The organism is Streptomyces sp. LN549, assembly GCF_043203805.1.
Classification (GTDB): Bacteria; Actinomycetota; Actinomycetes; order Streptomycetales; family Streptomycetaceae; genus Streptomyces.
Genome location: NZ_JAZHRI010000002.1, coordinates 8,584,758 through 8,815,443 on the forward strand (window position 1 = coordinate 8,584,758; position 230,686 = coordinate 8,815,443).

The following is a 230,686-nucleotide window of genomic DNA, read 5'->3' on the forward strand; positions in this document are numbered from 1 at the left end:
TCCGCTTCGTACTGCGCGAACGCCAGGGGACCTCCATGCTTTACTCGATCAACGTTGCCTGCGTCGCTTGTTTCCCCAGCGCTGCCGATGCCGTCATGGGCCGTCCCGCGGCCTCCGCCTGAAACGTGGACGAATGTCTGAGCAGAAGTCGCAGATATCCGACGGCATAGCCGCCTGCTGCCCGCCCATCACCACGGCAGCGCTGTCCGAACCGGCCGCCCAGACCATGGCGGTCATGTTCAAGGCCCTCTCCGACCCGGTGCGCCTGCGCCTGTTCTCCCGGGTTGCCTCGCACCCGAGTGGCGAGGCGTGTGTCTGCGACATAGCCGATGTCGGCGTCTCGCAGCCCACGGTCAGCCATCACCTCAAGAAGCTGCGTGAGGCGGGGCTGCTGACGTCTGAACGCCGCGGCACCTGGGTCTACTACCGGCTCGCGCCGGGCATTCTCAGCCTGCTCGGGACCTTCCTCACGGACCCGGAAGCAGTTTCCCCGCCCAAGGCGACAGTGAGGGCCGTTCGATAGGTGATCAACCCCTGAATGCCGGCAGCGGAGAACGCCGGGGCGACAGTGCCGCTGATCGGTCGCTGAAGGGCCTTGTAGTTGAGCGAAGGCGATGCACGATCCTTAGCCGCCCGTCAGTTCACTACAGGACTGCGGCGTTCGATCAGCTGAACGTCACGCCACACCCCGTGCAGCCGACCGACGCGCTCACGAGTGCCGATAACCCGGAACCCGACACGCTCGTGCAGGACGAGGCTGGCGGTGTTCTCCGGGAACACTCCGGCCTGGATGGTCCAGATTCCCGCAGCCTCCGTTGAGGCGATGAACGCTTCCAACAAGGACCGGGCCACACCCTGACCCCGTGCCGACGGGGCGACATAGACGGAGTGCTCGACCACGCCCGCATACGCAGGGCGGGCGGATACCGCTGAAGCAGCGATCCACCCCTGGAGCGTTCCGTCCGTCTGTAGGGCGACAAAACGGTGGCTGGGGAGCTTTGATCTGTCGAACGCGGCCCACGTCGGCGCGCAGGTTTCGAAGGTGGCGTTGCCCTCGTCGATGCCTGCCTGGTAGACCGCCAGGACCTGTTCGGCATGGCTGGCATGCATGGGTTCCAGGGTGAAGGCGCCGTGCACGGGCTCTCCTCTTGGGGTGCGGTGGGGAAGGTGCTTGCGGCAATTCTTTCCGAGTGCACGACGGGGCTCATCAGAGGGCCGGGGCGGAGGACGTCGGAGTCGCCAACCGGTCGGTGGAATTCACGGCGACGACGGGCGCGGCGGGGCGGCGCGGGACCTGCGCGTACGTGCGGTCACGGAAGGCGGGGGCCAGCTCCTGTCCGCCAGGTCCGCCAACGCGGCGGACAGGAGCTGGTGCTTATGGGGTGGGGGTGATCAGATGGTGGTGTGTCTGGTCACGGCCTCGGCAAGGGCTCCGGCCGGCGAGGGGATGGTCTTCGCGTGGTCGGTCAGCGAGGAGAGGTACCGCTCGGCGTCGAGTGCCGCCGCGCACCCGGACGCGGCTGCGGTGACGGCCTGGCGGTAGGTGTGGTCGACGACATCGCCCGCGCCGAAGACACCGGGGATGCTGGTGCGGGTCGAGGGCGAATCGACCTTGAGGTAGCCCTCGGCATCGAGGTCGAGCTGCCCGGTGAAGAGCTCGGTCCGCGGGTCGTGGCCGATCGCGATGAACAGCCCAGTTGCCGGCAGATCACGCAGTTCGCCGGTAAACGTGTCCCGCAGCACCACACCGGCGAGCATTCCGCCCTCCTCCTTGATCTCAGCGATCTCGCTGTCGAAAGCGAAGGAGATCTTGTCGTCGGAGAAGGCCCGGTTCTGCATCACCTGGGAGGCGCGGAGGGACGAGCGCCGGTGGACGATGGTGACCGAACGGGCGAAGCGGGTGAGGAAGGTGGCCTCCTCCATCGCGGTGTCGCCACCGCCAACGACGATGATGTCGCGGTCGCGGAAAAAGAACCCGTCGCAAGTCGCGCACCACGACACGCCACGTCCCGAAAGATTGTCTTCGAGCGGCAGCCCGAGCTTCCGGTACCCGGAGCCGGTGGAGATGATCACGGTCTTCGCGCGATGCACGCTCCCGGCGCTGTCAGTGACCTGCTTCACGGGTCCGGTGAGGTCGACAGAGACGATGTCGTCGTCGACCATCTCGGCGCCGAAGCGCTCGGCCTGGGCCCGCATGTTGTCCATCAGGACCGGGCCGTCGATGCCTTCGGGAAAGCCGGGGAAGTTCTCCACCTCGGTCGTCGTGGTCAGCGAGCCGCCGACGAAGATCGAGCTGCCGAACAGTAGAGGCTTGAGCTCGGCGCGGGCCGTGTACAGGGCCGAGGTGTACCCGGCAGGTCCTGAGCCGATGATGATGACGTTGCGCACGCGTTCACTCATGCCGCAGGCTCCGGGGCGAGATCCTCGATCAGGTCCTCGATGAGGGCTTTGATCTCGTCGCGAATGGGGCGGACTGCTGCGACGCCCTGTCCTGCAGGGTCTTCGAGCTTCCAGTCGAGGTAGCGCTTACCGGGGAACACGGGACAGGCGTCGCCGCAGCCCATCGTGATGCAGACGTCCGACGCCTGCACGGCGTCCACGGTGAGGATCTTCGGAGTTTGATCGGAGATGTCGATGCCGACTTCGGCCATCGCCTCGACTGCGGCCGGGTTGACCTCCGCTCCCGGTGCGGAGCCGGCGGAGCGGACCTCGATGCGGTCGCCCGCGAGGTGACTGAGCCAGGCGGCGGCCATCTGGGAACGGCCGGCATTGTGCACACAGACGAACAGCACCGAAGGCTTGTCGGACATCAGGGGGCTCTCTTGTCTCACGGCGGGATCAGGTGTCATTGATATCAGCACCGAATGGCGTCAGTGGCTACTGATGTGACAGTATCAGTACATGATGACGTCAGTCGATACTGAATTGATCAGGGTTCTGGGTGATCCGCTCAGGCTCAAGATCGTGACCCTGCTCGCCCGCGAGACCCTGTGCACCACACACCTGGTGGAGGAGACGGGGGCGAAGCAGACGAACCTCTCCAACCACCTGCGGGTGCTGCGAGAGGCGGGTGTGGTGGAGACGGAGCCCTGCGGCCGCTTCACCTACTACAAGCTCTGCCCCGACGTCATCACCCAGCTCGCGGATCAGTTCGCCGACCTGGCGGCTTCCGCCCGTAATGCGGCCGAGAACAAGAGGGCATGCCCGTGACCCCGACCCAAGCACCAGCGCCCGCGACGAACGAGGATGCCTCGGTCGTGCAGCAGCTCTCCACCCTCGACCGCTTCCTCGCCGTCTGGATCCTCCTGGCCATGGCCCTGGGGCTCGGCCTGGGGAGGCTCATTCCCGGCCTGAACGATGCGCTGGCGAAGATCGAGGTCGGGGGGATCTCGCTGCCGATCGCCCTGGGCCTGCTGGTCATGATGTATCCGGTGCTGGCCAAGGTCCGCTACGACAAGCTCGACACGGTCACCGGCGACCGCAAACTGATGGTGTCTTCGCTGGTCATCAACTGGATCGTCGGGCCCGCCGTCATGTTCGCCCTGGCATGGATCTTCCTGCCGGACCTGCCCGAGTACCGCACGGGCCTGATCATCGTCGGCCTCGCCCGCTGCATCGCCATGGTCATCATCTGGAACGACCTCGCCTGCGGCGACCGCGAAGCCGCCGCTGTTCTCGTCGCCCTGAACTCGGTGTTCCAGGTGTTCGCGTTCGGCCTGTTGGGCTGGTTCTACCTCGACCTGCTGCCGCGCTGGATGAACCTCGGCGACGGCCAGGGCCTGGACGTATCCGTCTGGCACATCGCACTGAACGTCATCATCTTCCTCGGCATCCCGCTGCTCGCCGGCTTCCTCACCCGCCGCATCGGCGAGCAGAAGATGGGCCGCGAGAACTACGAGGCGAAGTTCCTGCCGAAGATCGGTCCCTGGGCGCTGTACGGGCTGCTGTTCACGATCGTCATCCTCTTCGCACTCCAGGGGAAGACCATCACCTCCCAGCCGCTGGACGTCGTACGGATCGCGCTGCCGCTCCTGGTCTACTTCGCGATCATGTTCTTCGGGACCTTCCTCCTGGGCAAGGGACTCGGCCTCGCGTACGACCGCACCACCACGCTCGCGTTCACCGCTGCGGGCAACAACTTTGAGCTGGCCATCGCCGTCGCCATTGCCACCTTCGGCGTCACCTCCGGCCAGGCGCTGTCGGGCGTCGTCGGCCCGCTCATCGAGGTCCCCGTCCTGATCGGTCTCGTGTACGTCGCATTGGCCTGGCGCAAGAAGTTCGCCCCCTCAGCGCTCGCGACCCCGCAAAAGGACGCCTGAGGCGATGCGTCCTGACGCCGTGACCAGGCAGACGGACGTGGTGGTGATCGGCGGCGGGCAAGCCGGGCTCGCCGCCGGATACCACCTGCGCCGCAAGAAGCTGGACTTCGTGATCCTGGACGCGCAGGGCACACCCGGCGGGGCCTGGCAGCACACCTGGGACTCCCTGCACCTGTTCTCGCCGGCTGCCTTCTCCTCGCTGCCCGGCCGGATCATGCCGGCCCAGCCGGGCCACGAGTACCCGGACGCCGGGCACGTCGTGGAGTACCTGAGCGACTACGAGCAGCGCTACGAACTGCCCGTTCACCGCCCGGTCCGGGTCCAGCAGGTACGCCGGGACGGCGATCGGCTGCGGGTGGAGACGGACAAGGACATCTGGTCCGCCCGGGCCGTGGTCTCGGCGACCGGCACCTGGTGGCGCCCCTTCCTGCCCGCCACCCCCGGCCGGAACGATTTCGCCGGCCGTCAGCTGCACACCACCGGCTACCGGAGACCGTCCGACTTCGCCGGGCAGCGAGTCGTCGTGGTCGGCGGCGGGAACTCCGGAGCGCAGATCGCCGCGGATCTCGCCACCCACGACGGGGTCGATCCGACCTGGGTCACCCAGCGCCCGCCACGCTTCCTCGCTGACGACATCGACGGCCGGGCCCTGTTCGACGCAGCGACCGCCCGGCGCCGCGCCCTGGACGAAGGACGCACCGATACAGGCGGCGTCGCCTCACTGGGCGACATCGTCGCCGTCCCGCCCGTCCGCGAGGCGCGGGATGCCGGACTGCTCAAGGCGTCCCCGATGTTCACCCGGCTCACCGCCGACGGCATCGAGTGGGCGGACGGCACACGGGCCGCAGCCGACGCCGTAATCTGGTGCACCGGCTTCCGCCCCGCCCTGTCCCACCTCGCCCCGCTGGGCCTTCGGGGACAGCGCGGCCACATCCCCACGCACGGCACGCGGGCGACCGGGGAGCCGCGTCTGCATCTGCTCGGCTACGGCGACTGGACCGGCCCCGCCTCCGCCACCCTCATTGGTGTGGGGCGCCCGGCCCGGGACGCAGCTGCAGAGATCGCCGAACTTCTCGGCCGCTGAAGGCGGATGCGAAGCACATCATCACCTACGGACCTGAGTCGGAGATTCGACACCAGTTGGGTGTAAGCCGTCCTGGGCCGAAGACCCCGCTGACATCGGTCACCGAGGCCCCACGGGAAGTGCTGCGGTCTCGGGTGCGCCGTCCCCTGCGCTGGCGTTGAGGTCGCGGACGACCCTTCGGGTGGTCAAATCTGCGACAAGGCCGACGACCCTGACTTTCCGACCGGGGCCCAGCCCGCCGCGGTCGCCCCTTTGCCCCTCGTCAAACGAAGCACTGCTAGATTTGGCATACCCCCTGACTTCCTGGATGTGCTCCGTCCTGGGGCGGTCTTCCCAAATCGATCGCACCGGTAGTACAGCACCCGCTAGCGTCCCCGTATGGCACGATCTTGCGTCTTCTGTGATGGCAGTCCGCTGACTAACGAGCACGTTTTTCCACGCTGGCTGGCGAATGGGCTTCCCGAGGAAGACAGGATTCGGAGCGCCACGATCCACTCCGCTACAGAGAGCGGCGATCGCATGTATCGCGGGCGCGCCCTTACCTCGACAGTCAAGGCGGTGTGTTCGCCATGCAACAGCGGCTGGATGAGCGCGTTGGAAGGAGACGTGCAACCGACGCTTCTACCGATGATCAAGGGGGAGAACACGGGAATCACCCCCGTGGGCCAGAACCTACTGGCCACTTGGGTCCTCAAGACCGCCCTGATGTGCCAGCTCATGCAGGACGCATCGGTTCACAATCTCCCTCCGTCCCATTACAAGGAGCTGTTCCTGGACCGGAAGCCGAGCCAGCAGATGCGGGTCTTTGTGGCGTACATGAGGCCACCCCGCTACGGACCGGGCGTGAGCCCACTGGAGTACCGCTCGATCCCCTCTGAGGCGAGCTTCCACGCTCCCGACGGCGCGGCACACAAGCTCTGGGGAGTAGTCGTGACGCTACGGATCGGCTACGCCGTCCTGCAACTCGTAAGTGTGGGGCCTGTCGGATACACGTACGAGGTGAATCTCGCAGGCTTCGCCCCTTACGCTCGGCAGATCTGGCCGGCTCAGGACACGACGTCCTGGCCTCCTCGGCCCCTCAAATCGATCGATGAACTCAACCAGTTCGCCGATCCTCTTAAGTTTCCGAAGGTTGTTCTCTGAAGTCGTCGGCCAATTCGATCACCCCTGTACTGCAGGGGCGGTTACCGTCCCATCATGGATGATTCGCTCTCGTTCGAGAGCTTCCTCGAAGGCGCCAAGAAGGCGGCCCAGAAGGCCATGGAGGATCATGGACGCGGCGAGTACGACGAGTTCGCCTTACACGCTGGTGTCGCCATTGAGCGGCTCGCAAAGGCCGTTCTGGTGACGAGGAACCCGCTCTACCTGGTCGAGATGCGCAACGGCAATGCGGACCTGCTGCTGTACTTCGGGGGCGACCTGGAGCTGGACACGACCAAGGTCCGCACCGTCGGCGCAAAGGAAGCCCTCCAACGGCTCCGGCGCATGGGCATCCTTCCTTCCGACTCGCAGCTCGACCTGCTGATCGAGCTGCGTAACGGCACTGCCCACACGACCGTCGGCGATGCGGCCAAGACGCTCCTACCTACTCTCGCCGAGACCACCGCGGTACTTCTGACGGCCGTCGGCACGACCTTTCGTGTGTTCTGGGGCCGGTGGTCAAGAGCAGTGATCGTGGCCGTTGACAAGCAGCTCGATGAGATCCGCCGGGATGTCGAGATCCGCATCGACCAGGCGCGGCACCTCTTCGAGGACAGGTTCAAGGACTTGCCCGAAGGCACTATGGCGCAAGTACTGACAGCGTCTGAGCCACACGTTCCAAGGTTCGCCCCTGGTCTCGATGCAAGGTGGCTGAACGAGCTGCCCACAGGGGGCCATTACTTCCATCTGGCCGCGGTCGACTGCCCTGCGTGCAGAGGTCTCGCCACTGTCAGACTCCTGCCTTCCGAGGAGAAGACCGTGCCCAGCAGCATGGACATGTTGTACTGCGATCTGTGCAACCTGTACCTGACAGGGCGGGACGAAGTGAAGGCGTCCGGCGTGGGGAGCCCATTCCAGAGCAACAGACCTCCTCGGCTGATAACGATCACCGGTGTTGGGCCTATACCTGTCCTGGCTCCCGAGCCAACGACCGAGAGCTGATCCGGATCCCTGAGGCCCCGGTTCCCAGAGCCGGGGCCTTCGTATGAGTCGAACTGCGCCGGATCCTCCTGCACCCACCAGCAGGGAGGCTCCGTGGTCCCTGGGCTGATCAGGATGCTGGCAGCAGCCGAGAAGGGCGGAGATTCCGACATTGGCAAGCTGCTGTGCCAGTCTCCGGCACCGCTAGTCGCTGGGCAGCGATGGCGACTGATCCCGTGTCGTTTCAGTAGACGTCATGGCATCCGGATACAACCAATTCGTGCCGCGCGGATCGGTGGATTGCCATGGCTTCCGGAGATTGAGGAATCGATACGCTGGCCGACGAGGACCGCGTCTAATGACAGATGTGAACGAGCGGACCCCTGTACCCGGACTGTGGCGCTACCTCGGCGACAACAGCCCAGCAGACCTGACCCTGATCGTGGACACCCCCAACGGCCCGCATGTGCGCCGCATACCGCCTGCCCTTCCGCTGCCGGCGGGCATCGAACCGGGAACCGGGGCGGAGATGGCCATCCACCGGGCGGCGGCAACCTGGGGACTGCCGGACTTCGTCTTCGAACCCTCTTACGCCGTCAAAGGTTCCGGTACACGCGAGCAGGGCGACCGGCTTCTTCTGGCCGGCTCGCGTGGCGTCGTCCTGCAGAGCAAGCGACGAACGGTAGCGCCCAAGGACGCCGACAGCGAGCGGGCGTGGCTGCAGAAGAACACGACCAAGGCCCTCAAGCAGGCCAAGGGCTCCGTTCGGCAACTACGCCTGCAGAGCTCCGACATGGTCAACGGCCGCGGCCGCACATTGAACGTCGACGGCCACGCGTATGAGTGGCTCGCGCTCGTTGTGTTGGATCACGAGAGTGTCCCCAGGGAGACCACTCTGGAACTCGAACCCATCGGCATGCCCGCGATCGTTGTGACGCGCCAAGACCTCGACTTCCTGTTCCACCAGCTCCGCTCTACCACGGCCGTCCTGGACTACCTTTTCCGCGTTGCCTCCCTGCCCGCCGTGGCGCTGAGTGAAGAGCCTGTGCGCTACTACGAGCAGGCAGCAGCCGACCTCGACACTCCGCCCGGCTCCATGAACCCGGACCTGCTCGGCCCCGGCAGCTGGGTGGGCTCTTCGCCCCAACTGCCACAGGCTCCAGCCGGCGACGACGGCACCCAGGCGCACCTCATGATCCGCTTCGTTCTCGAAGACCTGGCAAACAGCCCACTGGGCGACTCCCTCACCGAAGCCAACCGCCTCACAATTCTGAGCGACGTCGACCGGATTCCGGTCCCCACTCGCACGGAATGGGGTCACCTCCTGCTGGACATGCTCGACGACGTCCCCAGCGTCCCGGCCGGTCATTGCAAGTGGCGATTTCGCCGTCACCTCGACAGCGATGGCACCCGTCAACTGATCTTCGGTGCCGCCACTCGCTTCGACGCCGATGTTCAGGCAGCCTTCTCCGCCTACGTTCAACTGCGACACCATGAAGTCGGCGCACGCACCGGCAGTTCGGACGAGTCCTACACCCTTGGCGTGCTGCTCACACCTCGGCAGGACGGGTATCGGCCGTGGGACACCTCCATGGCGCGGGTCCAGGGACCGAGCCGACTGACCGACGAAGAACTTCGGGTGTTCGACGAGACGTGGAACCGCTCCGCACGGGAGCCGGGCTGAGCTCAGCCCTTCTGCAGCCGGCGCAGCACGTACCCCGCGTCCCGGCCGACGCCGCGCAGGGTCTTGGAGGAGAAACTGCGCTGGAACTCCATGCCGACGAATCCGAATCCCGGCACGGTGGTGCCGATGCCGCCCCTGTGCAGCGGCGCGCCATCGGCATCAAGGGCGCCGCCGTCGTGCAGGTAGGGGAAGGTGCGCCGGTAGCCGGTGGCGAACAGGACCGTATCCACGGCTTCCTTCGTTCTGTCGGCCCACACCACGCCCTCGTTCGTGAACCGGCTGAACATGTCGCGGCGTACGACGCCGTGCCGGTCCAGTGCAGCAAGGTAGTGGCCGTCATCGATCACGGAGATGGGGACCTTCGCGAGCAGCCGTCGGATCGGGGCGACGTCGAGGCGGGTGTGCTTGAGCCACCAGTGCAGGTCTCGGCCGAGCGGGCGTTGGGGCATCCAGCCGATCGGGCGTCGGCTGGCCAGGGTGGTGTCGGCGACCGCGCCGAGATCCGCGGCGATCTGGATCGCGGAGTTGCCTCCGCCGACCACGACGACCCGCTGCCCTGCGAACGCGTCGGGGCTGCGGTAGTCGGCGGCGTGCAGTACCTGGCCGCCGAATTCCGCCCGTCCAGGAAGGTCCGGAGTGAAGGGTGTGCCGTAGTCGCCGGTCGCGGCGATGACCGCCCCGGCGGTGAACTTCCGCCCGTCGCCGGCGAGTACGGACCAGGCACCGTCCTGGTGGGTTACAGAGGTGACGGAGGTCGAGGTTCGGATGTCGGCGGGCAGGCGGTTGGCGTAGTCGCGCAGGTAGTCCACGACTTCGTCCCGTCGTGGGTAGCGGTCCGGGTCGCCGGGGAACCGCATGCCGGGAAGGGAGGAGTACCGGGCCGGGGAGAACAAGGTGAGGCTGTCGTAGTAGTGCGGCCAGGACCCGCCCGGCTCCTTCGCGGCTTCCAGGACCAGAATGCGGGTGAAGCCGTGTCGCGGTGCGAGGGCCGCAGTGGCCAGGCCGGACTGCCCGGCGCCGATGACGATGAGATCGGCATGTTCCATGAGAACGTAATCTTTCACTTGAGTCGTTATTTCGGGAAGTGACGAAATGTTTGGCAGGGAGCTGTGACAGAGAACGGCATCGAGGCGTCCGCGGTGGATCCGGCGACGGCCGACTTCCTCAAGGCCCTGGCCAGCGAAACCCGTCAGAAGGTGCTGCAGCAGTTCACCGGCGGGATCGAGCTGACGGTCGGCGAGATCGCCGATCGCTGTGCGCTGAAGCCGTCGACCGCCTCGGAGCACCTGAGCTTGCTGCGCCGCGGCGGCCTGGTGATCTCCCGCAAGGAGGGCAAGCAGGTCTACTACCGGGCCGACGGCGCCACGATGACCCTGCGTGTCTCCGCGCTCCAGGCATATCTGGCGCGTTGCTGCCCGCCCGACTGTACGGGCTGAACCGCAGGTCAGGTGCGGAGGTCGAGCATGGCGGACATGGCGGCCACGACGGACGGGGCGACCTGGTAGTAGACCCAGGTGCCGCGCCGTTCCGAGGTCAGCAGGCCGGCCTCGCGCAGCTTCTTCAGGTGGTGGGACACGGTCGGCTGGGAGACGCCGACGTCGGAGATGTCGCACACGCACGCCTCGCCGCCAGGGTGCGAGGCGACCTTGGAGAACAGGCGCAGCCGCACGGGGTCGGACAGTGCCTTGAACATCGCGGCCATCTTCTCCGCGTCGTCCTGCGACAGCTCTCCCGCGGTGATCGGCGGACAGCACGGCACCACCGCACCCGCATCGAGGATCGGCAGCTCCGCAATCTCAGACTTCGACATGCGTCTATGTTGACACTCATCGATGCCGGTGGCAATCTTTAGATATAGACAGTAATCGAAACAGCGGCCGGTGACGGTCGCCTATCCCGGAGGACATCACCGCCATGACCACCACTGCAGACCTTCCGGTTGTCGTCATCGGCGCCGGCCCCGCCGGGCTGGCGGCCGCCGCCCACCTGGTCGAGCGCGGCATCGAACCGCTGGTCCTGGAGGCCGGGCCCACCGCCGCCACCGCGGTGCGCGACTGGTCGCATGTGCGGCTGTTCTCGACCTGGTCGGAACTCGTCGACCCGGCCGCCGAGAAGCTTCTGGCGCCCACTGGCTGGGTCAGGCCCGACGCGGACACCTACCCCACCGGCAGGGAATGGGCCGAGCGGTACCTCCAGCCACTAGCCGATGTCCTCGGGGACAAGGTGCGCTTCGGCGCGACCGTCACCGGCGTCTCCCGCCTCGGCCGCGACCGGGTCGTCGACGCGGACCGTGAACAGCAGCCCTTCACCGTCCGCATCACGCGTACCGACAGTGTCGAGGAGCGGATCCTGGGCCGCGCCGTGATCGACGCGTCGGGCACCTGGTCTACCCCCGGCCCGATCGGCGCCGACGGCCTCCCCGCCCTCGGTGAAGACGCCGCGTCCGCCCGTATCTCCTACCGCATTCCCGACCTCAAGGACCCCGCCGTCCGCGCCCGGTACGCGGGCAGGCGCACTGCTGTCATCGGTTCCGGGGCCTCCGCTTTCACCGCGCTGGCCAGCCTCGCCGACGTCGCGAAGGGCGAGCCCGGCACGCACGCGATGTGGATCCTGCGCCGCGGCATCAGCGGTTCTACCTTCGGGGGCGGAAGCGCCGACCAACTTCCGGCCCGCGGCGCCCTGGGCCTGGCCGCCAAGTCCGCCGTCGACAACGGATACGCTGACGCCGTCACCGGATTCCGCACCGAAGTCATTGAGCCCACCGACGACGACCGCCTGGTCCTGGTCGGCGAGGACGGCCGGCGCCTCGACGCGGTGGACGAGGTCATCGTCCTGACGGGCCTGCGCCCCGACCTGTCCTTCCTGTCCGAACTCCGCCTCGCCCTGGACGAACGCCTCCAGGCGCCGGTGGAGCTCGCCCCGCTCATCGATCCGAACCAGCACTCCTGCGGCACCGTCTACCCCCATGGCCACCGCGAGCTGTCCCACCCCGAGCAGGGCGTCTACCTCGTCGGCATGAAGTCCTACGGCCGCGCCCCCACCTTCCTCGCCATGACCGGCTACGAACAGGTTCGCTCCGTCACGGCCGCCCTTGCCGGTGACACCGAAGCCGCCGACCGCGTCGAACTCACCCTCCCCGAAACCGGGGTCTGCGGCGGCGCCGGACTATTCGACGACCCCGCCGCAGGGCAGAACGACGAAGGCGGCTGCTGCGCCCCGGCAGCCCCGGCGCTCGTACAGATCGGAACTGGAATCTCGCTTCCGGTCGCGGCCCTTGCCGGCACGGCATCCGGCGGGTGCTGCGGGTCCTGAACATCGGCGCCCCGACCAACCTCGGCCGGGTCGCTTCCACCCTGCGTCAGGAGGATCGTCATGTCCCGAGTACAGCTCGCCCTGCGCGTCCCCGACCTCCAAGCCTCAATCGCCTTCTACAGCAAGCTCTTCGCCACCGAACCGGCGAAACAGCGTGACGGCTACGCCAACTTCACCATCGCCGAACCGCCACTCAAACTCGTCCTTGTTCAAGGCGCACCGGACTCAGACACCCGCATGGACCACCTCGGCGTCGAAGTCGACACCACCGAAGCAGTCCATGCAGCCACAACCCGCCTCCAGGACCAAGGGCTGGCGACCGACGTCGAGAATGACACCACCTGCTGCTACGCCCTCCAGGACAAGGTCTGGGTCCACGGCCCCGGCCAGGAACCGTGGGAGGTGTACGTCGTCAAGGCCGACGCCGACTCGCTGGCCAAGCAGGAGGGCAGCACCTGCTGCGCCGACCCGGCCGCCGTAGCCGATTCGCTCGCTCCGGTCCAGGCCGGTGGCTGCTGCCCGTGACCAATCTCGACGCCCGCGGGGCTGCGACCGGAACAGGAGACCGGTCGCGGCCCCGCGCAGTGCTCCCCGCCCTGTGCGCCACACAGATCACCAGCTGGGGAATCATCTACTACGCCTTCCCTGTACTGAACCCGGCCATCACAGCCGACACCGGCTGGTCCACCGGTGCAACGACAGCCGCGTTCTCCGCAGCCCTGTTCATCTCCGCCTTCGCCGGGATCCGGGTCGGCCGGATCATCGACCACCGCGGACCGCGCACTGTCATGACCGCCGGCTCCGTCCTCGGAGTGGCAAGCCTGCTCGTCATTGCAGCCGCGCCGAACCTGCCGGTGTTCTTCGCCGGCTGGCTGTTGGCAGGACTGGCCATGGCGGCCACCTTCTATCAGCCTGCATTCGCTGCACTCACCCGCTGGTGGGCACCCGATCACGTCCGCGCCCTCACCATCGTCACCCTCGCCGGCGGACTTGCCTCCACCGTCTTTGCACCCCTGACTGCAGCTCTCGCTGACCACATGAGCTGGCGTACGACCTACACCGTCCTTGCCATGATCCTTGCTGCCGTGACCATCCCCGCCCACGTATTCGCACTCAAGGCCCCCTGGCCGGCCGCGCCGCCACCGTCTCCCCACACCGGCGACTCCGCGGCCGCGGTCTCACGCAGCCGGCCCTTCTGGATGCTCGCCGCAGCCCTCACTCTTTCGGCCTTCGCGATGTCTGCTGTAGTCGTCGCCCTGGTCCCCCTACTCATCGAGCGCGGGTACTCAACCAGTCAGGCGGCATGGGCACTCGGACTCGGCGGCGCCGGACAGACCCTCGGACGCACCCTGTACGCAACACTGGCCGCACGAATCGGCGTGACTGCCCGAACGGCCGCGCTCATCGCGCTCGGCGGCGTCACCATCGCAGCACTCGCCCTGGCCTCCGGCCCCTACGTCCTGCTGGTGGTGCTCTCGATTGCGGCCGGCATGGTCCGCGGCAACATCACCCTGTTGCAGGCCACCGCGATCACCGACCGATGGGGCACCACCCACTACGGCCGCCTGTCCGGAATCCTTGCCGCGCCGACCACCGCCGCCTCAGCCCTCGCCCCCTTCGCCGGCGCAGCCCTGGCCGTATCACTCGGCGGATACCCCCACCTGTTCGTCGCCCTCGCTTGCATATCCGCAGCTGCTTGCCTCACCGCGTTCCGAACAAGAACCACGTGACGGGTCGGGACCCAGACTCATTGGGCATGGCTTCCTACCCACCCTCCTTGGCTAAAACAACCTCGTGAAAGTAGACACCCCTGGCCGAAGAGCGTCGGCCAGGGGTGGGATCAGTGCGCGACCAACGGATATCTCACGCGGTGGCGGTCGGCTGGAGGAGCTGCGGTGTTTGAGGTGTGGACTCGGGGTAGTTTCAGCGGGCCCACAGTCCGGCCGGGGACACCGTCTCGGATCAATGCGGCCCGTGGTGACGCCATGCGGCGGCGAGGATCGGCTCTACCGCGAGGCCTTGTGAATCGCCATAGACAAGGACGTTCATCCGGCGCAGAGCTGTCAATAGGAATTCGATGTTTGGATACTCGGGTTGGAGTAGTTCGTGAAGGTCGTCGAGAGGGAGCGGGGCATCGAATTCTGCGACCAGCTGGTGCATCAAGGGGTGGAGTGCGACGGCCTCAGTCAGACCGGTTGCTTCCAGCAGGCGGACACCTTCACTGCCCTTGATCTCGTTTGTGACTTGCGCGAGAGCTTTTCGCGGTGAGTATCCCTTGACGGCCAGTGTCAGGAGGTGGTTGAGGACAATCGGCCATCCGCCGGTGGCCTCCAGGAGCGCAGCTCGTTGCGCCGGTTCGTAGTAAGGCGTCATTGGGTCCTCGCTGGAGGTCCAGCTACGGAGGCCGTCCGCGGTGGTGAGCTGGAGGAGCACGATATTTTCCTCGTCCGCGCTGGTCAACTCACTTAGGTGTTCCATCTGAGAGGGGTCCAAGAGTGCGACCACACAGCGGCTTACGCCCTCCGGGGGCTGGAGTGCCAGCGCCTGGTCCAGCGACTGGCGCAAGGCACTGGGTCCGAAGCCTCGGGTGTCGCTGACGATGATTCGGTGCTGGCGGCCTGCCCGGCCCGCCTGCAGTTCCTTGCGGTAGTCCTTCGGTGAGCTGGGGATGATCAGGGGTGCGATGCTTGTGACACGTTCTTGTTGACCGACAAGCGCTGCTTCGACGTCTTCGAGCCCTGCTGCTCTGGTGCCGATCACGATTCTGAGGCCGTTGCGGCGCCTGGTCAGGTCTGCGATCTGTGCCTCGGTTAGGGGGCTGATGAGCCCGCCCGGGAGCGGCCTGCGCGAGTGTGCAGCAGACAGAGCAGTAACGGCTTCGCCCTCCTGGGAGGACAGTTCTTCCTCGATGCTGGTGGGGCTGCCCAAGAGCCTCAGTACGTTGGATGAGCGTAGACGCCATCCGGAATCGTCTGCGGCGAGGATGCCCAGTCCGGCCATTTCCTCGAGTAGCGCGCGGTATTCGTCGGGAGGAGTTACGGAGAGGGTCTTTGGCCACCACTCGGCGCATTCGGTGCGCAGTTCGCGACCTGCGATGGGCTGGTCCACTCCGTGGCGGTATGCGTGCAGTGCCAGGACGAGTGCGATGAGTTTGTACCGCGGGTCGAGGTGGAGGGTGAGGCGGACGGTGTCCCGGATGCTTTTGTCGAGTGAGGCGGACCCGATGACTCGTTCTAGGGTCTCCTCGTTGATCGTCCAAGGTGGTCCCTCTGCGGGGGTTCGTCGTTTGTGTGTCTCAAGTACCAGTGCAAGCCCGATGTGCTGAATAATCTTCGGGTGGTAGTTCGCATAGGCGAGGGCGCGGTGAATCAGCGTGTCGCTCTCGAAGCGGATGCCGAGTACTTGCATGGGATCGTAGAGGAGTCGGAAGGCGGCTCCGGGGCTGAGGGGGCCGATTACCAGGGGCTCTCCGAAGTGAGCTCCGGCCAGCGGTTGGTTGGGAAGTGAGGCGAAGCGCTGAACCTGATGAAGGCCGGCAAATACCGGTTTGAACCTTCGTCCGCTGGAACTCATGAGGTTACGTAGGGCCGTGGTGTGTACGAAATTCTCGCGAGCGTCGCCGTCGAAGAATTCGTCGCATTCATCGAAGAGAATGAGTAGTTTGCGTGCCTTGTCGTGCTGGAGCCAGCGGTCAATATCTTCCTCGACCTGATGCATGGTGCTCGCCCTGTGAGCGCGCCGTTCGGCGATGCCGGACTGATGCAGGCTGCGCGCGAGTAGGTCCCAGATGTCTCCCGGGGTCAGGCCCATTCCCGAGGGCAGGGGGATGTAGCGACTGACGTGATGTCGTGTTTTCCTGTATCGCGCGGCTGCGGCCTTCAACAGTGCGGACTTTCCGAGCCGCCTGCCGCCGTACAGGATGCTCGAACCTTGGGCGTCCAGGACGGCGGACAGTTCATCACTGCGACCGTAGAACATCTCGGCGGGCAGAGTGTCGCTTGCTTCCGGGAAGTAGGGGATCACTGCGCTGAAGGGCGCCAGGACACGTTCGGTGGTGGCGAACAGGCCGGTGCCGCGAGCGGCCAGGAATGCCAGGGCGGACGCGTCGAGAACGAGTACTGGTTTGTCCCGTCGGGACACGCATTCACGGGCGAGGGCCTGTCGCTGTGCGACCCCCAGCGACCCGGCTACCACCACGAGCACGGGGAGCGGACTGACGTCCTGTTCGATCCAACCCAGTAGGGTGCGGGCGTCGGATACTGATCTGGTGGTCATTACCCGCAGTCGGCCGTCCGAGCCCGAGCCGAACTGTGGAAGGCGGCAGGGTCCGACCAGTTTCACGTCGGTGATGTCGAACCAGCGCCGGGTAGCCGGCCCCGTGAGTCCCGCGTCTGTCTCGTCGATGTACTCGATGCCTGCCAGGCGCAGAGTGAGTTTCAGGTGGTGCTTGCGGGTGCGGAAGGTATTCCACTGGGTGTGCAGTTGTTGCAGGGCGGTCAGGGCGTCAGCGGTCTGAGATCGCTGAGCGGGTGCCAGGTCTGAGAAGTCCAGTCCGCGGTGGGTCCCTCCATTGCCGGCCTCCCGGATGAGTTCGGGGGTGATGCCTGACTCCAGTGCGTCACAGACCGTGGGAAAGAAGGCGTTGAAGTCTGTGGCGGGCTCGACGGACGGCGGCTCGTTCCCCTCGCGCACGGCCAGTAGGAACTCCTCAGCGGTCGCCAGGTCTCCTTGGGAGATCAACGCGCGGATCTTGTCTGCCATGGATGCTGAGGCGTCGGAGTTGTTCAGTAACTGGGTTGCCTTGGTCTGGAATTTGGTCCGTTCCTCCTCCCTCTGGATGTCGAGCTGTCCGAGGATTTCTGTGCATTCGCGTCGTACGGTGCCCAGGTTGTCTCCTCCGAGGTTCCGCTTGACTGCCTCCAGGCGTGCCGAGATTCGAGAGCGTCCTGGTTCTTCCAGCTGGCCGAGCCGAGCTGCTGTCTCCGCGCGGTGCGTGACAGTGAGGCGCAGGGCCTCCACCTCGCGACGGCTGTCGGCACGCAGGCGGTGGTGCTCTCCTCTGAGTTTGCTCACGACTTCGCTGCGTCCGCCCTGCAACTCGAACATTTCCAGAGATGTGCGGGCGGTGGCGTAGTTCTCCGCTGAGGCGTGGTCACGGGCTGCCGTCTCCCATGAAGTGACGAGTGCTTTGGACACATCATCTGACGTCGCTGCGCGCAGCGGGGAGAGCTCAGCGTCGAACTCAAGGTCGGTGCATCGCAGTAGGTCGACGTTGAGCGCGATGTTCGGCGCGCTTTCGAGGCCGCCGAGCTGTCCTGTGCGCAAGAGGGCAATGCTCCCGCGTACGGATGCGAGCGTCAGATGTGCTGCAGTTGGCAGCAGGGCATCGTGAGAAGCGCCCACGGAGTCCTCCAACGCGCGGATCTCCGTGGTGAGGTCAGTGGCCAGCGGAGCCAGACGGGAGGCCAGGTGGCTGAAGATGGGCGAAGGTGCTATGGGGGCCGAGTTCCGGACGGAGGTCAGCCACTCGTGCACGATCTCCAGTGATTCGTGCGCGTAATCCAGGATCCGCCGTCGTGCTGCGCCTTGGAGCCGTGAAGAAGACTTTCCCTTCAAAGCGGTGTCGGTCTTGGAGAGTAGCTTCCCCAGCGCCTCTGGCTTGCGCAGGGCCAGGAGTTGGGAGCGGACCGTGTCGAGGCGAGTTCGGTCGTCTTCAGCAGCGGCATGCAAGAGCGAGCCGATGGGCCCGTCTTCGGCCCACCACGTACGAACGATTTCGTTGGCTCGTGGGAAGTGCAGGGTGCGTGGCTCCGTGAGGCTTCCGCGAGCCAGGGCGCTCACCGACGTCACATCGACGTTCAGATCGTTTTCGTGAGCGGGGCGGTCTACCTCTTGTCCGAACGTCTGCGCGGTCAACTGGCCTCGGGCGCAGACCTCAGCGACCGTCGTGAGCATGGAGTGGAGCGTCGGCATGCCTTGAACGTGGTCGGCGACGAAGCGGAGGGCCTCGCCTACTCCCGGATCTCCACAGACGAGGCAGACACGTAGGAAGGCCGCGGCGCGCAGCAAGAGATCAACCGAGCCGAGGCTCTTGTCTGGTTCGGTGGGGCGAGTCGCCGACTCGTTGAGGAACATGTCCGCGCAGACCCCAGTCGCGCTGCGCATGGTGTCGGCCAGGATGAACAGCTTGAGGGCCGGGGCGAGTTCTCCTAGGCCTGCTGCCTGCGCTGCGTGATATGCCAGGGCGATCTCGTGCTGGCCTAGGCACTCCAGGACGATGCTCGGATGAATGCTTTCCTCTTTCGAGGACGGCGCGGGAGTGGCGGGTTGCTCCTGAGGAATGGCTGGAAGGGCTTTCGGAGGGGTTTCGACGGCCGTGGCGTGAACAGCATCGCAGCTTCTTGCGATGTGAAGCGGGCTCAGCTCCGCTTCTTGCGACAGGTCCTGATCGTCGGCCCCTGTGGGCAGACCAGGAGTGGCTCCGACGTTCTTTAGAGACGAGGAACCTTCCGGGATGGGAACCCCGTGGGGGTCGTTCGCCAACGGTTCGATCCCAGCAGGAACAGCTGTGCCGGTAACGTTGCTCAGTCCAAGAGCGTCGCCAGTTTCCGGCGAATCGCGCGATACACCTTGGGTCGCGGAAACCACTGGATCAGCTGACTCGTGCTCGGGCACCGCGGCCGCGGCGGCGGGTGCGCGCGGTGCGGGAAGGGCCCGGTTCGTGTCGGCGTCGGCTGGGAATGAGGCCTTGCCACGGACTACGAGGAGCACGACCGCGCGCAGCTCCTCGGGCAGCGCCCCACGCAACCGTCCGTCTAGGTGCTCCACTCCCAGGTCGTCGTCGCGTTGGACGGCGTCGGAGAGTGCGACGACGTCTGTAAGCAGCCTGGCGAGGTTGGCGTCTTCGGCGGACCAGATTGCATGCGCAGCGAGCCTGTCTGCCTGGGCTCGAAGGCTGTCGAATGCAGGATGAGGCTGGGACGTCACCACGCGCACCACGCGGTCAAGCCCAAACAGCAGATCTTCCCTCTCTCTGAGCTCAACTCCGCGGTGGTGAAGAGCCGTCAGAAGACTGTCGAGTCGAACCGGAACTTCAAACAAAGATCCGCTCGCAGGATCGATCGTTGTCAGAGCGGATGTCAGCGCTCCTGCCATCGAATGGAGTGCCTGGACGGGCTCCCAAGCGTTCGAGTCTGGTAGGACTCCCCGGCCAAGGGACTCCCAGGCCTGTCGCGCGGAGCTGGTTGCCTGCTCCAACAGGGTTTCCAGCCGCTCAGCGGTGTCTTCGCATTGGCGGGCGCCGTCCAGAACGATTGTGGGCCATTCTTCTGTAGACGCCGGCCGGCCTGTCGCCGCCTCGGTTGGCGAGAGCCGATCGACCGCGTAGAGCGCGCCCCACTCTGTGGAAAGCCGGGCACATGAGCGTGCGAGCGTCTCCACCTCCGTTGCGGGCCAGGATGGCAATGCCCGATTCTGCAGGGTCCAGGCGAGCACGTGTGACTGACTGGGATCTGTATCCCAGAAGGCGATCGCCGCGAGGAGCAGCTCGTCGCGCGGGGCCTGCTCAAGGCTCTCCTCCAGAGCGCCGCTGCGGCGACCCTCTAGCCATTCGACTCGCTCCTGGGCGAGGCTTTCAAAGAGGGGGCTGCCAAGGGTTTCGGCATCCTGTTGCCGCTGTGCAGGGGGCCGACTTGAACGTAGCTGCGTCAACGCGTGTGAACAGACGGTGGGTGTGAGTCGTCCCATGGCCGGTACGTGCAGTCGCTGCAATAGGCGCGTCCGCCGAGTCTTGCCCATTCTATTGAGTAGGTCACTCAGGCGGGATTGATCGAGCAGGGTGAGAACATCACTCAGGGGATCGCCTAGTCGTTCGAGCCCCTCTTTGACTGCCTCCGCCAGTTCGAGAGGCGGGCCGATGGCCTTGGTACGCGGTTTAGACGTCATCTTGACCTTGGTCATCCGTTTCCCGAATTGCCTTCCAGCTCATGGGGTACATGTCGGTGCCAAGGCTTCCCGGGCCCTGACCCTTTCAGATGCCCGTGCACGAAGGTTGTGCCGGGCGGGAGTTCGGTGTCGGCATCGATGCCCTCGACTTCTACACGCCACTGGGCGTAGTCGAGCTGCGACTTGAGCGAAGGCCGTTGTTCAGGCGGTAGCCGACGTCGCTGAGGGCGAATCCAACGACGGCTGAGAGGCGGACCTGCATCATCGGCACCCCATTCTGCCGCTGCTTTGGCTTCCTTTGCTTCAGGGGTGGACGGCCACCACGTGAACACGTCTGGCCCGCCCGAATGACCCGGGGACTGAGTCAGCAATCCGAGTACGGTCATGTCTTCGCAGGTGTGGATGATGGTCCACAGCAGGGCAGCGGAACGAACGTTCGGCCCAAAGAGGGCCGCGGTGAGACGACGGCCGTCGAGTTGGCGGCTGTCGGCAAGTCCCCGATCGCCGTCCCTCTTAAGGGCCTCGACGATTAGGTGTTCCAACGCCGCCACGGCCGGTCGCCATGGTCCCCTGGCCACCAAGGGCGCCCATGGCTGCCAACTCTTCTGAGTCCCTTGCGGGGTGTCCAACCCGGTGCCGAGGCAAAAGAGTGCTTCGTCAAATTCCCAGCTTACGGTCCCGAAGCCAGCGACGTCCAAGGGGTTCGTTAGCCGAAGACTCGTGGCTACCAGCCGTCTGCCGGCGCGCGCCGCCGCGACGGTCAGGTGAAGCCCTGGTGGTATTGCGGTCGGCCAATTGATCACTTGGACCGCGTCTTCGTGTCTGCGTACATGTTGCTCTGCCCCGTCGTCCGAATGAGGGGAGCCGCCGTGGTGGAGTTGCAGGATCAGATCACCGGGTGGCAGCAGATCCAGGACGGCGCGGGTGAGTCGTAGCCTGCCAGCCGACAGGTCAGCCTGGCTCACCGCGACTGACAGGACGAGGAGCTCGTCATCGATGTGCACGACGGTGACCCGGCTCGCACCGCGTTCCGCCTTACTCGACCCGGCCGATGGGGCTGGAGACAATGGGACACCAGTGCGTGATTCGCGGCTCTCCGTGAACCCGATGCCAGCCGGGGTGAGGGGGTCGAGTTCTCGGAGGACGTCATTCACTGGCAGACGTTGCGCCCTCCAGATGCCTCCATGTTGCCAAAGGTCATCAACGCGGAGATCAATGCCGTCGGGCAGTTGGCGGCTTGTCGTCGCGTCCGCGAGAGCCAGGTTCGCGTCAATCGCCAAGGCCGCCCCGGCGACGCCGGTGAGGCCACCTCCGTGCTCACCTCCTCGGACAAGGGCGTCCAGGAGCGGCCACAGAGCTGAGTAGCGGGCCCGATTGCCGGGGGCGGGCCGGCAGACAGCCCTCCGCACCTCCTGGAACGTATTCGAGGTGCTGAACGAGACTGCGTCGGCGGCAGGCCTGGCGTACAGGCCCCACGTGTGCAGGCCCGGGGCGGTGGTCATGATTTGCGCTAAGCATTCGACAGCCGTCCGGATCGAGCGCGCGACATCGGCGTCGCTCACTTTCGTGGAGTCGGAATCGAGCCAGCCAGGCAGGGGGCCGAGGTCGAGAAGAGCTCGGGCGGGACCGGCGAGATAGGCGGCGAACGAGCCGATCTGGTCCCGCGCGGAGGTATCGCCCCACGAGGAAGGGACGGGCCCTACGAGCTGTCCGTTCTCTAGCCCGCCACCTGGCCTGAGCCATCGCCCTCGTTCAATCGACTCGCTGACACTCAGGGGACCAAAGATATCTGTGTCGATGATGACGCGCTGCCGGTCCTGATCCGCCTCCGCCGGAGCGCCGGACCGGCCTGCTCCCGTCCAACCGTCCTCATCGACATCCGCTGCTGCGCCGAGCACCGCAGCGACCTCGCCCCATAGTTCACGACTGCCGCGGGTCAATCGGACGAACGTCCCTGCCGGCAGCACGGGAAGCCTGCCGCCGACCGAGACCGTGGCGAAGCAGTCGGGATCCGGGTCGCGCACATAGCGGCGGAGGCGCGGGTCGTAGTCGAAGTAGATGGAGTTGAACGCGCTGCAAGCGTGGAGGAGGCCTCCGCGGGCCACGGCCACCTCCTCTAGACGATGGGCGATGGCCGCTCGTACTGCCGCCGGTACTTCTTCGACCCGCCCGAACATCTCAGGGCATAGTAGGGCAGAGGTCTCGACACGAGGTATCACTGCAGCCCCCTTCGCCACCGACCGCCCTGTCGGCCCGCACTTGACCATTTGACCGCACGAACCAGCCGGAACGCAGCGATATCGCAAAGCTGAAGAAGGGGAGGTCGAGGGGAGTGGTCGGCATTGGTTCATGCGCGGTTCATGGTCTCGACGGTGACCGCACCGTCTTTCCCAAGCCATCGGCCGCGGCTGGCTGCTGCACCAGATGCTGTGCCCGGCGACGATGCGGATCACACCGCCGCAGAGGCCGACGCACACGGCGGCGAGGGCCAGTTCGCCCTTCTCGGAGGCTGCCGGTACGTGACGATCACCATCGGTGCCGACAGGCCACACGCTGGACTCAGGCTGAACGAAGGCCACGGGGCCTTGCGCGAAGTTGCCAAGAGGGTACAGCGGCTGCTGAACTTGAATGGGTGATGTCGGGGAATGGTGAGTGTGGTGGTGCCCCCGAGCTGCTGCGCGAGCTCGATGAGCGGGAGTGGCTGGAGCGTTCGAAGCACTACGACCGTGACCAGGCCGCGATGCACTTCGGTGTTCTGGTGGCCCGGCTCGAAGAGGACTTCGCAGCGCGCTGCACGGCCGTGCTGGACTCCTGGGTGTCCTGTACGGCCGAGCAGGACACCCAGGAGTCCAGCGAGTACGGACGCGTTGTCGTGCCCGGGGTCGCAACCGTATGCGGCGTGAGCAAGTTCGGCTTGCTGGCTCTGGTCTGCGCCGGCAACCCGGGAGCCTTCTTCGGAACGGCTGACGCCCAGGCCGAGGGCGAGCTGGATACCGCGGACCTTGCCAAGGTCAACCGGGCGCTTGTCGAGCTTGGCTATGTCGTGGCCGCCGAGGAATTGCTGGAGAGCGACTACGACGGGCCGAGCAGACTGCCCGCGCACGTTCAGCGGCCCAGCTGGTGGCATCGCTTCTTCGGTATCTTCTGACGATCACGACGACAGGGATGGTCGGGTGCCGGCTAAGCATCCATCGATCGCCTCCGGCCTGTACCGGCAGCATCTTGAGCTTGCGCTTCGCCGCGCGGGTGACCTGGCCAGGGTCGGCGGCCAGGTTGCCGATGTCGCGTTTGCCCAGGGACTAGGCCGTGTATCGAAAGTGGATCTTGGGTTGTGGATGATCACGGTTCATGGGTCGGGGAGATCTCACAGACGAGCAGTGGGCGGTGCTGGAGCCGTTGTTGCCGAGGGGAGCCAGGGCAGGGCGACCGCCGGTCTGGGCTCGGCGGCAGTTGATCGACGGCATACGGTTCCGTGTCCGGACCGGCGTTCCGTGGCGGGACGTCCCTGCCGAGTACGGACCGTGGAGCCGGGTCTACGACCTCTTCCGCCGGTGGCAGCGAAACGGCACCTGGCAGCGGATCATCACCCGGCTCCAGTCCCTGGCCGACGCGAAGGGGGCGATCACATGGGACCTGAGCGTCGACTCCACGGTCTGCCGCGCGCATCAGCATGCGGCTGGAGCTCGCAAGCACGGCGACCTTCAGAAGGAACCGCCGGGCGGCATCTTCACGGAGCCTGGCGACCATGGGCTGGGGAGGTCGCGCGGCGGGTTCTCTACCAAGCTTCACCTGGCAGTGGAGCAGGGGCAGAAGCCTATGTCGATCGTGGTGACCGCTGGGCAGCGCGGGGACTCGCCGCAGTTCGAAGCTGTTCTGGAGAGGGTCCGCGTGCCCCGTGTCGGACCGGGTCGGCCGCGGGTCCGCCCCGATCGGGTGCGGGCGGACCGGGCCTACGCCTCCCGCAAGAACCGCGCCTACCTGCGTCGCCGCGGGATTCGCTGCACCATCCCCGACAAGGCCGACCAGGCGCGGAACCGGCGGAAGCTCGGCTCCCGCGGCGGTCGACCGCCGAAGTTCGACAAGGCTGACTACCGTGAGCGTCATGCGGTCGAGTGCGGGATCAACCGCCTCAAGAGGCACCGTGCTGTCGCCACGCGGTACGACAAGCTCGCTGTTCGCTATGAGGCGACCGTGCTGATCGCAACTCTCAACGAGTGGCTCTGACCGGGGTGGCATTCCCGTCCTCGGTCACCAGTCCCGGCCGGCGGTCAGCTCCTCCGCATCCGCGTCCGTGAACTCGTATGCCGATGCGACGAAGCAGAACTCGTCGCAGATCCACTCGCGAGCGACCGTCTCGATCCCGCTCCCGGCCGCCATGAACTCCCTGTCCAGTAGGTTGAACTCCTCGGTGGCAGCCTGGGTGAGCGCATACAGGGCCTCCAGATCCGACGGCCGTTCGGCCTCGATGCGCTCGCACAGACTCAGCAGAATCCCCCTGCCCCGTTCGACTATGCGATCAGGGAAGTACGAGTCGTCGAACATCTCCCGCAGGAATGCGTGTCCCAATACCTGCTGGTTTGTGATCGGCACGGCACTTTCCTCTCTACGACGAGCTGACTCGCCGATCATGCACAGCACCGCTGACATCGACGCCACCCCTTGGCGCCAGACCACGTGCGACCAGGACTTTCACAACACCCCCTAGATGCCTACCTGCGGGTTGAGGTCCGGGGCGTACGTCGGTAGCTGGAACACGGTGAGCCCTGAGGTATTGGCCTCGAAGAACTCCCTCAGTGGCGCGACCAGGTGCATGCGCAGGTTGTCCCACACGTCGAGGCGACTCCAGCGTGGCAGCGATCTCCCGATTCTTCCCGCCAGCCTCGAAGCGAGTCACGGCCTGGCGCCGGACCCGTTCCCGCGCGGCTCCCTCGACATCAGCCTAGCCGCCCTGCGCATATCTCACCGAATAAGGAATCCCGAGGCCAGCTTTACGCTGTCTGACGAACAGCCCGACATCACCCGATCAAGTTCGGTATCGAGGTCTGATGCTTTTCCGGGGGCCGTACGAGGGGGGATTTCTTATCACAATGTTCCATCCACTCCAAGCCGCGCCCTTCTGTGATGGTTCGGCGTGATGGAGGGACCCCTCCTGACCGCCAAGCGGGAAGCTCTGAAGAAGTATGCCTGTGCAGTTCATGGATGTGAGGGAAGTAGCCGAATATCTGAATATGTCGGTGCAGTGGGTGTATCGGGAGGCCCCGAAGGCGGGGCTCAAGCCTTACAAGTTCGGGAGCGGTCGCAATGCAAAGATCCAGTTCAAAATTGCAGATGTGCAAGCTTGGGTTCGCCAGCAGTCGTCCCCTGGCTGAAATAGTTTTCTAGGTGCGGGCCCCAGTCGTTGTTCAAGGCTGGGGCTCCACTTACTCAGGCGGCGAGACCCATATTGAGGATCTTGGCGGCCCGGCCGATCGAGCCAGGCATGAGGTGGCGGTAGATCTTGAAGGTGATGTCCAGACTCCTGTGGCCCATCCACTCTGCTACATCAGTGATTGGGATCCCGTGGCTCAAGCAGTTCGAGGCGAAGTAGTGCCGGAAGCTGTAGATGACCAGCCCTTCGGGAATCTCAACGTCTCCTGAAGCTTTGATTCGAGCCCACTGGTTGGAGAGACTGTGAGCTGGATATGTCTGGTTAGCGTCGCGTGGGTGATGCATGAGGTACCCGTCTGAGCTTGTTCCATACTTTTCCGCATACCAGAGGATCGTTTCCTTCGTGCGGGCGGGGAGGGGGGTGTCGCGATATTCACCTACCCTTCGGTGTTTGAGGCGGCCGTACTTCTTTGTTGTCTGGTTCACCTGCTCGGTGATTCGATAGACGTCATCGGCGACTATGTTGTTGATATTGACTGCGGCTGCCTCGCCATTGCGCATGCCGCAGCCGCTCATCAGGTCGGTGATCAGCAGGAGATCATCGTCGCCGGCGGCACGGATCTCTTGGAGCTTCTCTGGAGAGGGGATCACTGCGCGCTTCGGGTCGTACTGCGGGGGCTTCACTCCCTCCAGCGGGTTCTCGTCGTAGAGGCCCAGCCGGTGGGCATCGAGGATGATCGACTTGAGCTTGTCAAAGGCGTTGGACTGCGTCGCCAGCCCGGCCCCTTGCCGCTCCATGGCCTGAATGAATCCGTCAACCACCTTGTGGTCGAATGTGCTCATACGACGGCTTCCGAGTGCGGGGAGCAGGTGGTGCTCCAGCAAGGAGTTGAGGTGGCGCAGCGAGCTCTCGGAAAGGTCACGCTGTGCCGACTTCCAGTCAGAGGCGTACTCCTCGAAGCGCATCTGCCCATACTTCTCGATCCGCGCCGCCTTGGTCTGGCTCTGTGGGGCGGCCTTCTTGGCCTTGTACGCCTCGGTCAGGCGCTCGATGGCCTTGTCCTGAGTAGCGAACCCGGATTCCTCGGTCTGTTTTCCGGCGGCGTTGCGATACCTGATCGTGTACTCGTGAGGGCACTTGGACCACCTGGTCCTGCTGTGCTGGCAATCCTTGAAGAAGGTGCCCATGCCGCGGGCCAGGGTCTTGTTCGCCATCGTTCGGCCTCCGGGGTCGCTTGCTGACCTTTTGCTGACCACGGATGGTGCGTCATGCCTCTGAGCTGGGATGAAACGGCAGAAGCGTGGTATGTGGTGGAACTTCGTGGGCAGAACCCAGGACGAGATCATGCAGGCCCGGGAGGACTGGATGAACGGTGATCGGTTCGGCACCGTACGCGGCTATGACGGTGCACCGCTCCCGGCTCCCGCACTGCCCGCTGTGCCCCTGAAGCCGCGTGGACGTGTGCGCTGAGCTGCGGGTTCTTACGGGTTCGTGGCTTTCGAGGTGTGCCCGATCATGCCTGCGTCGTTGCTGTGGGCGGGAGAGGTCTGGAAGCGGCTGAGAGTGCCTCAGAGGAAGGCCTTCCGCTGGACCGGCGTTCCCATCTGTGCCCGCGTCTGACCTTGTGAGCCAGGACGGATGCTGACTTTTCTGATTGAGTGTCAGGTCGATTCGGCTGTCGGTTGAGGCGACCGGGCTCCGGGATGCCCCTCGCGTGAACGGTCTGGCCGACGAATGGTGGCGCTGCGGTCCGGTCAAGCCGCTGTGGGCTGCCACAGCAAGAGGAGCTGTCCACGGCCAGCGAATGCGTTGTGTGCTGGTGGCTCAACGGCAGCAACTCACGGACTGTGAACACGGTGACCGTGGAGACCCAGCCGGGAGTGATGGATCGAACTTGTCTCGATCTTGATCAATTCAGGCCCTGGGAACGTTGCTGTGTTGAGTTGGCGGCTCCGAGCTGACGGTCCCACCTGGCACAGGTTGTAAATCGTGTCTTGTGCGGTCCAGGGTGGTCTAGGGAAGGCACGTAAGTGCAGGTCACGTCGCTGTGATCCAGGAGCGTCCGCGGTGTTGGTGAGAGTGATGTGAGAGATGCGTACCCCCGTCGGCAGGTGCCGACGGGGGTACGGCCGTGTCGCGGCGGGGCGTCTATGTCCCTTCTGCTCGGGGCGGGCGGTGGCGACGCTGCGGTGCGTTCAGTGAGGTTGCATTCTGCGGATGGCGGAGAACCTCGACGTCTTCGACTTCCGGCTCACCGACGAGCAGCTGGCGCGGATCGCCACGCTCGACACCGGCGCCTCGCTGTTCTTCGACCACCGAGACCCCGAGATCGTCGCCTGGCTCGCCAGGCGTCGCCCGGACGCCTGAGCCGTCCGGGCGCGGACCGGTCCACGTGCAAGTCAGCCGTCGGACGACCGGATTGGAGGACACGGGAAAGATCTTCCCGGAATGTGCGTGCCCCGAACGAAAAAGTGTGGCGTCATGTGTCATGTACTGAACATTTACGCATCGCTGTGATGCGTCAAGGAGAAGGGCGCCGACGCCATGAGAAGAACCGCCTCCCGGGGCCTCGTCCGTCTGAGCCTCACACTGGGTGCCGCCGTGGCGTCGACCGCGCTGGTCACGACGGCGAGTGCGGCCTTACCGGTGACCGCCGGGTCCACGGGGACGCCCGTCGCTCCTCGGACCAGTACCGAACGCGGCTGTGTCGTCGTGTACTTCGACCTGGGCGAGACCCTGGTCCACACGGCCGACGACGACACCACGGGCTACCGGCAGGACGCGGCCGCCCACCTGGCCGCACTGCGCAAACGCCACATCAAGGTCGGGCTGATCACCAACGTGCCGTCCTCCTGGGGCACGACCGACGCCGCGCGCGCGGCCGTGCTCAAGAAGGAGGTCGACAGCACCTGGACGGGCAGCACGCCCTTCGCCTGGGACGACTTCGGTGACCGGATCCTGACCCCGCGCACCGAGGCCGAGCGCAAGCCGGCGCCCGCCCTCTGGGAACGCGCCCGGGACGCGTCCGGTGGCTGCCGTCTCGTCTACCAGGCCGAGACTGCCGAGGAGACCGACACCGCCGCCTCGCTCGGCTACGTGGCGTACCGGATCGGACAGCCCGCCCGGCCCGCCTTCCTGCCGGCCCCGCTGATCGAGCTGCTCGCCCACCTGCCCGGCTGACGCCCGCCGGCGACGCGCGCCTTCCTAGGAAGGCGTGTCCGCCTGCCGGCGCCCCCCTCCGGCCGGACGGCCCGCACCGTCGGCGACGGCATCCAGCCGTACGCCCGGGGCCGTCCGGTCGGAGGGACGCTTCACCACCCCGCTGCGCAGCACCAGTTGGAAGACCCCGAGCAGCACCGCGGTCGCCAGGGCGCTGTGCCAGAGCAGGGCGTCCAGGCGCCCGGCGGAGAGGTACGCGCCCGCGGCCACCGCGGCCAGTGCGCACACCGCGCGGTCCACGATGCTCTCCACCGAGAGCAGGGTGGCCCGTGGTGCGTGGGCGGGCACGGCGTCGTTCACCAGCTTGCGCTGGACCGGGTATGCGAAGCCGGTGGCGGCGGCGAACAGGCAGAGCAGGGCGACCACCGCCCAGGGCCCGCCCAGGGTGAGCCCGGCCAGGGTGCCCGCGAGCGCCAGGCTCAGGACCGATACCCAGGCCACCGGCGTCAGCCGGCGGCTCAGCCACTGGGGCCTGGCCGATGCCACGGCCTCCGCCACCGTCATGGCGGCCAGCACCCCGCCGTGCGAGGACTCACCGATGCCGTGGTCCAGCAGGATGGGCTGGAAGAGGTTGACCTGGCAGATCCGCGAGAGCGTGAACACCGCCACGCCCTGCACCATCACCAGGGCGAGCCACGGCGAGGAGGCGACGCAGCGCAGCGCGGAGCCCGCGTCGCGCAGGAACGCCCCGCCCCGGCGCCCGCCCCCCGCTCGTCCGCCGGCCTTCCCGGCCCCGGCCGCGTCCCCCGGGACGGTCAGCCGGGGCAGGGCCACCGCACAGGCCAGGGAGCCCGCCGCGCTGGCGGCGCTCAGCACGTACGGGGCCGTGTGGGCGAGGGCCATCAGCGGCCCGACCAGCGGCCAGCACACGACCTTGGCCGCCAGCCCCAGGGCCCGCGCCGTGCCCTCCGCCTTCAGGTAGTGCTCGTCGCACTTCTCCGCCCGCAGCCCGTCGTACAGATAGGCGCTCGCCGCTCCCGAGGTGAGCGAGCGGCCCGCGGCGATCGCGAGGAAGTGGAGCAGGAATCCGGTGTACGAGGCGCTGAACACCGGTGCCAGGTTCGCCGCCGTCATCACGACGGCCCCGGCCCGCAGACAGTTGCGGGTGCCGATCCGGTCGGCGATGAGCCCGGTCGGGATCTCGAACAGGCAGAACGCCACGTAGTAGATGCTCTGGATGCCGAAGATCTGCCCGTCCGAGAGCCCGGCCGCCTTCTGGTAGGCGTAGAACACCGGCATCCACCACAGCAGGTTGAACAGCAGCTGGAAGCCGTAGTTCAGGCGGATGATCCGGCGGGCCGTGTCGGTCAGGGCGCCGCCGGTCCGGCCGGTGGAGGGCGCCCAGGGGAGGCGGGCCCTCACAGCGCGTAGGGGCGGATCTGGACCAGGCGGAGCTCGCCCCGGTCGCTCATCAGCCACTCGATGTCCAGCGGCCGGTCCACGTCGTCCGCGCTGAAGTGGGACTGCAGGAGCCGTCCCGTCAGCGACAGGTCGGCGAGCCGGGCGCGGGTGGCGGCGGGCAGCCCCTCACCCCAGGAGCCGAGGGCCACGGTGCGGCCCCCGCCCTCCACCGTGTTGTACAGGTACTGCTGCGGCAGCACGGAGCCCTCGACGACCTGCTCGGGGGAGCCGGGGGAGCAGTTGAGGTAGACGTTGCGGAAGTCCTCGCGCCGGGTCGGGTTGCAGGTCACCAGGACGCCGCCGAGGGAGGCGGGGACGTATTCCTGGATGATCACTCCCATGTACGTGTCGTCCAGGGAGATGCCGACCTGGTGACGCAGCCGGACGCTGCGCGGTGACAGCAGCGAGGCCCACACCTGCCTTACGGCATCGAGGAGTTCGGCGGTGCCGCGCACGGTGGTGACGGAGTCGTAGACACCGGCCGCGGAGAAGCCGGGGAGGTCCTCGGCGTTGGAGGAGGAGCGCACCACCAGGCGGCTGCCCGCGGCCAGTGGCGCGGGGAACGCCTGCCTGATCTGCCGGGTGACGGTCTCGGGCATGGGCGTGTGGCGGATCAGGTGCTGGAGCTGGAGACAGAGCGCGTCCAGCATGTCGGTGGCGTCGAGTTCCAGCGCCATCTTCAGCTTGCCGATGCCCTGCTGGAGCGCCGGAGAGGAGGTGAGGAAGGCGTGCTGGAGCGCGAAGGGCAGCGCGACGCCGTCCGGCGCACCGACCGTCGCCGCGACGAACGCGGCTGCTGCCGAACGCAGTTCGGCTGCGGAGGGCGCGTGCAGACCGAGCCGGACGGAGAGGTGCCCGTAGAGGTCGTCACGCGGCGGGCGGGGACGTCCGTAGAAGGCGGTGAGATCGGCCGTGCGGCTGTCCAGGACGTGGTGCAGCTCGCCGAGATTGGCCGCCTTCGTGCCGTACCGGTCGCGGTCGTCGCTGCGCAGCCGGTGCAGGGACAGCACGGGCGCGTCCTCCAGCAGGGGCGGCTCCAGACGGATGCGCTGCCGGTGCCAGGCCGGGGCCTGCAGGGCGGGCTCCCGGTCCAGCCGCTCCAGACTGATCTCGTCCTCGCGCACCCGGTAGCGGACCCACGCACCGTCCAGGCCGTCCTTCTCGACGAGCTGTTCCAGGTCGCGGACGATGGCGTTGGGGATGCCCCAGCCGGAGGCGAGGACGTTGGTGTGCGAAAGAGGCGTGATCTGTGCCGTGTTGAGGAATCCGGCCACGCGCGGTACGTCGTCCGGCAGGCAGGGCATAGCGACGATGTCGGCCCAGCCGAGCCCGGCCTCGGCGGCGGCGTACTCCTCACGGGTCCGGAAGAAGCGCAGCCGCCCGGTGGCGTCGCCGGGGTTCAGAGGTGTCCGGTTCCGCGTGCCGAAGAGCTCGTGGCCGAGGATGCGCGGTAACCGCGGCTCGCTGATCGCCGTCAGCTCCTCTTCCTGGCCGTGGTTCGCGGGCTTGAGCAGCAGCGGCAGCCTGCCGTCGACGCGCTCCCGGACGAACTCGTAGAAGGACTCCAGCAGTGCGCCGTGCATGGTGTCGGCCTCGGTCGTCTCCAGGACGAGGAAGACCCGTTCGCGGCCCTCCGCCTCCTGCTCCGTGTGCAGGGACAGCACCCCGAGGAGGAAGCGGCGCCCGGGGTCGGTGTACACGGAGGCGTTGAACGCGTCCAGGCCGGCGTCCAGCTCGGACAGTTCCATGCCCAGGACCCGGGTGGCGATGTAGTTGACGTGAAAGGGGTGCGCGGCGGTGTCGAGCAGGTGCCAGGTGTCCTCGGTGCGGTCGACGACGACCTTGAGGTACGGGTGACCTGCCAGCACCCCCGAAAGGGTCCGGAACAGCGGCAGCGAGAGGTTCCCGCCGACGACCGTACGGTCCGTCGCCGGTTCCGGTGCGCCGGTGGAGAGCGTGGCGGTCATATGGCGGCTCCCTCGGGCAGTACCCGGGGCAGGGCGTCGATCAGGGCCTCGAAGTCGCGGAGCACGGTGCGCGGGTCGGCGGCGGAGAGCAGGCACAGTGCCGCCATGGTGTTGGCCCCGGCGGCCGGGTCGTAGACCGGTACGACGCTGCCGTCGGCGAGCGAGCTCTCCGTGACCACGGACAACTCGCTGCCGCGGCTGAGCGGGACGCCCGCGGAGACCACCGGGAAGTCCCAGACCCGCAGGTCCTGCCAGGCTTCGCCGCTGCCGTCGACCGCGAGGACGACGAGGGAGCCGGCCGCGCCGCTGGCCTGCGCGGGGGTACGCGCCTGCTGAGGCCAGTCGACCGGGCGGCCGAGGAGGTGGTCGACCAGCATGCCGACGAGGTCGAGGTGGAAGACCTCCTCGATCTGCGGGACGGTCATCGCGCCGCCCAGCCGGGCCGCCGTCTCGATCAGCCACATGCGGCCGTCCGCCCCGAGCTTGATCTCGGTGTGCGTACCGCAGTTGCTGAGCCCGAGGGCGTCCACGGCCTCCCGGGCGAGGGCCACGACACGCTCCTGGGCCTCTGGCGGCAGCAGGGCGGGGGTGATGCCCGCGCGTTCGGTGAACGGTTCGACCGTGGGCATCCGGCCGCTGAGGCAGACCGGGTGGAAGACGCCGTCGGCCACGACGCCCTCGACGCTGACGTAGTCGCCCCAGCCGGGCTCGTCGAACCAGTCGGTGGCCAGTCCGGTGACGATCTCCTCGACGACGAAGTCCGCCTGGGCCTCGGCCACGTGGAGTTCCGCGTAACCCAACTGGGCTGATTCGGCCATTACTTCCCGCGAGCGGGACCAGGCGGCAGAGGCCTCGTGGGGGGAGCGGATGATCTGGTGCGCGGTGGAGCCCGCGCTCCAGGCCGCCTTGAGCAGCAGTGGGAAGGTCAGTGCTTCGGTGGCCGCGTGGAGGTCCGCCTCCGTGGCGACGGGGCGGAACTCCGGTTGTGGCAGCCCGTGTTCCTGCCAGGTGCGGCGCATCAGCCGCTTGTCGCGGGCCAGGGCCGAGGCGCTGCCGGCCCCGGCGAGTCCGAGTTCCTCGCAGGCCTCGGCGACTGCCACCACCGCGTACTCGGAGAAGGTGAGCACCGCCTCCGCCCTGACGGCCCGCGCCCGAGAGACGATCAGGGAGACCAGGTTCGCCCGCTCCGCGTCGGCCGGCGTCTCGACCGAGGCGCACAGCCGCGCGGCGGAGCCGGCGACCGAGGGCGGCAGGGCGCTGAGCGCCAGCAGGTGCACCTGCGACCTCGCGGCCGCCCGGGAAAGGACGTGACCGAGCGGCGGACCACCCTTGGCATGCACCAACAGCACCTTGCTCACTGAAGTTCGTCTCCGTTCGTTCGTGTGGTCAGAAGTCGCGGCCGGGCGGTTCGCCCCGTACCCGCTGCGGGGCCCGGCCCCGGAGCCGTGCGTCCGGGAAACATCGGAAGGAGACCTCGCCCGTGACATGGCGTGTCTGCCCGCACACACAAGGGAATCAGGCGAGAGGGGGCCGGAATGACGGTGAAGGCGTGTACCGGTCAGGCAAATGCCAGAGTTGCAGGCCGCGTAGAAAGATCGTGAGAGTTCCGGGGAGGCCCGCCGGCGCGTCACGGGTGAGGCGCCCGCACTCCTCAGGTCGGCCGAGAACCGAGCATGCGCCGTATCGGGACGGGATACACATTGCGATGGCAACCCGTGTCAGCCAGTCGACCGAGGATGGAACATCACTGTGGACGATCACGCGCTCAAGGCACTGCTTGAACATCTACCCGTGTCCTGGTGGGAGGTTGACGGGCAGTGGCGCGTTCTGGAACGAGGTGGCGGCGCCTTCGCCGACCTGGGTACGGCGCAGCGGTTCCTCGACCGGTTGCGGCAGGAACTTTCGGATCCGGGCTCCTCGACCGCGGACGGTCACCGGCGGACCCGGTTCGACGGCCGCACCTTCGACGTGACCTGGTCACTGGACGGGGCACGTGGCCAGGGCCGCAGGCGCGGGCTCGCGGTGGAGGCCGACACACGGCCCGAAGTGCCGCGCCGTTACGCCGCGTTCGCGGACTTCGCCGACCTCGCGCCCGCCGCCGCCTTCATCCGGGATCGGGAGGGACGCTATCTGTGGGCTAACCACGCCTACGCGCACCTCTACGGCACGACCCCGCAGGAGGTCGTCGGTAAACACATCGAGGACTTCGACTCCCCGGCCGACGCCGTGCAGTTCCGCGCGCTCGACCAGGAGATCCTCGCGCGCGGCAGGCCGGTCCGCCACACGCTCGGCTATCAGCGCGCGGACGGCACCACCGGGCAGGCGGCGGGCCACCGCTTCCCCGTGGAGGAGAACGCGCAGACCTGCGTCGCCGGGATCTACGTGGACATCACGGAACACACCCGCGCGATGGTCCAGCGCCGGGAGGCCGAGGAGAACCTGCAGGCGCTGCGCGACCACAGCGGGCTGCCGTGCGCGCTGCTGTCGGCCAACGGGCGGGTCGTGCAGGCGAGTGCGGCAGCCGCTGAGCTGTTCCGGACGAGCCTGGCCGATCTCGTCGGCCGCCGTGCGCACACCCTGCTCGCGCCCGCGCCCGACCTCGGCCAGCTGCACCGGAGATGGAACGGGCTGATAGCCCGCAGGGTGAGACGGGTGGAGACGTCCGCCGTGTTCGTCGACCTCCAGGGGCGGCAGCGCCGCGTACAGCTCCACCTGACGACGGTCGGGCGCTCCGCGGCGCGGGCCCGGCACGTGTGGGCCGTCGTCACCCACCAGAGCCTTGCCCACGCGGCCCATCCGCCGCTCACCGCCGCGCAGGTCCGCATTCTGTCCCTCCTCGCCGAGGGCAGCAGCAACGGCGAGATCGCCACGTCGCTGAGGCTGTCCCGGCAGACGGTCGACTACCACCTCAGCCGGCTCCGGGAGATCCTCGGGGCCGCGACCAGGCCGGCCCTCGTCGCCCGCGCCTACGTACTGGGCATTCTGGCGCCCCGGGCCTGGCCCCCGCGCTCCGTCACGGCCACCCACCCCCTCAGTTCCACCTGAGCCGCCGCTGCCCCGGAACCGTATCGGGCCGTCCGCGCGGGAGAGCCGCCGTCCGCCCTGCTCCGGTGGCGGTCCCGTGACGCGCCGGCCGGGGCGTCAACCCTGTTGCGCCGGGCCCGAATTCGGGCAGGGGCGACGGTGTGATCAGGGTGCCGACGGGGTGAATGGTGCGCACAGGCGAGCCCGGTGTGCGCAAAAATGTTTCAAAGTGCCCTTTATCCGTCAACTTTGAGCAAATAGCGTCTGGGTATTCCGATTGTGGTGACAGCGTCCCTCCGCGGAACGAACTCTGTCGGCTTCACGGCTTCACCCGCACGGCGAGGCTGCGGCCCCCACCCCCAGGAAGGCTCCGCGTGCGCAGACGTTCCCTCGGCATCGCCGAGCCCGTCATTCAGCCGGAGGACGAACCCACGGAGCGAACCCCCGGCCGGGAACCATGTCCTCGCGCCAGTACCTCAAGACGGTCCCCTGCACGATATCGAGCCGCTCCGCGGCGACCAGGCAGGTGACGGGGTCCACCCCGCCGGCGTCCGCTTCGAAGGCGACCACTACGGGTGGGCATCCACCGAACCGGCGGGCGAGAGCCGGCAGTTCCTCGGATGTGACTGTGCGGAAGACGGGATCTTCGAAGTCCGCGGGGCGGCAGACGAAGGCCGGGTTGGTGAAGGTCAGGTCCAGGTCGTGGTGGCAGGTGATGTCGGCCCCCTCGGCAAGCCGGAATCGACCGCCGTCCCAGGCGAGGACATTCCAGTCCCACCCGGAACCTTCGGGCAACTCGATTGCGATATCCGATCGTCCGGCTTTCACCTGAGGACCCTCAATCTGTTCGTATACACCGACAGGTTATACAGAGGTACGAAGCGTCCGCCTTGAAGGGGGAAATCGCTGAGGTATCCGGGCAGGCCAGGTCGGAGGGCTGAGTCCAGTGGGTTCGCGGGCTGTTGGATGCAGATTTTTTCGTACGATGTGACAGCGCGCATCGCGGCATGCAAGTAGATTGTCAACATCACCACGAGATTGATATCGACCTGCCAACTGCAGTTCACCGACTGGCATTTGGTGGTCAGTCATCATGTAAAGAGTTTTCTGGCGAACGCCGAGTCCGGGCAGTCCGTCGGTCCGCAATCGAGCCCGGTCGGGCCGACAGCGCTGGCCGGTCGCGGTGTTCGCTGTCGTTTCCGACCTGATCCGGTTGTCCGGGGACACCCCCCCACGCGGCCGGCCGAGAGCATGAGGAACGTTCTGTGAAGGTTCGTACGAGGCGGCCGAGCACCCTGATCGCCGGGGGACTGGCAGCGATGTTATTGACGGCTTGCAGCTCCCAGGGCTCCGAGAGCAGGATGGTCGTCGGGATGTCCGACGACATCCTCGCCACGGATCCGGCCTCGGGATACGACCCGGGGTCCTGGCTGCTGTTCAACAACGTCTTCCAGTCCCTGCTGAGCTTCCCGCCCGGAGCATCCACTCCCGTGCCGGAGGCTGCCGAGGAGTGCAAGTTCTCCGACGGCAGCAAAACGTACACCTGCACCTTGCGTGACGGGCTGAAGTTCAGCAACGGCAACAGCCTCACTTCGGCGGACGTCAAGTACTCCTTCGACCGGACGATCAGGATCAACGACCCGGCGGGCCCCGCGCCGCTGCTCTCCACGATCTCGTCGATCAGCACCCCGGACGACAAGACCGTCGTCTTCCGCCTCAAGGTGCCCGACGCGACGTTCCCCAGCAAGATCGCCTCCGGGGGCGGTTCCATAGTGGACCGTCAGGTCTACCCCGAGGACAGTCTGCTCGAGGGTGGCAAGGCGGTCGGTTCGGGCCCCTACAAGCTGAACTCCATCGACAAGGGGAAAGCCGTCTTCTCGGTCTACTCGGGCTATCACGGAACCGCCGAGGTGAAGAACTCGGGCGTGACCCTGGAGCTCTTCCGGGGTAACCAGCAGGCCCTCCAGTCGGCTCTGGAGAAGGGCGACGTCGACATTGCCTACCGCGGCCTCAGCGCCAAGGCGATAGCCGCTCTGGATACCTCGTCCACCGCGGAGAAGGGTGGCATCGAGGTAGTCCAGGGCAACAGCGCCGAAGTCCAGCACATGGTCTTCAACGTTGACGACCCGGTCGTCGGCAAGCTCGCCGTCCGGAAGGCCATCGCCTACCTCGTCGACCGCCACTCCGTGGTCAGCGAGGTCTACCAGTCCACGGCGGCACCGCTCTACTCGGTCATCCCGGTCGGCATCACCGGCCACGGAACCTCCTTCTTCGACACCTACGGGGACAGCCCGAAGCCGAAACAGGCGAAGGCGGAGCTGCGGGACGCCGGTATAGCGGACAAGGTGAAACTCACCCTCTGGTCCACCCCGAGCCGGTACGGGCCCGCTACCGACGACGAATTGCATACCATCGCCGATCAGCTGAACCAGAGCGGGCTCTTCGACGCCCGCATGAAGTCCGTCCCCTTCGACGAGTACGAGAAGGGCATCGCTGAAGGCAAGTACGGCATCTACGTCAAGGGCTGGGTGCCGGACTACCCCGATCCGGACAACTTCACCCAGCCGTTCTTCGGCGAGGGCAACGTCCTGTCGAACAACTACGACAACGAGGAGATCGTCGACCGGATCATCCCGCGGACCTCGTCCATGACGGATCGCGCGAGCACTCGGCAGGAGTACATGAAACTGCAGGACATCGTGGCGCAACAGCTGCCGATTCTGCCGCTCTGGCAGGGCAAGCAGTACGCGGTCGCCCACGAGAACGTCCGAGGCCTGCAGAACTGCCTGGACACCTCGACCGTCTTCCGGTTCTGGGAACTCAGCACTGCTTACTGAGACGTGTCGCAGAAGTGGATCAAGCTCTGCGGTGACAACGTGTGGGGCACGATGATGCAGCGAACGTCGAACGGGCCGGACCGGAGGCGTGGCGCCGGTCCGGAAGAGCGTCGGGAGGGCCTCCGGTCCGGTCCACGCGTCAGCTGATGGGCGGCACACGGAAGCGAGCGGGGACGCCTCGTCGCGGAAACGAAGTCAGCGCCCAAGGCAGTCGCTCCACGGATGCCGGCCGTATTCCTCGTCGAGGGATTCAGCGAGTGCAGAACGCGTCTTCATGCCGTCCCGCACCGGAAGGCGACCGGTCTGGGCGACCGCAGGCCCAGATGGCGGGGCGGCCCCCGTACCGGCGACGACGATCCCGCGGCCGCGAAAGGCGGCCGGCTCCCCGACCGACGAGGCGGCCTAGGAGCACGATAAGCCCGTCCGGTGTACGGGTGCCGCGCGCCAGTCCCAGCGGCACTTTCAGCGTCCGGGAGGCGCCGCGTCGGTGAGTCTGGGTGCCCCCGGGCTTGTCAGTAACGGGCCCCGCGCAGGGTCGGATGCTCGGGCCCGCCCGCGACCGGCGTCGTGTCCGGGCTGCTCACCGAGCCCCAGGACAGGCAACGGCGCGGTGCCCGATCGGCACCGCGCCGGAGCGTGTGGGTACGCCGACGCCGGGGTCAGCCCACGCTGCAGCTGCCGACCGACGGGGACGGGCTGCTCGGTCCGCTGACGGTGAAGCCGAACGACGTCGACTGCCCCGCGCCCAGGGTGCGGTTGTAACTGACCGGGGTCACGGTCAGAACGTTCCCGTTCCGGCTCGAGGTGCCGTTCCAGAGCGAGGTGACGGTCTGACCGCCGGCCAGCGTCACCGGCACCTTCCAGTCGGTGACGCCGCCACTGCCCGCCTTGATGGTCACCTCACCGTTGAAGCCGTCGCTCCACGAGTTGGTGGTGCGGTAGGTGGCGGTGCAGGCACCTGTCCCCGGAGGAGGAGTGGTACTCCCGCCCGGAGGCGGGGTGGTGGGCGTGGTTCCGCCGCCGCCCAGGCTGACGCTGGAGCTGCCGGTGCTCTGGTAGCCCTCCGTGGCCATGATCATGTAGTAGTTGAACGCACCCATCGGCATCCCGGCCGCCTGCCAGGCGTCGAAGTGCGCGCCGGTGTTGATGGTGCCGCTGCTGCGCTTGCTCTGCCGGATGCTCCAGTACTGCTGGAAGGTCTTGGTGCCTTCCACGGAGGGCTGGTTGGTCCGGGTGGACTCGTAGATGTCGTACGTACCGCCGCCGTCGGTGACCGTGCCGCGCCTCGTGCCGGCGGAACCGGGGTTGTACGGGCCGAAGTTCTCCACGATGTAGTACTCGACCAGTGGGTTGGCGGTCCACCCGTACAGCGCGAGGTAGCCGTTGCTGCCCGGGTTGAACGAGCCGGAGTATGTGACGTCCCGGCGGCTGCCGTTGCTCCAGCCGAGACCGCCGACCCAGTTGTTGGTGTTGCTCCACTGGCTGCTGTACGAGCCGGCCGTGTCCGACAGCGTCATGCTGACGGAACTCGGGGTGTCGGTCCAGAAGGAGTAGTAGTAGCCGTTGTGCGTACCGGTCGCGTTGCTGGTGAGGACCGTTGCGGCGCGCGCCGTGCCGGGCAGCAGCAGTCCTGCTGTCCCGGCCGCCACCAGCGCCCCGGCACTGCCGAAGACGAGTTTCCTGCGGCTCACATGACGTGGGTCGGAGTTGTTGGAGGTGTCGCTCATGCGTTGTTTCCTCCTCGCGAATAGCGCGGTCTGTGACCAAAGGACACGCCGAGCACACGTCGGCGTTCATCGATGGGGTGACACAGCCCGGTCGTGCGCATCCCATGCACGGCCGGGGAGCGTCACAACAGTCGGCCCTGACAGGGGAGTTGTCAACGGTTTCCGTAACGTTTCCGAAAGTCGAGCGAGAGAGCGGATCTCTCCTGCCCTGGTCAACGCGTGTGCAGGCAAAGCACCGAGAGAATGAGGCAGGGATCTGGCCGATGCGGCAACGCCGGAATTCTTGAAGCTTCGAAAACTTTCGGACTCTCTTTCGGTGGGATGCGACGCGGCTGCTGGCCGGACGGGACAGCCGGGGCGGCGGGGGACTTCCGGGGGATTCACGGCAGTTGCCGTGTGGGGCTGCTCAAGTTGGGTCCGCCTGTGATCGGCCTTTTCCCGCAGCAGTTCCACAAGCGGAACGAGGGGAGCGAACGCGACGAGCGGGAGGCACTGCGGCGCATGGCGACGCCGGCCTGCTCGTACGCGGAGGGCTTGGCCGACGAAGCACGGCGACGAAGATCGAGCATGACCGCGCGCATGCGAGTGGCGAACGCGAGCGCAGTTCCCTTGTGCAGGGCGCGGATGGTGTCCGCGGTCAGCATCCGTTCCTGCCGCATGGACGCAGTGGTGGACTTACCGGACTCCGAGGTCGAGGTGGAGGTCGTCTGGACATCGTGGTCGCCGATCAGGCGGGACAACGTGCCCGCGAAATCCGGGTTCATCGATCCCGGACCGATGACCTTGATCGCGGAGGCGGACCACATGGCGTCCATGCCCGCGTGGCCCCACACCTTCTGGCCCCGGCGGTAGGACTGCAGATGAGACGCGGGGGTGTGTGAGCGTGAGTGAGGCAGAAGCAAGACGTCGCATCAGGTAGATGGCCCTGTGGACGCACCCCTGTTGGTGCTTGGACCTGGCCTCGGTACTGCACGGCACATTTCGTAGAAGCCGTCCTTGAGCGTCCAGTTGGTTCAGGGGACGATCGCGTAAGTCCAGGTCAGGGCCCTGCGATGGGAGAGTGTCTACTGGGTTGGCGGCACGCATGTGTGACCCGGCGCAGGAGAGGGCGATGCCTGTCGGTCTGTGGGTCCAGGGGCGGTGACGGTCTGTTCGTCCAGGGTGGTGAAGATGGCCCGGCCGGCACCTGGACAAACAGACCGGCGTCGACGTCGTCGATCCGCCGTGTGCTCAGTGGCTCATCAGCACGGTGGGGTCTGCTTCCTTGACCTTCCTGCGAGGCAGGAGTGCGGCGGGAGCCAGGCAGAAGGCGATCAGTATGGTCGCCACCAGGAACACCGAGGCGAACGCGTCACCCATCTGCGTCTGCACCTCGGTGGGCGAGGTCGCGGTGACGTCCTTGAGGCCGTTGGTGAGGAGCACCGAGAACAGGGCGGTGCCGATCGAGGCCGCGACCTGCTGGACGATGTTCATCAGCGTCGAGCCACGGGCGACGTTGTGGTCCGTCAGGGTGGCCAACGCCGATGCCATGATCGGCATCATCGAGGCACCCATCCCGAGGCCCATCACGAAGAGCGCGGTGATGATGTACGCGTAGGACGTGTCGGAGGCCAACTGCGTGAACATGCCCATGCCCACCGTGATCACCGCGATGCCGGTCAACACGATCTTGCCGGGGCCGATTCGGTCGGCGAGCATGCCGGCGATCGGCATCGTGATCATCGCCCCCACGCCCTGCGGGGCGAGGAGAAGTCCGGAGTCCAGCGCCGACTCGCCGCGCACCTGCTGGAAATAGAGCGGGAACAGCAGGCTGGCGCCGAAGAACGCGACGGCGAACAGCGACATCGCGATCACCGAGATGCTCATGTCCCGATTGAGGAACAGGCGCAGGTCGACCAGCGGGTGAATGTTGCGCCGATGCAGGGCCCACGGCACGAACGCGATGATGAGCACCAGCCCTATGCCTGCGGGAACGAGTACTTTGGCAGCCCAGACCGTTCCGGTCTCGGGTATGGACGAGACGCCGTACAGGAACGTCGCCAGCCCCGGCGAAAGCATCACCATGCCCAGCCAGTCGAAGGTCTCGGACGGCTGCACACGGTCCTTGGGCAGAACGATTGCCGCATAGGCCAGGGCGATCGCACCAATCGGTACGTTGATCAGGAAGATCCAGTGCCACGAGGCGGCGTCGATCAGCCAGCCACCGAGGATGGGACCGAAGATGGGGCCGAGCAGCATCGGGATTCCGAGCACTGCCATCACCCGGCCGACTCGTTCAGGGCCTGCGGCACGCGTCAGGATTGTCATGCCCAGGGGCATCAACATGCCGCCGCCGAGGCCCTGGAGGACGCGGAACGTGACGAGCATCTCGAGCGACGTGGCAGCAGCGCACAGTGCGGAACCGGCGGCGAACAGGATGATCGCAAGGAGATAGAGACGCTTGGTGCCGAACCTGTCAGCAGCCCAGCCCGTGAGCGGGATGACGCTTGCCAGCGCCAGGGTGTAGCCCGTCATCGTCCAGGCTACTTGGGCCGAGGTCGCGGCGAACTCCTTCTGGAACGTCTGCAGTCCGACCGACACCACCGTGATGTCGAGGATCGACATGATCCCGCCCAGCACGATCACACCGGCGACGAGGAGAACCCCCTTGTCCAGCCGGTCTCGGGACGTGCTCATAGGGGGGCTGCTCTCGCTTTGTTGTGAAGCGGTCACTACTCAACCCTTCCAGGGAAGACAGAACCATCCCAGTCGTCTGGCCCGTCCACGTCCTGGAGCTGCCGGATGGCCGCGACCGTCGTGGAGCCTTGCTCAAACGGGAGGCTTCTGCCCTGTTCAGGTCGGAATGCAACGAGGCGCCCCCACCCTCGCACCGGACTACATGATGGTTCGGAATACTGATGAACCGTTATGGAGCAGGACCGTACCACCCCCTGTTGCGCCGGCATGAGGCTGGGAATGACAAGAAGGGCGAGCCTGCGCGATCATGCCGCGGCCTCCATCCGCGATGCCGCCACCACGGTTCTTGCCCAGCGGGGCGAGAGCGCCGGCATGCCGGAGCCTGGTCAAGGTATTCCGCTGCGCAGCAGCCCGGGTCCCGCCGGGAGACGGCCTCGGCTCCGGGCGCTCCAGCGGCGACGGTGGCTTCCTGAGCGAGGAGGAGGACGCTGAAGGTCCCCCAGCAGTCGCTGCGACAACTGTGCCGAGGACAGTCCCCGGCCTGGCTGGAGTTGGGGGTTTCGCCGCCAGTCCTTGCTAGCATCCCTTCGCATGGTGAGGCGGGGGTGGCGAATAGGTGTCGTGGCGGTGCTGGCGGCGATGTGTGTCTCCGGTTCAGCACGCCCGGAGGTCATTCGCACGGCGTCGGACCTCGGCCCCCTGCCGGCCGACCGCTACGACTACACGCCGAAGGACTACCAGCGATGGCAGCGGGCCTCGGCGTTGCTGGTCCGGCAGTGCATGGCGGAGCGCGGCCACTCGGACTTCCCACTCGACCCCCGTTACCCCAGCGACCCCCTCGTCGCCACCGCGGTCAGCACCGACTACGGCGCCCTGGATCTCGCCACCGCCCGCCGCTGGGGCTACGGCTGGGCCCCGGAAGAGTCCCGGGCTCCCCGGCCGACGGGTCGCCGGATGACCAATGCCGAGTATGCGGACTTCCCCGCCTGCAACGCCGAGGCGAGTCGGCGGCTGATGCGCGGCATCGATCTCAAGCGGGACTGGCTCTACGCAAATACGCGGGCGATCGAGATCGACAAGGCGGCCAAGCGCGACCCGCGCCTCCGCGCGGCTTGGGACGTGTGGTCCCGCTGTGTGGCAGAGCAAGGATTCACGCGCTATCCCGACCCCGTCGCGGCGTACACGGACACGGTCTGGCAGCGGGGCAGTGACGGCAACACCCGGCATACGCAGCGGGAGCGTGCCACCGCCGTCGCGGACGTCACCTGCAAGCGCCGCCACCATACGGCCGAGCTCTGGCACGCTGTACAGGCGCGGGAGCAGGCCGCGGACATCGCACGGCACCGCGACCACTACGCCGCCGGACTGCAGGCGCTGCGGACGTACCGGGCGACCATCGCCGAGGTGCTGCGAAAGCTCGGCTAGTGCTGTGACCGGGAACGTTCACCGGGTCGTGGCAGCAGAGCAGTGTGCCGATACTCGTTTCGTGCCGTCTGGGAGGCGCCTTACTGTGGCGCGGTGACGACTCAGATGATCATTCTCAACGGTGGTTCCAGCTCGGGGAAGTCCGGGATCGTACGAAGTCTGCAGGCGGTGCTGCCAGATCCGTGGCTGGCGTTCGGGTGCGACTCGTTCGTCGATGCTATGCCCGCGAAGATGCAGGCGTCGGACGAGGGGATCGTGTTCGCGGCGGATGGCAAAGTGAGCGTCGGGGCGGACTTCCGGACGCTGGAGGCGGCCTGGATGGACGGCGTCGTGGCGATGGCCCGTGCAGGCGCCAGGGTCGTCATCGATGACGTCTTCCTCGGCGGAGCAGCGTCCCAGCAGCGGTGGCAGAAGGCTCTGGGCGGACTGGCCGCGCTGTGGGTCGGCGTCAGGTGTGAGAGTGCGGTCGCCGCGGGCCGTGAGGTCGCACGAGGTGATCGCACCCAGGGGATGGCTGCGTCGCAGGCGGATGTGGTTCACGAGGGGGTCTTCTATGACCTGGTGGTGGACACGACGCATACCGAGTCCCTGGTGTGTGCGCGAACCATCGCCGCCCACGTCAGCTGATCGCCGGATCGGCTCCAGGCTGCCCGGCCGGCAGACACAGGCCGCTCAAGCTGCGGCGGTGCTGGGGCGGCCTCCCCACGGATGCCTTTCGCGCTGCGGACGCGGGCGCTTTCCTTGCGCTGGGCGGTCAGGACGTCGGGTGGCGGGCGTTGGCGTTGCGCCGGCGCAGGTGGCGGTGTGGCTCACGGGTCTGGACGGTGTGGTTCGGATGGTTGGAGTTCGCCAGGTGAACTGCCGCAGCGGCCCGAAGTGCGCCTCGATCGGACTGGCCCAGGAGGCGTAATAAGCGGGACGAGGGCGTTGGTGTCCCCGCCGGAGAAGGCCGGCAGGGCGGCGGAGACGGCAGCGAGCGTGAGTACTCCCAGACGGTGTACCTGCCGGTCGGCAACTGGCCCATCTCGGCGCCGAGTTCAGTGATCATGCCGGGTAACGGCCCGTGAATCCGCTGGTCTCGGATGACTGCTGCACGTGCCTGGTTCCCCACCACGCAGATCACGATCGGAGGATCAAGACCCCGACGTGCCACCGCCAACCCTGCCTGAGCTCGCGAGGACCGGGGCCGGGGTGCATGAAGATACCGAGCGGCGAGACCGTATGCTGCAGCGGGAGAAGCAGGCGCTGCACATCTGTCGTACGCGTCAGGTGCGGCCGGGTGACCCCGATTCCGTATCAGGTACTCGACGAACGACCTGGAGGTTGACCGGTGATCACTCTGACCGCAGTCGGAGGAGTGGCGCTGATCGAACTGGGCATGGCGCTCACTCCGGGACCGAACATGGTCCACCTCGCCTCCCGCGCGATCACCCAAGGCCGCAGGGCGGGCCTGGTCAGCCTCAGTGGGACCGCCGTGGGATTCGTGTGCTACCTGGTGGCCGCGGCTGCGGGGCTGTCCTCGTTGTTCGCCGCTGTGCCGGTTGCATTCACGGTGGTCAAGCTTGCCGGGGCCGCCTACCTGGCTTACCTCGCCTGGAGCATGCTCAAGCCCGGCGGCCGCTCGCCCTTCGCCCCGGCCCAGGACCTGCCTCCGGTCTCCGACGCCCGCCTGTTTTCGATGGGGCTGCTGACCAACCTGCTCAACCCCAAGATCGCTCTTCTGTATGCCGCCCTCCTGCCCCAGTTCCTGGACCCGCAGGGAGGTCCGGCCTGGGGACAACTGCTGCAGCTCGGTGGTGTGCAGATCGTCGTGGGGGTCTCCGTGAACGGTCTGATCATGCTGAGCGCAGCGCGGGTGTCGGGGTTTCTGGCCGCCCGTCCCCGCGCCATGACAGCCCAGCGGTTCACGGCAGGCGGCCTGCTCGGCGTCTTCGCGCTGCGCACCGCCCTGTCCCGCACTGCTGTCTCCGCCTGAGTCAGTTCGTGTCGCTCTGAGGCCACCAGGGCGTGTATCGAGTCGTGATCAATCGGCGGTCTGGGTGAGCTCTTTGATCCAGATCATCGAGGCGCGTAGTTGCAGGCCGGCGAGGTAGCTCTCGGGGGTCTTGTCGTAGCGGGTGGCGATGCCGCGCCAGGCCTGACTCGTCGGGGGCCAGACGCATACCGGCCGCGTCATGGTGGGCCCGGGTGGTGGTGGAGTCCACGCTGACCAGGGTCAGTTCCACCTCACCCCGCGCGGCCGCCTGTGCGATCAGCCCTTCCAGCAGGGTCTCGAGGACTCTGGCGTCCCGCCACTCGGAACACCTTGCCGTCGCCGTCCGCTTCGTCCGATCCGGGGACGCCCTGCCGGCTCCCGCCATCACCCGTCGCCTCGGCGGGATGGTGGGTACGGCCGGGCAGTCCCTTCCGGGGTGCGGGCCCGTACGACGAAGCGGAGGGGGCCGAACGCATTGTCAGTGGGGACGCCTAGAGTCTCTCCCACTCGTCACGGTGCGTTGCCGTTGACGGGTTTCATCAGCGTGCCGCCGGTTCGGCGGCCGTCCGGAACATCGGGGAGAACAGCGCATGGGGTGGGTTCCGGCGGGCGACTATGAAGTCGCCCTGGAGGCGGGCAAGGTGGTCTGCCGCAACGGGAAGGGCCATCGGCTGAAGGCCGTTCCGGCCAAATTGAAGGACGACCCGGCGGTCGTCGGGCTCCGGCAGTTGACCGAGTGGCTGGAGCGGCACGAGCACCAGTGTCTGACCGACGTCGAGCAGTGGATGGTGCGTTCACTGCCCGTCCCCACGGTCGTGCTCGCCCGGGTCTGGCCCGACCCGTCGTGGCAGGCGGCCCTGCGGGACGTGGTGGTCACCGGTGCGGACGGCGGGGTCGCCGGGTTCCTGCGCGATGTGGACCCCGACCGCGGTCTCGGCCTCGTCGATCTGGACGGTGACACGGTCCGCATCACCCCGGACGTCGTCAGCGTGCCCCACCCCGTCCTCCTCGACGACCTCGACGAGCTGCGGGACTTCGCGGTCGAACTGGGGGTGCGCCAGAACGTGGAGCAGTTGTTCCGCGAGGTGTGGCGCCGCCCGCCGGGCCTCGCCCCGGACACCACCTCCGTGGACACCTACGCCGGCGGCGTGTTCAAGGAACTGCGCTTCCTGCACGGCCGCGTCACCCAACTCGGTTACCGGTCGCGCGGCGGATACGCGGTCTGCCCGGTCGTCGAGGACGGCGCCACCGTCGAGGCGCGCATCTGGATCGGCGAGCACGACGGATACGACGAGTACGGCACCGAGACGGGCCCCCTGGGCTGGACCGACCCTGCGGGGCGCGCGCTGACGGCCGCCGAGGTCGGCCCCGTCGCGTGGTCCGAGGGCATGCGCATGGCGGCGGCGCTCTACGCCGGCCGCGACGTGGAGGACGAGGAGCGGGCGGCATGAGCACCACGACGACGAACACCAACGCGAACACGACGGCAGCGGGCGCGGCGTTCCTGCCCGCCCAGGAGCAGGGCGAGAGCACGTCCACACTCGCCGACGAAGCCCGCGCGGCGGCCCTGCTGGACGCGGGCGCGATCCTCCCGGCCGGCACCACGGACCGGGACGACGCCGACGCGCTGACCGCCCGCACCTACACGCACACCGCCCTCGGCGACCGCCCCGTGGTCCGGCTCGTGCCCGGCACCCTCGGCGAAGCCGAGGACCTGGCCCTGGAGTTCCTCGGGCTGGCCCGGACCGCCGAGGCCCCCGTCGTGGGCCAGGTGCGCCGCGAGACGCTGGGCTTCCCGGCCTGGGCGCTGGTCAACGACCCGGCCAACGGGCACCACGCCCTGGCCCTGGTCAAGGACATCGAGCGGCTCGGCCGGCAGGCCAGGACCCGCGCCGGAGCGGCCAAGGAGGGCTTCGACGCACTCGGCACCCGGCTCGGCCGGGCCGTGCCCCACTTCCTGCCCACCTACTACGAGCAGGTGGCGCGCCTCTTCCTCCAGGCGGAGAACACCACCTACGCCGCCACCTTCTTCGGAAAGGCCCGCGAGGCCGAGCGGGTGCACGGGCTGGTCGTGGACGAGGACCGGCAGCGGGCCGTCTTCCTGGAGTTCGCCTTCGCCGGCGCGCTGACCGTCAAGGCGCTGCGGCAGTACGTGCGGGACCTGGTGGCCCGGCTCGCTCCGGCGGACGCGTGGGCGCAGTTCCGCCGTCTGCTGGTCGAGCGCTGCGCGGCCGGCATGCCGCCGTACGCGGCGCTGCCGCAGGACGTGCGCGCGCTGGTCAAGGCCGCCGGGCTGGACCGTGAGGCCGCCGAGCACGACCTGGTGGCCGATCTGATCGGCTCTCCGGGGGTCGTCCGCGCCCCCGCCTCGTTCTGGACGGCCTACCGCTCCGCGCTCGTCGCACTCGCCCGACGGGATGCGGCCGTGCGGGCCCGGCTGCTCGGCTTCTTCCCGGAGAGCTTCAGCGAGAGCGGCCGGGACTCGGACGGCGAATCCGGATGGCTGGGGTTGCTGGCCGAGTCCGGCGCCGAGGACCTGCTGACCGCCCTCCCGGACACCTCCGACAAGGCTCCCTCCGCCACCGCCGCACCCTCCGACCCGTCCGTCTCCCCGGCGGACTGGCTCGCCCGCTGGGAGGCGCACCGCCGGCGCCACCGGGCCACCGCGGGCCGCAGCCCGCAGACCCTCGACCTGGCCGCCCGGATGGCAGACAGGCTGCGCGCCGACGGGCGCCCCGTCGAACTGTTCCAGGGCCGCTGGCAGCGCAACGCCGACCTGGACCTACTTGACCTCTGCCTGGCATCCGGCGTCCCCGTCGCCGAGCCCGACGACCAGGACACGGGCACCGCGCAGGCCGCCGGTGTCCCGGTCGGCCCGTGGCTCATCGACACCGAGCCCGGCGCACGGGATCTGACCGCTGTCGCCGAACGGCCGGTCTTCCGCGCCCTTCTGAGCCGGAACGTCGGCGGTCTCGGCGACGGACACGGTCAGCGGCTGAGCGACGCCGGCATGGCGAAGCTGGCGGCACACCCGGTGCTCTCCGGAATCCTGGGGGAGTGGCTGACCGCCCGCGCCGAGGAGTACGCGGCCGCGCGAGGGCTCCCCGGGCTCCACACCGCTCTCAACAGGCTCTCGGCGTTCCGCGCCGTGGTCGCGGACGTCGCCCCGGAGGCCGTGCGACTCCTCAAGGGCCACGATGTCGTGCCGCTGCTCGCCTCCACTCTGCGGACCGGCATCCTCGACGAACTGGGCTGGCCCGCGCTCGACGAGACCTACGCCGAACTGACCGCTGAGGCCGCAGCCGCCGCGCGTCAGCAGCGCCACCGGTCGAAGGACGTCGGTGTCACCGGTGCCTGGCCCGCGCTGATCCTGAACACTCTCGAACGGGCCGTCGTCGTCGGCCCGGAAGGCGTCCTGCTGCGGCACACCCTGCGGCTGCCCGCCACCGTCGACCACTGGCGGCAGCTCGCCTTCCGTTACGTCGACGGCGAGTTGCTGGTCATCTGGTGGGAGGAAGGCAAGCTGCGCGGCTACTGGTCGCACAGTCCCGCCGAGGTTTTCACCGTCGGCGGCGAGCAGATCCCCCGCTGGGGCGGCTCCGGCCTCTCGGACGAGGTCTCCCTGCCGTTGCCCGGCGGCGGCCGCGCCACCGGCGGCAAGGCCCTGCACGCGGGCGACACCTCCCTCCCGCCTCAGCGCCCCGTCATCTCCGACGGCACCGGGCACTGGCGGGAAGGCCGCCAGGGCACGCAGCGGATGTGGCTGGAGTACGACCCGGTCGGCGGTACGCACGGCCGCGCATCCCTCCCCGCCTTCCTCCGCTCCGGGGTGCAGGACGGTACCCGGCTGCTCGCCGAGCACTGCCAGGTGCTGCCCCTCCAGCCCGGTCTGGAGACCACCCCGTTCGGCACGGACGGCACGGTCCTCGGCCGCTGGGTCCGCCGCACGGTCACGGAGTCCGGCACGGCAACCCCCGCCTACGGGCACCGGATCGTCGCCGGCACCCCCGACGGCCACACGGTGACCCTGCCGCACCCGCTGCCCGGCGGCGGCTCGCCGGTGCCGCTCGGCGCCCTCACTCTGCCCGGCGGGTCACGGCCGGTCGTAGCCCTGCACCACCGCTCCGTCGAAGCGCACCCGGCGGACACGGACGGCGCCGGTGGCAGCCTGTGGTCCGTCACCCCCGACTCCTCCGGTGGGAACGACGCGGCGGGCACCCCCTACGTGCCTCCCGTCTCCTACTGGCACGCCCTGCGCCCGAGGGACGAGCGGGGCTCCAGCGCTCTGCGGAGCCTGACGGACTCCCGGGCAGGAGAGCTGTTCGAGGAGGTCGCCGCCGCGGTCGCCCGGCACCTGGAGGCGTTCCGGGCCGTCAAGGAGTACACCGGACCATCGTCGCGGGAGCTGAGCGAGGAGGCCCTCGCCCGGGTGTTGCCCGAGGTGTCCGACGCACGGCTCCTCGCGGGCGTCACCGCGCTCGTACGGAACGCGGTGGACCGGGCTGTCGCGGCCGCCCACTACCTGGAACCGCCCAAGCCCGTGGAGCCGGCCACCCCCCGGAACACCGCGCGTACCAAGGGCATGTTCTTCGATCACGAGCCCGAGCACGGCGACGACATGACCCTGCAGTCGGCCTCGGCCTGGAACTCCGAGCGGATGCGAGGTGGTTGGTGGGGAGCCGGGCGCCGTTGGACCGTGATCCGGCAGATCCTCGCCGTCAACCATGTCTTCGGCGGCGAGCCGGCGTTCGGCCCACCCATCCTGTCCACGGTCCCGTTCACTCCCGTGGACGGCTGGCAGCGGGATGAGTACACCGTGCCCGTTGACTCCCTGACCTGGACCGATCTCCTCGGCGATCTGCCCGAACTGGCCTACCGGGCAGCCTCGGCGACCACCTCCCCCGAGCACCGCACCGGGCTCCTCGTGTTCCTGGAGACCCTCGCCGCGGGCCCGCTGACCGACCCGGCGGGCACCGTCCGGCAGGTGGAACTCGTCGAGCCGATCTCCCGAGGGGTGACAGGATCGGGACGCCCCGAGACCGTGCACCGCCTCGGCCAGGTGCTACGCAGGGGCGCCCGCACCATCGTGGTCCTCGCCGGCCACGGATGGAACTCCCGTAACGACGCGGTACGCTGGCTCGCCCTGGACCACGACCCGACCGGAGCCTTCGGCCCCGTCCCCGGCTTCACCCTGGACCACGAGAAGGTTCACCGACAGGGCATTGACCGCGACCGGCTCACCCGGCTCATCGCCCTGGTACGGGAACAGGGCCCGGCACCCTGGCGTCCGGAGGCCGCCGAGGCGTTCCACACGGCCACCCGAATCGGCCCCCTCCAGTCCGCCGCCCTGCTGTCGGCAGCCGTCAAGGAGCCCGGCGCCGAGGCGATCGCGCTCCTCGGGGTGAAGACACGTGTCTTCGAGGCGGCCCAGTCCAGGCTGGACGCCCTGCCCCGTGACGACCGGCACGCCGTGCTCCAGGCACTGCTGCCCGCCGACCCGGCCGAGCTGTGGTCCACGGGCCCCGACGTCCGGGCAGCCGCCGAGGTGTGGCAGAAGCGCCTGGCCTCCCTCGTCCGTGTCCCCGAGGAACTGGATCTCGACCTGTCGGGCACCACCGCGGAGGCCGTCGATCTGATCCTCAACACGGGCTCCCGGACCTGGCTCGCCCACGGCACGTACGTCCCGGACGGCACCGGCCGCCCGGGACTGCACCGGGTGAGCGCACGCGGCGCGGTCTACTCGGCCGTGACCGCCCTGCGCACCCTCGCCTACACGCTGCCGTACGGGCACCCCCTGCGGGCGCACCTGCCCGTCGGGCTCACCGCCTTGCGAGACCGCCTCGCCGACCCGGACCTGGTGCTGGACCTCGGTCTGGAATGGACCGAGTCGGGGGGCTCGATCGGCCCCGTGGTCCGCGCCGCCCACGGGCTCCCCGAGTCCGGCGGCGCCGACGCCGACGGGCTGGTCCGGGCCGGCACGGCGCTGCTCCTCGCCCCCGGCTACGCCAACAGCGAGAAGCTCCTGATTCGCCCGGCCGGCCTGGCGGGCCCCGACGACCCGGCGTTCGGCCTCGTCGAGGGCACCGTCGACCCTCTCCGCACCTGGGATCTGTTCGCCCTGCGCGCCCTGCTGGACGAGGAGACCGACGCGTTGGCCTCGGCGGGCGCCCCCGACGGTTCCCCGTACCACCCGGCCCAGGACCCGACGCGTACGGTGCCCGACCTGGTGACCGAAGCCGCCGACGTCCTCGGTCTGAGCGCGGACGCCGCCGCGCTCTACCTGATGCTGCTCGCCCTGCCCGACCCGACGGACCGCAACTGCGTCCGCTGGACCGAGTGGAAGCCGGCACGGGTCAAGAAGGCCCGGGCGGAACTCACCGCCACCGGCCTCGTCGTGGAGGCGAAGCGCTCCCGCGCCGGCCGCACCCTGTTCCTCCCCTGCGGCTGGCTCGAACGCGGCGCCCCCGGACTGCCGCTGGAGACCTGGAAGGAACGCCTGTACCCCGTGGCAGGGTCCGCCCGGACCCTGCCCCACCTCCCCTTGCCCGAGCTGTTCGCAGCCGCCTGGGCACGGGTCCGCGGCGGCGACGCCCCCGCCTTCGAAGAACTGGACACCCGCGCAACCCGGAAGGGCCGCCGCCGATGACGAACGACACCAAGACCACCAAGGACAGCACCACCACGGGCGGCGTCCCGGACCAGGCGACGGCGCACACCCGGGAGCACCGCCAGGTCACGCCGCCCGAGGACCGGTACGCCACCGAGCTGGCCTTCCTCGCCGCCCACGACTCCGGGCCCCGCCCGCCCGGCTGGCTGCTCACCCCGCGCGCCGTCGTCACCTTCGTGATGGGCAGCGCGGGCGAGGCACTGAGCCTGCCGAAGGGCGCCCGGCCCGGAGCCGGGGTGCCGCCCCGCCTGGTGATCGAGCAGAAGTTCGTCGGCGAGCGCGCCCTGGTCGAACGGTGCGTGGTCACCCTTGCGGGAGAGCGCGGACTCCTCCTCGTGGGCGAACCGGGCACCGCCAAGTCCATGCTCTCCGAGCTGCTGTCGGCGGCCCTCTGCGGGACCAGCGCGCTCACCGTGCAGGGCACCGCGGGCACCACCGAGGACCAGCTCAAGTACGGCTGGAACTACGCGCTGCTGCTCGCCCAGGGCCCCACCGAGCAGGCCCTGGTGCCGTCCCCGGTTCTCGCCGCCATGACCCGGGGGGCCGTCGCCCGCGTCGAGGAGGTCACCCGTTGCCTGCCGGAGGTCCAGGACGCCCTCGTGTCGCTGCTCTCGGAGCGTCGGATCGCGGTCCCCGAACTCGCGGGCAGCGAGGGCGCCCAGGTGCACGCGGCCCCCGGGTTCACCCTCATCGCCACCGCCAACCTGCGGGACAAGGGCGTCTCGGAGATGTCCGCCGCGCTGAAGCGGCGCTTCAACTTCGAGACCGTGGGCCCCATCGGGGACGTGGACGCCGAGACCGCGCTCGTCCGGCGTCAGTCGCGGGCGGCCGTCGAACGCGTGGGCGCCGCCTACCAGGTGGACGACGCGGTCCTCGAAGCCCTTGTCACCGCCTTCCGGGACTTGCGCGAGGGTCGCTCCGCTGAGGGCTGGGAGGTCGAGCGCCCCTCCACGGTGATGAGTACGGCGGAGGCGGTCTCCGTCGCGGGCTCCCTGGGCCTGGCCGCCGCCTACTTCCCTGGCGACCGGGACGTGCTCTCCCTCCTGCCCGGCCATCTGCTCGGTGTCGTCCGAAAGGACGACCCCGCCGACGCGGCACGGCTGCTGGGGTACTGGGACGGGCCGGTGCGCAGGCGTGCGGAGCAGGGGTCGGCCACCTGGCGTGCCCTGTGGGACCTGCGCTCGGTGCTGGAGAGCTGACGGATGAGCGAGTCGACCACCCCCGAGACGCTGTCCGCCGCCGGGGCGTCGTCCGCCGCCGGGGCGTCGTCCGCCGCCGGGGCGTCGCCCACTGCCGGTGCGCCGGCCGCTTCCCCGGCGCAGGGTCCGGCGGCCGGGCCGGCAACCCCGGAAGCCGCGGTGGCGGACCTCGCGGCGACCGGACCCGGGTTGCCGTTCCTGATCGGGGTGCGCCACCACGCGCCCTCGCTGGCAGCCGCGCTCCCGGCCCTGCTGGACGCGGCGGCCCCCGACGTTCTCCTCGTCGAACTGCCCGCCGAGTTCCAGCCCTGGCTGGGCTGGCTCGCCCACGAGGAGACCGAGGCCCCGGTGGCGCTGGCCGCCGTGCCCGGTGCCGGCTCGGCAGGCGAACGGGGGCCGGCCTTCTACCCGTTCGCCGACTTCTCGCCCGAACTGGTCGCTCTGCGCTGGGCGGCAAGAAACGGGGTCCCGGCTGTGGCCTGCGATCTGCCGCTGGCCGACCGGGCGTGGGCGGACGGCGGTCCGGACGCCCCCGCCCTTGTCCCGGGCGCCGACTCCGCGCCCATGCCGGGGGAGGGGCACGGACTGTCCGCCGCGCTACGGTCCCGGCTCACCGGCCGGGACGGCGACGACCTGTGGGGCCGGCTGGTGGAGGCCCGTGCGCCCGGTTCGACACCCGAGGCGCTCCGCCGTGCCGCCCTGCTCACCGGTTGGGCCCTGCGCCACGAGGCCGAGGCGCGGGGCGGGGTGCAGGGCACGGACCTGGTGCGCGAGGCCTGCATGCGCGGTCATGTCACCGAGGCCCTGGCGAGCGGGCGGCGGCCCGCCGTGGTGGTGGGAGCCTTCCACACCCCGGCGCTGCTGCCGTCCGCCGCCTGGGCCACCGGGGTCCCCACACCGGACGCACCCGACGCGTCCGCAGCCGCGCCCGAGCCGGGCGCGGACGGCCACGCGAACGGCGCTGCCGGGACGGCGGCGTGCACGGTCTCCCTGATCCCGTACACCTACCCGCTGCTCGACTCTCGGTCCGGCTACCCGGCCGGCATCCGGGACCCGGAGTGGCAGCACACCGTCCTGGACGCCGCCGGGGATCCGGCCGCGCTGCACGAGGCGCTGGTCCGCACGGCCGTCCGCGTCTGCGTCGCACTGCGCGAACAGGGCCACCCCTACGGCCCGGCGGACGGCCGGGAGGTCGTCCGGGTGGCCGGTGACCTGGCCCGCCTGCGCGACCTGCCCGCACCCGGCCGCGGTGAACTCCTCGAAGCCGTGCAGACGGTGCTGGGGCGCGGCGAGACCTACGGCACGGGCCGCGCCGTCGCCCTGGCCCTCGAACGCGTACTCGTCGGAGCCCGCACCGGACGGCCTGCGCCCGACGCTCCGCGCAGCGGACTGGGCCCCGCCGTCGAGGCCGAGACCGCGACGCTCTCCCTCCCCGGTCCCGAGGACGCGCACGAGAAGACACCGCGCGACCTCCGGCTCGACCCGGCGCGCTCCACCCTGGACCGACGCCGCGAACTGCTGCTGCGCAGGCTGAGGGTGTGCGGCATCCCTTACGCGCAGGAGCAGGGGGTGACCGGCGCTGCGGGCACGGGAGGGACTCACGACGCGCTGGCAGGTGCGGTGGACCCCGGCGACGGCCGCGATGCTCACCGCAGCAGGGGCCCGCGGCGTCACCTCGGCCCAGGCGGCCGAGGGCGTGCTGCGGCAGCGGCACGCGGCCGAGCGCGCGGAGGGCGGCCCGACGGCCGCCCAGGTCGTCCGCGGTCTCACGGAGGCCGCCGAGTGCGGGCTCCCCGCCCTGGCCGATGAACGGCTGACGGAGCTGGCGGCCGTACTCCCCGCGAGCGGCACCCTTCCCGAACTCCTCGCCGGGCTCGACCTGCTGGATCGCATCGACGCCGGCCACCTGCCTGGTCTGGCCGCGCCCGACGGTTCCTCGGCCCAGGACGCCACCGCCTCCGCCCGTGCCGACCGCACCGCCCGCGCGGCCGAACTCCTGACCTCGGCTGCGGTCCGCCAGGTCGACGGCCTGACCGGCTCCGAGGAGCCCGAGGACGCCCGGGCGCTGCTCGAACTGGCCCAGCGGGCCGACCGGGTGGGCGGCATCCGGCTCACCGACGCCCTCGCCCGGCTGGCCGCCGACGGCACCCCGTTGATCGCCGCCGCCGCCGGAGCGGTCAGGGTGCTCACGGGCCACGAAGAAGCCGAGACCTTCGGGGGGCGCGTCGCCTCCTGGGTGGACGGAGCCGTGGACAGTACCTCCCGGGCCGCGCTCACTGCCCGCCTCACCGGCGTCCTGACGGTGGCGGGCCCGCTCCTGACCGTCGGCGCCGGCGCCCTGGACCCGCTGCTGCACCGGGTCGTCGAGCTGGACGACACCGCGTTCCTGGCCCGGCTGCCGGCCCTGCGCGGTGGCTTCGACACCCTGAGCCCGGCCGCCCGGGACCGGCTGCTGGACACCGTCGAGGAGCGGCTGGGCGAACGGGTGGACACCCTCGACGCGGACGATCCGGCCGAGCTGGCCCGCCGAACGGCCGCCGACCTCGCCGCCCGCGAGCTCCTGACCGGTCTCGGCCTGCCCGTCCCGCCGCCCGTGCACGACGACCGGTTCCCACCACGGTCCGGCCACCCCGCCGCAACGCACCCCATCGTCGAACCCGCCACCGCATTCTCCACCGAGGCCACCCCCGCGCGGACCCTGGCGCCCGCCGACCGGTGGCGGCTCGTGCTCGGCCGGCGACCCGACCAATTGCCGTCCGGCGCCGCCCGCCTGGCGACCGCTCTGGACGAGCTCTACGGCGCGGGGCACGGTGAGGGATCCCGCGGCGGCCTGCCCGGCTCCGGACCGCGCGGCGGCCGGGAACCGTCGTTCCCCGGCGTCCGCGAGTGGTCCGAGGAACTGGCCGCGCTGTTCGGCCCCGGAATCCGCGAGGAGGTCCTCGCCGCCGCAGCCGTGACAGGCCGGCAGGACGTTCTCGCCGAACTGGAACCGGCGGCCGCCACCCCCTCCGTGGAACTGCTCCGGACGATCCTGCGGTACGCCGGCGGCCTTCCCGAAGCCCGCCTTGCGGCGCTCCGGCCCTTGGTCCGCCACCTGGTCGACGAACTGACCCGGCAGCTCGCCACCCGGCTGCGCCCCGCTCTAACCGGCACGATGCTGGCCCGGCCCACCCGCCGCCCCGGCGGCCGGCTGGACCTGCCGCGCACGCTGCGCGCCAACCTGGCCACCGCCCGCCGCACAGCCGACGGAACGGTCCAGGTGATCCCCGAGAAGCCGGTGTTCCGCAGTCGCGCCCGCCGGTCGGCCGACTGGCGCCTGATCCTGGTCACCGACGTCTCCGGATCCATGGAGGCATCCACGATCTGGTCCGCGCTGACCGCCTCAGTGCTCGCCGGGGTGCCGACCCTGAGCACCCATTTCCTGGCCTTCTCCACCGAGGTCGTCGACCTCACCGGCCATGTGCACGATCCCCTTTCCCTTCTGCTCGAGGTGAGCGTGGGCGGGGGCACGCACATCGCCGCAGGGCTGCGGCACGCCCGAAGCCTGATCGAGGTACCCACCCGCACCCTCGTCGTCGTCATCAGCGACTTCGAGGAGGGCGCGCCGCTCGGCGGACTGCTGGCCGAGGTGCGGGCACTGGTGACCACCGGATGCCACGTTCTCGGGTGCGCGAGTCTCGACGACGCCGGCCGGCCCCGCTACTCGACGGGCGTCGCCGGGCAGCTCGTGGCCGCCGGCATGCCCGTGGCGGCCCTCAGCCCACTCGAACTGGCTCGCTGGATAGGGGAGAAGACCGCATGACCGCCGCCCAGCTGCCACCCGTCGCGCCGGAGGTCACGGCCACCCTGGTGGAAAACCTCTCGCCCCGGCTGCGCAAGCGGCTGGACGCCGCAGTCACCAAGCTCGGCACCCGCCCGACGCACCGCGACGGGGACACGGTGACGATCGCGGTCGACGACGAGACCGAGTTGCGCCTGCACGCCCCGGGCGGTGTGGTGGCGACGGCGGACGCCATCACCTGCGGTTGCCTCCTCGCCCCGGCCTGCGTCCACCGCGCGGCCGCAGCCTGCGCCGCCCCCACGGCGGACCTGGCACCGGAGCTCACCGACCAGCCCACCGGTGCGGTCGCCGAACCCGCCTCCGCGACGGACCCCGACCCCGCACCTGGCACCCACCCCGCACCTGGCACCCACCCCGCACCCGGCTCCGGCCCCAACCCCGACTCTGCCTCCTCGCCCGAGGTGGCGAACCCAGACCAGCGTGCCGCGGCCGACGCCCTGTGGTCGGCGGGCGCCGCCGTGCTGGAGGCCGGCGTCGACGGGGCCGGCGCCGTCACCCAGTCGGCCCTCCTCCGCGCCGCACACACCGCCCGGCTCCGGCACCTGCCGCGCGCCGCGGGCGCCGCGCTGTCCGTCGTCACGCTGCTGCGCGCGGCCCGCACCGGGGACCCGTCCTACCGCACCGCCGACCTCGTCACGGCCCTGGCCGAACTCCTGGGCACCGCACACCGAGTGGGGACGGCGTCCGGAGCGGAGCTGGCCGCAGTCCGAGGCCGCGTGCGCCGGCCGTACAGCCCGGACGGCTCGCTGCGCCTGTACGGCCTGTTCACCGAGCCCGTGGTCACCGACTCGGGGCACGGCGGCGTCCGCACCTGGGTCGCCGGATCCGACGGCCGCCTCTGCACGGTCGGCGACGTGGCACCCGGCGGCGTCGGGCGGGCCCTTGGCGTGGCCGACCGGGCCGTGCGCCTGGGGGACTGCGCGCTCACCCATCGGGAGCTGGGCCGGGCCGGCCTGGCGGTCTCGGGGGCGACGGTCTCGCCGGACGGCAGACTAGGCGCCGGGAAGGGCGTCAAGGCCGTTACGGCCCGGGGGGCGGCGTGGACGGAGCTGCCGCTCGCCGCCCTGTGGGAGACGCCGCCGTCCGAACAGGCCGCCCGCGCCCTGCGGTCCACCTCCCGCTACGCGGACCCGGACGGCGGCGGCAGTGACCTGCTCTTCCTGGACGTCGAAATCCTCGGAGCCGTACGGGAGTCGGGCGGCACCTGCCTGCTCGCGCTGTGCGAGGGAGGCATCCGCGTCCGGCTCGCCGTCGCCGACGACGATCCCGCGCTGGCCCACCGTGACAACCTGATGCTGCTGGCCACCGCGCCGGGGACACGGCTGAGGATCATCGGCCGCATGGTGCCCGCCCTCCACCCCCGGCTCACCCTCCTCGCCTGCTCGCACCCCACCGGCGAGGGCACGATCGACCTCGGCCTCGACCGCCTTCGCCGCGCCGACCTCCCGGACCCGACTGCCCGCGTGCACCCCGCCCCGCCACAGCCCGGAGGGTCCGGCGCGCACTCGCCCCTGTACCTCCTGGAGCGGCGGGTCGAACAGACGGTCCCGGCGGGCCGCGCCGCTCTCGGCATGCTCGGCGATGTCACAGCCGAGACCCGCCGCATCCGCCGTGCGGGCCTCCCCACGGCCGCCGGACTCCTCACCGCCCTGAGCACTTCGGCGGCCAAACGCGATCGCGACCTCTTCGGCCGCCTCCTCCCTGCCGACACCGACAGCTTCGCCATGTACTGGCTCACCGCCGCCCGTTACACGGCCGCCGTGGCCGAGTCCCTGTGCGCGGCAGCCTGGGAACGGACGAAGGAGGGCCCGGCCGCGGCGCCATCTGTCCCGGACCAGGAGCCAGGACGGGCCGTGGCACAAAGCGCTCAGTACCAGCGGGTGCAGGTCCAGTTGCCGCCCTGTCCGTCGTACTCCTCGACGCCGGCCCGATAGGCGTTGCTTGTTCCGGCCATCTGCAATGAAGGATGCGGCTCCGGCGCCACCGTCTCAACCGGATCCAGCCGGCGGGCGGCGGCCCAGAGGGCCAGCTGCGCAACTTCACTCGATGCAGCGTGCATGGCTTTCCTTCGGCGCCCGGCGGGTGCCGCGGCCTCGGCGGAGAGTGCGGAGCGCGCCGCAGCGCAATCGGGCGCGGGCGGCCCTGCCCGAATTCGCCTCTGCCGGGCGGCGACGCCTCGGCCTCCAGCCCGTACTTCGTCGAGGACATCACCGAGCCGTTCGTCCGCGAGGACGGCCATCTGCCGGTGCCGCTGACGCCCGGAATCGGCGGCACGCGGCTTTCGGACACCCTGCGCCGCTCCACGACATCGCGCCGGGAGCTACGTGGGCGTCCGGATGGCTGCCACCGCCGACGACTCCGGGGCCGTCCTTCTGTCGAGTCGTCCGGTCGACCGGTTCGCAACGGCGGCGGCTACCGCTTGGCGGCCACGAATCCCCACTGGTCGACCGGCTCGCCGACGGCGGGCTCTTCGGGGCGCCACAGGCTGATGGATCCGAAGCCCGGCTCCACCAGCTCGAGTCCGTCCGCGAAGGTCCCCATGATCTCCTTGGGACGCGAGATGTACGGCATGGCACCGCCACTGGCGTACTCGTCGGACCCGGCCTGCGTCTCCGGAGTCTCGATGGTGTCGCAGAGCATCAGATAGCTCCCTGCGGGCAGCGCGTCCAAGTAGCTGCGGAGCAGCGCCGCAGCCTCACCCGAGTCCGCGACGTGCCCCAGCGTCGAGAGCACCATCACAGCCACCGGCCGGTCGAGGTCCAGCGTCCGGGCGGCCTCGCGCAACACAGTCTTCGTGTCCGTCAGGTCCGCGTGCACATAGTCCGTCGCCCCTTCGGGCCGGCTGGTCAGCAGGGCGCGCGCGTGAGTCAGGACGATCGGGTCGTTGTCCACGTACACGATGCGTGCCGTCGGTTCGACGTCCTGGGCGACCTCGTGCGTTGCGTTCGCCGTCGGCAGACCGGTGCCGAGATCCAGGAACTGCCGAACCCCTGCCTCACTGGCCAGATAGCGCACCGCTCGCGCCTGGAATGCCCGGGAGGCGCGCGCTATCTCGATGATCTGCGGGTACAGCTCCTCCATCGTCGCCCCGAGCCGACGGTCCGCCTCGTAGTTGTCCTTGCCGCCCAGCCAGTAGTTCCACACCCGCGCCGAATGCGGCGTGCCCGTGTCGATTCCGTCCACCGGCGTCCGGATGCCCTGCTTGTCAGTCATCGGCCCTCTTCGTGTCGCACATTGGTCGCGCGGACAACCTCCTACCGCGCACGCCCATGCTTCCTCACCAGCACCGTCCGCACCAGCCCGATAAGAAGGCAACTCCCCTACGGGGCACGGATACGGCGCCGGGTGCAGTGGCCCGACCCGCTACCTCTTCGCAGCCAGCCGGCGCCACGCGGTGACCGGACCCGGGGCGTCGGCGTCGTCGGGGATCCCAGAAGGCCCGTCCCAGAGGTCGGCTGCCGACAGTGGAGCTCTCCTCGAGCGAGCCGTCGCCTCTCCGCCGAGAACACCGAGATCCGCATCCGTGCGCGGAGGCATGCCGGAGGCGAGGAGCCCGCTCCCCGACTCCCAGCCCGGCGCACCAACGGCGCCACGTCGTAAGAAGCGACCTCTGGCAACGACTCACGCACTGAGTTGATCTGGCGGTGGCTGATGAGGCAGCAGGCGGATCTGCAGCAAGGATTCGTGGATGTCGGCTCGGCGTTCCCAGCGGATGGGATGCGGATGCGGAGGCGCTTGAAGCCATGGATTCAGACGAAGCCGCGTTCGACGACCCAGTGGTAATTTCCTGTCCCGGTAATGCGATGCGACCATGCCGAGGTCATATTCAGGTCAGACAAAAGGCCCCCTCCCAGCCCGTCACGGGTCAGGAGGGGGCTCTCGTGGTTTCCCGCCACGTGTGAGGCCCGAAAGGATCAGCGTCCACCTCTTGTCACGAAGCGTGTTCGTTCGTAACGTTGGGGGACCAGCACGCAGCAAGGACGCTGGTTGCTGGTGTAGCGCCTCAAACGGGACTACACCAGCTGATGCTGGTGTAGTCCCGGACCTCAATCGGAACTGCACCCTTTGGGAAACAAATGAAAACGACCGCCATCATTACGATGATCCTTCTGGTCCTCTCCAATGTCGATCTAGTCCTCGACAAGGTCGAGTCCATGAAGGGAAGGATCATCGGATTGATCCGGTTCTTCGCGGAGGTTCGGGACGAGCTGGACCGCGCGAAGCGGTCCCATCGGCCTGAAATCACTCAAGGAGATCAGTTGAAGCAAACTCCGGACCACACGAAGGAAGCTCCGGGCACAGCCCCAGGCGACGACCGGAACTCCGGTAACGAAGACTTCAACTCCGCGCTCTGAGATCGGCTCAGGACTGACTGAGGCTCTGCCTTCAGCCCCGAGCGGCTGGAGGTTTACAGCAAGTGCATTTTGGCTTGCGACCATTGCTATGTCTACGAACATGCTGATCAGAGCTGGCGAACCCGCCCGAAGACAATCTCTGATGAAGTCATTTTCCGGACAGCTCAGCACATTGCTGAGCATGCCATGACACACGCACTGCCCTCCGCGTCAGTGATCCTGCACGGAGGGGAGCCCTGCGAAGCCGATCGATGACGCCCCCATCGAATGTTCATGGGGGCCTTCTTTGCGTCAGCTCCTGCTTCGACGCCCGTGCGTCGCGATGCAAACAGAGTCCACATAATTGCGGCAGCGGCGGCACTCATCGAGCTGCTCGCTCTTGCTGGCCGACGGCCGCAACCGTGCGAGGACGACGGGGCGTTGCCCGGTGACACGCACCAGGGACAGACTCCTCGCCCTTTCGTTCAGGAAGCCCGGATCAACTGGCCGGTCTCCGCGCCGGTACGGGCCACGACGACGGGCCAGTCATCCCTGAATGAGGCGGGCAGAAGCTCGAAGTCCTCGTCCCGCAGGATCATGGTCGGCCTGCCCGGGACGACGAACACGGCATCGAGCCGTCGGAGCAGGACGGCGAGGAGGTCCATGATCCCGGCCCCTCCGAAGTGGTTGAAGGTAATGCCGGCCGGTCTGTTGAAGTACACGCCGGCCTCCTCCCCTCCGCCGTACTCACCAGTTGGAAGTCCGTCTCGGGATCCCGCGCCACCGCATGGGGGCCCAGGACGCTCGTGCGCGGCACTCATGTCCAGCGTCGCCGGCTCACCGTTCTCGAACCGCCACACGAAGATGTCGAAGCTCATGGAGTCCCTTCCTGCGTCAAGTTGAGGCGCTGCCGAAACTGCAGCGGGCCCTCTCCGGGTGGTGCATGCGGAGTGCCGTGGCACCTGAGTACGCGTACTCAGGTCGAGTGAGCCAGGTGACACTGGGGCAGCAGATTCGCCTCGCACATGATCCAATCCCCTGCGTCGGAAGAGGAACACATGGGTCGTGATCTGCAGCTGCGCTCTGCCACTCGGGAGGACCTCGAGTGGATTCACGAGCTGCGTCACCGGGTGTATGCGCGTGAGCTCGGCCAGCATGCACCGAACTCGATCGGGCGGCTTCGCGACGGTCTGGACGGCGACAACGTATATCTGGTCGCGGCACGAGGAACGGACCGCATTGGTTTCATCAGCCTGACCCCGCCTTGGCTGAAGCGCTACGCGCTGGAGAAGTACCTGTCACACGAAGAGCTTCCGCTGCTGGCCGACGACGATCTGTTTGAGGTGCGGCTTCTCACCGTCGAGCCTCGCTGGCGGGCCTCCGCAGCGGCGCCGCTCCTCATGTACGCAGCGCTGCGCTGGATCGCTTCCCGCGGCGGTCGCCGTGTAGTGGCAATGGGGCGCACCGAGCTGCTCGACATGTATCTGGCCGCCGGGCTCCGGCCGGTCGGGCACACCGTTCGGAGCGGGGCATTGACGTTCGAGGTGCTGACCGGCAGTGTCACCGAGCTGACGAGGCTCACGACGCACCGGCACAGCACCACGGTGGAGCGTCTGCGGACCCAAGTGGACTGGCGGTTGGACGCGCCGTTCGCGGCCCGGCCGGACGGTTGCGAGCACGGAGGGGCTTCGTTCACTGCCATCGGAACGGACTTCAGCAGCCTGCATCGCCGCCACAGAGTGCTCGCAGCCGATGTGTTGGACGCCTGGTTCCCACCGGCGCCGGGGGTGCGGGCGGCACTCGCGGATGATCCGGAGTGGGCCGCCCGGACCTCGCCGCCAACCGGTGCCGAGGGGCTGCTCGCGGAGATTGCCAGGGTGCGGGCGCTGCCCGTGGGGACACTCGTACCCGGCGCCGGCTCATCCGACTTGATCTTCAGGGCCTTCGGTCAGTGGCTGACACCGCAGAGCAGGGTGCTCTTGTTGGACCCGGGCTACGGCGAGTACGCCCACGTCACGGAGAGGGTGATCGGATGCCGGGTGGATCGGTTGCGGTTGCGTCGCGAAGACGGTTGGCGGATGGATCCGGAGCAGTTGTCCGCTGCGGTCGAGGACGGCCGCTACGACCTCGTCGTAGTGGTCAACCCGAACAACCCGACCGGGCGCCACGCACCTGCCGATGAACTGCGGTCGGTGATCGCCACCGCACCGACCCGAACCCGCTGGTGGATCGATGAGGCATACCTGGGCTATGTCGACATGGGCGAGTCGCTCGCCGACCTCGCCGCGACAGATCCGAGGGTGGTGGTCTGCAGCTCCCTGTCCAAGATGTATGCGTTGTCCGGCATGCGCGCCGCGTACCTGGTGGCTGAGGCGGCCACCGCAACGGAGCTACGCCGGCGCACCCCTCCCTGGTCGGTGAGCCTCCCGGCACAGCTGGCCGCGGTGGCGGCTCTGCGCGACCCGGCGTACTACAAGGGGTGCTGGCTGCGCACTCACGCACTGCGGCGGCAGTTGGCCACCGACCTTGCCGGTCTGGACGAGGCCGTGACGGTGGAGGAGGCCGTGGCCAACTGGCTCACCGTGACGCTGCCGGCCGATGGCCCGAGTGCCGCGCAGTTGGTGCAGGAGTGTCGCCGCCGCGACGTCCACCTGCGAGATCTGTCACCCATGTCGTCCGAGTACCAAGGACGCACGGTGCGCATCGCGGTGAGGGACACGGCCGAGAACGAGCGCATTGTGGCGGCCTTCCGTGCTGCTTTGGACAGCCTGCGGCCAGGTCCGGCTCCCCTCGTCCCGATGTCTGGGGATGTCTCCGTCTGTTGACGAGCACGACGGCCGTGCTGCCTGCGTCGCAGGAGGTGGGCCTGATCGACAGGAGCTGCTGGTCGTGGGCGGGGGACCGGAGACGCGGCAGGGGCGGTGCGTGAGGAGTGTCGGCGCCCAGTCGGAGGGGTCGGCGAACCGGTCCGCGCCCGGACGTACAGCCGGCGACGCCCGGTCCTGGAGGCACGGCAGCGCCGACTCCCGCAGATGCGGGAACCGGCGCTGCCTGTATCAGCGGCTACGGGTTGACGCAGCCGATCGAGCCGACCGGAAGGTCATTGCCGGTCGATGTCGCCGTGAACCCGAAGGTGACACTGCCGTCCGGCGGGATGGTGCGGTTGTAGTCGACGTTCTTGACCGTGACCGTGCCATCGGACCCCGTGGTCAGTGCACCGTTCCACACACTGCTGATGCTGGCGCCCGTGCCGGGCGTCCATTTCACGGCCCAGCCCTCACGCGCCGTCGTGCCGTGGTTCATGACCTCGACGGACCCCTGAAAGCCGCCGCTCCAGGAGTTGGTCACGCTGTAGACGGCCATGCACCCGGTGTGCGGGTCGGTCGGTGTGGGCGTCGGGTCGGGAGTCGTGGTCGGGTCCGGAGTCGGAGTGCTGCCCGAGCCGCGGATGCCGGTCACCTCGCCGTTGCCGCCGTCGAAGACGATGTCGGAGCAGGAGAAGAAGTTCTCCTGGCTGTCCGAGCGAACCCACTGGATGAACATGACCGCATCACCCGAGCGGCCCGACGGCAGGTTCAGATCCCAGTAGTAGTGGCCGCCGTCGGTGCCCGGCGAGCCCGTCATCGGCGGGTTGGTGACGGTGTCGATCAGCTCCAGGTCGTCCCAGCCCAGTTCCGTGCTGGGCGAGTAGCCGGGCTTGGACAGGTACACCCGGAACGAGCCTGGGTGCGCAGCCCAGTTGCTGTGCTTGACCTGGATCGTGTTCCCGGACGTCAGATGCGTCCGAGGCCAGTCGGCGCGGGCGGCGTTGTAACCGGTGAAGTTGTACGGCGACCGGTCACCGGCGCTGCACAGCTTTCCGTCCGGGACGTAACCCGGCCCTCGCCCGCCCGCGTTGGAGTCGAGCACGGCGAACCAGTTGTACAGCGCGGTCGCGCCGCTCTCGTTGAGCGCCGCCTTGCAGGCCGGGTTGGTCGGGTCCAGAGCGCCGGTGCTGGTCTTGGCGTCCAGCCAGCAGAGATAGGTGCGCGATCCCGGCGTCATCGTCACGCCGTGCGCCTGCGCATTGCCCTGGCCCAGTAGCGTCAGGGCTAACCCGCCGAGCAGCGTCGCGAGCACCGTCGCCAGGGAGGCGAGTTGTTTCCTGCGTCGAGTCATGGTGTCTCCTGTGTCTGTGTGGCGATCTGCTTCCGGTCGGGCTTGTCTCAGCGGTCACCGTGCGGTGAGAGAACCCTCGCGAGCCGGGGGAGGGGGAGCGCTCGCATGCGGGGCCTCTCCGGGAGGGATGACCGGATGGGGCGATCAGGGAATCCGGTGCGTATACAACCACTCCATATGGGAGCGCTCCCATATGTTGCTTTGTAGGTGACTGTAAGAGCGTCGCCGTGTCCCTGACAACCCGTCGGAACGGAATGCGTCCAACGGATTCTCAAGGGGCAGGCCAGGGGTGGTGAAGGGAAGTGACAGCGCCACTCCCGGCAGGCATCAACGGTTTGGGAGCGCTCCCCTGATCTCTCCAGGAAGTCCGGCGAAGCGACCCCACGAACAGGCCTCGCCGATGGATGTGGCAGACGTGGTCGCCTGCCTGGACGCCGTGCGGCCGACGGCGAGTCGTTGTATCGAGCTTCCCCGGGGGCCTCGCGTCGGGCGCGGTTGCGCCGGATCCGGACCGCGAGAGGGTCGCGCCCCACGGGCGAGCCGACAGCGTGCCCCGCTGCTGGGGATCTGACGGTCCGGACGCGTTCTCGGGCCCTCGGACCGCTGCTCGGGCCGGGCCGTCGCCGGCCCGGCTGTCACGGTGGTCGACGTGGCGTACGAAGGCGGCTCAGGCCGACTCGCGCACCACCAGCTGTGTCCGCAGGATCACGTGGCGCCAGGCCACCTGCGGCTGGTCCATCTCCTCCAGCAGCAGCCGCACCATGGTCCGGCCGATCTCCTCCATCGGCTGACGGACGGTCGTCAGCGGCGGCTCGGTCTGCTCGGCCAGCTCGAAGTCGTCGAAGCCGATCACCGCCACATCGTGCGGGACCCGGCGCCCCGCCGCGTGGAGGGCGGTCAGCGCTCCAGCGGCCATGCTGTCCGACGCGGCGAAGACGGCGTCGATCTCCGGGTGCCGCTTGATGAGTCCGGTCATCGCCCGCCGCCCGCTGGCCTCGGTGAAGTCTCCCTGGGCGACCAGGGACGGCACCTCGTCGAGCCCGGCATCGCCCAGCGCCTCCCTGTAGCCGCGCAGCCTGCACTGGGCGGCGTACATCTCGGGCGGGCCTGTGATCGCGGCGATGGCCTTCCGCCCACCGCGCGTCAGATGGCCGACCGCGGCCCGCGCACCGCCAACGTTGTCCGCGTCCACGTAGGTCACCCGCTCCTCACTCGACCGCCTGCCCAGCAGCACCGTGGGCAGCCCGGCGTCGGCGAGCATGTCGGGCAATCGGTCCTCGGCCCCTACGGACATCAGCAGCGCCCCGTCTATCCGGCCGCCGCGCACGTACTTCACGAGCCGCTGGCGCTCGGTGTCCGTGCGGACGAGGGTGAGCAGGAGCTGCACGTCCGCCTCGGTCAGTGCATCCCCGACCGCCCGCGCGACCTCCGAGAAGAACGGCTCCCCGAACAGCCGCCAGTCCGTCTTCGTCATCACCAGCGCGACGGCGCCCGCGCGCCGCCCGGCGAGTGAACGCGCCGCCAGATTGGGCACGTAGTCCAGTTCGTCGATGGCGCGCTGCACGGCGCGGCGTGTGGACGCCTTCACTCCCGACGCGTTGTTGATCACTCGGGAGACCGTGCCCCGCCCCACCCCGGCAAGGGCGGCCACTTCCTCCAGCGTCGGTGTGTTGGAACTCCGCTTCAGCATGCTCCCACCCCCAAGAGCATCTGATCTTACGGTCCGGCAGGTTCGGGGTGGGATACCGACCAAGCGAATCCTGTCCAACAGCTTGACGGCGCGTCTCACGCCCCACGAGATTGGGAGCGCTCCCAATCTCATTCCGTCCAACCGGGCGCCATGCCCATGAACGACCGGGCCTGCGGTATAGCTTCACGGCGGTGAGTGGCCAACCCGGGCCGTACGGAGTTCGGTTCCACTCACCAGTGGGGTCGGCCGTTCTCGGACGGACATCGTTCGGGAGCGCTCCCATCGCATCGTTTCCCTTTCGTATGAGGAGGAATGGCCATGAAACGCTTGTTGGCGCTATTGGTGACCTGTGCAACGGTTCTGGGCCTCACGGCCCTGCTCAGCCCCCAGGCGGTGGCTGCCACCGGATGCAAGGTCGACTACACGGTCACCAGCCAGTGGCAGGGCGGCTTCCAGGCGGCAGTGAAGATCACCAACTTGGGTGAACCCATCAGTGGGTGGACGCTTGCGATGGCCATGCCGGACCCGGGGCAGAAATTGGTCCAGGGCTGGAACGCCACCTGGTCACAGTCCGGTTCCACGGTGACCGTCGCCGGGATCGACTGGAACCGCACGCTGGCCACCGGTGCGGCGGCCGACGTGGGGCTGGTGGGCTCCTTCACGGGCGTGAACCCGAAGCCGACGGCGTTCACGCTCAATGGCGTTGCCTGTACGGGCTCCGTCGATGAGACCCCGTCACCCGACCCGGGCGACGGCACCCCAGTGGACATCAACGGACAGGTGCACGTCTGCGGCGTGCACCTGTGCAACCAGTACAACCGCCCCGTACAACTGCGGGGGATGAGCACGCACGGCATCCAGTGGTTCAGTCAGTGCTACAACGACGCATCCGTGGACGCGCTGGCGAAGGACTGGAAGGCGGATCTGCTGCGCGTCGCCATGTATGTGCAGGAGGACGGCTACGAGACCGACCCGGCGGGCTTCACCAGTCGCGTGAACAGCCTCGTCGACATGGCCGAGGCGCGTGGCATGTACGCGCTGATCGATTTCCACACCCTGACGCCGGGCGACCCGAACTTCAACCTCGACCGCGCGAAGACGTTCTTCGCGTCCGTCGCGGCCCGTAACGCCGGCAAGAAGAACGTGATCTACGAGATCGCCAATGAGCCCAACGGGGTGAGCTGGACAGCCATCAAGAGCTACGCCGAGCAGGTCATCCCGGTGATCCGGGCCGCGGACCCGGACGCTGTCGTCATCGTCGGCACCCGCGGCTGGTCCTCGTTGGGAGTGTCGGACGGCTCCAGTGAGAGCGAGGTCGTCAGTAATCCCGTCAATGCCACCAACATCATGTACGCGTTCCACTTCTACGCCGCGAGCCACAAGGATGCCTACCGCACCACGCTGAGCAGGGCGGCTTCCCAACTTCCGTTGTTCGTGACCGAGTTCGGTACGGTGAGCGCCACGGGCGGTGGAGCGCTGGACCGGACGAGCACCACGGCCTGGCTGGACCTGCTCGATCAGTTGAAGATCGGCTACGCGAACTGGACCTATTCCGACGCCCCCGAGAGCAGTGCGGCCTTCCGACCCGGCACCTGCGACGGCAGCGACTACAGCAGCAGCGGTGTGCTGACCGAATCAGGGACGCTGCTCAAGAGCCGGATCAGCACCCCCGACAACTTCCCCACCAGCTGACCCGGGACGGGGCTCCGGCCGTGCTGGAGCCCCGTCAGGTGAGCGAACGCGCCCACCCCATGGGCCGGTCCCTTGTCGCACTCCGAGTCCCGGATCGCGGCCACGCACGGACGGGACGTCAGGACGGTCGGAATCAGCCTTCCCAGTCCCAGGATTCGAAGTACGCCGTTGTACCTGCGCGGCGAGCCTCCACCACCGCTTCCAGCCGGGTGTAGTCCCGCTGTGGCATGTGCGTCCGCCACTGCGACATGGGCAGGACACGGGCTTCGTCGTGTTCGGAGGGATCCAGGACGACGGACTTGATCTCGGCGGAGGTGAGCCGACCGCCCTCGAAGACGAAGCCGACCGTTGCGTAGGGCCACTCCGCCCCCGGCTGGCCGAAGACCGACGCCAAGAGCTTGGGGCGGCCGGCGAAGACGATCCCGGTCTCCTCGCGGCACTCCCTCAGCGCGGTCTCCCATGGCCGCTCACCCGGATCCATCGTTCCGCCGACCAGCTGCCACGGATGGGTCCGCGAGTAGACCGCTCTCAGCTGAAGCGGATTGTCGTGCTCGTCGGTGAAGAACAGACATGCGAACGCCGTCGCCTTCAATACTGTTTCGGCATACTGCTCCGGAGGCAGCCACGTGGGGCTCACACCACGGTTGCTCTGCTCCACTTGTGGAGGCAGATCCGCTCCGGCAACGCGATGGTGCTCATGAACCGGGGGATTGGTCATGTGCTCCGCCCCTTCTGGACGAATACGGCCCGGGCGCCCTCATGACGCGGGATCAGGTGGACATCGAGCGGCTCGGTGTGGCGCTGTGAACTCATGTGCCGCTTCCCGGGCCGAGACCCGATGACAAGCCCCTGTCTCCTGAAGCGGCCTGCTCGGCGTGGTGGGCAAGGATCATCTCGTGCGCCCAGGTACACATGGTCAGATGCCTCATCGTGGCCACGTCGAACCAGCGGAACATGATGCCCTCGGTTACGGGCAGGGCGTCGGCGTCGCCGTCCCAATGGCCCACGTAGACCTGGATGCGTCCGCCGGCGAGATGCGGCCCTGTCGTGCGGGCCTGCGCATAGGGCGCGAGTCCGGGAATGATCAGCCCCGTCTCCTCGAGGATCTCGCGGGTGATGGCTTCGTCGAGCGTCTCCGCGCCCTCGGGGGCGCCGCCGACCAGGGACCACGTGCCCGGGTCGCAGATCGGCTTGTTCGCATCCCGCAGATGCAGCAGGTACTGGCCCTGGCTGTTGACGAGCAGGACGGCCGTGCTGCTCGCGGCGAGGGCGGCGGACCTGGTGGGGAGGGGCCGCTGGTCGCGAGCGGGGGGCCGAGGGGGCGGTAGCTGTGGTGAGGAGGGGGTGAACGCTGCAGGTGGGTGATCGATGGGGAGTTCGGGGCGCCAGGCGGTGAGGATCTGGGCGCTGCAGACGAAGAGGCCGTCGGGGAGGTTGCGTGCGTGGTGCCAGCGCCAGGATCCCACGCTCTCTCCGGGCTGGTCGGACGGTTCGCCTTCCCATGCGGTCACGAGTGCGGGCACGGTCATTCGGACGACCCCGTCGACGTCATCGAGGAGGGTGCCGAGCAGGACGACGTCATCGGGGCGAGTGCGGAGCCCCGTTTCCTCTCGCAGTTCACGGACGACCGCCTCCGCAAGCGTCTCGCCCGGTTCCACGCTTCCGCCGGGCAGTTCCAGGTTCCTCTTCGATGCCGGCCGAGCAGCAGTCCTCGCGGGCCGTGGAGGATCGCTCCGACCCCGAGCGCCGCATGGGCCGCGGGCGGTCGGGACGTGCGTGGTCTGGACATGATGCTGGTGCGCCGGCGTACGTCGAAGACGCGGTACGAGACGTGGTTGTCGCTGTCGGGGGAGTCGAGGACGTCGATGCTTTCGACGCGCAGCCCGTGCTCGGCGAGCAGGTCTTCCCAGAGTTCCGGGGTGAGGACCCACATGTGCACGGTGAGGTCTTCGCCACCGGCCAGCGGCAGAAGCTCGGGCCGGGCGGTCACGGACGAGGAGGGGCCCTCGCCGAGGCTGTTCGTGTGGAGGGTGCTGAAGCAGAGTCTCCCGCCGGGTTTGAGCGCAGCGGCGAGGGACGGGAGTAGACGGTGGGGGTCGATGTAGGGGACTCCGCCGATGGAGTAGATCACGTCGTACGGCTCAGCGGACCGTAGGTGGTCGACCGCGTCGCCCAGGAACAGCTGGAGTCCGTCCAGGTCGCCGTAACGGTCGCAGGCGCGTCGGTGTTGGCCCGGTGAGGAGTCGATGGCGTCCACCACTGCTCGGTGTTCGCGCACGAGATGCGCGGCGTGCTTTCCGATGCCGGAGCCGAGGTCCAGGACGCGACGGCCGCTGAGGTCGCCGAGGATCTCGGTTCCAGGTCCGCTTGGCCAGGACGCCCAGGAGATGCGGTCGACTTCGGGGATCTCCGTTCCTCTCGCGATGTGGTGTGCGGCGTACGCGGTCCACGTGCGGAGGTTGGTCTGTTCGCTGTCCAAGCCGTTCTCTCCATTCGGGTGTTGAGAGGCGCCGAGCTGTCCTTCAGGGCGGGCGCGTTCTACCGGGCCGTTGACGCGGGAGGGCCGGCGGCTCCCGTCACACCGGGTACCTCTTGTCCGGTCGGGAGCCGTCGATGAGGAGTCCGGTCCGGCCCTGGGCCGGGCGAACGGCGATGGCAGGGCGATGAGCGGCGTTTTCGAACGCAGGATGAATGAGCGCAGGACGGTACAGGCGGTGCATGAGTCTTCCTCGGGGCGCGATGCGGACAGGTGATCGGGTAACTGGGGTTTTCCTGTCTCCGTCACGGGTGCGCGGGAGCGAAATCTAGAACTCGATTTCGAATATGACGGTGCCGCGGTCAGGTGCTCGTGTGCCGCGGGTGCGACCGTGACAACGGCCGCGACCAGGTCCGACGACGCTGCACCGTGCCGGCGTCAGCCGCAGACCGAGTCGGGCGCCTCCTGCAACCTGGTGTAGATGAGCTTCGGGATCAGTTCGACCCTGTAACAGGTCGTCGTCTCCTTGCGAGCGTCCGGCCGGCCGTAGAACCCGTGAGTGGAGAAGGTCACCACCGTCGTGTCCCCCTGCCGGGGGAGTCCGGTGTTGCTGATCGGCGCACTGTCCGGCCGGAGAACGGTGGGGAGTCCCGCCTCGGTGAGTGGGCCGCTGCGGGTGGCCGCTAAGAGCGCGTGGGCGTACTGCGCGGCTCCGCGTTCCATGCTGTGACGCACCTGTCGCTCGTCCGTGGTTCCGACCGGTGGCGCGCTGGGCAAGGTCGCCACTGCCCGTACGAGGCCGATGACGGTGACGGTGACGGTCAAGGCGATCCCGCCGCAGGTGGCGATGGTTCGGTAGGTGGCGGACTGACGCACGGGAAGGTGGTCGGCGGTGTCGGGCATGCCGGAGTTCATGGCGTTCTCTCTCCTGGCCCAGGCGGCGAACTCGGTACCCCTGTCGAAGTCGATACCGGCAGCTCCATCACAAGGCGACACGGGTCAGGGCGGCCACGGATCGGCCCTCCGGCCGATCACGGGCAGGGCCAGGGACACTCCCGCTCGTTCGGCCTTGCGGGTCAGGAAGTCCATGGTGACCGGGAAGTCGTCGAGGAAGGTACGGAAAGGTCTGAGGGGGCGGTCGAGGGGGCGGAAGAAGTCGTCCCAGTGAATGGGGATGACGCGTCGGGCGCCCGTGGCCGTGACCAGCCGGTGCCAGTACTCCTCCCGGAAAGCCTCGTCCTGTTTGCCGAGCGCACCGATCCCCAGGTACACGGTGTCGGCGACGTGGCCGTCGAGGGCGCCGGGCAGGCTGTGCGCACTGGCATGGATCAGGAGCCGGCGTGCGTCGTGACGGACGTGGAGGGTGTAGCAGTCGCCGGTCCTGTAGTCGGTGGCGCGGGCCGGTGGCCGCAGCGGCCGGTCGATTCGTCCGGGGGCGATGTCGCCCGGGCTGTGCCGGGCGGCCAGGGCGGTGAGCGTGAAGCGCCCGATCGTGAACGGTTCGCCGGTGACGGCCGGTTGGAAGCGATCGTCGGGAAAGCCCTGTCCGCGGGCGATGTTGTGGGTGGACGGGGAACCGATGAGTCGCGCTCCCGTTACGGCGGCCACCTCGGGGGAGTCCAGGGCGTGGTCGTAGTGGGAGTGGACGACGAACACGGCATCGAGGTGGTCGATTCCGGCCCGGCGCAGGCCGTCGGCGATGCGGGCGCGGTGCGGTCGCAGGCGGCCGAACCGCATGTGCAGGAGGCCGGGGCGGCTGAAGAATCCATCGGTGAGGATCGCGGTGTCACCGTCGTCGAGCAGAAGCGTGGACACCCCGAGGAACACGGTGCGGAGTGCTCCTGGCCGAGGGGGTGCCGGTGGTTCGTACAGGTACGTCCACGGGGTCAGGCTGGGAGCCCGCAGGCCCCGCAGTACGGCCGTCACTCGCGGACCGCGGCGCTCAGAGCCGGTGTCCATGCCTCGTCCTTGCGCAAGCAGCCACCCGGACAGAGTAAATGATGCCTCGTCAGTACCGCCCGTGACCGGTGGTCTGCTCGATCGTCACCCATTCAGTTGCCGCACCGGAAACTTGTCTCTTTCCGTATGGGAAACTGTCCGCTACTCTTTCCGTCATGGAAACCAACGGGATACGACCGACGCCGGCGCAGGCCCGTTCCGCCCTGGCCGACACGGAGCGAATCCGTGCCTCCGCCGCGGAACTGTCGGCCACACCGTGGCCGAACTGGTTCTTCATCGCCCTCACGGTCTACCTGGCCGCGCTCCCTCTTACGTACGGAGGCATCGTGGCCGACTCGGAGTGGCTGCTGCCGCGGCCCGCCTGGATGGTCGTCATGCTGACGATCACCGCGGTGTACGTGGCGCTCTTCGCGGTCGCGTCCAGGGCCTGGCGAAACAGGACCGGGGTGGCGCTGCGGTGGGACGTGCTGCCGAAGCGGGCGACAGTGCCGGTCATGGCCTGCCTTCCGGTGCTGCTGGTGGGGTCGGCGTTCGCGTTCCGCGTCACGGGGCGGCCGGGGTGGCTCATCGGGGCCTCCCTGATCAGTGCCGCGGTTTCCGTCGGCTTCCACCTCACCTTCGTCCGGCTGCACCGGAAGACCGCATGAGCGCCGACACTCACGGCCCGCCGGAAGGGTTCGACAGTACGGTCCACGCCCCGAACCGACTCCGCATCTGTGCCCTGCTGCACGCCGCGGGCGAGGCGGAGTTCGGGCTGGTTCAGAAGCAACTCGACCTGTCCGCCTCCGTGCTGAGCAAGCACGTCACCGTGCTGATGGATGCCGGCTACGTCGAGCAGCGCAAGGCCGTGCGCGACACACGGCAGCGCGTATGGCTCCGTCTGACCCGGCAGGGGCGGGATGCCTACCGTGGGCACCTGGCGGCCCTGCGAGCGATTGTGGGGCCGTCGGATCCGGCTCTCTGACCCGCGGGCCCGGCCTGGCGCTGCTCGCCGGTGACGGCGACCGCGCTGAGCGGTCTCAGCCGGCGCCGCGGCCGGTCACGGACGCTCCCGGCCGCGGCGCCGGCCCGCCGGCAGCGGATGGGGCGCGGCACCGGGGACGACGCTGCTGGTGAGGGTGCCGAGGCCCTCGACGGTCAGGCTGACCGTGTCACCCGGCTGCAAGGGGGGTGGGCTCTGCTTGCCGCGCAGGCCCCAGAGTTCCGCGAGGCAGCCGCCGTTGCCGCAGGTTCCCGATCCGAGGACGTCACCGGGCACGACACGGGTGCCGCGGGACGCGTAGGCGGTCATCTCCTCGAAGGTCCAGCTCATGTTGGACAGCAGGTCCGTGCCGACCGTCTCACCGTTGATCTCGGCGGTGAGCGCCAGACGCAGGAAGCCGTCCGCGTCCCGGTACGGCTCCAGTTCGTCGGCCGTGACCAGGTAGGGCCCGAGAGTGGTGGCGGTGTCCTTGCCCTTGCACGGGCCGAGGCCGACCTTCATCTCCGCCGACTGCAGATCGCGTGCGGACCAGTCGTTGAAGACGGTGTAGCCCACGATGTGGTCGCGGGCCTGTTCCGGGGTGAGGTCGCGGCCCTCGCGGCCGATGACGGCGCCGACCTCGAGCTCGAAGTCCAGGACGGCCGAGCCGGGCGGCACGGGCACGTCCTGGCCGGGGCCGTAGACCGCGTGGGGGTTGGTGAAGTAGAACGTCGGCGCCGCATACCACTGCTCGGGCACGCCCGCGACGCCGTCGACCGACCGGCGCACACCTTCGACGTGCTCCTCGAATGTGACGAAGTCCCGTATGGAGGAAGGCTGGAGGGGCGGCAGCAGACGTACCTTTGAGACATGGGGACCGGCCGGCACATCGAGTGCCGCCGCACCCGCGGCGAGCAGTCCGGCAAGACCGCCGGTCTCCAGCAGCAGCGTGGCGAGAGTGGACACACCCGGCAGCGGGAAGAGGGTGCCGTCCTCCTCCACGACCGCCACTCGGCGACGGTTCTGATGCTCGTAGGCGGCGAAACGCATGGCAGGACTCCTGGAAGGTCAGGGGCGGCGCGCGCGAGCAGTTGTCGCGCACGCCGCCGCCGCAGGGCAGTGATCAGACGGGCGGGGCGATGAACACGCCGCGGTCGGGGTCGTTGAACGACTCCTTGGCGACGAGTTCGTTCATCGCGTTGGCGGTGCCCCACTGGTCGGTGACCTCGGGCTTGGAGAAGTCGTAGACGTGCGGGTGCCAGGTGTCCTCGTCGAGTTCCTCCAGTTCCGTCGTGTACTCGACGGTGTTGCCGTGCGGGTCGAGGAAGTACGTGAAGGTGTTGTCGCCCGCCATGTGCCGGCCGGGGCCCCAGATCTTCTTGAAACCGGACCGCATGACCCGGCCCGAGCCGCGCATGTACTCGTCCATGCCGCGCATCTCGAAGGAGACGTGGTGCAGGGCGGTGTGCGGGCCTTGGGCGATGGCCATGGAGTGGTGCTGGTTGCTGATCCGCATGAAGTGCATGACCTCGCCCATGTGCGGCGAGCTGAGCGTGTCGGAGAGGGCGAAGCCGAGGTGACGCTCGTACCACTCACGGGTGCGGTTCAGGTCGGGGGAGTTGAGGACGACGTGGGACAGCTTGACCGGGATCGCCTCCTTCTCCTCGATCTTCCTGTGCTGCCGGACCTCGACATCGGCGGAGACCTCGATGGTGCGCCCGTCGACGTCGAAGAAGCGGAAGCCGTACCCGCCGCCCGGGGTGTCCACCTTGCCGGGCCGGCTGATGAGCTCCACGCCGCCGGCCAGCAGCCGCTCGGCGAGGGTGTCCACGTCGGCCGGGTTCGCGGCGCCGTAGGAGACGAGGTCGAGACGCTTCTCCTCGGCTCTGCGCAGCCGTACGACGTACTGCTCGGGGGAGCCCTCGGCGGCGAGGAACGAGATTCCGGAGTCCTCGGCGACCTTGGTCAGGCCCCACACGCCGGCGTAGAAGTCGAGTTGCTTGTCGTAGTCGGGCACGGCCAGGTCCACGTGGCGCAGATGAGTGAGCAGGCGCATGGGTCAGTCCTTCCGGAGGAGGGCGGCGGCGTTGCCGCCCCGGACGGCGTGGAAATCGGAATCGGTGAGCCGTGCGGCGCGCAGTGCGCCGACCGGGTCCTCGCTGCCCATGTCGAACGGGAAGTCCGAGCCGAGAAGCACCCGGCCGGCCCCGGCGACGCGGACCAACTCCCGCAACACATGCGGGTCATGGACCAGCGAATCGAAGTACAGGCGCCTGAGATAGCTGCTGGGCAGGTGGGCGCAGCCGGCTCCCGCGTCGGAGCGCGTGGACCAGGCGTGGTCGGAGCGTCCGATGTGGGTGGGCAGATAGCCGCCGCCGTGCGCGGCGATGACCTTCAGTCCCGGGTGGCGGTCGAGCGCACCGGAGAAGATGAGGTGCGAGAGCGCGACGGCGTTCTCCGTGGGCTGGCCGACGGTGTTGGACAGGTACCACCGGTCAAGGCGCGCGTCGAGCGTGCAGCCGAAGGGGTGCAGGAAGAGCACCGCGCCGGTCTCCGCCGCCCGGGCCCACAGGGGTTCGTACGCCGGGTCGGACAATTCGCGCCCCGGCGCGTGGCTGGAGATCTCCACACCCAGGAGCCCGTGCGCCAGGGCGTCGTCGAGGGCTTCGACGGCCAGGTGCGGGTGCTGGAGCGGTACGAGTCCCAGCCCGCGCAACCGCTCGGGAGCCGCCGCGCAGTGCGCCGCAGTGGCCTCGTTGGCCAGTAGGCAGACCTTCTCGGCCGTCGTCTCGTCCGCCCAGTAGTGGTAGTGCGATGGGGAGGGGCTGACCAACTGCACGTCGACACCCTGACGGTCCATCGCCGCAAGGCGCACGGCGACGTCCGTCAGCGCCGGGACGCGTTCACGCACCATGGGGCCGCTCACGGCGAGCGCCTCGGCGCCGTTGCGCCGGGCGTCGAGTTCCTTGGCTTCGGCCAGGCCGGGCAGACCGGCCACCAGAGCCTCGATCTCCGGGAGCAGGACGTGCGCATGCACATCGACGGTGGGCACGGTCACGGCAGTTCCCGGAGCATCGTCATGGTGCGGCCCATCAGGCCGGGTACGTCTGCGTCGCGTATTCCGTCGAGTTGCCACTGCCCGATCTGGACGGACGCCTCGACCACCGGGCGAACCCGGGTGATCCGTCGCTCGTAATACGCCTGGAGCAGCGCGTCGTCCCAGGTGTCCGAGCCGGTCAGGAACTGTGCGAGGACCCACGCGTCCTCCAGCGACAGTGCGGCGCCCTGGGCGAGGACCCACGCGTCCTCCAGCGACAGTGCGGCGCCCTGGGCGAGGGTGGGCGGGCAGCAGTGCGCCGCGTCGCCGATGAGCACGACGCGCCCCCGGTGCCAGGAGCCCTCCACCAGCATCCGGTCGAACCAGGTGTAGTTGACCAGGGCCGGGTCGGTGACGTGTTCCGTGATCTCCGGCCAGAAGCCGCCGTAGGCGGAGGCCAGACGGCGCATTTCCTCGGCGTACGACTCCGGCGGGATCGAGGCGCGGTCGCGGTTCGCCTCGACGACATAGGCGTACAGCGTGCTGTCGCTGGTGGGGCAGTAGCCGGCGATGTAGGCCGGTCCGCCGTAGGCGAGGTCGGTGCGTGTCACGCCGGCCGGGCGGGGAGCGGCGATGCGCCAGATGGCCATGCCGGTCGGCTCGGGCTTCACCGTGATGCCGAGCGCAGCGCGGGTGGCGGATCCCAGCCCGTCGGCGGCGATGACCAGGTCGTAGCGGCCCTCGGAGCCGTCGCTGAAGCGGACGGAGACGCCGTCGGCGTCCTGGTCCAGGATCTCGGCGGTGACGCCCAGGCGGACGGACGCGCCACTGGCGCGCACCGCCTCGATCAGGATGCGCTGGAGCTGCGGCCGCTGCATGCCGACGGTGGCGGGGAGGTCGTCACCGCCGCTGCGGATGTCGTCCTGGACATGGAGGACGGTCCCGTCGGGGGCGGTGATGCCGACCGATCCGAAGCCGTAGCCGGACGCCTCGACCTGGTCCCACACGCCCAGTTCGCGCAGCACGCGCAGGGCGTTGCCCTGGAGGGTGATGCCGGAGCCGGCGGTGGCGTTCCAGTCGTCCTTGGCCTCGACCAGGTGCACCTCGACACCGGCGCGGCGCAGCAGGAGCGTGACGGCGTTGCCGGCCGCGCCGCCACCGATCACCAGGACGGTACGGGCCCCGTGTCGGGCTTTGTTCATGGGGAACTCCCTTGTTCCTGAGGCTACTTGACGGCGATCGGGTTGACGGGGGAGCCGACGGCGCCGGTGATGGGGAGAGGCGCGGCGGTGAGCCAGAACTCGTACACGCCATCGGCGGCACAGTCCTCGGCGAGGGCGTCCAGGTCCCACATCTCGCCGATCAGCAGGCCGATGTTGGGGATGGCGACCTGGTGCAGCGGCTGGAAGGCGTGCTCGAACTCATTGGGACGGACCTCGAAGCCCCATGTGTCGGTGGCGATGGCGGCGATCTCGCTGCCGTGCAGCCAGCCCGCGGTGGTGAACGACAGCCCGGGGGCCGCACCGCCGGCGTAGTCGCCCCAGCCGTCGCGGCGGACCCGGCTGAGCTGTCCGGTGCGCACCAGGACGATGTCACCGCGGCCGACGGCCACGCCCTGGGCCTCGGCGGTCGCCGTGAGGTGTTCCTCGGTGATCGCGAAGCCGTCGGGCAGCTCGTCGCCGTCCCCGACAACGCGTCCCACGTCCAGCAGCACGCCGCGCCCGGCGACGTGCGGGGCCATGTGCTCGATGCCGGTGACCAGGTCTCCTTCGGAGGTGACGACCTTGTCGGCCGGCCTTCCGTTCCACGCCTTGCCGTGGTCGAAGATGTGGCCGAGCCCGTCCCACTGCGTGGAGCACTGCAACGGCATCGCGATGACGTCGTCGGCGCCGCCGATGCCGTGCGGGAAGCCCTGGAGCCCCAGGGCCGCGTCGGTGCCGGTGTCCAGCATGGTGTGCACCGGGTTGGTGCGCCGCCGCCAGCCCTTCTGCGGCCCGTCCATGTCGAAGCGCTGGGAGAGCGAGAAGCTGGTTCCCCGCCGGACGAGAGCGGCGCCTTCACGGCGCTTGGCCTCGTCGAGGAAGTTGAGTGTGCCCAGCACGTCTTCCTCTCCCCAGCGGCCCCAGTTGGAGCACGCCTTCGCGGCCCGGCCGATCGCTCCCTCGGGGTCGTGACGGTCGAAGCTCATGACCCGTCCTCCGCGACACATCGCGTGCGCTGGGCGCCGAGACCGGTGACGGAACCATCCATGACGTCGCCGTCGCGCAGCAGTCGGCCCCAGTGCATGCCGTTACCGGCGGGGGAGCCGGTCAGCACCAGATCGCCGGGCAGCAGCCGGGCGCTCTGCGACGCGTACGACACCATGCGCGCCACGTTGAAGATCATGTCCTTGGTGGACTCGTCCTGCATGGTCTCGCCGTTCAGCTTCAGTACGAGGCGCAGGTCGCCGGGGTCCGCGATCGACCCGGCGGGCACGATCCAGGGGCCGAGCGGGGTGAATCCGGGAGCGTTCTTGCTGCGCAGCCAGTCCGTACCGATCTGCGGCATGTCACGACGGAAGACCGTGGCGCGGTCGGTCAGGTCGTTGGCGATCGTGTACCCGGCGACGTACTCCAGCGCCTCCTCCTCGGACACCTGGTGGGCGACCCGGCCGATCACCGCGGCCACCTCCAGCTCCCAGTCGGGCTTCTCGGCCCAGGCGGGGAGCACGACGTCGTCGTACGGACCGGTGATCGCGCTCGGCAACCCGATGAAGACGTAGGGCAGGTCCTCGGCCGCCCGACGGTCCATGATCTCCGCGGCCTCGGCGCGCCGCTCCTCCTCGGACCGGTCATCGGCCGGGTCGCCGTGCGCGACATGCAGGTCGATCACGTGCTGCCGGTAGTTGGCGCCGGACTGGAACACCTGGCGCGGCTCGACCGGAGCGTGCACCCGGAAATCCGCCAGCGGCCTGCGCTCCGAGCCGCCGTCGGTGGCCAGCGAGGCCAGCCGTGGCGCGGATGTGTCCCAGGCGTCCAGCAGACCGCGGACGGTCAGATGAGGGTCGCCGAAGGCCACACGCAGGTCGAGTGCCCTGGCGTCCGCCGTGACGAGCGCGGGGAAGCCCGGCCCGTCCGATTCCGACAGCGTGGCGAGGGCGAACGGTCCGGCGAACAGCGCGGACGCGGGTTCAGGTTTCACGAACAAGTCCTCCTGATTGCGGTGGGACTAATCTGGACCCGCCACCCACGATCAGGGAAATCGATTCTATGGATGATCGTCATCCATGGCGTCTATTCCTTCCTGGTCGGCGCCCTACCGCAAGGGGAAGTCCCATGAATCTGGCCCGCCTCGACCTGAACCTGGTCGTCGCCCTGCGCGCTCTGCTCGAGGAGCGCAACGTCACCCGGGCGGGTCAACGTGTCGGGCTCAGCCAGCCCGCGATGAGCGCCGCCCTGGCCCGGCTGCGCCGCCACTTCGACGACGAGCTGCTCGCCCGAGTGGGCGCTCACTACGAGCTCACCGCACTCGGCCAGGTTCTGCTGGACCGCACCGCAACCGCCTGCGAAGTGATGGAACGACTCTTCGCCAGTCAGGCGACATTCGATCCGGGCAGCGAGACGCGCGAGTTCAAGATCGTGGCATCCGACTACGCAGTTGCCGTGTTCGGCACCGAACTGGCAAGGGTCGTGCACGAAGAGGCTCCAGGGATCCGGCTGCGCTTCACCCAGACCCCGCCCAGTGCGGTCGACGACACGGCCGCCCTGCTGAGCACCACCGACGGGCTGCTCATGCCGCACGGCGTCATCAGCGACTTTCCCGCTACCGACCTCTACGAGGACCGCTGGGTGTTCCTCGTCGCCGATGACCATCCGAGCGTCGTCGACCGGCTCACCCGGGAGGATCTGGGGCGGCTGCCGTGGGTCACCTATCAACGGACCTACGACGCCCCGGCGGTGCGCCAGCTCGGCATGCTCGGGATCGAACCGCGGGTGGAGGTCTCCGTCGACAGCTTCCACCTGTTGCCGCTGCTGGTGCAGGGCACCCAGCGCATCGCCCTGGTCCAGGCGCGCCTCGCCCGGCTCTTCGCCCCGGTCGCCGCCGTGCGGGTGATCGAGCCGCCGTACGAGGCGGTCCCGCTGCAGGAGGCGCTCTGGTGGCATCCCGTGCACACGCACGACGCCGCCCACATCTGGCTCCGTGAGACGGCTGCCCGGGTCGGCCGGTGCATGGCCGACGGCCCCGCGGATGGGAGCGGGTTCTGGGGGTAGGCCGCCGTGCAGCGGTGTCCGGGCCTCGATGGACCACAACTTCCCGCGAATCGCGGGGAATTCGCTCTTTCGGGCAGGGAGGCGGGCCGGATGTCCGTACGCTGCGGGGAGTCAGGAATGGTCACGGAGGGGGCCCCACATGTCCTTGCGCAAGGGCGCCAACACACCGGTGGCAAGCACCCGTGTGCGGGTGGAACTCGGCTGGCGCGAAGGTCCAGGAGCCCCTGATGTGGATGTGTCGGCTCTCCTGCTGACGGCAGCCGGCCGGGTGCGCTCGGACGACGACTTCGTGTTCTGCAACCAGCCTGTTCATCCGAGTGGTGCCGTGCGCCACGAAGGCAGGCGTCAGGACGGCGGCGGTGCGGTCGAGACGATCGACGTGACACTGTCGGCGGTGGAGCAGGAGATCGGGACCGTCGTGGTGACCGCGTCCACGGACGGCACGTTCGGCCAGGTGTCCGGACTGTTCGTGCGGGTGCTCGACGCCGTGAGCGGCGCCGAGGCCGCGCGGTTCGACGCCACGGACGCGACCACGGAGACCGCTTTCGTGCTCGGAGAGCTCTACCGGCGCAACGGCGCCTGGAAGTTCCGGGCGGTTGGCCAGGGATACGCCTCCGGGCTGGCGGGGCTCGCCACCGATTTCGGGATCACCGTCGACGAGCCCGCCCTGCCCACGCCGGTGTCCCTGCCACAGCCTGCCGCGCCCGCACCGCTTCCTCCGGCTCCGCGGGCTGCGCCGCCCGTCCCCGTGCAGCCGGTGCGTCTTTCGAAGATCACCCTGACGAAGACAGCACCATCGGTGTCGCTGACCAAGCAGGGCGCGACCTCGGGAGGGATGCGGGTCAACCTCTCCTGGAGCGCCCGCCGGCCACCGCGCGGCTGGATGCGGAAGGGTGCGGAAGCCGTGCGGCTGGAGGACGTCGACCTGGACCTCTCCTGTCTGTGGGAGCTGCAGAACGGGGCGACGGGGATCGTCCACCCCATCAACAACCAGTTCGGCTCGTTCGACCAGCCGCCCTACGTCCAACTGGACCAGGACGACCGGACCGGCACGAGCGACACCGGCGAGAACCTCATGATCAATCTTGATTTCGCCGCCGAGATCAAGCGCCTTCTGGTGTTCGTGGTCATCTACGCCGGGGCGTCGAGCTTCGCGGGACTGCACGGCGTCGCCACGCTGTATCCCCCCGTCGGTCCGCCGATCGAAGTGCAGTTGGATGAGTGCACCGTTCCCTCGCAGGTGGCTGCGATCGCGCTGATCGAGAACATCGGCGGGGAACTGATCGTCCGGCGTGAGGCGAAGTACCTGTTGCCGCCGCCCGGCATCTTCAAGCAGCAGGCCGCGGATCTCGAGTACGGCTGGGGGCTGACGTGGCAAGGGGCCAGTAAGGACTGACCGGACCGCACCCTGCCCGACCCGGGTCCGCCGGACAGGGCTCTGTCACTGGCCCACGCGTCCGTCGACACACTCGCGCAACAGGTCGGCGTGCCCGCAGCGACGGGCGTACTCGTCGATCCGGTGCACCATCAGCTCCCGAACCGCGATGCCGTCCTGTCCCAGCCGCTCGCCCAGGTCGGAGTGCTCGGCCGGCGTGGCATCCAACTCGCTCTGTTCGCGCGCCAGATCGGCGTAAGCGGCGTCGATCACGCCCTGCACCAGCTCCGTCGAAGTCCGCGTCGCTCCCGCCGTACAGCCTCGGCAGCGTTTCACCGTCGCTGATCCAGTTGCGCCAGTCCCGCTCCACCTCGGCCACTCCCTGGGGTGAGCAGCGAACCGGCCACCGAGTCGGGCGAGTTGGTGGGTCGAGCACGACTCCTCGTGCCGCCCCGCAGTAGACAGTGTCTACTGCGGGGTGCTAGACACGGTTCATGGAACGCGAAAGCTCCCTGCGGGAACGACTGATCGACGTCGGTGTGGACCTCGTCATGACCGACGGAGCCGCGGCGCTCGGTCTGCGTGAGATCGCACGCCGTGCCGGGGTGTCCCACGGGGCGCCGCGCCGCTACTTCCCGACGCATCACACGCTGCTCTCCGCGATCGCCCGTCGGGGTTTCACGGACCTCGGCGCCCGGTTCGAGGCGGCGACGGAGGACGAGGCCTCGCCGCGGGACCAGCTGCAGGCGCTCGCACGGACATACCTCCGCTACGCCTTGGAGCACCGCGGCATGTTCGACCTGATGTTCAGCCATGAGCTGCTCGACAGTGAGGCGCATGCATCGGACCCGCCCCGACTGCGCGAGTCGAGCCTCCCGCTGTTCGCGCACGTCGTCGAGCTCGTGACCCGGCACCTGGAGGAGCGCACGGTGTCCGGGCCCGATGTGCCGCATGACGCCGTGACGCTGCCGGCCGTCACCGCCGCGGCCCTGTGGACCAACCTGCACGGTGTCGCCCAGCTGTGGGCCTGGGGCAGCCTTCCACTCGTCATGGACGCCGCTTCCGCCGGCACCGCTCCTGTTGGCGACCCGCTTGACCCGCTCGGCCCGCTCGACCGACTCGTCGTGGTGGTGCTCGACGCCCACCTCGGTCCGGTGAACACATGACCGGGACCGTACGACCGCGCATCGCGCTCCTGGCCGCCGTGGCCGGGGCGATGATCGTCGCCCTGGACGGCACCGTTCTGCTCGTGGCGCAGCCCGACCTACAGCGAGACCTCCGGGCGAGCGTGACGCAGGTTCAGTGGACCAGCACCGGCTATCTGCTTGCCGTGGCCGCGTTCCTCGTCATCGCCGGGCGGCTGGGGGACAGGTACGGACACAAGCGTCTCCTGTTCGTCGGAGTGCTCGGCTTCGGGGCGTCGTCCGCGGGCATCGCCCTCGCGCCCGGACCCGGCTGGGTCATCGCCCTGCGCATCGCCCAGGGCGTGTTCGGCGCGCTTCTGCAACCGGCCACGCTCGCGCTGCTGAGACTCGTGTTTCCGCCCGACCGGCTCGGTGCTGCGGTCGCCTTTCGTACCAGCGCGATCGGAGTGGCGGCGGGCAGCGGTCCGCTGTTGGGAGGCGTCCTCGTCGAGCATCTGGGCTGGCGTGCCGTGTTCCTGATCAATGTGCCCGTCGCGCTCATCATTGCCGCGCTCACTCTTGCGGTGCGGGTGCCGGCGCCGCCGCGTTCCGCACCCGGGAAGATCGACCTCGTCACCGCGGCTCTGTTGGCCGCCGCACTCGCAGCCCTGGTCCACACCCTGGCCGGAGTACCGGCGCGCGGGTGGACCGCCTTTCAGACGCTGCTCGGACTCGTCGTCGTGGTGGGTCTCGCGGTGGGTCTCGTCGCGCGCGAACGTCGTACTGCGCAGCCCTTCGTGCCTCCTGCCGTGGCGCGCTCGGTGCCGGTGGTGGCATCCATGGCGATCCTGCTGGTCACCTCGGGCGGGTTGTTCGGTTCGCTGTTCGTGGCGACGTTCTTCCTTCAGAACGACCTCGGACTCGACCCGCTCGCCAGTGGCCTGCGCGTTCTCCCGATGACCGTACTGATGGTCCTCGGCGCGCCTGTCGCCGATGCCGCGCTCCGCCGGTACGGCGCCCGTCGCGCCGCGATCGCGGGGCAAGTCCTCGTGGTCCTGGCCATCGTGGGCCTGTCCCGGCTGGGTCCGGCCAGCCCCTGGCCGGCGTGGAGCACGACGCTCGCCGCACTCGGTGCCGGCTTCGCCGTCGTGATGGTCACCGCCACCGGGACCGTCGTGGGCGACGCGCCACCCGGATACGCGGGAGTCGTCGGCGGACTCAAGCAGACCGCCATGAACATCGGTCCGACGCTCGGCATCGCCGTTGCTGCCGGCATGATGCCACTGGGGCCGTCCGCCTCCCCGCCCCCGGGCGGGGGACTGGCCATGTCCGGCCCGGTTATGGGTACGGCCCCGCTGGTCCTGGCCGCGCTCGCCGCGCTCGGCCTGCTACCGGCGTCGCTACTGCCGCCGAGACGCGCCCACGACGCGGGACGACGGGACGCGGAACGGGATCTGACACGAGATCGGGTACATCCCGGCCGGACGGCGTCGTCAGATGCCGGTCAAAAGAATCCATGAAGGTCAGCCTCCGGCGACTGCGCTCCTCCATGCGTTCGATCCGCGGTCCGTGTCCGTGTCCGCGTCCGATAGCGGGACAGCCCTGAGCCCTCAAAGGGCGTTTCGTCCCCGCGGAGGTGTTCGGCAACTCGGGCGAGGCAGGCGTTTGGGCTGAGCGATCGGGCGTGCGTGACGATCGTGCCGGATGGCCCGCAGGGACGGCGGGTTCGCGCGGGATCGCCTGTCGGGGTGAGGAGGGGTGCCGGGAATGTTCGCAGGAGGAACAGTGCGGACGGTACTCAGCAACAAGGTCGCTGCGGGAGCACCAACCCGTAGGACGGGTTGCGAAACCAGACCGGCAGACGGCATCGACCAGAGCACGAGCTCAATCGCACGACGCGACCGGGGACCGCATACCGAGCCACTGCTCAGCGTCCCAGGCCCGGAATCGCTCTACCTCGATGAACCCCAGCTTTGCCGCGAGGCTCATCGAGCCGACGTTGGCGGTCTGTGTGGCGAGCACCACCGGCTCGCCGGGAAGGGCGCCGTCGAACCAGTCGAGTGCCGCCGCGCACGACTCGGTGGCGTACCCGAATCCCCATGCCCGTGGCAGGAACAGGTAGCCGAGATCGGCCCTGCCCGCAGCAGCCGGGCGATGGTGCTCCGGTGCCCTCCTGAGCAGGATCTGGCCGATCATCACTCCGTTGAGATCAACGACGAAGCTCCCCGGCCACCGCTCGGGAACCTCGGGCATCTCGCGCTCAAGCTCGTCACGCGGGCGGGGGCCTCCGAGGTAGGTGTGCACCTCTGGCGAGGCGAGCATTTCGATGAACTTCGCACGGTCCCGGAGGTCGGGCTCACGGAGCACGAGCCGCTCGGTCTTGATCGGGGCAGGTGGCCAGGCGACGGGTCCGAGCTCAGTCATACCGGCAAGCCAATCAGCCGGCTCGGCAGCGATCAAGACTCGCGGACCGATCAATCCGCCAGCCCAACTCCCAATCCGCCAGCGGCCGGGACCAGCACCGCGTCGTCCTCCTCAGCTGTTCGAATCCCTACTTGGCAGAACACGCGCTGGAGCTTCAGGAACAGGCGCTCAGCTTGTTCTTTGGCCTTGAGAGTCTCGGGGCGTTTGACGGTCTTGCCGACGTCGTAGCGGGGTGCCCGGTGTCTGTTCTTGGCGCCGGGTGGTCGTCCGGGGCCGGCGTCTCGGGGTTTGGGAACACGGGCCGGACAGGCGAGGTGAGCGCGCTCGACGACACCCCCGACAGGACCAGGCGCCCGCCGTCGAACCGAGGCAGCGACAGCCCGGCCAGCACCATCCGCGGGCCGGCCGACGTCGATCTCGCCGTGGTTCAAGCCGCCGTACATCGCGCCGTGCCCACGACGATGCTCCGGCAACAGGGTCAAGTCCACCGGGGACTTCACCGCACCGTCCGCACACAGCACCGCGTCCACCAGCGCGAACAACTCGTCGCGCCGAGCGGTCAGACACTCGTGGAACTCGCCCCGGCAACGTGACGCTTCCTCGAACGCTTCCCTCCGGACAGCATCAGGCAGCAGACTCACCCTCACGGCCTTCGTCGTGGTCACGAACACCTTGGTCGGAGCACATGATCAGACGAAGGCCGCCCCCCACGTCCGGCGAACCCTCAGGTGAGCGACCCAGCTCGCGGCACCATTCGATGCCGGAAGACAACGAACGAGAAGCGGCGCCCGCCCCACTCCTCGTCCTGCAGGGGTGCACAAGCTCCTCTCCGGCCGCGCAGGCAGTGGTGCGGGAGCACTCCGCAGGGACCCGAGAGGCAACTTCACGTCACCACAGGGGGTTGTATGAACACGGACAGCCGGATAGGACTGTCCGCGTGACTGATCAACGCAGCTTCGCCCGTACCGTCATCGCGCTCTCCCTTGCCGTGATCGCCTGTTGTGCGCTCACTTTCACCATCATGCTGCTGGCCGGGAGTCCCGCCGTGCAGCCGCAGCGCGTCCTGGATCAGGACGCGCTGGCGCGGGCGGTGCTCAACAACGTCAAATCCGCCGACTTCGCCAAGCCCCCGACCATCGACGATGTCAGCTGCCCCGCTTCCATCCCCGTCGAGGCGGGCCGGGAGTTCGAGTGCAACGTCAACGGCGTCGGCGACGGCAACAGCAGCGGCCATGCCTGGGTCAAGGTGAAGATCGAGGACGATCAGGGCGACCTGTCACTGGGCTGAGGGAACGGCAGAGCGAGCGGGACCGCAGCCGTGACATCGGGGCACCCACTCGGCCCGACCGCGGCCCGAAGGCGAGAATCCGTCCGGCCCGGCTCCACGTCCTGACAGCCGTGGCGGTTGCTTGCGCACCCGACCGCCAGAACCAGCCGAGGTCCCCCGGATGCAGTTGCATCGGCGCCCCTTCGTACTGCCACTCCCGCAGTACGCGTACGCTCACGGCCTCGCTCAACCTGTCCAATCCCGGCTTGCTCAGTACGACCGCCGTACCCCGACCACACGCCATCGCACCGACGGCCCGCACCAGGATTTCGTCAGGCCGACTGGTGTGCGTCCGGGGGAGGGATGACGGAGGGCGGCCGGTGCCCGGAGTGATGCCGCCTAGAGGCGTACGGTCATACGCACGGTCACGTCATCACCCGCCGCGAGGCCATGCGGCTGACGGACAGCGTTCTTGAGCGGCAGCAGATAGCCGCTGTTCCTGGGGAAGAGCGACGTGGTGAAGGTGGTCTCGCCGATGCGGGCCTCGACAGGAACCGCGCCCCAGCCGTACGTGGCCATCGCGGCCACCTCGCGGATGTCGGCGGCCTGTTCCTCGGGCACGGCGGCGAAGTAGAACGGTGCGGGCCCCCGCCATTCGATGACGCGGCCGGTGAACACAACGTGCATGGGGTCGATCCGATCGTCGGAGGCGGGACGGGACCGGCCGGGCCGGGCCCCGGGCAGCGTACAGGCGCACCGGCCGGGCCATGCGCGATGGCCAATCGGCCCAGGGGACTTCGGTGCCGGCGAAGTAGAGCAGGTCCCGCTGGTTCCACTTTTCTCGCGCGGCATCGTTCCGACTGCCGGGTGCGCGGAGAACGAGGAGAACATACGGCGCAGCTCATGCCCGGCGGCTCGCACGCTCACGGATTCCAGGCTCTGCGAGGCCCCTTGAAGTCCAGCCGCACGGCGCAGGCTTCCTCGATCCGGCCGCGCCGGAGCAACGGGCGACGGAACGACGACCCGATACGTCGACAACTACCCTTCCGCGCCACGGAGCGCCCCACACGCCTGTGGACGAAAATCGGACAGTGGCGGACCGCCCCACACGGGCCCCACCCGGAAAACCCTTGGACTCGACGCGCGCCGGGCCGGGACACTGAGACCCCTCGCCCGACCCCTCCTCGTACCCACACCGACGCACCACCGCGAGCTGCGCGGGGGCGATGCCGCCGCCGCGCACCGTGTGCCGCAGGACCACCCCGGCGAGGGCACAACCTCGAAGCCGAAGCTCCGCGCGGCCGGTGAGGCAAGCGCCTCTTCCCGCAGCCGCACGACCACACAGGGTTGATATGGGATCGCCTGAATCGCACGAAGCGCCGGGCAGGGGCTCCGTGCTCCTCGCACTTCGTTACTACGGACGGGAGTTGACCCGCCGAAAACGGGTGACGCTACCCGCGATGCTGCTGCCGGCACTGGGCAACATCGGCATCAACTACGCCGCGCCGCTCGTCGTCGCGAAGCTCGTCGGGCGCATCGCCGGCGACGCCGACACCTCGATCGGGTCGATGCTCCCCTACGTCCTCGGCTTCGCCGGTGTGCTTCTCCTCGCGGAGACGTTCTGGCGGGTCGGCCTGCACTTCCTGAACCGCCTCGACGCCCTCGGCATCGAGCACCTGTACGTGCAGGGCATGGACGAGCTGTACGCCAAGGATGCCTCGTTCTTCCACGACAACTTCGCGGGGTCGCTCACCAAGCGCGTCCTGAGCTTCGCCTCCCGCTTCGAGGAGTTCGTCGACACGCTGACGTTCTCCGTCGTGGGCAGCTTCGTGCCGCTGATCTTCGGGTCGGTGGTGCTGTGGCGTTACGAACCGCTGCTCGTCGTCGGCCTCTTGGCGATGATCGCAGTGACGGCGCTGTGCGTGGCCCCCCTCATCCGCCGCCGTCAGGCCCTCGTCGGCGAGCGTGAGGAGGCGATCGCCAGGGTGTCCGGCCATGTGGCCGACAGCCTGATGAACATGGACACGGTCCGGGCGTTCGCCGCCGAGAAGCGCGAGGCCGCCGAGCACCGCTCCCGCGTTGCCGAGTCGCGGCGCCTCACGTTGCGCTCCTGGGACTACGGCAACCTCCGCATCGACACGCTGGTCGCGCCGCTGTCCGTACTGACCAACGCCTTGGGCCTGCTGCTCGCCGTTGCTCTGGGCGGAGGCGGGAACGGCGTGGAGGCGGTTGTCGTCGCCTTCATGTACTACACCAACGCGACCCGGATCATGTTCGAGTTCAACCAGATCTACCGTCGGCTGGAAAGCTCGATGACGGAGGCCGCCCAGTTCACCGAACTGCTGCTGACGCCGCCGGCCCTGCGCGACCCGGAGTCGCCGGAACCACTGCTGTCCCGCGCTGCGGACGTCCGCTTCGAGCGGGTGACGTTCGCCCACGCGGGAGCGCAGCCGCTCTTCGAGTCCCTCGACCTCTCCGTGCGCAGCGGTGCGAAGATCGGCCTGGTAGGCCGGTCCGGCGGCGGCAAGACCACGCTCAGCAGGCTGTTGCTGCGGATGACGGACATCGACGGCGGCCGGATCCTGATCGGAGGTCAGGACATCAGCAGACTGCGCCAGGCCGACGTGCGCAGCATGATCGCCTACGTGCCGCAGGACCCGGCGATGTTCCATCGCACACTGAGGGAGAACATCGCGTTCGCCCGGCCCGACGCCACCGACGCCGAGATCCGCCGGGCGGCCAAGGCCGCACACGTCACGGAGTTCGCCGATGCGCTGCCCGAGGGCTTCGACACCATGGTGGGGGAGCGCGGCGTGAAGCTGTCCGGCGGACAGCGCCAGCGGGTCGCCCTCGCCCGGGCGATCCTGCGCGACGCGCCGATCCTGCTGCTCGACGAGGCGACGAGTGCCTTGGACTCGGAGAGCGAGATCCTCGTCCAGGAGGCGCTGTGGCGGCTCATGGAGGGGCGGACGGCGCTCGTGGTCGCACACCGGCTGAGCACGGTCGCCACCATGGACCGGCTCGTCGTCCTGGACCGCGGCCGGATCATCGAGCAGGGCACGCACCACGAGCTGCTCGCATCGGAGGGCGCCTACGCGAAGCTGTGGCAGCACCAGTCGGGCGGCTTCCTCGACGACCCGGCCCAGCCGCAGGCCGGCCTGATCTGAACGAGAACGGACGCGGCCGGGGCCAACGGGCTCCGGCCGCCTCCGGTCACAGCCATCCCGCGCGCTGTGCCTGCAAGGCCATCTGGAAGCGGTTCGCGGCACCGAGCCGGGCCATCAGGATCGACAGGCGGCGAAACAGAGTGCGCCGGCTGATGCCCATCTCGCGGGCGATCACGTCGTCGCTCGCGCCGCCCGCGAGGAGCCACAGGAGGCGGCGGTCACCGGGTGGCAGCCCGCCCGGCCGGGTCGCGTGGCCGTGGAACGGCAGTGCGTTCTGCCAGGACTGCTCGAACAGCGCCACGAGTGCCGAGAGCAGACCGCACGGCTGCACGACCAGCATCGTGTTGTGTACGTCGGCCTCCTTGATCGACAACGACACGAGCGCGTACGCATCGTCGATGATCACGAGTTTGACCGGCACCGCCGGCAGCACCCTCGCCTGCTCGCCCGCCTTGATGCACGGCTCGATGACGTCCTGCAGATGGCCGGGATGCTCCAGTGACGCCCGCGAGTACACGACACGCTGCGTGACCCCGCGGGCGAGCGTGGCCAGCGCGTCGTCGGTGGTTTCGGCCAGGGGGAAGTACGGGGGCGACTCGAATTGCCGGATCTGATCCCGGGCGCTCGCCCAGGCCTGCCGAATCCTGGGGCCGACGGCCTCACCTGTGACGACCTCGACGAGATGGTCGTTGTACGCGGCGAGCCGCTGCCGCCGGAACGACTCGAACGCGCCGCCGACGGCGATGCGCGACTCCTCGATCTCGGCCGCCCGGTGCCGGGCCAGGATCTCCAGGCCCGCGGTGGGCGGCACCGGGGCCACCACGTCCTCGCCCTCCTCGGCAGCACTGGCCAGACCGGCGTCGACCAGCGACGCGTACGCCGTGGTGAGTTCCGCCCGCCCGAGACCGGACGCGGTTCCGATCGCACTCAGCGGGGCGGGGGCCAGTTCCAGCAGCGCCAGATAGACCCGGCTCGCCGCCGGATCGATTCCCAGAAGCCGCAGGGCCTCACCGAGTTTCACGTTCGTCATAAGCGGCATTATCGACGGTTCCTGCCCAGGCTGTGGCCGATCTGTGCCAGTGGCGGTTCCGGGCACCACGCGCGTGCGGCACGGGATACCGTCCGTGAGCCGTCGGTGGCCGGCGGCAGCGAGGGCGCGCGTCCGGAGGCCTCCCTTCGGCCCGCGCCGTCGAGGAACCCTCCCGAAGAAGGAGCATGACGTGGCGAAAGGCCGAAAGAACGGTCTCTACTCAGGGATCTCCGACGAACTGTCGGCGCTGATGCGGACCGGGTGGGCGGACACCGAGCAGCACGACCTGCTGCCCGACGAGCAGGCACCGCACGCGGCCCGCCGCCGCGATGCGCTCTCCGCGCGCTTCCCCGGCGAACGCCTCGTCATCCCGTCCGGCAACCTCAAGGTTCGGTCGAACGACGACACCTACCCCTTCCGCCCGTACTCGGGATACGTGCACATGACGGGAGACCGGGCCCGCGACGGCGCGCTCGTCCTGGAACCCCGTGCGGACGGCGGCCACGACGCCTACTGCTTCCAGCTTCCACGGGACAGCAGGGACAACGACGAGTTCTGGACCGGTCCCACGGCGGAACTCTGGATGGGCCGGCGCCGCTCCCTGGCCGAGTCGGAGCGGGTACTCGGCCTGCCCTGCCGCGACGTCCGCACCGCTGCCGGTGACCTGGCCGCCGCCTCCGGTGTGCCGACCCGGATCGTGCGCGGTGTCGACCCGGCCCTGGAAGCCGTCGTCAGCACCGACGAGGAGCGCGACGCCGATCTCGAGGAGGCGCTCAGCGACCTCCGCCTCGTCAAGGACGACTGGGAGATCGGCGAGCTCCGCAAGGCGGTGGACTCCACCGTGCGCGGCTTCACCGACGCGGTCGGCGAGCTTTCCGGGGCTGTCGCCTCGTCCGAGCGGTGGATCGAGGGCACGTTCCTGCGCCGCGCCCGGCTGGAGGGCAACTCCGTGGGCTACGGCACCATCTGTGCCGCCGGCGAACACGCCACGATCATGCACTGGACGGACAACGACGGACCGGTGCGCCCCGGCGAGCTCCTGCTGTTCGACGCGGGCGTCGAGACGCACACCCTCTACACCGCCGATGTCACCCGCACGCTGCCGATCAGCGGGACGTTCACCCCCGTGCAGCGCAAGGTCTACGACGCGGTGTACGAGGCCCAGGAGGCCGGTATGGCCGCCGTCAAGCCGGGCGCCGCGTACCGCGACTTCCACGAGGCGTCCCAGCGCCACCTCGCCGAGCGGCTGGTCGAGTGGGGCTTCATCGAGGGCCCGGCCGACCGCGCGTACGAGCTCGGCCTCCAGCGCCGCTTCACCATGGCGGGCACCGGGCACATGCTCGGTCTGGACGTCCACGACTGCGCCCAGGCCCGGCACGAGGAGTACGTCGGCGGCGTCCTGGAGCCCGGCATGGTGCTCACGGTCGAGCCCGGTCTGTACTTCCAGCCCGACGACCTCACCGTGCCCGAGGAGTGGCGCGGCATCGGCGTCCGGATCGAGGACGACCTGGTGGTGACCGCGGACGGTCACGAGAACCTGTCGGCGGGCCTGCCGCGTTCGGCCGACGACGTCGAGGCGTGGATGGCCCGGTTCGCGGGCTGAGCCGGGGCGAAGGACCCGGCCGCGCCGGCGGGCCCCGGCCCGTTCGCCGGCGCGGCCGGCCCCTCGTACTGTGTGTCCCGTGTCAGCCTCCCGCCTTCACCGCACCGCCGTCCTCGTGCTCGAGGGCGCCAAACCGCTCGACGTGGGGATCCCCGCGCAGGTGTTCACGACGCGCGCGAGCATGCCGTACGAGGTGCGGGTGTGCGGTGCGGCGCCCGGCCTGGTGACCGGTGGTGACGGGTTGTCGTACCACGTTGCCAACGGTCTCGACGCGCTGGAATGGGCCGACATCGTCTTCATCCCCGGTTACCGGTTTCCGGATCGCGACGACCCGGCGCAGGCCGTCGTCGACGCGCTCGTCGCCGCCCACGACCGGGGCGCGCGGCTCGCCGCCATCTCGACGGGGGCCTTCGCGCTCGCCGCCACGGGCCTGCTCGACGGCAGACGGGCGACGACGCACTGGCACTACGCGCGGGCGCTCGCGGCGAAGCACCCCCTCGTCCGCGTCGACGAGAACGTGCTGTTCGTCGACGAGGGCAGCGTCCTGACCTCGGCCGGTGCCGCCTCCGGGATCGACCTGTGCCTGCACATCCTGCGAGGAGACCTCGGCGTGGCCGCGTCCAACCACGCGGCCCGGCGGCTGGTGGCGGCGCCCTATCGGAGCGGGGGACAGGCGCAGTACGTACCGCGCAGCGTGCCCGAGCCGCTCGGCGAACGCTTCGCCGCCACCCGCGAGTGGGCGCTGCACCGGCTCGGTGAACCACTCACCCTGGAGACGCTCGCCCGGCATGCGGCGGTCTCGCCGCGCACGCTCTCGCGGCGCTTCGTCGAGGACACGGGCTACACCCCGATGCAGTGGGTCATGCGGGCCCGCATCGATGTCGCCCGTGAGCTGCTGGAGCGCTCGGAGCGGAGCATCGAGCAGATCGCCGCCGAGACCGGACTCGGCACGGGGACCAATCTGAGGCTCCACTTCCAGCGGATTCTCGGCACCACACCGAGCGAGTACCGGCGCACCTTCGCCAGCAGTGAGTAGCCAGGCCCCGGTGGCGCGATCCTTTCGAACCGTGGCGCTCGCGCCGCTGCCGCGGCAGGGGTGCCCCGAGCGAACCTTGGTGGCGAACCGCAGGGACGAAGGGACACCCCATGACTCGCATCGCCATCAATGGATTCGGCCGCATCGGACGCAATGTGCTGCGCGCACTGCTGGAGCGCGACAGCGACCTCGAAGTCGTCGCCGTGAACGACCTCACCGAGCCCGCCACCCTGGCACGGCTGCTCGCCTACGACTCGACGTCCGGCAGGCTGGGGCGCCCGGTGACGCTCGACGGGGACGTTCTCGTCGTCGACGGCCGTCGCATCCAGGTGGTCGCCGAGCGCGATCCGGCGCAGCTGCCGTGGGCCGCCCTCGGCGTCGACATCGTGCTGGAGGCCACCGGACGCTTCACGTCGGCCAAGGCCGCCCGCGCCCACATCGACGCCGGCGCGAAGAAGGTGCTCGTCAGTGCGCCGTCGGACGGCGCCGACGTCACGCTCGCGTACGGGGTCAACACCGACGCGTACGACCCGGCCCTGCACACGATCGTCTCGAACGCCTCGTGCACGACCAACGCCCTCGCGCCGTTGGCCTCGGTGCTCGACGAACTCGCCGGTATCGAGCACGGTTTCATGACGACGGTGCACGCCTACACGCAGGAGCAGAACCTGCAGGACGGCCCGCACCGCGACGCCCGCCGCGCCCGCGCCGCCGCCGTGAACATCGTGCCGACCACGACCGGTGCGGCCAAGGCCATCGGCCTGGTGCTGCCGAACCTCGCCGGCAAGCTGTCGGGCGACTCGATCCGTGTCCCCGTGCCGGTCGGCTCGATCGTGGAACTCAACACGACCGTGGCTCGCGACGTCTCGCGCGAGGACGTGCTGGCCGCCTACCGTGCCGCGGCGGACGGGCCGCTCGCCGGGGTCCTGGAGTACTCCGAGGACGCACTCGTCTCGTCCGACATCACGGGCAACCCTGCCTCGTCGATCTTCGACTCGGAGCTCACCCGCGTCGAGGGCCGGCACGTCAAGGTCGTCGCCTGGTACGACAACGAGTGGGGCTTCTCGAACCGTGTCATCGACACGCTCCAGCTCCTCGCCAACGGCTGACCGGCCACCGGGTCCTCGGGGGCGGGCGCTGAGCGCCGCCCCCGAGGACCCGGTCGGTCGTGGACCACGCTCAGGAAGCGATCGCCATGTCGAAGAGGTGGACGTTGCCGTTCGCGGGCAGGACCACGAACTCGACCGTCCTGGACGGGTCCAGCGCGATCGAATGGGCGAACACGCTGTACTTCACCGTGGCGTTGCCGTATCCGTCGGGCCGGTTGCGGCCGTCCGTCGACTTGACCAGGGTCGCACCGTGGGCGTCGACCGGGTCGAACGACCAGTTGGGGAAGCCGAACGATCCCGTGGTGGAGGTGCCGTCGGTGTAGAAGACGGTGGCCTTGCCCGTGGCACCGCTGCCGACGCCGGAGCCCAGGAACACCAGCTTGGAACCCTTGCCGGTCAGTGTGACGGCCTGCCCGGCACTTGCCACGTTGTCCTTAGTGCCCGCGGGCACGTCCGGCCAGGTCAGGGTGGCGCCCAGCGCGTCCACCTTCGCTCCGGGCGTGAGACCGACCGCGGCGAGCTTCTGGGCCGAGAAGCTGTTGCCCTCGCCGTCGTAGTTGCCGGCTGTCGTGGCCGACTCGTCGGTGATCGCCACGCCGTTGTACGCCGCCGCCAGGTTCGCCTGCGGTGTTCCGGAGCGGTCGGTCCGGGTGCCGGTGGCCGTTCCGAGGCCATCGCCGCCCTGGTACGTCGCCGTCGCCGTGAACGTACGGATCACGAACCCGGACCGCTTCTCCGGGACCTGGATCCGAAACGTCGTGGAGGCCGAGGCACCCGTCGTGAGGGAGCCGGACACGCTCTGCACGGACGGCTGGACCGCCCATCCGACCGGCCCCGCGAATGACACCTTGAGCGAACGCAGGCGCTGCGGTGCGGTGTTCTTGACGGTGACCTGCACCGTCGAGATGGCCGGTCCGTCGAGGTCCACGGGGGAGACGGTCACCTCGGTCTGCGCCTCGGCGGCGGCCTCCGGTGGCGCGGGCGCGGCCGTGGCCGCCTGTGCGGGAACGAGCAGGACCGCTGCTGCCACCGCGGCGGCTCTGAGCGGATTGATCAGTCGGGCCGTTCTCATGGCGTGCTCCTTGGAGGTGGAGGTCATCAGACGACGGGGGGCATCTCGGTGGTGCGCGAGTCGAGCCCCATGCGGAGGTTGACCCAGGAGCCTCGGGTGAAGTCCGGGATGTCCACCGGACGCCCCTTGGCGGCGAGGGACATGACACTCAGCGGAACCGGTGCGCACCACGAGGCGGAGTCGTACACGTCGATGTCGGGGACCAGACCGGCCCGCATCAGCTGGACCGTGCGCCACTGCAGGACGTAGTCCATGCCGCCGTGGCCGCCGTTCTCGGCCTCGTCACCGAGCTCCTTCCACAGCCAGTGGTCGAACTCCTTGCGGTACGTCTCGAAGTCGCGCCAGGTGTCGCCGCTGTGGTCCGGTTCGAAGTAGACACGTGCGTCGGTGGTCGAGGTGCCCGCGTAGTCCTCGAAGATGCCGCGACTGCCGACGAGCGAGTTGATCCGGCTGTAGGGGCGGGGCGCGCTCACCGCGTGCTCGGCCCGGATCGTCCGGCCGTTCGCCGTCCGGATCTGGCAGGTGACCAGGTCGCCGTTGATGTACGTCTCGTTCCAGGACGGGTGGGACTTCGGCATGAAGCGCTCGCGGTAGTCGGCGAGTCCCTTCGGGGCCGTCGCGGTGGCCGTCAGCGTGGTCATACGGTCGCCGCGGTTGATGTCCATGGCGGCGGCGATGGGCGCCAGACCGTGCATGGGGTAGAAGGACGCGGTGGAGCGGGTGTGCCACAGACGGCGCCAGGAGTCGGTGTAGTAGGTGTCGGAGAACAGCAGCGAGCGCAGGTCGTGGAGGTAGCCGCCGTGACCGTTGGTGAGCTCGCCGAACACGCCCTCGTGGCCCATCTTGAGCATCGCCAGCTCATTGCGCCCGTAGCTGCAGTTCTCGGACAGCATCAGGTTCTTGCGGGTGCGCTCAGAGGTGTCCACGAGGTCCCACAGCTCGTCGAGCTCGGTCGCGATGGGGAGCTCGACGATCACGTGCTTGCCGGACAGGAGTGCGGCCTTGCCCTGTTCGTAGTGGAACTCCCAGGGCGTTGCGATGTAGACGAGGTCGATGTCGTCGCGCTTGAGCATCTCGGCGTAACTGTCGGCGGAGCCGCCGAACTCGGCAGGACGCGGCTTTCCGGCGGTCACCAGCTGGTCGGCGGTGCGCTTGGCCCGGTCGGCGCGGATGTCGCAGACCGCGGCCACGACACAGCCGGGGATGACGGACCAGCCCGTGGTCATCCCGGAGCCGCGGTTGCCGAGCCCGATGACACCGACGCGGACCGTCGCATGGGGCTCGAAGGGGACGTTGATCATGGACTTCTGGCCCGCTGCCCGACGGGGCGCGCCGGCCTGCAGGAGCGCGGAGGGTGCGACGGCCCCGGGAGCCGCCGAGGCAGGTGCGGCCGATCCGAGCCCGACGGCCAGCGCCCCCGTGGCCAGCGTTCCTCCCAGGACCAAACGGCGTGAGACTTCAGGGATTTCAGGCATGCGGCAACGCTCCTCGTTACGAGACACCGGCATCACTGGCGGGGATGACTCTCGCCGGAACGACGGTGACATGTCAAGAGATGTTCACCGTCGCCGAGTTTCGAGCATTAGCGAGCATTCGATCGACGCCGGATGGTTCCGCGCGCATGCACGCGCCGTGTCCCCTACGCTGCTGCTCGTTCGTCGTGTGAGTGAGAGCCCACTCAATTCGGAGGATGCGATGCAGTACGCCCTGCTGATCCACGCCGCGCCCGACCAGGAGGAAGCGCTGTCGGACGCGGAACGCGAGGCGGCTTATGCCGAGTACCTGACGCTGGCCGATGACACGCGGTGCGTCGCGGCGGCGCAGTTGCAGCCAGTCGAGATGACGACGGGCGTGCGCGTGGCCGGTGGCCGGACACTGATCACGGACGGACCGTTCGCCGACACCAAGGAGGTACTCGGCGGCATCTGCCTGATCGAGGCGACGGATCTGGACGAGGCGATCGAGATGGCGTCGCGCATCCCGGCCGCTCGTTACGGCGGCATGGTGGAGATCCGGCCGGTGGTGCGGCGCTGACCGGGCTGGAGGAGGTCTTCCGGGACGAGTGGGGCCGGGTGCTGGCCGCACTGGTCGGGTATCTCGGCGACTTCGACAAGGCCGAGGACGCCACGCAGGAGGCGTTCGCGATCGCCGCCGAGCGCTGGCCCACGTCGGGCGTACCCGACAGGCCGGCTGCGTGGCTCGTGACGACGGCCCGCAACCGGGCGATCGACCGGATCCGCCGGGAGCGCACCCTGGCCGAGAAGATCCACCTCCTGCCCGCACCGGAGGCGGTCATGGACGAATTCGACGACACCCTGATCAAGGACGAGCGCCTGGAGCTGATCTTCACCTGCTGCCACCCGGCGCTGCCGCCGGAGGGGCAGGTGGCGCTCACTCTGCGGGCCCTGGGAGGTCTGGAGACCGCTGAGATCGCCCGGGCCTTCGTCGTCTCCGAGGAGACCATGAAGCGGCGGCTGTCGCGCGCCAAGGCGAAGATCAGGGCGACCGGTATCCCGTTCGCCGTGCCCGGCGCACACCTGCTGCCCGATCGCGTCGACGCGGTCCTGGCGGTCATCTATCTGATCTACAACGAGGGCTACCGGGGCCGGGTCGACCTCGGGGCCGAGGCCATCCGCCTCGGGCGCGTGCTCGCCGGACTCATGCCGGAGGAGCCGGAGGCGCATGGGCTGCTGGCGCTGATGATGATCCACCACGCCCGGCGGCACGCCCGGTTCGCCGGCGAGGACCTCGTGCTGCTCGACGACCAGGACCGGTCGCTGTGGGACACGCGACAGATCGCGCAGGGGCGGGCGGTGCTCGGCCGGGCGTTCGCGCTCGGCGGGCGCGGCGCCTATGTCGTACAGGCGGTGATCGCGTCGATGCAGACACGGCAGCCGGTCGACTGGCCGCAGATCGCCGCGCTGTACGGCCGGCTGGCCGAGCTCACCGGGTCCCCGGTCGTCGAGCTCAACCACGCCGCGGCGCTCGCCCAGGCCGGCGACCCCGCCGCGGCACTGCGCGCCGTCGACCGTCTCGACCTCGACGGCTACCTCTACTACCACTCGACCCGCGCCGAACTGCTGCGGCGCCTCGGCCGGACAGCCGAGGCCCGGACCGCCTACGGCAGGGCGATCGAACTGGCCGGCTCGGCTCCCGAGCGGCGGTTCCTGAACCGGCGGCTCGGAGAATCCTGACCCGGACTGTCCCCCGGGCGGGGCCCCGTTCGTCTTCCAGGTATGAGGGACAACCCTGAACCATGGAGGACGTCATGAGCTCCGCCCCAGCCACTGCCGCGATCCCGGGCTATCTCGTCGGCACCTGGCAGGCCGATCCGGCACACTGCGAGATCTCCTTCTCCGTCCGCTTCCTCACGGTCGGCACGGTGCGAGGCCGGTTCACCGGCTGTGCAGCCACGATCGTCACGAGCGAGGAACCGCAGGGATCGGCGCTGACCGCGACGATCGACGTGGCGTCCATCGACACCGGCAACGAAAAGCGGGACACACACCTGCGCTCCGCCGACTACCTCGACGCGGAGAGCCACCCGACGATGAGCTATCGCTCCACCGGCATCCGCCGGAGCGGTGACGGCTGGACCGTGGACGGCGAGCTGACCCTGCACGGCGTCACCCGGCAGGTGCCCCTGGCCGTCGAGGTGGACGGGTTCGGCCCGGGTCCGTCCGGCGGCCGGCATGCCGCCTTCTCCGCGACTGCGCGGATCGACCGGCGCGACTTCGCCGTCACTGCCCGGACGGACGGCGGCGGTGTCCTGGTCGGCAACAAGGTGTCGATCAGCCTGGTGATCCAAGCCGTCCTCCACAAGTGATCCGAAGGGAAGCACCATGTCGACAGAGCAGGAAGCCCGCAACAAAGCGACGTTCAGCCGCTTCCACGACGCGATGAACAGCAGCGACCCGGACGTCGTCAACAAGACGATCGACGAGGTCGTCGCCCCGGACGTGCTGTTCCACGCGCCCGTGCCGAGCGGCGAGACGGGAGTGGAGGCACTCAAGCACGTGTGGGCGGTGCTCCTGCGCGCCTTTCCCGGCATCCGCGTCACGGTCGAGGACGTGATCGCGGAGGGGGACAAGATCGTCAGCAGGCAGACCGTCACCGGGACCCACCTCGGTGAGTACCGGGGCCTCCCGCCGACCGGCAGGACCGTCACGTACGGCGAGATCTTCATCGCCCGCTTCGAAGGCGACCGCATCGCGGAGCTCTGGGGGGTGGTCGACGTATTCGCGCAGCTGCGCCAGCTCGGCATGATTCCCGGAAGCGCTCCGTGACATCAGGCCATGGACGCGGCGGGCCCGGTGGGACGACGAGGCATGTCGTCTCCTCATCGGCCCACCGGGCCCCGTCGCGGCCGCCCCGGTCAGGCCGTGGCCGTCACCTGACGTGCCGCGGGCTGTCCCGGGTTCCGCCGGGACATGCGCAGACCGGCCAGGGTGATGAAGACGGTGGAGAACACGGCGGAAAGGGCGAAGGCGGTGAAGCCCCAGTTCGCGGCTCCGTTGGCGAGCAGCTGACCGCCCAGCCAGGGGCCGAACACGGCGCCGAAGCGGCCCATTCCGGAGGTCCAGCCCACGGCCGTGGCCCGGTTGGCGGAGGTGGAGTAGCCGGCCACCGTCGCGTAGATCATCGTCTGGGCGCTGTTGAGGAACAGGCCGGTGACGAAGACCACCGTGAAGGTCAGCCCGAGCGGCATGTGGACGCTCAGCAGATAGACGCCGACGGCGGTCAGCAGGAACCAGATCGCGGAGATGCGCGCCGCGCCGAACCGGTCGGCGCAGCGTCCGGCGACGAGCATCCCCACGATGCCGCCGAGGTTGAAGACGACGACGAAGTTCAGTGAGGAACCGAGTTCGTAGCCCTCGTTCCGCATCATGGTGGGCAGCCACGTGGCTACGCCGTAGACGAGCAGCAGGCCGCCGAAGGAGGCCAGCCAGAACATCAGGGTCTGGATCCACTCCTTGCCCCGGAACAGCTGGGCGAGGGCGTACCAGCGGTCGCCGACGGCCCGGGGGTCCTTCGCCGCAGGCATCTCGACGTCGTAACGCGCCGCGAGTTCGTTCGCCTCGGTGGTACGCCCCTTGGCGACCAGGAAGCTCAGCGACTCCGGCATGTACCGGGCGACCAGTGGTACCGCGATGACCAGCGGGACCACGCAGACCCAGAAGGCCGCACGCCAGCCGAGGGGCTCCACGATCCACAGGGCGACGTAGGCGGAGAGGATGCCGCCGACGTGGTGGGCGGTCATCAGCGCGCCTATGACGAAGGCGCCGCGGGCACGCGGGGCGTAGTCCGAGACCATCGTGATCGCGGTCGGCAGCAGGCCGCCGAGGCCGAGTCCGGCGAGCGTCCGGCCGAGGCCGAACACGGTGACCGAGGGGGCTGCCGCGCAGAGGGCCGAGGCCAGGGAGAACAGTGCGGTGCAGGACATGATCATCTTCTTGCGCCCGATGAGGTCGGTGAGCGTACCCGAGGAGAGGGCGCCGACCAGCATCCCGAACGTGGCGTAGCTGCCGAGGTCTCCGGCCATGGACGGTTCAAGACCCAGAGCGTGCTGCTCCAGCATGTGGGGCAGCACCGAGCCGTAGATGAACATGTCGAGGCCGTCGAAGAGCACGACCAGCCAGCACAGCGCGATGACCAGCATGGCCATTGCACTGCCGCGGGCGGCGGGGGCGAGCGAGGAGGACATCGTTGTTTCCTCTCGTCCGGGAGGAGAGTCCCTGGAAGTTGGGGAGAAGGGGCGGTCGGCGCGGCTCGAGCCGCCGACCCGACGCGAGGCGAGAAGCGCGCTCGCAGTGATGGCCTTGACGGTAGAAACACCGGAAGAGTGTGTCAACGTTTTTGTTGACAATCTAAGAAGCAATTTGGCCCCGGTCCGGCGCGCTGGCGGACCGGGGCCGGACGGGGATGCCGAACGTCAGGCGACGGGCGGCGTTCCGTGGGTGTGGAACGACTCGATGGTGCGCAGACCCCAGGCCTGTCCCTTGGCGCGCTCGGCCTCGGTCCAGGTGATCAGGGGCCAGTCGGGGGCCAGCACCAGGCGGGTGAGCGGGTTGCACAGTTCGATGCGGTTGCCGCCCGGCTCGTAGACGTACAGGAAGAACGTCTGCTGGATGGCGTGCTTGTGCGGGCCCGTCTCGATGAACACGCCCGTGTCCAGGGCGAGATCGGCGGCGCGCAGGATGTCCTCGCGGGTGTCCGCGGCGAACGCGATGTGGTGCAGCCGGCCACTCGACCCCGTCCAGTCCTTGGTGTAGACGATGTCGTAGGACTTGTTGGTGAACGTCAGCCACTGGGCCGCGATCCTGCCGCTGTCGAGCCGGATCTGCTCGGTGGGGCGGGCGCCGAGGACCTCACGGTGGAAGTCGCCGTTGGCCGCGACGTCCGCGCCCAGGAAGTTGACATGGTCCAGCCGGCGTACGCCCACGCCGCGGCCCGGTTTGGCCTGCGGCTGGTTCTTGAGGCCCGGCCGCAGTTCGTCCGGCGCCTCGTACCACTCGCTTTCCCAGTACAGGGCCAGCTCGTGGCCGTCGGGGTCGGTGGTGACGTACAACCGGCCGATGCCCGGTTCGTCCTCGGCCCAGCGGCCCGGTCGGCCTGCCGCCCCCAGGGCCTCCACCCGGCGGTGGAGCGCGTCCTCGCTGGAGGTGCGCAGGGCCGTGCGGCGGATCCCGGGGGTGGAGTGGGCGGTGAGCGTGAGGCTGTGATGCTCGTAGTCGTCCCAGGTCCGCAGATACACGGAGTCGCCGGAGCGGCCGTTCTCGGTCAGACCGAGGAAGTCGGTGAAGAAGCCGACGCTGGCATCCAGGTCGGGGGTGAGCAGTTCGACATGGCCGAGGTGGGCGATGTCTCCGAGAGGCGGGGTCATCTGCGACTCCTAGAAGTGCGGGGGTGCGGGAGGGTTGCTCTGGGTGGGGTCAGGCGGGGCGAGGGAAGACCGTGCCGTCGAAGATCTTTCGGGCCGTACGTACGACAGCGGTGCGGCCGGCCCTCGGAAGGGCGCCACCTGCGCCCCGCTCGACGGCCGACTCGATGTCGAGGAACCCCGAGGGGTGCTCTATGCGCAGCCGGTCCCCCTGGGCGGGCAGCCGCGCCACGTCCTCGCCGACGCCGCCCACGACACGCAGCCCTGCGGCCACGCTCGCGGCCCCCAGCACGCCGATGGACGTGTGGCAGCGCACCGGAATGAACGTGCGCGTCGACACCGCGCCGCCGTTCCGCGGCGGCGCCAGCAGGCTTACCTTGGGCACGGTGGCGTTCGCGACATCCCCGAGTCCCATCAACGGGCCTGCTTCGAGGCGGATTTCGCGGATCCGCTGGGCCAGGACCGGGTCCGCCTCCAGCTCCTGCGGATCCTCGTAGCCGGTGAGCCGCAATGCCGAAGCGGCGATCAGGACCGTCGGCATGCCGTTGTCCACACAGGTCACCGACGTGCCGGCAAGGGTGTCGCGGACGCTGCCCGTGGGCAGCAGCGGACTGCTGCCCGGCGGGAAATCGATCACCACCGGTGCGGCGGTACCCGGCACCCCGGAGATCTCGGCGGCGCCTTCGTACGAGACGCGCCCGTCCGGAGTGGGGAAGGTGGCGGTGGCGAGGTCCCCGGTGTTGAGCATGCGGATCCGCACCGAGGTCTCCGCCCGGCCGACGGAGACGAGGCCGCGTTCGACGGCGAAGGGGCCGACTCCCGCGAGAAGATTTCCGCAGTTCTGACGGCTCGACACATCCGCCGTACCGACGCCGACTTGGAGAAAGAGATAGTCGACGTCGGCGTCGGGGACGGCCGATGGGCGAACCACCGCCACCTTGCTGGTGAGGGGGTGCGCCCCGCCCAGGCCGTCGATCTGGCGCGCGTCGGGGCTGCCCATGATCCGCAGCAACAGCTCGTCACGCAGGGCCGGTTCGGCGGGCAGGTCATCCGCCAGGAAGTAGCCACCCTTGGAGGTGCCGCCGCGCAGGAGCATGCAGCGCACACCGGCGGGCGCGGTCACCGCCCCGGCCCGGACGCGTCCGCGGCGTACTCGTCGTACTGCTGGTATCGAACGCCGAGGCGTACGAGTGTCTCGCGCAGCCCGTACCGGTCCAGCCCCAGTTGCCCCGCGGCGAACGCGGCGCGCGTGGCCTCTTCCTTCGCCGTGCGCGCCTTCGACAGCTCGACGGCCTCCGAGGCCCGTTCGCGCGGAACGCACATCACACCGTCGTCGTCGGCGAGGATCACATCACCGGGGCGGATGATCCGGCCTCCGATCACCACCGGCACATTGACCGATCCGCCGGTCGCCTTGACCGTGCCCTGGGCGCAGACCGCGGCCGACCAGACGGGGAAGCCCATCTCGCGCAGCTCGGAGGTGTCGCGCACCCCGGCGTTGGTGACCAGGCCGCGCACGCCCCGGTGCCGCAGCGCGGTGGCGAACAGCTCACCGAACATTCCGTCGGTGGAGGGCGAGGTGGTGGTGACGACGAGAAGGTCGCCCTCGCCGCACTGCTCGACGGCCGCATGGATCATGAGGTTGTCGCCGGGCCAGCTGAGCACCGTGACCGCGGTGCCCGCCACGCGTACGTCCTGCTGGATCGGGCGCAGGTGGGAGCCGAGGAGGCCGGTGCGGCCCAGCGCCTCGTGCACGGTGGCCACGCCGTAGCCGGACAGGGCCGTCACATCCTCGGCCGACGCCTTCGGGGGACGGGTGACGATGACGCCGCTCATGCCAGCTCCCCGGTGACCTGCGGGTAGGGGCGCATGTACGCCTCGGCCCAAGTGGTGTGCGGAAGACCGAGGTTGGGGCCCGCATTGCGCTTGAGCTGGACGCCGCGCCGTCTGCCGAGGTCCGTGTAGTACTCCCACAGGTGTTGCTGGGCCGCCAGGCACTCCATGGCCTTGCGCTTGGTCTCCCAGACCTCGGTGATGTCCAGCAGGACCTCGGGCGCGAACCCGCACATCTCCGGCTGGTGCGGCTCGAAGAAGAAAACCGGGGGAGCCCCGATGATCTCGCCCTCGGCCGGGTAGCCGATCGCCTGGGCCAGGACGCGCGCGTCCAGCGCCATGCGGGCGGCCGCCGGGTGGTCGCCGTTGTACGGGTCGGTGAGGGGATGGGTCAGGACCACGTCCGGCTGCGCCTCGCGATAGACGGCCACCAGCCGGTCGGTGAGCTCCGGCGTGACCGGCAGCGGGTAGTCGCCGGCGTCGAAGAAGACGATGCCGGCGCCGAGCACCGCCGCGGCGCGCTCGGCCTCCTCGCGGCGGATCGCCTTGATCTCCGCCAGCTGCTTGCCCTCGCGCCACGCCTTGGCGGACTCGCCCCGTTCACCGAAGGTCAGGCACGCGATGGTGACCTTCTCCCCGCGGGAGGCGGCGAGGGCTATGGCGCCGCCCGCCCGCCATACGAAGTCCCCGGCGTGCGCGGTGATCACCAGCGTCGATCGTGGGGTGGCGGGCGCCTTGCCGTGCGTCATTGCGAACTCTCCTTGGTGACAGGTGTGCTCCCGCCCCGAGTCGCGTCAGTCGTTGCGCAAGGCGTCGATCACGCTGCCGAGGTGGGCGCGGACGGCTGCTTCCGCCGCCTGCGGGTCCCTGGACGTGATCGCGTCGATCACGGCCAGGTGTTCACTCAGGGACTTCTGTGGACGGCCCGGCCTGAGCGCCAACTGGAACTGATGGCGCACGAGTTGGCCGTTCAGCCGCTCCAGGAGCCCGACGGCCGTCTGCTGGCCGGAGAACTCCCGGATCAGCGCGTGCAGCCGGTGGTTGAGCTCGGAGTAGGTCATCGGCTCGCCGTCGGCCACGGCCTTGGTCATCGCCGCGCCCGTCGCAGCAAGCTCCGCCAGTTGCTCCTCGGTGGCCTCGGCGGCCACCTTGGCGGCGCAGAGTCCTTCGAGGACCATCCGGCACTCGGTGATGGCGACCGCTTCCTCCTTGGTCACCACGCGGACGCGTGACCCGCGGTTACGGATCCGCTCGACCAGTCCTTCGGATGCCAGCTCGAGAAGTGCCGCCCGGATGCTGGCCCGGGTGACACCGAACTGCTCGGCGAGTTCGTCCTCCACCAGCCGCTGGGCGGGTGCCATCTCCCCTTGCAGAATCGCCTGCCGCAGCTTTCCGAGTGCGTGCTGCTTGGCCTGCTCTCCGGAACTGGGACGCGCTTCCTTCGGCATCAATGCCCTCCCTGAGTGAGTGCCTGTCGAACGTAAACTTACGCCAACAGGATTGTCAACAATCTCGTTGCCAAGTCTTGCGCGGAGATCCATGCCGGACTACGTTCCTCGCCGTGGCGCCGCTGCGGAGCCGGACGGCCGGCGGCGTCCCATGCATCAAGGCGTGTCCGCACCCTCCCGACACCCTTCCCACACGCACCCACAGGACCGGCTGACGGGCACGAGGCCCGGGCCGCGATCGAACGGAGTCCGGGTATGCCCATACCCTCACGCTGGTTCCGACAGAAAACGGCCGCCGTACTGGCCACCCTCGCTGCCGTCCTCGCCCTCGCCGGCGGTACGGGCATGGCGCTCGCCGACAGCGCGACCGGCAACGGCCCGGCCGCCGCCCCTGCCTCGGCCGCCGCCCTGGCGACAACCGGAGCGTCCGCCGGCACCGCACCCGCGCTGCCCTGTTCCGCCATCGCCTCACTCGACCTGGCAGCCGACGTACCCGGCGTACCCTTCGAGATCAGCTCCGCGACGGAGCTGGCCGCAGGCAGCAACACCCTCGGGAACTGGGCGGCCTGCTACGTCAAAGGTGTGATCGCCCCGCAGATCCACTTCGAGCTCCGGCTGCCCGAGAGCGGCTGGCAGTCCAACTACCTCCAGGTCGGCTGCGGCGGCCTCTGCGGAAACGTGAACACGGGCAGCGCCCCCGCCTCCAGCGGCTGTGTACCGCTGACCACCGGAGCCTTCGCCGTCGCCTCCAGCGACGAGGGGCATTCCCAGGGCGGCGGACTGTTCTCCACCGATCCCACGCTGCGCGCCGACTTCGGATACAAGTCCGACCACCAGCTCGCGCAGGCTGCCAAGGTCATCATCAAGAAGTACTACGGGCAGGCCGCCGCCCACTCCTACTTCGACGGCTGCTCACAAGGCGGCCACCAGGCACTGACCGAGGCGCAGCGCTACCCGGACGACTTCGACGGGATCATCGCCGGAGCCCCCGCCAACAACTTCACCGCGCTGAACACCTTCTCGCACGCCTGGACGGCCCAGTCCGTGTTCCTCGGCGGCGGCCCCGCCACGCTCACCACCGCCGATCTGGCACCGCTGCACGAGGCGGTCCTCAAGGGCTGCGCCGCCACCGACGGAATCATCGCGGACCCGCTGGGCTGCACCTGGGATCCGGCCACCCTCACATGCCGGGCAGGACAGACCTCCACGCCCGCGGACTTCTGCCTGACCGCCGACCAGGTCACCACACTCCACCGGATCTACTCCGGCCCCACCGACAAGCACGGCAAGCTGCTGTACCCCGGCTACCAACTGCGCGGCTCCGAACTCAACTGGGCCGGGGTCATCGTGCCGGCCCAGGCCACCGGCACCACCGGAGACATCAACTTCGTCAGGGAAACCCTGCGCTACCAGGTCTTCGACAGCCCGCAACCCACGCTCACCTACCGGGACATCGAGTTCACCGAGGCCTACTACAAGAAGATCGTCCGGCCCAACGAGGGCATGTACGACGCCACCGACCCGGACCTGAAGGCGTTCAAGGCGAGCGGTGGCAAGCTGATCCTCTGGCACGGACTGGGCGACCAGCACATTCCGGCCGTCGGCACCATGGCGTACTACAAGGCCGTGCAGAAGACGATGGGCGGAACGGCGGCGACGGCGAGCTTCGCCCGGCTGTTCCTCCTCCCGGGCGTCGCGCACTGCGGCGGCGGCCAGGGCCCGAGCGACTTCGACGCGCTGACCGCCGTCGTCGACTGGGTCACGAAGGGCGACGCCCCCGACAGTCTGACGACCACGTCGGCCGACAGCGCCGGCAAGGTCACGGCCTCCCGCCCCGTCTACCCCTTCCCGTACGTCGCCGAGAACACCACCGGGGGACCTGCCGACGAGGCCGGCAGCTACACCCCCGTCAAATCCGCCGCGGAGGCAGGCCTGACGCTGAACTGGCTCGGTTCCTTCCGTTCCGGATACGAGACCGTCGGCAACTGGGTCAACGGCAAGTGGGTCGTCACCAAGGGCAAAGCCTGACCGGGTGACGTGAGCACCGCCGACGAGTAACGCCGTACGGTGCGCCCCCTGCTCCCACCGGGGGCGCACCGTACGCCCGGCTGCCCTGCCCCACTTGGCACCGCAGTCGCCCATTCCCGGCAGGGAATTGCCGGTACGCCGTGCCCGGCGCAGGATCTCGTCCGAAGCGATCCACCGGGCAAGGAGTTCACACGTGAGCGAGACCGACCCTCAGGACCTGGCCAACCGCTACATCGCCCAGTGGGTGGTGCCGGATGCCGCCGAACGCCGCGCAGCCATCGAGCAGCTGTGGGCCGAGGACGGTACCCACTTCCTTCAACCGCCGGTGGAGATCAGGGAGATCGCCGCAGGGATCGGCTTCGACCGAACGACCCTGCAGGCCCAGGGTTACGACGCCTTCGAGACCCGGGTGGCGCGCAGCCACGAGAAGTTCGTCAAGGAGGCGGGGCTCACCTTCCGCTCCCGTGCCGATGCCGTACGCCTGCACGACCTGGTCAAGTTCTCCTGGGAGACGGTGTCCGCCGGCACCGGGGAGGTGGTCGGTGGCGGACTGGAGATCCTGGTGCTCGACGAGGACGGCCGGATCAGGGCCGACTACATGTTCCCGGGGGCCTGACCCGGCGGCGGCCCGGCCGGATCCTTTGGCCGGGCCGCCGCCGAGAGAGCATCGGCCGTCTCCTGGTCGGCCGGCAGGAACGCCTCCAGTTTCAGCTCGGCGAGCGTCACGTCGACGGCGGTGGCGAAGGTCGTCACCGTCGTCATCAGGCGCAAATCCCCGAACGGAGAACGTAGTTGGAGCGGAACAGCGAATCCGAGCTGCCCGGCGGACGGCTCCAGGCCGGGCACGTACGCGGTGAGTTCGTCGCGCAGTTCCGCCAGGTGCCCGAGGCCGGCGAGGATGTGGCGCGCCCATTCGGAGAGGTTGCGGATGCGAGGGGCCAGCCCGTCGGGGTGGAGCGCGAGACGGTAGACGTTCCTGCCGGGTCCGACCAGCTCAGGAGCCGCGCCCTCGGTGATCAGATCGAAGGCGGAGTTCGCGGCGATCAGGGCACCGGATCGGTCCACGACGAGGGCGGGGTAGGGCAGATGACCGCGCAGAACACGGTCGATCGCCGCCCGCACCGGGGCCAGTTCGGGATCGTCGAGCGAACTCTCCGGGTAGGCGGGCGCGTATCCGGCCGCCAGCAGCAGTTCGTTGCGCTCGCGCAGCGGCAGCTCCAGCGACTCCGCCAGCCGCACGACCATGGGCCGGCCGGGGGCGGACCTGCCGGATTCGATGAAGCTGAGATGGCGCTGGGTGGTTCCCGCCCGGAGCGCCAGGTCGAGCTGGCTGAGGCGGAGACGGGTGCGGCGGTCGCGTAATGCGCGAGGGAAGTCCACGGGCCCGTTGTACCGGCGCCGGAGGATTCAGGTCCATTCCCCCGAGGGAATGGACCGCAGCCTGCCTCACGTCCCGGCCATGCGGGCAGGGGCCGTTCGTACCGTCCGACTGCCCCAAGAGGCAGCTCCGGATGCCCCGGGCCCGCAGGGGGCGGGCTGGACGGGGCAGGGAATCTGCCGTGAAGGTGGAGAACCGGTAGAAGGGCCGGCCGCTGCGGTTGTGCGCGGTGCGCGACCCACGACGGTGCGGTCAGGGAGACGACGATGAACGCACAGGACCACGGCCACGAGCACGAACACGACCCCGAACGGGATCACCACGCCCCGCCGCGGGAGAACGAGTACGACCACGAGCGGATGCAGGGGGAGCACCTGCACGGCGGGGCCTCCGTGGCGCAGCGGGCCCCCGAGGCCCACGACCGGGGAGCGGACACCCGTCACCTCTTCCGGGCAGCGGCCACCGGCCGGGCGGACGTGATCGGAACGGCCGGCATGGGCGTGCTCCAGCGGAGCATCGGCAACGCCGCCCTCGGCCCCATGATCCAGCGCTCCAGGGCCGGTACGCCGGAACAGTCCGAGGACGAGCCGCGCTCGCCGGTCCACGACGTCATCTCCTCCGGCGGAGGCACCCCCCTGGACACCGAGACCCGCACGGACCTCGAGGGCCGGATGGGAGCGGACTTCTCCGACGTGCGCATCCACAACGACTCCGCCGCGCACGAGTCGGCCAAGGGGGTCGGCGCGCACGCGTACACGGTGGGCAACAACGTGGTCTTCCAACGTGACGCGTACGACCCGTCGTCACCCCAGGGCCGCACGACGCTGGCTCACGAGCTGACCCATGTGATCCAGCAGCGCAGCGGACCGGTGGAGGGCACGGAGGCACCCGGAGGCATCCGGGTCAGCGACCCCTCGGACCGCTTCGAGCGGGAGGCGGTGACCAACGCGGACCGGGTGCTGTCGGACCCGGCGCCCGCCCCCGCCGCCTCGGTCCCGCCCTCGGCGGCCCCCGCCGCTCCCGCCGTCCAGCGGGCGGCCACGGAGGACGAGGACGAGCAGCCGGCCGACGTGCAGGGGTCGTTCGTCCAACGGGCGGAGGAGAAGAGCACCGAGGAGGAGGAAGAGGCCGCACCGGCCTGACGCTTCTTCCGTCGCGTGTGTGCCGGTCCGGCCGACGGCCCGGCACACACCCCTGGTCCTGGTCAGCCCGCGGAGTCGGGGCGCATGGTGCCGCCCAGGAACAGCGACTCCGAGCATCGTGAGGGTGTGCGGGCGCCCACCGGCTTGCCGACCTTCCGGCAGTCGATGGTCATGGTGACCTTCCCGCCCGCCGGTACGAGGATCGGCGTCACGAAGTGGTAGTCGGAGTCACGGAAGTTCTCCAGCCCGAGACTCAGCGCACTCGTGTTCTCACCGGCCGAGATGACGACGGTTCCGGCATCACCCTGCGGGTTCTGCACGACGATGTCGGTCAGCTGGAAGGTGTGGCCCTTCGGTACCTGGAGGGCGGTCGAGGAATTCGACCCGCCGCCCACCGAGTCCCTGACCCGGACCTGCGCACTCGTCGGAGTGGCTGCGCCGTCGCCCGCCCCCGCACTCGCCTCCGCCTCCGCGGTGGGGCTCGGGGTGGGCTTCGACGCGCCGACGCCCGCGTCGGCGCCGGCGGTGTCACCGGCCCCGGCGTCGGTGCCCGTCCCCGCCGCATCGCCCTGGCTCGGCGCCTTGCTCTTGTCCGCCGCTGCCGCGGAACGTACCGCCTCGGGCGTGACCGCTTCCCGCGCCGCGGACTTCACGGCCGGACGCAGCAGCGCGTACCAGATCCCGGCCAGGGCGATCAGCAGCACGGCCGCCGTGATGAGCGCCCGGGGCAGCCAGCGCGGCAGGAGGGGTTCCTGCTGGTAGGAGCCGTCTACGAGAACCGGTGCCACCGGCTCCTGGCCATCGGCCACCTGGGTGGCGGCGAAGACCTGGAAGGGATGCGTCACCGGCGTACCGCGCCACATGCGCTTCGCGGGCCGCACCCGCAGCCTTCCGAACTCCGCATGGCCGGGCGCCACCTGGAGCTCGGCCACGTCGAAGGCGACGCGCGCGAGCTCGGTCCCCGGCTGGGCGCCCAGCCGTACCGTGACCGGTGTGTTGCCCCGGTTGTCGACGGCGAGCTGGTGCCGTCCGCGGCGAGAGCCGTGCGAGCTGCGCGGGACCAGCTCGGCCGTCGTCTCGGTGAACGGCAGCACGGTCACCCGGCCTTCCGGCACCACGGTCTCGCCCTGTTCACCGGTGGGCACCACCCGTACCCCGAACGGTGTCTCACCCGCCGGCGCGGTCGCATCGCGAGGCGGGCGCAGCATGAGCGAAACGGTCCCGGAGTCACCCGGGTACAGCGACAGGACCGGCGGCTCCACAGCCGACCAGGCCGCGCACGCACCGACCACCTCGAAGCGGTACTCCTCGACCGTCGCACCGGAGTTGCGGACCTGTAGGGGGACAGCCGTCTCCTCGCCCGGTGCGGCGCTGACGGACGATGCGTCGAGACTTGCCGTGAGACTCATAGGGCGGACCGTAGAGTCGTCTCAGACGTCGGACACCGGCCTGGAAGGAACACTTTCGGGCAGATCCCATGCCCCTGACACCCTTTTAGTTTTCTTGTCAGTAAACAAGGGCATCTTCTGTCCGCCTCATGACCAATGGGGCGGACGAGAACGGCTGCAAGGCATGTGCTTGCTGTGGCCTTCCAGCTGTTGCCCAAGGGGGAGCATCGGCATGGAACGCATGGAACGAACCACCGTGGCGTTACGGGCTCAGGATCCGATCTCGCAGGCAGGTGTGGCCAGCCAGTTGAGGGCCCGCCCCGAAGTCAACGTCGTGGAATGGTCCGAGGACGAGACCTCGCCCCAGGTCGTCGTCATGGTCGTGGACACGGTCGACGAGGACGTGCTGAGGATGCTGCGCCACATCCAGCGCACCAGCGACTCGCGCACCGTCCTGGTCACCACGGACATCGATGAACAGAAGCTGGTGAGCGCGGCGGAGTGCGGGGTCGTCGGGGTGATCAGGCGGGCGGAGTCGACGTCCGAACACCTGGTGCACGTCATAGAGACGGTGGCGCGGGGCGAGGGCCACCTGCCCTCCGACCTGCTCGGAAGGCTGCTCGCAGAGGTGGGGCGGCTCCAGGGGCAGGTGCTCGGGCCGCGTGGACTGCACTTCACCGGTCTCGCGGCACGCGAGGTGGACGTGCTGCGGCTGGTGGCTGAGGGGTACGACACCGCGGACATCGCCACGAAACTGGCCTACTCCGAACGAACGATCAAGAACGTGCTGCATTCGGTGATGACCCGGCTCCAACTGCGCAATCGTTCCCACGCGGTGGCGTACGTCATGCGCCAGGGGCTGATCTGACGACCCATCCGGCCCTCGCGTGATCCACGGCCGCCCCTTCGCGGCCCGGACCGTGATGGGGGCCGGGTGTGCTCTTCTCCGGGGCTGCCCCAAAGGGCAGTTCCGGCTTCCCGGGGAAGTGGCTCGCCTCCCACTGCGGAAGCCGAGTGCCTGCGAGATCGTGTGGGCGCTGTTCTTCGGTGGGAGGTCCGGGTGCGGGGGAGAGATTCGGTGCGGTGGATTCAGCCGGCGAAACAGTCACGCGGACTCACGGGTGTGCGCCGTTCGGTGGCGCTCGTTCTGCTGTTGCTGGCCGCAGGCCTCGCCCCCGCTTCGGCAGGGACGGGCGTGGCCACGGCCGTCCCTGTTCCGCCCGAGCCGTGGGTCACTCCGGCGAGCCTGCACGAGGCGCTCGACCCGGGCGGGTCGACGGGGGTGGACAAGTCGGTGCGTACACCGGCCATTCCGCCGAAGCCGGAAGTCGTTCTGCTGGTGGACGGTACGAGGAGTATGGCCGAGCCCATCGACGACGTGCAGAAGTACCTCCCCGACATCACCGGAAAGATCCTGGCAGAGCAGCCCGACTCGCGCTTCGCCGTCGCCACGTTCGGCGACCAGGAGGGCGACCCCAACGCCGGATTCGAGGTGCTCCAGGAGCTGACGGATGACATCGACAAGGTCCAGACAGGCGTCAACGGGCTGAAGACGGTGTTGGGAGGGGAAAGTCGTGGCCCCTCCGAGGACTGGATCAACGGGCTGTGGGAGATAGCCAACGGGGCCGGGGGCAAGACCGTCTTCCGTGAGGGTTCCAACCCGGTCGTCGTACTGGTGAGTGATGCCTCCAGCCACGCACCCAGCAACCACCACACCATCGACGACACGATCTTCGACCTTCAGGACAAGGGTGTCCGGGTGATCGGCGTCGACGTGGACAGCAAGATCGGCGACGGCCTCAACGGCAACGGAGACGCCCACAATCCGGACAATCCGGAGTACGTCGAGCATCCGCCGACCATTGAGGGGCAGGCGACGCGCATCATCGAGGCGACCCAGGGGCGCCTGCTGGAGGGAATCCAGCCCGACGCGGTGGCCCAGGCCATCATGGACGGCTTCGACAATCTCCCCACCTCTGTCGGCCACCGGCTCGACAACTGCGACCCCCACCTCGCGGTCTCCCTCGACCCACCCACCCGTCAGCTGACCAGCGGCGAGACCGCACACTTCGCGGAGACCGTCGACGTCTCGGCCGACGCCCCGCAGGGCACCACCCTCACCTGCACGGTCCAGTTCCTGCTCGGCACCCAGGCGCCGGGGACGGACACCATCGGGCCCGCCGCGGCGGCCGACCCCGACTTCCAGCAGCAGATCAGCATCGACGTGAACGACGTCGACGCCCCCGTGGTCACCGTCGACGACCGCATCGCCAGGCCGCAGAGCGACGACGGGGCGCGGATCACCTACACGGCGACGGCGACCGACGCCCAGGACGGTGAGCTGCCCGTGACCTGCACGCCCGCGTCCGGTTCGCTCTTCCCCGTCGGAACGACCACGGTCACCTGCTCGGCCACGGACACGGCGGGCAACACCGGCACGGACACCGCACGCTTCGAGGTGCTGCAGCCACCACCACCGCCGGAGCCCCCGTCACCGCCGCCGCCCTCGTCGGATATCGCGGTCAAGGCCGACGTCAGCCCGGACCGTACGTACATCACCCGCCCGGCCCGCGCCCGCTTCACCGTCACCAACGCCGGCCCGGACACAGCCAGGGGAGTCGTCATAGGTGCGACCTGGCCGGCCCCGTCCGTCCGCAAGGACCGGAGCCTGCAGACCCTCACCCGCTGTACGGCAGCCAAGCCGTGCACGATCCCGGCGGGCGGCCGGATCGAGGTGACCCAGACGGCGACGTACCGCGCGGCCATCACCGGGGACGTACGGGCCACGGTGCGCGGCACGGTCCCGGACCGGCGCACGGCAAACAACAAGGACACGGACCGGCTGCGCGTACTGAAGCCATCCCTCACCGTCACCCCGCAGGTCGCCAAGCCGGGGCAGCCCGTACTGGCCCGCGGCAAGGACTATCCGCCCGGCGAGACCGTGAACCTCACCTGGAACCGCGGGATCACGGGCGACCGGTCGGGGGTCAGGGTGGGCCGCGACGGCACGTTCGAGGTGCAGATGCTGGTGCTGCGCAAGGACAGCCTCGGTCCGCGCATCCTGCGCGCCACCATCCCCGACCTTCCCCGCCTCCATAGACCGGTCCTCGTGGTCCAACGCAACCTCCAGCCACCGGACTTCAAGGGACGGACGTGAGAGAGGCGGTCTCCGGATGATCCACGAGGTGGACGACGTACTGCGCTCCCTGATCCGGGCGGAGGTGCTCGAAGGCGGCCAGATCGCGGTCGTCTTCGACGCGCCGACCCGGGAATGGGCGGCCAAGGTGAACGCCCCGATGGTCAACCTCTACCTCTACGACATCCGCGAGGACATGCGACGACGCGAGCGCGGACTCCACAACGAGTACGACGAGCGGGGCACCGTCGTCGCGCGACGCCGCCCGCCCCGCTACTTCAAGCTGTCGTACCTGATCACGGCATGGACGAAGCGCCCCGAGGACGAGCACCGGCTGCTGTCCTCCCTGCTCGGCTGCCTGCTGGCGTACGAGGCCCTGCCCCCGGAACGCCTGGCCGGCTCCCTCGCCGAGATAGGGGCCGCCGTCCCGATGTCGATCGCGCTCCCGCCGCCCGAGGACCGCTCGTTCGCGGACGTGTGGAGCGCGTTGGGCGGCGAGCTGAAGCCCTCGCTGGACCTGGTGGTCAGCGTCCCGGTCACTGCCTCGCCGACGTACGCGGCGGGCCCGCCGGTGGGGGAGGAGGGGCTTCAGGCGCACTTCGGGGACGTACCGCCGCCCCCGGAACCGCAGCGCGACCCGATGCCGGGACGCGGCGGCCTCCCGGTCTACGGAAGCCGCCCGGGACGACCGGCGCCGCAGGCGGCACCCGGCTCCACGGAGCCCCGTCGAGGCCTCGCCCTCCGGATCAAGGAGAACCGGATCGCAGAGCGTCGACGCACGCAGGACGGCCGTACGGAGGACAGCACCGCATGACACCGCCGGGCCACCCCTCCGACGACTCGAACCTGCGCCACCTGCTCGCCCGCGCGGTCGACGTCGAGCAGCGCATCCGCCATGCGGTCGAGGTCCGACAGCGCACGGATCCCGACCCGGAGGACGAGTTCCGGGGGCTGTATCTCACGGCCGAGAACGTGGCGCGGCTGCTGGACGAGGACGGGGTACGGGGCTTCCCGGAACCGATGGTGGGGGAAGCCGACCCGCAAGCGGGCGGAGACTCCCGTCTCACCACCCTGGAGGCCGACTTCGGGCTCACCGCGCTCGACGTCGAGATCCTGATGATCGCACTCGTACCGGATCTGGACGACCGCTTCGAGGCCTTCTACGGCTACCTCAACGACGACGTGACCCGCCGCCGCCCCTCGATCGGCCTGGCGCTCGGCCTGTGCGGGCTGTCACCGGCCGACGCGGTCGCACGCGGCCGGCTGGCGGCGCGCGCCCCGCTCCGTCACGCGGGGCTGCTCCTGGCCGAGGACCTCGACCGCCCGTTCCTGAGCCGCGCACTGCGCGTCCCGGACCGGGTCACCGCCCACCTCCTGGGCGACGACACGAGGGACCCACGCCTCGCCGACCTCCTGGCGCCGTGGCACGCGGTGGCGGGCGTGGGCGATCCGGTGCCGCTGGCCCGGGTCCTGGCCGGAGGACTCCCGCTCGTCTACTTGAGCGAGGACCAGGGCGGGGCGGGTACGGCCCTCGCCGCATCGGCGCTCACGCTCGCGGGCAGGGGAGTCCTCGGCCTGGACCTGGCCCGCCTGGCGGAGGACCCCGCGCCGGCCGACGCGGTACGTTCCCTGGTCCGCGAGGCACGCCTGACGAACGCGGGCCTGGTCTGCGCCCCGCTGGACGCGCTGTCCCGCGAACACCCCCACCTGCTCAGGCTCCTCACGGCCACGCCCGTCCCGACGGTCATGGTGGGCCGAGCACCGTGGGACGCGTCCTGGTCGACGATCCCGCCGCTGCTCCTGCACGCCCCGAGGGTGGAGCCGTCGGCACGCGGCGCGCTGTGGAGCGACGCGTACGAGCGCACGACGTCGGCGCCCCTCCCCGCCGCCATCGACCCGGACCACCTCCTCGCCCCGTTCCTCCTCACCCCGGAACAGGTCACCGGCGCGGCCCGCAGCGCCGCCCAGACGGCGCAGCTCGACGGCGGAACCCTCACCCCCGACCACGTACGCCAGGGAGCCCGCGCCCAGAACGCGGCCGGCCTGGACCGCCTGGCCCGCCGCATCGAACCCGCGGTGACCTGGCACGACCTGGTCCTCCCACCCGACGCCCACGCCCAGCTCCGCGAACTCACCGCCCGCGCCCGCCACCGCGACCGGGTCCTGGGGGAGTGGGGCATGCGGCCCGGAGGCGGCAGGGGCCGAGGTGTGTCAGCCCTCTTCGCAGGCGACTCCGGCACGGGCAAGACCATGTCGGCGGAGGTGATCGCGGCCGACCTCGGCCTGGACCTCTACACGGTCGACCTGGCCACGGTCATCGACAAGTACGTCGGCGAGACCGAGAAGAACCTGGAACGCATCTTCACCGAAGCGGCGGGGGTCAACGGCGTCCTGCTCTTCGACGAGGCCGACGCGATCTTCGGCAAACGCTCGGACGTCAAAGACGCGCACGACCGCTACGCGAACGTCGAGAGCGCGTACCTTCTCCAACGCATGGAGTCCTTCGACGGCCTGGCCATCCTCGCCACCAACCTCCGCGCCAACCTCGACGACGCCTTCACCCGCCGCCTGGACCTGGTCATCGACTTCCCGGTCCCGGACCCGGAGCAACGCCTGGTGCTGTGGGAGCGCTGCCTTGGACCGGTGCTCCCGCGCGGCACGGACCTCGACCTCGCGTTCTGCGCCAAGAACTTCGAGCTGGCGGGCGGCAACATCCGCTCGATCGCGGTGACGGCGGCGTACCTGGCGGCGGACACCGGGGGAGCGGTGACCATGGCGACGCTGATCCACGCGATCCAGCGGGAGTACCAGAAGCTGGGGCGGCTGACGCTGGCTTCGGAGTTCGGGCCGTATCTGGGGCTGGTTCAGGGATGAGGGGCGAGGACTGGACAGCTTCTCCTCGGCAGCCTGACAAATCTCCCGCGTGTTCCCTTGCGCGGGCCGATGGATAGCGCCACCGTGGGCGGACGGGCTGTTGACCGACAGATCACCGCCGTACTGTGACGGGAGCCGGCGTGACCGCTTTGTCTGTTCTGCCTCACACCTTGCACGGCGAGGGCCCGCACAAGGTGATCGCGGTACACGGCTGGCTCGCCGACCGATCCGCGTACGACCCGGTGCTGGCGGACCTCGACGTCGGTTCGTTCCAGTACGCGGTGGTGGACCTGCGGGGATACGGCGAGGCGAGGGACGTGGGCGGCGCGTACACCACGGCCGAGGGTGCCGCGGACGTGCTCGCGCTGGCAGACCGGCTCGGCTGGGACCGGTTCTCGCTGATCGGCCACTCGATGGGCGGCTCCGTCATCCAGCGGACGCTGGCCGCCGCGCCGCTGCGGGTACGCAGGATCGTCGGCGTGTCGCCGGTCCCCGCGTCCGGGCTGCCGCTGCCCCCCGAGCAGTGGGAGCTGTTCGCCGAGGCGGCGCAGAACCCGGGCAACCGCCGGGCCATCCTCGACATCACCACCGGAGGCCGACGCCCCGCTGCCTGGCTGGACCGCATGGTGCGTCGCTCGGTCGAATGCAGCGACGCGAAGGCGTTCCGGGCGTGGCTGGATTCCTGGGCTGGCGAGGACTTCCACGACCGGATCGACGGCTCGCCGGTGCCGGCCCTGGCGGTGGTGGGGGCACTGGACCCGGCCCTCTCCGCGGATCTGCAGCGTTCCACGTGGATGCGCTGGTTCCCGAGCGCCGAGCTCGTGGAACTGCCGTCCTGCGGCCATTACGCGATGGACGAGGCCCCGCTCGACGTGATCCGGGCAGTGGAGGACTTCCTGCGGGCGGACGTGGAGGGCGGCGAGGCGAGCGCGTGAGCGGGTCCACCTCCCCGGCAGCTGTCCCGGACGTCTTCGATCCGAGGCAGTACGCGCTGGGCGTCCCCCACGACCGCTACCGCCACCTCCGCGATCACCACCCCGTGGCGTGGCAGGAGGAGCCGGAGGTGCTGGGCTGGCCGGCGGGCCCAGGCTTCTGGGCGGTCACCCGGCACCAGGACGCCGTCCGCGTACTGAAGGACTCGTCCACGTACTCCTCATGCCTGGGCGCCACCCAGATCCGCGACCCGGACCCCGCAGACCTGCCGTTCATCCGCCGGATGATGCTCAACCAGGACCCACCGCACCACCGACGACTGCGAACGCTCGTCAGCCGCGCCTTCACCCCGAAACGCATGGACCGCTTCGACACGGTCGTACGGGAACGAGCCCGCTCCCTGCTCACCCACGCGGTCGCCGAGGCGAGGGCGGGCGACGGCACGTGCGACCTGGTCACCCAGGTCACCGACGACTACGCCCTCCTCAACCTCACCGACCTGCTGGGCGTACCGGACACCGATCGCGCGCTCCTCCTCCACTGGACCCAACGCGTCATCGGCTACCAGGACCCGGACGAGGCAGGGACGCCGACACTCGACCCGAACGGCAAGCCGGTCAACCCGCGCTCCCCGGCGTCCCTGCGCGACATGTTCGACTACGCGCACGCGTTGGCGGCATACAAGCGCAGACACCCCGCCGACGACGTGATGACGGCCCTGGCCACCGACCCCGAACTGACCGAACCCGAAATGGAGATGTTCTTCTTCCTGCTGGTGGTGGCGGGGAACGACACGGTACGCAGCGCAGCCCCCGGCGGCCTGCACCTCCTGGCCGTGCACCCCGAGGCGTACGCCCGCCTGCGCAACGGCGAGGTGGGGTTCAGCACGGCCGTGGACGAACTGCTTCGCCGCCACCCACCGGTCCTGTCCTTCCGCCGTACGGCCACCCAGGACACGGCCCTGGCGGACACGCACATCCGCGGGGGCGACAAGGTGGTGGTCTTCCATGCCTCGGCCAACCACGACGAGCGCGTCTTCCCCGACCCATTCGCCCTGGACCTGGCGCGCTCCCCGAACTCGCACATCTCGTTCGGTGACGGCCCGCATGTCTGCCTGGGCGCGCACTTCGCGCGCCTGCAACTGCGCGCGTTGTACGAGGAAGCGTGCCGCGTACTCCCGCCCGGCCCACTCCGGCCCGCGGCCCCGCCGACTCGTCTGGTGTCGAACTTCATCAACGGGCTGAAGTCGTTGCCTGTGAGGGTGGCAGATGCGTGACCCCGGCCGTCCTCACGGCCGTGGTGTGCCGGTGGACGCGAGGACCGCTGCTGGTCCGCGTGGACGCGTGCTTGCCTCACCACGTGCCGTACGAGCAGATGGCTGATCAGGCCCGGGTGTTGACGCTTACCGGCGCGGTTCCGGTGTAGGGCGTCCAGCCCTGGAGCGTGGCCGGAATGCCGACACGGGTGTTGCAGTCGATCACCTGGAAGTGCAGGTGCGGCCCGTTGGCGGCGCCGGTGCTGCCCGACCAGCCGATGATCCGGCCCTGTGGAACCCAGTCACCGGTGTTGTAGATCGCCTTGTTGAGGTGCACGTAGTGGGTGCACTGGCCGTTGGGGTGCCGGATGATGACCTCGATGCCGTTCTGCCAGTAGACGGACCAGTCCGACACGAGAACGGTCCCGCCCTGCGCGGCGGACACCTCGTAGTTCGCCGGCAGCCCCAGGTCCCAGGCGTACTCGTTGTACGGGCCGGTGTGCGAGTACGTCCCCTCCGGCCCCTGGGTGACCGTGTAGGCCTCACCCGCCGGGTAGGGGAGTTCGTAGTAGTAGTCGACAGCCGCGGCGGGACCGGCCCCGAGGAGGCTTGCCCCCACAGCGATCAGCGTGGCGCTCGCGGTGGCCGCCAGGCGGTGCAGGACTCTTCTCGCATTGAGCACTATGTGTTCTCCCGTTCAGGTGCTGGATGGGGATCAGCCGAGAGTGTCATCAACTAGCCTGTGTGCAAAGCGAGTTGGAGGATACGCATGGATTCTTCACTTCACTTGCCATGCACGGTGCGAGTCCTGTGGTTCCGCCGCGGCGAATTCGCAGGAGAGCTCCTGTCGGCAGCAGAGGAGCGGCAATTGCGCGGGGAGGCGCCGAATTTCGGTCTCGGACCGGGATCCGGGTGCCGTCCACCATCCACGGCCGTTTCACGGCGTTGGCGGGGCGGGTGGCTGGCTCGATCGCCAGGAGCGGCCAACCACGCCGGATCATATGCGTGCTTTTCCCGATTTATGGAGAAGGGCCCGCACCGCCGCTAATCTCCTTACCTGGGGAGTGAGCAGCGAGGGGATCCGCGACGACGACCATCGACGTCGAGACGACCGAACCGTCGGACTTACCCGCGCCGCCGGGACCGCTGAATCAGGCGATCACGGCGGATCAGGCAGTCGGCCCTACCGCGCTGGCCGACTTCGTCCGGCAAGCCATGGCCGAACTCCCGGCGATCGCCGGGCGCAGACCGCGCGACCGCACACCGCTACTTCGACGACTTCGCCCTCCGCCGACTCCCCGCCGCGCTCGCCACGGCCCGTCAGGACACCGTCACGGCGGCCATGGCACCGCTGGCCGAGATGTTCGCCGACGCCGGCGGCATGGCCCAGCTGAGCCGTGAGCAGGCCTGCGATGGGCGGGATGACGTTGAGGAGAGCGAGACGCTGGGTGATGTCGTTGACGTTGGCCGCCCTGTTCACGTTAGTGGTGTTCCGTCAAGGTGGCTTATCCAGGACGTGTATTGCCTAATATATTCGGCCAGAACTGAGGGGAGGGTCGGGAATGCGTCGTGCTGAAAATAGCAATAGTTGGGAGTCTCGAAAACGGGTCCCGGTTTCCATGATCCGCCGAATTTGGCAACGACCAACTTTCGTCCGTAAAGTCCTCCTCCGTATTCCCTCTCCGATTCGGTGCGCCATTTGAAATAGCGTCGGCTATCGATCACGGCGGCCAGCTGATAAACTTCAGCAATATTTGGAACCGTCGAATTCCATGCGTCGATCAGTACCGTCCGGGAGAGTAGTGCACGTGCTGCTGGTCCGGGTTCCTGTGTGATCAAGCTCAGGAGCCCTTCATCGCCGATGAGTATCGATTTCTGAAACGGCTCCCAATCATTTGAGTATTCGGCTACAGTGACAGTTGATTGAGTGTGCTCCTGAATTTCCTCGGCGAATCTGTCGATTTCTTCATCTGACCTTCTTGTTATCGTATGATCGTCGTCCTCGTGAACCACCTCGTTCCAATCAGGAGTCAGGACGACGGAGATGCTCCTGATGATTGCTGGCAACTTCCGACTCCGTCCAATGGTAAGGTGGCTCAATTTCCGATTCAGGAAAACGGGACTATCTCTAGGTGGATGTTGTAGTTCCATAATACGGTGTCATCCCGTGCTATACCGTATTGGGTGAGAAGGTTGCGATGCTCCGTCACGGCAGCCATGTCGCGTCCCCTTCCGGATCCCTCGTAGTGTTCGAGAAGCTCTGTGAATTCTGTGTGAACCCCGCCTTCCACGCGGGCGGATGCGATACGTCCCCCCGATTGGATAATGGATGCGGTTGCGTACGTGACGGAATGGGTGTCTAGAATTGCCTGATTCAATGGGATCCCTTGGCGTATCGCGTTCTCGAGCTGGCAGATGGCTCTGACGTTCTGGATGGTGCTCATCTTTACTTGTTTTGCCTCGGCATACCCGATCTCAAACTTTCGCATCTGTCGTAACGTGACATAAGTGACAAGTGGAGTTCCTCGCCCCTCCACCATTTGAGTACCCTCGGTGATCCAGCGCATCTCTCTGGGGATTTTGTCGAGAAATGCTTCCTCCATGACTACCGTCTTTGTGACGGGGTCGTAGGCGCGCGATACGTGTCCCTGTTGATTTTTTGGAGACTTTATGTTCGTGGTGAGCTTCAAGAGGCCATCACGTTTCAGTGGAGTCTGGGGCTCCTTGAAGAACCAGTTCTCGACTCTCCGCATGCTTGGATCGATGCTCTCATACAGACCCGGAATCGGTTTCTCGACGCGTTCGCCTGACGGATTCACCTTTCCGCGTACGTGTACGATTTCTTCCTGGCCCCGCTGCCCGTCGTGTACCAGGACGAGCTCTTTCATCCCGTACTGGCGGCGAATCTGGGGCAGTCGATTCAGGATCTCCTTCCGGTCCAGACGTTGCTGGAGTAATTCATCGGCGGCGTCAAGGCCTGCATCCAAGTCGCGTTGCTTCTGGGTGTCGCTTCTCTCTTTGCCCTTCGAGCCCGTTCCCTTGACCTTTGCCCAAAGCTTCTTGCCGGCCTTGGCGATGAAGTCGACGATCTTGTCGATGGCTCTATTGACGGGCCGCGCCACCGCATGGAACACGCTCTTGACCTTGTTGGCCAGACCGCCGATCCCCAGCAGCGATGCCAGGAACCCGATGAGCAGCGGGACGCTCGCCGCCAGCGCCGCCTCGACCATCTTCGGGACGCCCGCCGAGCCGCCGTTGGCTATCGCCACCACCGCGTCCAGTACCGAGTTGACGAACTCGACGATCTGGGCGCCCTGGTTCACGATGAACGTGACGATGTCGATGATTCCCTTGACCGCGCGGACGAACGCGGAGGCCGGGTTGAGGAGGGAGACGATCCAGGTGATGCCCGCGATGATGACCGTGGGGATCAGGTAGCTCGTCAGCTTTTCCAGGATCGTGGCCTTGAGGTCGCCGACCTCCGCCTGGATTTCCTTGACCGCGCCCGCCGGGCCCTCGCTCGCGATGCTCTTCGCGACCGGTACCGATGTCTCGACCGCCGCCATCGCCTCGTCGGGGACGCCTTTGCGGGTGACGCGGGCCTTGATGTTGTCCCAGGTCAGGCCCAGCAGTGAGCCGATGAGCTGGATGATGCCCTTCATGTCGAACTTCTGGGGGAGTTCCAGGCCCGCCTTGACCGCGGTGCCGAGCAGCCACGAGACGACGCCCGTCTTCAGGTGCTCCGCGATGTTCGTAATGAAGAGGTTGAGGCCCGCGCCCACCGCCTTGACCAGGTTGCCCAGGAAGCCGATGGGGTCCTTGATGATCTTCATGATGGCGCCGGCGGCCTTGGCGAGGATGCCGAGGAGCAGGTTCTTCAGTTCGTTGATCGTCTTGATGACGCCGACGATCGCGTCCTTCGCCTTGTCGATCAGGCCCTTGTTGGCCTCCTGGAGCTTCTTGATCTCCTCGTCGATCTTGTTCAGGGCCGCCGTGTACTTCGACGCGAGGTCCTGGACCAGCTGTTCCGACTTCTCGTTGACCGTCGCTTCCAGGTCGTCGAACTTGCCCGCGAAGTCCTTGGCTGCCTCCTCGCCGAACTCCCGTAAATCTGCGGGGAGTTTGTCGACCTCGGCCTTGAGTTCGGTGCGGCCCCTGGCGATGCGGGCCTTCGCCTTGCCCAGTTCCGTGCCGATGATGTCGGCGACCGAGGAGATCACCGTCTGCATCTGGGCCACGTAGAGCTTGCGCGCCTCCTGGTAGAGGTTGTTCGCCTCCTTCGGGAGGCCGGCGAACTTGTCCTTCACCCAGCGGGCCTTGCCGGTGAAGCCCGAGTACCGCTTGTCCTTGTACTTCTTCATCCGGCGCTTGTGATCCGCCGTGAACGCGTCCCGGGCCGACTTCTCGCCTGCCGTGAACGCCGTGTCGACCTTCTTGTCCAGGTCGGAGAGCGTGGTCTCGACGTCCTTCTTCGTGCCGTCGTAGACCTTCTGGAGTTTTGCCGTTACCTCGGCGCGCTTCTTCTCATCTTTTGACTTCGTTTCGCCCTTGCCGCCGTCCACCTGCTGGCCGGCCTTGCCGCGAGTCGCGGTGAGAGCCGTCATGGCGGCGGCGCCGGAGGCCGCTGCGCCTGCCTTGGCGGTGGTGAGCTGCTGGTTCTCGGCGGACTTGCCTTTCGCGGGGGCCTTCTCGGAGTCCGTTTCTGCCGTCTTCTTTGCCGACAGGGCCTCGTTGAACTCCGGTTCGTTGCCCTTGGCCAACTGGTCCTCGGTGACCTCGGCGTCCGCCATCTCCTTGTCGTTCTGCGCCGGGCCTTCGGAGAAGTCCGTGACGGCTGCCGGTTGTTTCGCCGGGATCGCGTCCGCTGCGGGTGGGGCGCCCGGGTTGCCGGGTGGCTGGTCCGGGGTGAGGGGGGTGACCGGTTTGTCCTTGGCGGCCGAGGTGTCCGGTGGGGCCTTCGTCGCCGTGTCGATGTCCTTGGCGGAGGACTCCTTGCCGTCCGTGACCTTGCCGTCGACCTCCTCCTTGACCTTGTCCGCCTTGCCGGACTTGGAGAACTTGTCGGCCTCGTCGAGGTTCTTCGGAGCCTGCGCGTCGATCGCCTTGTTCACCGCGTCGACGAACGCCTCCTTGTCGAACTCGCCGGGCTTCGCCGCGTTCATCTTTTCGGCGTTGGCCGCCTTGCCTTGGGCTTCCTTGTCGTCAGGGGGTGCGACCGCCGCGTCCTGGGACGCCTTGGACTCCGCAGCCGCAGGTGGGTGGACGGCGATCCGGGTCTTCTTCGCCGCCACGGCCGCCTTCATGCTGCGGAAGCCGGGGGCCTGGGCCGGAGCCGGTTTGACCGGGGCCGTGTAGCGCTGGGCGACGAGGCGGGAGACGGCCGCGTTGCCGGCTGCCCGTTGCAGGCGCTGGATGGCCCGGCGGTCCGGGGCCGGGGCGGAGGGCGCGGGGGCCTGGTCCGTGCGGGGGGCGGCGTCGGGGTGGGCCGGTGTGGTGGAGGTCTTCTCCGGAACCGCCTTCATCCGGCCCTCCCGCCAGCCACAGATCCGCCCGGACGTGGTGTGTCAGGTTGCCGCGCGCGTACCGGACGGGTGGAGCGTGTGCGGGCCGCGGCCGGGGCACGTCCCCGTGGTGCGTGAGGCGCTCCCGGATTGCCTCTTCGGGCAGCCGCTCGTGCACGGCGGGGCGGCCGAGTATCCGTTCCCGGTGATCGCGGGAGTGGCGAGAATTGCCCGCGTTCCCCGGTCCTGGAACGGGGGCGAGGAGCACGTCGAGGAGCGCGTCAAGGAGAGGCTCATATGCCGTCGTACCTGTCCCCGGGCGTCTACGTCGAAGAGGTCGAGTCCGGGTCCCGGCCGATCGAAGGGGTGGGCACCTCGGTTGCCGCCTTCGTCGGCTTCGCCCAGCGGGGCCCGTTCGACGAGCCCACGCTCATCACGAACTGGAGCCAGTTCGTCAGCACCTTCGGCGACTTCGTCGACGGCACGTACCTCGCGTCCTCCGTCTACGGCTTCTTCGCCAACGGGGGCGGCATCTGTTACGTCGTGCGCATCGCCGAGGGAGCCGAGGGATCCGACACCGGCGCCGGGGAGTTGGCCGCCGGGTCCGAGGTCCAGGTCGGGCCGTACGCCGTCAAGCCCCGGCCGGGCGTGGCCGGTGAGATCAGCGTGGAGATCGCGGAGGCCGAGGGTGACGACCCGCCATCCGACGTCTTCCAGCTGATCGTGAAGCGGGACGGGCAGGTCGCGGAGACGTACCCGTCCGTGACCACCAAGCGCAGCAAGGAGAACGTCGCCACCCGCGTCAACGCGAAGTCCGAGCTCATCGAGATCCGGGAGACGGGGCGCGGCGCCGCCCCCGCAAAGCCCGATGTTCAGTCGGTCGCGCTCGCTCCCGCCGCCCCCGTGGCGGGCGGCGCCGGTTCGCTCGCTCCCGAGGTGTACGTCGGTGACGCCGACCGCCGCACGGGGCTCGGCGGGCTCGAAGCCGTGGACGAGGTCACGATGGTTGCCGTGCCCGACCTCATGGGTGCGTACGAACGAGGCCTGCTCGACCTGGAGTCCGTCATCGCCGTGCAGCAAGCCCTCATCAGTCACTGCGAGTTGATGGGCGACCGCGTCGCCATTCTCGACCCGCCGCCGGGACTTTCGCCGCAACAGATCCGGGGCTGGCGCACGGAGCGGGCCAACTTCGACTCCAAGTACGCCACGCTCTACTACCCCTGGATCAGCGTCGCCGACCCCGCCTCCGGCCGCGCCACCCTCGTACCGCCGAGCGGGCACATCGCGGGTATCTGGGCGCGCAACGACGACACGCGCGGGGTGCACAAGGCGCCGGCCAACGAGGTGGTGCGCGGCGCCGTGGCGCTGCAGACGCAGCTGACCAAGGGCGAGCACGATCTGCTGAACCCCATCGGGCTGAACTGCATCCGTGCCTTCCCCGGGCGGGGCATCCGGGTCTGGGGCGCACGGACACTGGCCTCCGACCAGGCCTGGCGCTACCTCAACGTCCGGCGGCTCTTCAACTACCTGGAGGAGTCGATCCTCGCCGGCACGCAGTGGGTCGTCTTCGAGCCGAACGACGACGCGCTGTGGGCGCGTATCCGGCGGACCGTCTCGGCGTTCCTGGTGAACGAGTGGCGCAAGGGCTCGCTGTTCGGGCTCACACCGGACGAGGCGTTCTACGTGAAGTGCGACCGCGAGACCAACCCGCCCGAGAGTGTCGACGCGGGTCAGGTCATCTGCGAGATCGGTGTCGCGCCCGTCAAGCCGGCGGAGTTCGTGGTGTTCCGGCTCTCCCAGCTGACCGGCGGCACCGGGGGTGTCGACGAATGACCGGGCCTTCGGCAGTACCCCGATCAGCAGTGACCGGCCCGTCCTCGAACCTGGCGTAAGGAGCCTGTTGTGCCGCTTCCCGATCTTGACAGTTCCGTCGGGCATTCCTTCGGCCTGGAGTTCGACAGCGTCATCATCAAGCAGATCACCGAGGTCAGTGGTCTGAAGATGGAGCAGGACGTCATCGAGCTGAAGCAGAACACCGCCGACGGCAAGTACGCCATCAAGAAGCTGCCCGGTCGGCCCAAGGCCGGCGAGGTCACTGTCACTCGAGGCCTCACGGAGGACAACAGTTTCGAACGCTGGATCAAGGACTCCCGGTTCGGCCGCATGATGAGCGCCCGGCGCAACGGAGCGGTCATCGTCTACGACTACGAGGGCCTGCCCATCAAGCGGTACAAGCTGATCAACGCCTGGCCGAAGTCCCTGGAGATCGGCACCCTCAAGGCCGGTGACACCTCGGTCCTCACGGAGAAACTGTCGATCACGTACGAGAGCATGGAGCTCGACTGATGCGGCGCACGGTCCAGTTCCAGGCTCCGCAGGGGGAGTCGGCGGAGCGGGAGAGTGCCGGGCGGCCCGAGCCGCTGCGTACGGAGTTCGCCTTCGACCTGCCCCGCGGGTACGTCGACGAGTCGGGCACCGTGCACCGCTCCGGCGTGATGCGGCTCGCGACCGCCCGCGACGAACTCGTGCCGCTGCGCGACGACCGGGTGCGGGAGAACTCCGCGTACCTCTCGGTCGTCCTGATCTCCCGCGTCGTGACCCGGATCGGAACGGTCGAGGACATCCACCCGGGTGTCATCGAGGACCTGTTCGCGTCCGATCTGGCCTTCCTCCAGGACTTCTACCGACGGATCAACGCAGAGGGGCACACCCGTGCCGCCGTCTCGTGTCCGTCCTGCAAGGAGGAGTTCGCGGTGGATCTCGCCGGCGGTCGCCTGGGGGAATCGTGACGTACGCGGCCGACCTGCTCTACGAGGAAGTCGCGTACCTCGCCTACCACTTCCACTGGCCGCTGGACGACCTGCTGGACCTGGAACATCCGGAACGACTGAAGTTCGTCGCACAGATCGCTCGCCTCAACGGGCAGTAGCGAGGAGCGCAGGGAGGGCGGGAGAGGCATGGGGCTGATGTCCTGGCTGCGCGGCGGTCGTTCCACCGGTGGTGACCCGTCCCCGGGTGATGCGTACGCTTCGCGGCCGGACCGGGAGGACCGTGTCGATGTGGGCGCCCTGGCGCCTGTGCAGCGGTCCGTGACCGGGCAGGACCTGGTGATCGATCCCGGTGGCTTCCAGGCGGCGCTGACCACGCGGCAGGAGACGGCACTCGGTACGCCCCTGGGGCATCTGGTCAGCCCGGACGCACCGGCCGGGCTGGTGCACGGTGTCGCCCTCGCGGCTCCGGGGAGCCCCGCTCCCGCGGTTCAGCGGGCCGTCGAGATGCCGCTGCGCCTGCGGAGCAAGCCCGCTCCGGTGGCCGTTCAGCGCGCTTACGGGGAGAGTGCGCCGGCTCTGACGTCCGCCGCGGGTGCCTCGGACGAAGCCGGTCTGCCTGTACGGCAGTTGGTCGGCGAGCAGTCGCTCGTACAGCGAACGGAGACGGCCGGGCAGGCCGAGGCGGGGCTGGAGGCGAGTACGGATTCGGGTGCGGAGGCTTCGCCGGGTCGGGGTACGGGTCCGGCGGCGGTTCAGCGCACCGCCGCCTCCCCCTCGGTGCAGCCACTTCGACGCACGCCCGGACTCGGGGCGCCGCTGCCCGGTCTGCCGCCGACTGCTCAGCGACAGGCCGACCGGGCGCCGGACACTCAGCCATCCGTGCCCCGGCCTCCGGTGGTTCAGAGAGAGTCCGCCTCAGCTGCGTCGGCAGACAATCCCTTCGCTTCGGGGGATGACGGAACGCCTGTGGCTCCGGAGGTGCAGGCGTCGTCCGACGGGACCGGAGCGGCCGAGCCTGTCGCCCCGCTGCTTGGTGATGCCCCCTTGGCCGGTGCGGTGCCCGGGGGAGAAGCGGGCGGGGAGAGCGTGGCCGCAGCGCCCCAGGCCTCCACTGTTCCCGTCCAGCGCTCCGCGGCTGCCCCGGACGGGCCGACGCCCGTGCCTCCGTCCGCCATCGGCCCGACCGCACCCCTTCTCGGGGAGCGGCCGCTGTCCCTCCGGGCCGTCACCGATCCGGGCGATCCCGGCCCTACGGCCGGGGCGGCGGTCGTTCAGCGCTCCTCCGAGGGCGGCGGGGGGCAGCGGACTGCAACGCCCTCCGGCCCGCCCTCCGCCGTTCCCGTGCGGTGGACCGTCCCGGGTCCGGGAGCACCTTCCGGTCCGCCGGCGGCACTTCTGCAGCGTGAAGTGCCGCCCGTACAGCGGCAGACGGGCGGGGCGCCGCCCGTACCCGCATCGGTGGCTGCCCGTACCGGCAGCCGGTTCGCCGCCTCCCCGACCGCCGGCTCAGTCGCGGTCGCGGCCGGGGTGGCCCAGCGCATGGCCGACGGGAGCGTCGTCTTCGGGGCCGCGCCCCTGCACGGCACGTCACGGCCGGTCATCCAGCGGGACGCGGAGATCGCCGAGGAACCACCACCGCTGCCGGAACCCGAGCCTCCTCCCGTAACGGAACCGGAAACGGAACCGGAGTCGCCATCCGAAGCCGAGGCGGGTGCGGAGGCGGCGCCCGGAGCCGGCACGGCGACCCCCGCCGGGTCACCGGCGGGACAGGGAGCACCTCCCGTGACGGACGAGCTGGTCCGGGCGCTCTACGGGCCGCTCAGCCGGCTCCTCAAGGCCGACCTCCGGCTCGAACGCGAACGCGCCGGATTCCACATCAACACCCGCCACTGAGCCCCACCCCGCAACTGAGTCACCGATCGAGAGGCATGTGCCATGGCCACCTCCCCGGACGACGACCCCGCCGTCAGCGTCTGCTTCGTCGTGACGATCGACGACATCGAGCTCGGGTCGTTCAACACCTGTGACGGGCTGGGCTGCGAAGTGGTCCTGGAGACCCGGGAGGAGGGCGGCAACAACGGGCATTTGTGGCAGCTGCCCACCCGGCTGAAGTACTCCAACGTCAAGCTGTCCCGCCCGCTCACCCGGGAGACGGAGAAGGTGGCGCGCTGGTTCGCCACCATGACGACCGGCTTCAGCCGCAAGACGGCGCATATCGAGGCGCGGACCGGCGACGGACGGAAAGTGGCCCAGTGGGGGCTGCTGGAGGTCGTGCCGGTGCGCTGGACGGGGCCCTCGTTCACTCCCGAATCGCCCAAGGTCGCGATGGAGACGATCGAGATCGCCCACCACGGCTACGTGATGGAGGGCTGAGCGGCGTGAGCGGCGCGGGACCCATCGCCTTCAGTGCCGCCGGTACGTCCGGGGTGGCGTCAGCGGCGAAGGGCGGCTCGGCCAGGCCCAAGCTGGAGCACGCCTACCTGGAACTGCGGACGCCGCCCACCGGGGGTGGGCTCACGCCCGGCGGCCCGTGCGGACGGATCGACTTCCAGTTCAATCCCAAGGAGCTGAGCCTGACCAAGGCCGCCTCCTGGAAGCGGACGCCGGCCAAGGGGGCGAAGAGCTCGGGGCCTCCGGAGTACCAGGGGTCGCAGCCCAGCAAGCTCACCGTCGAGATGTTCTTCGACGCCAGTGACACCCAGGACACCCGGGTGGTGACCTCGGTGGAGCAGCTGTTCGCCTGCTGTGTGCCGACGAGCGAGACCCGGCAGCAGCAGCGGTCGTCACCGCCGTGGGTGGTGTTCCACTGGGGCGGCCTCACCGGGTTCCCCGGCTATGTGAGTCAAGTCGCGGCGAAATACACCCTGTTCACGACCTCAGGCGTGCCGATCCGGGCTGTCTGCCAGGTCACGATGGAGGAGATCAGCGGGGAGACGCCCGGCCAGAACCCGACGTCGGGCGCGCTGGCGGCCCGGCGCGTGCACCGGGTGGCCTCCGGGGACTCGCTGCCCTCGCTCGCCCATCGGGAGTACGGGGACGCCGGTGCCTGGCGGGTGATCGCCGAGGCGAACCGTATCGACGACCCGCTGCGGCTCGCGCCGGGGACACAGCTGCTGCTGCCCGCCCTCGACGAGCTGAGCAGACTCGGCGGCAACGACACGGACCGGGGGCAGGGCCGATGACCCGACAGGGCGTCTCCACCACGCTGGTGGTGGAGTTCAACGGGACACCACTCCCCGCGAAGTTCGTGAACACGCTCGTCGAGGGGTACGTCGACGACAGCCGTACACTCCCCGACCTGTTCCTGCTCCGGTTCCGGGACCCCGACCGTGTCCTGCTGGAACAGACCGGTCTGAAGATCGGCAGCGAGGCCCGGCTGCTGGCCCGTGCGGGCGGCGACACGACTCCCAAGCCGCTGCTCGAAGGAGTGGTCACGGCACTTGAGGTCGAACTCGACGAGACCGGCACGTTCACCGTCGTCCGAGGCCTCGACGAGTCCCACCGGCTGCTGCGGGGCCGGCGGGTCGCCAGCTACCAGAACATGACGCTCGCCGACATCTGCGGTCAGGTCGCCCAGCGCGCCGGACTGAAGCCGGGAACGGTGGACGTCGCGGGCCCGGTGATCGAGCACATCGCCCAGCCCAACGTCACCGACTGGGAGTTCGTGCGCGGGCTCGCCGAGGAGGCCGGTGCGCAGGCGTACGTACGCGACGGGCAGCTGCACATCACCCGCCCCGCCGAGGCGAGCGGGGCGCCGGACGGATCCGCGCGCGCCGAACGCAACCCCCTCGTCCTCGAACTCGGCGACAACCTGCTGCGCTGCCGCGCCGGGGTCTCGGCCGCCGAGCAGGTGTCCGAGGTGGAAGTACGCGGCTGGGACGTCGGGGCGAAGCAGCCGGTGGTGGGCAGGGCCCCGGCCGGCACGTCGTCGACGCTGGAACTCGGGGTGACGGCGGCCGAGGTCTCCGCCCCCTTCGGCGAGGCACGGTTCGTGGTGACGGACGCGGCGTACGGGGCGCAGGCGCAGGTGGACCGGGCGGCGAAGGCGCTGGCGGAGCGGATCGCCGGGTCGTTCGCGGAACTGGAAGCGGTGATCCGGGGAAACCCCGAGGTGACGGCGGGCAGCGCGGTGGCACTGAACGCGGTGGGCGCACCGTTCGAGGGCCGGTACACCGTCACGTCCTCGCGGCACGTCTTCGACGCCGTGCGCGGCTACGAGACCTGGATCACCGTGTCCGGGCAGCAGGAACGCTCGCTGTTCGGGCTCACCGGAGGTGGCGGGCAGGGGTCGGCGGGCGCGGCCGGGGGAGGGGGCCGATGTGCCGGACTGGTCAACGGGACGGTGACGGACACCCAGGATCCGGAGGGGTCGGGCCGGGTGAAGGTGCGCTTCCCCTGGCTGTCGGACGAGTACGCGAGTGACTGGGCACGCACGGCACAGTCCGGCGGGACGGGCGGCGGCGAGGCCTTCATCCCGGAGGTCGGGGACGAGGTGCTGGTCGGCTTCGAGCACGGGCACCTGGACCGGCCCTACGTGCTGGCCGGGCTGTACAACGGGAAGGACCGGCCCGGCGGTGGCGGTGGCGGTGGCGCCCCGGCCTCCGGGGGAGCTCCCGGTGACGGCGGCGAGCTCGTCGATCCCACCACCGGCGCGGTGAACCGTCGTGCCTTCGCGTCCAAGAGCGGAAACCAGCTCGAACTGCTGGACGCGGCCAACGGCCCGCAGGGAGTCAGGCTCAGCACCGGCGACGGGAAACTCACCATCGACCTGGACCGTCGGGGCACGGCCGTCGTCATCAACAGCGACGGCAGCGTGACGATCGAGGCCAGGGAACAGGTCTCCGTCAAGGCGGCCAAGGGGGTTGCTCTGGACGCCGGACGCGGCGCGCTGGAACTCACCGGCGACAGCGTCACGGTGACGTCCCGCAGCGGAGTCGCACTCGACGGCGGGAACGGAAAGGTCGCGCTCTCCACCGGCGGCGCGGTGGAGGTCCAGGGCGGCCAGGTCACGGTCAACGGCACACAGCGCACGGACGTGAAGAGCGGTGGGTCGGTGGCCGTCAACGCACCGATGATCACGCTCAACTGACGTAGCGGGACCACGGGAACAGGAGTACACCGCATGCCGCCAGCAGCAGCCGCACGGGTCACCGACCCCACCGGACACCCCGGCGCGGTCGGTCCGCCGGGAGTGCCGTCGGTCCTGATCGGCGGGAAGCCCGCCGCCACGGTGGGCACCTCGCACCAGTGCGCGTCGCCCGCGGTCCACCCGCCGTCCACGATCGCACCGCCCGGCAGCTCCACCGTGCTGATCGGCGGCAAGCCCGCAGCCCGCGTGGGCGACCGGAGCGGCTGCGGTGCGCCGGTCGTGTCGGGGTGTCCCACCGTACTGATCGGAGGCTGAGCAGGGATGGGACAGCAGTTCATCGGAGCAGGCTGGGCGTTCCCGCCCCGCACCGACGCCACCGGGTCCATCGCGCTGGTGCGCGGCGAGCGGGAGCTGGAGGAGTCGATCAGGCTGATCCTGGCGACATCCCCCGGCGAGCGGCCGATGCGGCCCGAGTTCGGCTGCGCGGTCAACGACTACGTGTTCGCCCCCGCCGACGCTGGGACTGCAGGACAGCTCGCGTACGAAGTACGGCTGGCGCTGGAGCGCTGGGAGCCGCGGATCGAGGTCGCCGAGGTCACCGTGCGGTTCGACGAGGCGGACAACGGCGTCCTCTACATCGACATCGGCTACTCGGTGCGCGGCTCCAACGACCCCCGAAACCTCGTCTTCCCGTTCTACGTGATCCCGCAGCACGCGCAGGAGACGAGCCACGACGACGAGGAGGCCGGCGCGTGACGCTGCCCAGTCCCCATCTGGACGACCGCCGCTTCCAGGGCCTGGTGGACGAGGCCAAACGCCGGGTCCAGCAGCGCTGCCCGGAGTGGACCGACCACAACGTGTCGGACCCGGGCGTCACCCTCATCGAGGCGTTCGCCACCATGGTCGACCAGCTCGTCTACCGCGTGAACCGGGTACCGGAGAAGAGCTATCTCACCTTCCTCGACCTGATCGGCGTCCGGCTGCACCCGCCCACGGCCGCCCACACCGACGTGACGTTCCGGCTCTCCGCACCCCGGCCCGACCCGGTCGTCGTGCGGACCGGGACGGAGGTCGCCACCGTGCGTACGGAGACGGAGGAAGCCGTCGTCTTCACGACCGCCGAGCAGCTGACGATCGTTCCCTGCGCCTTCGCCCACCTCGCCACCTGGCCGGTGTCGGGGGAGGCGGCGGACCGCACGGAGGAGCTGGCGATCGGACGGGACGTGACGTGTTTCGGGGCGACCCCGGCGCCCGGCGACTGCCTCTACGTCGGTCTGTCGGCCGCGGTGCCTGCCGGAGTCGTCGTCCTGCGACTCGACTGCAAGGTCGAGGGTGTCGGGGTCGATCCGCTGCGTCCGCCGCTGGTCTGGGAAGCCTGGGACGGTACCGCCTGGACGGTCTGCGAGGTCGAGAAGGACGACACCGGAGGCTTCAACCGCTCCGGCGAGCTGATCCTCCATCTGCCGAGGACGCACACCCCGGCGGCCGTCGTACGGCGCACCGGGGGCTGGCTGCGCTGCCGCCTGATCGAGGCGGAGCCAGGCCGGCCGACCTACCTGGCACCGCCCGTCGTCCGCCGGATCACCGCCTTCACCATCGGCGCGACCGTGGCCGCCGAGCATGCCGAGACCATCGCCGACGAGGTGCTCGGCGCGGCGGAAGGCGTACCCGGCCAGGCGTTCGCGCTGGCCCGTCCGCCCGTGGTGCCGGGCGACTTCGTGGTCGAGGTGGCCGACCCCGCGAGCGGACCGGATGCGGAGTACACCCGGTGGACCCGGGTCGACGACTTCGCGCACTCCGGGCCGGAGGACCGCCACATCACCCTCGACCCGAACTCCGGCCGGGTCGAGTTCGGTCCGGCCGTACGGGAACGGGACGGCTCCGTCCGCCACTACGGCGCGGTCCCCGCGAAGGGCGCCACCGTCCGGGTGCGTTCCTACCGTACGGGCGGCGGGCTGCGCGGCAATGTCGCCAGGTCGACACTGAAGGTCCTGCGCAGCGCGATCCCATACGTGGCACGGGTGGAGAACCGCCGACCGGCCCTCGGCGGCGTCGACGGCGAGAGCGTCGACAGCGCCCGGGTGCGGGGGCCGATGACGCTGCGCACCCTGCACCGCGCCGTCGTCCCGCACGACTACGAAATCCTAGCCCGCGACGTCGCCCCGGACGCGGCACGCGTGCACTGCATCCGGGCCGGTGCGGCCGAGGACGGGGACGCGGACGACAACGACGGTTCCGCCCACGGGGTGCGGCTGCTCGTCGTCCCGGCCGGTCGCAGCGACGAGCAGGGCAGGATCGAGTTCGACGAACTCGTCCCTCCCGCGCACACCCTCCGCCTCATCGCCGGACACCTGGAGGCCCGCCGCCCCATCGGGGCCCGGCTCGTGGTCGAGCCGCCGTTCTACCAGGGCGTCACCGTCGTCGCCTCGGTGCAGGCCGAGCGCGGGGCCGTCGTGGAGCGCGTACGGGAGGCGGCGCTGGCCGCGCTGTACGGGTACTTCAACGCACTGTCCGGCGGGCCGGGCGGGCAGGGCTGGCCCTTCGGGCGGCCGGTCCAGTCGGGCGAGGCGTTCGCCGTGCTCCAGCGGGTGCCGGGGGTGGATCTCGTGGAGGACGTACGGCTCTACCGCGCCGATCCGGTCACCGGTGAGCGCACCGACGCCACGGCCAAGATCCCGCTGGACCGCCACGCGCTGGTCTTCAGCTACGAGCACCAGCTCCGGGTGAGAGGAGCCTGAGAAGATGCGTACCGGCGTCACCGGACTCCCGACCCCGCACCCCCTGATCGACCAACTGCCCGCCGTCTACCTGGAGCAGGACTTCCTCCGGCGCTTCCTTGCCGCGCTCGACGACGTGCTCGCCCCTGTGCTGCTCACCATCGACAACCTGCCCGCCCACCTCGACCCCCGCAGCGCCCCGGAGGACTTCCTGGCCTGGCTGGCCCAGTGGGTGGCGGTGGAGCAGCACGAGGACAGTCCCGTCGAGCGGCGCCGGGAGACGGTACGGGGGGCGGTCGCGCGGCATGCCCGGCGCGGCACGGCGGGCGGGCTGGCCGATGCGGTGCGGCTGGAGACGGGCGCGGAGCCGGAGATCACCGAGAGCGGCGGAACGGCCTGGTCGACCGTGTCGCAGACCGCGCTGCCGGGCCGGGCACGCCCCTGGGTGACGATCCGGGTCCGGGAACGGCCGGGGCGTGCGATCGACCGGGTGCGGCTGGAGGAGCTCATCGGGACCGAGGTCCCGGCGCATGTGGGGTACACGCTGGAGATCCTGCCTCCGGCCGGGGACGTGGGGGGCGGTGTGCAGTGATCTGCGAGGCGTGTGGTCACCGGAATGCGCCGGGGCGGGAGTTCTGCGCGTCCTGCGAGGCGTTCCTGGCGTGGGAGCCGGAGGGGGCGGGCGGGGCCGAACCGGGGCCGCGGCCGGCCGGCCGGCCGGAGCCGGTGGCACCGGCCCCCGACCGGGAGCCTGTTCTGCCCGTCGTCCCGCCCGCGGTTCCGGCGTCCGGTCCCGCACGCATGCCCACCGTGCCGCCCACCGCACCGGCTTCCCCTCCGCAGCCGGCGGCGGCTCCCCGGCGCCCCGGAGACGCTACGGACGGTCCCGCCCCCGGGCCCGCGGCATGGGCGCCCGGCCCGGAACCCAGCGCCCCCGCCTCGCCGGGACCGGCGAGGGGCGTGCCCGTGGTGTGCCCCAACTGCCGTGCGGAGAACGCGCCGGAACGCACACTCTGCGTCCGGTGCGCCCTGCTCCTCGACCCGGGGCCGCCCCCCGGCCTCCGCCCGCCGTGGTGGCGGCGGATCCTTCGCCGGGGGCTGGGGAAGAAGACCCACGCCGCCGGTACGCGGCCACGGCGCGGACGGCGCAGACCGAGGCCGGCACTGCCGGTCGTGCTGCTTCTGCTGGCGGTCGGAATCTGGTTCGCGCTGCCGCACCTGTCCGGCCTGCTCGGCTTCGCCAAGGAGGAGACCGGGGCCCCGGAGGCGGTTCCGCCATCCACGTCCCGGAGTTCCAGCGCGGCGTCGGGACACCCGGCCGCTGCGGCCTTCGACGGATTCAACAACCGGTACTGGGCGCCGCGGGAGAGCGGTGACGGCGTGGGCGAGTATCTGGAATGCTCGTTCACGCAGCCGGTGCGGCTGCTGAAGATGGTGGTGTTCTCCGGGACCTCGGCGCGGAAGGACGAATTCCTCACACAGGCCAGGCCGGCGCGGATCACCGTGGTCCTGACCTCGAAGGACGGCAAGGAGAGCAGCCGGACGATCCGGCTGGCGGATCAGTCGGGCCAGCAGACCTTCGACGTACGGGGATCGGACACGGTCGGTGTCCGGCTCACGGTCGAATCCGCGTACGGCACCGGCAAGGGCCGCCGGACGGCGGTCGCGGAGGTCGAGTTCTTCGGCCACCGGTCCTGACGCTCCGGCGTCTGCCCGATGGCTGAGGAACTCGCTCCGGGCGCCGTCGGTTCGGGCCGGCTCCTCAGCGGCAGACGCTGAGTGCGCCTGCCGTGTCGACCACCGGCGCCAGTTGGGACGCGATGGTTCCCGCGTCGGGCCTCAGCGAGCCGTCGAAGGCGGCTGATCCGATCGTGAAGGCATCCGCACCGGCCACTGCGAGGTCCCGGATCTGGTCGGTGCCCGAGATGGAACCGGCGACGACCAGACGGCCCGAGGTCGCGGCGCGGGCGGCCCGGACCAGGTCGAGGGGGTCGGCGTCGATGGCGCGGTACGCGAGCAGGTCGACGCCGGAGCAGCCCGCGGCCTCCGCTCTCCGGCAGTCGTCGGCGATGCGGCCGGGGCCACCGGCGAGGCGGGTGGGGTGGCCGAGGGGACGGCCGGCGAAGGGCAGGTAGCCGATCGGCGTGCCGTGCAGAAGGCCGAGGGTCTCCTCGATCCACGTACCGCCCATGAGCCAGTCCACGCCGAGCTCGGCGGCCGTCCGTACCGAGGCGAGCGCCTGCTCCCGGTCGGTGCTCACCACTTCGAGGTAGGTGGTGGCGCCCCTGATCCTGAGGGCGTCGTGGAGCCGGACGAGGGTGTCGCGGTCCACGCCGACGTCCTTGAACCCGATGTGGGTGATCCCGAGATCCTCGACGGCGTCGAGGACTTCGAGGCAGTCGGTGACGGTCCGGTCGTCGCGGGTGAGCATGAAGATGAAGTCCACGGTGGTCCTTCGGGTCTGTGGCGGGTCGATCGGGCCGGTGGTCAGCGACGGTCCGCCGCCGCTGCGGAGAGGCGGTCGGCGTGGTGCAGCGCGGTGAGCAGACTGGTGTGGTCGGCCGTGCCGCGGCCTGCGATGTCGAACGCCGTGCCGTGGTCGACGCTGGCACGGACGAAGGGCAGGCCGATGGTGATGTTGACACCGTGCTCCAGCCCCAGGTACTTGACGGGGATGAGGCCCTGGTCGTGGTACTGCGCGACCACGACGTCGAACTCTCCGGCGCGGGCCCTCATGAAGACGGTGTCGGCAGGCCAGGGGCCGGAGGCCTGGATCCCCTCGTCCTGTGCGGCTCGGATCGCCGGGGCGATGGCATCCAGGTCCTCGCGGCCGAACAGACCGTTCTCGCCCGCGTGAGGGTTGAGTCCGGCCACCGCGATGCGCGGGGCGCGCAGACCGCCGCGTCGGAGCGTGCGGTGAGTGAGCCGGATGATGCCGAGTTCCCGCGCGGTGTCGATCGCGTCGATCGCGGTGCGCAGCGACTGATGGACGGTCACCAGTACGACCCTCAGCTCCTCGTTGGCGAGCATCATGGCGTAGTCGGTGGTGCCCGAGAGGTCGGCCAGCATCTCGGTGTGCCCCGGGTAGGGGACTGCGCCGAGCCGCAGCGCCTCCTTGTTCACCGGCGCGGTCACCAGAGCGCGTACGTCGCCGCCCAGAGCCAGTTCGATGCCGCGGCGGACGTACTGGAAGGAGGCCGCGCCCGCACGGGCGTCGAGGGAACCCCATGGCAGGTCCGCGGGCAGATCGCTCTCGGCGAGGACGTCCACCGTGCCGGGTGCGTACGCTGCCCGGTCGACAGCATCGACCGGGCGCAGGACCAGACCGGTGCCGGCGAAGCTGTCGGCACGGGCGAGGACGTGGGCGTCGCCGATGACGACGACGGGCACGTTGCGCCGCGGGTCGGCACACGCCCTGAGGGTGATCTCGGGGCCGATGCCGCAGGGGTCGCCCATGGTGAGGGCGATCGGAGTCATGCGTGGTCCCCTCGGTCGGGGGCGGGCCGGCCGGCGGGTTGCCGGACCAGATGACACAGCCGCAGGAGCATCCCGTCGTCGCCGAAGCCGCCCGCCTTGATCAGGACGGGGAGGGAGGGCAGGCCGAGCGGGGTTCCGCGGGCGACGCCGGGCTCGGGCTCGTCGAGAAGGTCGATCCCGTCGATGCCGAGGGCCTTGAGCACGGTGGCGGCCGTCTCCCCGCCGGTGACGACGAGTGCGTCGACCAGACGCTCCTCGGACAGTGTCCGTACTACTGCGGCCAGGGAACGGGCGAGCGCTCGCGCGGTTCGCGGTGCGTGACGCTCATCGGGTGTCTGCACAGTGACGACGGGAGCCGCCAGGGCGCGTATCGCTTGCACCGTCGCCGCTGGATCGTCGCCGACGGTGATCCCCTGGACGTCCGACCGGATGCGGAGCGCTGCCAGCTGCCGCCGGGTCGCCGGGTTGGCGCTGCCGACGACGACAAGCGGCCGGCGGGCCGGTACGGGCGCGGAACCAACCGGTCCGTCGCCCTGTGCGCACCGTCGGGCCAGCGCGGCCGCGAGTCCCGGGGAGCCGACCCACAGGACGTCGTCGAGGTGCGGGACCGCCGCGACGAGGTGGTCGAGGTCGTCGTCCGTTGCGGCGGAGCAGACGATCAGAGCGCCTCGGCCGATCAGGCCGGGCAGTTCGGCCGCCCGGTCCGGCCCGACCGGAACGGCGTCCGGGAACACCGTTGTGAGGTCCGAGCACCGGACCGGGTGAACGGGGTCGCGGGCGAAATCGCTCTCGTGGACCGGCACCCCCCGCACGTGCTGGACCGCCTCGACCGTCACCCTGCCCTCCGCGGGGAAGGCGGGGGCGATGACGACGGCCCGCCGCCGGGATCCCGCCCACGCGGCCCGGACCTCCGCCGCGACATGGCCGCGCAGCGTCGAGTCCACGGTCTTGAACAGGAGCGCGGAGCCGGCGAACCGGCGGGCGGCCCGGCCCGTACGTGCGGCGGCGGCTTCCTGGTCCAGCAGCCGGGTCCCGAGATCGACCGCGGTCACACCCGTGACAGGCAGGAGTTCGGTCGTGGGGCCGGACAGGAGGATTCGTGCCTCGTGGCCGGTCCGGCGGAACGGGGCTGCCCCGTCCCCGGCACTGGTGAGGTCATCCGCGAGGATGCCGATGCCCTGCCGGGCGCCGTTGCCGGATGTCATGCCGTACCTCTCCGTCGAACCGTCCATGTGTGAATGAATCAATAGTCGATGACATCAAGGACGCAGGACAAACGATTCGTTCTCACACCGGGCGTGAGTAAAATTCACAGATGCGATGGTCCTTCCTTCCTCCGCTGAACTCCCTTCTGCCCTTCGAGGCGACCGTCCGGCACGCGAGCATGACGGCAGCCGCGCAGGAGCTGCATGTGACGCACGGTGCGGTGAGCAGGCAGGTGCAGAACCTCGAGCGAACCCTCGGGGTGTCGCTCTTCGAGCGCGGGGCACGCAGCCTGCGGCCCACCCAGGAAGCGCGCCAGCTGGCCGCGGTGGTCAGGGACGCACTCGATCAGATCGATGCCGCCGCCCGGCAGGCCTCCCGGCGCGCCCCCACAGGACCGTTCACCCTGTCGTGCGAGCCCACTCTCCTGATGCGGTGGCTCATTCCCCGGCTGCCCGATCTGGCGGCGCTCGTGCCCGACGTCACCGTGCATCTGTCCGCGGGAGGCGGCCCCGTCTTCTTCGAACGGGACAACATCGACCTCGCCATTCGGCGGGACGATTTCCCCTTTCCCGCGGGGGCGCACCGAACCCGGCTGTTCGCCGAGAGGATCGGACCTGTCTGCCGACCCGACCTCGCGCCCCGGCTCATGGATCCCGGCAAAGCGGACGTCACCCTTCTGCACTCCGGGACGCGAACGCAGGCCTGGGACGACTGGAAGCGCATCACAGGCATCACCGGCATCACGGCGGAGCCGGCCGCGCAGCAGACGCTTGAGCACTTCTACCTGACCGTCCAGGCCGCATCGGCCGGCGTGGGGGTCGCGATCGCCCCGTACGCAGTCGTCCGCGACGACCTGGAGCGGGGACAGCTCGTCGCCCCCTTCGGGTTCGTCCCCGACGGCACCGGCTACCACCTCCTCAGCCGCCGGCCGCCCGAACAGGACGAGCGGCTTCGCCGGCTGACGTCCTGGCTGCGGAGCCGTACGGATGAGCTCGACACCGGTCATGACCGGGCGCATCCGCCGCAGGACCCCGCCCAGAAGTGAGGCGTGTCCGTCGCCCGCGGCCGCGCGGGGCGTCAGGAGGGCCCTGCCCGGCCGGTGTCGCGGCGACCGAGACGCGTGAGGCGCGCCTCGCTTGCGGCCGCGCGGCGGGCGCGGCAGGGTTCCGGGGTGTGGCCACTCTCCTGATCGTGCATCACACGCCCTCGCCCAACTGTCAGGCGCTGTTCGAAGCCGCCGTCTCCGGTGCGACGACCGACGAGATCGAAGGCGTCCGGGTCGAGCGGCGCGCGGCGCTCGCCGCGACGGCCTCCGACGTGCTCGCCGCCGACGGCATCCTGCTCGGCACGCCGGCGAACCTCGGCTACATGTCCGGCGCCCTCAAGCACTTCTTCGACCAGGTCTACTACCCCTGCCTCGACGAGACGCGTGGCCGCCCCTTCGGGTACTACGTGCACGGCGGGAACGACGTCACCGGGGCCGTGCGGGCCATCGAGTCGATCACGACAGGCCTGGGATGGCGCCGCGCGACCGACGCCGTGACGGTCACGGGAGAACCCGCCAAGGCCGACATCGAGGCCTGCTGGGAGCTGGGGGCGACCCTGGCCGCCGGCCTGGCCGACTGACCGCCGGCCCTTACCCCTCGTGGCGGGCCCGACGGCCTCTGCCGCCGCCTGGCGGGCCGGACTGCCCACGCCCGGCCTTTCTGCAACCCCTGGCGGGGCCCGATGGCCCCGCCGCCTCACCCGCTTGCCGGTCCGGGGGTTGCCGTTAATGTCGATATGTAGGCCAAAAGTGCGTTTTCGTTTCCGCGCTCTCCCGCTGGAGGGACGGCGCCGTACGAGAAGGAGCCTCCCATGACCAGCACATTGCGGAGCGCGATAGCCCTGGCCGGAGCGGCAGCCCTGTCACTGGGTGCGGTGGCGACCAGCGGTGCGGCGCAGCCGGGAGCGGGCCGTCAGGCCGACGAGGTCAAGATCGGGTTGCTGCTGCCCGAGAGCAAGACCACGCGATACGAGAAGTTCGACCGGCCGTACATCGAGGACAAGATCAAGGAACTGGCACCCGGCGCCCAGATCGACTACTACAACGCCGCCGAGAGCGCCACCACCCAGCAGCAGCAGGTGAACACCGCCCTCGCCAAGGGCGACCAGGTGCTCATCCTGGACGCCGTGGACGCCAAGTCGATCCAGTCCTCCGTGCAGAAGGCACGGGACGCGGGCGTGAAGGTCGTGGCGTACGACCGGCTCGCGCAGGGCCCCGTCGACGCCTACGTCTCGTACGACAACCACAAGGTCGGCGAATTGCAGGGCAAGGCGCTGCTCGCCGCACTGGGCGACAAGGCCGAAAGCGGCGAGATCGTCATGCAGAACGGCTCGCCGACCGACCCGAACGCGGCGGAGTTCAAGGCCGGTGCCCACTCCGTCCTCGACGGGAAGGTGAAGATCGGCAAGGAGTACGACACCCCGAACTGGGACCCGAACAACGCCAACCAGCAGATGGCGGGCGCCATCAGCGCCCTCGGCAAGGACAAGATCGTCGGTGTGTACTCGGCCAACGACGGTCTGGCCGCCGGTATCGCCACCGCCCTCAAGGCGGCCGGCATCAGCGTGCCGCTGACCGGGCAGGACGCCCAGCTCGACGCCATCCAGCGGATCCTGGCAGGCACGCAGACCATCACGATCGAGAAGCCGTACAAGCCGGAGGCGGACACCGCGGCCGCGATGGCGGTCGACCTCGCGCAGGGCAAGGACATCCCCAAGTCCCTGACGCCGACGACCGTCACCAGCGGCAGCGGTGAGAAGGTCCCGGCCAAGCTGCTGACACCGGTCGTGGTCGACAAGGACAACATCAAGGACACCGTCGTCAAGGACGGCCTGTACTCGGTCGAGGAGATCTGCACTCCCGCCTACTCCGACGCCTGCGAGAAGGTCGGCCTCCAGTAGCCGCGACTCCACGTATCCGGTCGGGCCGCACCGCGCGGCCCGGCCGGCGGGGGCCGAGACTGTCCGCCCGTGCGTACGGGCAACCCAGGAGGCGGTTCCTTTGCCGCAAGAACCTGTGCTCACTCTGCGGGGGATCTCCAAACGCTTCGGCGCCGTCCAGGCGCTGTCGGGCTTCGACCTGGAGGTCCACCCCGGCGAGGTGGTCGCGCTCGTCGGCGACAACGGTGCCGGCAAGTCGACCGCGGTCAAGGCCATCGCGGGAGTCAACCCACCTGACGAGGGCGTCATCGAATGGCAGGGCCGCCCCGTCTCCATCGGCCGCCCCCACGACGCCCAGAACCTCGGCATCGCGACCGTCTACCAGGACCTGGCCCTGTGCGACAACCTCGACGTGGTCGGCAACCTCTTCCTCGGCCGCGAACTGCGCCGCTTCGGCGTCCTCGACGAGGTCCGCATGGACCAGCGCTCACGCGAGCTGCTCAACACGCTCTCCATCCGCATCCCGAGTGTCCGCATCCCCGTCGCCTCGCTCTCGGGCGGACAGCGCCAGACGGTGGCCATCGCCCGCTCCCTGATCGGTGACCCGAAGGTCGTCATCCTCGACGAACCCACCGCCGCCCTGGGTGTGGAGCAGACGGCCGAGGTCCTCGACCTGGTCGAACGGCTCAGGGAACGCGGCCTCGGGACCATCCTGGTCAGCCACAACATGGTGGACGTGATGGCGGTCGCGGACCGGATCGCGGTGATGCGCCTGGGACGCAACAACGGCTTCTTCGACCGGCGTTCCACCACCACCGAGGAGATCATCTCCGCCATCACCGGGGCCTCCGACAGCGCGGTCACCCGCCGCCAGGCCCGAAAGCGGGAGGAGGAGCGATGACCCGTCAACCGGCACGCGACGACGCCCAGGAACCCGCGCGCGACGCCATGCCCGCCGTCGACACGCGCCTGCTCGTTCGCGAGGAGGGCGTCCGCGGATACGCGGGGGAGTTCTGGCGCAAGATGCGCAGCGGGGAACTGGGTTCCCTCCCCGTCGTCATCGCCGTGATCATCATCTGGACGGTGTTCGGCAGTCTGAACAGCACCTTCCTCTCGGCCCAGAACCTCTCCGACCTCAGCCAGCAGATCGTCGGCACCGGCATGATCGCCGTCGGTATCGTCTTCGTCCTGCTCCTCGGCGAGATCGACCTGTCCGTGGGGTCCGTCAGCGGTCTGTGTGCCGCGATCTTCGCCGTACTCAACGTCCTGAACGGCATGAACGAATGGCTGGCGCTCCTGATCGCCGTACTGGGCGGAGCGGCCGTCGGCCTCATCCAGGGCTTCTTCTTCGCGAAAGTCGGAGTGCCGGCGTTCGTCGTCACGCTTGCGGGCAACCTTGCCTGGAACGGGCTGATGCTCCAGGTGCTCGGCTCCAGCGGCACGGTCAACATCCCGGGCGACACCATCGTCGCCGAGATCTACTCGACCATCTACCACAGCCCGGTCGCCGCCTACGCGACCGCGGCGGCCGGCGTCGGACTCTTCCTGGCGGCCTCCCTGCTGGACGCCGCGCGCCGCAGGAAGGCCAAAGTGCCCTCCCGTCCGGTCGCGGAGATCGTGCTGCGTGCGATCGTCATCGCCGCCATCGCCTTCGTCACCGCGTACATCCTCAACCGGTACCAGGGCCTCCCGCTGGCCCTCCTGATCTTCCTGATCGTCCTGGTGGTACTGGACTTCGTGCTGCGCCGCACCACCTACGGACGCAAGGTCTTCGCGGTCGGCGGCAACTCGGAGGGTGCCCGACGGGCAGGCATCAGCGTGCCGTTCGTCCGGATGTCCGTCTTCTCGATCTCCGGCACCATGGCGGCCGTCGGGGGCCTCTTCCTCGCCGGGCAGATCCAGTCCGCGAGCCAGACCTCGGGCGGTGGCAACCTCCTGATGAACGTCATCGCCGCGGCCGTCATCGGCGGCACGAGCCTGTTCGGCGGGCGCGGTTCGGTCTGGTCGGCCCTGCTCGGCGCCCTGGTGATCGGATCCATCCAGTCCGGGATGAACATCATGGGTGTGAGCAACGCGGTCCAGTTCATGATCACGGGATCGGTCCTGCTGGCGGCCGTGGTCGTCGACTCGCTGTCCCGCAGGAGCCAGAAGGCCGCAGGGCGCGCGTGACCCGTACGCGGCCGGGCCCTGTCGGCAGCTCCACGGACGCGCGGCATCCTCTCCGGTCGGCCCTTGGCGTAGTCGTGCGTCAACTCGCCTGGTTCTAGAAGTGGTTGGTCGGTTGCCCGGTCTGTACGTGGCACTCCGTGAGCGCCAGCCGGCCCCAGGACGCCTGCCGGAGGGAACAGATGGCGCGGCCGCGTTGTTGTGGGGCGTGGCAGTACAAGCGTGACCGATGTGAGCAGGACCATGATCTATGGGGCATTGCGCGGTGCTGTCGGCGCGCGTAGCGTTCCGGGCAGGTCATGAGTGTCAGCGTCAAGCCCTGGCTTGCTGACCGGCAACCCTCCCGCGCGGCGGGGTGCTCCAGGTGACGACCAGGCGGGGCCCGTCCGGGTTCCGCAAGCGCGAGGCCTTCGGGCCCGCCGAGCCGGAAGAGCGGAGGCGAGGGTCATGTCACCGGTGTCCTGCCCGCTCGTCAGGGTGCTCGCCCCCCGGCGCCGCGTCCACCTCTACTCCCGGCCCCACATCGACCTCCAGCGCGTGGCCGGCGCGCTCTGTTGTTCCTGACCCGTACCCGCGACGCCGAACCTCCAGACGAGGCCCGGCGATCACCCACGGTCGATCAGGAAGGCACCCTTTCGTGTCCGCATCGTCTTTGCCGCACCCTGCCCTGCCCGCTTCGCTCCTCCACCTCGCCGTCGCCCTCAACGGCGCGGGCTGGCACCCTGCCGCCTGGCGCGAGCCGGAGGCCCGGCCCGGGGAACTGCTCACTGCCGCGTACTGGACCGACATCGTCACCGAGGCCGAACGCGGCCTGATCGACTTCGTGACGATCGAGGACGCGCTCGGGCTCCAGTCCTCGCAGTTCACCGAGCCCGACGGCCGCACCGACCAGGAGCGCGGGCGCCTCGACGCGGTGCTCATCGCCGCCCGCGTGGCTCCCTTGACCCGGCACATCGGGCTCGTCCCCACCGTGGTCGCCACGCACACGGAGCCGTTCCACATCTCCAAGGCGATCGCCACCCTCGACTACGTGAGCACCGGCCGGGCCGGTCTGCGCATCCAGGTGTCGGCCCGGAGCTACGAAGCCGCCCACTTCGGCCGTCGTACGTTCCCGCACTTCCGTATCGAGGACCTGGACACTCCGTCCGTCCGCGCGCTGACCGCCGAGCTGTTCGAGGAAGCCGGCGACTACGTCGAGGCGGTACGCCGCCTGTGGGACAGCTGGGAGGACGGGGCGGAGATCCGGGACGAGGCCACAGGCCGTTTCATCGACCGCGACAAGCTGCACTACATCGACTTCGAAGGCCGGAACTTCAGCGTCAAGGGCCCCTCCATCACACCCCGGCCCCCGCAGGGGCAGCCGGTCGTCAGCGCCCTGGCCCACCGACGCGTGCCCTTCCAACTGGTGGCCCGTTCAACGGACATCGGGTACATCACCCCGCACGACACCGGCCAGGCCGGAGAGATCGTCGACGAGATCCGCACCGAACAGGCTGCGGCGGGCAGGGCGGAGGAACCCCTCCACCTCTTCGGGGACCTCGTGGTCTTCCTCGACGACGATCCCGGAGTCGCCGCGGCCCGCCGGGACCGTCTCGACGGCCTTGCGGGATACCCGTACTCCAGCGACGCGAAGGTCTTCACCGGCACACCCGCCCAACTGGCGGACCTGCTCCTGGACTGGCAGCAGGCGGGGCTCTCCGGCTTCCGGCTGCGCCCCGCCGTGATCGGCCACGACCTCCCGGCGATCACCCGCGGACTCGTGCCCGAACTGCAGCGCCGGGGTGCCTTCCGGAGCGCCTACGAGGCCGACACCCTGCGCGGGCTGCTCGGACTCGCCCGCCCCGCCAACCGCTACGCCACCGTCTGAGCCGGAGGGACCACCGACATGAGCACCAGCAACGGCGCCGGCACCAGCAACGGCAAGCCGCTCAAGCAGATTCATCTCGCCGCTCACTTCCCGGGCGTCAACAACACCACCGTGTGGAGCGACCCCAAGGCCGGCAGTCACGTCGAGTTCAGCTCGTTCGCGCACTTCGCCCGCACCGCCGAACGCGCCAAGTTCGACTTCCTGTTTCTCGCCGAAGGGCTTCGGCTCCGCGAACAGGGCGGGAAGATCTACGACTTGGATGTCGTGGGACGCCCCGACACCTTTACCGTGCTGTCCGCTCTCGCCGCCGTCACCGAACACCTCGGTCTCACCGGCACGATCAACTCCACGTTCAACGAGCCCTACGAGGTGGCCCGCCAGTTCGCCAGCCTCGATCACCTCTCGGGCGGGCGCGCGGCGTGGAACGTCGTCACTTCCTGGGACGCCTTCACCGGCGAGAACTTCCGCCGCGGCGGATTCCTCCCGCAGGAGGAGCGGTACTCCCGTGCCAGGGAGTTCCTCGCCACGGCCAACGAACTGTTCGACTCATGGCGGGGTGACGAGATCGTCGCCGACCCGCGGACCGGCACGTTCCTGCGGGACGCCCGGGCCGGATCCTTCGTGCACAAGGGACAGCACTTCGACATCGAGGGACAGTTCAACGTCCCGCGCAGCCCGCAGGGCCGCCCGGTGGTCTTCCAGGCCGGCGACTCCGACGAAGGACGCGAGTTCGCCGCGGAGGGCGCCGACGCGATCTTCAGCCGCTACAGCACCCTCAAGGAGGGCCAGGCGTTCTACACGGACGTCAAGGGGCGCCTCGCCCGCCACGGCCGCACCCACGACCAGCTGCTGATCCTGCCCGCCGCGACCTTCGTCCTCGGCGACACCGACGCCGAGGCGCAGGAACTGGCCCGCGAGGTACGCCGGCAGCAGGTCAGCGGCGCCACCGCGATCAAGCACCTCGAGTTCGTCTGGAACCGCGACCTTTCCTCGTACGACCCCGAAGGGCCGCTCCCCGGCATCGATCCGGACCTCGGCGAGCACACCATCGCCCGCGGTCGCGCCCAGGTACGCATGTACCGCGACCCGCTGGCCATCGCCCGGGAGTGGCGGGAGCTCGCGGCCGCCAAGAACTGGTCGATCCGCGACCTGGTCATCGAGACCGGCAACCGCCAGGCCTTCGTCGGCTCGGCGGCCACCGTCGCCGGGACCATCAACGACTTCGTCCAGACCGACGCCGCCGACGGTTTCATCCTCGTCCCGCACATCACCCCCGGCGGTCTGGACGTCTTCGCCGACACCGTGGTCCCGCTCCTTCAGGAGCGGGGTGTGTTCCGTACGGAGTACGAGGGCACGACCCTGCGCGACCACCTCGGCCTGGCCCACCCCGACGGCGCCGCGGACGAGCGGGCGGCGTCATGAAGTTCCTGGCCATCACCCTCATCATCCACGCCCCGGACCCGGTGACCGGCGTCCTGAAACCGACCACCGAACGCTTCCGTGAGGTGATCGACAACGCGCTGCTGGCCGAGGAGCTCGGCTTCGACGGCTTCGGCGTCGGCGAACGGCACGAACGGCCGTTCATCTCCTCCTCGCCGCCCGTCGTGCTCAGTCATATCGCCGCGCGCACCTCCCGCATCCGACTGTTCACCGCCGTCACCACCCTCAGCCTGCTCGACCCGGTACGCGCGTACGAGGACTACGCCACCCTCGACCATCTGTCCGGGGGACGCCTCGACCTCATCATCGGCAAGGGAAACGGGACGGCGCAGCGCGAGCTGTTCCGCGTCGCGCCCGTGGAGCAGTGGGACCGCAACGCCGAGAGCTACGAGCTGTTCCGACGGCTCTGGCGCCGGGACAAGGTGACAGCCACACCGCGCTTCCGCCCGGAGCTGACCGAGGCGGAGGTGTGGCCGAGGCCGTTCCAGCGGCCCGTCCGGGTGTGGCACGGCAGCGCCACGAGCCGGAAGTCGGTCGACCTCGCCGCACGCTACGGCGACCCGCTCTTCTCGGCGAACGTCACCCACGCGATCGAACCGTACGCCGAACTGATCCGCCATTACCGCGAGCGCTGGGAGCACTACGGCCACGACCCGGCACAGGCGGTGGTCGGTGCGGGGACGGCCGGTTTCCACACCGCCCGGACCTCGCAGGAGGCCGTCGCCGCCTACCGGCCGGTGTTCGAGGCCCAGCTCGCCTTCCAGAGACAGCTGGGCGTCGAGCCGGTGTTCCCCACTCTGGAGGACTTTCTCGAGCGCAGCTCGGCACTGGTCGGCAGCCCCCAGCAGATCATCGAGAAGGTGCACCGCTACCACGAGCAGTTCGGACACACCGTCCTGCATCTGCACGCGGAGGCCGGCGGCCTCACCGACGCCCAGCACCGGGACTCGCTCGAACTCTTCCAGTCCGATGTCGCCCCGGTGCTGCGACGCGACATCCCCGACCCGCCGTTCGCGTGGGCCCCGGTCCTTGACCGGCCCGCTCCGGAGCCGGCATCCGCGCTCGTCCCGACGAGCCACTGAGGAGCGATCCGGCCAGGTCCCGCATCCCTACCGGGGCTCCCCGATCCTGTGGTGAGCAGGGTGCGGGACCGGCACGGAGAAGCCTTTCGCGCAGCCCATAGGCTTCGGTCGTATGACCGACCGATTTCTGGAACTCCTGCGCACCCGCCCCGAACTGGCCGAGAAGGCAGCCATTCCCTTCAACTTCGACGTGAGCCGCGCGTATCACGTCGAGGACGTGCACCTGGCGTCCGGTGCGTCGTTGGAGCCGATCGCCGGCGACGACACCGGTGGCACGTTCTTTCTCTCCGGGGGAACAGCCGTGCTGTACGCCTCGTCCGAAGGGGATGCCGTGCTGATCGCCGACAGCGTCGGCGAGGCACTGGAGATGCAGATCCGGCTGCCCGAGTGGTGCGAGGACCTCACCGTCGAGCTGGACGAGGAAGCGATGCGCGCCGCCGTGCGCGCGTGCGACGACGAGGCGCGTGCGGAGTACGCACCCGAACTGGACGAACAGCGGGCTTCGTTGATCAGCGGTCTGGGCCTTGCTGAGCGGCCGCTGACCGAACTCTTCGCGATGACGGAGTCGGCCGCCGGGCGCACCGAACCGGACCACCTCCTGCTCAACTCCGCGGAGCTGTGCGCGTACCGGCTGGACGAGTCCTACCGAATGTGCCTGAGGGACGTCGTCCTCGGGCCGGGACGGGAGGTGCTGAAGCGGATGCGATCGGGCGACCTCGGCGCGCGGGAGGAGGCGGCAGCGGATCCTGTGCTGCGGGCGGGGGCGCTGAGGGCGGCACAGTTCGACCGCCGCGACGGCGATCTGCCGCTGCTGCGTCTGCTGCTGGAGGCCGAATGCGCCGATCGGACCGACCGGTTCGAGGAACGGCTGCTGGCCGCGGTGCTGGTTGCCGCGCACGGGCAGGACGAGGACATCGCCCTGCTCGAATCGGCCACGTCCGGGTTGGTCACCGCCAGCGCCGGTGCCGTCGAGTGGGCATGTGCCGAGGAGGCGCGACGGTACGGGCGGGACATCGCGGCCGAGAGCGAGTTCACGTGGGTCGGACTCGCCCACCGGCAGGGCCGAGTCGAGCACGCCCGGGTGGCGCTCATCCGCATGCTGGACGACACGGGCCCGGACGCGAACCGGCTCCGGAAGCTGAGCCGCGCGCTGGAGAGCATCGGCGATCACGCACAGGCGGCCCGCGCCCAGTTCAACCTGCTCTCGCTCCAGGACTCGGCACGTGATCGTGCCTCGGAGGCGTACGTCCTCGCCCGTCTGGAGCGCCGCAGGGGCGACCTCGCGGCAGCCGGGCGGGCACTGGAGAGGGCGCGGGCGGCAGTCGGCCTCGGCACTCCCACTCCGGACGAGGACGTGGCCGGATGGCACCGGCGGGGGCTCGGCCGGCTGATCACGGAACAGCACCTGGAGCTGACGCTTGCCGCGGCCGGGACGGGTGACGCGGCGCTCGCCCGCGCGACGATGGCGCACGGCAAGGTCCTGCTGAAGATGATCGGCAAGGAGTCGGTGAAGGCACTCGGCCCACTCTCCGCACGGGCGAAATGGGCGGTGGCCGGGCTGTGACCCGCCAGGCCCTGATCCGCCGGACAGGCCTCAGCGGCTGCCGTCGCTCCACGGCGGCAGCTGGGCCGGGCTCACCTGCTCACCCAGGACCTCGGACATGAAGCGGACCAGCCATCGCTGTGCGGGGCTGCGCGACGACTCGTGCCGGGCGTAGAGGGCCACCTCGATCGGCTCCGTCTCGAACGGCAGCCGTACCAGGCGCACTCGATGGGAAGCGGTGAACACCTCCCCGACGTACTCGGGCACGATCGCGATCAGGTCCGTCTGCTCCAGGACGTACGGGAGGATCGACAGCCGGGTCACCTCCAGCGCCACCCGGTCCAGCAGACCGTGCGACGCAAGGACCGCCCTCGGCGTGATGTGACCGCTGGGGCCGAACACCGTCGCATGGTGCTCCGCGGCGAGGTCCGTGAGCGAGATGGACTCGCCCTGGACGCGGGGGTGGCCGGCGGAGACCATGCCGACGTATCGCTCGCGGAAGAGCGGGATCCGCACGATCTGCTGCGGTGACAGCACCGGGGTGGCCACGAACGCGTCGAGGTCCCCGCGGCGCAGCTGGCCCTCGGCCTCGTCCACGTCGAGCGGCCGGATCGTGAAGGACACCCCGGGTGCGCGCCTGCGTGCCGTCGCCAGGAGGCGGGGGAGGAGCGTCGCCTCGCCGAGGTCGGTGAGGGCGACGGTGAAGCGGCCGGACATGCTCCCCGGATCGAAGTCCTCTGCCTGGCGCGCCGCGCCGTCGATCTCCGCGAGAGCGCGCCGCAGTGGTTCGTAGAGCCGGCGCGCGTCCGCTGTCGGGGCCAGCCCGCGTCCGGTACGGCGGAAGAGCTCGTCGCCGAAGTGCCGGCGCAGTTTGCCCAGGCTGTAGCTGACCGTGGGCTGGGTGACGTGGAGGGTGTCGGCGGTCGCAGTGACGCTGCCGGTCTCGTACAGCAGCACGAAGGCACGGGCCAGGTTGAGATCGAACTCCTTCATATAGATGGACTCTATATCGCAGCACGGAAACATCTATTGGTGCTCATGTCGCGGTCTCCCTAGCGTGTCGCACATCACCACCGGAAAGGAACGTCCGTGCCCTCCGTACGCCGCATCTCCCATGAACTCCTGGAACGCCAGGGCCTCACCACGGTCTTCGGCAACCCGGGCTCCAACGAACTGCCCTTCCTCGCAGGCCTCCCCGAGCGCTTCCGTTACGTCCTCGGGCTGCACGAGGGTGCCGTCGTCGGCATGGCAGACGGGTACGCCCAGGCGACCGGACGCCCGGTCCTCGTCAACCTGCACGCCGCCTCCGGCTCGGGCAACGCGATGGGTGCGCTCACCAACGCCGTTGCCTCCCGGACCCCGCTCGTCGTCGTCGCGGGCCAGCAGGTACGGCCCGCGGTGGGCCCGGAGGCCAACCTGGCCAGCGTCGACGCCCCGGCACTCATGAAGCCCCTCGTCGGCTGGGCCGCCGAACCTGCGTGTGCCCAGGACGTACCGCGCGCGCTCGCCCAGGCGGTCTTCGAGGCGGAACTCCAGCGGAGGCCGACCTATCTCTCCGTCCCCTACGACGACTGGACCGCCGAAGCCGACGAGAACAGCCTCGCGGTGCTCGACCGCCAGGTCCACCGCGCCTCGACGCCCAGCGAGGAGCAGGCCCGCCGGCTCGTCGACCAGGTCACCGCGGCCCGGCGTCCGGCGCTTGTCCTGGGCGGCGACATCGACTCCGCCGGCCTCATGGACGACGCGGTGCGGCTGGCCGAACGCCTGGGCGGACCGGTGTGGGCGGCCCCCTCGCTCTTCCGGCTGCCCTTCCCCAACCGGCACCCGCTGTTCCGCGGGGTGCTGCCCGCCGGAATCGCCCCCATCTCGGAGGCCTTCGAGGCCCACGACCTCGTACTCGTGCTCGGGGCGCCGGTGTTCCGATACCACGAGTACCTGCCCGGCCGGTACCTGCCCGAAGGGACCCGGCTCATCCAGGTCACCGATGACGCGTCGGCCGCCGCACGGGCGCCCATGGGAGAGGCCCTGGTCGCCGCGCCCGGAGCCGTCATCGACCTGCTGCTGAAAGCGCTCGACGCTCCGGCCACGCCCGCGGGCGCCTACCGCCCCGCGCCCGAGCCGCGCTCCGGCGACGGGGCGAGGCTGCACCCCGAGGAGGTGTTCGCCGCGCTGCGTGACGAGCAGCCCGAGGACACGGCGTACGTGGTCGAGTCGACGTCGACGAACTCCGCGTGGTGGCGCCAGATGGACCTGCGGCGCACGGGCTCCTACTACTTCCCGGCCGCCGGCGGACTCGGCTTCGGCCTGCCCGGCGCGGTCGGGGTCGCGATGGCCCAGCCCGGCCGCCCGGTCGTCGGCGTCATCGGCGACGGATCGGCCAACTACGGCATCACCGCCCTGTGGACCGCCGCCCAGCACCGGATCCCGTTGACCATCGTGCTGCTGCGCAACGGGACGTACGGCGCACTGCGGTGGTTCGGCGACCTGCTCGGCGTACCGGACGCCCCCGGCCTGGACATCCCGGGCCTGGACTTCACCCGGATCGCGGAGGGCTACGGCGTCGAGGCCCGCCACGTCCACGGCGCGGAGGAACTGCGCGCCGCGCTCGCCGAGAACGCGGAAGGACCGCGACTCATCCAGGTGGACACGGCGCTGACCACCCCCGCGTGACGCACGTGCTCATCACCCTCTCTGAGAAGGAAGGCAGAAGCATGACAGTTCTGGACAACGGCGTCTGGAGCGGGAGGTTCTTCAGCGACGGCTGGCAGGACTCCTCTTCCACGTATCCCGTGCTCGAACCGGCCACCGGAGAGCAGCTCGGCTCCGTCGGGGCGGCCACCGCCGACGACGTACGCAGGGCGGCGACCCGCGCCGCCGAGGCCCAGCGTGAGTGGGCGGCGACCTCGCCGCAGCAGCGGGCGGCCGTCCTGCGCCGCGCGGGCGAGATATTCCGGGAGTGCGCCGACGAGGCCGGGGAGTGGCTGGTGCGGGAGGCCGGCTCCGTGCGGGCCAAGGCGGGGTTCGAGATCGAGCTCGCCGTGGGCGAATGCTTCGAGTGCGCCGGGCTGCCGACCCACCCCCAGGGCGAGGTGCTCACCTCCGAGGACGCCCGCTGGTCGTTCGCCCGGCGCCGCCCGGCGGGTGTCGTGAGCGTCATCGCTCCCTTCAACTTCCCGCTGATCCTGGGCCTGCGCTCGGTGGCGCCCGCACTCGCCCTGGGCAACGCGGTGCTCCTCAAGCCGGACCCGCGCACCGCGGTGAGCGGCGGGGTCGTCATCGCGCGAGTCTTCGAGGAGGCCGGGCTGCCCGCCGGCGTGCTGCATCTGCTGCCGGGCGATGCCTCGGTCGGTCAGGCGGTCGTCGAGGCCCCGGAGGTCAGGGTCGTCTCCTTCACCGGCTCCACCCCTGTCGGACGTGCCATCGGTGAGCGCGCCGGACGCCTGCTCAAGCGGGCCCACCTCGAACTGGGCGGAAACAACGCGCTGGTGGTCCTGCCCGGTGCCGATGTGGCGAAGGCGGCCTCCGCCGGCGCGTTCGGGTCCTACCTCCACCAGGGCCAGATCTGCATGACGACCGGCCGGCACATCGTGCACGAGTCGTTGCTGGAGGAGTACACCGCCGTCCTCGCCGCGAAGGCCAAGGCGCTCCCGGTAGGCGACCCGGCCCGGGAGGACGTGGCCCTCGGGCCGATCATCGACCGCCGTCAGCTGGAACGGGTCCACGGCATCGTCACCGACAGCGTGGCAGCGGGCGCGTGCCTGGCCGCGGGCGGCGAGATCGCCGGAGCCGGCTATCTCGCCACCGTACTGACCGGACTGACACCGGACATGCCGGCCTGGCGGGAGGAGATCTTCGGCCCCGTGGCACCCGTCATGGGCTTCTCGGACCTCGACGACGCCGCCCGGATCGTCAACGACTGCGAGTACGGGCTGTCCGTCGGCATCCTCGGTGACGTCGGCACGGCGATGAAACTCGCCGACCGGATCGAGTCCGGCAAGATCCACATCAACGAGCAGACCGTCGGTGACGAGCCCAACGCACCCTTCGGCGGGGTCAAGGCCTCCGGCACGGGGTCCCGGTTCGGTGGCGCCGCAGCGAACATCGAGGCCTTCACCGAGGGCCAGTGGGTCACCGTCCGCCCCGACATCGCCGACTACCCGTTCTGACTCCGGTCTCCTGACCTCGCTGAGGGGAATCCCCATGACATCCGTCATTTCGTCCGAAGCGCCGGACCGGGCCGGCAGAAGCAGCGCCTGGACGGTGGCCCTGTGCTGGATCACGGTCATGCTCGAGGGCTACGACCTCGTGGTCCTGGGCGCCATCATCCCGACCCTGCTCAAGACCCACCACCTCGGCATGACGGCGGGCGACGCGACCACCATCGCGACGCTCTCGCTCGTCGGCGTCGCCATCGGTGCGGTCTCCGTCGGCCCGCTCGCCGACCGGCTGGGACGGCGCCGCCTGCTCATCGGCTCGGTGGTGCTGTTCTCGGTGTTCACCCTCGTCGTGCCGCTCGCCGACTCCGTAGGGATGTTCGCCGCCCTCCGTCTCATCGCCGGCCTGGGCCTGGGCGCCTGTATGCCGGTGTCGCTCACGATCATGGCTGAGCACATGCCTGCCGACCGCCGGGCGCGGGCCAGCACACTGACGATGACCGGCTACCACACCGGCGCCGTGATCACCTCGCTGCTGGCGCTCCAGGTCACCGACAACTGGAAGGTCCTCTTCTACATACTCGGCATCGCCGGCCTCGGTGTCGCCGTCATCCAGTGGTTCCGCCTCCCGGAGTCCGAGGCGTTCGTCCGGACCAAGGAGAAGGCCGGGCAGCGCGTCCCGTTCACCGAACTGCTGAAGCCCGCGTACCTGCGTGCGGGCATCGGGATCTGGGTGGCCTCCTTCATGGGCCTGCTGCTCGTCTACGGCCTCAACACCTGGCTGCCGAAGCTCATGAACGATGCCGGCTACCCGGTCCCCGCGGCCGTCACCCAGCTCCTCGTGCTCAACGTGGGCGGTGTGGCCGGTCTGATCGTCGGCGGAATCGTCGCCGACCGGCGGGGCATCAAGGGCACCACGCTCGGCTGGTTCGGAGCAGCAGTGGTCATGCTGTCGTGCCTGAGCGTCAAGCTGGACAGCGACCTCCTGCTCAACGTCGTCATCTTCTTCACCGGAGTGTTCGTCTTCTCGGCCCAGGTCCTGGTCTACGCCTACGTGACGAACTTCTACCCGGCGGACATCCGGAGCACCGCTCTGGGCTCCGCCTCGGGCATCGGCCGCATCGGTTCGATCGTCGGCCCGTCGATCACCGGCGCCCTGGTCGCGTCCGGGATCGGTCACCCGTGGGGGTTCTACTTCTTCGCGGCGGTCGCGGTCCTCGGCTTCCTGGCGGTGCTGACCCTGCCGCGTACCGCACGCAACTCCCGGGAGGAACTGGGCACCGCCGCCTGACGGAACTCTCGGCCGAACTTCCTCACCGAGCGGCGGTACGGGCCCATCCGGGTTCCGTGCCGCCGCAGGCGACCGCCAGGCGCGGGCCGGAGCCGCCCCGCGCCCGTCGTGTGCTCAGGACCGATCCGTGAGCAACTGCGCCAGGCTGTCCATGATTTCCGTGAGCACGTCCCGCTGCGGGCCACTGCGGGCTCTGCGGAAGCCGTGCCGTCGACCCCAGAACGCCGCCTGTACCGCGTGGAGTTGTGCCCAGCGCCGGGTTCGCTCGCGGTCGATCTCCGCGGCCTCGGTGAAGACGTCCAGTGTCCGGTCGACGGCTCGGCGCAGATCATCTGCCCCGAGGAGTGCCGGCGCCCGTGTCTTGAGCAGATTCCCGCCGTCGTACGCGGGGTCTCCCGCGTACCCCTTGGGGTCGACGGCCAGCCATGGCTCGCGGTCGGCGCGCAGGATGTTCCTGGCGTGGAGGTCGCCGTGGATGAGGACGTCCGGCTGAGTGCCGCCGAGTTCGCGGACAGTCGCCACAGCGACGTCGATCACGCGGCGCGACAGCGGGTGAGCCAACTCCTCGGCGTCTCTGCGCAGCGATTCCTCCCAGGCCCCGGCCCGCTCCCGCAGCCGGGGCAGACCGGGCGGCGCGGGAACGGCCAGCCGCCGGCTGATCAGCCCCGCCACCCGCACGACCTCGTCCTCGTCCTCGACCTCTCCGAGGTCCGACGCCCGTACCCGTTCCAGCAGCATCGCGAAGCGCGCGTCGTCGCGCTCGTACAACCGCACGGCTCCGCGCCCACCCCATACGGCAAAAGCGTCCGGCTCATGGACGTTCCCCGGGTGCGGGAACGACACCTTCAGCACGGCGTCGGCTGCGCCGTGCCGTCGTACCGGGACGACGACGCCGACCCCTCCGTGCGCGGCGCCCCCGTCCGGAACGCACCCCCAGCGCCCCAGCAACTCAGTGACGATTACGGGTAGTTCGGCGATCCATGTGGCGCCTACCTCACCCTCGCGCTCGATGGTGCCACGTGCGAACGCCTCCGGGATTCCGATCATCCCGGCACCCTATGCGCTCGCCCCGGGCGATGGCTGCCGCGAGCCCCGGCGTGCGGACGAGCCGCGCGAAAAACGTCTGGCGGGCGCGCGAGCGGGCCGTTAGGCTGCCCGCGATGACGACACGAACTGATCACCGATTGGGGGACCCGTCCGCGCAAGGTGAGTGCTGATGCTCACTCAGAACGCGAATCGGGACCCCTTCCTTTCCTTCTGGCTGCGCGTGCGCGAGTTCGCCGTGCCGCCCTCCATGATCGAGACCGCGACCGCCCGCCGTCACGCCGGTGACTGGGCGGGGGCGTGTGCTGCCGCGGGCATCGACGTCGATCTCCGCTTGCGCTCCCTGGCGTGCAGCCACGGCCGGGAACTCGCCGCCCGAGTAAGGGCGGACCTGCGCCACCTGGTGCCGGATCTACTGCGCTGGCACCTGCCGAGGATCGCCCCGCACGGGCTTCTGCGCCCGGGACTGACGATTCCTCTGGCACGGTACGACGCCGAGGAGCCGGACGGCCGGGACCCCGTGCACCTCGTGGTGCGGACCCCGCCGGCCTGGGCCGACGCGGGGCAGCGGATCAGCCTCGCGCTGTGGGACGGATCCCGCTCCGAGGCGGGCGACCGCCGCCATCCGCACCCCCGTCCCAGCCGCCGCTTCCGCCTCGATCTGCACCGCCACCTCTGGGACGCCCGCCGGACGGGCGAACTGCGCATCCGGTCCGGGGCCGACCGTCCGCCAGTCGACCGCGACGACGCGATGGACCCGGCCGTGCTGGACCGGGTGCCCCCGGACCGGCGCTGCGCAGCCGGCCGATGGGCGGCCGAGGCGGCCCTTCTCCTGCGGGCCGAGTCCCGGCCCACCGGCACCTTCGCCGTGCGATTCGGGGGCCGGTACCGGCTGCTCCTCGAACTGGGCCCGCACGGTGACGGATCCGGTCCGCATGCGCTGCGGATCGCGGAGGCGTCCCCGGACAGCGCCGGCTCCGTGCCACCGGTCCTGCCCGACGCTGCGACCTGGGCGCTGCCCGACCTGGAGCTGATCCGTAGTGGGGTGTTCGAGGCCGGCCGGCTGCACCCGCTGGTGGTCTCGTCGCTGCTTCCGGATCATGTACCGGCCGGTGCACCACGGCCGGCCGAGGCGACCGGACAGCCGCGCCTGGTGGAGTGCAGGGGAGCACAGCACCGGATCGGCCTGGTCGGCGGGGTGCTTTCCGCACTCGACCACGACCCTGCCGAGCTCCACCGCGAGGAACTCCTGGCCGCACTGACCGGCACACCGATGCCGTGCCTCCAGGCCATCGACGAGGCGCACCGCCGCCCGGACTGCCTCACCGGCGTCCGTGAACGTCTGGACCACGGCGACATCGAGGGTGCGCTGGCCGTCGTCGAAGGCCTGCTGGGTCCCGGAGCGATCCTGCGCAGCGGTCCTCTGCGGGACGAACTGGAAACCGCGGCCCTGCGACGGATCGCCTACGGCCTGTTCCGGGCGGACCTCGTCGGATCCGGGTCCGGCCACCCCCGCCCGGAGTTCCGGCATTCCCGGGACCGCCACCCGTACCGGCGCCCACGTCACGCAACCTTCCGCTGAGCCGGGGACCTGGCCCCCGCGTTCGACGCCGTATCCGTATGCATACCGAGACCCCTCAGGTGATCACCCATGCCCACACGCACGCTGTCCGCGCCCACCGATTCCCCCTACGGCCGAACCCCTGTCTCCCAGCTCGACGTCGCAGGCCGGCTGATGGCCCTGCTGAGCGCCACCACCACCGAACCGCGCCCCGACACCCAGCTGGAGGCCCTCACCCTGGCCGTGGCCGCCGACCTGCCGGTCCTCCTGTGGGGCGAGCCGGGGATCGGCAAGAGCGCCGCCCTCACCCAGCTCGCAGCCTCCCTGGAGCTCCCGCTGACCACGGTCATCGCCAGCGTCCACGAGCCGTCCGACTTCTCCGGGCTGCCCATCGTCGGTGACGATCCCGCGGAACAGGGTGTTCCGATGGCACCGCCGGACTGGGCGGTCCGCCTGGTGCGGGCCGGCCGTGGGCTGCTGTTCCTCGACGAACTGTCCACCGCTCCGCCCGCCGTGCAGGCAGCCCTGCTCCGTCTCGTACTGGAACGCCGGATCGGCGCGCTCCAACTCCCGCCCGGCGTGCGGATTGTTGCCGCCGCCAACCCCCGTTCGTCGGCGGCGGACGGCTGGGAGCTCAGCCCGCCCCTGGCCAACCGGTTCGTCCACCTCCAGTGGGTCCATGACCACGACGTCGTGGTGCGCGGGCTCGGCGGTACATGGCCCCGGGCGACCCTGCCACTGCTTGCCCCCGAGCGGCTCGCGGAGGCCGTGGACTTCGCGCGCCGGGCGGTGTGCGGGCTGCTCTCCGCGCGCCCCGCACTCGTTCACCGGCTGCCCAGCGGGGAAGCACGGCGGGGTGGAGCCTGGCCCTCGCCGCGGAGCTGGGAGATGACGCTGCGTCTGATCGCCTTCGCGACCGCGGCCGACGCCTCGCGCGACGTGCTGTCCCTGCTGGTGAGGGGCGCGGTGGGGGACGGTCCGGGCCTGGAGCTGCTGGCGAGCCTGGACCGGATGGACCTCCCGGATCCGGAGTCACTGCTTGCCGACCCGGCCGGCGCCGAGCTGCCCGAGCGGGGGGATCTGCGGCAGGCGGTGCTGGACGGTGTGGTGGCGGCGGTCCGCCGGAGTCCTGAGAAGTCCCGTTGGGACGCGGCGTGGGCTCTTCTGGTCCGGGCGCTGGAGACCGGGGCCCCGGATCTGGTCGTCGTCCCCGCGACGACACTCGCCACACTGCGGCAGCAGGACTGGGCCGTACCGGAGTCGATCGAGGCACTCGCCGGAGCCGTGTCGCTCTCCCGGCGCGCCGAGCAGGCGGCGGCCCGCGCCACGGTCGCCACCAAGGTCCGCCGGTGACCCCGGGCGAACCGGGGGCACTGGACCTCGACAAGCTCTTCGCCGCCCGGCTGCAGGCGGCCCGGGCCCGGCCCTACCTGGCGACGGCGTTGTTCGCCCTGCACACCGTGGAGTCGCGGCAGGTCCCGACGATGGCCGTTGACCTGCACTGGCGGTGTTATGTCTCGCCGGGCTTCGTCGACCGGACACCGGTGGAGGAACTCGCCGGCGTATGGGTGCACGAGGTGTCGCACCTCCTGCGCGACCACCACGGGCGCAGCGACAGGTTCGCACGGGAGCACGGGCTGACCGGTCCCGCGGAGCGGCTGCGGATGAACATCGCGGCCGACTGCGAGATCAACGACGACGTGTTCGGGGACGGTCTCGTCCAGCCGGCAGGTGCTGTCGAGCCCCGGCACCTGGACCTGCCCGAGGGGGAGCTCATGGAGGACTACCTGCGTCAGTTCCGGCTCGGGCCGCGTACGCAGGACCTGGCCTGGCTGGACTGCGGCAGCGGTGCCGACGGGCTGGAACGGGAGTGGGACCTGGGGCCGGAGGGCGCCCACGGCCTCAGCGCACAGGAGCGGGACGCGGTGCGCTTCCGGGTGGCGCAGGGCATCATCGGCCGGCCGGGCAGCGCCTCGAAGGGGTGGCAGAGATGGGCGCAGGAGGCGTTCCATCCGCCCCAGCCGTGGCGGCAGTTGCTGGGAGCCGCGGTCCGTTCGGCGGTATCGGGGCCAGGGGCGGGTGAGGACTACACGTACGGCCGTCCTGCGCGACGCTCGGCCGGGGTGCCCGGTGTCGTACTGCCGAGCCTGCGGCGCAGGCCTCCCCGGGTGGCGGTGGTCGTCGACACGTCAGGCTCGGTCAGCGACACGGAACTGGGCAGTGCGTTGCTGGAGGTCGCCGCCATCTCCCGTGCCGTGGGCGGCCGTCGGGACCTGGTCACCGTCCTCTCGTGCGACGCGGCGACCCGGGTCGTGCACCCGTTGTGCCGTGCCGAGGGAATCCCGCTGGTCGGCGGCGGGGGCACGGACCTGCGCACGGGCTTCGCCAGGGCGCTCAGGTCGCAGCCCCGGCCCGATGTCATCGTGGCTCTCACCGACGGACAGACGCCCTGGCCGAGCGCACCGCCGCCGTGCCGGACGGTGGTCGGTCTCTTCGACCGGCCCCGCGCGGGGGGATGGGACGAGGACGATGCCGAATACGTTCCGGATGAACCGCCCGCGTGGGCGCGCACGGTGGTCATCGGGGCGTGAGCCGGACGACCCTATGGCTGAGCCTCCGGGGAGGGCCCGCCCGCGCCGGGCGCCCCCGCCCGCAGCCCGTCCATGACGAGGTCCAGGAGCCGGGCGGCCCGCGGCTGCCAGTCGCTGTGCGGGTCGAGCTGCCAGAGGCCGGCGATGGCGAGTGTGAAGTCGTCGGGGGTCACCCCCGGGCGGATGGTGCCCGCCTCCTCGTTCGCGTTCAGCAGGAGCGTGATGCCGCGGGTCACCGGACCGTGACCCAGCTGGGCCAGGCTGCCGTACCTGCTGGCGGTCGTGCGGAGCGCGTCGGCCAGGCCGGCCTTGGCCATGGCGTACCGAGCCAGCCGGTCCATCCACTCCCGCAGGGCCCGGTCGGGCGTGCGGGTGCTGAGCAGCTGGGCCGCGGTGTCGGCTACCTGCTGCATCTCGTAGCGGTAGACCTCCAGGACGAGGGCCTCACGGTTGGGGAAGTTGCGGTAGAACGTCCCCTGACCGACGCCCGCCTTCTTCGCGATCACGCTCACCGGGGCGTCCGCGGACCGCGTCAGCTCGGCCAGTGCGACGGCCAGGATGCGCTCGCGATTGCGTTGCGCGTCCGGACGTTGGGGCGTGCTCCGCTCGTCGTCCACGCCTCCTCCTTCCGGAAACACAGCCAAGTCGGTCTTGCTGAGCGGACAGCCGTCCGCTAGGTTCGACGGGTAAGCGGACAGCTGTCCGCTTCGCTCTTCCACCATAGCGGTAGATCGGGCCAATGTGGCTGACCAGCACCTCCGGCTATCCGTTCACCAACCGCATCGCCCTCTCCCTCCCGGTACGTCTGCCGGGATCGTCTCGTTCGACGCGCATAAGCAATGCGAAAGAAGGCTGATCATGGCCCCATCGACGTCCAGTGCCATCACCCTGAACATCAATGGCGAAAAATACACGCTGCCCGTCGACCACCGCACCACTCTGCTTGACGCCTTGCGCGAGCGACTCGATCTGACCGGCACCAAGAAGGGCTGCGACCAGGGCCAGTGCGGTGCCTGCACGGTACTGCTGGACGGGCGGCGGGCCGTCTCCTGTCTGCAACTCGCGGTCGCGGCCGAGGGGCGGGCGATCACCACCATCGAAGGCGTCGCCGACGGAGACCGCCTGCATCCGGTGCAGCAGGCCTTCCTCGACCTCGACGGCTACCAGTGCGGCTACTGCACGCCGGGTCAGATCTGTTCGGCCCTCGCGGTGATCGAGGAACACGCGGCGGGCTGGCCGAGCGCCGTGACCGATGACGTCCGGCCGGAAGCGGGGGTGCCCGTTCTGACCGCCGAGGAGATCCGTGAGCGGATGAGCGGCAATCTCTGTCGCTGCGGCGCCTATGTGTCGATCGTGCAGGCCGTGGCACGCGCGGCGGAAGAGTCCGCTGCCGACGCCGAGGAGGCTGTGGCATGAGGGAATTCGGATACGAGCGAGCCCTCGACGTCTCCGGGGCCGTGGCCCTGCTCGCCGAGGACCCCGACGCCCGCTTCCTGGGTGGCGGAACCAATCTCGTCGACCTGATGAAGGCCGGCGTGGAACGGCCGACGCTTCTTGTCGACGTCCAGGAACTGCCCCTCGGGGACATCGCGTTCACCCCCGACGGTGGGCTGCGCATCGGTGCGACCGTCACCAACAGCGACCTCGCGGCCCATGCCGACGTGCGCCGGCACTACCCGGCTCTGGCGCAGGCACTCCTGGCCGGCGCCTCCGGGCAGCTGCGCAACATGGCCACGGTCGGCGGGAACCTGCTCCAGCGGACCCGCTGCGGCTACTTCGGTGACCTCGCCAAGCCGTGCAACAAGCGCACCCCCGGCAGCGGTTGCCCCGCCCTGGCGGGCGAGCATCACAACCACGCGATCCTCGGCGCCTCCGAGCACTGCGTGGCGACACACCCCTCGGACATGGCGGTCGCGCTCGCGGCCTTCGACGCCGTCATCTCGTACGAAACCGCTGACGGGCCCGGCGAGTTGCCGATCGCCGAGTTCTACCGGCCGGTGGGGGAGACCCCGCACATCGAGACGGCTCTTCCGCCCGGCGCCCTGGTCACCGGTGTCACCGTGCCGCCGGCCGCGGTCGCCGCGCGCTCCCGCTACCGCAAGGTGCGCGAGCGTGCCTCTTTCGCGTTCGCGATCGGCTCCGTCGCCGCCGCGCTCGACGCCGAGGACGGTGTCGTACGCGAAGTGCGCCTGGCCTTCGGTGCGGTGGCGTCCCGGCCCTGGCGGGCCCGTGCGGCCGAGCGCGCGCTGACCGGCGGCCCCGCGGACGCCGAGGCGTTCGCCGCGGCGGCGGATGCCGAACTGGCCGCCGCCGAGGCCCTTCCGGAGAACGGATACAAGGTGACGTTGACACGCAACCTCGTCGTGGCCGTGCTCACCGAACTCGCCGAGGAGGCCGCCCGATGACCACGACGACCGAGAACACCACCGTGACGGGAGCCGTCGGCTCCACCCGTACCCGCGTGGAGGGCAGGGACAAGGTCACCGGCGCGGCCCGCTACGCCGGCGAGATCCCCTTCGCCGAACTCGCCCACGGCTGGCTGGTGCTGTCGACCGTGGCCCGTGGCCGGATCACATCCGTCGAGGACGCCCCCGTCCGCGCCATGCCCGGAGTGCTCACCGTGCTCCACCACGGGAACGCGCCCCGGGTCGACACCGATTACACGGGCATGCTGGGACGGCCCAACCCGGTCGTCGGGATCTTCCAGCACGACCGGGTGCCCTTCATGGGCTGGCCCGTGGCGCTGGTCGTCGCCGAGACCTCCGAGCAGGCCAGGGAGGCCGCCGAGACGCTGGTGGTCCGCTACGAAACGGAACCGCACGACGTGGGGTTCCACGCCGGGCACTCCGGTGCGTACACCCCCGACGCCGACACGATGGCCCAGGCCGAGACGGAGAAGGGCGACCTGGAGGCCCGGCTCCGGGAGTCCGCCTTCGTCGTGGACGAGGAGTACTCCACCCCGGAGGAACACCACAACTCCATGGAACCGCACGCGGCGACGGCCCGGTGGGACGGCGGCCGGCTGGATGTCCTCGACTCCAATCAGGGCACCTTCTGGGTGGCGGGCGAACTCGCGTCGCTCTTCTCCCTCGACCCGGGCTCCGTCCGGGTGCGGTCCGAGCACGTCGGCGGCGGCTTCGGATCGAAGGGCCTGGCCCCCCACCAGGTGGCCGCCGTGATGGCCACGACCCTTCTCCACCGCCCCGTCCGCGTCGTACTGACCCGCCGGCAGATGTTCTCGCTGGTCGGGTTCCGCAGCCCCACCGCGCAACGGATCACGCTCGGCGCCGATGCCGACGGCCGGCTGCGGGCCTTCGACCACGAGGCGCTGAGTCTCACCTCGACCGTGCACGAGTTCGTCGAGTCGAGCGCCAATGTGGGACGCACCATGTACGACGCCGACGCTCATCGCACCCGGCACCGGCTGGTCCGGCTCGACGTGCCGACCCCGACCTGGATGCGGGCGCCGGGTGAGACACCGGGTTCCTTCGCCGTCGAGTCGGCCATCGACGAGCTGGCCGAGAGGTGCGGCCTGGACCCGATCGAGCTGCGGGCGCGCAACGAGCCCACGGTGGGTCCCGTGTCGGGGCTGCCCTACAGCCGCCGCAACCAGCTCGCCTGCTTCGAGGAGGGCGCCCGCCGCTTCGGCTGGTCCGGCCGGGACCCGCGCCCCGGACTGCGCCGCGAGGGACGCTGGCTGCTCGGGACCGGCATGGCTGCGGCCTCCTTCCCCGCCGGTGTCGGCGCGTCGACGGCTGCCGTGACCGCGGAGCCGGACGGCCACTTCACCGTGGGGATCAACGCGGCGGACATCGGCACCGGGGCGAGGACCGCGATGGTCTCGGTCGCCGCGGACGCGCTGCGCGTGGATCCGGACCGCGTCCGGGTACGCCTCGGGGACAGCGACCTGGGCCCGGCGTGGATCGCCGGAGGCTCCATGGGCACGCGCTCCTGGGCCTGGGCGGTGCGGCTGGCGGCGGACGAACTGCGCGAACTGCTCGCGCTCGGCGGATCCATTCCGCCGGAGGGACTCACCACCCGCTCGGACACCTCAGACGCCATCGACGCCCTGGTCCAGAAGGAACGGCACTCGTACGGGGCGCAGTTCGCCGAGGCCGCCGTGGACATCACCACTGGTGAGGTGCGCGTCCGGAGGCTGCTCGGAATCTTCGCCGCAGGCACCATCGTCAACCCGCTGACCGCACGCAGCCAGTTCGTCGGCGGCATGACCTGGGGGCTCTCCATGGCCCTGCACGAGGAGGCGGTCCGCGACGCGGCATCCGGCGGCTACGTCAACGCCGACCTGGCCGGCTATCACGTCGCCTCCCACGCCGATGTGCCGCACATCGAGGCGGACTGGGTGGACGACCACGACCCGGAGGACCCGGTCGGGATCAAGGGCATCGGCGAGATCGGCATCGTGGGCGTCGCCGCCGCCATCGCCAACGCGGTGTGGCACGCCACCGGTGTACGCCACCGCCGCCTGCCGATCCGCCCCGACCGGGTCCTCGCGGCGGCGGAAGAGGCACGACAGCGGGCTGCGGAGGAAGCCCCGGGTGCTTGACATCGCGGCGGCCCTGCACCGCTGGGCCGAGGAGGGGCGGGACTTCGCCGTCGCCACCGTGGTGGCGGTCGACGGCAGTGCGCCGCGTGCCCCCGGCGCGGCCCTGGCCGTCGACAGCGAAGGCACCGCCATCGGCTCGGTCTCCGGCGGCTGCGTGGAAGGGGCGGTGTACGAACTGTGCGTCCAGGCCCTCCAGGACGGCCGGACGGTGCGGGAGCGGTTCGGGTACAGCGACGAGGACGCGTTCGCCGTGGGACTCACCTGCGGCGGAGTCATCGACGTCCTCGTCACACCGGTGCGCTCCGCAGAGCCGGTGCACCGGGCGGCGTTGTCGGCAGCGGGCCGCGACGAGCCGGTGGCGCTCGCCCGAGTGGTCCGGGGGCCGGGCGGACTGCTCGGCCGGGCGCTGCTGGTCCGGGGCGACGGATCGTACGAGGGCAGCCTCGACGGACGTCCGGCCCTGGACCGCAGGGCCGCCGCGGAGGCGCGGGCGCTCCTGGACGCCGGCCGCACCGGCCCCGTGGAGATCGCGGAGGACGGCACGAGCTGTCCGGGCGGCCTGACGCTGTTCGTGGAGTCGAGTGTGCCGCCGCCCCGGATGATCGTGTTCGGCGCCGTGGACTTCGCCACGGCGCTGGTGCGGGCGGGCAAGTTCCTCGGCCACCATGTGACGGTGTGCGACGCCCGGCCCGTCTTCGCCACCCGCGCCCGTTTCCCGGAGGCGGACGAGGTGGTGGTCGACTGGCCGCACCGGTACCTCAGGAACACCGCGACCGACGAGCGCACCGTCCTGTGCGTGCTCACCCATGACGCCAGGTTCGACATCCCCCTGCTGGAGGCGGCCCTGCGGCTGCCGGTCGCGTACGTCGGCGCGATGGGCTCGCGCCGCACCCATGAGGACCGCAATCAGCGACTGCGCGAAGTCGGGCTGACCGAAGCCGAGTTGGACCGGCTGCACTCCCCGATCGGCCTCGACCTCGGCGCCCGTACGCCGGAGGAGACCGCACTGTCCATTGCGGCGGAGATCGTCGCGGAGCGCCGGGGCGGCACGGGCGCCCCGCTGACCGGCTCGCGGACGCCCATCCACCACGACCTGGAACGCACGCCGGGCGCGGCGCTGAGGTGAGTGGCGCAGGGGCGCGGCTGACTGCCGCTTGTGGGGCTCCTGTCCCGGAGGCGCCGGGCGGGAGACCGATCTCGTCCGGAAGACGGTACGCCCGGTCCGGCCGGCCCGTGACCGCATCCGCCGGGTGGCCGGGCGTCGACGCCTGCTCCGTACCGGACGTGCCGTAGAGCTGTTGGCCGACGCTTCATCACTGCGAAATCCGTGACGCCCGACCGGGACACGGGGTTCCGCGAGCTTGGACATGGGCATGCCATGGCATGGCCGAGTCCGGCAGGTGTGAACCAGGAGGATGCAGTGAAGAACACAGGACGACTCCGCAAGGCGTCACTCGCCCTGGCCGCCGCCGCGGCGCTGGTCGTCGCCTCGTCCGGCAGCGCCTTCGCGGCGGTGCCGGGCGCTCTGCCCGCGAACGCGGACGGACTGGAGCAGACTTTCCAGCCCGCCTTCGACTACGACGGCGACGGCTGCTATCCGACACCCGCCATCGGCGCCGACGGGACCATAGCTCCCGGACTGAAGACCACGGGCGCCGTCAACGGCAGTTGCCACGACTCCTGGGACCTGGACAACACCAACGGCTACGCACGCTCCAAGTGCAACAACGGCTGGTGCGCCATCATCTACGGCCTCTACTTCGAGAAGGACCAGGCCGTGGCCGGCAGCGGGCTCGGCGGGCACCGTCACGACTGGGAGCACGTCGTGGTGTGGGTGCAGGACAACGAGGCGAAGTACGTCTCCACCTCCGCCCACGGCGACTTCAACGTGTACGGCCGGGACGGGATGCTGTGGGACGGGACGCACCCCAAGGTCGTCTACCACAAGGACGGAATCGGCACGCACTGCTTCCGCCGCGCGACCACGGGCGACGAGCCGCCGGAGAACCACTACCACCAGTGGCAGTTCCCCGATCTGGTCGGCTGGAACGGCTACCCCGCAGGCATCCGGGAGAAGCTGGTGCAGGCGGACTTCGGCAGTGCAGTCTTCGGTCTCAAGGACGGCAACTTCGCCGGTCACCTGGACAAGGCGAAGCCTGCGGGGATCCCTTTCGACCCCTACGCCTGACCGGCGCGAACGGGGCGGCGAGGCGAGGCGCCGCCCCACCGGTATCGAGAGGACACCGCATGACCCTCAGCACCACCCGGATCGCACACCTGCGCGCAGCGGGGGTGAGTTTCGTCGTCGAGCTCCGTGCTCCACTGCCCCGCATCCTGCACTGGGGCGAGGACCTCGGGGAGCTGACCGATGACGGTCTCGCGTCCCTGGCACTGTCTGCGGACGGAGCCTCGCTCCACTGCGCACTCGACGAGCCACGGCAGTTCACGGTCTGGCCGACCCAGGCCGACGGCTGGTCGGGCACCCCTGCCCACGAGGGCCACCGGGCCGGCACGGCCACCACGCCCCGTGTCACGATGACCGGCGCCGAAGAGGGCCCGGACGCACTCGTCATCGCTCTCCGGGACTCCGACGCCGGGCTCGACCTCACGCTCACCTATCGGCTCGACCCGTCCGGTGTGCTGGGCGTGCGCACCCGGATGTCCTCCCCGGCCGATGCCCCCGGCCCCGCCCCGTACGATCTCGCCGCCACCACCGCCCTGCTCCCGCTGCCGAACCGCGCGCAGGAGATCCTCGACTTCACCGGCAAGTGGTGCCGCGAACGCTCCCCGCAGCGCGGCCCGCTAGCTTTCGCCGGCCACGTCCGCGAGGTCCGCCGGGGCCGCCCCGGGCTGGACGCGCCCTATCTGCTGACGGTCGGTGTGCCCGGCTTCGGATTCCGTACGGGCGAGGTCTGGGCCCTGCACGTCGGCTGGAGCGGCAACCAGCGCTGGCTGGCCGAGCGGCTGCCCGAAGGCGCCGGGGTGCACGGCGGCGTCCTCGGCGGGGGCGAACTGCTCTCGCCCGGCGAGATCCGGCTCGCACCGGGCGACAGCCACACCTCGCCCGAGTGCTACTTCGCGTGGTCCGCCGAAGGTCTGGACGGTCTCGCCGGACGCTTCCACACGATGCTCCGCTCCCGCCCCGGGCACCCGTCGTCACCGCGCCCGCTGACGCTGAACACCTGGGAGGCGGTCTATTTCGACCACCGTCCCGAACGGCTCCTCGCACTGGCCGACGCCGCTGCCGCCGTCGGGGTGGAGCGTCTCGTCCTGGACGACGGCTGGTTCCTCGGCCGCCGCGACGACACGGCCGGACTCGGCGACTGGACGGTCGACCCGCAGATGTGGCCCCAGGGACTGACCCCGCTGGCGGACCGGGTGCACGGCTACGGCATGCAGTTCGGGCTCTGGGTCGAACCGGAGATGGTGAACCTCGAATCGAACCTCGCGCGGGAGCACCCCGAGTGGATCCTCGGCCCGTCCGCGGGCCTGGGGCCGAGCTCCCGCCGGCAGTACGTGCTGAACGTGGCCCACGAGGAGGCGTTCGCGTATCTCCTGGAATCGCTGGACGCCCTCGTCGCGGAATACCGCATCGACTACCTGAAGTGGGACCACAACCGGGAACTGCACGAGGCGGTCCACCGCGGCACGAACGGCGGTGACCGGCCCGGCGTGCACGCCCAGACACGAGCCCTGTACCGGCTGATGGACACTCTCAAGTCCCGCCGCCCCGGCCTGGAGATCGAGTCGTGTTCCAGCGGGGGCGGTCGCGTCGACCTCGGCGTCCTCGCCCGCACCGACCGGGTGTGGGCCTCGGACTGCAACGACCCCGTGGAGCGCCAGTCCATCCAGCGCTGGACGGGGCAGTTGCTGCCGCCCGAACTCGTCGGCGCCCATGTCGGGGGCCCGCGCAGCCATACGACGGGCCGGGTCACCGACGACTCGTTCCGCCTGATCACCGCACTGTTCGGACACGCGGGCATCGAGGACGACCTGACCGCCCGCACGCCCACGGAACGGGAGGCGCTGACCCGGTGGGCCGCGCTCTACAAGGAGGTACGCGGGCTGCTCCACGGCGGACGGGTCGTCAGGGCGGATCTCGGCGACGACGCGACGTACCTGCACGGAGTCGTCGCACCGGATGCCGCTTCCGCGCTGTACTGCTGGGCGCGGACGGCAACCTCCGTCCCGGCACAGTCGGGCCGCGTCCGTCTGCCCGGACTGACCCCCGGCCGGCCCTACCGGGTCCGCATCCGCACGGAGGCCGGGCTGCCCTCCATGCATCAGGTCGTTGCTCCCGCCTGGTACCGGGAGGCGGTCAGGGAGTGGGTCCCGATGCCCGGCTCGGTACTGACCGGTGCGGGGCTGCCCATGCCGACGCTCAACCCGGGACAGGCCCTGCTGATCGAGGTGGCCGCACCGGAGGTGTGAACCGGTGAGAGCACGCACCGGACGCCGCAGGCCCCGCCCTCCGGGCGGACGACGATATGTCGCGGACACTCCCTAGTACCAAGGGCGGGTGTCGTGCGCGGGCAGCGGCCGCAGTTCCGGCCAGCGTTCCAACAGGCGCACGGCCAGAGTGGAGCTGAGGCGGCCCATGGCGTGCAGTTGGTCGTGGTCGCGGGTCAAGTCGGCGACCACGCCGAGTCGGTGGACGAGCCGCTCGCGGGCGGAGATGTAGCCCCACTCGAAGTCCTCGGTGGGCACCCGGGCGAGCTGGTCGACCGTGCCGCGGTGGGCCCGCTCGACGAGCGCGTCACCCTGGATCAGCCAGCCGGCGCACGCGTCAGCGAGGTCGCCCGGCACATCCTTGCCGGTGAGGCTGCGCCAGGTGGTCCGGTAGATGTCCTCGACCTCCGCGAGCGGGGCTGCCGTGACCGACATCGCGCACCAGCAGGTGGGGAAGCCAATGCGGAAGTACGCGAGTTCGACCAGTCCGTTGCCGAGGGAGGCTCGTTCGAAGTCGACGAAGCGGACGCCGCCGGTGGTGCGCAGGTCGTTGCCGGGGCACGGGTCGCCGTGCAGCAGCGCATGGTGCTGCGTGGGATCCAACCGGTCGAGGAGAGCGGTGAGTTCATCGGGCACCGCGGACGGGACGGGCACGTCGAGCGTCCGGGCCAGAGTGAGGAAGGACTCCGCATCGGCGGCCGTGGGCCCCGACCAGGCCGGGAGCGCGCCTGCGTCGGCGGGCCCGGTCAGGGCGTGCAGTCGGGCGAGCGACTCGGCGTACCCCGGCATCCAGTCGTCCGTCTTGCCGAGGTCGTCCAGGTGCTCGAGGACCATCACCCGCGCGGGCAGGTCCGTGGCGAGCACCGCGGGGGCCACTGTGGGCCCGGTTGCCCGCCCCGCCAGGCGCAGCCCGGCGACTTCCCGCGCGAAGCGCGTGTCCGCGTCGGCGCCCGCGTCCCCGTCATCGGTGATCTGCTTGACGATCACCAGACTTCGGTCGGCCAGCCGGACCCGCCACACCCGTGACCGCGGACTGCTGTCCAGGAGCTTGCTCCGTTGTGGGATGCCCACGGTGGAGCGCAGTGCTTCGTCGAACGGAAACCGGTTCAGCATGCGGACGAGCCTAGGGCCTCCCGCTCCGGGCGCAGCCGCAGCTCCCGCCCGTGCCAGCGCCTCCGCAGCCAGCGGTCGTGGCTCGCCAGGACGATGGCCCCGGGACCCGTGCCCAGGGCCTCCTCCAGTTCGTCGCACAGGCGCGGGGACAGGTGGTTCGTGGGCTCGTCCAGCAACAGGAGCTGCGGCGGGCGTGCCGTCAGCACGGCCAGGGCGAGCCTGCGGCGCTGGCCGACCGACACCTGTCCCACCGGCCTGTCGAGGTCTCCCTCATGCATCAGGCCGAGCGAGACCAGCGGCACCTCCTCGGCCCGTTCGAAGCCCAGTGCCTTCTCGTACGTCTCCCGGACGGTGCGGTCAGGCCGGGCGAACTCCGTGTCCTGGGTGAGCATCCCCACCCTCAGCCCCGGCCGCCGGCCCACCTCGCCCTCGGCGGCGAGAGTGCCGGCGAGCACCGCGAGGAGTGTCGACTTCCCCGCGCCGTTGTCCCCCGTGACCAGCAGGCGTTCGGCCGCCGTGACGTCGAGGCTGTCCACGGCCAGACGGCCCGGGACACGTACCCCGCGCAGGGACACGAGGGTGCCTTCCGCCGACGGCCCGGCCAGAGAGGTGTACCGCAACCGCAGCGGCGGGGGCGGTTCACCGATGCGGTTGCGCTCGAGCTCGTCCAGCCGGCGGGAGGCGTTGCGGACCCGGCGTGCGATCTGGCTCTGCACGCGGCCGGCCCGCAGGCCGTACCCCATCTTCTCGTTGTCGCGAGGCCCACGGTCCGGTGCGACCATGCGCGCGGTCACATCGGCCGAGCGCCGCAGCGCCTCCAGCTCCTGTTGTTCCTCTGCGTGACGGCGCTCCCAGCGGGCCCGCTCGGCACGCTTCTCGCTCAGATAGCTGCTGTAGTCGCCGCCGAACCTTACGGGACCGTCGACGGCCGGATCGAGGTCGATCAGGTCCGTGCAGACGGCGTCGAGGAAGGCCCGGTCATGGCTGGCGATCACCACGGGGCCCGGCATGTCGCGCAGGTGTTCCTCCACGAAGGCGGCGGCCTCGTCGTCCAGGTGGTTGGTCGGCTCGTCCAGCAGCAGGGCCGAGGGACGGCGCACCAGCAGCGCGGCGAGTGCGAGACGGCCACGCTGCCCGCCCGACAGCGAGCCGAGAGTCCGCCCATGCGGCAGCGCCGCGAGGCCGAGCCCGGTGAGCAGGATGGCGGCACGCCGGTCGGCGTCCCACGTCTCGCGTTCCTCGGCCTGTTCGAGCCGTCGTCCGTACGCCTCCAGGAGCGCGGCGTGGCCGGGGGAGCTCTGCGGGGTGCGGGCGAGCAGCCCGGAGAGCCGGTCGAGCTCCGCCAGGTCCGCCCGGGCCTCGTGGAGGGCGTCGTCCAGTACGTCGGCGATCGTGGACCCGGTGTCGAACGCCATCTCCTGGTGCAGGAAGCCCACATCGGCGGGCCGGGTGACGCTGCCGGATTCGGGTTCGTCCGTCCCGGCGAGGAGCCGCAGCAGAGTCGACTTGCCGACCCCGTTCTCCCCGATCAGGCCGATGCGGTGGCCGGGCGACGCGGTGAGTGACACCCCGTCGAGTACGCGCCGCGCACCGAAGGTGCGGACGAGGTCGTGTGCGAGCAGGGCGGGCGGGGGTGTGGGGTTGCTCATCGTTGCCTCCAACGTGATCGGTTCTCGGCCCGCCGGGCGCTCGGCCTCGGGCGCGGGCCAGGACGGCACATCAGGAGGTCACGTCTGCGGCGCTCCGGTCTCCATCAGCTCTCCGTCGGCCAGCCTCAGCCATCGGTCCACCCCGATCCGTTCGAGGAACCGCTCGTCATGGCTGACGACCACGAACGCCCCCCGGTAGGAGCCCAGCGCGCTCTCCAGCTGATCGGCGCTGACCAGGTCGAGGTTGTTGGTCGGCTCGTCCAGGAGCAGCAGCTGCGGGGCCGGCTCCGCACACAGGACACAGGCCAGGGTGGCCCGCAGCCGTTCGCCGCCGGACAGCACACCGACGGGCAGGTGGGCACGGTCGCCGCGGAAGAGGAAACGTGCGAGCAGATTCAACCGCTCCGCCTCCGACCGGTGCGGGGCGAACGCTGCGAAGTTCTCGGCCACGGTGAGGTCGAGGTCGAGCAGATCGAGGCGTTGCGAGAGGTACGCGATCCGCCCGTCGGCACGCCTGATCTCGCCTCCGTCCAGCGGCAGATCGCCGTTGATCACGCGCAACAGCGTACTCTTGCCTGCCCCGTTGGGCCCGGTGAGCGCGATGCGCTCCGGGCCCCGGATCGTCAGGTCGACGCCCTGGCCGGCGAACTGCTCCTGGTCGCCGTGACGGACCCGCATCTGTTCACCGAGCAGGACGGTGCGCCCGGCGGGGACGTCGGTTTCCGGGAGGTCGAGGGTGATGCGCTGTTCGTCGCGTACGGCGCGGCCCGCCTCGTCCAGCCGGGCCTTGGCCTCGCCGACCCTGGCGGCGTGCGTCTGACCTGCCCGGCCCGCGGACTCCTGGGCGCCCCGCTTCATGTTCCCCGCGAAGATGCGCGGCAGACCCGCGCTCTTGAGGTTGCGGGCCGCGTTGCTCGCACGGCGCTCGGCCCGCTCACGGGCCTGCTGCAGCTCCCGCTTCTCCCGTTTCAGCTCCTGCTCGGCATTGCGGACGTTCTTCTCGGCCACCTCCTGCTCGGCCCGCACGGACTCCTCGTAGGCGGTGAAGTTGCCTCCGTACAGGCGCAGTTCGCCCGGGTTGAGTTCAGCGATGCGGTCCATCCGGTCGAGCAGTGCGCGGTCGTGGCTGACGAGCAGCAGGGTCCCGTTCCACGCCTCCAGCGTGTCGTGGAGCGTACGGCGCGCGTCGATGTCCAGGTTGTTGGTCGGCTCGTCGAGCAGCAGGACGTCGGGCCGTTTCAGCAACTGGGCCGCCAGCCCGAGCGAGACGACCTGGCCGCCGCTGAGCGTGCCGATGCTGCGGTCGAGGGTGATGCCCTCCAGCCCGAGCCGGTCCAGCTGGGCGCGGGTGCGCTCCTCGATGTCCCAGTCGTCGCCGATGACCGCGAAGTGATCCTCGCGCACGTCGCCGGACTCGACGGCATCCAGTGCGCGGATCACCGCGTCGACGCCCAGGACCTGCGCCACCGACAGATCACCGGTCAGGGGGAGGCTCTGCGGGAGGTAGCCGAGTGTGCCGCCCACGGTCACGGACCCGGTGGCGGGGCGCAGTTCCCCGGCGATCAGCTTGAGCAGGGTGCTCTTGCCGGACCCGTTGGGCGCGACGAGGCCGGTACGGCCGGTACCCACGGTGAACGACAGATCGGCGAAGACGGGAGTGTCGTCGGGCCAGGAGAAGGAGAGGTTCGAGCAGATGATGGATGCGTCGGACATGCGGAATACCTCGCGTGTGAATCCGGGATCGGCACAGACTGCCGCCCCGGAGGAGTGGCCGAAGGGAACAACGACATGGCCACTGCGGTGGCGCCCCTGGGCGCCCGCGGTGGCCGATCACATCCGGGTATCACCCGGAGATGTCGTCGTCGCCTGCCATGTCTGGTCTCCTCGGTACACGCTGAAAAGCGTGACGATCTTAGCAGTCGAGCCGCGTTCCGGCCCTCCGATTTCGTACGCGCCCCGCCCTGCTGCTCCCGTACGCGCGGAATCAGGCGGCTGTCCGGCGTCGCAGATCGGCGATGCCCTGGTCCAGAGCCGCCTCCAGATGTCCCATGCGGCCGGTGGACAGAAGGATCACCACACCGCCCTGGATACCGGCCAGCAACGCCGCCGCCGAGCGGTCCGCGTCCCGGTCGGCGTCGATCTCCCCGATGGACTGCATGTGCCGGATGCCGGCAGCCAGTTCGCCCTGCCAGCGGTCGAGCAGTCCGGTGGCGACGGCCTGCGCTCCCGCCGTGGCTGAGCCGATCTGGGACACCGCGATGTCGAGCGGGCACTCCCGGCCCTGCTCGCGGTAGCGGGAGACCACCTTGTCCCGCCAGTTCCGCCAGGCAAGCCATGAGGTGAGGGCGCTCAGTTCCGGCTGTTGGTCGCTGATCACCCCTTCCGCCTCGTGGCGGGCGACGGCCAGCATCAGTTCGTCCTTCCCCCCGGGGAAGTAGTGGAACAGCTGGCTCTTGCTCGTCGAGGTGAGCGCGAGGACGTCGTCGAGGGTCAGCGCGAACACGCCGTGCCGCCGGATCGCGGCGGCGGCGCCCTCGATGATGCGCTGCTTGGTCGCGGCACCCTTGGGAGTCAACGGCACGATGCGTCTCCTGTTCCGGACGGGGAGTCCATTGAACCGCGAGGCCCCTCGGGGGCGGGTCAGGGAAGGAGCAGCAGCTTCCCGGTGGTCCGGCGCGATTCGAGATCCCGGTGGGCCCGCGCCGCGTCCGAAAGCGCGTAGCGGCCGCCGATGCGCGGGACGACCCTCCCCTCCTGGACCATCCGGAAGACCTCCGCGGTCCTGGTGACCAGCGCCTCCCGGTCGGGGACGTGGTCCTGCACGGTCGGGTACGTCAGCAGGATGCTGTTCGGCAGATCGGTCACGGGGAGCGACGGAACGCCCATGAAGGGCCCGTAGTACGCGTGCACCCCGTGCCGGCGCAGCGACAGCTGGGAGGACCGGAACGTCGCGGTCCCGCCGCCGTCGTACACGACGTGGGCGCCCTCGCCGCTTGTCAGCTCCTTCACGCGCTGCTCGAATCCGGCTCCCGACGACACGAGGACGTGGTCCGCACCTGCCTCCTCGGCCGTGGCCGCCTTCTCGGCACGGGATACCAGGCCGATGACGCGGCCGCCACGAGCCTTGATCATCTGGGTCAGCAGCAGGCCCACGCCTCCGGCCGCGGCGTGCACCACAGCGGTGTCGCCCGGTCCGACGGCGTACGTCTCGGTGGTGAAGTGGTTCGCGGTGAGTCCCTGCATCATGATCGCGGCCGCCGTCTCGTCCGGCACGTCGTCGGGGACCCTGACCAGCGCGGTTGCGGGGATGGCCAGGATCTCGGCGTAGCTGCCCGGGTGGTAGAACCAGGCCACCCGGTCGCCGACCGACAGGTCCTCGACGTCGTCGCCCAGCGCGGTCACGTACCCCATGCCCTCGACGCCGAGGCCCGTCGGGGCGGACCAGCCGGGGGCGCCGACCGAGCGGGCACCCACGTCCATGAAGTTCACCCCGGCGGCACCGAGCCGGACCAGGGCCTGACCGGGGGCGGGTGTCGGATCCGGCCGTTCGGACCAGGTCATGACCTCCGGGCCGCCGTGTCGCTCGATGTGGATTGCGTGCATGAGGGGCGCCTCTCCCGGAGCGGTTGCCGCAGTCCGTTCACCGCGGCAGGTCTGTGCACCGTAGAAAGGCAAAAATGGACCCGCAAGTCCACTCCGAAGGTGACCGGGGCCGTTCCTCCAGCAGTCGTCCCTCCAGCACCCTGCGACGGAACCCGGGAGCGAGCGCGGCGTGAACGCCCGCCCCGTGGGATCACGTCGCCGGGACCCGGACGTACCGTTCGGTGATGTGCAGGTCGGTCTCGATGCCGCCGGCAGCCGCGCGCAGACGGGGCAGTACCTCCGTGACGCACTCCTCCAGGGTGCGGCTGCTGCTGTGCATGGCCACGTTGACCGCTGCCACGACCGTGCCGCGACGGTCGTGGACGGGTACGGCGACTGAACGCAGCCCGATCTCCAACTCCTCGTCGACCAGGGCGTATCCGTCTGCCCGTACGCGGTCGAGGGTGGCGCGGAGTTCGTCGGGCCGGGTGACGGTGTACGGGGTCAGGGCGTGCGGTTCCGTGCGGGCGAGGCGGGCTTCGCGTTCCTTTGGCGGCAGGGCTGCGAGCAGGACGCGGCCCATGGAGGTCGCATGCGCGGGGAACCGCGTGCCGACCGTGATGTTGACGTTCATGATGCGCCGGGTCGCGACGCGCCCGGTGTACTGGACGTCGTCGCCGACGAGGACCGCGAGTGAGGCCGAGTCCCGGACCTGCTCGGTGAGTGCGGCGAGGTGGGGCTGGGCGATCTGCGGCAGCGTCGTGCGGGACAACGGCGGGTAGCCGAGGGCCAGTACGTGCGGGGCGAGGTGGTGTTCCCGCCCCCGCGTGGCGACGTAGCCGAGATGCTCCAGGGTGATCAGGGCACGCCGGGCGGTCGCCCTGGCCAGCCCGGTCGCCCGCGCGACGTCGGTCAGCGTCAGCGCGTCCCGGCCCTCGCCGAAGCTGGTCAGGACGGTCAGTCCGCGCGCGAGCGACTCGATGAACTCGCGGCCCAGCTCCTGCTTCGACGCCCCGGTCCAGGAGGCCAGCGCGGTGGGGGAGTCGGGGTGGACGGCGGGAGGGGCCTGTCGGAGGTCTTCCTCCATGGCCGCGGCGGCCGCTCGCACCCGGGGTAGCAGGGTTTCGTGCAGGGAGGCCGCGGTGTGCCGACTGGTGTGGCTCACGACGCTGACGAGGCAGGCCACTTCGCCCTCGGGGGAGCGGACCGGAACGGCGAGAGCGACGAGGCCCGGCTCGATCAGCTGGTCGTCCAGAGCCCAGCCGTCGTGGCGCGCCCGTTCCGCACGTACGGCGAACTCCTTCTCGTCCGAGGGCGGGCGCGGGGGCACGGCGGGGAAGGCCAGACCCTCCGGGTCCGAGGTGCGGCGCTCCCGCCACCGCTGCCACGCCCGCGCGTCCCAGCCGGCTGCCAACAGCGGCCCGGGGGCGGTGCGTTCGGCGGGCAGTAGGTCGCCGATGCGGAAGCTCAGCGACATCGCGCGACGCCGGGTGGCCTGATGGATGAAGCGGATGCCGTCGCCGTCGCCGACCGCGAGGGACACCGACTCGTCGAGTTCGTCCGCCAGGGCGTCGGCGCGCCGGCCGAGCAGCGACGGAAGGCGGAGAGCGGAGAGGTAGGCGTTTCCCAGCTCCATCAGGCGCGGGGCGAGCGTGATGTCGCGGCCGTCCACACGTACGTACTCCATGCGGGCCAGGGTCGCAGTGATCCGGTCGACCGTGGACCGGGCCAGACCGGTGGTCCGCTCGATGGCGCTGGGGCTCATCGTCCCGCCCTCGTCGGTGAGCCGGCGCAGGACCGTGATGCCGCGCATGAGCGGGGCGACGGCTTCGGCCGGTGCCGGCGTCTCGGTCTGCTGGAGCGTGTGGGTCGGTGGCATCGGCTCTCCGTCGTGCGTCGTGGGGACACAGTAGTGAACCCCGGCAGGTGAGGGGCGGTCCGCCCGGCAGCGGTGGGCCGCCGACCGTTGACAGGGATCCGGACGGGCGGCAGACTCCGTGGCAAGAATAGTGAAAGAAACTTCACTCTGCGAACAAGTGAGGGACGGTCCCATGGACAAGGTGGTCGCCTCCGCCGCGCAAGCCGTGGCCGACGTGCCGGACGGCGCCTCGATCGCGGTGGGCGGCTTCGGACTCAGCGGCGTCCCCGACGCGCTGATCGCGGCCCTCCATGAACGGGGGACCGGCGATCTGCGCATCGTCTCCAACAACTGCGGCGCGCAGGACTCCGGGCTCGCGGTCCTGCTGGCCGCAGGCCGGATCAGCCGGGTCACCGGCTCGTACATCGGCGGCAACAAGGAGTTCGGCCGTCAGTACCTGGCCGGTGAGCTGGAGCTCGAACTCATCCCGCAGGGCACCCTCGCCGAGCGGCTGCGCGCCGGCGGCTCCGGCATTCCCGCCTTCTACACCCCGGCGGGGGTCGGCACCCTGGTCGCCGACGGCGGAATGCCCTGGCGCTACGACCAGAACGGCGGCGTCGCGGTCAGCTCGCCGGCCAAGGAGGTGCGCGACTTCGACGGCACCCCCTACGTCCTGGAGCGCGGCATCCGCACCGACTACGCCCTCGTCAGGGCGGCCAGGGGGGACCGGCACGGGAACCTCGTCTTCAACAAGGCGTCCCGCAACTTCAACCCGCTCGCCGCCATGGCCGGCCGCGTCACGATCGCCGAAGTCGAGGAACTGGTCGAGCCCGGCGGGATCGACCCCGACCACGTCCACCTGCCCGGCATCTTCGTCCGGCGTGTGGTCGCGCTGACGCCGGAGCAGGCGGCCGACAAGCGGATCGAGCAGCGCACCGTGACACCACGGACCACCACCCCGGACGAGGACGGTCACCGATGAGCTGGAACCGCCAGGAGATGGCCGCCCGAGCGGCCGCCGAGCTCCGTGACGGCGAGTACGTCAACCTGGGCATCGGCCTGCCGACGCTCATCCCCAACCACCTGCCCGAAGGCGTGCACGTCGTCCTCGAATCCGAGAACGGCATCCTGGGCACCGGCCCCTTCCCGTACGACGAGGACGTCGATCCCGACCTGATCAACGCCGGCAAGGAGACGGTCACCGTCCTGCCGGGGGCCTCGTTCTTCGACTCGGCGCTGTCCTTCGGCATGATCCGCGGCGGTCACATCGACACGGCCGTGCTCGGCGCGATGCAGGTGTCCGCCGTCGGGGACCTCGCCAACTGGGCCGTCCCCGGAAAGCTGGTGACCGGGATCGGCGGCGCCATGGACCTCGTGCACGGTGCCCGCCGGGTCATCGTGACGATGACCCACACGGCCAAGGACGGCAGCCCGAAGATCGTCGAGGAGTGCACCCTGCCGCTCACCGGCCGGGGGTGCGTCCACCGGATCATCACGGATCTGGCCGTGCTCGATGTGACTCCCGGCGGACTTGTCCTGGCGGAGACCGCACCGGGCGTCGACATCGCCGAGGTGCTCGCCCGGACCGCCGCCCCGGTCCGCGTCGCCGAATCGGCCATGCCGTGAGACCCACCCGTCCCGCTCACGGAGCCACGCCGTGAGACCCGGCCCGCGCACGGCCGCGCCGTGCGCCGTCGCCCGGCGGGCACCCGCCCCCGTACTGGACAGGAAGGACCTGCACCCATGACCACCCCATCCGCCCCGGCCGCCCCCCGCGCACTGACCCAGGCCGACATCACCGCCGAGATCACCGCGGCACGCGAGGACTACGCCACGTCCCTCGCCGGCGGCGCACCCGTGCGCCCGCACCCCGCCCGGGACTACGCCCCGTACCGCAGCAGCACCCTGCGCCACCCGAAGCGGCCGCTGATCGCCGTGGGCGCCGACCCGGAGGCCGTCGAGCTCTCCGGCCCCGTCTTCGGCGTCACCGACATCACCGAACTCGACCACGACCTCACCAGGCAGCACCACGGCGAACCCCTGGGTGAGCGGATCACGGTCACCGGGCGGGTCCTGGACCGGTCGGGCCGTCCCGTGCGTGGCCAGCTCGTCGAGATCTGGCAGGCCAACGCATCGGGCCGGTACGCCCATCTGCGCGACCAGCACCCCGCCCCCCTCGACCCGAACTTCACCGGCGTGGGCCGCTGCCTGACCGACGATCAGGGCGCGTACTCCTTCGTCACCGTCAAGCCCGGCGCCTACCCCTGGCGCAACCACACCAACGCCTGGCGCCCCGCGCACATCCACTTCTCACTGTTCGGGGACGCCTTCACCCAGCGTCTGATCACCCAGATGTACTTCCCGGGCGACCCGCTCTTCGCCCACGACCCGATCCTCCAGTCCGTCACCGACGACGACGCCCGCGGCCGGCTCGTCGCGGCGTACGACCACGACCTGTCCACCCCCGAATGGTCGCTCGGCTACCGCTGGGACATCGTCCTCGACGGCCCGTCCGCCACCTGGATCGAGGAGGGCCGCTGATGTCCGCCGCCACACCCGCCGCCACCCCCGGGGAGCTTCTGCCCACCCCGTCCCAGACCGTCGGCCCCTTCTACGGGTACGCCCTGCCCTTCGCGGGCGGCGGCGACATCGCCCCCGCCGGCCACCCCGGCACCGTCGTCCTGCACGGCCACGTCCTCGACGGGGCCGGTGAGCCGGTGCCCGACGCCGTCATAGAGGTCTGGCAGCCGGCACCCGACGGCTCCCGGCACGGGGCGCCCGGCTCCCTGCGCCGCGACCCCGTCACCGGGGCGGTCATCGGCCGCCACGGAGTCGGCTTCACCGGCTTCGGCCGGGTGGCGACGGACGCCGACGGGCACTACACCGTACGGACGCTGCCGCCGGGCGGAGCCCCGTACCTCGCGCTCGTCGTCTTCGCCCGCGGCCTGACACACCACCTGTACACCCGCGCCTATCTGCACGACGCGGCCGGCATCGCACAGGACAGGCTGCTCGCAGGGCTTCCCGAGGAGCGGCGGGCCACACTCCTCACCACGCCGGAGGACACCGGCATCCACCGGTTCGACATCCGTCTGCAGTACGACGGGGTACATGAGGAGACGGTCTTCCTTGACTTCGGCTGACACGGCGGCTTCAGGCGACTCGGCGGCTTCGGCCGACACGGCGGCTTCGGCTGTCACGGTGACTTCGGCCGGCATGGTGGCGGACGTCGGCCTGCTGGCACCGGTCCGCGCCGGAACGGCGGTCGAGGACGCCACGGGCGACGCCGCGTACGTACGCGCACTGCTCGACGCCGAGACCGCGCTCGTCCGCGCCCAGGAATCGCTCGGCCACGCCCCGGCCGGGACGGCGGAAGCCGTCGCGTCGGCCGCGGCCGACACGGGCCGGTTCGACCCGCGCGCCCTGGCGCTGCGGGCCCGGTCCGGAGGCAACCCGGTCATCCCGCTGGCCGCCGACCTGACGGCCGCAGTCGCCGAACGGTCCCCGGCGGCCGCCGCGCACGTCCACCGGGGCGCGACCAGCCAGGACATCCTCGACACCGCTGCCATGCTGGTGGCGTCCGAGGCAACGCACCTGATCCTGTCCGACCTGGACCGTGCCGCCGCCGCCCTGGCGCTCATCGCAGCCGAGCACCGCGACACGCCGATGGCCGGCCGCACCCTCACCCAGCACGCCGTGCCGACCACCTTCGGCCTGAAAGTGGCGGGCTGGCGCAGCCTGGTCCTCGACGCCCGCGACCGGATCGCGGCGGTCCGGGCCGCGCTTCCGGTGCAACTGGGCGGCGCCGCAGGGACGTTGGCGGCCTTCGCCGCCTTCGCCGAGCCCGGGGATCCGGTCACGGGGAGGACCGGCGCGTCAGGCGGCGAAGCGACGGCCCAGGACGCCGGCCCGATGCTCGTCGAGGCGTACGCCACCGCGACCGGACTGGCCGCGCCCCCGCTGCCCTGGCACACCCTGCGCACCCCGGTCGCCGACCTCGGCGGAGCGCTGGCCTTCACCGCCGGGGCGCTCGGCAAACTCGCCGTGGACGTCCTCGTCCTCTCCCGAACCGAGATCGGCGAGGTCTCCGAGAGTGCCGGCGGGGCATCGTCCGCGATGCCGCACAAGGCCAACCCGGCCCGTGCCGTCCTCATCGCCGCGGCCGCCCGCCAGGTCCCCGCCCTCGCGGGGGTCCTGTACGGCTCCCTCGCCGCAGAGGACGAACGCCCGCCCGGCGCGTGGCACGCCGAATGGCAGCCCCTGCGCGAGGCGCTGCGCTCGGTGGGGGGAGCCGCCGACGCGGCGGCCGCCCTGGCCGAGGGGCTGCGTGTCCACCCGGAGCGCATGCGCGAGAACCTCGACGCGACCGGCGGACTGATCGTCAGCGAACGGATCGTCGCCGTCCTCGCGGCCAGGGTCGGACGGGCAGCGGCTCGCACGGTGGTGACCGAGGCTGCCGCCCGCGTGGCTCGCGAGGGAATCCGCCTCCACGAAGCCCTGGTTCAGGACCCCGCACTGGCAGGCGCGGTGACGCCGGACGAGCTGAAGACCCTCACCGACCCGTCCGGCTACACCGGGGCGGCCGGCCCTCTCGTCGACCGTGCGCTGCGCCGCCACGACGAGGGGACAGTTCCGGAATGACACGCAGGCCGCACGCAACGACCCCGACACGCATCTGCTGCCCGGCGGCAGAGCACCCGCACCGTGCACGTCCGGCAGCTGCCGCCAGGCACCCCTCACCGCCGGCACCGCCCGGTCCAGGAGCCCCATGACCACCCCGCGCACACCCGAGACCACCCCGCGCACACCCGAGACCACCCCGCGCACACCCGAGGCCTCCACCGCACGCCTGCTCCACCACCAGGTGGACGGACCCCTCTCCGGACCGCCGCTCCTCCTCGGGCCGTCCCTGGGCACCGCACTGTCCGTCTGGGATGCACAGATCGCCGCACTGGCCCGCGAACACCGGGTGGTCCGCTGGGACCTTCCCGGTCACGGCGGTTCCCCCGCCGCACTGTTCCCCGCGGGCAGCGGGGTCGCCGAGCTGGGCCGACAGGTGCTCCGCCTCGCCGACGCCCTCGGCATCGAGCGGTTCGCGTACGCGGGCATATCCCTCGGCGGCGCGGTCGGGACCTGGCTGGCCGTCCACCACCCCGACCGGATCGCCTCCCTCGCCCTCGTGTGCTCCTCGGCGCGCTTCGGTGAACCGCAGGCCTGGCACGAACGCGCGGCCCTCGTACGGTCCGAAGGGATCGGCCCGGTGGCCGACAGCGCGGCGGGCCGCTGGTTCACCGCGGACTTCGCCGACAGCCCGGCGGCCCGTGCCGCCCTGGCAGACCTGCGCGGCGTCGACCCCCACGCGTACGCCTCGCTGTGCGACGCCCTCGCCGCACACGACCTGCGCGGTGAACTGGCACGCATCACCGCCCCCACAGTCGTCGTGGCGGGCCGCGACGACCCCGCGACCCCGGTCGCCCACGCCCGGGAACTGGCCGACACGATCCCCGGCTCGACGCTGATCGAACTCCCGGGCGCCTCCCACCTGGCCAACATCGAACGGCCCGCCCCCGTAAGAGCCGCACTGCTGAACCACTTCGCGGCCGGGACCGCGGCCGCCACCGACGACGCCTCCCGCCATACCGCGGGTCTTGCCGTACGCCGCACCGTCCTCGGTGACGCGCACGTCGACCGGGCCATCGCCAGGACCACGCCTTTCACCGCCGTCTTCCAGGACTTCATCACCCGCTACGCCTGGGGCGAGGTGTGGACCCGGCCCGGCCTCGACCACCGGACCCGGCGTTGCCTCACCCTCACCGCCCTGGTGGCACTCGGCCACCACGAGGAACTGGCCATGCATCTGCGGGCCGCCCTCGGCAGCGGCGACCTCACGCCCGAGGACGTCCAGGAGGTCCTGCTCCAGGCAGCCGTCTACTGCGGAGTCCCGGCAGCCAACGCCGCGTTCGCCGCGGCGGACCGGATCCTCACCGAAGTCACCCACGCCGCCAAGGAGAAGTAGCCCATGCACACGACCGTAGGGATCATCGGCGGCGGACCGGCGGGACTCCTGCTCGCACGCCTGCTGCACCGCGCAGGTGTCGACTGCGTGGTCCTGGAGAGCCGCGACCGCGCGTACGTCGAACAGCGCCAGCGCGCCGGCATTCTCGAACAGCCCACCGTCGACGCGCTCCGCGAGGCCGGCGCCGCCCAGCGCCTCGACGCCGAGGGCCTGGTGCACGACGGCATCGAGCTCCGCTGGGACGGCCGGGCCCACCGCGTCGACTTCCCCTCACTCACCGACGGCCGCCGGGTGTGGGTCTACGCCCAGACCGAAGTCGTCAAGGACCTCATAGCCCTGCAACTGTCGGACGGCGCACCGCTGTTCTTCGACGCCGAGGTCACGTCGGTCGAAGGGGCGGACACCGACCGGCCGACGGTCCACTACACCCACGAGGGCCGCAACGAAGTGCTCACCTGCGACTACGTGGTGGGCTGCGACGGATTCCACGGCGTGACACGGGCCGCGATCCCCGCCGGAGTGCAGCGCACGTACGACCGGGTGTACCCGTACTCCTGGCTGGGGATCCTGGCCGACGTACCGCCGTCCTGCGACGAACTGATCTACGCCCACTCGCCGCGCGGCTTCGCGCTGCACAGCATGCGGTCACCCGAAGTCAGCCGGCTCTACCTTCAGGTACCGAACGGCACCGACCCCGCCGACTGGTCCGACGAGCGGATCTGGGACGAACTCGACGCCCGCTTCGCCATCGACGGGGACTGGAAGCTGAGGCGCGGCCCCATCACGTCGAAGAACGTCCTGCCGATGCGCAGTTCCGTCACCGAACCCATGCGCTACGGCCGCGTCCTGCTCGCGGGAGACGCCGCCCACATCGTCCCGCCCACCGGGGCGAAGGGGCTCAACCTGGCGGCGGCCGACGTCGTCGTGCTGGCCCGCGCCCTGGTGCGTCAGCACACGACCGGATCGTCCGACCTGCTGGACGCCTACTCCGACACTTGCCTGAGCCGGGTGTGGCGGGCCGAGCACTTCTCGTACTTCATGACCAGCACGCTCCACACCGACCCGGAGCAGAGCGGCTTCGACACCCGGCTGCAGGTCTCGCAGCTGGACAGGATCGCCGCCTCCCCGCACGCCGCCGCCGAACTCGCGCAGAACTACGCCGGTCTGCCCCTGCCGTAGGCGCGTCCCACCAGGAGGATCTGCCGTGGATCTCACGGTCCAGCAACTGCGGTACTTCGTCGCCGTGGCACACGAGCTCCACTTCGCCCGTGCCGCGCAGGGCCTGCGCATCTCCGCCCCGTCGCTGAGCCAGCAGATCGCGGCGCTGGAACGGCGGTTCGGCGCCCCGCTGTTCCGGCGGGACGCCCGCCACGTGGAACTCACCGAGCTGGGGTCCGAATTGCTGCCGATGGCCCACCGTTCCATCGCGGCGCTCGACGAAGTCGTGTCCTGGGCCGAGGAGCGACGGGCAGGTGGTGCGGTGGTGCGCGTCGGCCTCGTCGTCGGGAGCCACATCGGCTCCGTCATCCTGAACGAAGCGGCGCGAGCCTTTCCGGCCACACGATGGAAGATCCGGCGCCTCGGGTTCGACGGCTCCCTGACCGCGCTGCGGACGGACCTGGTCGACGTGGTTCTCGCGCCGGCCCTGGCAGCTCCCTCTGCCCCCGGCCTGCACGCGGTGCCGCTCTGGTCCGAGGGCAGGGTGCTGGTGGTCGGCGCCGGTCACCCGCTGGCCGGCCGGGACAGCGTCACCGTGGACGAGGTGGCGGACGAGCACTTCGTCGCGGCCCTGGGTGACGAGGCACTCATCGACTGGCTCGGGCTGCCCCGCAGCGACGGGTTCGCCCCCAAGGTCGCGTACGTGGCCGACACGTTCGAGGAGGTCCTGGACATCTGCTCGGCCGGCCTCGGCGTCAACATCGCCGGTGCCGGGGCGGTCTCCGCCTCGCCCCGGCCCGGTGTCACGTTCGTCCCGGTGCGAGGACTGCCCGACGCCACGGTCTACCTGCTGCGGTCGGCGAGGGCGCCCTCCGCGGCGGTCCTGGCGGTCGAGGAACTCGCCGTACGCGTGGCGCGTCGAGAGACCCGGCGGTCCGATACCCGCTGAGACCGGAAGGGATACGAAACCGCTCTGACCTGCAAGGTTAGGTTCGCCCTCATGATGCTTGAGGCAACAAGTCGTGGCTCCCGGAGCGGTTCGTCAGCAGACTTGATCACACGCGCACCCACCCCTTGGAGGCACCTGTGACATTCGGTCAAGTTCCCGGCCGACGGCCGAAACCGTCCTGGGAAGGAGTGCTTCCCGGACGTCCCGCACCCTTCTTCCTGGAGGACGGGGACGGCGAACGGGCGAAGCTGTTCGACAGCGTGGTGACGGTCCTGCTGTCAGCGGACGAGACGGAGGGCCAGTTCGGGGTCTTCACCACCCGCCAGCCCAAGGGCGACCTGATCGTCGCGCACTCCCACGAGGACGTGCACGAGATCTTCTACGTGGTCGAAGGAGCCGCCCGCGTCTTCCTGGAACACCCCGACGGGCGCCAGGAGAGCAAACTGCTGCGCCCCGGCGACTTCGGATACGTGCCCGCGGGCATCGTCCACTCGTACCGCACCGAAGGCGAGTACAACAAGATCCTCGGCGTCTCCACCGGCGGATTCGAGCGCTTCTTCCAGGCGCTGGGCGACCTGACGGAGGAACGGGACGTGCCGACGGTGCCGTTCATCCCCTCCCCGGACCGGATGCAGCAGGCGTTCACCCGCTACCGGAACGTTCCCGCCCCGGGCCAGCAGTGGGAGGGAGCGTGAGCCCACGCACGGAAGCGGACGACCGGGCCGACGCGGAACAGCGCGGCCGCAACGCGACCCTGATGCAGACCTACGTCGAGGGCCTCGCCTCGACCTTGCCGCCGGGACCGACGGCACCTGTACCAGCACCCGCCGTGAAGGTTCTGCGCGATCTGGTCTTCTCCCGGCCCGCCACCGGCGGTGAGCTGCGGCTGGACCTGTATCTGCCCGAGGGAGTGCCCGGTCCGCGTCCCGTCGTCGTCTGGCTGCCCGGCGGCGGATGGCAGCGGGCCGCCCGGGGCATGGGCCCTCACCTGGGACGGCTGTTCGCCCAGCGCGGCTACGCCATGGCGGACGTCGAGTACCGGTCGAGCCGGACGGCGGTCTGGCCGGCCCAACTGCACGACGTGAAAGCCGCCGTGCGCTATCTGCGCTCGGTGGCGCAGGACCGAGGCCTGGACGCGGAGCGCATCGGCGTATGGGGAAGCTCGGCGGGCGGGCACCTGGCCGCACTGCTCGGACTGACGGGCGGCGACCCGGTGTGGGAGGGGAACGGCGGCCATGCCGAGTACTCCAGCGAGGTCCGGGCCGTCGTCGACGGTTACGGCCCCGCCGACCTTCTCCGCATGGACGCCGACAGCCTGCCGGGCGGGGTCGTGAACGACATCGACCCGTCGTCCCCGCCGTGGGGACTGCTCGGCGGTCCGACTCAGGACCATCCTGAACTCGCCTCCCAGGCGAGCCCGGTGAGCCATGTGAGCGGGCCGGCAGCGCCCTTTCTGATCCTGCACGGAGACGAGGATCTCCTGGTCGGGCCGAGGCAGAGCCAACGGCTGTTCGACGCGCTGCACGGCGCCGGCAGCGAGGCGACCCTGATTTCGGTCCACGGGGCCGGACACGGATTCTTCAACACCGACGCCCTTGAGCGGACGCCGCCTCTGTCCACGACCGTGCGCGCCACCCGGTGCGGCGACCGCGCCCCGGACCGGCCCGGTGTGCTCACCTCCGGTCTCGTCGAGCGGTTCTTCGACCAGCACGTGCGCCGGCACTTCTCCGACTGAGTGGGAACGGCCGAAATGGCCCACTCGCGCGGTGCTGAATTGCCCCACACGGGTGAGCCGATCCCTGCGTAACGTCAACGCCATGCCGAACCTTCTGCCGCCGGTAGGGCCTCAACGAACGCTCTCGCTCGCCCAGTTGACGAACTCTGTCGGCGACGGCGCGTACTACGTCACCTCGGCCCTCTACTTCACCCACGTGGTCGGCCTCGCCCCCGCCAGGATCGGGCTCGGACTCACTGTCGCCTGGGCGGTCGGCTCCGTCGTCGGGGTGCCCCTCGGCCGGATCGCCGACCGCCGGGGCCCGCGGGGAACGGCGGTGCTGCTCGCACTCGCCACCGGTGTCGCGGTCGCGTCCTTTCTCGTCGTACGGGACTTCGCCCTGTTCCTCGCAGCCGCCTGCCTCTACGCCACCGCGCAGTCGGGCCTCGCCGCTGCCCGCCAGGCGCTGCTCGCGGGCCTCGTCGCCAAGGAGGAGCGCACCGGTGCGCTCGCCCACCTGCAGTCGACGCTCAACGCGGGCCTTGCCGTGGGCGCCGCACTCGGCGGCCTCGCGCTGTCCGCCGGAACCACGGCGGCCTACCTCGCGGTCTTCTCCGTCGACGCCGCAAGCTTCCTGCTCTGCGCACTCGTCCTGCTCCGGCTGCCGGCCGTCGAGGCGGTGCCCGGGGACCGGAGCGCGAAGCTTGCGGTGCTGCGGGACCGGCCGTACGCCGTCGTCACGCTGCTCAACGCTGTGCTCCTCATGCGCATGCCGCTGCTCAGCATCGGCCTCCCGCTGTGGATCACCGAGCGGACCGAGGCTCCCGAGTGGGTGGTCTCCGCGCTCTTCGTGCTCAACACCGGTGCCGTGATGCTCTTCCAGGTCCGAACCGCCCGCTCCGTGAACGGGATCCCCACGGCAGCCCGAGCCCTTCGCCGGTCCGGCGCGCTCATGGTCCTGACCTGCCTCGTCCTCGCCATGTCGGCGGTGGACAACCCGTGGCTCGCGGTGACCGCCCTGGCCGGTGGCTCCGTGCTGCTGGTCGCCGCGGAGATGCTGCACTCGGCAGGCTCCTGGCAGCTGTCCTTCGATCTGGCACCGGCGGGGCGCATCGGCGAGTACCAGGGCTTCTTCGGCACCGGCGTTACCGTCGCACGCACGCTGGGGCCCCTCCTGCTCACCGCGCTGCTGGTCGGATGGGGGACGGCAGGCTGGCTGCTGCTCGGCGGAACGGTCCTCGCCGCGTCGTACGCGCTGGGACCGGCGGCACGGTGGGCGGCGGGGACGCGTCAGGAGCCCGTTCCCGCCGCCGCTGTCGCTCGGGGCGTCTGAGCGACAACGGCGAGGGCCTGGGACCGTCAGGGGCGCGGACGGTGACCGAACCGCACGCCCTCCCACGGTGCCCCGGCCGGGAACGATTCCGCGCGGCGCTGACCCGGCGGGCGCGCGACCGCCCGCTCGATCTCCGGCTTCGCGTCCTCGATCCGCTCAAGCCAGCCCAGCAGTTCCCGGCGCAGCTCGTCGGCGACCTCCCGGTGCGAGTCCAGCCCGGCGAGGTTGTCCAGCTCGTAGGGGTCGGCCGCCAGGTCGTACAGCTCCGTCTCCGTGTAGTGGTCCGCGCCCGGATCGTTCCAGGCGTCCGCGCCCGGCGCGTCCACCACGTACTTCCACCTGGAGGTACGCACCACGCGCCCCACCCGGTCCTCGCTGATCTGGACGAACACGGAGCCGGGCCGGCCCGGATCAAGGCCCCCACCGGTCAGCGGAAGCAGGGAGCGCCCCTGGACGCCATCGGGAACCGGGAGGCCCGCGGCCGCCAGCAGAGTGGGCATCAGGTCCACCGTGCCGACGGGCCGGCGGACGAGCCCGCCGCCACTGAAGCCCGGCCCGGTGAGTGCGAGCGGCACACGGACGGACGCCTCATGGGCCGAGCGCTTGTACTCGCTGTTGCGGGTACGGAAATGGGAACCGTGATCGGCCGTCCAGGCCAGCACGGTGTTCTCCTCGGTCCCGATGCTGCGCAGGGCGTCGCGCAGCCGCCCCACCCCCTCGTCGACCCGCTTGATCTGCCCGAGGTATCCGGCCAGATGGCGGTGCGCACCGCCCTGCGGGGCGTCGGGTGCGAGCGCGGCGAGGTCCGGGGGCAGCCAGGCGCCCTCGTAGCGCTCGCGGTAGCCCGCCGGAGCCGGGTAGTCGTCGGTCGGATTCTGGTGGTGCGGCTCCAGCAGGGAGAGGAACAGCAGGTACGGGCGGTCGTGGTGGTCGGCCACGAAGCGGATCGCCGCGTCGATCAGGGCGTCCGAGCGGTACCCGGGCAGCCGGACGGCATCCCCGTCCGCGTCGTACACCACCGTGCGGTAGGCGTCCGAGGTGAACTCGAGCCGGTCCGAGGCGAGCCAGCTCTCGTAGCCGCCCCGGCGGCCGGGTGCCACCGGGCCGTCCGGCTGGTCGTCGCCCGCCAGATGCCATTTGCCGATGTAGCCCGTCGCATATCCGGCCGCCGCGAACTCCCCGGCGAGTGTGGGGATGTCCTGGGGAAGCGGAAGCCCGTTGCGGAAGACACCTGTGGCAGTCGGGAAGCGGCCGGTCTGCAGCGCCGAACGGGCGGGTGCGCAGACCGGGTTGGGGGTGATCGCCTGCTCGAAAAGGGTGCCCTCGCGGGCGATCCGGTCGAACTCGGGGGTCACCCCCGCCCGGTTGCCGTGCACGCCGGCCGTGTCCCAGCGCTGCTGGTCGGTGAGGATCACGATCACCTGCGGCGGCGCCCCGGCGGGCGGCGGCGCAACGCCGCCCGCCGGGACCGGTGCCTCACCGTGCGGGGTGGTCCCGCTCATGCGCCCGCCGTCTGGGCGGCCTGGGCCGTCGAGGCGCCGGAAGCGATCCCGAAGGACGGGTCGGGCACCGCCTCGGGGCTGATGAGGGTGGAGGAGCGGCCGTCGGTGCCGACCGGGACGTCGCCGTCGATGGTGACGCGCCGCAGCTTGCGCTCGTGGGTGTCGGAGTCGTCCACGCCGTAGTGCTGGGTGGCGCGGTTGTCCCAGATGGCGACGTCGCCCACCTGCCAGTCCCAGCGCACGGTGTTCTCCGGGCGCTCGATGTGGGACTGGAACAGATCGACGAGAGCGCGGGAGTCACTCCCGGTCAGCCCGCTGATCCGCTGGACGAAGTTGCCGAGGAGCAGCACACGTTCGCCGGTCTCGGGGTGGACGCGGACCACCGGGTGCTCGGTGAGGAACTTCGTCGAGGTGAACACCTCCCGGTACTTGGCGAGCGCCTCCGGCCGGGCGGTCGGACGCAGGGCGACGTAGTCGTAGTCGTTGGAGTGGACGGCCCGCAGACTGTCGGCCAGGGTGCGCAGCTGCTCCGGCAGCTCGGCGTACGCGGCAGCGGTGTTGGACCACAGGGTGTTGCCGCCGTACGGCGGGATGACGACGGCGCGCAGGATGGAGAAGGCCGGGTAGGCGGGGACGAAGGTGACGTCGGTGTGCCACTGGTTGGCCCGGCCGCCGTGGTCGGAGTCGATGCCCAGCGAGTAGCGTCCATCGGCGGACGGGACGGTCGGGTGGGCGACCGGGGTGCCGAGCAGTCGGCCGAACGCCTCGTGGCTGTCCTCGTCCAGGTGGTCCTGGCCGCGGAAGAAGACGACCTTGTTGGCCAGCAGGGCGGCCCGGACGGCCGCGACGGTCTCGGGGGCCAGATCTCCACCGAGGCGGACCCCGGAGATGACGGCGCCGATGCGACCGCCGAGCTTCTGGACGGTAACGGCGGGTGCAGGGGCGGTGGTTGTGGAAGTCATGGCAGATTCCCTTCGAAGGACAAGCTCGTACGTCGGCCGATCCGGGAGCCCGGTCGACGGTGAGTTGATTAATTTGGGAGCGGAAGAAATGAGGGTGTGCGGCGGCCGCCTGCGGACGGGTGCTGTCCGGGAGCGGAGGTATGGGTGGAGAGCCGTCCGGAGGGCGGTGCGGGGGCAGCCTGGTCAGGCGGCGGTACAGCGGCCCGGACACGCGGGCGGCATTGCGGTGCGGCCGGCGCGGGCGGGCCGCGCATCGGTAACGGCCGTCGCGAACATGTTCCGGAGACTCGCAGCGCCCCGTGGCGTACGTCAAGCGCCCTTCCCCGCCCCGCGGGGCGCCCGGCAGTGGTTCAATCGGCCCCTGCGCGGGGCCCGTACCACCTCCGGACAGGCGTCGCGAAATCACCTCTGAGCTGCAGCTTTTCCTGCCGTGCTGAGGGGTCTGCAGACCCGGCTCCGGCGCCGGGCGCGAGCCCGGAGACGAATTCACGCCGCCGTAACGTTGCGGCCGTCCCTGTGTCGCAGGACCTGAGGGCGGCGCCCATGACACCTGAGGATGGCCCCCATGACACCTGAGGAAGGCCCCATGACAACTGCCCCCCATTTCTTCCGGGCGACCGGTGACGGCCGGCGCGAGGCCAACGCCGCCACGGTGCTGCGCACCGTGCTCGACCACGGGCCCGTCGCGCGCCGGACCATCGCCGATCTCTCCGGGCTGAGTCCGGCCGCCGTGTCCCGCCAGTGCACCGACCTCGTAGGCCTCGGCCTGGTACGGGAGTTGCCCGAGCTGGTGGCGAGCAGTGGAGTCGGCAGACCTCAGATCCCGGTCGATCTGCACACCGGTGAGAGCGGTGGGCCGGTCGCGGCCGGAGTCCACATCGGCGTACCCGGTTCGACGTTCGGCCTGCTCGACCTGCGCGGGCGGCTGCTGGCCCGCCGCGCCCTCCCGCATGACGGCATAGCGCCGGGCGAGCTGTCGCTCCGGATCGTCCAGGGGCTGCGTGCATTTCTCGGCGACGTGGGTCGCGGACGGCGCCTGCTGGGTGTGGGCGCCGCTCTCGGGGGCTGGGTGGACCCGGTCACGGGGACGGCCGTGCGGCATGACGCGCTCGGCTGGCATCAGCGGCCGCTCGCCGCCGAACTCGCCCGTGGCCTGGGCGGACTCGATGTGCGGATCGACAACCACGCCCGGGCCGTCGCCCAGTCGGAGATCCTCTTCGGCCGGCCCGCGGCACGCCGCAGCCTGGTCCACCTCTTCATCGGGAACGTGGTCGACGCCGCCCTCGGAATCGCCGGCGTGGTCCACCAGGGACCGGGGTCCGGAGCCGGTGACGTGGCGCATCTGCCCGTGCCGGACTCCACGGCCATCTGCCCCTGCGGGCGGTCCGGCTGCCTGGAGGCGACCGCCTCCAACACGGCCGTCGCGCAGACTGCCGTGCGCCGCGGGATCGTGCCCGAGCCGGACGCGTTCCTGGTGGTGGACGCCGCGGCGTCCGGCGACCGGCGCGCGGACCGGCTGCTGCGAGAGCGGGCCCGCGCGGTCGGCCGGGCGGTCGCCCTGCTGCTCGATGTCCTCAACCCGGATCTGGTCGTGGTCACCGAGCACTCCAGCCTCGTCAATCCGGACTACCTGGAGGAGATCCGGGGCGCGGCGGTGGACCACTCCCATGTCTGCCGGGACCCGGAACGGATCGTCAGTCCGCATGCCGGGACAGCCGTCATCCCCGTTGCCGCGGGCACCATCCTGCTGAACCCGCTGTTCAGGAGCCCGCTGACCGCGTCTCAGCGGTAGCCGCTCGTCAGGGGCGGCAGGGGGCTCCGTACCAGGATCCGGACAGACCGGGTTGACCGTCCGGCGAAGCCACTGTCATATTGCTCCCGTGAACCCGGATATGCGCCTCGTCTCCCGCAGGCACGTCGACCTCTGTCGACAGGCCAGCGCGGTCTGTGCCGTCCGCAACTGACCCGGACCATCTCTTCCGCGGGCCCGTCCCGGGTGTTCGCAACGCCTCGCTGATACCTCACCGACGGAACGACGCTCCTGGCCGGAGCCGGTTCCCCGAGGTCCGGCGCCGCGTTACGGCCTGATGCGCCGCAGCCCACCCCTTCATGCTCCGACACGCGTCTTCGTGTGCTGCCGGCACTGATCCCGCACGCCCTTGAAGTGCCCCCGAACTGTGCCTCCTTCGGGTTGCACCACCTCGGCCTTCAATTCCTCCCGCAGCGGAACCAATGCGCGAGTGCGTCGCGCTGCACGTCCCTTCACCGTCCTCCACCGTCACAGGCAGGCTTCGATGACCGAGCTGTACCCCCTCACGCCCGGACCCTCCCGGCGCACGACACTGCGCGCCGCCGGAGGCGGCACCCTGCTTCTCGGACTGGGCCTGGCGGGCTGCCGCTCGGCGGTTTCGGAGGCCTCATCCGCTCCGCAGGGCGCGAGCGCCGCTCCCAAGCGCGGTGGCGTGCTCAACGTCGCCGTCAACAGCGACTTCACGCCCGCTCTGGTGTTCTCCCAGAGCGGTCAGTCCCTCCAGCACCGGCTGATCTACAACACCCTGACCCGCTATGACGACCGGCTCAGCCCGAAGCCGGAGCTCGCCCGCTCCTGGACGTACGCCAAGGACGGACGCAGCATCACGCTGCGGCTGCGTGACGACGTGACGTTCCACAGCGGCCGCAGGTTCACCGCGGACGATGTCATCTTCGCCGTGAAGAACCTTCAGAACCCGGTCCGCGCCGCCCAGTTGCGCTCCACGGCTGCCACGGTCACCGGATTCGAGAAGCGCGGCGACCATGAACTGGTGCTCAAGCTGGCACACCCGGTGAACAACCTGTTCGACCTGTTCGAGTTCATGATCATCGCTGATTCGGAGACGGTCGAGGACGCCGTCACCGGAAAGCAGCTCATCGGCACCGGCCCGTTCAAGCTGAAGAAGTGGAGTCCCGGCTCCGGTCTGAGCCTGACCAGGAACGACACGTACTGGCAGGCCGGGCGGCCCTACCTCGACGGTGTCGAACTGCGTGTCATACCCCAGGCCGACGCCCTGATCTCGTCGCTGCGCTCCGGCCAGTCCCAGCTCTCCTTCAACGTGCCGGGCAAGAGCCTCGGCGTGATCAAGAGCGATCCGCACCTCACGATCAGCGACTACGACACAGGCGGCGGCGCCGTATACCTCGGGGTCAACACCACCATCGCCCCACTGAACGACCGGACCGTCCGCCAGGCCCTCGCCTGGGCCGTCGACCGCGACCGGCTGCTCGCGCAGACGCTCGGCGGCTACGGCCTCGCCTCCGCCGCCCCCTGGCCCAAGTCCTCGCCCGCGTTCACCGAGGCGCACCGCACCCACTACTCCCACAATCCCGCCAAGGCCCGGGAGCTGCTGAAGTCCGCAGGGCACAGCAAGCTGGAACTGCCTTTGCTCCACCTTGCGTTGCCCAGCGAGACGGCGATCGCCGAATCCCTCCAGTACGACCTCAAGCAGGTCGGCGTCCACGTCACGCTCCAGCCCACCGACCCGGCCACCGGCCAGAAGAAGCTGATCTCCCAGGACATGCCTGCCCTGTGGACCATGGGGCACGGCTTCGCCCAGGTCCAGCCCTCCACCCTCGCGGTGAGCGCCTATCCGTTCAACGAGGCGAAGAACACCTCCAAGTACCGCTCCGCCGCGTACACAGAGGTGGTTCAGGAGGCCTGGACCAAGCCCGAGTCGAGCGCCGCCGAGGCCAACGCCCAGCACGAGAAGATCTCTTCCATCCTGCTCGACGAGGCGTTCCTCATCGACCTCGTCGTCCGCGGACAGGTCCAGGTCGCCGCCGACGGGCTGCACGGGGTCACGCTGAACAAGTTCTCGTACCTCAATCTCGACGACGCCTACCTGGTGTGACATGCGCAGCTATCTGATCCGCCGGCTGCCGTCGGCCCTCCTCGTCCTGATCGCCGCCTCCTTCCTGATCTTCACCATCCTGCGACTCGTCCCCGGCGACCCGGCCACCACCCTCGCGGGCCCCGACGCGGACGCGGCGACCGTCGCCGCCATCCGGGACCGGCTCGGCCTCGACGCACCCCTGCTCTCCCAGTACGTCCACTGGATCGGCTCACTGCTGACGGGCGACCTCGGACCCTCGTACGCGATCGGCGGCCAGACCGCCGACCTGATCGGGGACGGGCTCGGCGCCACGACCGAACTCTCCCTGGCCGCACTCCTGTTCGTGGTGGTGCTCGGTACGGCCTTCGGCGTCCTCGGGGCCACTTCCCGCAGCCGCTGGATCCGCACCGCGGTCCGGGTGACCACGACCGCAGCCCTGGCCGTGCCGCCCTTCGTCAGCGGAGTCCTGCTGGTGCTGCTGTTCGCCGTGATCCTCGGCGTACTGCCCCCGGGCGGCCGGGTCGCCTTCCTGACCGCGCCCGACCTCGCCGCGCAGTACCTGGTGCTGCCCGCACTCTGCCTGGCACTGCCCAGCGCCGCCGTACTCGGCCGCTACCTCAAGGACGGCATCGAACGAGGACTCGCCGAGGACTACATCCGTACCGCCACCGCTGCCGGGGTCGCCCCGCGCCGGCTGCTGTGGCGCCACGCCGTGCCGAACGCCCTCCCGCCCGTCGTCACCCTGCTCGGCATGCAGGTGGGGCACCTGCTCGGCGGAGCCGTGCTCGTCGAGGCGATCTTCGCCTGGCCGGGCCTCGGCCAGCTCGCCGAGCAGGGCCTCCAGCGCCGGGACTACCCGGTCGTCCAGGATCTCCTGCTGCTCCTGGTCGCCGTCTTCGTCCTCGTCCAGCTGCTCACGGACCTCGTGTATGCCTGGCTCGACCCCCGGATCAGGTGGGAGTAACCCCATGACCTCGACGACCGACCTCCTCACCGCCGGCCCGCCCCCGGCCGCCCGCAAGGCGCGCGGCCGGCCCCGCAACCGCCACCCCTACCGCAGTGCACTGTCCACCGCACGCGCCCGCACGGGTCTCGTCCTCGTCGGCGCCGTGATCCTCGCCGGGCTGCTCGCGCCGCTCCTCGCCGGACACGGACCCACCGACCAGAGCGGGCAGAGCCTCGCCGGCCTCGGCACCCCCGGACATCCGCTCGGCACCGACGACCTGGGACGGGACCTTCTCAGCCGGGTCCTCCACGGCATCCGGGCCGACCTCGGCATCATCGCGCTCGCCGTACCCCTCGGCGCCGCACTCGGCTGCCTGTTCGCCCTCGTCGCGGCTGCGCACCCGGTGGCTGACACCGTCGTCCAACGCGTCTTCGACCTCCTCCTCGCCTTCCCCGGACTGATCCTGGCGCTCGCCGTCACCGCGATCCTCGGCCCCGGGCGCCTCCCCGTCGTCCTCGTCATCGCACTCGCCGAGATCCCGGCGTTCGGACGGCTGTTGCGCGGCGGGATCCTCGTCCAGCGGGAGCGGGAGTACGTAACCGCCGCCCGGGTCGGCGGCAGTTCCGGCCGCCGGGTGCTGGTCCGGCACATCCTGCCCAACGCCGCCGACCCGCTCATCGTCCAGATCGCCGTCTCCCTGACCGTCGCCGTCTTCATCGAGGGCGCGATGAGCTTCCTGGGCGTCGGGGTGCGGCCGCCGGAACCCACCCTCGGATCCGTACTCAGCCAGTCCATGCCCTATCTCGCCCAGGCCCCGAACTTCGCCGCGGGCCCCCTGATCACCGTGACCGCGCTCGTCCTCGGACTCTCGCTCATCGCCGAGGCGCTCAACCGGGAGATACGCCGATGACCGCCCAGGAGCTGCTGCAGGTCCGCGACCTCGGTGTCGAGTTCACCGCCCCCGACGGCTCGGCGCTGCGCGCCGTCCGCGGCGTCTCGTTCACCCTGAACCGGGGCGAGACCCTGGCCGTCGTCGGCGAGTCCGGCTCCGGCAAATCCACCACCGCACTCGCCCTGACCCGCATGCTGCCCGGCACCGGACGCATCACCACCGGGACCGTGCGCCTGGACGGCCGGGACCTGGCCGCCGCCACCGAGCAGGAGCTGCGCGCGGTGCGCGGCGCCCGCATCGGCATGATCTTCCAGGACCCGATGACGGCCCTGAACCCCGTCCTGACGGCCGGCCGCCACATCGAGGAGGTACTTCGCGCGCACGGCAACCGGGACAAGGCCGCCCGCCGGGCCCGCGCCGTCGAACTCCTGGACCGGGTCGGCGTCCCGGAACCGCACCGGCGCGCCGACGACCACCCGCACCAGTTCTCCGGCGGCCAGCGTCAGCGCATCCTCATCGCCATGGCCCTGGCCGGCGAACCCGACATCCTGCTCGCCGACGAGCCGACGACCGCCCTGGACGCCACCGTCCAGGACCAGATCCTCACCCTGCTGGCCGACCTCAACCGCGAGACCGGCACCGCGCTGGTCCTCATCACGCACAACATGGGTGTCGTCGCCCGGGCCTGCGAACGCGTCCTGGTCATGTACGGCGGCACGGTCGTCGAGGACGGCCCCACCGCCGAGGTGCTCACCCGCCCCCGCCATCCGTACACCGCCGGGCTCCTCGCCGCCGTACCCCGCCTCTCCACCCCCTCCGGCACCCGGCTCACCGGCATCCCCGGCAGCCCACCCGACCTCACCCTGCTCGGGGACGGATGCGCCTTCGCCGACCGCTGCACGCTCGTCGAGGACCGCTGCCGTACGGCGACACCCCCGCTCACCCGGACAGCGGACGGGGTGCACGTCGCCTGCCTGCCCGCCGCCGGGCGCACCGAGCCCCTGCCCGCCACCGCCCCGCCCACCCGCATCGACCGACCGGCACCCGGCGCAGTCGTCCTGGAGGCCGAGGGACTGCACAAGACGTACAGGTCGCGCGGTGCCCGCCGGCACGCGGTCCCCGCACTCGACGGCGTGTCGCTGACCCTGGCGGCAGGGGAGACCCTCGGCATCGTGGGGGAGTCGGGCTCCGGGAAGTCCACCCTTGCCCGGGTGCTGGCGCACGCCCACTCCGCCGACGCCGGCAGCATCCGGCTGCGCGGCGAGGACATCACCCGGCCCTCACGGCGCGCCCTGCACGCGGTGCGCCGCCAGGTCCAGATGGTGTTCCAGGACCCGTACGCCTCGCTCAACCCGCGGATGACGGTGGGCGAGATCGTCGCCGAACCCCTGATCGCGTTCGGCCTGGGCGACCGGGACAAACGGGAGGAGCGGGTGGCCGAACTGCTGCGCCGGGCCGGTCTGGACCCGGCGGTCGCCGACCGCCATCCGCGCTCCTTCTCCGGCGGCCAGCGCCAGCGCATCGGCATCGCCCGCGCGCTCGCCCCCGAACCCTCCGTCCTCATCTGCGACGAACCCGTCTCCGCGCTCGACGTCTCCGTCCAGGCGCAGATCGTCGCCCTGCTCACCGACCTCCAGCGCGACCTGGGCCTGGCCCTGGTCTTCATCGCGCACGACCTCGCGGTCGTCCGGCAGGTCAGCCACCGCATCGCGGTCATGCACCAGGGCCGGATCGTGGAGACCGGCAGCGCCGACGAGGTCTGCGAGCACCCCCGAGACCCGTACACCCGCGCCCTGCTGGCCGCCGCTCCCGAACCCGTACCCCCTGCTGCCCGGATCGTACGGACGCAGAAGACGGGAGCACTCGCGTGACCGCGTGCTGCGCCCCGGGCCGCCCCTGTACGGGAGTGCTCCCGCTGCCCTCGGTGCGCCGCGCGGCCCCTCCACCGGCCGTCGCGCACCGGGCCATGGCCGAACTGCCCGGCGGAGTCTTCCGGATGGGCGACGCCTTCGGGGAGGGCTACCTCGCCGACCGGGAAGGGCCGGTGCGCGAGGTGACCGTGGCCCCGTTCGCCATCGACACCACCGCGGTCAGCAACGTCGACTGGACCGTCTTCGCAGAAGCCACCGGCTACCGGACGGACGCCGAACGCTACGGCAGTTCCTACGTGTTCCATCTCCTCCTCGCCCCGGCCGCAGGGCGCCACGTCATCGGCCGGGTGCCGGGCGCCCCTTGGTGGCTGGGCGTCGAGGCGGCGTCCTGGCACGCACCCGAGGGGCCGGGCTCCGGCATCGCGGACCGGGCCGACCACCCCGTCGTCCACATCTCCCACGACGACGCCCGGGCCTACTGCGACTGGGCCGGACTGCGGCTGCCCACCGAAACCGAATGGGAGTACGCAGCCCGCGGCGGCCTCGACGGCGCCCGCTATCCGTGGGGTGACGAACTCACCCCCGGGGGACGCGAGATGTGCAACATCTGGCGCGGCCCGTTCCCGCACCGGTCCGACCGGCCGGGCGGCCGCACGGGCACGGTCCCGGTCACCGCGTACGAACCCAACGGATACGGCCTCCACAACACCTCCGGCAACGTCTGGGAGTGGTGCGCCGATGCCGCCGGACCGGGTGAACGCGTCATCCGCGGCGGCTCCTACCTGTGCCACGCCTCGTACTGCAACCGCTACCGGGTCGCCGCCCGCTCCCACAACACCCCTGACTCCTCGACCGGCCACGGCGGCTTCCGCTGCGCCCGCGATCTTCCGGAAGGACGAACCAGGCAGTGAAGGCCGTCATGGTGATGTTCGACAGCCTCAACCGGCATCTTCTGCCGCCGTACGGCGCCGACTGGATCCACGCCCCGAACTTCCGCCGCCTCGCCGAGCGTACGGTCACCTACGACACCTGCTACGCGGGCTCCATGCCGTGCATGCCGGCCCGACGCGAACTGCACACCGGGCGCCACAACTTCCTGCACCGGGGCTGGGGACCGCTGGAGCCGTTCGACGACTCGATGCCGGAGATCCTGAAGCGGCACGGCGTCTACACCCACCTCGTCAGCGACCACCAGCACTACTGGGAGGACGGCGGCGCCACCTACCACGGCCGCTACAGCTCATGGGAGTTCTTCCGGGGCCAGGAGGGCGACGCCTGGAAGGGGCAGGTCGCGGAGCCCGAGATCCCCGAGGACCTGCGCACCACCCGCAACGACCTGTGGCGTCAGGACTGGGTCAACCGCCGGTACCTGGACACCGAGGCGAAGCAGCCTCAGACCCTCACCTTCGACGCCGGCCTCGAATTCCTGCGTACCAACCACGCCGAGGACAACTGGTTCGTGCAGATCGAGACGTTCGACCCGCACGAGCCCTTCTTCACGCAGGACCACTACAAGGACCTCTACCCGCACGACTACGACGGGCCGCACTTCGACTGGCCCGACTACAACAGGGTCACCGAGACGAAGGACCAGGAGAACCACGCCCGTTACGAGTACGCGGCGCTGCTCTCCATGTGCGACCACTCGCTCGGCCGGGTCCTCGACGCGATGGACGAGCACGGTCTGTGGGACGACACCATGCTCATCGTCTGCACAGACCACGGCTATCTGCTGGGGGAGAAGGGGTGGTGGGCGAAGGTCGTCACCCCCTGGTACAACGAACTCGTCCACACTCCGCTGTTCGTGCACGACCCGCGCCGCCCGGAGCGGGCAGGCAGCCGTGACGACGCGCTGGTCCAGACGATCGACCTCGCCCCGACCCTTCTCGACTTCTTCGGGGCCGGCCGCACCCCGGACATGCAGGGCCGGCCCCTGCGCGAGACCGCGGAGTCACGGCACCCCCGGGAATCGGCCCTCTTCGGCATGTTCGGCGGCCATGTGAACGTCACCGACGGCCGGTACGTCTACATGCGGGCCTGCCACGACGACACCAACCGGCCGCTGTACGAACACACCCTGATGCCGACCCGGATCCGCGGCCGGTTCACCCCGGCGGAACTGTCGGACCTGACCCTGGCCGAACCGTTCGCCTTCAGCAAGGGCGTACGCACCCTCAAGATCGCCGCCAACCCCTCCCCGCTGCTGGGGCCGCAGCGGTTCGGCACGCTCCTGTTCGACCTCGACACCGACCCGCAGCAGGAGAAGCCCCTCGTCGACGACGCCGTCGAACTGCGCATGATCCGGCTGCTGGTGGAGCGGCTGGCAGCGAGTGAGGCGCCCGCCGACCAGTACGAGCGGCTCGGTGTTCCGCGCGACCCCGGCGAAGTGGGCGAGGCCCATCTCCTGGTCGCCGCCCAGCGCGAACGAGCGGAGACGGCGCGCGAACCCGCCGCGCGCTCCGACGAGTTCACCGAGGGTGCGCTCAACCTCCGTACCCCGCTGGCGCAGCTGCTGGCCGAGCCGGCAGCCACCGAGGCGATCCGGCGCATCGTGCCGGGCCTGCTGGACACCGAGCTCCTGACCGTCCGCGGCGCCGGCACCCTGCTCCAGATCGCGGCCTTCGCCGGGCACCCCGGGCGGGCTCAGCTCACGGCCCTCGCCGACGAACTGGCCCGCCTCTTCCCGGCTGCCCCGACGCACTCCTCCCCGACGCACGACCACGGAGACCCACGCCGATGACTCCCAGCACCCGACGCGACCCCTACGAAGGCTTCGCCGGCCGGATCGGCCGCACCTTCGCCGAGTCCGAACCCGCCTGGTCCCCGTCCCGCACTCCGGGGCACAAGGCCCCCAACATCATCGTCGTCCTCGTCGACGACATGGGCTACAGCGACATCGCCCCGTTCGGCTCCGAGATCGCCACCCCCACGCTCACCGCCCTGGCCGAGGACGGCGTACGCCTCAGCAACTACCACACCATGCCGCTGTGTTCGCCGGCCCGCGCCGCTCTCCTCACCGGCCTCAACCCGCATCGCGTCGGCTACGCAATGGTCGCCAACTCCGACCCCGGCTTCCCGGGTTACGGCATGGAGATCGCCGACGGCATCCCCACCCTCGCCGAACTGCTCCACGACTCCGGCTACGCCACGTACGCCGTCGGCAAGTGGCACCTCGTCCGCGACTCGGCGTCCAACGCCGCCGACGACCGGGACAACTGGCCGCTGCGCAAGGGCTTCGACCAGTACTACGGCGTCCTGGAAGGACTCACCAGCCTCTTCCACCCGCACCAGCTCGTCCGCGACAACAGCCCGCTGGACATCGACGAGTTCCCCGACGACTACTACTACACCGACGACATCACCGACCAGGCGATCTCCATGGTGAAGTCACTGCGTGCCCATGACCCCGACAAGCCGTTCTTCCTCTACCTGGCGCACAACGCAGTCCACGGCCCGCTCCAGGCCAAGGAGGAGGACATCGCCCGCCACCGGGGCCGCTACGACGACGGCTGGGACGTACTGCGCGAACGCCGCTTCGCCGCCCAGCTCGCCGACGGGCTGCTCCCGCCCGGCACCGAGCTTCCCGACCGCAACAGCGAGGCCGGCCTCGACGTGCCTGCCTGGGCGAGCCTCACCGGGGAGCAGCAGAAGCTCTACGCCCGCTACATGGAGGTGTACGCGGCGCTCGTCGACAACATCGACCAGAACCTGGGCCGTCTCACCGAGACCCTCGAGGCGCTCGGCGAGCTCGACAACACCGTCATCGTCTTCACCTCCGACAACGGTGGCACCGGGGAGGGCGGTGCCGAGGGCACCCGCTCCTACTTCAGCCGTTTCGTCCACCACCCCGCCCTGCCGGGCGACTGGACCCCGGACGTCGACCGCGACCCGGAACTCATCGGCGGCCCGCGCAGCCTGGTGCACTACCCGCGCGGCTGGGGCATGGCCTCCAACACCCCGTTCCGCCTCTACAAGGGACACACCTACGCCGGCGGTGTCCGCGTCCCCTTCGTGCTGTCGTGGCCGAAGGGTGCCCGCGAGGGCCGGCTCGCTCCCGGCCTGCGGACGCAGTACCAGTACGTCACCGACATCGCCCCCACCCTGCTGCGGCTGGCCGGTCTGGAGCGGCCCGTCGCCCGGCGGGGCGTCACCCTCCAGGAGCCGGACGGAGTGAGCTTCGCCCCGGTGCTCGCCGACGCGGCACACGCCTCCACGCACCCCGAGCAGTACTGCGAGATGACCGGCAACCGCAGCTTCTACCGGGACGGCCACAAGCTCGTCACCCTCCACCGTCCCGGCACGCCCTACGACGACTCCGAATGGGCCCTGTACGACATACGGACCGACCCGACCGAGATCCACGACCTGGCCGCCGAACGCCCCGGCCTCGTCAAGGAACTGGCCGCTGCCTGGGAGGAAGCCGCCTGGCGCAACGGCGTCTTCCCGCTGCCCGACGGCAGTGGGGCGCTCGCCCGGCGCAACCCGGCCGAACAGCGTCTGGCCCGTCCGCTCACCCTGCTGCCCGGCACCCCGGAACTGGAGCGCTACCGCTCCTCCCGGCTGGTCGCGCTCCGTTCCTTCGAGATCGCCGTCGTGATCGACGAGACGGGGGAGGGGGTACTGGTCTCCCACGGCGACCAGGGCGGTGGTTACAGCCTGTACGTCGAGGACGGCCGGCTCCGGCTCGCGTACAACGAGTACGGCGTGCTCCACGAGACCGACGCCGGCCCCCTGGCGCACGGTGAGCACGTGATTCGTCTCGTGGCTGCGGCGGAGCAGGGCCTGCGCTGGAGCTTCACGGTGGATGTCGACGGAGAGGTGCGGGCCACCCCGCCGAGTGTGCACCAGCTCATCGGCATGGCCCCGTTCCAGGGCATCAGCGTCGGGATCGACCGCAAGTCGCCCGTCTCGTGGCCGCTGTTCGAGCGTCATCGCTCCTTCCGCTTCCAGGGTCGGTTGCACTCGGTGACCTACAGCCCGGGGGAACCGGGGCCCGATTCCCCGGAGGCGGTGGCCGCAGCGCTCAAGGAAGCGGCGGCGGCGTTCGAGTGAGACCGCGCGGCCGGGGCCACATCGGCTGCCCCGGCCGCGCCCGGCCTGCTGCCGGAGCCCAGTCCTGACATCGTTGTCAGAGAGTGAGGGGTGACGTCGGGTCCATCGAGGGAAGCGGTGACGGGTGGGACGGGCCTGCGCCGACCGGTGGCCGATGCCGTCCCGATGGCCGGTGCGGCGAGCAGCGCCCGCCGGGCCCTCCAGCCCGATTGGCGGTGGCCCGCGGGCAGGGCTACCGTCGGGGGAGTGAACGACTGCGTTCACTGACGGCTTGAGTGGCAAGCAAACCCATGACGGGCTCCCACGCGACACCCCAACAGGCTGCCGGCTCCCCGGAGAAGGGACGAGGCAGCGGGATCGCCCTACTCGTCATCTGCTCGTGCCAGTTGATGGTGGTCCTCGACATCACCATCGTGAACATCGCTCTCCCGCACATCCAGACCTCGCTGGGCTTCTCGACCGAGAACCTCTCCTGGGTCATCAACGCCTACACGCTGACGTTCGGCGGTCTGCTCCTGCTGGGCGGGCGCCTCGGCGACATCCTCGGCCGCCGCAGAGTCTTCATGTTCGGCGTCGCGCTCTTCGTCTTCGCCTCCCTGCTCGGTGGTCTCTCCCAGGAATCGTGGCAACTGCTCGCCGCGCGCTCCCTGCAGGGCGTCGGAGGCGCGATCGCCTCGCCGACCGCCCTGTCGCTCATCACGACGACCTTCCGCGAAGGGCCGGAGCGCAACAGGGCGTTCGGCGTGTTCGCGGCCGTATCGGCGGGCGGCAGCGCCATCGGACTGCTGGCGGGCGGGGTGTTGGTGGAGTGGCTCGACTGGCGGTGGATCTTCTTCGTCAACATCCCCATCGGGCTGCTGATCGTGCTCGCCACGCCGCGCTACATCCGGGAGTCCGAACGCCATCCCGGACACTTCGACCTCTTGGGCGCGCTCACGGCGACGCTGGGCATGGTATCCCTCGTCTACGGCTTCATCCGCGCCTCCGAGGAGGGCTGGAGCGACACCCTCACCCTGGCGGCCTTCGCCGCGGCCGTGGTGCTGCTCGGCATGTTCATCGCGATCGAGGGCCGGTCCCGGCAGCCCATCACGCCGCTCTGGATGTTCCGCGACCGCAACCGCGCCGGCACGTACGGAATGATGCTGAGCCTTGCCGCGGCGATGTTCGGCATGTTCTTCTTCCTGACCCTGTTCGTGCAGAACATCCTGAACTTCAGCCCGCTGAAGGCGGGTCTCGCCTTCCTTCCGGTCAGTGCCATCATCGCCGTCGGCGCCGGCATCGCCTCCCAGCTGCTGCCCAAATGGGGTCCCAAGCCCTTCATGGTGACCGGTGCGGTCCTGGCGGCCGCGGGTCTGGGCTGGCTGACGCAGACGGATGTCCACAGTTCGTACCTGGGCAGCCTGCTGGGCCCGATCCTGGTGTTCGGCCTCGGCATGGGGCTGCAGTTCGTGTCGCTGACGCTGATGGCCGTTTCGGGGGTGGAGCCGAAAGAGGCCGGTGCGGCCTCCGGCATCCTCAACACCACGCAGCAGGTGGGCGGATCGCTCGGCCTGTCCATCCTCGTCACGGTCTTCGGTACGGCCAGCCGCAACGAGGCCACCGACCAGGTGCCGAAGTTCCTGGCCGACGCGACACCGGCCCAGCTGGCGGAGTTCCGCAGGACCGGACAGCTTCCCGGACAGTGGGGCGACCAGGTCCTGGCGTCCGGCGTCTCCAACGCGTTCGTCGTCGCGGCGATCTTCGCTGTCGTCGCCGCGCTGATCGCACTGCTCGTCATCCAGGTGCGCCCCTCGGACCTGGAACGCCTGCGCGGAGACGGTGCGATGCCGGGGGCGGGGTCGGTGGGCGAGCCGGCGGAGGGGACGGCCGGTGCCGGTGCGCCGGGTCGGGACGCCGCGCAGCCGCCGGGCAGGGTCGACCGTGAAGGTCCCGGTCCGCAGCAGTGACACCCCGGTCCGCGCCCCATGACGCCGGTCCGCGATCCGGCTACGCCTTCGGCGTCGCCGCCCCGGCCCCCCGCGCCGCCGTGCCGTCCTCGCGGGCCAGCCGGCTCGGCCACCACACCCGCGGCCCGAGGTCGAGGAAGAGCGAGGTGACCAGCACGGACCGCACGACGAACGTGTCCAGCAGCACACCAAGGGCCACTGCGAACCCGATCTCCGCGAAGACCACGACCGGCAGAGTGCCGAGCGCTGCGAAGGTACCGGCGAGGACCAGGCCGGCCGACGTGATCACCGCTCCGGTCGCGGCGAGACCCGCCACCACTCCCGCCCGGGTGCCCTGGAGGATCGCCTCCTCGCGGATCCTCGTCGTCAGGAAGATGTTGTAGTCGATGCCGAGGGCCACCAGGAACACGAAGACGAAGAGCGGGAAGTCCGTGGATTCGCCCGCGTAGTCGAAGATGTGACGGAAGGCCAGCGCACTGATGCCGAGTGCGGCGGCGAACGAGAGCACCACCGTCGCGACCAGAAGCACTGGCGCCACCACCGCGCGCAGCAGCAGCCCCAGAATGATCAGTACCACCAGCAGCACCAGGGGAATGATCAGCAGGTTGTCGTGCCTGGTCGCGGCGTCCATGTCGAGCAGGGCCGCGGTGCTGCCGCCCACCTGGGCGTCGGCGCCCGGCACCCGGTGCACCGCGTCACGGACCCGTTCCACCGTGGCCTTGGCCTCGTCGCTGTCGGCCGGATCGGTCATCGTCGCCTCGAAGATGACCTGGCCGTTCGCCTCCGGCCGGGCACCGGGTGGCGTGCCGACGGAACCGGGCACCACCCCCCGGGTCGTCGCCACCGTGGCCCGCACCGCGGTACCGCGGTCGGCCGCGGCGACGATCACCAGGGGATCGCCGCTACCTCCGGGGAAGTACCGGTCCTGGATCTCCTGGCCGGTGATCGAGTCCGGCTTGCCGGTGAACGAGTCGGCATTGCTCAGGCCGGAGGCGCGCAGTTGTGTCAGCCCCAGGGACAGTGCGGCGAGCACCAGTGCCGTGGCGATCCAGATCGTGCGCGGGCGGCGTGCCAGCCGCTCGCCCATCCGGGCCCAGACCCCGTGCTCGGTCGGCTCGGCGGAGCCGAAGTGCGGGATCGCCGGCCAGAAGACCCACCGGCCGAAGATCACCAGCAGCGCGGGCAGGAGCGTGAGCATGGCGACCAGGGCGACGGCCACACCGATCGCGGCCACCGGCCCGAGCCCCCGGGTCGAGTTCATCTCGGCGACCAGCAGCACCAGCATGCCGAGTACCACGGTGCCGCTGCTCGCCAGCACGGCCGGCCCGGCCCGGTGCAGAGCCCTGGCCATCGCCTCGTGCCGGTCCTCGTGCCGGCGCAACTCCTCCCGGTAGCGGGCCACGATCAGCAGGGCGTAGTCCGTGCCCGCGCCGAACACCAGCACCGTGAGGATGCCCGCGCTCTGTCCGTTCACGGTCAGGCCCGCGTGCGCGGCGAGCAGATAGATCACCGCCTGCGCGCTGAAGAGCGCGGCGACGACCGCGATCACGGGCAGCAGAAGCAGGGTGGGGCTGCGGTAGGTGATCAGCAGCATCACGATCACCACCCCCAGCGCGGCGAACAGCAGCGTCGAGTCGATGCCCGAGAAGGCCTCCGCGGAGTCGGCCGTGACGCCACCGGGGCCGGTGACGTGCACGGCGAGACCACCGCCGCTCGTGCCCACGACCTCCCTGATGTCGTCGACCGCGGGGCCGATCTGTTCCCAGCCCTCCTCGCCCACCGTGATGGGCACGAAGACCTGCGCGGCCGACACCGCGGCCTTCTTGTCGTAGACGGGGCCCCGGGTCTGTGTGCCCAGCACGCCGTGCGCGTCCAGCGTGTGCAGCTGCCGGGTGTCCTCGACGATCCGGGCACGGTCCGCCCCGGTCAGCCCGCCCTCACGGGCGTACACGATCACGGCGGTGATGAACTCGGGTCTGAAGTCCTTAGAGCTCTCCAGAACCTGGGTGGATTCCGCGCTGCTCGGCAGCCAGGAGGTGGCGTCGTTGTCCTGGGCGTCGGTGAGCTTCTGCGCGAGTGGTGCCGCGACGACGAAGACGATCAGCCACAGTGCCACGACCAGCCATTTGGTGCGGCGGCCGCAGATGAGGGCGGCCACCCCCGGCCGTCGGCGCTGCTGTACGTCCGGCATGCCACTCCCCGTGTATCGACAGGAGTGACGTCGTCATCGAAGGGGGAGGCCGCGCCACCGGAGCGACCCGCACAGCGCCGATACCGCAACGTCACCCGCTCCCAGGTTCCGTGCCGGTGACAGTAGGCGGCATGCCGCGGGGCGTCCCCGCGACATGCCGCCGGGCCGCTGCCGGGCCCCGGTTGGGCTATCCCGGGCGGGTGACGGGCCGGTGGCAACCGCGTCACCCGCCACCGGAGCCCCGGCGCCCGCGGACCTCAGTCCTTGACCGTGAACCCCGCCCGCAGCAGGGCATCGTCGCGAGACGACGGACCGACGAGGAGCTCGAACACGCCCGGCTCGACGATCCGCCTGCCCTCTGCGTCCACGAGCGTGCACTCGGCGACCGGCAGTTCGATGACGACCTCCCGGCTCTCGCCGGGGGACAGCGACACCTGACGGTAGGCCTTGAGCTCCTTCTCCGCCCAGGTCACGGAGGTCACCGTGTCGCTGACGTACGCCTGCACGGTCTCCAGCACGGGACGCTCACCGGCGTTGCGGACGACGACGCGCGCCCGCAGCGTGTCACCCGCGCCGAGGACGTCGGTGAGCACCTCCAGATCCGTGTACGTGACCGTCGTGTAGCTGAGGCCCTCACCGAAGACGAACGCCGGGCGCTGCGTCAGGTCGGCGTACCGGGTGCCGTGCTGGCCGCGCACCTGGTTGTAGTACGTCGGCTGCTGCCCCGCATGACGTGCGAAGGAGATGGGCAGCCGCCCGGACGGTTCGATGAGGCCGAGGGCGAGTTCGGCGACGGCCCGGCCGCCGCACATGCCGGGGTTGAAGGCGTACACGATCGCCGCGGCCTCGTGCGCGGAGGGCGGCAGCACGAGGGGCTTCGAACTGATGACGACCACGACGAGCGGCTTGCCCGTCGCCGCGAGCGCGTCGAGCAGCGCGACCTGGCCACCGATCAGCTCCAGGGTCGCCGTGGAGCGGCCCTCACCGACGAGCTCGATGCGGTCACCCACGACCGCGACGACGTAGTCGGCGGCCTCCGCGGCGGCGACGGCCTCGGCGATCATGGCCTCGGACGGCTCCGCCGGGACGACGATCTCAGGCCGCGGCTGCCCGTCGGGGAAGAAGGCACCCTCGGGGTCCGGCCCCACGGTCAGGATGTCGGCGCCCCGGGCGTGCGTGACGGTCCAGCCGTCCGGCACCTGCTCGCGGAACCCGTCCAGCACCGTACGGATCATGGCGCGCGGATGCCCGTCCGGCAGCCAGTCCGCCTGGCCCGACGAGCCCGCCCAGTCGCCGAGCTGGGTCTGCGCGTCGTCGGCGTTGGGCCCGATGACAGCCACCGTGCGCGGCGCGGATCCGTCGCCGGCGACCGCGCGGCCGTCCGGACCGGCCTCGAGCCCGCCGGCCAGCGGCAGCGTGCCGTCGTTGGCCAGCAGCACCAGCGAGCGGCGCGCCGCTTCGAGGTTCAGACCGGCGTGGCCCGCGCTGCCGATGACCGCGGCCTGGCGCTCACGGTCGGGGTGGCGCGGATTCTCGAACAGGCCCAGTTCGAACTTGAGCGTGAGGATGCGCCGGACCGCCGCGTCGATCTCCGCCTCGTCGAGCGTGCCCGCGGCGACCGCCTCCTGCGCCCCGCCGAAGAAGGCCGGCGTCGTCATCACCATGTCGTTGCCCGCGCGGACCGCGGCGGCGGCCGCCTGCGTGTGATCGGCGTACACATGCTGTTCCCACACCATGCGGCCGACGTTGTCCCAGTCGGTCACCAGTGTTCCGGTGTAGCCCCACTCGCCGCGCAGCACCTCGTTCAGCAGCCAGTTGTTGACCGTGACCGGCACCCCGTCCATGGACTGGTAGCCGAGCATGAACGTCCGGCAGCCCTCGCGGGCGACCCGCTCGAACGGCGGCAGGAACCACGAACGCAGCTTGCGCCGCGAGATGTCGGCCTCGCTGGCGTCCCGGCCTCCCTGGGTCTCGGAGTATCCCGCGAAGTGCTTGGCGCACGCGAGGATCGCCGTCGGGTCGTCCAGCCCGTCGCCCTGGTAGCCGCGCACCATCGCCGACGCGAGCTCGCCGATGAGGAAGGGGTCCTCCCCGAACGTCTCGCTCACGCGGCCCCAGCGCAGGTCCCGGGTGATGCACAGGACCGGCGAGAACGTCCAGTGGACCCCGGTCGCGGCCACCTCGACGGCCGTCGCCCGGGCGATGCGTTCCACGAGCTCCGGGTCCCAGGACGCCGCCATGCCGAGCTGGGTGGGGTAGATCGTGGCCCCCTCCCAGAACGAGTGACCGTGGATGCAGTCCTCGGCGACGAGCAGGGGGATCCGCAGCCGGGTCCGCTCGGTGAGCGCGGCCGCCTCCAGGACCCGGTCCGGGGAGGCGTGGAGGATCGATCCCGCGTGCATCTCCTCGATGAGGGGCCGTACCCCGTCCTTCGCGTTCAGCTGGAGCATCTGGCCGACCTTCTCGGGCAGAGTCATCCGTCCGACAAGGTCGGCGACGCGCTCCGGGACGGACAGCGCGGGGTCGAGATAGGGGAGGGAGGAGCCCACAGGAGTTCCTTTCACAACGTCGGCGGGAGGGCGCGGCACGGCTCAACTCGGCCGCTGGGATCCACCGTACGCCGAATACCGACCGAGTGGTAAGTATGTGAGTATGCGACTGCACGAAGCGGTGCCGTCCGATACGACCGGGGAGAGTGGCGAGTGACGGGTGAGGTGCGTCGTGGCTACGCGAAGGGCCGCGCAAAGCGGGTGGAGATCCTCGACCAGGCCATGGCCCTGTTCGGCGAGGCCGGCTACCGGGGTGCCTCGCTGCGGGTGATCGCGACCCGTTGCGGGATCTCGCACCCGGGCCTGCTGCACCACTTCCCCACGAAGGAGTCCCTGCTGCTCGCGGTCCTCGAACACCGCGACGAGGTGGACGGTGAGTGGCTCGCCGTGGACGATCCCGTGGGTGTGGACCGGCTGCGCCGGATGGTCGACCTCGCCGCGCTGAACGCCGAACGGCGCGGAATCGTGGAGCTGTTCTCCGTACTCGCCGCCGAGGCCACCTCCGCCGACCATCCGGCCCACGCCTACTTCGTGGAGCGGTACCGCACCTCGGTCCTGACCACGGCCGTCTCCTACGCGGAGGCCCGGGGCGAGGGCGCCCTGCGGGACGGGATCGACCCCGGCGAGGCTGCGCAGCAGCTGATCGCGCTGATGGACGGGCTCCAGACGCAGTGGCTGCTCAGTGGCTGCGCGACGGACATGGCGGGCGTGCTGCGCGCCCACGTGCAGGCGCAGTTGACCGTGCCGCTCTGAGCGAGGGGTGACGAACAGCGGAACGAGCACCCGGCGCTCGGCCTTGGTGGCGTGCGGGGAGGTCGGCCCCGGGCTTCGCGGTGCAGCTGACGACCGCGCCCTGACCGAATGCGTTCCGCGGCCGCGACGACGGCAGGCGCACAGCTCTCAACCAGCGGCCGCGGGCGGGCTGGTTGCTGTGATGCCGGTCAGGATGAGGTCGATGCCGGTGAGGAACTGTTCCCGGTCATCGTGTTCGCGCATCTGGTCGGCGATGTCATGGAGGAACGGGTAGTCGTCGGGGTCCAGCTCCTGCCACGCCCTGGATGCGGAGTCGAGGAACTCGGCGCGCTCCGTCTCGGTCGCCGGACCCTTGCCGGCGCCTTCGGCGGCGGTGGTCCGGGAGTTCTGGGTGGTGGCCCCGAGGATGTAGTGGACCAGCGTCGAGGTCGTGGTGAACCAGGTGCGTCGTGGTACGCCCATGGCGCGCACATGCCGCCCGATGCTCTCGAAGACCCGTGGCGTCACCGCTCCCCAGGGGCTGCGGGTGATCTGCGAGGCGAGCTGGGTCGCGAGCCAGGGGTGCTCGGCGACCGCGTCGTACAGGCTGAGCGCGACGGTGCGGATCCCGTCCTCGGGTGCGCCCGCGGTACCGGCTCCGGGGCCCGGTGCCGGCCCGGCTGCGGCGGGGTGGGCGGGCAGGCCGGCGGCGATGACGCTGTCGGTCGCGGCCTGCAGCAGTTCGCTCATGTTGCCCACGTGGTGGTAGATCGCCCCGGACCCGGTGGACAGGTGCTCGGACAGCGCACGGACTGTCAGTGTGCCTTCCCCTGCTGTGTCCAGCAGCTCGATGGCTGCTTCGACGATGCGCTCGCGCGAGAGCACCTGCCTGCGCCTCTGTGACTGGCGTGTCTGCATGCCCATGTCCTCATTCTGCCAGATTTGGTACGGCGCTCCAACTTGGAGTACGGTTCCAATATTGGAACCACGTTCCAATACTGCTTCTCGGGTCTTACGGGAGTGAGGTCCGACCCGACGGACTCCCGGGCCCGGGCACAGCAAGGGGTTCGTAACTGGAGGAGGTTTCATATGTATGACGTGGCGATCGTGGGGGCCGGCCCGGTGGGCCTGTTCCTCGCTGCTGAACTCGCGCTGGCGGACTGCTCGGTCCTGGTCCTGGAGAAGGACCATGAGCCGGCTTCGCCGTTCAAGGCGCTTCCGCTGGGCATGCGGGGCCTGAACGCCGGATCGGTCGAGACGTTCTACCGCCGCGGGATGCTGACCGAGTTGCTGAACGCCTCGGGTGCCGACGCGCAGCAGGTGGGCGCGCACCCCGACGCGCACCACTCGCCCGCCCCCCGCGACATCAGTCACTTCGCCGGCATCCGTATCGACGCGGCCAACATCGCCCCCTCCGCCCTCTCCTTCCGGCTGCCCGGCCCGGCCATGGAACCCATCATGACCAGCCTCGAAGCGGTGGGGAGGATCCTGGAGGCGCGGGCGACCGGCCTCGGTGTACAGATCCTGCGCGGGGCCGCACTGGAGTCCGTCACGCAGGACGGCGACACCGTCGTCGCCCGGGCCGGCGGGCGCGACCACCGGGCACACTGGCTCGTGGGGTGCGACGGCGGACGCAGCGCCGTACGTCGGCTGGCGGGCTTCGACTTCGTCGGCACCGAGCCGCTGTTCACCGGCTACGTCGCCCAGGCCACCTTCGATGATCCGCAGAAGCTGGACCTGGGGTTCAACCTGACGCCGACAGGCATGTACCTGCGCACGCCCTTCGAAGGGCACCTGGGCATGATGGACTTCGACGGCGGCGCCTTCGATCGCTCGCAGCCGCTGACCCGCGACCACCTCCAGACGGTCCTGCGCCGCATCTCCGGCACCGACGTGACACTGAGCGAGGTTCACCTCGCCTCCAGCTTCACCGACCGCGCCATGCAGACCACGGCCTACCGCAACGGCCGTGTCCTGCTCGCCGGCGACGCTGCCCACATCCACTCCCCGCTCGGCGGCCAGGGACTCAACCTCGGCATCGGCGACGCCATGAACCTCGGCTGGAAACTCGCCGCCACGCTCCACGGGACCGCGCTCGAGGGCCTGCTCGACTCCTACACCGCCGAACGCCACCCCGTCGGCGCCGCGATCCTCGACTGGTCACGCGCCCAGGTGGCCACGATGAACCCCGGCCCCAGCGCCCCGGCCCTGCGGCAACTGGTCCGCGATCTGCTCGACACCCGCGACGGCACCACCCACGTGTTCAGCAACACCTCCGGACTGACTCACCGCTACGACCTGGGCAGCGACCAGCCGCTCGTCGGCCGTACCGCACCGGACTTCCGCTTCGACGACGGCACTCGTCTCGGGGACCTGCTGCACGAAGGGCAGGGCGTCGCACTCGACTTCACCCCCGGCCGGAACCTGCATGCCGCGGCCGCGCGCTGGAAGGACCGGATCCGCTACGTGCCCGGGCCGGCCGGCAACGACCTCGGATTCGGTGCCCTCCTGATCCGCCCCGACGGCGTCGTCGCCTGGGCCGAGGGCCAGGAACCCGACACGGAGGCGTTCCGGCACGCAGCCATCCGCTGGTTCGGCGCCCCCACCCCCTGACCGCCCACCCCTTGATCGCCCCCACTCCGAAGGAGACCTCCCGTGCCCAGTGGACATCCGACTCAGGCAGCCGAGATGAACAAGGACGTGGTCCGCCGCTTCTACGAAGCCGTCCTCCGGGTCCCCGGCGGCCCGGACTTCGCCGCCATCAAGGATCTCGCAGACGAACAGGAAGTGGAGCTCAACTGGGGCCACCCCGACAGCGGCATCCACCGAGGGGCCGCCATCGCGCCGGCCCGCCACCGGATGCACCAACTGACCGGCCTGGACTTCGCAGCCATCCGCATCGACGAACTCATCGCCGAAGGCCCGAACCGGGTGGTCGTCGTCGCCACGAACAGTGGCACCGACATTCACGGCAACCCGTGGACCATGACCGTCCTCGAATTGGTGGACGTCGAGAACGGCAGAATAGCCAGGAAGCGCTCGTTCTACCAGGACGCCGCGCTCCTGCGGGACATCTCACTCGAACGCGAGGCGGCACTCGCGCAGACCGCCGGACCGCACTGACCGCCCCCTGCCCTCTCTCACGGCCGTGCCACTCCCGTCGTCGTGGCCGTGCTCGGGCGGCCGGGCCGGTCGAGGAAGACGGGAGTCGCCGAGCGGACGGTCAGCACCCCCGGGCGGCGGCGCTCCGGGCGGCGGCTCTCCGGCAGGGGGTGGAGGTGACGGCCGGTAATCCGGAATGAAGCTATCCGCTTGAGGAGAGCGCGCCGGGTGGTGCCCGAGCCCTTTACGGGCTTGTCATGTGCCGGTAACTTCCGTGCTGCAAGAGATTGCTGCAAAATTCCGGCTGGACTTTCAGTCGGAATCATCCCCATTCGCTCGGACCTTGAGGCGCGTCAGGGTTTCCGGCGGGAGGCGCAGGTCCCCGACTCCTGCGCCCTGGACGCCATGGCTTCGCCGTCGCTGTGGCCCTTCCCTGGAGACACCGATGAAACGCACCCCTCACAGGCTGCTGAGGCGCCCCCTGGCGGCCGTCACGGCCGCGGCAGCAGTGCTCGGCCTCCTCGCCGCGCTGCCCCGGACCGCTGATCTCGACGCGAAGCCGGCAGCTGCCTCCGAGACGTCCACCACCGTCTTCTACTACACCAAGACGAAGAACTGGGCGGCCTACAACCTCCATTACGCACCGGACGGCGGTTCCTGGACGACGGTGCCCGGCGTGGCGATGGAGGCCGCCTGCGCCGACTGGGTCAAGAAGACCGTGTCACTCGGGACCGCACAAGGGCTGAAGGCGACCTTCAACAACGGCTCCGGTGTCTGGGACAACAATGCCGGCAGGAACTACGACCTGGGCAGCGGGAACGTCACCGTCAAGGACGGGGTCGTGGCCCACAGCGACCCGTGCGCGGGAGGCACCGACCCGGACCCGAGCCCGACTCCCACCGACGACGCGGCGAACAGCGCCTCGGTGTACTACTCGACCGCCACCGTCGGCTGGACCACCACCAATCTGCACTACCAGCCCACAGGCGGTGCCTGGACCGCGGTGCCCGGCGTCGGCATGGAGCCCGCCTGCACCGGCTGGGTGAAGAAGACGGTCGACCTCGGCGCCGCCACCTCGATGCAGGCCGCGTTCAACAACGGCAACGGCGTCTGGGACAACAACAACGGCGGCAACTACGCGATCTCCGCCGGCGTCAGCACCGTGAAGGACCGGGCCGTCGTCAAGGACGCCAAGGACCCGTGCGTCGCCGAGACACCCGACACCGAGGCGCCGACCGTGCCCACGGGCGTGACGGCCAAGGCCGACGGTGTCGGGGTGGTCCTGAGCTGGGAACCCTCCACCGACAACAAGAAGGTGACGAAGTATCAGGTCACCCGCACCGGAGGTACGAAGGGCAGCGTCGTCACCGATGTGACCTCGACGGTGCTCTCCGAGGCGAACCTGGAGGAGAACACCGCCTACGCCTATACCGTCAAGGCGGCGGACGCGGCCGGCAACACCTCCGCGGCCTCCGCGGAAGCGAAGGCGACCACGGGTGACAAGCCGCCGGCAGCTGCCCAGGGCAAGCCGCTGGGCACCGACCCGCGCAAGGACCCCATCTATTTCGTCCTGACCGCCCGCTTCAACGACGGGGACGCGAGCAACAACCGGGGCGGCAGCCAGGACGTGAAGTCGGGCAACGCCGCCAACAACGACCCGATGTTCCGCGGGGACTTCAAGGGCCTGGTCAAGAAGCTCGACTACATCAAGGGGCTCGGCTTCTCGGCCATCTGGATCACCCCGGTCGTGCTGAACCGGTCCGACTACGACTACCACGGCTACCACGGCTACGACTTCTACAAGGTCGACCCGCGACTGGAGTCCGCCGGGGCCTCGTACCAGGACCTGATCAACGCGGCCCACGCCAAGGGCATCAAGATCTACCAGGACGTCGTCTACAACCACTCCTCGCGCTGGGGCGCCAAGGGCCTGTACACCCCGACCGTCTACGGGGTCCGGGACGGTCAGTGGAGCTGGTACTACGACGAGAAGAACGAGGGCTTCGAGTACGACGGTCTGACCGTCGACCCCAAGAGCGGCAAGTCGTACTACAACGGCGATCTGTGGTCCACAGCCGAGCCCGCGGGCAACACCTGCCTCAACTGGGGCAAGCCGACGGGCGCCACCTCGCCCGAGGGCTACAAGATCTACAACTGCCAGTGGCCGAACCCGACTTCGGGGATGTTCCCGAAGGAGTACTACCACAACTGCTGGCTGGGCAACTGGGAGGGCGAGGACTCCCGCTCCTGCTGGCTGCACGAGGACCTGGCCGACTTCAACACCGAGTCCGCACCGGTCCAGAACTACCTGATCGGCGCGTACAACAAGTACATCGACATGGGCGTCGACGGCTTCCGGATCGACACGGCCGTCCACATCCCGCGCACCACCTGGAACCGTCGCTTCCTGCCCGCGATCCAGGAGCGCGTCACCCAGCAGTCCGGTGCCGAGGCCGCGAAGAACTTCCTGGTCTTCGGTGAGGTCGGCGCGTTCGTCAACGACAAGTGGAACCGCGGCTCGGTCAACCACTCCGCGCAGTTCTTCACCTGGAAGGAACGCAAGGAGTACGACGCCGACGACACCAAGGCCGCCCTGGAGATGTACAACTACGAGGAGCAGCTCGGTACCGGGGCTCAGCCCACGTCCACCAACGCCTTCCTGGACGGAAACGCCTACCACACCCCGGACCACAGTCAGTTCTCCGGCATGAACATCATCGACATGCGCATGCACATGAACTTCGGGGATGCCACGAACGCGTACAACAACGGCAAGGACTCGGACGACTCGACGAACGACGCCACGTACAACGTCGTCTACGTCGACAGCCACGACTACGGTCCCAACAAGAGCAGCGAGCGCTACGCGGGCGGAACCGACGCCTGGGCCGAGAACATGGCCCTCATGTGGACCTTCCGCGGCATCCCGACGCTCTACTACGGATCGGAGATCGAGTTCCAGGCCGGCAAGAAGATCGACTGCGGGCCGACCTGCCCGCTCGCCACCACCGGCCGCGCCTACTACGGCGACCATCTCGCGGGCGACGTCACGTCCTCGGAGTTCTCCAAGGTCGACTCGGCCACCGGTGAGGTCGCCAACACCCTGTCCCAGCCCCTGGTCAAGCACGTTCAGCGGCTCAACGAGATCCGCCGGGCGGTGCCCGCCCTGCAGATGGGCCAGTACTCCACCGAGGGCATCACCGGGCAGATGGCGTACAAGCGCCGCTACACCAGTGGCACGACGGACAGCTTCGCCCTCGTCACGGTCACGGGCGGGGCCTCGTACACCGGGATCCCCAACGGCACGTACAAGGGCGCCGTCACCGGCGACACGAAGGTCGTCACCGACGGGAAGCTGACCGTGGCAGCCCCGGGCATGGGCAACATGCGCGTCTACGTGCTGAACGGCCCGGGCAGGATCGGCACGGCCGGTCCCTACCTGAAGTAGCGCGTCACCAGCACAGCACGTGCCCCGGCGGGCCGGTGACTCCGGCCCGCCGGGGCACGTGCGTACGCCGGGACGGCTAAGAACCGCCGTCCGCCGCCAGCAGGGCCTCGCGGCCGATCATGGCGGTCGAACCCGGGGCCGTACACGCATGGGCGCCCGCCACCGCACCCAGACGGGCCGACCCGAGGGCGTCCCGGCCGGCCAGCCGTCCGTACAGGAAGCCGGTGACGAACGCGTCGCCCGCGCCGTTGCTGTCCACCACCGGCGCCGGCGGAACCGTCGCCGGAACGTGGACCGGGTCCTGCCCGCCGTCACGGGTGAGGACGTAGGACCCCGCCGCGCCGTCCGTGGCGACCACCGTGCCGGCACGGCCCTCACGCAGGATCTCCCGCATCAGCGCGGGCGTGCGGTCACCCGTCGCCGCCGCGCTGAAGAAGACGAGATCGGACCGGAGAGCGAACTCCCGCTGATGGTCGCCCAGTCCGTCCCAGTCGTGCAGATCGGTGGAGACCGGGACACCGAGGGACTCGATGTCGTCGTAGAGGAAACGCGTGAAGTTCATGATGGACAGATGGACGTGGCGGGCGCGCCGCAGCCGGGGAAGATAGAAGTCCTGCGGCATCCGCAGATCCTCCGGATCGCGGGCGTCGTAGAAGGACATCCGCCGCCCCGTCGCGTCCACCAGGTTCACCGCACGGCGGGTGCCCGCCGCCGAGATCAGCGGGTGGAACTCCACATCGCCCTTGGCCAGCCGCTCGCGCACCTGCGCACCGGTCCAGTCGTCGCCGATGCAGTCGAGCAGCGCGACCTCCAGCCCCAGGGCGCGGGCACCGAGCGCCACATTGCCGCCGGTGTGACCGGGCCACTCCTCGATCGGGCCGACCATGACCGAGTCGGCGAGCGGGACCGGCAGGGCGTCGACGCGGACGACCGTGTCCACCCCGCTGCCGCCGACCACCAAGACGTCGTATTCCGTTTGCTGTTGGACCACTGTTCCGCCTCTCCGTTCCCGCCGTGATCAGTATGGCCGACGGCCCTCACCGGCTTCCGTCTCATCCGGAGGTCCGGAATGTGAACACCGGCGTGGTGTGCGCGGCTGTCCTCCCGCGGGCGTCGTCGGCGGCCGCAACATCAGGATCAACGAGCGCTCTCGGCTCCCTGCTCACTGCCGCAGACGGACGAACTGCGCAACAGCCAGGCCGACCTGCGGGCCGGACGGCTCGACGACCCGGCTACGACAAGCGCATCGAGGCCGAGGGGTGACATCTCACGACCCGATCCCCATGCTCGACTGGTCGTCCGTCCTCGACGCCGGTGTCACCATCCTGACAGCCGCTCCTCCCACATGGAGGTGGCCAGGGAGCTCGCCGATCACGGCTACCCGCGCGAGGCGGGGCCCGGCGTGGAGCGGCTGTGGGCCAACCCCGACTGCGGGCCCAGGACCCGGGGCCGGCCCGGGACCCGGACGTCCCTGGCGAACCTCGTCGCGGCGGCCCGCACGGCCCGCACGGTCCGGGCGGGATCGGCTACCGGCGGCACCGCCTGACCGGGGCCGGAGCAGCCGTCACCCGGCGGTCTCCGGCCCCGGCCGGCTTTCTCTGCGCGCGGCCCGGACTCCCGCTGGCTATGGTCGGTCAGGGGCCATCGACTGAACCGTGGAGGAGCCTCATGCTGCCGCTGCCCGACCCGCGCGACTTTCCGCCGCGCATCGCCACCGGCGCGTTCATCCTCAATGCCGGCCTGAGCAAGCTCAAGGCCGACGAAGCGACCGCCCAGGGCCTGCACGGCATGGCCTGTACGGCCTACCCGTTCCTGAAGAAGATCGAGCCCGACCGGTTCACCCGGCTGCTGGCCTGGTCGGAGATCGCGGTCGGCAGCAGCCTGCTGGTCCCCTTCGTGCCGACCCGGCTCGCCGGGCTCGCCCTCACCGGGTTCTCGGGCGGGCTGCTCGGCCTGTATCTGCGGGTGCCCGGGATGCGGGAACCCGGCAGCCTGCGCCCGAGCCAGGACGGCGTCCCGCTGGCCAAGGACTCCTGGATGTTCGGCATCGGACTGGGCCTCCTCGGCGCGGGGCCGCTCAGGGGAAGCGCGGCGTCCCACCGCTGCCGCCGGCACCGCGGCTGCGCACACTGACCCATCCGGCGCCGGGCGCTGACACGGACCCCGTGACAGCGCCCGGCCTCACTCGCGCACCCGGGCCACCAGCAGCGCCACGTCGTCATGGCCCTGGGGGTGCCGGAGCTCGCGCAGCAGCCGGTCGCAGCATTCCTCCAACGACGGATCCGGCACGCGCAGGAGCCCGAGCAGGGTGTCCAGCCGGGTGTCGATGTCCTGGTCGCGGGTCTCCACCAGCCCGTCCGTGTACAGCACGAGCCGGTCGCCGGGCCCGAGAGCGACCGTGACGTCGCTGAACGGAACCCCGCCCACACCGAGCGGCGCCCCGGCCGGCAGGTCCAGCAGCCTCGGTGTTCCGCCCCGCGGGATCAGTACCGGCGGGAGATGTCCGGCGGTGCCCACTCGGCACCGGCCCGTGGCCGGGTCGTACACGGCGTACACGCAGGTGGCGAACCACGGGTCCAGATCGACGGTGATCTCGTCGAGGTGCCCCAGTACCTCGGCGGGCTGCAGACCGAGCCGGGACAGTGTCTGGGTGGCGGTTCGCAGCCGCCCCATCGTGGTGGCCGCGTTGATCCCGCTGCCCATCACATCGCCCACCACCAGCGCGGTCCGCCCGTGCCGCAGGCCGATGACGTCGAACCAGTCCCCGCCGACCTCGTAGCGCGAAGCGGCCGGCTGGTAGCGGGACGCCACCTCCAGACCCACCGGATCGTGGTGGTCGCGCGGCAGCATGCTGCGCTGGAGGGTGAGCGCGGTCTCCCGCTGCTGCCGGTACAGGCGCGCGTTGTCGATACTGACCGCCGCACGGGCGGCCAGCTCGGACGCCAGCAACTCGTCGTCCTCGGTGAACGGCAGCGGATTGTCCGTCCGGATGAGGTCGATCGCGCCCAGGACCTCACCCCGCGCGATCAGCGGCACCGCCAGGTAGGAGTGCGCGCCCGCCTCGGCGAGCAGCGCCGCCGACCGGCTGTCACGTGCGATGCGCGAAAGGATCTCCGCGTCGAGAAACGGCTCCCGGACCGGCCGGGCGGTCCGTACACAGCGGGTGACCAGCCGGTCGGTGCCGTACCGGGCGGCGTGGCCCGGCGGATCAGCCGCCTCGACGACGGGGTTCGGCCGCGCGGCGACGACGGCCAGGGCCTGAATGAGGAGCGGACCCTCGGTCACGCCAGGACGCCCCTTCAGGACGCTGTCCAGCACATCGACCGCGGCCACGTCGGCGAGCTCCGGCACCGTGACCTCGGCGAGCTCCCGGGCCGTCAGCTCCAGATCCAGGGTGGTGCCGATGCGTACCGAGGCATCGGCGATCAGCGCCAGGTGGTGCCGGGCCCGCTCCGCCTCGGCCGCCGCCCGGTAGCGGTCGGTGACATCGATCAGCGAGACCGCGATCCCCAGCACCCGGCCTCCTGAGTCGTCCAGCCGGTACAGGGACACCGACCAGGCACGGTCGGTGTCCGGATCGGCCGCGGTACGGCCGTCCACGTCATGGGACACGTACGGCACACCGCTCCTGAGGACTTCGCGCATCGCCGCCTCGATGACGTCGGACTCCAGGAGCGGCAGGACCTCTCCCGCCCGGCGGCCCAGGTGCTCGGCGGCACTCAGCCCGTCCATCCGCTCCAGTGCGGGATTGGCGGCCAGGTACCGCAGATCGTGGCCCAGGACCGCCAGGCCGATGGGCGACTGGTCGACCAGGCGCACGGACAGTGCGAGGTCGCGCTCGACCTGGCGCAGGGTCGCCCCGTCCGCGGCCAGTCCCAACGCGTAGAAGTCTCCGCGGTCGTCCTGGAGCCGCATGTTGCGGAACTCCAGCAGCCGGGCGGTGCCGTCCTTGTGGCGCACGGGAAAGACACCCGCCCACGCCTCACCGCTGCTCATCACCTCGGTGAACAGCCTCAGCACCAGCTCGAAGTGTTCCTCGTCGACCAGCACCTGGGCGGCGAACCGGCCCAGCGCCTCCTCGGGCGGGTAACCGAGCAGCTGCTCCGCCTGCGGGCTCCACAGCACGATGCGGCCCTCGGTGTCCAGCACCATCGCCGCCACCCCGAGGACATCCAGCAGGCCGCCTTCGGGGGAGCGGTGCACACCCTCCTGGTGCTCTTCGCTCCAGCCGGTCCGCATGTCATCAGTGCCGCCCACGGACATCCTTCCCATGCCGTCACCGCGCCCGGACGCAGGCCCGCTGTCTCCCATGGTCGCCCCGGAGCGGCCGCCCCCGCAGCTTCGACGGCTGCGGAACGTGTGCTGCAGGGGGTTTCGGAAAGCTCTGGGCGGTCACCCGCAGCGTACTGAGCCGAACGGACGCACACGACATCGGGAGAGTGAGATGGCCATGGAGAACTGGCGCATGCATGCGGCCTGCCGCGAGGAGGACCCCGATCTGTTCTTCCCCATCGGGAGCACCGGCCCCGCGCTGGTGCAGACCGAGGACGCCAAGGCGGTGTGCCGAGGCTGTCCCGTACGGGAGGAGTGCCTGCGGTGGGCCCTGGAGAACGGCCAGGACGCCGGTGTGTGGGGCGGCCTCGGCGAGACGGAGCGCCGCGCGCTGAAACGCCGCTCGCGCAGGCGGGCCAAGGACCAGGGTTGACGGCGAGGGCATCGTCACATCCGGTGGAGCCCCTTTCGCTTGGTGTTTCCCCGTCCTGTGGGTACACGATGAGGTATGGACACCACGGCTTGGATCGTCATCGGCGCGGTTCTCGTGCTGCTCGTCATGGGCGTCGCCGCCGTCCTGCTGGTGCGGGTCCTGCGGGCCAGGAAGCTGCTGGCCGATGCGGGGATCCCGCTGCACAACAAGGCGCTGCTCTGGGCGGCGGTGATCTACACCGTGTCGCCCGTCGACCTGCTGCCGGACCCCGTCTACCTCGACGACGTCGGCTTCCTGCTGCTCGCCCTGCGCTCGCTCCATGCCGCCGCGCGGGCGGCCGGGGCAGCAGGAGCGGGCAGGCGAGCCGAGCTGCCGGCGGAGTCCCGGACCCTCTTGCCGTAGGGCAGCAGGCCGCACCGCAGGCAGGGGAGTGACGTCCGGATTCCGGGCGTCCGCGGCACTCGGGGGAATCGGACCCGTCCCGCTCGTTGACAGCTGAACGGGGTACACGTCACTCTCCTGGGAGAGCGCTCTCCCATTCGTTGCGGGACACCTGTCCCGCACTCTTCTGCCAGGAGAGAACGTGCACAGAGCTTGCGCAGCCATGCCCCGAAGACCGCGTTCGGTCACGCTGTTGATCACACTTCTCGCCCTTCTCGCCTCGTCGCTCGTGCTGCTGACGACGGCGCCCTCCGCCCGGGCCGCCGAGTCCCTGCTGTCGCAGGGAAAGGCCGCCACGGACTCCTCCCACGAGGGGGCCGGGCTCACCGCCTCGGCCGCCGTGGACGGAAACCTGACCGGCACCCGCTGGGCCAGCGAATGGCGCGACCCGCAGTGGATCCAGGTGGACCTGGGGGCCACCGCCGACCTCAACAGGGTCGTACTGACCTGGGAGTCCGCCTACGGCAAGGCCTACCAGATCCAGGCATCCGACAACGGATCCGACTGGCGCACCCTGAAGACCGTGACCGACGGCGACGGCGGGACGGACGAACTGGCCGTCTCCGGCTCCGGGCGGTACGTCCGGATGTACGGCACCGCCCGCGCCGGCGGATACGGCTACTCCCTCTGGGAGTTCCAGGTGTACGGCAGCACCACCGGCACGCCCCCCGGCACCGGCGGCGCCGTCCGCGTCACCGGATCGCAGGGCAACTGGCAGCTGACCGTCGACGGGAAGCCGTACCAGGTCAAGGGACTGACCTGGGGGCCGTCCGTCGCCGACGCGGGGCGCTACCTGCCCGACCTGAAGTCGATGGGCGTCAACACCATCCGTACCTGGGGGACCGACGGTTCCTCGAAGCCGCTGCTGGACGAGGCCGCGGCCAACGGGATCCGGGTCGTCAGCGGCTTCTGGCTCCAGCCGGGCGGCGGCCCGGGCAGCGGGGGGTGCGTCAACTACCTCACCGACGACGCCTACAAGTCGTCCTCGCTCACCGAGTTCGCCAAGTGGGTCGACACCTACAAGAACCACCCGGGCGTCCTCATGTGGAACGTCGGAAACGAGTCGGTCCTCGGCCTCCAGAACTGCTACAGCGGTGACGAACTGGAGAAGCAGCGCAACGCCTACACCACCTTCGTCAACGACGTGGCGAAGAGGATCCACACGATCGACCCGAACCACCCGGTGACCTCGACCGACGCCTGGACGGGCGCCTGGCCGTACTACAAGCGCAACGCCCCCGACCTCGACCTGTACTCGGTCAACTCCTACGGCGACATCTGCGGGGTCCGCGGCGCCTGGGAGTCCGGCGGCTACACCAAGCCCTACATCATCACCGAGGGCGGCCCGGCCGGCGAGTGGGAGGTCCCCGACGACGCCAACGGCGTCCCGGACGAGCCCACCGACGTTCAGAAGGCCGAGGGGTACACCAAGGCCTGGAACTGCATCACCGCCCACCAGGGCATCGCCCTGGGCGCCACGCTCTTCCACTACGGGACGGAGCACGACTTCGGCGGCGTCTGGTTCAACGTGGTGCCGGACGGCAAGAAGCGGCTCTCCTACTACGCGCTGAAGAAGGCGTACGCGGGCTCGACCGCCGGCGACAACACTCCGCCGGTGATCGGCAACATGACCGTGCAGAACGCCAACGGTGCGCCCGCCGGCCAGGAGTTCACCGTCCGTGCCGACGTCCGTGACCCGGACAACGACCCGCTGACGTACAAGATCTATCTGAGCGGGAACTACGCCACCGGTGACAAGGCTCTGGTCGAGGCCTCCTGGCGGCCCACCGGCAACGGCACCTTCGCGGTGAAGGCGCCGGAGCGGCTCGGGGTGTGGAAGGTCTACATCCAGGCCGAGGACGGACACGGCAACGCCGGCATCGAGACCAAGTCGGTGAAGGTCGTGGTGCCCCCGGTCACGGGCGCCAACCTGGCCCTGGGACGGCCGGCCACCGCCAGCTCCGCCCAGGCCGGCAGCACAGGCTGCCCCTGCACCGCCGCGATGGCGGTCGACGGCCGGATGGACACCCGCTGGGCCAGCGACTGGAGCGACCCCCAGTCGATCCAGGTCGACCTCGGTGAGCGCAAGTCCTTCCGCCACCTCCAGCTGGTGTGGGACCCGGCCTACGCCAAGGCCTACGAAGTACTGGTCTCGGACGACGGCAGCAACTGGCGCTCCGTGTACTCCACCACCAGCGGCAACGGCGACGCCGACGACCTCGACGTCACGCAGACCGCCCGCTATGTGAAGCTCAACCTCACGCAGCGCGGCACCGGTTGGGGCTACTCCCTCTGGGAGTTCGGCATCTACAGCTGACCGGAGGGCGTCGCCGGTAAGGGGCGGGGAGACGGCCCCCTCACCGGCGACGCCTGCCGCGGGGCGTGTCGATGGCGGGACGCGGGCGGGGAAGCGGTCAAGGTGAGGGCATGAACGTCGCAGACATCCTGACCGATGGATACACCCGCATCCAGGAGACCGTGCACGCGGCCGTCGAGGGTCTCGAACCCGACGACCTCAACGCCCGCCTCGATGACGGGGCGAACTCGATCGCCTGGCTGGTCTGGCATCTGACCCGCGTCCAGGACGACCACATCGCGGACGCTGCGGGCACCGAGCAGGTCTGGTTCACCGAGGACTGGGCCGCACGTTTCGATCTGCCCTTCGCCAAGGCCTCCACCGGCTACGGCCACAGCAACAAGCAGGTCGGCGTCGTCCGGGTGGGCTCGGCGGAGCTGCTCCTCGGGTACTACGACGCCGTGCACGAACGGTCGGCCGACTTCATCCGGGGACTCGACGGCAAGGCGCTCGACCGAATCGTCGACGAGGCCTGGTCGCCGCCCGTCACCCTGGGCGTCCGGCTGATCAGCGTCCTGTCGGACGACCTCCAGCACGCCGGGCAGGCGGCCTTCGTGCGCGGGTGCCTGGAGCGCCGCTGAGGGCTGTTCCGGCCGGCGAGGATCCCGGCCCCCGGGCCCGGCGCCCCGGGGGCCGATCAGCCGGGTATCGCTGTCCGGGTGTCGGCCGGAGCCATGTCCCGTGCGACCTCGCGTGCCAGGCGGCCGAAGAGCTCTATCGCCCGGTTGTCTCCCTCGGACCGCCATATCAGGCCGTATCCGAGCGGAACGTCTCCCTCCACCGGGACGTAGGAGATCCCGGGCCGGCCGTGGTAGACGGCGATGTGGGCCCCTGACAACAAGGCGCCCTTGCCGCCGGCGACGAGTGTCAGTGCCTCCTGGAAGTTGGTGACGGACGGCCCCTGCCCGATCGGCTTGCCACTGGGTGTACGCGTCGGCTGTTGATGCTCCAGCCAGTACTCCGGGACGTCTCCCTCGATCGTCAGCAACGGCACTTGGGCCAGGTCCTCGAGTGTCACCGTGTTCCGTCCGGCCAGGGGATGCCCGGCCGCGACAGCCAGCACCCTGTCCTCGACAAGGAGTGTGGGACCGCGGGTCAAGTCGTCCTCGTCCACAGGGAAATCCGTGAGCTGGAGGTCGAAGTCGCCTCTCCGCAGCATCCCGTACGGATCGGAGTAGGGAACTTCGCATACCTCGACGGCGAGTTCGGGACGGGCGGTACGCAGCTTCTCGATCGTCTTCATCACCATCTCTCCGGCCAGCGACGTGGAGAAGCCGACGTGCAGGACTCCTTCGATCCCGCGTGCCGAGGCGACGGCACGCGTGAGGGCGTGCTCGATGCCGCGGTAGTGCGGTTCGAGGTCCTGCCGGAAGCGGCTGCCCAGGCGCGTGAGGGCCACACGCCGGCTGGTGCGGGTGAACAGAGGCGCCCCGACGTGGCGTTCCAGCTTCTGGATGAGCTGACTC

184 protein-coding genes, 10 pseudogenes and 1 riboswitch (2 of these 195 only partly in view) are annotated in these 230,686 nt (G+C 70.0%); of the genes and pseudogenes, 122 read left to right on the plus strand and 72 right to left on the minus strand.

All coding sequences use genetic code 11. The annotated features are described in order from the left end of the window. Window positions 1–122 carry the 3' end of a metalloregulator ArsR/SmtB family transcription factor gene (locus SH922_RS37990; protein WP_326656698.1) on the plus strand. 208 nt of this gene lie to the left of the window's left edge, so the window shows 122 of its 330 coding nt (coding positions 209–330); its start codon lies beyond the left edge, outside the window; it ends in the stop codon at window positions 120–122. An 11-nt stretch (window positions 123–133) separates the two neighbouring features. Then, a complete protein-coding gene (locus SH922_RS37995; RefSeq protein ID WP_360464453.1) occupies window positions 134–523 on the plus strand; it encodes a metalloregulator ArsR/SmtB family transcription factor in 390 nt (129 codons plus the stop codon). A 113-nt stretch (window positions 524–636) separates the two neighbouring features. Here SH922_RS37995 and SH922_RS38000 read toward each other — a convergent pair whose 3' ends face one another. The 3 genes from SH922_RS38000 to SH922_RS38010 form a co-directional block, all read right to left on the minus strand. Then, entirely contained in the window at window positions 637–1,110 is a 474-nt protein-coding gene (locus SH922_RS38000; protein ID WP_360464496.1) for an N-acetyltransferase family protein, read from the minus strand. Window positions 1,111–1,392: 282 nt separating this feature from the next. Then, the gene (trxB, locus tag SH922_RS38005; protein ID WP_393063060.1) at window positions 1,393–2,400 is read right to left on the minus strand and encodes a thioredoxin-disulfide reductase; all 1,008 of its coding nucleotides are present in this window, start codon (window positions 2,398–2,400) and stop codon (window positions 1,393–1,395) included. Next, the gene (locus tag SH922_RS38010; RefSeq protein ID WP_327708000.1) at window positions 2,397–2,810 is read right to left on the minus strand and encodes an arsenate reductase ArsC; all 414 of its coding nucleotides are present in this window, start codon (window positions 2,808–2,810) and stop codon (window positions 2,397–2,399) included. Before SH922_RS38010 ends, trxB begins: the two co-directional genes overlap by 4 nt. Before the next feature lie 91 nt (window positions 2,811–2,901). On the opposite strand from SH922_RS38010, the gene SH922_RS38015 reads away from it, so the two are divergent. The 6 genes from SH922_RS38015 to SH922_RS38040 all read left to right on the plus strand — a co-directional run bounded on the left by SH922_RS38015 (window position 2,902) and on the right by SH922_RS38040 (window position 9,208). Next, window positions 2,902–3,210 (plus strand): metalloregulator ArsR/SmtB family transcription factor, encoded by a 309-nt coding sequence (locus SH922_RS38015; protein WP_326656692.1) that lies wholly within the window; start codon window positions 2,902–2,904, stop codon window positions 3,208–3,210. Then, entirely contained in the window at window positions 3,201–4,319 is a 1,119-nt protein-coding gene (gene arsB, locus SH922_RS38020) for an ACR3 family arsenite efflux transporter (protein ID WP_393063061.1), read from the plus strand. Before SH922_RS38015 ends, arsB begins: the two co-directional genes overlap by 10 nt. 4 nt (window positions 4,320–4,323) lie before the next feature. After that, window positions 4,324–5,403 carry an ArsO family NAD(P)H-dependent flavin-containing monooxygenase gene (locus tag SH922_RS38025; protein WP_393063062.1) on the plus strand — a complete coding sequence of 360 codons (1,080 nt, stop codon included), beginning with the start codon at window positions 4,324–4,326 and terminating at the stop codon, window positions 5,401–5,403. A 627-nt stretch (window positions 5,404–6,030) separates the two neighbouring features. Next, window positions 6,031–6,546, plus strand: coding sequence for a hypothetical protein (locus tag SH922_RS38030; protein WP_393063063.1), 516 nt, complete (start codon window positions 6,031–6,033; stop codon window positions 6,544–6,546). Window positions 6,547–6,600: 54 nt separating this feature from the next. Further along, window positions 6,601–7,545, plus strand: coding sequence for a hypothetical protein (locus tag SH922_RS38035; protein ID WP_393063064.1), 945 nt, complete (start codon window positions 6,601–6,603; stop codon window positions 7,543–7,545). Between the two features lie 337 nt (window positions 7,546–7,882). Beyond that, window positions 7,883–9,208: a hypothetical protein gene (locus SH922_RS38040; protein WP_393063065.1), complete on the plus strand. Its 1,326-nt coding sequence runs from the start codon at window positions 7,883–7,885 to the stop codon at window positions 9,206–9,208. Window positions 9,209–9,210: 2 nt separating this feature from the next. Here the strand turns inward: SH922_RS38040 and SH922_RS38045 are convergent, their stop codons facing one another. Further along, a complete protein-coding gene (locus SH922_RS38045) occupies window positions 9,211–10,254 on the minus strand; it encodes a flavin-containing monooxygenase (RefSeq protein WP_393063066.1) in 1,044 nt (347 codons plus the stop codon). Between the two features lie 63 nt (window positions 10,255–10,317). Between SH922_RS38045 and SH922_RS38050 the strand changes: the two genes are divergently transcribed. After that, window positions 10,318–10,644 carry an ArsR/SmtB family transcription factor gene (locus SH922_RS38050; RefSeq protein WP_393063067.1) on the plus strand — a complete coding sequence of 109 codons (327 nt, stop codon included), beginning with the start codon at window positions 10,318–10,320 and terminating at the stop codon, window positions 10,642–10,644. Between the two features lie 8 nt (window positions 10,645–10,652). On the opposite strand, the gene SH922_RS38055 is transcribed toward SH922_RS38050, so the two are convergent. After that, window positions 10,653–11,018 carry an ArsR/SmtB family transcription factor gene (locus tag SH922_RS38055; protein ID WP_393063068.1) on the minus strand — a complete coding sequence of 122 codons (366 nt, stop codon included), beginning with the start codon at window positions 11,016–11,018 and terminating at the stop codon, window positions 10,653–10,655. Window positions 11,019–11,122: 104 nt separating this feature from the next. Between SH922_RS38055 and SH922_RS38060 the strand changes: the two genes are divergently transcribed. Genes SH922_RS38060 through SH922_RS38070 form a run of 3 tightly spaced genes read left to right on the plus strand, consistent with a single transcriptional unit; the run spans window position 11,123 to window position 14,250 of the window. Further along, window positions 11,123–12,520, plus strand: coding sequence for an NAD(P)-binding domain-containing protein (locus tag SH922_RS38060; RefSeq protein WP_393063069.1), 1,398 nt, complete (start codon window positions 11,123–11,125; stop codon window positions 12,518–12,520). 60 nt (window positions 12,521–12,580) lie between these two features. Continuing rightward, window positions 12,581–13,045, plus strand: coding sequence for an ArsI/CadI family heavy metal resistance metalloenzyme (locus SH922_RS38065; protein ID WP_393063070.1), 465 nt, complete (start codon window positions 12,581–12,583; stop codon window positions 13,043–13,045). Further along, entirely contained in the window at window positions 13,042–14,250 is a 1,209-nt protein-coding gene (locus SH922_RS38070) for an MFS transporter (RefSeq protein WP_393063071.1), read from the plus strand. The genes SH922_RS38065 and SH922_RS38070 overlap by 4 nt, the downstream gene beginning before the upstream one ends. 232 nt (window positions 14,251–14,482) lie before the next feature. Here the strand turns inward: SH922_RS38070 and SH922_RS38075 are convergent, their stop codons facing one another. Then, complete coding sequence (locus tag SH922_RS38075; RefSeq protein ID WP_393063072.1) at window positions 14,483–20,479, minus strand: hypothetical protein; 5,997 nt, start codon at window positions 20,477–20,479, stop codon at window positions 14,483–14,485. Beyond that, complete coding sequence (locus SH922_RS38080; RefSeq protein WP_393063073.1) at window positions 20,476–22,569, minus strand: hypothetical protein; 2,094 nt, start codon at window positions 22,567–22,569, stop codon at window positions 20,476–20,478. The genes SH922_RS38075 and SH922_RS38080 overlap by 4 nt, the downstream gene beginning before the upstream one ends. Before the next feature lie 530 nt (window positions 22,570–23,099). Here SH922_RS38080 and SH922_RS38085 point away from each other — a divergent pair. Beyond that, window positions 23,100–23,612 (plus strand): hypothetical protein, encoded by a 513-nt coding sequence (locus SH922_RS38085; protein WP_393063074.1) that lies wholly within the window; start codon window positions 23,100–23,102, stop codon window positions 23,610–23,612. A gap of 200 nt (window positions 23,613–23,812) precedes the next feature. Then, complete coding sequence (locus SH922_RS38090) at window positions 23,813–24,688, plus strand: IS5 family transposase (RefSeq protein WP_393063075.1); 876 nt, start codon at window positions 23,813–23,815, stop codon at window positions 24,686–24,688. A 24-nt stretch (window positions 24,689–24,712) separates the two neighbouring features. On the opposite strand, the gene SH922_RS38095 is transcribed toward SH922_RS38090, so the two are convergent. Further along, on the minus strand, window positions 24,713–25,054 hold the full coding sequence (locus SH922_RS38095) for a DUF5713 family protein (protein ID WP_085574665.1): 342 nt from the start codon (window positions 25,052–25,054) through the stop codon (window positions 24,713–24,715). Window positions 25,055–25,165: 111 nt separating this feature from the next. Next, window positions 25,166–25,294 (minus strand): transposase, encoded by a 129-nt coding sequence (locus SH922_RS38100; RefSeq protein WP_393063076.1) that lies wholly within the window; start codon window positions 25,292–25,294, stop codon window positions 25,166–25,168. Window positions 25,295–25,659: 365 nt separating this feature from the next. On the opposite strand from SH922_RS38100, the gene SH922_RS38105 reads away from it, so the two are divergent. After that, entirely contained in the window at window positions 25,660–25,833 is a 174-nt protein-coding gene (locus tag SH922_RS38105) for a helix-turn-helix domain-containing protein (RefSeq protein WP_393063807.1), read from the plus strand. A gap of 55 nt (window positions 25,834–25,888) precedes the next feature. Here SH922_RS38105 and SH922_RS38110 read toward each other — a convergent pair whose 3' ends face one another. After that, window positions 25,889–27,046 carry a tyrosine-type recombinase/integrase gene (locus tag SH922_RS38110; RefSeq protein WP_393063077.1) on the minus strand — a complete coding sequence of 386 codons (1,158 nt, stop codon included), beginning with the start codon at window positions 27,044–27,046 and terminating at the stop codon, window positions 25,889–25,891. Between the two features lie 91 nt (window positions 27,047–27,137). Here SH922_RS38110 and SH922_RS38115 point away from each other — a divergent pair. The 3 genes and pseudogenes from SH922_RS38115 to SH922_RS38125 all read left to right on the plus strand — a co-directional run. Next, window positions 27,138–27,302, plus strand: a pseudogene (locus tag SH922_RS38115) (pirin family protein); the annotation flags it as partial. 744 nt (window positions 27,303–28,046) lie between these two features. Continuing rightward, window positions 28,047–28,199, plus strand: a pseudogene (locus tag SH922_RS38120) (aldo/keto reductase); the annotation flags it as partial. A 177-nt stretch (window positions 28,200–28,376) separates the two neighbouring features. After that, entirely contained in the window at window positions 28,377–29,012 is a 636-nt protein-coding gene (locus tag SH922_RS38125; protein ID WP_393063078.1) for a hypothetical protein, read from the plus strand. 24 nt (window positions 29,013–29,036) lie between these two features. Here the strand turns inward: SH922_RS38125 and SH922_RS38130 are convergent, their stop codons facing one another. From SH922_RS38130 to SH922_RS38140, 3 genes are read right to left on the minus strand one after another with little or no spacing between them, the layout of a single operon-like run. Continuing rightward, window positions 29,037–30,413, minus strand: a complete 1,377-nt coding sequence (locus SH922_RS38130) for an MFS transporter (protein WP_393063079.1) — start codon at window positions 30,411–30,413, stop codon at window positions 29,037–29,039. Then, window positions 30,410–32,419: a PEP/pyruvate-binding domain-containing protein gene (locus tag SH922_RS38135; RefSeq protein ID WP_393063080.1), complete on the minus strand. Its 2,010-nt coding sequence runs from the start codon at window positions 32,417–32,419 to the stop codon at window positions 30,410–30,412. Before SH922_RS38135 ends, SH922_RS38130 begins: the two co-directional genes overlap by 4 nt. Beyond that, a complete protein-coding gene (locus SH922_RS38140) occupies window positions 32,416–33,777 on the minus strand; it encodes an acetyl-CoA carboxylase biotin carboxylase subunit family protein (protein WP_393063081.1) in 1,362 nt (453 codons plus the stop codon). Before SH922_RS38140 ends, SH922_RS38135 begins: the two co-directional genes overlap by 4 nt. A 433-nt stretch (window positions 33,778–34,210) precedes the next feature. Here SH922_RS38140 and SH922_RS38145 point away from each other — a divergent pair, with 433 nt between their 5' ends. Next, window positions 34,211–35,464 carry a PAS domain S-box protein gene (locus SH922_RS38145; RefSeq protein ID WP_393063082.1) on the plus strand — a complete coding sequence of 418 codons (1,254 nt, stop codon included), beginning with the start codon at window positions 34,211–34,213 and terminating at the stop codon, window positions 35,462–35,464. 387 nt (window positions 35,465–35,851) lie between these two features. Here SH922_RS38145 and SH922_RS38150 read toward each other — a convergent pair whose 3' ends face one another. Continuing rightward, on the minus strand, window positions 35,852–36,238 hold the full coding sequence (locus SH922_RS38150) for a hypothetical protein (RefSeq protein ID WP_393063083.1): 387 nt from the start codon (window positions 36,236–36,238) through the stop codon (window positions 35,852–35,854). A 470-nt stretch (window positions 36,239–36,708) separates the two neighbouring features. Between SH922_RS38150 and SH922_RS38155 the strand changes: the two genes are divergently transcribed. Further along, window positions 36,709–38,280, plus strand: a complete 1,572-nt coding sequence (locus SH922_RS38155; protein ID WP_393063084.1) for an ABC transporter substrate-binding protein — start codon at window positions 36,709–36,711, stop codon at window positions 38,278–38,280. Between the two features lie 659 nt (window positions 38,281–38,939). On the opposite strand, the gene SH922_RS38160 is transcribed toward SH922_RS38155, so the two are convergent. The 3 genes and pseudogenes from SH922_RS38160 to SH922_RS38170 all read right to left on the minus strand — a co-directional run bounded on the left by SH922_RS38160 (window position 38,940) and on the right by SH922_RS38170 (window position 42,719). After that, window positions 38,940–40,007: a glycoside hydrolase family 11 protein gene (locus tag SH922_RS38160; RefSeq protein ID WP_393063085.1), complete on the minus strand. Its 1,068-nt coding sequence runs from the start codon at window positions 40,005–40,007 to the stop codon at window positions 38,940–38,942. Between the two features lie 380 nt (window positions 40,008–40,387). Further along, window positions 40,388–40,873, minus strand: a pseudogene (locus SH922_RS38165) (TraM recognition domain-containing protein); the annotation flags it as partial. A gap of 364 nt (window positions 40,874–41,237) precedes the next feature. Further along, window positions 41,238–42,719, minus strand: coding sequence for a DHA2 family efflux MFS transporter permease subunit (locus SH922_RS38170; protein WP_393063086.1), 1,482 nt, complete (start codon window positions 42,717–42,719; stop codon window positions 41,238–41,240). A gap of 555 nt (window positions 42,720–43,274) precedes the next feature. Here SH922_RS38170 and SH922_RS38175 point away from each other — a divergent pair. Further along, window positions 43,275–44,108: a hypothetical protein gene (locus SH922_RS38175; protein WP_393063087.1), complete on the plus strand. Its 834-nt coding sequence runs from the start codon at window positions 43,275–43,277 to the stop codon at window positions 44,106–44,108. A gap of 93 nt (window positions 44,109–44,201) precedes the next feature. Next, window positions 44,202–44,735: a chloramphenicol phosphotransferase CPT gene (gene cpt / locus SH922_RS38180; protein WP_393063088.1), complete on the plus strand. Its 534-nt coding sequence runs from the start codon at window positions 44,202–44,204 to the stop codon at window positions 44,733–44,735. Window positions 44,736–44,780: 45 nt separating this feature from the next. Here cpt and SH922_RS38185 read toward each other — a convergent pair. Next, window positions 44,781–45,017, minus strand: a pseudogene (locus SH922_RS38185) (IS630 family transposase); the annotation flags it as partial. A gap of 421 nt (window positions 45,018–45,438) precedes the next feature. Here SH922_RS38185 and SH922_RS38190 point away from each other — a divergent pair. Then, a complete protein-coding gene (locus SH922_RS38190) occupies window positions 45,439–46,083 on the plus strand; it encodes a LysE family translocator (protein WP_393063089.1) in 645 nt (214 codons plus the stop codon). 48 nt (window positions 46,084–46,131) lie between these two features. Here SH922_RS38190 and SH922_RS38195 read toward each other — a convergent pair whose 3' ends face one another. After that, window positions 46,132–46,284: a hypothetical protein gene (locus SH922_RS38195; RefSeq protein WP_393063846.1), complete on the minus strand. Its 153-nt coding sequence runs from the start codon at window positions 46,282–46,284 to the stop codon at window positions 46,132–46,134. 389 nt (window positions 46,285–46,673) lie between these two features. Here SH922_RS38195 and SH922_RS38200 point away from each other — a divergent pair, with 389 nt between their 5' ends. From SH922_RS38200 to SH922_RS38220, 5 genes and pseudogenes are all read left to right on the plus strand, one after another. Then, window positions 46,674–47,534: a DUF4132 domain-containing protein gene (locus SH922_RS38200; protein WP_393063090.1), complete on the plus strand. Its 861-nt coding sequence runs from the start codon at window positions 46,674–46,676 to the stop codon at window positions 47,532–47,534. Further along, the gene (locus tag SH922_RS38205; protein ID WP_393063091.1) at window positions 47,531–52,729 is read left to right on the plus strand and encodes a hypothetical protein; all 5,199 of its coding nucleotides are present in this window, start codon (window positions 47,531–47,533) and stop codon (window positions 52,727–52,729) included. Before SH922_RS38200 ends, SH922_RS38205 begins: the two co-directional genes overlap by 4 nt. Then, window positions 52,726–53,949: an AAA family ATPase gene (locus SH922_RS38210; RefSeq protein ID WP_393063092.1), complete on the plus strand. Its 1,224-nt coding sequence runs from the start codon at window positions 52,726–52,728 to the stop codon at window positions 53,947–53,949. The genes SH922_RS38205 and SH922_RS38210 overlap by 4 nt, the downstream gene beginning before the upstream one ends. Window positions 53,950–53,952: 3 nt before the next feature. Next, window positions 53,953–57,751, plus strand: a pseudogene (locus SH922_RS38215) (DUF5682 family protein). Next, window positions 57,748–59,724 (plus strand): hypothetical protein, encoded by a 1,977-nt coding sequence (locus tag SH922_RS38220; RefSeq protein WP_393063093.1) that lies wholly within the window; start codon window positions 57,748–57,750, stop codon window positions 59,722–59,724. Before SH922_RS38215 ends, SH922_RS38220 begins: the two are co-directional and overlap by 4 nt. 478 nt (window positions 59,725–60,202) lie before the next feature. Here SH922_RS38220 and SH922_RS38225 read toward each other — a convergent pair whose 3' ends face one another. Continuing rightward, the gene (locus SH922_RS38225) at window positions 60,203–61,003 is read right to left on the minus strand and encodes an SAM-dependent methyltransferase (RefSeq protein WP_393063094.1); all 801 of its coding nucleotides are present in this window, start codon (window positions 61,001–61,003) and stop codon (window positions 60,203–60,205) included. Between the two features lie 863 nt (window positions 61,004–61,866). Between SH922_RS38225 and SH922_RS38230 the strand changes: the two genes are divergently transcribed. Together SH922_RS38230 and SH922_RS38235 are read left to right on the plus strand one after the other, a co-directional pair. Then, complete coding sequence (locus SH922_RS38230) at window positions 61,867–62,145, plus strand: hypothetical protein (protein ID WP_393063095.1); 279 nt, start codon at window positions 61,867–61,869, stop codon at window positions 62,143–62,145. A gap of 45 nt (window positions 62,146–62,190) precedes the next feature. Beyond that, a pseudogene (locus tag SH922_RS38235) lies at window positions 62,191–62,382 on the plus strand (hypothetical protein); the annotation flags it as partial. Window positions 62,383–62,609: 227 nt separating this feature from the next. Here the strand turns inward: SH922_RS38235 and SH922_RS38240 are convergent. Then, complete coding sequence (locus SH922_RS38240) at window positions 62,610–62,846, minus strand: hypothetical protein (RefSeq protein WP_393063096.1); 237 nt, start codon at window positions 62,844–62,846, stop codon at window positions 62,610–62,612. Between the two features lie 336 nt (window positions 62,847–63,182). Between SH922_RS38240 and SH922_RS38245 the strand changes: the two genes are divergently transcribed. Next, a complete protein-coding gene (locus SH922_RS38245) occupies window positions 63,183–64,949 on the plus strand; it encodes an aminotransferase class I/II-fold pyridoxal phosphate-dependent enzyme (protein WP_393063097.1) in 1,767 nt (588 codons plus the stop codon). 238 nt (window positions 64,950–65,187) lie between these two features. Here SH922_RS38245 and SH922_RS38250 read toward each other — a convergent pair whose 3' ends face one another. Continuing rightward, window positions 65,188–66,282: a lytic polysaccharide monooxygenase gene (locus tag SH922_RS38250; RefSeq protein WP_393063098.1), complete on the minus strand. Its 1,095-nt coding sequence runs from the start codon at window positions 66,280–66,282 to the stop codon at window positions 65,188–65,190. 667 nt (window positions 66,283–66,949) lie between these two features. After that, a complete protein-coding gene (locus SH922_RS38255) occupies window positions 66,950–67,972 on the minus strand; it encodes a LacI family DNA-binding transcriptional regulator (RefSeq protein WP_393063099.1) in 1,023 nt (340 codons plus the stop codon). Window positions 67,973–68,290: 318 nt separating this feature from the next. On the opposite strand from SH922_RS38255, the gene SH922_RS38260 reads away from it, so the two are divergent. Beyond that, the gene (locus SH922_RS38260) at window positions 68,291–69,664 is read left to right on the plus strand and encodes a cellulase family glycosylhydrolase (RefSeq protein ID WP_393063100.1); all 1,374 of its coding nucleotides are present in this window, start codon (window positions 68,291–68,293) and stop codon (window positions 69,662–69,664) included. A 133-nt stretch (window positions 69,665–69,797) separates the two neighbouring features. Here the strand turns inward: SH922_RS38260 and SH922_RS38265 are convergent, their stop codons facing one another. The 5 genes and pseudogenes from SH922_RS38265 to SH922_RS38285 form a co-directional block, all read right to left on the minus strand. Continuing rightward, on the minus strand, window positions 69,798–70,301 hold the full coding sequence (locus SH922_RS38265; RefSeq protein WP_393063101.1) for an NUDIX domain-containing protein: 504 nt from the start codon (window positions 70,299–70,301) through the stop codon (window positions 69,798–69,800). A gap of 172 nt (window positions 70,302–70,473) precedes the next feature. Beyond that, window positions 70,474–71,595, minus strand: coding sequence for an NUDIX hydrolase (locus tag SH922_RS38270; RefSeq protein ID WP_393063808.1), 1,122 nt, complete (start codon window positions 71,593–71,595; stop codon window positions 70,474–70,476). Next, window positions 71,592–72,449: pseudogene (locus SH922_RS38275) on the minus strand (class I SAM-dependent methyltransferase); the annotation flags it as partial. The pseudogene SH922_RS38275 and the gene SH922_RS38270, both read right to left, overlap by 4 nt. A 129-nt stretch (window positions 72,450–72,578) precedes the next feature. Next, a complete protein-coding gene (locus tag SH922_RS38280) occupies window positions 72,579–73,055 on the minus strand; it encodes a hypothetical protein (RefSeq protein WP_393063102.1) in 477 nt (158 codons plus the stop codon). An 84-nt stretch (window positions 73,056–73,139) separates the two neighbouring features. After that, window positions 73,140–74,099, minus strand: coding sequence for an MBL fold metallo-hydrolase (locus SH922_RS38285; RefSeq protein WP_393063103.1), 960 nt, complete (start codon window positions 74,097–74,099; stop codon window positions 73,140–73,142). Window positions 74,100–74,254: 155 nt separating this feature from the next. Here SH922_RS38285 and SH922_RS38290 point away from each other — a divergent pair, with 155 nt between their 5' ends. Both SH922_RS38290 and SH922_RS38295 read left to right on the plus strand, forming a co-directional pair. Then, window positions 74,255–74,746 carry a hypothetical protein gene (locus SH922_RS38290; RefSeq protein ID WP_393063104.1) on the plus strand — a complete coding sequence of 164 codons (492 nt, stop codon included), beginning with the start codon at window positions 74,255–74,257 and terminating at the stop codon, window positions 74,744–74,746. Then, the gene (locus tag SH922_RS38295) at window positions 74,743–75,063 is read left to right on the plus strand and encodes a transcriptional regulator (protein ID WP_393063105.1); all 321 of its coding nucleotides are present in this window, start codon (window positions 74,743–74,745) and stop codon (window positions 75,061–75,063) included. Before SH922_RS38290 ends, SH922_RS38295 begins: the two co-directional genes overlap by 4 nt. A gap of 75 nt (window positions 75,064–75,138) precedes the next feature. Here SH922_RS38295 and SH922_RS38300 read toward each other — a convergent pair whose 3' ends face one another. The 6 genes from SH922_RS38300 to SH922_RS38325 all read right to left on the minus strand — a co-directional run bounded on the left by SH922_RS38300 (window position 75,139) and on the right by SH922_RS38325 (window position 81,277). After that, complete coding sequence (locus tag SH922_RS38300; RefSeq protein WP_393063106.1) at window positions 75,139–76,110, minus strand: fumarylacetoacetate hydrolase family protein; 972 nt, start codon at window positions 76,108–76,110, stop codon at window positions 75,139–75,141. Between the two features lie 73 nt (window positions 76,111–76,183). Then, window positions 76,184–77,116 carry a VOC family protein gene (locus SH922_RS38305; RefSeq protein WP_393063107.1) on the minus strand — a complete coding sequence of 311 codons (933 nt, stop codon included), beginning with the start codon at window positions 77,114–77,116 and terminating at the stop codon, window positions 76,184–76,186. A 3-nt stretch (window positions 77,117–77,119) separates the two neighbouring features. Next, window positions 77,120–78,118 (minus strand): amidohydrolase family protein, encoded by a 999-nt coding sequence (locus SH922_RS38310; protein ID WP_393063108.1) that lies wholly within the window; start codon window positions 78,116–78,118, stop codon window positions 77,120–77,122. Beyond that, entirely contained in the window at window positions 78,115–79,299 is a 1,185-nt protein-coding gene (locus SH922_RS38315; RefSeq protein WP_393063109.1) for an FAD-dependent oxidoreductase, read from the minus strand. Before SH922_RS38315 ends, SH922_RS38310 begins: the two co-directional genes overlap by 4 nt. A gap of 23 nt (window positions 79,300–79,322) precedes the next feature. Further along, a complete protein-coding gene (locus tag SH922_RS38320) occupies window positions 79,323–80,285 on the minus strand; it encodes a cyclase family protein (RefSeq protein ID WP_393063110.1) in 963 nt (320 codons plus the stop codon). Continuing rightward, window positions 80,282–81,277: a fumarylacetoacetate hydrolase family protein gene (locus SH922_RS38325; protein ID WP_393063111.1), complete on the minus strand. Its 996-nt coding sequence runs from the start codon at window positions 81,275–81,277 to the stop codon at window positions 80,282–80,284. The genes SH922_RS38320 and SH922_RS38325 overlap by 4 nt, the downstream gene beginning before the upstream one ends. Before the next feature lie 134 nt (window positions 81,278–81,411). Between SH922_RS38325 and SH922_RS38330 the strand changes: the two genes are divergently transcribed. Further along, the gene (locus SH922_RS38330; protein WP_393063112.1) at window positions 81,412–82,347 is read left to right on the plus strand and encodes a LysR family transcriptional regulator; all 936 of its coding nucleotides are present in this window, start codon (window positions 81,412–81,414) and stop codon (window positions 82,345–82,347) included. Window positions 82,348–82,486: 139 nt separating this feature from the next. Then, window positions 82,487–83,743, plus strand: a complete 1,257-nt coding sequence (locus tag SH922_RS38335; RefSeq protein ID WP_393063113.1) for a TerD family protein — start codon at window positions 82,487–82,489, stop codon at window positions 83,741–83,743. Window positions 83,744–83,788: 45 nt separating this feature from the next. Here SH922_RS38335 and SH922_RS38340 read toward each other — a convergent pair. Next, window positions 83,789–84,101: pseudogene (locus tag SH922_RS38340) on the minus strand (DUF664 domain-containing protein); the annotation flags it as partial. 115 nt (window positions 84,102–84,216) lie between these two features. Between SH922_RS38340 and SH922_RS38345 the strand changes: the two are divergent. Together SH922_RS38345 and SH922_RS38350 are read left to right on the plus strand one after the other, a co-directional pair. Continuing rightward, window positions 84,217–84,888, plus strand: coding sequence for a TetR/AcrR family transcriptional regulator (locus SH922_RS38345; RefSeq protein ID WP_393063114.1), 672 nt, complete (start codon window positions 84,217–84,219; stop codon window positions 84,886–84,888). After that, window positions 84,885–86,366, plus strand: coding sequence for an MFS transporter (locus SH922_RS38350; protein WP_393063115.1), 1,482 nt, complete (start codon window positions 84,885–84,887; stop codon window positions 86,364–86,366). The genes SH922_RS38345 and SH922_RS38350 overlap by 4 nt, the downstream gene beginning before the upstream one ends. Before the next feature lie 364 nt (window positions 86,367–86,730). Here SH922_RS38350 and SH922_RS38355 read toward each other — a convergent pair whose 3' ends face one another. Further along, entirely contained in the window at window positions 86,731–87,270 is a 540-nt protein-coding gene (locus SH922_RS38355) for a GNAT family N-acetyltransferase (protein ID WP_393063116.1), read from the minus strand. Between the two features lie 337 nt (window positions 87,271–87,607). After that, a pseudogene (locus SH922_RS38360) lies at window positions 87,608–87,911 on the minus strand (transposase); the annotation flags it as partial. 296 nt (window positions 87,912–88,207) lie between these two features. Here SH922_RS38360 and SH922_RS38365 point away from each other — a divergent pair. Continuing rightward, entirely contained in the window at window positions 88,208–88,558 is a 351-nt protein-coding gene (locus tag SH922_RS38365) for a DUF4333 domain-containing protein (RefSeq protein WP_393063117.1), read from the plus strand. Between the two features lie 378 nt (window positions 88,559–88,936). Here the strand turns inward: SH922_RS38365 and SH922_RS38370 are convergent, their stop codons facing one another. Then, window positions 88,937–89,224: a DUF1905 domain-containing protein gene (locus tag SH922_RS38370; RefSeq protein WP_393063118.1), complete on the minus strand. Its 288-nt coding sequence runs from the start codon at window positions 89,222–89,224 to the stop codon at window positions 88,937–88,939. 665 nt (window positions 89,225–89,889) lie between these two features. On the opposite strand from SH922_RS38370, the gene SH922_RS38375 reads away from it, so the two are divergent. Continuing rightward, on the plus strand, window positions 89,890–91,704 hold the full coding sequence (locus SH922_RS38375; protein ID WP_393063119.1) for an ABC transporter ATP-binding protein: 1,815 nt from the start codon (window positions 89,890–89,892) through the stop codon (window positions 91,702–91,704). A 46-nt stretch (window positions 91,705–91,750) separates the two neighbouring features. On the opposite strand, the gene SH922_RS38380 is transcribed toward SH922_RS38375, so the two are convergent. Beyond that, window positions 91,751–92,734, minus strand: a complete 984-nt coding sequence (locus SH922_RS38380) for a LuxR family transcriptional regulator (RefSeq protein WP_393063120.1) — start codon at window positions 92,732–92,734, stop codon at window positions 91,751–91,753. 190 nt (window positions 92,735–92,924) lie between these two features. Between SH922_RS38380 and SH922_RS38385 the strand changes: the two genes are divergently transcribed. The 3 genes from SH922_RS38385 (at window position 92,925) to gap (ending at window position 96,482) form a co-directional block, all read left to right on the plus strand. Next, window positions 92,925–94,337, plus strand: coding sequence for an aminopeptidase P family protein (locus SH922_RS38385; RefSeq protein ID WP_393063121.1), 1,413 nt, complete (start codon window positions 92,925–92,927; stop codon window positions 94,335–94,337). 79 nt (window positions 94,338–94,416) lie between these two features. Further along, the gene (locus tag SH922_RS38390; protein ID WP_393063122.1) at window positions 94,417–95,373 is read left to right on the plus strand and encodes a GlxA family transcriptional regulator; all 957 of its coding nucleotides are present in this window, start codon (window positions 94,417–94,419) and stop codon (window positions 95,371–95,373) included. A 110-nt stretch (window positions 95,374–95,483) separates the two neighbouring features. After that, window positions 95,484–96,482 carry a type I glyceraldehyde-3-phosphate dehydrogenase gene (gap, locus tag SH922_RS38395; RefSeq protein WP_393063123.1) on the plus strand — a complete coding sequence of 333 codons (999 nt, stop codon included), beginning with the start codon at window positions 95,484–95,486 and terminating at the stop codon, window positions 96,480–96,482. Between the two features lie 70 nt (window positions 96,483–96,552). Here the strand turns inward: gap and SH922_RS38400 are convergent, their stop codons facing one another. Both SH922_RS38400 and SH922_RS38405 read right to left on the minus strand, forming a co-directional pair. After that, window positions 96,553–97,554 carry an NEW3 domain-containing protein gene (locus SH922_RS38400; RefSeq protein ID WP_393063124.1) on the minus strand — a complete coding sequence of 334 codons (1,002 nt, stop codon included), beginning with the start codon at window positions 97,552–97,554 and terminating at the stop codon, window positions 96,553–96,555. 26 nt (window positions 97,555–97,580) lie between these two features. Then, window positions 97,581–99,029, minus strand: coding sequence for a Gfo/Idh/MocA family protein (locus SH922_RS38405; RefSeq protein ID WP_393063125.1), 1,449 nt, complete (start codon window positions 99,027–99,029; stop codon window positions 97,581–97,583). A gap of 220 nt (window positions 99,030–99,249) precedes the next feature. Here SH922_RS38405 and SH922_RS38410 point away from each other — a divergent pair, with 220 nt between their 5' ends. From SH922_RS38410 to SH922_RS38425, 4 genes are all read left to right on the plus strand, one after another. Beyond that, on the plus strand, window positions 99,250–99,588 hold the full coding sequence (locus SH922_RS38410) for a YciI family protein (protein WP_393063126.1): 339 nt from the start codon (window positions 99,250–99,252) through the stop codon (window positions 99,586–99,588). A gap of 38 nt (window positions 99,589–99,626) precedes the next feature. Then, complete coding sequence (locus SH922_RS38415) at window positions 99,627–100,748, plus strand: RNA polymerase sigma factor (RefSeq protein ID WP_393063127.1); 1,122 nt, start codon at window positions 99,627–99,629, stop codon at window positions 100,746–100,748. Window positions 100,749–100,822: 74 nt separating this feature from the next. Continuing rightward, window positions 100,823–101,380 carry a YceI family protein gene (locus SH922_RS38420; protein ID WP_393063128.1) on the plus strand — a complete coding sequence of 186 codons (558 nt, stop codon included), beginning with the start codon at window positions 100,823–100,825 and terminating at the stop codon, window positions 101,378–101,380. Between the two features lie 16 nt (window positions 101,381–101,396). Next, window positions 101,397–101,840, plus strand: coding sequence for an ester cyclase (locus tag SH922_RS38425; RefSeq protein ID WP_393063129.1), 444 nt, complete (start codon window positions 101,397–101,399; stop codon window positions 101,838–101,840). A gap of 89 nt (window positions 101,841–101,929) precedes the next feature. Here SH922_RS38425 and SH922_RS38430 read toward each other — a convergent pair whose 3' ends face one another. From SH922_RS38430 to SH922_RS38455, 6 genes are all read right to left on the minus strand, one after another. Next, window positions 101,930–103,258, minus strand: coding sequence for an MFS transporter (locus tag SH922_RS38430; protein WP_393063130.1), 1,329 nt, complete (start codon window positions 103,256–103,258; stop codon window positions 101,930–101,932). A gap of 228 nt (window positions 103,259–103,486) precedes the next feature. After that, complete coding sequence (locus SH922_RS38435) at window positions 103,487–104,437, minus strand: catechol 2,3-dioxygenase (protein ID WP_393063131.1); 951 nt, start codon at window positions 104,435–104,437, stop codon at window positions 103,487–103,489. A gap of 49 nt (window positions 104,438–104,486) precedes the next feature. Then, window positions 104,487–105,557 (minus strand): 4-oxalomesaconate tautomerase, encoded by a 1,071-nt coding sequence (locus SH922_RS38440; RefSeq protein ID WP_393063132.1) that lies wholly within the window; start codon window positions 105,555–105,557, stop codon window positions 104,487–104,489. Beyond that, window positions 105,554–106,270, minus strand: coding sequence for a 4-carboxy-4-hydroxy-2-oxoadipate aldolase/oxaloacetate decarboxylase (locus SH922_RS38445; protein ID WP_393063133.1), 717 nt, complete (start codon window positions 106,268–106,270; stop codon window positions 105,554–105,556). The genes SH922_RS38440 and SH922_RS38445 overlap by 4 nt, the downstream gene beginning before the upstream one ends. After that, window positions 106,267–107,016, minus strand: coding sequence for a PIG-L deacetylase family protein (locus tag SH922_RS38450; protein ID WP_393063134.1), 750 nt, complete (start codon window positions 107,014–107,016; stop codon window positions 106,267–106,269). The genes SH922_RS38445 and SH922_RS38450 overlap by 4 nt, the downstream gene beginning before the upstream one ends. 45 nt (window positions 107,017–107,061) lie before the next feature. Beyond that, window positions 107,062–107,715 carry a GntR family transcriptional regulator gene (locus SH922_RS38455; RefSeq protein ID WP_393063135.1) on the minus strand — a complete coding sequence of 218 codons (654 nt, stop codon included), beginning with the start codon at window positions 107,713–107,715 and terminating at the stop codon, window positions 107,062–107,064. Between the two features lie 255 nt (window positions 107,716–107,970). Between SH922_RS38455 and SH922_RS38460 the strand changes: the two genes are divergently transcribed. Then, on the plus strand, window positions 107,971–109,743 hold the full coding sequence (locus tag SH922_RS38460) for a tannase/feruloyl esterase family alpha/beta hydrolase (protein WP_393063136.1): 1,773 nt from the start codon (window positions 107,971–107,973) through the stop codon (window positions 109,741–109,743). A 193-nt stretch (window positions 109,744–109,936) separates the two neighbouring features. Further along, complete coding sequence (locus SH922_RS38465) at window positions 109,937–110,359, plus strand: hypothetical protein (protein WP_393063137.1); 423 nt, start codon at window positions 109,937–109,939, stop codon at window positions 110,357–110,359. On the opposite strand, the gene SH922_RS38470 is transcribed toward SH922_RS38465, so the two are convergent. Further along, on the minus strand, window positions 110,338–111,123 hold the full coding sequence (locus tag SH922_RS38470; RefSeq protein WP_393063138.1) for a helix-turn-helix domain-containing protein: 786 nt from the start codon (window positions 111,121–111,123) through the stop codon (window positions 110,338–110,340). The two genes, SH922_RS38465 and SH922_RS38470, sit on opposite strands and share 22 nt — an antisense overlap. Before the next feature lie 264 nt (window positions 111,124–111,387). On the opposite strand from SH922_RS38470, the gene SH922_RS38475 reads away from it, so the two are divergent. Next, window positions 111,388–112,263 (plus strand): DUF4157 domain-containing protein, encoded by an 876-nt coding sequence (locus tag SH922_RS38475; protein WP_393063139.1) that lies wholly within the window; start codon window positions 111,388–111,390, stop codon window positions 112,261–112,263. Window positions 112,264–112,325: 62 nt separating this feature from the next. On the opposite strand, the gene SH922_RS38480 is transcribed toward SH922_RS38475, so the two are convergent. Further along, entirely contained in the window at window positions 112,326–113,672 is a 1,347-nt protein-coding gene (locus SH922_RS38480; RefSeq protein ID WP_393063140.1) for a hypothetical protein, read from the minus strand. Between the two features lie 220 nt (window positions 113,673–113,892). On the opposite strand from SH922_RS38480, the gene SH922_RS38485 reads away from it, so the two are divergent. The 6 genes from SH922_RS38485 (at window position 113,893) to SH922_RS38510 (ending at window position 121,870) form a co-directional block, all read left to right on the plus strand. Beyond that, a complete protein-coding gene (locus tag SH922_RS38485; RefSeq protein ID WP_393063809.1) occupies window positions 113,893–114,519 on the plus strand; it encodes a response regulator transcription factor in 627 nt (208 codons plus the stop codon). A gap of 210 nt (window positions 114,520–114,729) precedes the next feature. Continuing rightward, entirely contained in the window at window positions 114,730–116,808 is a 2,079-nt protein-coding gene (locus tag SH922_RS38490) for an HYR domain-containing protein (protein ID WP_393063141.1), read from the plus strand. Window positions 116,809–116,824: 16 nt separating this feature from the next. After that, window positions 116,825–117,601 (plus strand): DUF4255 domain-containing protein, encoded by a 777-nt coding sequence (locus SH922_RS38495; protein WP_393063142.1) that lies wholly within the window; start codon window positions 116,825–116,827, stop codon window positions 117,599–117,601. Then, window positions 117,598–119,661 (plus strand): ATP-binding protein, encoded by a 2,064-nt coding sequence (locus SH922_RS38500; protein ID WP_393063143.1) that lies wholly within the window; start codon window positions 117,598–117,600, stop codon window positions 119,659–119,661. Before SH922_RS38495 ends, SH922_RS38500 begins: the two co-directional genes overlap by 4 nt. Before the next feature lie 140 nt (window positions 119,662–119,801). After that, window positions 119,802–120,596: an alpha/beta fold hydrolase gene (locus SH922_RS38505; RefSeq protein WP_393063144.1), complete on the plus strand. Its 795-nt coding sequence runs from the start codon at window positions 119,802–119,804 to the stop codon at window positions 120,594–120,596. Continuing rightward, window positions 120,593–121,870 (plus strand): cytochrome P450, encoded by a 1,278-nt coding sequence (locus SH922_RS38510; protein WP_393063145.1) that lies wholly within the window; start codon window positions 120,593–120,595, stop codon window positions 121,868–121,870. Before SH922_RS38505 ends, SH922_RS38510 begins: the two co-directional genes overlap by 4 nt. 106 nt (window positions 121,871–121,976) lie before the next feature. On the opposite strand, the gene SH922_RS38515 is transcribed toward SH922_RS38510, so the two are convergent. The 3 genes from SH922_RS38515 to SH922_RS38525 form a co-directional block, all read right to left on the minus strand. Further along, on the minus strand, window positions 121,977–122,468 hold the full coding sequence (locus tag SH922_RS38515) for a M23 family metallopeptidase (RefSeq protein WP_393063146.1): 492 nt from the start codon (window positions 122,466–122,468) through the stop codon (window positions 121,977–121,979). A gap of 857 nt (window positions 122,469–123,325) precedes the next feature. Then, entirely contained in the window at window positions 123,326–123,916 is a 591-nt protein-coding gene (locus tag SH922_RS38520) for a hypothetical protein (RefSeq protein ID WP_393063147.1), read from the minus strand. A 41-nt stretch (window positions 123,917–123,957) separates the two neighbouring features. Further along, on the minus strand, window positions 123,958–127,371 hold the full coding sequence (locus SH922_RS38525) for a hypothetical protein (RefSeq protein WP_393063148.1): 3,414 nt from the start codon (window positions 127,369–127,371) through the stop codon (window positions 123,958–123,960). Window positions 127,372–127,647: 276 nt separating this feature from the next. On the opposite strand from SH922_RS38525, the gene SH922_RS38530 reads away from it, so the two are divergent. From SH922_RS38530 to SH922_RS38590, 13 genes are all read left to right on the plus strand, one after another. After that, window positions 127,648–129,183, plus strand: coding sequence for a phage tail sheath family protein (locus SH922_RS38530; RefSeq protein ID WP_393063149.1), 1,536 nt, complete (start codon window positions 127,648–127,650; stop codon window positions 129,181–129,183). A gap of 69 nt (window positions 129,184–129,252) precedes the next feature. Beyond that, the gene (locus SH922_RS38535) at window positions 129,253–129,696 is read left to right on the plus strand and encodes a phage tail protein (RefSeq protein ID WP_148016754.1); all 444 of its coding nucleotides are present in this window, start codon (window positions 129,253–129,255) and stop codon (window positions 129,694–129,696) included. Beyond that, complete coding sequence (locus SH922_RS38540) at window positions 129,696–130,139, plus strand: hypothetical protein (protein WP_393063150.1); 444 nt, start codon at window positions 129,696–129,698, stop codon at window positions 130,137–130,139. The genes SH922_RS38535 and SH922_RS38540 overlap by 1 nt, the downstream gene beginning before the upstream one ends. Beyond that, window positions 130,136–130,279, plus strand: a complete 144-nt coding sequence (locus SH922_RS38545) for a DUF6760 family protein (RefSeq protein WP_187284983.1) — start codon at window positions 130,136–130,138, stop codon at window positions 130,277–130,279. Before SH922_RS38540 ends, SH922_RS38545 begins: the two co-directional genes overlap by 4 nt. Window positions 130,280–130,307: 28 nt before the next feature. Beyond that, window positions 130,308–132,014 (plus strand): hypothetical protein, encoded by a 1,707-nt coding sequence (locus SH922_RS38550; protein WP_393063151.1) that lies wholly within the window; start codon window positions 130,308–130,310, stop codon window positions 132,012–132,014. Window positions 132,015–132,056: 42 nt separating this feature from the next. Continuing rightward, on the plus strand, window positions 132,057–132,494 hold the full coding sequence (locus SH922_RS38555; protein ID WP_148016756.1) for a phage tail protein: 438 nt from the start codon (window positions 132,057–132,059) through the stop codon (window positions 132,492–132,494). A 5-nt stretch (window positions 132,495–132,499) separates the two neighbouring features. Continuing rightward, window positions 132,500–133,303 (plus strand): peptidase M23, encoded by an 804-nt coding sequence (locus tag SH922_RS38560; protein ID WP_330830966.1) that lies wholly within the window; start codon window positions 132,500–132,502, stop codon window positions 133,301–133,303. Continuing rightward, on the plus strand, window positions 133,300–135,210 hold the full coding sequence (locus SH922_RS38565) for a VgrG-related protein (RefSeq protein WP_393063152.1): 1,911 nt from the start codon (window positions 133,300–133,302) through the stop codon (window positions 135,208–135,210). Before SH922_RS38560 ends, SH922_RS38565 begins: the two co-directional genes overlap by 4 nt. Window positions 135,211–135,243: 33 nt before the next feature. Then, window positions 135,244–135,525, plus strand: a complete 282-nt coding sequence (locus SH922_RS38570) for a PAAR domain-containing protein (RefSeq protein WP_393063153.1) — start codon at window positions 135,244–135,246, stop codon at window positions 135,523–135,525. Between the two features lie 6 nt (window positions 135,526–135,531). Further along, on the plus strand, window positions 135,532–135,966 hold the full coding sequence (locus SH922_RS38575) for a GPW/gp25 family protein (RefSeq protein WP_326733613.1): 435 nt from the start codon (window positions 135,532–135,534) through the stop codon (window positions 135,964–135,966). After that, complete coding sequence (locus SH922_RS38580) at window positions 135,963–137,948, plus strand: putative baseplate assembly protein (protein ID WP_393063154.1); 1,986 nt, start codon at window positions 135,963–135,965, stop codon at window positions 137,946–137,948. The genes SH922_RS38575 and SH922_RS38580 overlap by 4 nt, the downstream gene beginning before the upstream one ends. A gap of 4 nt (window positions 137,949–137,952) precedes the next feature. Next, entirely contained in the window at window positions 137,953–138,519 is a 567-nt protein-coding gene (locus SH922_RS38585) for a phage tail protein (protein WP_393063155.1), read from the plus strand. A 581-nt stretch (window positions 138,520–139,100) separates the two neighbouring features. After that, the gene (locus SH922_RS38590) at window positions 139,101–139,625 is read left to right on the plus strand and encodes an NADase-type glycan-binding domain-containing protein (protein ID WP_393063156.1); all 525 of its coding nucleotides are present in this window, start codon (window positions 139,101–139,103) and stop codon (window positions 139,623–139,625) included. Between the two features lie 64 nt (window positions 139,626–139,689). Here the strand turns inward: SH922_RS38590 and SH922_RS38595 are convergent, their stop codons facing one another. From SH922_RS38595 to SH922_RS38605, 3 genes are read right to left on the minus strand one after another with little or no spacing between them, the layout of a single operon-like run. Continuing rightward, window positions 139,690–140,373, minus strand: a complete 684-nt coding sequence (locus SH922_RS38595; protein WP_393063157.1) for a hypothetical protein — start codon at window positions 140,371–140,373, stop codon at window positions 139,690–139,692. 41 nt (window positions 140,374–140,414) lie between these two features. Then, complete coding sequence (pdxA, locus tag SH922_RS38600) at window positions 140,415–141,404, minus strand: 4-hydroxythreonine-4-phosphate dehydrogenase PdxA (RefSeq protein WP_393063158.1); 990 nt, start codon at window positions 141,402–141,404, stop codon at window positions 140,415–140,417. After that, a complete protein-coding gene (locus SH922_RS38605; protein ID WP_393063159.1) occupies window positions 141,401–142,609 on the minus strand; it encodes a four-carbon acid sugar kinase family protein in 1,209 nt (402 codons plus the stop codon). The genes pdxA and SH922_RS38605 overlap by 4 nt, the downstream gene beginning before the upstream one ends. A gap of 110 nt (window positions 142,610–142,719) precedes the next feature. Between SH922_RS38605 and SH922_RS38610 the strand changes: the two genes are divergently transcribed. The 10 genes from SH922_RS38610 to SH922_RS38655 all read left to right on the plus strand — a co-directional run bounded on the left by SH922_RS38610 (window position 142,720) and on the right by SH922_RS38655 (window position 153,654). Then, entirely contained in the window at window positions 142,720–143,655 is a 936-nt protein-coding gene (locus SH922_RS38610; protein ID WP_393063160.1) for a LysR family transcriptional regulator, read from the plus strand. 128 nt (window positions 143,656–143,783) lie between these two features. Further along, window positions 143,784–144,236, plus strand: coding sequence for a flavodoxin family protein (locus SH922_RS38615; protein WP_219568889.1), 453 nt, complete (start codon window positions 143,784–143,786; stop codon window positions 144,234–144,236). Window positions 144,237–144,467: 231 nt separating this feature from the next. After that, window positions 144,468–145,556 (plus strand): sugar ABC transporter substrate-binding protein, encoded by a 1,089-nt coding sequence (locus tag SH922_RS38620; protein ID WP_393063161.1) that lies wholly within the window; start codon window positions 144,468–144,470, stop codon window positions 145,554–145,556. A gap of 100 nt (window positions 145,557–145,656) precedes the next feature. Continuing rightward, window positions 145,657–146,436, plus strand: a complete 780-nt coding sequence (locus tag SH922_RS38625) for an ATP-binding cassette domain-containing protein (RefSeq protein ID WP_393063162.1) — start codon at window positions 145,657–145,659, stop codon at window positions 146,434–146,436. Next, window positions 146,433–147,704, plus strand: coding sequence for a sugar ABC transporter permease (locus SH922_RS38630; protein ID WP_393063163.1), 1,272 nt, complete (start codon window positions 146,433–146,435; stop codon window positions 147,702–147,704). Before SH922_RS38625 ends, SH922_RS38630 begins: the two co-directional genes overlap by 4 nt. A gap of 292 nt (window positions 147,705–147,996) precedes the next feature. After that, window positions 147,997–148,109, plus strand: a riboswitch (SAM riboswitch). Between the two features lie 39 nt (window positions 148,110–148,148). Further along, window positions 148,149–148,265: a putative leader peptide gene (locus SH922_RS38635; RefSeq protein ID WP_393063164.1), complete on the plus strand. Its 117-nt coding sequence runs from the start codon at window positions 148,149–148,151 to the stop codon at window positions 148,263–148,265. 73 nt (window positions 148,266–148,338) lie between these two features. Beyond that, complete coding sequence (locus SH922_RS38640; RefSeq protein WP_393063165.1) at window positions 148,339–149,568, plus strand: LLM class flavin-dependent oxidoreductase; 1,230 nt, start codon at window positions 148,339–148,341, stop codon at window positions 149,566–149,568. An 18-nt stretch (window positions 149,569–149,586) separates the two neighbouring features. Beyond that, window positions 149,587–150,990, plus strand: coding sequence for an NtaA/DmoA family FMN-dependent monooxygenase (locus SH922_RS38645; RefSeq protein WP_393063166.1), 1,404 nt, complete (start codon window positions 149,587–149,589; stop codon window positions 150,988–150,990). Continuing rightward, window positions 150,987–152,090 (plus strand): LLM class flavin-dependent oxidoreductase, encoded by a 1,104-nt coding sequence (locus SH922_RS38650; protein ID WP_393063167.1) that lies wholly within the window; start codon window positions 150,987–150,989, stop codon window positions 152,088–152,090. The genes SH922_RS38645 and SH922_RS38650 overlap by 4 nt, the downstream gene beginning before the upstream one ends. Window positions 152,091–152,202: 112 nt before the next feature. After that, complete coding sequence (locus SH922_RS38655; protein ID WP_393063168.1) at window positions 152,203–153,654, plus strand: hypothetical protein; 1,452 nt, start codon at window positions 152,203–152,205, stop codon at window positions 153,652–153,654. Between the two features lie 30 nt (window positions 153,655–153,684). On the opposite strand, the gene SH922_RS38660 is transcribed toward SH922_RS38655, so the two are convergent. Next, window positions 153,685–154,626: a LysR family transcriptional regulator gene (locus SH922_RS38660; protein ID WP_393063169.1), complete on the minus strand. Its 942-nt coding sequence runs from the start codon at window positions 154,624–154,626 to the stop codon at window positions 153,685–153,687. A gap of 96 nt (window positions 154,627–154,722) precedes the next feature. Here SH922_RS38660 and mdlC point away from each other — a divergent pair, with 96 nt between their 5' ends. The 3 genes from mdlC to SH922_RS38675 are packed head-to-tail and all read left to right on the plus strand — an operon-like array spanning window position 154,723 to window position 159,078. Next, window positions 154,723–156,303 carry a benzoylformate decarboxylase gene (gene mdlC / locus SH922_RS38665; protein WP_393063170.1) on the plus strand — a complete coding sequence of 527 codons (1,581 nt, stop codon included), beginning with the start codon at window positions 154,723–154,725 and terminating at the stop codon, window positions 156,301–156,303. 41 nt (window positions 156,304–156,344) lie between these two features. After that, window positions 156,345–157,799: a benzaldehyde dehydrogenase gene (locus tag SH922_RS38670; protein ID WP_393063171.1), complete on the plus strand. Its 1,455-nt coding sequence runs from the start codon at window positions 156,345–156,347 to the stop codon at window positions 157,797–157,799. 34 nt (window positions 157,800–157,833) lie between these two features. Continuing rightward, the gene (locus tag SH922_RS38675; protein ID WP_393063172.1) at window positions 157,834–159,078 is read left to right on the plus strand and encodes an MFS transporter; all 1,245 of its coding nucleotides are present in this window, start codon (window positions 157,834–157,836) and stop codon (window positions 159,076–159,078) included. 114 nt (window positions 159,079–159,192) lie between these two features. On the opposite strand, the gene SH922_RS38680 is transcribed toward SH922_RS38675, so the two are convergent. Continuing rightward, window positions 159,193–160,125, minus strand: a complete 933-nt coding sequence (locus tag SH922_RS38680) for an aminoglycoside phosphotransferase family protein (protein ID WP_393063173.1) — start codon at window positions 160,123–160,125, stop codon at window positions 159,193–159,195. 169 nt (window positions 160,126–160,294) lie between these two features. Here SH922_RS38680 and SH922_RS38685 point away from each other — a divergent pair, with 169 nt between their 5' ends. The 3 genes from SH922_RS38685 (at window position 160,295) to SH922_RS38695 (ending at window position 164,274) form a co-directional block, all read left to right on the plus strand. Continuing rightward, window positions 160,295–161,704, plus strand: coding sequence for a hypothetical protein (locus SH922_RS38685; RefSeq protein WP_393063174.1), 1,410 nt, complete (start codon window positions 160,295–160,297; stop codon window positions 161,702–161,704). A gap of 69 nt (window positions 161,705–161,773) precedes the next feature. Further along, window positions 161,774–163,036, plus strand: a complete 1,263-nt coding sequence (locus tag SH922_RS38690) for an AAA family ATPase (protein ID WP_393063175.1) — start codon at window positions 161,774–161,776, stop codon at window positions 163,034–163,036. Then, entirely contained in the window at window positions 163,033–164,274 is a 1,242-nt protein-coding gene (locus SH922_RS38695) for a VWA-like domain-containing protein (protein WP_393063176.1), read from the plus strand. Before SH922_RS38690 ends, SH922_RS38695 begins: the two co-directional genes overlap by 4 nt. A gap of 11 nt (window positions 164,275–164,285) precedes the next feature. On the opposite strand, the gene SH922_RS38700 is transcribed toward SH922_RS38695, so the two are convergent. Continuing rightward, a complete protein-coding gene (locus SH922_RS38700; RefSeq protein ID WP_393063177.1) occupies window positions 164,286–164,891 on the minus strand; it encodes a TetR/AcrR family transcriptional regulator in 606 nt (201 codons plus the stop codon). Between the two features lie 241 nt (window positions 164,892–165,132). Between SH922_RS38700 and SH922_RS38705 the strand changes: the two genes are divergently transcribed. The 6 genes from SH922_RS38705 (at window position 165,133) to SH922_RS38730 (ending at window position 173,269) form a co-directional block, all read left to right on the plus strand. Further along, a complete protein-coding gene (locus SH922_RS38705; protein WP_393063178.1) occupies window positions 165,133–165,690 on the plus strand; it encodes a (2Fe-2S)-binding protein in 558 nt (185 codons plus the stop codon). Then, window positions 165,687–166,679, plus strand: a complete 993-nt coding sequence (locus tag SH922_RS38710) for an FAD binding domain-containing protein (protein WP_393063179.1) — start codon at window positions 165,687–165,689, stop codon at window positions 166,677–166,679. Before SH922_RS38705 ends, SH922_RS38710 begins: the two co-directional genes overlap by 4 nt. After that, on the plus strand, window positions 166,676–168,838 hold the full coding sequence (locus SH922_RS38715) for a xanthine dehydrogenase family protein molybdopterin-binding subunit (RefSeq protein WP_393063180.1): 2,163 nt from the start codon (window positions 166,676–166,678) through the stop codon (window positions 168,836–168,838). Before SH922_RS38710 ends, SH922_RS38715 begins: the two co-directional genes overlap by 4 nt. Further along, on the plus strand, window positions 168,831–169,964 hold the full coding sequence (locus SH922_RS38720; protein WP_393063181.1) for an XdhC family protein: 1,134 nt from the start codon (window positions 168,831–168,833) through the stop codon (window positions 169,962–169,964). Before SH922_RS38715 ends, SH922_RS38720 begins: the two co-directional genes overlap by 8 nt. Window positions 169,965–170,216: 252 nt before the next feature. Next, window positions 170,217–171,026 carry an NPP1 family protein gene (locus SH922_RS38725; RefSeq protein WP_393063182.1) on the plus strand — a complete coding sequence of 270 codons (810 nt, stop codon included), beginning with the start codon at window positions 170,217–170,219 and terminating at the stop codon, window positions 171,024–171,026. A 59-nt stretch (window positions 171,027–171,085) separates the two neighbouring features. Beyond that, complete coding sequence (locus SH922_RS38730; RefSeq protein ID WP_393063183.1) at window positions 171,086–173,269, plus strand: alpha-galactosidase; 2,184 nt, start codon at window positions 171,086–171,088, stop codon at window positions 173,267–173,269. A gap of 72 nt (window positions 173,270–173,341) precedes the next feature. Here the strand turns inward: SH922_RS38730 and SH922_RS38735 are convergent, their stop codons facing one another. The 6 genes from SH922_RS38735 to SH922_RS38760 form a co-directional block, all read right to left on the minus strand. Beyond that, window positions 173,342–174,400 carry a phosphotransferase family protein gene (locus tag SH922_RS38735; RefSeq protein ID WP_393063184.1) on the minus strand — a complete coding sequence of 353 codons (1,059 nt, stop codon included), beginning with the start codon at window positions 174,398–174,400 and terminating at the stop codon, window positions 173,342–173,344. Then, window positions 174,394–176,049, minus strand: a complete 1,656-nt coding sequence (locus tag SH922_RS38740; RefSeq protein WP_393063185.1) for an ABC-F family ATP-binding cassette domain-containing protein — start codon at window positions 176,047–176,049, stop codon at window positions 174,394–174,396. The genes SH922_RS38735 and SH922_RS38740 overlap by 7 nt, the downstream gene beginning before the upstream one ends. Window positions 176,050–176,127: 78 nt before the next feature. Continuing rightward, on the minus strand, window positions 176,128–177,762 hold the full coding sequence (gene abc-f, locus SH922_RS38745; RefSeq protein WP_393063186.1) for a ribosomal protection-like ABC-F family protein: 1,635 nt from the start codon (window positions 177,760–177,762) through the stop codon (window positions 176,128–176,130). A gap of 271 nt (window positions 177,763–178,033) precedes the next feature. Beyond that, window positions 178,034–178,630, minus strand: a complete 597-nt coding sequence (locus SH922_RS38750; RefSeq protein ID WP_393063187.1) for a TetR/AcrR family transcriptional regulator — start codon at window positions 178,628–178,630, stop codon at window positions 178,034–178,036. A 59-nt stretch (window positions 178,631–178,689) separates the two neighbouring features. Continuing rightward, a complete protein-coding gene (locus SH922_RS38755; RefSeq protein ID WP_393063188.1) occupies window positions 178,690–179,652 on the minus strand; it encodes a quinone oxidoreductase family protein in 963 nt (320 codons plus the stop codon). Window positions 179,653–179,842: 190 nt separating this feature from the next. Beyond that, window positions 179,843–181,510 carry an IclR family transcriptional regulator C-terminal domain-containing protein gene (locus SH922_RS38760; RefSeq protein ID WP_393063189.1) on the minus strand — a complete coding sequence of 556 codons (1,668 nt, stop codon included), beginning with the start codon at window positions 181,508–181,510 and terminating at the stop codon, window positions 179,843–179,845. A gap of 172 nt (window positions 181,511–181,682) precedes the next feature. Between SH922_RS38760 and SH922_RS38765 the strand changes: the two genes are divergently transcribed. The 11 genes from SH922_RS38765 (at window position 181,683) to SH922_RS38815 (ending at window position 192,659) form a co-directional block, all read left to right on the plus strand. Next, complete coding sequence (locus tag SH922_RS38765) at window positions 181,683–182,471, plus strand: CoA transferase subunit A (protein WP_393063190.1); 789 nt, start codon at window positions 181,683–181,685, stop codon at window positions 182,469–182,471. Further along, window positions 182,468–183,115, plus strand: a complete 648-nt coding sequence (locus tag SH922_RS38770; RefSeq protein WP_393063191.1) for a CoA transferase subunit B — start codon at window positions 182,468–182,470, stop codon at window positions 183,113–183,115. The genes SH922_RS38765 and SH922_RS38770 overlap by 4 nt, the downstream gene beginning before the upstream one ends. A 117-nt stretch (window positions 183,116–183,232) precedes the next feature. Beyond that, window positions 183,233–184,030 carry a protocatechuate 3,4-dioxygenase subunit beta gene (gene pcaH, locus SH922_RS38775; protein WP_393063192.1) on the plus strand — a complete coding sequence of 266 codons (798 nt, stop codon included), beginning with the start codon at window positions 183,233–183,235 and terminating at the stop codon, window positions 184,028–184,030. After that, on the plus strand, window positions 184,030–184,632 hold the full coding sequence (gene pcaG, locus SH922_RS38780) for a protocatechuate 3,4-dioxygenase subunit alpha (RefSeq protein WP_393063193.1): 603 nt from the start codon (window positions 184,030–184,032) through the stop codon (window positions 184,630–184,632). The genes pcaH and pcaG overlap by 1 nt, the downstream gene beginning before the upstream one ends. A 73-nt stretch (window positions 184,633–184,705) precedes the next feature. After that, window positions 184,706–186,130: a lyase family protein gene (locus SH922_RS38785; RefSeq protein ID WP_393063810.1), complete on the plus strand. Its 1,425-nt coding sequence runs from the start codon at window positions 184,706–184,708 to the stop codon at window positions 186,128–186,130. Between the two features lie 127 nt (window positions 186,131–186,257). After that, window positions 186,258–187,505: a 3-oxoadipate enol-lactonase gene (gene pcaD / locus SH922_RS38790; RefSeq protein WP_393063194.1), complete on the plus strand. Its 1,248-nt coding sequence runs from the start codon at window positions 186,258–186,260 to the stop codon at window positions 187,503–187,505. A gap of 3 nt (window positions 187,506–187,508) precedes the next feature. Beyond that, complete coding sequence (locus tag SH922_RS38795; protein WP_393063195.1) at window positions 187,509–188,684, plus strand: 4-hydroxybenzoate 3-monooxygenase; 1,176 nt, start codon at window positions 187,509–187,511, stop codon at window positions 188,682–188,684. 25 nt (window positions 188,685–188,709) lie between these two features. Continuing rightward, window positions 188,710–189,612 (plus strand): LysR family transcriptional regulator, encoded by a 903-nt coding sequence (locus SH922_RS38800; RefSeq protein WP_393063196.1) that lies wholly within the window; start codon window positions 188,710–188,712, stop codon window positions 189,610–189,612. Window positions 189,613–189,800: 188 nt separating this feature from the next. Then, the gene (locus SH922_RS38805; protein WP_393063197.1) at window positions 189,801–190,307 is read left to right on the plus strand and encodes a quercetin 2,3-dioxygenase; all 507 of its coding nucleotides are present in this window, start codon (window positions 189,801–189,803) and stop codon (window positions 190,305–190,307) included. Further along, complete coding sequence (locus SH922_RS38810; RefSeq protein WP_393063198.1) at window positions 190,304–191,347, plus strand: alpha/beta hydrolase fold domain-containing protein; 1,044 nt, start codon at window positions 190,304–190,306, stop codon at window positions 191,345–191,347. The genes SH922_RS38805 and SH922_RS38810 overlap by 4 nt, the downstream gene beginning before the upstream one ends. An 82-nt stretch (window positions 191,348–191,429) precedes the next feature. Next, window positions 191,430–192,659 (plus strand): MFS transporter, encoded by a 1,230-nt coding sequence (locus SH922_RS38815; protein WP_393063199.1) that lies wholly within the window; start codon window positions 191,430–191,432, stop codon window positions 192,657–192,659. Between the two features lie 26 nt (window positions 192,660–192,685). On the opposite strand, the gene SH922_RS38820 is transcribed toward SH922_RS38815, so the two are convergent. Further along, the gene (locus SH922_RS38820; protein WP_393063200.1) at window positions 192,686–194,161 is read right to left on the minus strand and encodes a sulfatase-like hydrolase/transferase; all 1,476 of its coding nucleotides are present in this window, start codon (window positions 194,159–194,161) and stop codon (window positions 192,686–192,688) included. After that, the gene (locus SH922_RS38825; protein ID WP_350998743.1) at window positions 194,158–195,123 is read right to left on the minus strand and encodes a TauD/TfdA family dioxygenase; all 966 of its coding nucleotides are present in this window, start codon (window positions 195,121–195,123) and stop codon (window positions 194,158–194,160) included. Before SH922_RS38825 ends, SH922_RS38820 begins: the two co-directional genes overlap by 4 nt. Before the next feature lie 586 nt (window positions 195,124–195,709). Between SH922_RS38825 and SH922_RS38830 the strand changes: the two genes are divergently transcribed. The 10 genes from SH922_RS38830 (at window position 195,710) to SH922_RS38875 (ending at window position 209,696) form a co-directional block, all read left to right on the plus strand. Further along, window positions 195,710–196,915, plus strand: coding sequence for an ROK family protein (locus SH922_RS38830; protein WP_393063201.1), 1,206 nt, complete (start codon window positions 195,710–195,712; stop codon window positions 196,913–196,915). 100 nt (window positions 196,916–197,015) lie between these two features. Then, window positions 197,016–197,087, plus strand: a complete 72-nt coding sequence (locus SH922_RS38835; protein WP_315986294.1) for a putative leader peptide — start codon at window positions 197,016–197,018, stop codon at window positions 197,085–197,087. Window positions 197,088–197,417: 330 nt separating this feature from the next. Continuing rightward, window positions 197,418–199,007: an ABC transporter substrate-binding protein gene (locus tag SH922_RS38840; RefSeq protein WP_393063202.1), complete on the plus strand. Its 1,590-nt coding sequence runs from the start codon at window positions 197,418–197,420 to the stop codon at window positions 199,005–199,007. 1 nt (window position 199,008) lies between these two features. Beyond that, window positions 199,009–199,953, plus strand: coding sequence for an ABC transporter permease (locus SH922_RS38845; protein ID WP_393063203.1), 945 nt, complete (start codon window positions 199,009–199,011; stop codon window positions 199,951–199,953). Window positions 199,954–199,957: 4 nt separating this feature from the next. Beyond that, a complete protein-coding gene (locus SH922_RS38850; RefSeq protein WP_393063204.1) occupies window positions 199,958–200,845 on the plus strand; it encodes an ABC transporter permease in 888 nt (295 codons plus the stop codon). Beyond that, complete coding sequence (locus SH922_RS38855) at window positions 200,842–202,698, plus strand: dipeptide ABC transporter ATP-binding protein (protein ID WP_393063205.1); 1,857 nt, start codon at window positions 200,842–200,844, stop codon at window positions 202,696–202,698. Before SH922_RS38850 ends, SH922_RS38855 begins: the two co-directional genes overlap by 4 nt. Before the next feature lie 95 nt (window positions 202,699–202,793). Continuing rightward, window positions 202,794–203,609, plus strand: a complete 816-nt coding sequence (locus SH922_RS38860) for a formylglycine-generating enzyme family protein (RefSeq protein WP_393063811.1) — start codon at window positions 202,794–202,796, stop codon at window positions 203,607–203,609. Next, window positions 203,606–205,438 (plus strand): sulfatase, encoded by a 1,833-nt coding sequence (locus SH922_RS38865; RefSeq protein WP_393063206.1) that lies wholly within the window; start codon window positions 203,606–203,608, stop codon window positions 205,436–205,438. Before SH922_RS38860 ends, SH922_RS38865 begins: the two co-directional genes overlap by 4 nt. After that, a complete protein-coding gene (locus SH922_RS38870; RefSeq protein WP_393063207.1) occupies window positions 205,435–207,750 on the plus strand; it encodes an arylsulfatase in 2,316 nt (771 codons plus the stop codon). Before SH922_RS38865 ends, SH922_RS38870 begins: the two co-directional genes overlap by 4 nt. A gap of 290 nt (window positions 207,751–208,040) precedes the next feature. Continuing rightward, window positions 208,041–209,696 (plus strand): MFS transporter, encoded by a 1,656-nt coding sequence (locus SH922_RS38875; RefSeq protein WP_393063208.1) that lies wholly within the window; start codon window positions 208,041–208,043, stop codon window positions 209,694–209,696. Window positions 209,697–209,736: 40 nt separating this feature from the next. Here SH922_RS38875 and SH922_RS38880 read toward each other — a convergent pair whose 3' ends face one another. Together SH922_RS38880 and SH922_RS38885 are read right to left on the minus strand one after the other, a co-directional pair. Then, the gene (locus SH922_RS38880; protein ID WP_393063209.1) at window positions 209,737–211,887 is read right to left on the minus strand and encodes an MMPL family transporter; all 2,151 of its coding nucleotides are present in this window, start codon (window positions 211,885–211,887) and stop codon (window positions 209,737–209,739) included. 257 nt (window positions 211,888–212,144) lie between these two features. Then, window positions 212,145–214,436, minus strand: coding sequence for a glycoside hydrolase family 3 N-terminal domain-containing protein (locus SH922_RS38885; protein ID WP_393063210.1), 2,292 nt, complete (start codon window positions 214,434–214,436; stop codon window positions 212,145–212,147). Window positions 214,437–214,589: 153 nt separating this feature from the next. Between SH922_RS38885 and SH922_RS38890 the strand changes: the two genes are divergently transcribed. Further along, entirely contained in the window at window positions 214,590–215,189 is a 600-nt protein-coding gene (locus tag SH922_RS38890) for a TetR/AcrR family transcriptional regulator (RefSeq protein ID WP_393063211.1), read from the plus strand. A 147-nt stretch (window positions 215,190–215,336) separates the two neighbouring features. Here the strand turns inward: SH922_RS38890 and SH922_RS38895 are convergent, their stop codons facing one another. Next, entirely contained in the window at window positions 215,337–216,092 is a 756-nt protein-coding gene (locus tag SH922_RS38895) for a TetR/AcrR family transcriptional regulator (protein ID WP_393063212.1), read from the minus strand. A 165-nt stretch (window positions 216,093–216,257) separates the two neighbouring features. Between SH922_RS38895 and SH922_RS38900 the strand changes: the two genes are divergently transcribed. From SH922_RS38900 to SH922_RS38910, 3 genes are all read left to right on the plus strand, one after another. After that, a complete protein-coding gene (locus tag SH922_RS38900) occupies window positions 216,258–217,781 on the plus strand; it encodes an FAD-dependent monooxygenase (protein ID WP_393063213.1) in 1,524 nt (507 codons plus the stop codon). 42 nt (window positions 217,782–217,823) lie between these two features. Then, on the plus strand, window positions 217,824–218,291 hold the full coding sequence (locus SH922_RS38905; RefSeq protein WP_393063214.1) for a nuclear transport factor 2 family protein: 468 nt from the start codon (window positions 217,824–217,826) through the stop codon (window positions 218,289–218,291). Window positions 218,292–218,715: 424 nt separating this feature from the next. Continuing rightward, window positions 218,716–221,718 carry a carbohydrate binding domain-containing protein gene (locus SH922_RS38910; RefSeq protein WP_393063215.1) on the plus strand — a complete coding sequence of 1,001 codons (3,003 nt, stop codon included), beginning with the start codon at window positions 218,716–218,718 and terminating at the stop codon, window positions 221,716–221,718. Window positions 221,719–221,794: 76 nt separating this feature from the next. Here the strand turns inward: SH922_RS38910 and SH922_RS38915 are convergent, their stop codons facing one another. Further along, window positions 221,795–222,709 carry a carbohydrate kinase family protein gene (locus tag SH922_RS38915; protein ID WP_393063216.1) on the minus strand — a complete coding sequence of 305 codons (915 nt, stop codon included), beginning with the start codon at window positions 222,707–222,709 and terminating at the stop codon, window positions 221,795–221,797. Window positions 222,710–223,022: 313 nt separating this feature from the next. Between SH922_RS38915 and SH922_RS38920 the strand changes: the two are divergent. Continuing rightward, window positions 223,023–223,264 (plus strand): annotated as a pseudogene (locus tag SH922_RS38920) (hypothetical protein); the annotation flags it as partial. Between the two features lie 122 nt (window positions 223,265–223,386). Beyond that, window positions 223,387–223,851 (plus strand): hypothetical protein, encoded by a 465-nt coding sequence (locus tag SH922_RS38925; RefSeq protein ID WP_393063217.1) that lies wholly within the window; start codon window positions 223,387–223,389, stop codon window positions 223,849–223,851. Between the two features lie 48 nt (window positions 223,852–223,899). On the opposite strand, the gene SH922_RS38930 is transcribed toward SH922_RS38925, so the two are convergent. Next, entirely contained in the window at window positions 223,900–225,957 is a 2,058-nt protein-coding gene (locus tag SH922_RS38930) for a SpoIIE family protein phosphatase (RefSeq protein WP_393063812.1), read from the minus strand. Between the two features lie 211 nt (window positions 225,958–226,168). Here SH922_RS38930 and SH922_RS38935 point away from each other — a divergent pair, with 211 nt between their 5' ends. The 4 genes from SH922_RS38935 to SH922_RS38950 all read left to right on the plus strand — a co-directional run bounded on the left by SH922_RS38935 (window position 226,169) and on the right by SH922_RS38950 (window position 229,801). Next, a complete protein-coding gene (locus tag SH922_RS38935) occupies window positions 226,169–226,423 on the plus strand; it encodes a WhiB family transcriptional regulator (protein ID WP_393063813.1) in 255 nt (84 codons plus the stop codon). A gap of 75 nt (window positions 226,424–226,498) precedes the next feature. After that, on the plus strand, window positions 226,499–226,825 hold the full coding sequence (locus tag SH922_RS38940) for a YkvA family protein (protein ID WP_393063218.1): 327 nt from the start codon (window positions 226,499–226,501) through the stop codon (window positions 226,823–226,825). Between the two features lie 202 nt (window positions 226,826–227,027). Then, window positions 227,028–229,181, plus strand: coding sequence for a discoidin domain-containing protein (locus tag SH922_RS38945; protein WP_393063219.1), 2,154 nt, complete (start codon window positions 227,028–227,030; stop codon window positions 229,179–229,181). A gap of 110 nt (window positions 229,182–229,291) precedes the next feature. After that, complete coding sequence (locus SH922_RS38950; protein WP_393063220.1) at window positions 229,292–229,801, plus strand: DUF664 domain-containing protein; 510 nt, start codon at window positions 229,292–229,294, stop codon at window positions 229,799–229,801. A gap of 56 nt (window positions 229,802–229,857) precedes the next feature. Here SH922_RS38950 and SH922_RS38955 read toward each other — a convergent pair whose 3' ends face one another. Next, window positions 229,858–230,686 carry the 3' portion of a LysR family transcriptional regulator gene (locus tag SH922_RS38955; RefSeq protein WP_393063221.1) on the minus strand. The gene runs 122 nt beyond the window's last position, so only the last 829 of its 951 coding nucleotides appear in the window; its start codon lies off the right edge, out of view; its stop codon occupies window positions 229,858–229,860.

Coding starts and splice junctions, on each gene's coding strand:
- SH922_RS37995 (WP_360464453.1), top strand. CDS start 134: ATGTCTGAGCAGAAGTCGCAGATATCCGACGGCATAGCCGCCTGCTGC.
- SH922_RS38000 (WP_360464496.1), bottom strand. CDS start 1,110: ATGCATGCCAGCCATGCCGAACAGGTCCTGGCGGTCTACCAGGCAGGC.
- trxB (WP_393063060.1), bottom strand. CDS start 2,400: ATGAGTGAACGCGTGCGCAACGTCATCATCATCGGCTCAGGACCTGCC.
- SH922_RS38010 (WP_327708000.1), bottom strand. CDS start 2,810: ATGTCCGACAAGCCTTCGGTGCTGTTCGTCTGTGTGCACAATGCCGGC.
- SH922_RS38015 (WP_326656692.1), top strand. CDS start 2,902: ATGATGACGTCAGTCGATACTGAATTGATCAGGGTTCTGGGTGATCCG.
- arsB (WP_393063061.1), top strand. CDS start 3,201: ATGCCCGTGACCCCGACCCAAGCACCAGCGCCCGCGACGAACGAGGAT.
- SH922_RS38025 (WP_393063062.1), top strand. CDS start 4,324: ATGCGTCCTGACGCCGTGACCAGGCAGACGGACGTGGTGGTGATCGGC.
- SH922_RS38030 (WP_393063063.1), top strand. CDS start 6,031: ATGATCAAGGGGGAGAACACGGGAATCACCCCCGTGGGCCAGAACCTA.
- SH922_RS38035 (WP_393063064.1), top strand. CDS start 6,601: ATGGATGATTCGCTCTCGTTCGAGAGCTTCCTCGAAGGCGCCAAGAAG.
- SH922_RS38040 (WP_393063065.1), top strand. CDS start 7,883: ATGACAGATGTGAACGAGCGGACCCCTGTACCCGGACTGTGGCGCTAC.
- SH922_RS38045 (WP_393063066.1), bottom strand. CDS start 10,254: ATGGAACATGCCGATCTCATCGTCATCGGCGCCGGGCAGTCCGGCCTG.
- SH922_RS38055 (WP_393063068.1), bottom strand. CDS start 11,018: ATGTCGAAGTCTGAGATTGCGGAGCTGCCGATCCTCGATGCGGGTGCG.
- SH922_RS38060 (WP_393063069.1), top strand. CDS start 11,123: ATGACCACCACTGCAGACCTTCCGGTTGTCGTCATCGGCGCCGGCCCC.
- SH922_RS38065 (WP_393063070.1), top strand. CDS start 12,581: ATGTCCCGAGTACAGCTCGCCCTGCGCGTCCCCGACCTCCAAGCCTCA.
- SH922_RS38075 (WP_393063072.1), bottom strand. CDS start 20,479: ATGACCAAGGTCAAGATGACGTCTAAACCGCGTACCAAGGCCATCGGC.
- SH922_RS38085 (WP_393063074.1), top strand. CDS start 23,100: ATGTCGGGGAATGGTGAGTGTGGTGGTGCCCCCGAGCTGCTGCGCGAG.
- SH922_RS38090 (WP_393063075.1), top strand. CDS start 23,813: ATGGGTCGGGGAGATCTCACAGACGAGCAGTGGGCGGTGCTGGAGCCG.
- SH922_RS38105 (WP_393063807.1), top strand. CDS start 25,660: ATGGATGTGAGGGAAGTAGCCGAATATCTGAATATGTCGGTGCAGTGG.
- SH922_RS38110 (WP_393063077.1), bottom strand. CDS start 27,046: ATGGCGAACAAGACCCTGGCCCGCGGCATGGGCACCTTCTTCAAGGAT.
- SH922_RS38125 (WP_393063078.1), top strand. CDS start 28,377: ATGAGAAGAACCGCCTCCCGGGGCCTCGTCCGTCTGAGCCTCACACTG.
- SH922_RS38135 (WP_393063080.1), bottom strand. CDS start 32,419: ATGACCGCCACGCTCTCCACCGGCGCACCGGAACCGGCGACGGACCGT.
- SH922_RS38160 (WP_393063085.1), bottom strand. CDS start 40,007: ATGAGCGACACCTCCAACAACTCCGACCCACGTCATGTGAGCCGCAGG.
- SH922_RS38175 (WP_393063087.1), top strand. CDS start 43,275: ATGGTGAGGCGGGGGTGGCGAATAGGTGTCGTGGCGGTGCTGGCGGCG.
- SH922_RS38195 (WP_393063846.1), bottom strand. CDS start 46,284: ATGACGCGGCCGGTATGCGTCTGGCCCCCGACGAGTCAGGCCTGGCGC.
- SH922_RS38200 (WP_393063090.1), top strand. CDS start 46,674: ATGGGGTGGGTTCCGGCGGGCGACTATGAAGTCGCCCTGGAGGCGGGC.
- SH922_RS38205 (WP_393063091.1), top strand. CDS start 47,531: ATGAGCACCACGACGACGAACACCAACGCGAACACGACGGCAGCGGGC.
- SH922_RS38210 (WP_393063092.1), top strand. CDS start 52,726: ATGACGAACGACACCAAGACCACCAAGGACAGCACCACCACGGGCGGC.
- SH922_RS38220 (WP_393063093.1), top strand. CDS start 57,748: ATGACCGCCGCCCAGCTGCCACCCGTCGCGCCGGAGGTCACGGCCACC.
- SH922_RS38225 (WP_393063094.1), bottom strand. CDS start 61,003: ATGACTGACAAGCAGGGCATCCGGACGCCGGTGGACGGAATCGACACG.
- SH922_RS38230 (WP_393063095.1), top strand. CDS start 61,867: ATGAAAACGACCGCCATCATTACGATGATCCTTCTGGTCCTCTCCAAT.
- SH922_RS38245 (WP_393063097.1), top strand. CDS start 63,183: ATGGGTCGTGATCTGCAGCTGCGCTCTGCCACTCGGGAGGACCTCGAG.
- SH922_RS38250 (WP_393063098.1), bottom strand. CDS start 66,282: ATGACTCGACGCAGGAAACAACTCGCCTCCCTGGCGACGGTGCTCGCG.
- SH922_RS38255 (WP_393063099.1), bottom strand. CDS start 67,972: ATGCTGAAGCGGAGTTCCAACACACCGACGCTGGAGGAAGTGGCCGCC.
- SH922_RS38260 (WP_393063100.1), top strand. CDS start 68,291: ATGAAACGCTTGTTGGCGCTATTGGTGACCTGTGCAACGGTTCTGGGC.
- SH922_RS38280 (WP_393063102.1), bottom strand. CDS start 73,055: ATGAACTCCGGCATGCCCGACACCGCCGACCACCTTCCCGTGCGTCAG.
- SH922_RS38285 (WP_393063103.1), bottom strand. CDS start 74,099: ATGGACACCGGCTCTGAGCGCCGCGGTCCGCGAGTGACGGCCGTACTG.
- SH922_RS38290 (WP_393063104.1), top strand. CDS start 74,255: ATGGAAACCAACGGGATACGACCGACGCCGGCGCAGGCCCGTTCCGCC.
- SH922_RS38295 (WP_393063105.1), top strand. CDS start 74,743: ATGAGCGCCGACACTCACGGCCCGCCGGAAGGGTTCGACAGTACGGTC.
- SH922_RS38300 (WP_393063106.1), bottom strand. CDS start 76,110: ATGCGTTTCGCCGCCTACGAGCATCAGAACCGTCGCCGAGTGGCGGTC.
- SH922_RS38305 (WP_393063107.1), bottom strand. CDS start 77,116: ATGCGCCTGCTCACTCATCTGCGCCACGTGGACCTGGCCGTGCCCGAC.
- SH922_RS38315 (WP_393063109.1), bottom strand. CDS start 79,299: ATGAACAAAGCCCGACACGGGGCCCGTACCGTCCTGGTGATCGGTGGC.
- SH922_RS38320 (WP_393063110.1), bottom strand. CDS start 80,285: ATGAGCTTCGACCGTCACGACCCCGAGGGAGCGATCGGCCGGGCCGCG.
- SH922_RS38330 (WP_393063112.1), top strand. CDS start 81,412: ATGAATCTGGCCCGCCTCGACCTGAACCTGGTCGTCGCCCTGCGCGCT.
- SH922_RS38335 (WP_393063113.1), top strand. CDS start 82,487: ATGTCCTTGCGCAAGGGCGCCAACACACCGGTGGCAAGCACCCGTGTG.
- SH922_RS38345 (WP_393063114.1), top strand. CDS start 84,217: ATGGAACGCGAAAGCTCCCTGCGGGAACGACTGATCGACGTCGGTGTG.
- SH922_RS38350 (WP_393063115.1), top strand. CDS start 84,885: ATGACCGGGACCGTACGACCGCGCATCGCGCTCCTGGCCGCCGTGGCC.
- SH922_RS38355 (WP_393063116.1), bottom strand. CDS start 87,270: ATGACTGAGCTCGGACCCGTCGCCTGGCCACCTGCCCCGATCAAGACC.
- SH922_RS38370 (WP_393063118.1), bottom strand. CDS start 89,224: ATGCACGTTGTGTTCACCGGCCGCGTCATCGAATGGCGGGGGCCCGCA.
- SH922_RS38375 (WP_393063119.1), top strand. CDS start 89,890: ATGGGATCGCCTGAATCGCACGAAGCGCCGGGCAGGGGCTCCGTGCTC.
- SH922_RS38380 (WP_393063120.1), bottom strand. CDS start 92,734: ATGACGAACGTGAAACTCGGTGAGGCCCTGCGGCTTCTGGGAATCGAT.
- gap (WP_393063123.1), top strand. CDS start 95,484: ATGACTCGCATCGCCATCAATGGATTCGGCCGCATCGGACGCAATGTG.
- SH922_RS38400 (WP_393063124.1), bottom strand. CDS start 97,554: ATGAGAACGGCCCGACTGATCAATCCGCTCAGAGCCGCCGCGGTGGCA.
- SH922_RS38405 (WP_393063125.1), bottom strand. CDS start 99,029: ATGCCTGAAATCCCTGAAGTCTCACGCCGTTTGGTCCTGGGAGGAACG.
- SH922_RS38410 (WP_393063126.1), top strand. CDS start 99,250: ATGCAGTACGCCCTGCTGATCCACGCCGCGCCCGACCAGGAGGAAGCG.
- SH922_RS38420 (WP_393063128.1), top strand. CDS start 100,823: ATGAGCTCCGCCCCAGCCACTGCCGCGATCCCGGGCTATCTCGTCGGC.
- SH922_RS38425 (WP_393063129.1), top strand. CDS start 101,397: ATGTCGACAGAGCAGGAAGCCCGCAACAAAGCGACGTTCAGCCGCTTC.
- SH922_RS38430 (WP_393063130.1), bottom strand. CDS start 103,258: ATGTCCTCCTCGCTCGCCCCCGCCGCCCGCGGCAGTGCAATGGCCATG.
- SH922_RS38435 (WP_393063131.1), bottom strand. CDS start 104,437: ATGACCCCGCCTCTCGGAGACATCGCCCACCTCGGCCATGTCGAACTG.
- SH922_RS38445 (WP_393063133.1), bottom strand. CDS start 106,270: ATGAGCGGCGTCATCGTCACCCGTCCCCCGAAGGCGTCGGCCGAGGAT.
- SH922_RS38450 (WP_393063134.1), bottom strand. CDS start 107,016: ATGACGCACGGCAAGGCGCCCGCCACCCCACGATCGACGCTGGTGATC.
- SH922_RS38455 (WP_393063135.1), bottom strand. CDS start 107,715: ATGCCGAAGGAAGCGCGTCCCAGTTCCGGAGAGCAGGCCAAGCAGCAC.
- SH922_RS38460 (WP_393063136.1), top strand. CDS start 107,971: ATGCCCATACCCTCACGCTGGTTCCGACAGAAAACGGCCGCCGTACTG.
- SH922_RS38475 (WP_393063139.1), top strand. CDS start 111,388: ATGAACGCACAGGACCACGGCCACGAGCACGAACACGACCCCGAACGG.
- SH922_RS38480 (WP_393063140.1), bottom strand. CDS start 113,672: ATGAGTCTCACGGCAAGTCTCGACGCATCGTCCGTCAGCGCCGCACCG.
- SH922_RS38485 (WP_393063809.1), top strand. CDS start 113,893: ATGGAACGAACCACCGTGGCGTTACGGGCTCAGGATCCGATCTCGCAG.
- SH922_RS38495 (WP_393063142.1), top strand. CDS start 116,825: ATGATCCACGAGGTGGACGACGTACTGCGCTCCCTGATCCGGGCGGAG.
- SH922_RS38500 (WP_393063143.1), top strand. CDS start 117,598: ATGACACCGCCGGGCCACCCCTCCGACGACTCGAACCTGCGCCACCTG.
- SH922_RS38525 (WP_393063148.1), bottom strand. CDS start 127,371: ATGAAGGCGGTTCCGGAGAAGACCTCCACCACACCGGCCCACCCCGAC.
- SH922_RS38530 (WP_393063149.1), top strand. CDS start 127,648: ATGCCGTCGTACCTGTCCCCGGGCGTCTACGTCGAAGAGGTCGAGTCC.
- SH922_RS38540 (WP_393063150.1), top strand. CDS start 129,696: ATGCGGCGCACGGTCCAGTTCCAGGCTCCGCAGGGGGAGTCGGCGGAG.
- SH922_RS38550 (WP_393063151.1), top strand. CDS start 130,308: ATGGGGCTGATGTCCTGGCTGCGCGGCGGTCGTTCCACCGGTGGTGAC.
- SH922_RS38555 (WP_148016756.1), top strand. CDS start 132,057: ATGGCCACCTCCCCGGACGACGACCCCGCCGTCAGCGTCTGCTTCGTC.
- SH922_RS38565 (WP_393063152.1), top strand. CDS start 133,300: ATGACCCGACAGGGCGTCTCCACCACGCTGGTGGTGGAGTTCAACGGG.
- SH922_RS38570 (WP_393063153.1), top strand. CDS start 135,244: ATGCCGCCAGCAGCAGCCGCACGGGTCACCGACCCCACCGGACACCCC.
- SH922_RS38575 (WP_326733613.1), top strand. CDS start 135,532: ATGGGACAGCAGTTCATCGGAGCAGGCTGGGCGTTCCCGCCCCGCACC.
- SH922_RS38585 (WP_393063155.1), top strand. CDS start 137,953: ATGCGTACCGGCGTCACCGGACTCCCGACCCCGCACCCCCTGATCGAC.
- pdxA (WP_393063158.1), bottom strand. CDS start 141,404: ATGACTCCGATCGCCCTCACCATGGGCGACCCCTGCGGCATCGGCCCC.
- SH922_RS38605 (WP_393063159.1), bottom strand. CDS start 142,609: ATGACATCCGGCAACGGCGCCCGGCAGGGCATCGGCATCCTCGCGGAT.
- SH922_RS38610 (WP_393063160.1), top strand. CDS start 142,720: ATGCGATGGTCCTTCCTTCCTCCGCTGAACTCCCTTCTGCCCTTCGAG.
- SH922_RS38620 (WP_393063161.1), top strand. CDS start 144,468: ATGACCAGCACATTGCGGAGCGCGATAGCCCTGGCCGGAGCGGCAGCC.
- SH922_RS38630 (WP_393063163.1), top strand. CDS start 146,433: ATGACCCGTCAACCGGCACGCGACGACGCCCAGGAACCCGCGCGCGAC.
- SH922_RS38635 (WP_393063164.1), top strand. CDS start 148,149: ATGTCACCGGTGTCCTGCCCGCTCGTCAGGGTGCTCGCCCCCCGGCGC.
- SH922_RS38645 (WP_393063166.1), top strand. CDS start 149,587: ATGAGCACCAGCAACGGCGCCGGCACCAGCAACGGCAAGCCGCTCAAG.
- SH922_RS38650 (WP_393063167.1), top strand. CDS start 150,987: ATGAAGTTCCTGGCCATCACCCTCATCATCCACGCCCCGGACCCGGTG.
- SH922_RS38655 (WP_393063168.1), top strand. CDS start 152,203: ATGACCGACCGATTTCTGGAACTCCTGCGCACCCGCCCCGAACTGGCC.
- SH922_RS38660 (WP_393063169.1), bottom strand. CDS start 154,626: ATGAAGGAGTTCGATCTCAACCTGGCCCGTGCCTTCGTGCTGCTGTAC.
- SH922_RS38670 (WP_393063171.1), top strand. CDS start 156,345: ATGACAGTTCTGGACAACGGCGTCTGGAGCGGGAGGTTCTTCAGCGAC.
- SH922_RS38675 (WP_393063172.1), top strand. CDS start 157,834: ATGACATCCGTCATTTCGTCCGAAGCGCCGGACCGGGCCGGCAGAAGC.
- SH922_RS38680 (WP_393063173.1), bottom strand. CDS start 160,125: ATGATCGGAATCCCGGAGGCGTTCGCACGTGGCACCATCGAGCGCGAG.
- SH922_RS38685 (WP_393063174.1), top strand. CDS start 160,295: ATGCTCACTCAGAACGCGAATCGGGACCCCTTCCTTTCCTTCTGGCTG.
- SH922_RS38690 (WP_393063175.1), top strand. CDS start 161,774: ATGCCCACACGCACGCTGTCCGCGCCCACCGATTCCCCCTACGGCCGA.
- SH922_RS38705 (WP_393063178.1), top strand. CDS start 165,133: ATGGCCCCATCGACGTCCAGTGCCATCACCCTGAACATCAATGGCGAA.
- SH922_RS38710 (WP_393063179.1), top strand. CDS start 165,687: ATGAGGGAATTCGGATACGAGCGAGCCCTCGACGTCTCCGGGGCCGTG.
- SH922_RS38715 (WP_393063180.1), top strand. CDS start 166,676: ATGACCACGACGACCGAGAACACCACCGTGACGGGAGCCGTCGGCTCC.
- SH922_RS38725 (WP_393063182.1), top strand. CDS start 170,217: ATGGCATGGCCGAGTCCGGCAGGTGTGAACCAGGAGGATGCAGTGAAG.
- SH922_RS38730 (WP_393063183.1), top strand. CDS start 171,086: ATGACCCTCAGCACCACCCGGATCGCACACCTGCGCGCAGCGGGGGTG.
- SH922_RS38735 (WP_393063184.1), bottom strand. CDS start 174,400: ATGCTGAACCGGTTTCCGTTCGACGAAGCACTGCGCTCCACCGTGGGC.
- SH922_RS38740 (WP_393063185.1), bottom strand. CDS start 176,049: ATGAGCAACCCCACACCCCCGCCCGCCCTGCTCGCACACGACCTCGTC.
- abc-f (WP_393063186.1), bottom strand. CDS start 177,762: ATGTCCGACGCATCCATCATCTGCTCGAACCTCTCCTTCTCCTGGCCC.
- SH922_RS38755 (WP_393063188.1), bottom strand. CDS start 179,652: ATGCACGCAATCCACATCGAGCGACACGGCGGCCCGGAGGTCATGACC.
- SH922_RS38760 (WP_393063189.1), bottom strand. CDS start 181,510: ATGCCACCGACCCACACGCTCCAGCAGACCGAGACGCCGGCACCGGCC.
- SH922_RS38765 (WP_393063190.1), top strand. CDS start 181,683: ATGGACAAGGTGGTCGCCTCCGCCGCGCAAGCCGTGGCCGACGTGCCG.
- SH922_RS38770 (WP_393063191.1), top strand. CDS start 182,468: ATGAGCTGGAACCGCCAGGAGATGGCCGCCCGAGCGGCCGCCGAGCTC.
- pcaH (WP_393063192.1), top strand. CDS start 183,233: ATGACCACCCCATCCGCCCCGGCCGCCCCCCGCGCACTGACCCAGGCC.
- pcaG (WP_393063193.1), top strand. CDS start 184,030: ATGTCCGCCGCCACACCCGCCGCCACCCCCGGGGAGCTTCTGCCCACC.
- SH922_RS38785 (WP_393063810.1), top strand. CDS start 184,706: ATGGTGGCGGACGTCGGCCTGCTGGCACCGGTCCGCGCCGGAACGGCG.
- pcaD (WP_393063194.1), top strand. CDS start 186,258: ATGACCACCCCGCGCACACCCGAGACCACCCCGCGCACACCCGAGACC.
- SH922_RS38795 (WP_393063195.1), top strand. CDS start 187,509: ATGCACACGACCGTAGGGATCATCGGCGGCGGACCGGCGGGACTCCTG.
- SH922_RS38815 (WP_393063199.1), top strand. CDS start 191,430: ATGCCGAACCTTCTGCCGCCGGTAGGGCCTCAACGAACGCTCTCGCTC.
- SH922_RS38820 (WP_393063200.1), bottom strand. CDS start 194,161: ATGAGCGGGACCACCCCGCACGGTGAGGCACCGGTCCCGGCGGGCGGC.
- SH922_RS38825 (WP_350998743.1), bottom strand. CDS start 195,123: ATGACTTCCACAACCACCGCCCCTGCACCCGCCGTTACCGTCCAGAAG.
- SH922_RS38830 (WP_393063201.1), top strand. CDS start 195,710: ATGACAACTGCCCCCCATTTCTTCCGGGCGACCGGTGACGGCCGGCGC.
- SH922_RS38840 (WP_393063202.1), top strand. CDS start 197,418: ATGACCGAGCTGTACCCCCTCACGCCCGGACCCTCCCGGCGCACGACA.
- SH922_RS38845 (WP_393063203.1), top strand. CDS start 199,009: ATGCGCAGCTATCTGATCCGCCGGCTGCCGTCGGCCCTCCTCGTCCTG.
- SH922_RS38850 (WP_393063204.1), top strand. CDS start 199,958: ATGACCTCGACGACCGACCTCCTCACCGCCGGCCCGCCCCCGGCCGCC.
- SH922_RS38855 (WP_393063205.1), top strand. CDS start 200,842: ATGACCGCCCAGGAGCTGCTGCAGGTCCGCGACCTCGGTGTCGAGTTC.
- SH922_RS38860 (WP_393063811.1), top strand. CDS start 202,794: ATGGCCGAACTGCCCGGCGGAGTCTTCCGGATGGGCGACGCCTTCGGG.
- SH922_RS38870 (WP_393063207.1), top strand. CDS start 205,435: ATGACTCCCAGCACCCGACGCGACCCCTACGAAGGCTTCGCCGGCCGG.
- SH922_RS38875 (WP_393063208.1), top strand. CDS start 208,041: ATGACGGGCTCCCACGCGACACCCCAACAGGCTGCCGGCTCCCCGGAG.
- SH922_RS38880 (WP_393063209.1), bottom strand. CDS start 211,887: ATGCCGGACGTACAGCAGCGCCGACGGCCGGGGGTGGCCGCCCTCATC.
- SH922_RS38895 (WP_393063212.1), bottom strand. CDS start 216,092: ATGGGCATGCAGACACGCCAGTCACAGAGGCGCAGGCAGGTGCTCTCG.
- SH922_RS38900 (WP_393063213.1), top strand. CDS start 216,258: ATGTATGACGTGGCGATCGTGGGGGCCGGCCCGGTGGGCCTGTTCCTC.
- SH922_RS38910 (WP_393063215.1), top strand. CDS start 218,716: ATGAAACGCACCCCTCACAGGCTGCTGAGGCGCCCCCTGGCGGCCGTC.
- SH922_RS38925 (WP_393063217.1), top strand. CDS start 223,387: ATGCTGCCGCTGCCCGACCCGCGCGACTTTCCGCCGCGCATCGCCACC.
- SH922_RS38930 (WP_393063812.1), bottom strand. CDS start 225,957: ATGCGGACCGGCTGGAGCGAAGAGCACCAGGAGGGTGTGCACCGCTCC.
- SH922_RS38935 (WP_393063813.1), top strand. CDS start 226,169: ATGGAGAACTGGCGCATGCATGCGGCCTGCCGCGAGGAGGACCCCGAT.
- SH922_RS38940 (WP_393063218.1), top strand. CDS start 226,499: ATGGACACCACGGCTTGGATCGTCATCGGCGCGGTTCTCGTGCTGCTC.
- SH922_RS38945 (WP_393063219.1), top strand. CDS start 227,028: ATGCCCCGAAGACCGCGTTCGGTCACGCTGTTGATCACACTTCTCGCC.
- SH922_RS38950 (WP_393063220.1), top strand. CDS start 229,292: ATGAACGTCGCAGACATCCTGACCGATGGATACACCCGCATCCAGGAG.